At 64.7% G+C, this 227,449-nt stretch carries 192 protein-coding genes, 1 tRNA gene, 19 pseudogenes and 1 riboswitch (2 of these 213 cut by a window edge); of the genes and pseudogenes, 115 read left to right on the top strand and 97 right to left on the bottom strand.

Going from position 1 to position 227,449, the window contains the following annotated elements; all coding sequences use genetic code 11:
* The 3 genes from AB3L03_RS15610 to AB3L03_RS15600 form a co-directional block, all read right to left on the bottom strand.
* Nucleotides 1–742, bottom strand: partial view of a shikimate dehydrogenase gene (locus AB3L03_RS15610; protein WP_018456034.1) — the 5' portion only. 137 nt of this gene lie to the left of the window's left edge; only the first 742 of its 879 coding nucleotides appear in the window; the start codon lies at nt 740–742; the stop codon falls past the left edge of the window.
* Between the two features lie 143 nt (nt 743–885).
* Nucleotides 886–1,824: a LysR family transcriptional regulator gene (locus AB3L03_RS15605; RefSeq protein ID WP_018456035.1), complete on the bottom strand. Its 939-nt coding sequence runs from the start codon at nt 1,822–1,824 to the stop codon at nt 886–888.
* Between the two features lie 332 nt (nt 1,825–2,156).
* Complete coding sequence (locus tag AB3L03_RS15600; RefSeq protein ID WP_018456036.1) at nt 2,157–2,333, bottom strand: hypothetical protein; 177 nt, start codon at nt 2,331–2,333, stop codon at nt 2,157–2,159.
* A 167-nt stretch (nt 2,334–2,500) separates the two neighbouring features.
* On the opposite strand from AB3L03_RS15600, the gene AB3L03_RS15595 reads away from it, so the two are divergent.
* The 7 genes and pseudogenes from AB3L03_RS15595 (at nt 2,501) to AB3L03_RS15565 (ending at nt 7,828) form a co-directional block, all read left to right on the top strand.
* The gene (locus AB3L03_RS15595) at nt 2,501–3,229 is read left to right on the top strand and encodes a LuxR family transcriptional regulator (protein ID WP_018456037.1); all 729 of its coding nucleotides are present in this window, start codon (nt 2,501–2,503) and stop codon (nt 3,227–3,229) included.
* Between the two features lie 83 nt (nt 3,230–3,312).
* Nucleotides 3,313–3,973 (top strand): annotated as a pseudogene (locus AB3L03_RS15590) (acyl-homoserine-lactone synthase).
* Nucleotide 3,974: 1 nt separating this feature from the next.
* Nucleotides 3,975–4,193: a hypothetical protein gene (locus AB3L03_RS15585; protein WP_026233073.1), complete on the top strand. Its 219-nt coding sequence runs from the start codon at nt 3,975–3,977 to the stop codon at nt 4,191–4,193.
* A gap of 309 nt (nt 4,194–4,502) precedes the next feature.
* Entirely contained in the window at nt 4,503–5,420 is a 918-nt protein-coding gene (locus AB3L03_RS15580) for a branched-chain amino acid ABC transporter permease (protein WP_007615745.1), read from the top strand.
* Entirely contained in the window at nt 5,417–6,361 is a 945-nt protein-coding gene (locus tag AB3L03_RS15575; protein ID WP_018456041.1) for a branched-chain amino acid ABC transporter permease, read from the top strand. The genes AB3L03_RS15580 and AB3L03_RS15575 overlap by 4 nt, the downstream gene beginning before the upstream one ends.
* Nucleotides 6,354–7,122 (top strand): annotated as a pseudogene (locus AB3L03_RS15570) (ABC transporter ATP-binding protein). Before AB3L03_RS15575 ends, AB3L03_RS15570 begins: the two are co-directional and overlap by 8 nt.
* On the top strand, nt 7,115–7,828 hold the full coding sequence (locus AB3L03_RS15565) for an ABC transporter ATP-binding protein (protein WP_018456043.1): 714 nt from the start codon (nt 7,115–7,117) through the stop codon (nt 7,826–7,828). Before AB3L03_RS15570 ends, AB3L03_RS15565 begins: the two are co-directional and overlap by 8 nt.
* Before the next feature lie 166 nt (nt 7,829–7,994).
* On the opposite strand, the gene AB3L03_RS15560 is transcribed toward AB3L03_RS15565, so the two are convergent.
* From AB3L03_RS15560 to AB3L03_RS15550, 3 genes are all read right to left on the bottom strand, one after another.
* Entirely contained in the window at nt 7,995–8,360 is a 366-nt protein-coding gene (locus AB3L03_RS15560) for a hypothetical protein (RefSeq protein WP_368508876.1), read from the bottom strand.
* A gap of 293 nt (nt 8,361–8,653) precedes the next feature.
* Entirely contained in the window at nt 8,654–10,090 is a 1,437-nt protein-coding gene (locus AB3L03_RS15555) for a glutamine synthetase family protein (RefSeq protein WP_026233074.1), read from the bottom strand.
* Between the two features lie 193 nt (nt 10,091–10,283).
* Entirely contained in the window at nt 10,284–11,642 is a 1,359-nt protein-coding gene (locus AB3L03_RS15550) for an aromatic ring-hydroxylating dioxygenase subunit alpha (protein WP_204513152.1), read from the bottom strand.
* Nucleotides 11,643–11,754: 112 nt separating this feature from the next.
* Here AB3L03_RS15550 and AB3L03_RS15545 point away from each other — a divergent pair, with 112 nt between their 5' ends.
* Nucleotides 11,755–12,540 (top strand): IclR family transcriptional regulator C-terminal domain-containing protein, encoded by a 786-nt coding sequence (locus AB3L03_RS15545; protein ID WP_085349669.1) that lies wholly within the window; start codon nt 11,755–11,757, stop codon nt 12,538–12,540.
* A gap of 90 nt (nt 12,541–12,630) precedes the next feature.
* Here the strand turns inward: AB3L03_RS15545 and AB3L03_RS15540 are convergent, their stop codons facing one another.
* Together AB3L03_RS15540 and AB3L03_RS15535 are read right to left on the bottom strand one after the other, a co-directional pair.
* Complete coding sequence (locus tag AB3L03_RS15540) at nt 12,631–13,023, bottom strand: group II truncated hemoglobin (protein ID WP_204513153.1); 393 nt, start codon at nt 13,021–13,023, stop codon at nt 12,631–12,633.
* Between the two features lie 12 nt (nt 13,024–13,035).
* Nucleotides 13,036–13,944: a helix-turn-helix transcriptional regulator gene (locus AB3L03_RS15535; protein WP_085349670.1), complete on the bottom strand. Its 909-nt coding sequence runs from the start codon at nt 13,942–13,944 to the stop codon at nt 13,036–13,038.
* Between the two features lie 152 nt (nt 13,945–14,096).
* Between AB3L03_RS15535 and AB3L03_RS15530 the strand changes: the two genes are divergently transcribed.
* The 4 genes from AB3L03_RS15530 to boxB all read left to right on the top strand — a co-directional run bounded on the left by AB3L03_RS15530 (nt 14,097) and on the right by boxB (nt 19,874).
* Nucleotides 14,097–15,638 (top strand): benzoate-CoA ligase family protein, encoded by a 1,542-nt coding sequence (locus AB3L03_RS15530; protein WP_085349671.1) that lies wholly within the window; start codon nt 14,097–14,099, stop codon nt 15,636–15,638.
* A gap of 52 nt (nt 15,639–15,690) precedes the next feature.
* Nucleotides 15,691–16,512 (top strand): alpha/beta fold hydrolase, encoded by an 822-nt coding sequence (locus AB3L03_RS15525; RefSeq protein WP_018456050.1) that lies wholly within the window; start codon nt 15,691–15,693, stop codon nt 16,510–16,512.
* Between the two features lie 72 nt (nt 16,513–16,584).
* Nucleotides 16,585–18,273: a 2,3-epoxybenzoyl-CoA dihydrolase gene (gene boxC, locus AB3L03_RS15520; protein ID WP_247295966.1), complete on the top strand. Its 1,689-nt coding sequence runs from the start codon at nt 16,585–16,587 to the stop codon at nt 18,271–18,273.
* Nucleotides 18,274–18,422: 149 nt separating this feature from the next.
* Entirely contained in the window at nt 18,423–19,874 is a 1,452-nt protein-coding gene (boxB, locus tag AB3L03_RS15515; protein WP_085349674.1) for a benzoyl-CoA 2,3-epoxidase subunit BoxB, read from the top strand.
* 111 nt (nt 19,875–19,985) lie between these two features.
* On the opposite strand, the gene AB3L03_RS15510 is transcribed toward boxB, so the two are convergent.
* Complete coding sequence (locus tag AB3L03_RS15510) at nt 19,986–20,786, bottom strand: SDR family oxidoreductase (protein ID WP_085349675.1); 801 nt, start codon at nt 20,784–20,786, stop codon at nt 19,986–19,988.
* A 126-nt stretch (nt 20,787–20,912) separates the two neighbouring features.
* The gene (locus AB3L03_RS15505; RefSeq protein ID WP_018456054.1) at nt 20,913–21,971 is read right to left on the bottom strand and encodes a polysaccharide deacetylase family protein; all 1,059 of its coding nucleotides are present in this window, start codon (nt 21,969–21,971) and stop codon (nt 20,913–20,915) included.
* 164 nt (nt 21,972–22,135) lie between these two features.
* Here AB3L03_RS15505 and AB3L03_RS15500 point away from each other — a divergent pair, with 164 nt between their 5' ends.
* The 4 genes from AB3L03_RS15500 to AB3L03_RS15485 all read left to right on the top strand — a co-directional run bounded on the left by AB3L03_RS15500 (nt 22,136) and on the right by AB3L03_RS15485 (nt 25,469).
* Nucleotides 22,136–23,530 carry an OmpA family protein gene (locus AB3L03_RS15500; RefSeq protein WP_368508875.1) on the top strand — a complete coding sequence of 465 codons (1,395 nt, stop codon included), beginning with the start codon at nt 22,136–22,138 and terminating at the stop codon, nt 23,528–23,530.
* Nucleotides 23,531–23,532: 2 nt separating this feature from the next.
* Nucleotides 23,533–23,829: a hypothetical protein gene (locus tag AB3L03_RS15495; protein ID WP_085384937.1), complete on the top strand. Its 297-nt coding sequence runs from the start codon at nt 23,533–23,535 to the stop codon at nt 23,827–23,829.
* A 120-nt stretch (nt 23,830–23,949) separates the two neighbouring features.
* Nucleotides 23,950–24,540: a TetR family transcriptional regulator C-terminal domain-containing protein gene (locus tag AB3L03_RS15490; RefSeq protein WP_368508874.1), complete on the top strand. Its 591-nt coding sequence runs from the start codon at nt 23,950–23,952 to the stop codon at nt 24,538–24,540.
* Nucleotides 24,537–25,469, top strand: coding sequence for a haloalkane dehalogenase (locus tag AB3L03_RS15485; protein ID WP_368508873.1), 933 nt, complete (start codon nt 24,537–24,539; stop codon nt 25,467–25,469). Before AB3L03_RS15490 ends, AB3L03_RS15485 begins: the two co-directional genes overlap by 4 nt.
* A gap of 27 nt (nt 25,470–25,496) precedes the next feature.
* Here the strand turns inward: AB3L03_RS15485 and AB3L03_RS15480 are convergent, their stop codons facing one another.
* Nucleotides 25,497–25,628: a hypothetical protein gene (locus AB3L03_RS15480; RefSeq protein ID WP_256467754.1), complete on the bottom strand. Its 132-nt coding sequence runs from the start codon at nt 25,626–25,628 to the stop codon at nt 25,497–25,499.
* A gap of 350 nt (nt 25,629–25,978) precedes the next feature.
* Between AB3L03_RS15480 and AB3L03_RS15475 the strand changes: the two genes are divergently transcribed.
* The 8 genes and pseudogenes from AB3L03_RS15475 to phoB all read left to right on the top strand — a co-directional run bounded on the left by AB3L03_RS15475 (nt 25,979) and on the right by phoB (nt 33,735).
* Complete coding sequence (locus AB3L03_RS15475; protein WP_018456061.1) at nt 25,979–27,034, top strand: lysylphosphatidylglycerol synthase domain-containing protein; 1,056 nt, start codon at nt 25,979–25,981, stop codon at nt 27,032–27,034.
* Nucleotides 27,035–27,067: 33 nt separating this feature from the next.
* Nucleotides 27,068–28,366 (top strand): ATP-binding protein, encoded by a 1,299-nt coding sequence (locus AB3L03_RS15470; RefSeq protein ID WP_018456062.1) that lies wholly within the window; start codon nt 27,068–27,070, stop codon nt 28,364–28,366.
* 143 nt (nt 28,367–28,509) lie between these two features.
* Nucleotides 28,510–29,523, top strand: coding sequence for a phosphate ABC transporter substrate-binding protein PstS (gene pstS, locus AB3L03_RS15465; RefSeq protein ID WP_085358361.1), 1,014 nt, complete (start codon nt 28,510–28,512; stop codon nt 29,521–29,523).
* Nucleotides 29,524–29,621: 98 nt separating this feature from the next.
* On the top strand, nt 29,622–30,611 hold the full coding sequence (pstC, locus tag AB3L03_RS15460; protein WP_368509054.1) for a phosphate ABC transporter permease subunit PstC: 990 nt from the start codon (nt 29,622–29,624) through the stop codon (nt 30,609–30,611).
* Between the two features lie 4 nt (nt 30,612–30,615).
* Nucleotides 30,616–31,461, top strand: coding sequence for a phosphate ABC transporter permease PstA (pstA, locus tag AB3L03_RS15455; RefSeq protein WP_018456065.1), 846 nt, complete (start codon nt 30,616–30,618; stop codon nt 31,459–31,461).
* A complete protein-coding gene (gene pstB, locus AB3L03_RS15450; RefSeq protein WP_085349683.1) occupies nt 31,458–32,279 on the top strand; it encodes a phosphate ABC transporter ATP-binding protein PstB in 822 nt (273 codons plus the stop codon). Before pstA ends, pstB begins: the two co-directional genes overlap by 4 nt.
* A gap of 10 nt (nt 32,280–32,289) precedes the next feature.
* On the top strand, nt 32,290–33,006 hold the full coding sequence (phoU, locus tag AB3L03_RS15445; protein WP_018456067.1) for a phosphate signaling complex protein PhoU: 717 nt from the start codon (nt 32,290–32,292) through the stop codon (nt 33,004–33,006).
* A 22-nt stretch (nt 33,007–33,028) separates the two neighbouring features.
* Nucleotides 33,029–33,735: pseudogene (gene phoB / locus AB3L03_RS15440) on the top strand (phosphate regulon transcriptional regulator PhoB).
* A gap of 246 nt (nt 33,736–33,981) precedes the next feature.
* Here phoB and AB3L03_RS15435 read toward each other — a convergent pair.
* Nucleotides 33,982–34,494 carry a GcrA family cell cycle regulator gene (locus tag AB3L03_RS15435; protein WP_007597869.1) on the bottom strand — a complete coding sequence of 171 codons (513 nt, stop codon included), beginning with the start codon at nt 34,492–34,494 and terminating at the stop codon, nt 33,982–33,984.
* A 455-nt stretch (nt 34,495–34,949) separates the two neighbouring features.
* On the opposite strand from AB3L03_RS15435, the gene AB3L03_RS15430 reads away from it, so the two are divergent.
* From AB3L03_RS15430 to AB3L03_RS15420, 3 genes are all read left to right on the top strand, one after another.
* Nucleotides 34,950–36,152, top strand: coding sequence for an aspartate aminotransferase family protein (locus AB3L03_RS15430; protein WP_368508872.1), 1,203 nt, complete (start codon nt 34,950–34,952; stop codon nt 36,150–36,152).
* Nucleotides 36,152–37,087 (top strand): ornithine carbamoyltransferase, encoded by a 936-nt coding sequence (gene argF, locus AB3L03_RS15425; protein WP_085349685.1) that lies wholly within the window; start codon nt 36,152–36,154, stop codon nt 37,085–37,087. Before AB3L03_RS15430 ends, argF begins: the two co-directional genes overlap by 1 nt.
* Before the next feature lie 164 nt (nt 37,088–37,251).
* Nucleotides 37,252–38,271 (top strand): Hsp33 family molecular chaperone, encoded by a 1,020-nt coding sequence (locus AB3L03_RS15420; RefSeq protein WP_026233079.1) that lies wholly within the window; start codon nt 37,252–37,254, stop codon nt 38,269–38,271.
* Nucleotides 38,272–38,332: 61 nt separating this feature from the next.
* Here AB3L03_RS15420 and apaG read toward each other — a convergent pair whose 3' ends face one another.
* Nucleotides 38,333–38,737: a Co2+/Mg2+ efflux protein ApaG gene (gene apaG / locus AB3L03_RS15415; protein WP_007615684.1), complete on the bottom strand. Its 405-nt coding sequence runs from the start codon at nt 38,735–38,737 to the stop codon at nt 38,333–38,335.
* 192 nt (nt 38,738–38,929) lie between these two features.
* On the opposite strand from apaG, the gene AB3L03_RS15410 reads away from it, so the two are divergent.
* The 3 genes from AB3L03_RS15410 to AB3L03_RS15400 are packed head-to-tail and all read left to right on the top strand — an operon-like array spanning nt 38,930 to nt 41,979.
* Nucleotides 38,930–40,195, top strand: a complete 1,266-nt coding sequence (locus AB3L03_RS15410) for an OpgC domain-containing protein (RefSeq protein WP_085349686.1) — start codon at nt 38,930–38,932, stop codon at nt 40,193–40,195.
* Nucleotides 40,195–40,974, top strand: a complete 780-nt coding sequence (locus tag AB3L03_RS15405; protein WP_018456073.1) for a lipolytic enzyme — start codon at nt 40,195–40,197, stop codon at nt 40,972–40,974. Before AB3L03_RS15410 ends, AB3L03_RS15405 begins: the two co-directional genes overlap by 1 nt.
* A gap of 12 nt (nt 40,975–40,986) precedes the next feature.
* A complete protein-coding gene (locus tag AB3L03_RS15400; RefSeq protein ID WP_026233081.1) occupies nt 40,987–41,979 on the top strand; it encodes an SGNH/GDSL hydrolase family protein in 993 nt (330 codons plus the stop codon).
* A gap of 54 nt (nt 41,980–42,033) precedes the next feature.
* Here AB3L03_RS15400 and AB3L03_RS15395 read toward each other — a convergent pair whose 3' ends face one another.
* A complete protein-coding gene (locus tag AB3L03_RS15395; RefSeq protein WP_007615678.1) occupies nt 42,034–43,230 on the bottom strand; it encodes an O-succinylhomoserine sulfhydrylase in 1,197 nt (398 codons plus the stop codon).
* A gap of 70 nt (nt 43,231–43,300) precedes the next feature.
* Nucleotides 43,301–43,380, bottom strand: a riboswitch (SAM riboswitch).
* Nucleotides 43,381–43,490: 110 nt separating this feature from the next.
* On the opposite strand from AB3L03_RS15395, the gene AB3L03_RS15390 reads away from it, so the two are divergent.
* From AB3L03_RS15390 to AB3L03_RS15375, 4 genes are all read left to right on the top strand, one after another.
* The gene (locus tag AB3L03_RS15390; RefSeq protein ID WP_368508871.1) at nt 43,491–44,597 is read left to right on the top strand and encodes a 2'-deoxycytidine 5'-triphosphate deaminase; all 1,107 of its coding nucleotides are present in this window, start codon (nt 43,491–43,493) and stop codon (nt 44,595–44,597) included.
* 177 nt (nt 44,598–44,774) lie between these two features.
* Nucleotides 44,775–45,203 (top strand): PAS domain S-box protein, encoded by a 429-nt coding sequence (locus AB3L03_RS15385; protein ID WP_018456077.1) that lies wholly within the window; start codon nt 44,775–44,777, stop codon nt 45,201–45,203.
* Nucleotides 45,204–45,307: 104 nt separating this feature from the next.
* Entirely contained in the window at nt 45,308–46,357 is a 1,050-nt protein-coding gene (locus tag AB3L03_RS15380) for a hypothetical protein (protein ID WP_368508870.1), read from the top strand.
* A gap of 163 nt (nt 46,358–46,520) precedes the next feature.
* Complete coding sequence (locus AB3L03_RS15375; RefSeq protein ID WP_247475101.1) at nt 46,521–47,966, top strand: MATE family efflux transporter; 1,446 nt, start codon at nt 46,521–46,523, stop codon at nt 47,964–47,966.
* Here AB3L03_RS15375 and AB3L03_RS15370 read toward each other — a convergent pair.
* From AB3L03_RS15370 to AB3L03_RS15350, 5 genes and pseudogenes are all read right to left on the bottom strand, one after another.
* Nucleotides 47,963–48,361, bottom strand: a pseudogene (locus tag AB3L03_RS15370) (hypothetical protein); the annotation flags it as partial. The gene AB3L03_RS15375 and the pseudogene AB3L03_RS15370 sit on opposite strands and share 4 nt — an antisense overlap.
* A gap of 117 nt (nt 48,362–48,478) precedes the next feature.
* Nucleotides 48,479–48,880 carry an SRPBCC family protein gene (locus AB3L03_RS15365; protein ID WP_018456081.1) on the bottom strand — a complete coding sequence of 134 codons (402 nt, stop codon included), beginning with the start codon at nt 48,878–48,880 and terminating at the stop codon, nt 48,479–48,481.
* Nucleotides 48,881–49,062: 182 nt separating this feature from the next.
* Complete coding sequence (locus AB3L03_RS15360; RefSeq protein ID WP_368508869.1) at nt 49,063–49,422, bottom strand: VOC family protein; 360 nt, start codon at nt 49,420–49,422, stop codon at nt 49,063–49,065.
* A gap of 56 nt (nt 49,423–49,478) precedes the next feature.
* Entirely contained in the window at nt 49,479–50,318 is an 840-nt protein-coding gene (locus AB3L03_RS15355) for a helix-turn-helix transcriptional regulator (RefSeq protein ID WP_247475103.1), read from the bottom strand.
* Nucleotides 50,319–50,327: 9 nt separating this feature from the next.
* Nucleotides 50,328–50,906, bottom strand: coding sequence for a methylated-DNA--[protein]-cysteine S-methyltransferase (locus AB3L03_RS15350; protein ID WP_085349694.1), 579 nt, complete (start codon nt 50,904–50,906; stop codon nt 50,328–50,330).
* Between the two features lie 172 nt (nt 50,907–51,078).
* On the opposite strand from AB3L03_RS15350, the gene AB3L03_RS15345 reads away from it, so the two are divergent.
* Nucleotides 51,079–51,152: transfer RNA gene (locus AB3L03_RS15345), tRNA-Gly, on the top strand.
* A 4-nt stretch (nt 51,153–51,156) separates the two neighbouring features.
* Here the strand turns inward: AB3L03_RS15345 and AB3L03_RS15340 are convergent.
* Nucleotides 51,157–52,149, bottom strand: coding sequence for an alpha/beta fold hydrolase (locus AB3L03_RS15340; RefSeq protein WP_368508868.1), 993 nt, complete (start codon nt 52,147–52,149; stop codon nt 51,157–51,159).
* 188 nt (nt 52,150–52,337) lie between these two features.
* On the opposite strand from AB3L03_RS15340, the gene AB3L03_RS15335 reads away from it, so the two are divergent.
* Entirely contained in the window at nt 52,338–52,919 is a 582-nt protein-coding gene (locus tag AB3L03_RS15335) for a helix-turn-helix domain-containing protein (RefSeq protein ID WP_018460106.1), read from the top strand.
* Nucleotides 52,920–52,929: 10 nt separating this feature from the next.
* Nucleotides 52,930–53,397, top strand: coding sequence for a GNAT family N-acetyltransferase (locus AB3L03_RS15330; protein ID WP_247474064.1), 468 nt, complete (start codon nt 52,930–52,932; stop codon nt 53,395–53,397).
* Nucleotide 53,398: 1 nt separating this feature from the next.
* Here the strand turns inward: AB3L03_RS15330 and AB3L03_RS15325 are convergent, their stop codons facing one another.
* Entirely contained in the window at nt 53,399–53,926 is a 528-nt protein-coding gene (locus tag AB3L03_RS15325; protein WP_018460104.1) for a DUF1003 domain-containing protein, read from the bottom strand.
* Between the two features lie 111 nt (nt 53,927–54,037).
* Here AB3L03_RS15325 and AB3L03_RS15320 point away from each other — a divergent pair, with 111 nt between their 5' ends.
* The 8 genes and pseudogenes from AB3L03_RS15320 (at nt 54,038) to AB3L03_RS15285 (ending at nt 62,768) form a co-directional block, all read left to right on the top strand.
* Nucleotides 54,038–55,096 (top strand): LacI family DNA-binding transcriptional regulator, encoded by a 1,059-nt coding sequence (locus AB3L03_RS15320; protein WP_368508867.1) that lies wholly within the window; start codon nt 54,038–54,040, stop codon nt 55,094–55,096.
* A gap of 82 nt (nt 55,097–55,178) precedes the next feature.
* Nucleotides 55,179–56,633 (top strand): xylulokinase, encoded by a 1,455-nt coding sequence (gene xylB / locus AB3L03_RS15315; protein ID WP_368508866.1) that lies wholly within the window; start codon nt 55,179–55,181, stop codon nt 56,631–56,633.
* Nucleotides 56,634–57,956: a xylose isomerase gene (gene xylA / locus AB3L03_RS15310; protein ID WP_368508865.1), complete on the top strand. Its 1,323-nt coding sequence runs from the start codon at nt 56,634–56,636 to the stop codon at nt 57,954–57,956.
* Nucleotides 57,957–57,968: 12 nt separating this feature from the next.
* Entirely contained in the window at nt 57,969–58,727 is a 759-nt protein-coding gene (locus AB3L03_RS15305) for an ATP-binding cassette domain-containing protein (protein ID WP_247368716.1), read from the top strand.
* Nucleotides 58,727–59,809: an ABC transporter permease gene (locus AB3L03_RS15300; protein ID WP_368508864.1), complete on the top strand. Its 1,083-nt coding sequence runs from the start codon at nt 58,727–58,729 to the stop codon at nt 59,807–59,809. Before AB3L03_RS15305 ends, AB3L03_RS15300 begins: the two co-directional genes overlap by 1 nt.
* A gap of 94 nt (nt 59,810–59,903) precedes the next feature.
* Entirely contained in the window at nt 59,904–60,836 is a 933-nt protein-coding gene (locus AB3L03_RS15295; protein ID WP_085384955.1) for a sugar-binding protein, read from the top strand.
* Nucleotides 60,837–60,939: 103 nt separating this feature from the next.
* Nucleotides 60,940–61,916 (top strand): annotated as a pseudogene (locus AB3L03_RS15290) (aldo/keto reductase).
* Nucleotides 61,917–61,919: 3 nt separating this feature from the next.
* Nucleotides 61,920–62,768, top strand: a complete 849-nt coding sequence (locus tag AB3L03_RS15285; RefSeq protein WP_368508863.1) for an amidohydrolase — start codon at nt 61,920–61,922, stop codon at nt 62,766–62,768.
* 21 nt (nt 62,769–62,789) lie between these two features.
* On the opposite strand, the gene AB3L03_RS15280 is transcribed toward AB3L03_RS15285, so the two are convergent.
* Nucleotides 62,790–63,593 carry a RimK family alpha-L-glutamate ligase gene (locus AB3L03_RS15280; protein ID WP_085349707.1) on the bottom strand — a complete coding sequence of 268 codons (804 nt, stop codon included), beginning with the start codon at nt 63,591–63,593 and terminating at the stop codon, nt 62,790–62,792.
* 400 nt (nt 63,594–63,993) lie between these two features.
* On the opposite strand from AB3L03_RS15280, the gene AB3L03_RS15275 reads away from it, so the two are divergent.
* The 3 genes from AB3L03_RS15275 (at nt 63,994) to AB3L03_RS15265 (ending at nt 67,034) form a co-directional block, all read left to right on the top strand.
* On the top strand, nt 63,994–64,767 hold the full coding sequence (locus AB3L03_RS15275) for a ferredoxin--NADP reductase (RefSeq protein ID WP_018460095.1): 774 nt from the start codon (nt 63,994–63,996) through the stop codon (nt 64,765–64,767).
* A 218-nt stretch (nt 64,768–64,985) separates the two neighbouring features.
* Nucleotides 64,986–66,695, top strand: a complete 1,710-nt coding sequence (locus AB3L03_RS15270) for an FMN-binding glutamate synthase family protein (protein WP_204513167.1) — start codon at nt 64,986–64,988, stop codon at nt 66,693–66,695.
* A gap of 96 nt (nt 66,696–66,791) precedes the next feature.
* Nucleotides 66,792–67,034 carry a PilZ domain-containing protein gene (locus AB3L03_RS15265; RefSeq protein ID WP_085357437.1) on the top strand — a complete coding sequence of 81 codons (243 nt, stop codon included), beginning with the start codon at nt 66,792–66,794 and terminating at the stop codon, nt 67,032–67,034.
* Nucleotides 67,035–67,246: 212 nt separating this feature from the next.
* On the opposite strand, the gene AB3L03_RS15260 is transcribed toward AB3L03_RS15265, so the two are convergent.
* Entirely contained in the window at nt 67,247–68,542 is a 1,296-nt protein-coding gene (locus AB3L03_RS15260) for a hemolysin family protein (RefSeq protein WP_204513168.1), read from the bottom strand.
* 239 nt (nt 68,543–68,781) lie between these two features.
* Here AB3L03_RS15260 and AB3L03_RS15255 point away from each other — a divergent pair.
* Nucleotides 68,782–70,856 (top strand): annotated as a pseudogene (locus AB3L03_RS15255) (methyl-accepting chemotaxis protein).
* Nucleotides 70,857–70,875: 19 nt separating this feature from the next.
* On the opposite strand, the gene AB3L03_RS15250 reads toward AB3L03_RS15255, so the two are convergent.
* The 3 genes from AB3L03_RS15250 to AB3L03_RS15240 all read right to left on the bottom strand — a co-directional run bounded on the left by AB3L03_RS15250 (nt 70,876) and on the right by AB3L03_RS15240 (nt 74,466).
* Nucleotides 70,876–72,858, bottom strand: coding sequence for a carbohydrate porin (locus AB3L03_RS15250; protein ID WP_368508862.1), 1,983 nt, complete (start codon nt 72,856–72,858; stop codon nt 70,876–70,878).
* Nucleotides 72,859–73,256: 398 nt separating this feature from the next.
* The gene (locus AB3L03_RS15245; protein ID WP_247474484.1) at nt 73,257–73,520 is read right to left on the bottom strand and encodes a hypothetical protein; all 264 of its coding nucleotides are present in this window, start codon (nt 73,518–73,520) and stop codon (nt 73,257–73,259) included.
* A gap of 139 nt (nt 73,521–73,659) precedes the next feature.
* Nucleotides 73,660–74,466 (bottom strand): creatininase family protein, encoded by an 807-nt coding sequence (locus AB3L03_RS15240; protein WP_368508861.1) that lies wholly within the window; start codon nt 74,464–74,466, stop codon nt 73,660–73,662.
* Nucleotides 74,467–74,604: 138 nt separating this feature from the next.
* Between AB3L03_RS15240 and AB3L03_RS15235 the strand changes: the two genes are divergently transcribed.
* The 5 genes and pseudogenes from AB3L03_RS15235 (at nt 74,605) to AB3L03_RS15215 (ending at nt 78,965) form a co-directional block, all read left to right on the top strand.
* Complete coding sequence (locus AB3L03_RS15235; RefSeq protein ID WP_026233942.1) at nt 74,605–75,627, top strand: ABC transporter substrate-binding protein; 1,023 nt, start codon at nt 74,605–74,607, stop codon at nt 75,625–75,627.
* Between the two features lie 10 nt (nt 75,628–75,637).
* Nucleotides 75,638–76,468 (top strand): ABC transporter ATP-binding protein, encoded by an 831-nt coding sequence (locus AB3L03_RS15230; RefSeq protein WP_368508860.1) that lies wholly within the window; start codon nt 75,638–75,640, stop codon nt 76,466–76,468.
* A pseudogene (locus AB3L03_RS15225) lies at nt 76,465–77,284 on the top strand (ABC transporter permease). Before AB3L03_RS15230 ends, AB3L03_RS15225 begins: the two are co-directional and overlap by 4 nt.
* Nucleotides 77,284–78,273 (top strand): 2-hydroxyacid dehydrogenase, encoded by a 990-nt coding sequence (locus tag AB3L03_RS15220; protein WP_018460085.1) that lies wholly within the window; start codon nt 77,284–77,286, stop codon nt 78,271–78,273. Before AB3L03_RS15225 ends, AB3L03_RS15220 begins: the two are co-directional and overlap by 1 nt.
* Nucleotides 78,273–78,965: an AprI/Inh family metalloprotease inhibitor gene (locus tag AB3L03_RS15215; protein WP_026233941.1), complete on the top strand. Its 693-nt coding sequence runs from the start codon at nt 78,273–78,275 to the stop codon at nt 78,963–78,965. The genes AB3L03_RS15220 and AB3L03_RS15215 overlap by 1 nt, the downstream gene beginning before the upstream one ends.
* Nucleotides 78,966–79,032: 67 nt before the next feature.
* Here AB3L03_RS15215 and AB3L03_RS15210 read toward each other — a convergent pair whose 3' ends face one another.
* A complete protein-coding gene (locus AB3L03_RS15210) occupies nt 79,033–80,427 on the bottom strand; it encodes a peptidoglycan-binding protein (RefSeq protein ID WP_018460083.1) in 1,395 nt (464 codons plus the stop codon).
* A gap of 252 nt (nt 80,428–80,679) precedes the next feature.
* On the opposite strand from AB3L03_RS15210, the gene AB3L03_RS15205 reads away from it, so the two are divergent.
* Nucleotides 80,680–81,054: a hypothetical protein gene (locus AB3L03_RS15205; RefSeq protein WP_018460081.1), complete on the top strand. Its 375-nt coding sequence runs from the start codon at nt 80,680–80,682 to the stop codon at nt 81,052–81,054.
* Nucleotides 81,055–81,217: 163 nt separating this feature from the next.
* Nucleotides 81,218–81,538 (top strand): glycine zipper domain-containing protein, encoded by a 321-nt coding sequence (locus AB3L03_RS15200; RefSeq protein WP_026233940.1) that lies wholly within the window; start codon nt 81,218–81,220, stop codon nt 81,536–81,538.
* Here the strand turns inward: AB3L03_RS15200 and radC are convergent.
* The 3 genes from radC to AB3L03_RS15185 all read right to left on the bottom strand — a co-directional run bounded on the left by radC (nt 81,535) and on the right by AB3L03_RS15185 (nt 84,606).
* Nucleotides 81,535–82,248 (bottom strand): DNA repair protein RadC, encoded by a 714-nt coding sequence (radC, locus tag AB3L03_RS15195; protein ID WP_018460079.1) that lies wholly within the window; start codon nt 82,246–82,248, stop codon nt 81,535–81,537. The two genes, AB3L03_RS15200 and radC, sit on opposite strands and share 4 nt — an antisense overlap.
* A gap of 101 nt (nt 82,249–82,349) precedes the next feature.
* Nucleotides 82,350–83,168 (bottom strand): type I methionyl aminopeptidase, encoded by an 819-nt coding sequence (gene map / locus AB3L03_RS15190; protein WP_018460078.1) that lies wholly within the window; start codon nt 83,166–83,168, stop codon nt 82,350–82,352.
* A 121-nt stretch (nt 83,169–83,289) separates the two neighbouring features.
* Complete coding sequence (locus AB3L03_RS15185) at nt 83,290–84,606, bottom strand: mechanosensitive ion channel family protein (protein ID WP_026233939.1); 1,317 nt, start codon at nt 84,604–84,606, stop codon at nt 83,290–83,292.
* Nucleotides 84,607–84,817: 211 nt separating this feature from the next.
* Between AB3L03_RS15185 and AB3L03_RS15180 the strand changes: the two genes are divergently transcribed.
* On the top strand, nt 84,818–86,611 hold the full coding sequence (locus tag AB3L03_RS15180; RefSeq protein ID WP_018460076.1) for a potassium/proton antiporter: 1,794 nt from the start codon (nt 84,818–84,820) through the stop codon (nt 86,609–86,611).
* A gap of 337 nt (nt 86,612–86,948) precedes the next feature.
* Nucleotides 86,949–87,209, top strand: a complete 261-nt coding sequence (locus AB3L03_RS15175) for a PepSY domain-containing protein (RefSeq protein ID WP_018460075.1) — start codon at nt 86,949–86,951, stop codon at nt 87,207–87,209.
* A 258-nt stretch (nt 87,210–87,467) separates the two neighbouring features.
* Here the strand turns inward: AB3L03_RS15175 and modC are convergent, their stop codons facing one another.
* The 4 genes from modC to mepA form a co-directional block, all read right to left on the bottom strand.
* On the bottom strand, nt 87,468–88,130 hold the full coding sequence (modC, locus tag AB3L03_RS15170) for a molybdenum ABC transporter ATP-binding protein (RefSeq protein WP_018460074.1): 663 nt from the start codon (nt 88,128–88,130) through the stop codon (nt 87,468–87,470).
* Nucleotides 88,131–88,132: 2 nt separating this feature from the next.
* Entirely contained in the window at nt 88,133–88,828 is a 696-nt protein-coding gene (gene modB / locus AB3L03_RS15165; protein ID WP_368508859.1) for a molybdate ABC transporter permease subunit, read from the bottom strand.
* An 11-nt stretch (nt 88,829–88,839) separates the two neighbouring features.
* Nucleotides 88,840–89,592 carry a molybdate ABC transporter substrate-binding protein gene (gene modA, locus AB3L03_RS15160; RefSeq protein ID WP_368508858.1) on the bottom strand — a complete coding sequence of 251 codons (753 nt, stop codon included), beginning with the start codon at nt 89,590–89,592 and terminating at the stop codon, nt 88,840–88,842.
* 251 nt (nt 89,593–89,843) lie between these two features.
* Nucleotides 89,844–90,788 (bottom strand): penicillin-insensitive murein endopeptidase, encoded by a 945-nt coding sequence (gene mepA / locus AB3L03_RS15155; RefSeq protein WP_085358626.1) that lies wholly within the window; start codon nt 90,786–90,788, stop codon nt 89,844–89,846.
* A gap of 456 nt (nt 90,789–91,244) precedes the next feature.
* On the opposite strand from mepA, the gene AB3L03_RS15150 reads away from it, so the two are divergent.
* A complete protein-coding gene (locus AB3L03_RS15150) occupies nt 91,245–93,416 on the top strand; it encodes an EAL domain-containing protein (RefSeq protein WP_368508857.1) in 2,172 nt (723 codons plus the stop codon).
* 53 nt (nt 93,417–93,469) lie between these two features.
* Here the strand turns inward: AB3L03_RS15150 and AB3L03_RS15145 are convergent, their stop codons facing one another.
* Together AB3L03_RS15145 and AB3L03_RS15140 are read right to left on the bottom strand one after the other, a co-directional pair.
* Nucleotides 93,470–94,210, bottom strand: coding sequence for a hypothetical protein (locus tag AB3L03_RS15145; RefSeq protein ID WP_018460068.1), 741 nt, complete (start codon nt 94,208–94,210; stop codon nt 93,470–93,472).
* A 206-nt stretch (nt 94,211–94,416) separates the two neighbouring features.
* Nucleotides 94,417–95,570: pseudogene (locus tag AB3L03_RS15140) on the bottom strand (acyl-CoA dehydrogenase family protein).
* Nucleotides 95,571–95,847: 277 nt separating this feature from the next.
* Here AB3L03_RS15140 and AB3L03_RS15135 point away from each other — a divergent pair.
* A complete protein-coding gene (locus AB3L03_RS15135) occupies nt 95,848–97,227 on the top strand; it encodes a TAXI family TRAP transporter solute-binding subunit (protein WP_051113073.1) in 1,380 nt (459 codons plus the stop codon).
* A 153-nt stretch (nt 97,228–97,380) separates the two neighbouring features.
* Here the strand turns inward: AB3L03_RS15135 and AB3L03_RS15130 are convergent.
* Nucleotides 97,381–98,927, bottom strand: a pseudogene (locus AB3L03_RS15130) (amidase family protein).
* A 180-nt stretch (nt 98,928–99,107) separates the two neighbouring features.
* On the bottom strand, nt 99,108–99,569 hold the full coding sequence (locus AB3L03_RS15125) for a GNAT family N-acetyltransferase (protein ID WP_018460065.1): 462 nt from the start codon (nt 99,567–99,569) through the stop codon (nt 99,108–99,110).
* 501 nt (nt 99,570–100,070) lie between these two features.
* On the opposite strand from AB3L03_RS15125, the gene AB3L03_RS15120 reads away from it, so the two are divergent.
* Nucleotides 100,071–100,244: a hypothetical protein gene (locus AB3L03_RS15120; protein ID WP_007604975.1), complete on the top strand. Its 174-nt coding sequence runs from the start codon at nt 100,071–100,073 to the stop codon at nt 100,242–100,244.
* A gap of 14 nt (nt 100,245–100,258) precedes the next feature.
* Nucleotides 100,259–100,468 carry a hypothetical protein gene (locus AB3L03_RS15115; RefSeq protein ID WP_085352004.1) on the top strand — a complete coding sequence of 70 codons (210 nt, stop codon included), beginning with the start codon at nt 100,259–100,261 and terminating at the stop codon, nt 100,466–100,468.
* A 20-nt stretch (nt 100,469–100,488) separates the two neighbouring features.
* Here AB3L03_RS15115 and AB3L03_RS15110 read toward each other — a convergent pair whose 3' ends face one another.
* On the bottom strand, nt 100,489–100,827 hold the full coding sequence (locus AB3L03_RS15110) for a response regulator (RefSeq protein WP_018460063.1): 339 nt from the start codon (nt 100,825–100,827) through the stop codon (nt 100,489–100,491).
* 166 nt (nt 100,828–100,993) lie between these two features.
* Here AB3L03_RS15110 and AB3L03_RS15105 point away from each other — a divergent pair, with 166 nt between their 5' ends.
* Entirely contained in the window at nt 100,994–101,767 is a 774-nt protein-coding gene (locus AB3L03_RS15105) for an SDR family NAD(P)-dependent oxidoreductase (protein ID WP_368508856.1), read from the top strand.
* 266 nt (nt 101,768–102,033) lie between these two features.
* Here the strand turns inward: AB3L03_RS15105 and lepA are convergent, their stop codons facing one another.
* On the bottom strand, nt 102,034–103,845 hold the full coding sequence (lepA, locus tag AB3L03_RS15100; protein WP_204513183.1) for a translation elongation factor 4: 1,812 nt from the start codon (nt 103,843–103,845) through the stop codon (nt 102,034–102,036).
* A gap of 126 nt (nt 103,846–103,971) precedes the next feature.
* Between lepA and AB3L03_RS15095 the strand changes: the two genes are divergently transcribed.
* Entirely contained in the window at nt 103,972–105,597 is a 1,626-nt protein-coding gene (locus AB3L03_RS15095) for a glycosyltransferase family 39 protein (RefSeq protein ID WP_204514047.1), read from the top strand.
* A 15-nt stretch (nt 105,598–105,612) separates the two neighbouring features.
* On the opposite strand, the gene AB3L03_RS15090 is transcribed toward AB3L03_RS15095, so the two are convergent.
* The 5 genes from AB3L03_RS15090 to AB3L03_RS15070 form a co-directional block, all read right to left on the bottom strand.
* Nucleotides 105,613–105,930, bottom strand: a complete 318-nt coding sequence (locus AB3L03_RS15090; protein ID WP_018460059.1) for an HPr family phosphocarrier protein — start codon at nt 105,928–105,930, stop codon at nt 105,613–105,615.
* Entirely contained in the window at nt 105,927–106,328 is a 402-nt protein-coding gene (locus AB3L03_RS15085; protein WP_007597752.1) for a PTS sugar transporter subunit IIA, read from the bottom strand. The genes AB3L03_RS15090 and AB3L03_RS15085 overlap by 4 nt, the downstream gene beginning before the upstream one ends.
* A gap of 133 nt (nt 106,329–106,461) precedes the next feature.
* Nucleotides 106,462–106,986, bottom strand: a complete 525-nt coding sequence (locus tag AB3L03_RS15080) for an HPr kinase/phosphorylase (RefSeq protein WP_018460057.1) — start codon at nt 106,984–106,986, stop codon at nt 106,462–106,464.
* The gene (locus AB3L03_RS15075; RefSeq protein ID WP_018460056.1) at nt 106,983–108,788 is read right to left on the bottom strand and encodes a sensor histidine kinase; all 1,806 of its coding nucleotides are present in this window, start codon (nt 108,786–108,788) and stop codon (nt 106,983–106,985) included. The genes AB3L03_RS15080 and AB3L03_RS15075 overlap by 4 nt, the downstream gene beginning before the upstream one ends.
* 116 nt (nt 108,789–108,904) lie before the next feature.
* The gene (locus AB3L03_RS15070; RefSeq protein ID WP_007597749.1) at nt 108,905–109,606 is read right to left on the bottom strand and encodes a response regulator transcription factor; all 702 of its coding nucleotides are present in this window, start codon (nt 109,604–109,606) and stop codon (nt 108,905–108,907) included.
* A 241-nt stretch (nt 109,607–109,847) separates the two neighbouring features.
* On the opposite strand from AB3L03_RS15070, the gene AB3L03_RS15065 reads away from it, so the two are divergent.
* The 3 genes from AB3L03_RS15065 (at nt 109,848) to AB3L03_RS15055 (ending at nt 115,173) form a co-directional block, all read left to right on the top strand.
* Nucleotides 109,848–110,597 (top strand): HugZ family protein, encoded by a 750-nt coding sequence (locus AB3L03_RS15065; protein ID WP_026233934.1) that lies wholly within the window; start codon nt 109,848–109,850, stop codon nt 110,595–110,597.
* A 63-nt stretch (nt 110,598–110,660) separates the two neighbouring features.
* Nucleotides 110,661–113,255: a tetratricopeptide repeat protein gene (locus AB3L03_RS15060; protein WP_368508855.1), complete on the top strand. Its 2,595-nt coding sequence runs from the start codon at nt 110,661–110,663 to the stop codon at nt 113,253–113,255.
* A gap of 301 nt (nt 113,256–113,556) precedes the next feature.
* Complete coding sequence (locus AB3L03_RS15055) at nt 113,557–115,173, top strand: phosphoenolpyruvate carboxykinase (protein ID WP_018460052.1); 1,617 nt, start codon at nt 113,557–113,559, stop codon at nt 115,171–115,173.
* A gap of 165 nt (nt 115,174–115,338) precedes the next feature.
* On the opposite strand, the gene AB3L03_RS15050 is transcribed toward AB3L03_RS15055, so the two are convergent.
* Entirely contained in the window at nt 115,339–116,154 is an 816-nt protein-coding gene (locus tag AB3L03_RS15050; protein WP_368508854.1) for an acyl-CoA thioesterase, read from the bottom strand.
* Nucleotides 116,155–116,248: 94 nt separating this feature from the next.
* Nucleotides 116,249–118,765 (bottom strand): glycogen/starch/alpha-glucan phosphorylase, encoded by a 2,517-nt coding sequence (locus AB3L03_RS15045; protein ID WP_204513186.1) that lies wholly within the window; start codon nt 118,763–118,765, stop codon nt 116,249–116,251.
* 230 nt (nt 118,766–118,995) lie between these two features.
* Between AB3L03_RS15045 and AB3L03_RS15040 the strand changes: the two genes are divergently transcribed.
* Nucleotides 118,996–119,229 (top strand): hypothetical protein, encoded by a 234-nt coding sequence (locus AB3L03_RS15040; RefSeq protein WP_231189520.1) that lies wholly within the window; start codon nt 118,996–118,998, stop codon nt 119,227–119,229.
* Between the two features lie 64 nt (nt 119,230–119,293).
* Here AB3L03_RS15040 and AB3L03_RS15035 read toward each other — a convergent pair.
* Nucleotides 119,294–119,579 (bottom strand): annotated as a pseudogene (locus tag AB3L03_RS15035) (GIY-YIG nuclease family protein).
* Between the two features lie 189 nt (nt 119,580–119,768).
* Here AB3L03_RS15035 and AB3L03_RS15030 point away from each other — a divergent pair.
* A complete protein-coding gene (locus AB3L03_RS15030; protein ID WP_018460048.1) occupies nt 119,769–120,200 on the top strand; it encodes a hypothetical protein in 432 nt (143 codons plus the stop codon).
* Nucleotides 120,201–120,356: 156 nt separating this feature from the next.
* Here the strand turns inward: AB3L03_RS15030 and AB3L03_RS15025 are convergent, their stop codons facing one another.
* Together AB3L03_RS15025 and pyrE are read right to left on the bottom strand one after the other, a co-directional pair.
* Nucleotides 120,357–121,133: a DUF2865 domain-containing protein gene (locus AB3L03_RS15025; RefSeq protein WP_083926594.1), complete on the bottom strand. Its 777-nt coding sequence runs from the start codon at nt 121,131–121,133 to the stop codon at nt 120,357–120,359.
* Between the two features lie 272 nt (nt 121,134–121,405).
* Nucleotides 121,406–121,969, bottom strand: coding sequence for an orotate phosphoribosyltransferase (gene pyrE / locus AB3L03_RS15020; protein ID WP_018460046.1), 564 nt, complete (start codon nt 121,967–121,969; stop codon nt 121,406–121,408).
* Nucleotides 121,970–122,168: 199 nt separating this feature from the next.
* On the opposite strand from pyrE, the gene AB3L03_RS15015 reads away from it, so the two are divergent.
* Nucleotides 122,169–122,795: a glutathione S-transferase family protein gene (locus AB3L03_RS15015; protein ID WP_368508853.1), complete on the top strand. Its 627-nt coding sequence runs from the start codon at nt 122,169–122,171 to the stop codon at nt 122,793–122,795.
* 40 nt (nt 122,796–122,835) lie between these two features.
* On the opposite strand, the gene AB3L03_RS15010 is transcribed toward AB3L03_RS15015, so the two are convergent.
* The 3 genes from AB3L03_RS15010 to AB3L03_RS15000 form a co-directional block, all read right to left on the bottom strand.
* On the bottom strand, nt 122,836–123,471 hold the full coding sequence (locus tag AB3L03_RS15010) for a LysE family translocator (RefSeq protein WP_085351997.1): 636 nt from the start codon (nt 123,469–123,471) through the stop codon (nt 122,836–122,838).
* A gap of 184 nt (nt 123,472–123,655) precedes the next feature.
* Nucleotides 123,656–126,736: a DNA polymerase I gene (polA, locus tag AB3L03_RS15005; protein WP_085358612.1), complete on the bottom strand. Its 3,081-nt coding sequence runs from the start codon at nt 126,734–126,736 to the stop codon at nt 123,656–123,658.
* Between the two features lie 210 nt (nt 126,737–126,946).
* A complete protein-coding gene (locus tag AB3L03_RS15000) occupies nt 126,947–128,014 on the bottom strand; it encodes an acyltransferase family protein (protein WP_026233930.1) in 1,068 nt (355 codons plus the stop codon).
* Between the two features lie 193 nt (nt 128,015–128,207).
* On the opposite strand from AB3L03_RS15000, the gene AB3L03_RS14995 reads away from it, so the two are divergent.
* From AB3L03_RS14995 to AB3L03_RS14985, 3 genes and pseudogenes are all read left to right on the top strand, one after another.
* Nucleotides 128,208–129,524, top strand: coding sequence for a UDP-glucose/GDP-mannose dehydrogenase family protein (locus AB3L03_RS14995; RefSeq protein ID WP_018460041.1), 1,317 nt, complete (start codon nt 128,208–128,210; stop codon nt 129,522–129,524).
* Between the two features lie 147 nt (nt 129,525–129,671).
* A pseudogene (gene hrpB / locus AB3L03_RS14990) lies at nt 129,672–132,149 on the top strand (ATP-dependent helicase HrpB).
* A gap of 294 nt (nt 132,150–132,443) precedes the next feature.
* Nucleotides 132,444–134,088 (top strand): annotated as a pseudogene (locus tag AB3L03_RS14985) (lysine--tRNA ligase).
* Nucleotides 134,089–134,259: 171 nt separating this feature from the next.
* Here the strand turns inward: AB3L03_RS14985 and AB3L03_RS14980 are convergent.
* Nucleotides 134,260–134,913 carry a helix-turn-helix transcriptional regulator gene (locus AB3L03_RS14980; protein ID WP_018460038.1) on the bottom strand — a complete coding sequence of 218 codons (654 nt, stop codon included), beginning with the start codon at nt 134,911–134,913 and terminating at the stop codon, nt 134,260–134,262.
* Nucleotides 134,914–135,117: 204 nt separating this feature from the next.
* Here AB3L03_RS14980 and AB3L03_RS14975 point away from each other — a divergent pair, with 204 nt between their 5' ends.
* Together AB3L03_RS14975 and AB3L03_RS14970 are read left to right on the top strand one after the other, a co-directional pair.
* Nucleotides 135,118–135,462, top strand: coding sequence for a DUF952 domain-containing protein (locus AB3L03_RS14975; RefSeq protein ID WP_018460037.1), 345 nt, complete (start codon nt 135,118–135,120; stop codon nt 135,460–135,462).
* A pseudogene (locus AB3L03_RS14970) lies at nt 135,459–136,555 on the top strand (quinone-dependent dihydroorotate dehydrogenase). The gene AB3L03_RS14975 and the pseudogene AB3L03_RS14970 overlap by 4 nt, the downstream one beginning before the upstream one ends.
* Nucleotides 136,556–136,687: 132 nt before the next feature.
* Here the strand turns inward: AB3L03_RS14970 and AB3L03_RS14965 are convergent.
* From AB3L03_RS14965 to AB3L03_RS14945, 5 genes and pseudogenes are all read right to left on the bottom strand, one after another.
* A pseudogene (locus AB3L03_RS14965) lies at nt 136,688–138,013 on the bottom strand (MATE family efflux transporter).
* A 1-nt stretch (nt 138,014) separates the two neighbouring features.
* Nucleotides 138,015–138,749, bottom strand: a complete 735-nt coding sequence (locus AB3L03_RS14960; protein WP_018460034.1) for an MBL fold metallo-hydrolase — start codon at nt 138,747–138,749, stop codon at nt 138,015–138,017.
* A 21-nt stretch (nt 138,750–138,770) separates the two neighbouring features.
* Nucleotides 138,771–139,073 carry a DUF6460 domain-containing protein gene (locus AB3L03_RS14955; protein WP_018460033.1) on the bottom strand — a complete coding sequence of 101 codons (303 nt, stop codon included), beginning with the start codon at nt 139,071–139,073 and terminating at the stop codon, nt 138,771–138,773.
* Nucleotides 139,074–139,192: 119 nt separating this feature from the next.
* The gene (locus tag AB3L03_RS14950; protein WP_018460032.1) at nt 139,193–140,851 is read right to left on the bottom strand and encodes an ATP-dependent DNA ligase; all 1,659 of its coding nucleotides are present in this window, start codon (nt 140,849–140,851) and stop codon (nt 139,193–139,195) included.
* On the bottom strand, nt 140,848–141,885 hold the full coding sequence (locus AB3L03_RS14945) for a ligase-associated DNA damage response exonuclease (protein WP_018460031.1): 1,038 nt from the start codon (nt 141,883–141,885) through the stop codon (nt 140,848–140,850). Before AB3L03_RS14945 ends, AB3L03_RS14950 begins: the two co-directional genes overlap by 4 nt.
* 65 nt (nt 141,886–141,950) lie before the next feature.
* Here AB3L03_RS14945 and AB3L03_RS14940 point away from each other — a divergent pair, with 65 nt between their 5' ends.
* The 4 genes from AB3L03_RS14940 to pdeM all read left to right on the top strand — a co-directional run bounded on the left by AB3L03_RS14940 (nt 141,951) and on the right by pdeM (nt 147,745).
* Complete coding sequence (locus AB3L03_RS14940) at nt 141,951–142,877, top strand: methyltransferase domain-containing protein (RefSeq protein WP_018460030.1); 927 nt, start codon at nt 141,951–141,953, stop codon at nt 142,875–142,877.
* 114 nt (nt 142,878–142,991) lie between these two features.
* Nucleotides 142,992–144,221 (top strand): ABC transporter substrate-binding protein, encoded by a 1,230-nt coding sequence (locus AB3L03_RS14935; RefSeq protein ID WP_085384950.1) that lies wholly within the window; start codon nt 142,992–142,994, stop codon nt 144,219–144,221.
* A gap of 222 nt (nt 144,222–144,443) precedes the next feature.
* Nucleotides 144,444–147,020 (top strand): ligase-associated DNA damage response DEXH box helicase, encoded by a 2,577-nt coding sequence (locus tag AB3L03_RS14930; protein ID WP_018460028.1) that lies wholly within the window; start codon nt 144,444–144,446, stop codon nt 147,018–147,020.
* A 53-nt stretch (nt 147,021–147,073) separates the two neighbouring features.
* On the top strand, nt 147,074–147,745 hold the full coding sequence (gene pdeM, locus AB3L03_RS14925) for a ligase-associated DNA damage response endonuclease PdeM (RefSeq protein WP_018460027.1): 672 nt from the start codon (nt 147,074–147,076) through the stop codon (nt 147,743–147,745).
* Here the strand turns inward: pdeM and AB3L03_RS14920 are convergent.
* Complete coding sequence (locus tag AB3L03_RS14920; RefSeq protein WP_026233925.1) at nt 147,742–148,605, bottom strand: LysR family transcriptional regulator; 864 nt, start codon at nt 148,603–148,605, stop codon at nt 147,742–147,744. The genes pdeM and AB3L03_RS14920 overlap by 4 nt on opposite strands.
* A 99-nt stretch (nt 148,606–148,704) precedes the next feature.
* Between AB3L03_RS14920 and AB3L03_RS14915 the strand changes: the two genes are divergently transcribed.
* Together AB3L03_RS14915 and AB3L03_RS14910 are read left to right on the top strand one after the other, a co-directional pair.
* A complete protein-coding gene (locus tag AB3L03_RS14915; RefSeq protein ID WP_368508852.1) occupies nt 148,705–149,616 on the top strand; it encodes a DMT family transporter in 912 nt (303 codons plus the stop codon).
* A 12-nt stretch (nt 149,617–149,628) separates the two neighbouring features.
* Nucleotides 149,629–150,405: an MBL fold metallo-hydrolase gene (locus AB3L03_RS14910; RefSeq protein ID WP_018460024.1), complete on the top strand. Its 777-nt coding sequence runs from the start codon at nt 149,629–149,631 to the stop codon at nt 150,403–150,405.
* 144 nt (nt 150,406–150,549) lie between these two features.
* Here AB3L03_RS14910 and AB3L03_RS14905 read toward each other — a convergent pair whose 3' ends face one another.
* The 4 genes from AB3L03_RS14905 to AB3L03_RS14890 all read right to left on the bottom strand — a co-directional run bounded on the left by AB3L03_RS14905 (nt 150,550) and on the right by AB3L03_RS14890 (nt 156,940).
* Nucleotides 150,550–151,320: a TIGR02186 family protein gene (locus AB3L03_RS14905; protein WP_368508851.1), complete on the bottom strand. Its 771-nt coding sequence runs from the start codon at nt 151,318–151,320 to the stop codon at nt 150,550–150,552.
* On the bottom strand, nt 151,317–152,234 hold the full coding sequence (locus tag AB3L03_RS14900) for a sulfite exporter TauE/SafE family protein (RefSeq protein WP_018460022.1): 918 nt from the start codon (nt 152,232–152,234) through the stop codon (nt 151,317–151,319). The genes AB3L03_RS14905 and AB3L03_RS14900 overlap by 4 nt, the downstream gene beginning before the upstream one ends.
* Before the next feature lie 317 nt (nt 152,235–152,551).
* Nucleotides 152,552–155,989: a tetratricopeptide repeat protein gene (locus tag AB3L03_RS14895; protein WP_247364182.1), complete on the bottom strand. Its 3,438-nt coding sequence runs from the start codon at nt 155,987–155,989 to the stop codon at nt 152,552–152,554.
* Nucleotides 155,990–156,349: 360 nt separating this feature from the next.
* Nucleotides 156,350–156,940 carry a PadR family transcriptional regulator gene (locus tag AB3L03_RS14890; protein ID WP_018460020.1) on the bottom strand — a complete coding sequence of 197 codons (591 nt, stop codon included), beginning with the start codon at nt 156,938–156,940 and terminating at the stop codon, nt 156,350–156,352.
* Between the two features lie 200 nt (nt 156,941–157,140).
* On the opposite strand from AB3L03_RS14890, the gene AB3L03_RS14885 reads away from it, so the two are divergent.
* From AB3L03_RS14885 to AB3L03_RS14870, 4 genes are read left to right on the top strand one after another with little or no spacing between them, the layout of a single operon-like run.
* A complete protein-coding gene (locus AB3L03_RS14885; RefSeq protein ID WP_368508850.1) occupies nt 157,141–157,527 on the top strand; it encodes a nuclear transport factor 2 family protein in 387 nt (128 codons plus the stop codon).
* A gap of 38 nt (nt 157,528–157,565) precedes the next feature.
* Nucleotides 157,566–159,356 (top strand): acyl-CoA dehydrogenase C-terminal domain-containing protein, encoded by a 1,791-nt coding sequence (locus AB3L03_RS14880; protein WP_368508849.1) that lies wholly within the window; start codon nt 157,566–157,568, stop codon nt 159,354–159,356.
* 57 nt (nt 159,357–159,413) lie between these two features.
* Complete coding sequence (locus AB3L03_RS14875) at nt 159,414–160,622, top strand: acetyl-CoA C-acetyltransferase (protein WP_018460017.1); 1,209 nt, start codon at nt 159,414–159,416, stop codon at nt 160,620–160,622.
* A gap of 18 nt (nt 160,623–160,640) precedes the next feature.
* The gene (locus tag AB3L03_RS14870) at nt 160,641–162,854 is read left to right on the top strand and encodes a 3-hydroxyacyl-CoA dehydrogenase NAD-binding domain-containing protein (protein ID WP_368508848.1); all 2,214 of its coding nucleotides are present in this window, start codon (nt 160,641–160,643) and stop codon (nt 162,852–162,854) included.
* Between the two features lie 71 nt (nt 162,855–162,925).
* On the opposite strand, the gene gstA is transcribed toward AB3L03_RS14870, so the two are convergent.
* Nucleotides 162,926–163,540 carry a glutathione transferase GstA gene (gstA, locus tag AB3L03_RS14865; RefSeq protein ID WP_018460015.1) on the bottom strand — a complete coding sequence of 205 codons (615 nt, stop codon included), beginning with the start codon at nt 163,538–163,540 and terminating at the stop codon, nt 162,926–162,928.
* A gap of 126 nt (nt 163,541–163,666) precedes the next feature.
* On the opposite strand from gstA, the gene AB3L03_RS14860 reads away from it, so the two are divergent.
* The 3 genes from AB3L03_RS14860 to AB3L03_RS14850 all read left to right on the top strand — a co-directional run bounded on the left by AB3L03_RS14860 (nt 163,667) and on the right by AB3L03_RS14850 (nt 166,315).
* Nucleotides 163,667–164,161, top strand: a complete 495-nt coding sequence (locus tag AB3L03_RS14860) for a MarR family winged helix-turn-helix transcriptional regulator (protein WP_007599417.1) — start codon at nt 163,667–163,669, stop codon at nt 164,159–164,161.
* A 99-nt stretch (nt 164,162–164,260) separates the two neighbouring features.
* Nucleotides 164,261–165,631, top strand: coding sequence for a glutamate--cysteine ligase (locus AB3L03_RS14855; RefSeq protein ID WP_368508847.1), 1,371 nt, complete (start codon nt 164,261–164,263; stop codon nt 165,629–165,631).
* 111 nt (nt 165,632–165,742) lie between these two features.
* Nucleotides 165,743–166,315: a PAN domain-containing protein gene (locus AB3L03_RS14850; RefSeq protein WP_018460013.1), complete on the top strand. Its 573-nt coding sequence runs from the start codon at nt 165,743–165,745 to the stop codon at nt 166,313–166,315.
* A 6-nt stretch (nt 166,316–166,321) separates the two neighbouring features.
* Here the strand turns inward: AB3L03_RS14850 and AB3L03_RS14845 are convergent, their stop codons facing one another.
* The 5 genes from AB3L03_RS14845 to AB3L03_RS14825 all read right to left on the bottom strand — a co-directional run bounded on the left by AB3L03_RS14845 (nt 166,322) and on the right by AB3L03_RS14825 (nt 170,118).
* Nucleotides 166,322–166,888 (bottom strand): nucleotidyltransferase family protein, encoded by a 567-nt coding sequence (locus tag AB3L03_RS14845; protein WP_085351978.1) that lies wholly within the window; start codon nt 166,886–166,888, stop codon nt 166,322–166,324.
* A gap of 8 nt (nt 166,889–166,896) precedes the next feature.
* Nucleotides 166,897–167,244, bottom strand: a complete 348-nt coding sequence (locus AB3L03_RS14840; RefSeq protein WP_368508846.1) for an MmcQ/YjbR family DNA-binding protein — start codon at nt 167,242–167,244, stop codon at nt 166,897–166,899.
* A 9-nt stretch (nt 167,245–167,253) separates the two neighbouring features.
* Entirely contained in the window at nt 167,254–168,030 is a 777-nt protein-coding gene (gene lepB, locus AB3L03_RS14835) for a signal peptidase I (protein WP_368508845.1), read from the bottom strand.
* Complete coding sequence (tldD, locus tag AB3L03_RS14830; protein WP_368508844.1) at nt 168,027–169,454, bottom strand: metalloprotease TldD; 1,428 nt, start codon at nt 169,452–169,454, stop codon at nt 168,027–168,029. The genes lepB and tldD overlap by 4 nt, the downstream gene beginning before the upstream one ends.
* Nucleotides 169,455–169,572: 118 nt before the next feature.
* A complete protein-coding gene (locus AB3L03_RS14825) occupies nt 169,573–170,118 on the bottom strand; it encodes an invasion associated locus B family protein (RefSeq protein WP_368508843.1) in 546 nt (181 codons plus the stop codon).
* A 449-nt stretch (nt 170,119–170,567) separates the two neighbouring features.
* Here AB3L03_RS14825 and coxB point away from each other — a divergent pair, with 449 nt between their 5' ends.
* The 9 genes and pseudogenes from coxB to AB3L03_RS14780 all read left to right on the top strand — a co-directional run bounded on the left by coxB (nt 170,568) and on the right by AB3L03_RS14780 (nt 177,658).
* Complete coding sequence (gene coxB / locus AB3L03_RS14820; protein ID WP_018460007.1) at nt 170,568–171,407, top strand: cytochrome c oxidase subunit II; 840 nt, start codon at nt 170,568–170,570, stop codon at nt 171,405–171,407.
* 87 nt (nt 171,408–171,494) lie between these two features.
* Nucleotides 171,495–173,120, top strand: coding sequence for a cytochrome c oxidase subunit I (gene ctaD / locus AB3L03_RS14815; RefSeq protein WP_007605061.1), 1,626 nt, complete (start codon nt 171,495–171,497; stop codon nt 173,118–173,120).
* Nucleotides 173,121–173,180: 60 nt separating this feature from the next.
* A complete protein-coding gene (locus AB3L03_RS14810; RefSeq protein WP_085357795.1) occupies nt 173,181–174,125 on the top strand; it encodes a heme o synthase in 945 nt (314 codons plus the stop codon).
* A complete protein-coding gene (locus AB3L03_RS14805) occupies nt 174,122–174,298 on the top strand; it encodes a hypothetical protein (protein ID WP_026233922.1) in 177 nt (58 codons plus the stop codon). Before AB3L03_RS14810 ends, AB3L03_RS14805 begins: the two co-directional genes overlap by 4 nt.
* 5 nt (nt 174,299–174,303) lie before the next feature.
* Entirely contained in the window at nt 174,304–174,954 is a 651-nt protein-coding gene (locus AB3L03_RS14800) for a cytochrome c oxidase assembly protein (protein ID WP_204513203.1), read from the top strand.
* A gap of 78 nt (nt 174,955–175,032) precedes the next feature.
* Nucleotides 175,033–175,928: pseudogene (locus AB3L03_RS14795) on the top strand (cytochrome c oxidase subunit 3).
* Between the two features lie 99 nt (nt 175,929–176,027).
* On the top strand, nt 176,028–176,429 hold the full coding sequence (locus AB3L03_RS14790; RefSeq protein ID WP_018460002.1) for a DUF983 domain-containing protein: 402 nt from the start codon (nt 176,028–176,030) through the stop codon (nt 176,427–176,429).
* Complete coding sequence (locus AB3L03_RS14785) at nt 176,426–177,178, top strand: SURF1 family protein (protein ID WP_085351971.1); 753 nt, start codon at nt 176,426–176,428, stop codon at nt 177,176–177,178. Before AB3L03_RS14790 ends, AB3L03_RS14785 begins: the two co-directional genes overlap by 4 nt.
* Nucleotides 177,179–177,292: 114 nt before the next feature.
* A complete protein-coding gene (locus tag AB3L03_RS14780; protein WP_026233921.1) occupies nt 177,293–177,658 on the top strand; it encodes a nuclear transport factor 2 family protein in 366 nt (121 codons plus the stop codon).
* Nucleotides 177,659–177,749: 91 nt separating this feature from the next.
* On the opposite strand, the pseudogene AB3L03_RS14775 reads toward AB3L03_RS14780, so the two are convergent.
* Nucleotides 177,750–179,089 (bottom strand): annotated as a pseudogene (locus tag AB3L03_RS14775) (histidine kinase).
* 85 nt (nt 179,090–179,174) lie between these two features.
* On the opposite strand from AB3L03_RS14775, the gene AB3L03_RS14770 reads away from it, so the two are divergent.
* The 5 genes and pseudogenes from AB3L03_RS14770 (at nt 179,175) to AB3L03_RS14750 (ending at nt 184,501) form a co-directional block, all read left to right on the top strand.
* Nucleotides 179,175–179,819 (top strand): response regulator, encoded by a 645-nt coding sequence (locus tag AB3L03_RS14770; protein WP_368508842.1) that lies wholly within the window; start codon nt 179,175–179,177, stop codon nt 179,817–179,819.
* Nucleotides 179,820–180,392: 573 nt separating this feature from the next.
* Nucleotides 180,393–181,811, top strand: a complete 1,419-nt coding sequence (gene thrC, locus AB3L03_RS14765; protein WP_018459997.1) for a threonine synthase — start codon at nt 180,393–180,395, stop codon at nt 181,809–181,811.
* Nucleotides 181,808–183,096 (top strand): annotated as a pseudogene (locus AB3L03_RS14760) (M16 family metallopeptidase). The gene thrC and the pseudogene AB3L03_RS14760 overlap by 4 nt, the downstream one beginning before the upstream one ends.
* A gap of 39 nt (nt 183,097–183,135) precedes the next feature.
* Nucleotides 183,136–183,723 carry a GNAT family N-acetyltransferase gene (locus tag AB3L03_RS14755; protein WP_007599447.1) on the top strand — a complete coding sequence of 196 codons (588 nt, stop codon included), beginning with the start codon at nt 183,136–183,138 and terminating at the stop codon, nt 183,721–183,723.
* 121 nt (nt 183,724–183,844) lie between these two features.
* Complete coding sequence (locus AB3L03_RS14750; protein WP_018459996.1) at nt 183,845–184,501, top strand: hypothetical protein; 657 nt, start codon at nt 183,845–183,847, stop codon at nt 184,499–184,501.
* 200 nt (nt 184,502–184,701) lie between these two features.
* Here AB3L03_RS14750 and AB3L03_RS14745 read toward each other — a convergent pair whose 3' ends face one another.
* The 5 genes and pseudogenes from AB3L03_RS14745 to AB3L03_RS14725 form a co-directional block, all read right to left on the bottom strand.
* Complete coding sequence (locus AB3L03_RS14745; RefSeq protein ID WP_018459995.1) at nt 184,702–185,187, bottom strand: F0F1 ATP synthase subunit B; 486 nt, start codon at nt 185,185–185,187, stop codon at nt 184,702–184,704.
* Between the two features lie 5 nt (nt 185,188–185,192).
* Nucleotides 185,193–185,757: pseudogene (locus AB3L03_RS14740) on the bottom strand (F0F1 ATP synthase subunit B').
* Between the two features lie 60 nt (nt 185,758–185,817).
* A complete protein-coding gene (locus tag AB3L03_RS14735) occupies nt 185,818–186,048 on the bottom strand; it encodes a F0F1 ATP synthase subunit C (RefSeq protein ID WP_007599451.1) in 231 nt (76 codons plus the stop codon).
* Between the two features lie 53 nt (nt 186,049–186,101).
* A complete protein-coding gene (locus AB3L03_RS14730) occupies nt 186,102–186,851 on the bottom strand; it encodes a F0F1 ATP synthase subunit A (RefSeq protein WP_018459993.1) in 750 nt (249 codons plus the stop codon).
* 114 nt (nt 186,852–186,965) lie between these two features.
* Nucleotides 186,966–187,340 (bottom strand): AtpZ/AtpI family protein, encoded by a 375-nt coding sequence (locus AB3L03_RS14725; protein WP_018459992.1) that lies wholly within the window; start codon nt 187,338–187,340, stop codon nt 186,966–186,968.
* Nucleotides 187,341–187,730: 390 nt separating this feature from the next.
* Here AB3L03_RS14725 and AB3L03_RS14720 point away from each other — a divergent pair, with 390 nt between their 5' ends.
* Together AB3L03_RS14720 and AB3L03_RS14715 are read left to right on the top strand one after the other, a co-directional pair.
* Complete coding sequence (locus AB3L03_RS14720; RefSeq protein ID WP_026233920.1) at nt 187,731–188,261, top strand: hypothetical protein; 531 nt, start codon at nt 187,731–187,733, stop codon at nt 188,259–188,261.
* Nucleotides 188,262–188,394: 133 nt separating this feature from the next.
* Nucleotides 188,395–188,868 (top strand): secondary thiamine-phosphate synthase enzyme YjbQ, encoded by a 474-nt coding sequence (locus AB3L03_RS14715; RefSeq protein WP_026233919.1) that lies wholly within the window; start codon nt 188,395–188,397, stop codon nt 188,866–188,868.
* Nucleotides 188,869–188,929: 61 nt separating this feature from the next.
* On the opposite strand, the gene AB3L03_RS14710 is transcribed toward AB3L03_RS14715, so the two are convergent.
* Entirely contained in the window at nt 188,930–190,555 is a 1,626-nt protein-coding gene (locus AB3L03_RS14710) for an MFS transporter (protein ID WP_018459988.1), read from the bottom strand.
* Between the two features lie 343 nt (nt 190,556–190,898).
* On the opposite strand from AB3L03_RS14710, the gene AB3L03_RS14705 reads away from it, so the two are divergent.
* Complete coding sequence (locus tag AB3L03_RS14705; RefSeq protein ID WP_204513207.1) at nt 190,899–191,570, top strand: response regulator transcription factor; 672 nt, start codon at nt 190,899–190,901, stop codon at nt 191,568–191,570.
* A 935-nt stretch (nt 191,571–192,505) separates the two neighbouring features.
* Here AB3L03_RS14705 and AB3L03_RS14700 read toward each other — a convergent pair.
* Nucleotides 192,506–195,346 (bottom strand): winged helix-turn-helix domain-containing protein, encoded by a 2,841-nt coding sequence (locus AB3L03_RS14700; RefSeq protein WP_368508841.1) that lies wholly within the window; start codon nt 195,344–195,346, stop codon nt 192,506–192,508.
* Between the two features lie 197 nt (nt 195,347–195,543).
* On the opposite strand from AB3L03_RS14700, the gene AB3L03_RS14695 reads away from it, so the two are divergent.
* The 3 genes from AB3L03_RS14695 to AB3L03_RS14685 all read left to right on the top strand — a co-directional run bounded on the left by AB3L03_RS14695 (nt 195,544) and on the right by AB3L03_RS14685 (nt 197,654).
* A complete protein-coding gene (locus AB3L03_RS14695; protein ID WP_018458156.1) occupies nt 195,544–195,963 on the top strand; it encodes an organic hydroperoxide resistance protein in 420 nt (139 codons plus the stop codon).
* Nucleotides 195,964–195,999: 36 nt separating this feature from the next.
* The gene (locus tag AB3L03_RS14690) at nt 196,000–197,031 is read left to right on the top strand and encodes an alpha/beta fold hydrolase (protein ID WP_085357216.1); all 1,032 of its coding nucleotides are present in this window, start codon (nt 196,000–196,002) and stop codon (nt 197,029–197,031) included.
* 119 nt (nt 197,032–197,150) lie between these two features.
* Nucleotides 197,151–197,654 carry a cytochrome P460 family protein gene (locus tag AB3L03_RS14685; protein ID WP_085348235.1) on the top strand — a complete coding sequence of 168 codons (504 nt, stop codon included), beginning with the start codon at nt 197,151–197,153 and terminating at the stop codon, nt 197,652–197,654.
* 10 nt (nt 197,655–197,664) lie between these two features.
* Here AB3L03_RS14685 and AB3L03_RS14680 read toward each other — a convergent pair.
* The 6 genes and pseudogenes from AB3L03_RS14680 to AB3L03_RS14655 form a co-directional block, all read right to left on the bottom strand.
* A pseudogene (locus tag AB3L03_RS14680) lies at nt 197,665–201,175 on the bottom strand (NahK/ErcS family hybrid sensor histidine kinase/response regulator).
* A gap of 399 nt (nt 201,176–201,574) precedes the next feature.
* Nucleotides 201,575–202,804 carry a 5-aminolevulinate synthase gene (gene hemA / locus AB3L03_RS14675; RefSeq protein WP_085349285.1) on the bottom strand — a complete coding sequence of 410 codons (1,230 nt, stop codon included), beginning with the start codon at nt 202,802–202,804 and terminating at the stop codon, nt 201,575–201,577.
* Between the two features lie 201 nt (nt 202,805–203,005).
* The gene (locus AB3L03_RS14670; RefSeq protein WP_204513212.1) at nt 203,006–204,067 is read right to left on the bottom strand and encodes an MBL fold metallo-hydrolase; all 1,062 of its coding nucleotides are present in this window, start codon (nt 204,065–204,067) and stop codon (nt 203,006–203,008) included.
* Nucleotides 204,068–204,162: 95 nt separating this feature from the next.
* Nucleotides 204,163–206,316, bottom strand: a complete 2,154-nt coding sequence (locus tag AB3L03_RS14665) for a methyl-accepting chemotaxis protein (RefSeq protein ID WP_368508840.1) — start codon at nt 206,314–206,316, stop codon at nt 204,163–204,165.
* A gap of 165 nt (nt 206,317–206,481) precedes the next feature.
* Complete coding sequence (locus tag AB3L03_RS14660; protein WP_204513213.1) at nt 206,482–207,207, bottom strand: outer membrane protein; 726 nt, start codon at nt 207,205–207,207, stop codon at nt 206,482–206,484.
* 223 nt (nt 207,208–207,430) lie between these two features.
* The gene (locus AB3L03_RS14655; protein ID WP_027570057.1) at nt 207,431–207,751 is read right to left on the bottom strand and encodes a hypothetical protein; all 321 of its coding nucleotides are present in this window, start codon (nt 207,749–207,751) and stop codon (nt 207,431–207,433) included.
* Between the two features lie 207 nt (nt 207,752–207,958).
* Here AB3L03_RS14655 and AB3L03_RS14650 point away from each other — a divergent pair, with 207 nt between their 5' ends.
* Complete coding sequence (locus AB3L03_RS14650) at nt 207,959–208,249, top strand: hypothetical protein (RefSeq protein WP_018458165.1); 291 nt, start codon at nt 207,959–207,961, stop codon at nt 208,247–208,249.
* Nucleotides 208,250–208,383: 134 nt separating this feature from the next.
* Here the strand turns inward: AB3L03_RS14650 and AB3L03_RS14645 are convergent, their stop codons facing one another.
* Nucleotides 208,384–208,593, bottom strand: coding sequence for a hypothetical protein (locus AB3L03_RS14645; RefSeq protein WP_007605116.1), 210 nt, complete (start codon nt 208,591–208,593; stop codon nt 208,384–208,386).
* The gene (locus AB3L03_RS14640) at nt 208,590–208,754 is read right to left on the bottom strand and encodes a hypothetical protein (protein ID WP_018458166.1); all 165 of its coding nucleotides are present in this window, start codon (nt 208,752–208,754) and stop codon (nt 208,590–208,592) included. Before AB3L03_RS14640 ends, AB3L03_RS14645 begins: the two co-directional genes overlap by 4 nt.
* Nucleotides 208,755–209,100: 346 nt before the next feature.
* Here AB3L03_RS14640 and AB3L03_RS14635 point away from each other — a divergent pair, with 346 nt between their 5' ends.
* Nucleotides 209,101–209,370 carry a hypothetical protein gene (locus AB3L03_RS14635; RefSeq protein ID WP_368508839.1) on the top strand — a complete coding sequence of 90 codons (270 nt, stop codon included), beginning with the start codon at nt 209,101–209,103 and terminating at the stop codon, nt 209,368–209,370.
* An 18-nt stretch (nt 209,371–209,388) separates the two neighbouring features.
* Here the strand turns inward: AB3L03_RS14635 and AB3L03_RS14630 are convergent, their stop codons facing one another.
* From AB3L03_RS14630 to AB3L03_RS14610, 5 genes are all read right to left on the bottom strand, one after another.
* Entirely contained in the window at nt 209,389–211,005 is a 1,617-nt protein-coding gene (locus AB3L03_RS14630) for an ABC transporter ATP-binding protein (protein ID WP_368508838.1), read from the bottom strand.
* A gap of 2 nt (nt 211,006–211,007) precedes the next feature.
* The gene (locus AB3L03_RS14625; RefSeq protein WP_018458168.1) at nt 211,008–211,847 is read right to left on the bottom strand and encodes an ABC transporter permease; all 840 of its coding nucleotides are present in this window, start codon (nt 211,845–211,847) and stop codon (nt 211,008–211,010) included.
* Nucleotides 211,844–212,815, bottom strand: coding sequence for an ABC transporter permease (locus AB3L03_RS14620; protein WP_085349289.1), 972 nt, complete (start codon nt 212,813–212,815; stop codon nt 211,844–211,846). The genes AB3L03_RS14625 and AB3L03_RS14620 overlap by 4 nt, the downstream gene beginning before the upstream one ends.
* A 91-nt stretch (nt 212,816–212,906) precedes the next feature.
* Complete coding sequence (locus AB3L03_RS14615) at nt 212,907–214,457, bottom strand: ABC transporter substrate-binding protein (protein ID WP_085358051.1); 1,551 nt, start codon at nt 214,455–214,457, stop codon at nt 212,907–212,909.
* Nucleotides 214,458–214,722: 265 nt separating this feature from the next.
* The gene (locus AB3L03_RS14610; protein ID WP_026233517.1) at nt 214,723–216,273 is read right to left on the bottom strand and encodes a winged helix-turn-helix domain-containing tetratricopeptide repeat protein; all 1,551 of its coding nucleotides are present in this window, start codon (nt 216,271–216,273) and stop codon (nt 214,723–214,725) included.
* Between the two features lie 134 nt (nt 216,274–216,407).
* Between AB3L03_RS14610 and mddA the strand changes: the two genes are divergently transcribed.
* Nucleotides 216,408–217,193 carry a methanethiol S-methyltransferase gene (gene mddA, locus AB3L03_RS14605; RefSeq protein ID WP_085349291.1) on the top strand — a complete coding sequence of 262 codons (786 nt, stop codon included), beginning with the start codon at nt 216,408–216,410 and terminating at the stop codon, nt 217,191–217,193.
* A gap of 227 nt (nt 217,194–217,420) precedes the next feature.
* A complete protein-coding gene (locus AB3L03_RS14600; RefSeq protein ID WP_026233518.1) occupies nt 217,421–217,843 on the top strand; it encodes a GFA family protein in 423 nt (140 codons plus the stop codon).
* A 43-nt stretch (nt 217,844–217,886) separates the two neighbouring features.
* On the opposite strand, the gene AB3L03_RS14595 is transcribed toward AB3L03_RS14600, so the two are convergent.
* On the bottom strand, nt 217,887–219,446 hold the full coding sequence (locus AB3L03_RS14595) for a winged helix-turn-helix domain-containing tetratricopeptide repeat protein (RefSeq protein WP_368508837.1): 1,560 nt from the start codon (nt 219,444–219,446) through the stop codon (nt 217,887–217,889).
* A gap of 420 nt (nt 219,447–219,866) precedes the next feature.
* Between AB3L03_RS14595 and AB3L03_RS14590 the strand changes: the two genes are divergently transcribed.
* Both AB3L03_RS14590 and AB3L03_RS14585 read left to right on the top strand, forming a co-directional pair.
* Nucleotides 219,867–221,228, top strand: a complete 1,362-nt coding sequence (locus tag AB3L03_RS14590; RefSeq protein ID WP_368508836.1) for an adenylosuccinate lyase family protein — start codon at nt 219,867–219,869, stop codon at nt 221,226–221,228.
* Between the two features lie 113 nt (nt 221,229–221,341).
* Nucleotides 221,342–222,598 (top strand): aminopeptidase, encoded by a 1,257-nt coding sequence (locus tag AB3L03_RS14585; RefSeq protein ID WP_063994582.1) that lies wholly within the window; start codon nt 221,342–221,344, stop codon nt 222,596–222,598.
* Here the strand turns inward: AB3L03_RS14585 and AB3L03_RS14580 are convergent, their stop codons facing one another.
* Nucleotides 222,599–222,991 carry a hypothetical protein gene (locus AB3L03_RS14580; RefSeq protein WP_368508835.1) on the bottom strand — a complete coding sequence of 131 codons (393 nt, stop codon included), beginning with the start codon at nt 222,989–222,991 and terminating at the stop codon, nt 222,599–222,601.
* Nucleotides 222,992–223,225: 234 nt separating this feature from the next.
* Here AB3L03_RS14580 and AB3L03_RS14575 point away from each other — a divergent pair, with 234 nt between their 5' ends.
* Nucleotides 223,226–223,681 (top strand): cupin domain-containing protein, encoded by a 456-nt coding sequence (locus AB3L03_RS14575; RefSeq protein WP_018458179.1) that lies wholly within the window; start codon nt 223,226–223,228, stop codon nt 223,679–223,681.
* Nucleotides 223,682–223,777: 96 nt separating this feature from the next.
* Here the strand turns inward: AB3L03_RS14575 and AB3L03_RS14570 are convergent, their stop codons facing one another.
* The 4 genes from AB3L03_RS14570 to AB3L03_RS14555 all read right to left on the bottom strand — a co-directional run.
* Nucleotides 223,778–224,827 carry an amidohydrolase gene (locus AB3L03_RS14570; protein ID WP_085358037.1) on the bottom strand — a complete coding sequence of 350 codons (1,050 nt, stop codon included), beginning with the start codon at nt 224,825–224,827 and terminating at the stop codon, nt 223,778–223,780.
* Nucleotides 224,828–224,943: 116 nt separating this feature from the next.
* Nucleotides 224,944–225,465 (bottom strand): hypothetical protein, encoded by a 522-nt coding sequence (locus tag AB3L03_RS14565; RefSeq protein ID WP_018458181.1) that lies wholly within the window; start codon nt 225,463–225,465, stop codon nt 224,944–224,946.
* A 62-nt stretch (nt 225,466–225,527) separates the two neighbouring features.
* Nucleotides 225,528–226,340: an MBL fold metallo-hydrolase gene (locus tag AB3L03_RS14560; protein WP_368508834.1), complete on the bottom strand. Its 813-nt coding sequence runs from the start codon at nt 226,338–226,340 to the stop codon at nt 225,528–225,530.
* A gap of 121 nt (nt 226,341–226,461) precedes the next feature.
* Nucleotides 226,462–227,449, bottom strand: partial view of a permease gene (locus AB3L03_RS14555; RefSeq protein WP_368508833.1) — the 3' portion only. 539 nt of this gene lie beyond the right edge of the window; the window shows 988 of its 1,527 coding nt (coding positions 540–1,527); its start codon lies off the right edge, out of view; its stop codon occupies nt 226,462–226,464.

The following is a 227,449-nucleotide window of genomic DNA, read 5'->3' as shown; positions in this document are numbered from 1 at the left end:
TCATGATCCGCGCGCCCTTGGCTTGGGCAGCCGCCAGCAGCGGCGTGATCAGCGGCGAATAGACGGCGTCGGCGACCCACAGGTTTTGACGTAGAAGCGTCGGCGCGACCGGCGTTTCCCGGTTCGGCAGCATGCCGACCGGCGTGCCGTTGACGAGGCCCGTTGCGCCGTCGAGCGCGGCCTCGACGCTTGCGGCGACCCTGGCGCCACCCTGTTTGTCGAGCAGCGCGGCGAGTTTTTCGGCGCGTGCCGGCTCGCTGTCGAAGATACGGATGTCGGTCACGTCAAGGCTCGCCAGGGCAAACGCGATCGCCTTGCCGACGCCGCCGGTGCCGATCACGGCGACTGCGTTTCCAGAGGCCGCCAGCAGCGGCGCGACGGCGCGCGCAAAGCCCGTCGTGTCGGTGTTGTGGCCGATCAGCCGGCCGTTCCTGACGACGACGGTGTTGACCGCCCCCATGGCGGCGGCACCCGGTGCCAGTTCATCGAGCAGCGGGACCACCGCCTCCTTGTAGGGAAAAGTGACGTTGACGCCGGCAAAGCCGAGCCGCCGCACGCCCTCGAGCATCATGCGGAGCCCGCCCGCGTCGGCGCCGGCGACCTCGATGAGCTGGTAATGGCCGCGCAGCCCAAGCCCCTCCGCGGCGCGCTCATGCATGGCAGGGGAGGCAGAATGCGCGATGGGTGCGCCGATCAGGCCGGTCAGGAGCTTTTTGGGTGCGGCGGGTCCGCGCTTTGACATGGTTCGCTATCGTCTCGTTGGGAGCGTTTGATCCCGGCCTTTAGCGGGGAGATCCGCCCAATTCCAAGGGGCTTCCCCCAGGAACGATAGCCTTTCCTCGGCCTAACACAATTACCCTTTTGTGCTGCAAACCTAACATAATGTTATCTCTTCCGCGCCCGTGGCGGCGCGGCCCTGCCTTTGCCCCGCGACGGCTCGACCGCGCGCATCTCCGCGCGCAGGGACTCGATGAAATACTCGACATGAAGCGACAGCGGCGCGCCGCGCTTCACCGCGATATAGGTGTCGAATCGCGTCGGCTCGGTGATCTTGATCAGCTCGATGCCGGGATAGCCCCCATGGGCCACCGTGAACTGGTCGATGATGGCGATGCCGAGCCCCGCCTTCACCAGCGCGCAGACCGTGGTGCCGAAGCGGGCGCGGATGGTGATGTTGTACTCGAGGCGGTGGCGCGCGAAGATCTCGGCCATGATCCGCCCGTAGGGATCATTGGGATCGATGCCGATCAGCGGATAGCGCGTGATCTCGGCGGCGGAGACCTGCTTGCGGCCGGCGAGCTCGTGGCCCGGCGGCACGATGCAATAGAGCTCGCCCGAGGCGAGCGGCATGAAGTCGAGCCCGGAATGCTCCAGGCGATAGCTCATCGCCACGCACTCGCCGCGGCCGAGCATGAGATAGTCGATGGCTTCCTCGAGCTTGAGGATGTTGATGTCGATGCCCAAATCCGGATAGCGCCGCCGGACCCGCTCGATCGCGCGCGGCACCATGACTTGCGAAATGCTCGGCACCGAGCCGATGCGCAATTCCGACAATCCGCCGCGCCCGATCTTGGAGATGATCTCGGAGAGGTCGTCGACCTTCTTGTAGACGCCGTTGATCTGCTCGAAGATGTTCTCGGCTTCCGGCGTCGGGAAATAGCGGCCGTTCTGGCGCTGGAAGAAGCGGATGCCGAGCGAGCGCTCGGTATATTTCACCAGGCGGCTGATGCCCGGCGCCGAAACGTTCAGCAGCTTCGCCGCGCCGCCGATCGTGCCCGTCACCATCACGGCACGGATCACTTCAACCTGGCGCAGCGTCATCATGTCCTGGGCATCCGAAGGTAATCGTGGTCGGCGCTGCCTTTCCCTCTTCCCTTGTGGGAGAGGGCGGATCGCCGCGATAGCGCGAGGCGGGTGAGGGGTTCTCTCCCCGCACGAGCCTCGCGCATTTGAACGCGTGGAAACAACCCCTCATCCGGCGCCATAGCCGATGCGAAGCGTCGGCGTTTTGTTTTAAGAACGGCGGCCGAAGGCCGCCTATGCCACTTCTCCCACAAGGGGAGAAGGAAGGAAACATTCGCGTTCGGTTGTTCGGTTCAGATCAGAGGAAGGCATGGCGCCGAACGGACCGTTCGTGCGCTCACAGCAATTGCGTGCTAGCTCGCCGGTCCGTCCGGCGTGGCGCTCTCTGCCGGCTTGCTGCGCTCGCTTTGCAGCACCCCGCGTGCGAACTCGATGATCTTCTGCTTGTTTGCCGTTTCGCGGACGGCGAAAAATACGCGGTTGAGTTCCAGGCCGAGCACGCTGTTGAGGGCGATGTCCTCGTCTTCCATCGTGGTTTCCCCGCTTCAGACATTGTAGGTGTATCTTGACGTCCCTTCTTCCACAAGTAGATTAAGCCTTCGGGGTCAATGGGATACCGGGAAACTACGGAATCCGTGAATTGAGGCAGTGCCCCAAGACGTGCTATATCGCACAGCGAGGGTCAGGAAACGCACCGATGTCCGCCGTGGATTATGGCCGGGAAGCGCTCGACTTCATCGAGGGGCTTGGGGCCTATCGCAAGGTGCCCGACGCCATGAATGCGCTCGAATCGGCCTTTGGTCGCTTCGGTTTTGAAACTATCATCGTGACGGGGTTGCCCAATCCCGACCAACAGTTTGCACAGATGGTGCTCGCCAAGCGCTGGCCCGCGGGCTGGTTTGGTCTCTACACCGAAAATAACTACGACCGTTTCGACCCGGTGGTGCGGTTGTGCCGCCAGTCAGTCAACCCGTTCGAATGGTCGGAAGCACCCTATGATGCGGAGCTCGAGCCGAACGCGGCCGAGGTGATGAACCGCGCCACCGATTTTCGCATGACGCGCGGCTTCATTGTGCCGATCCACGGACTCACCGGCTACGAGGCCGCGGTGTCGCTCGGGGGCGTCCATCTCGACCTCAATCCCCGCAGCAAGCCGGCACTGCACCTGATGGCGATGTATGGCTTCGACCACATTCGCCGTCTGCTCGATCCAGCGCCGTATCCCTCGGCACGCCTCACCCCGCGCGAGCGCGAGGTGATCGCCTGGGCCTCGCAGGGCAAATCGGCCTGGGAAATCGGCGAGATCCTGCACATCACGCAGCGCACCGCCGAAGAGCATCTTGCAACCGCCGGGCGCAAGCTCGGAGCCGTCAACCGTACGCATGCGGTAGCACTGGCGATTCGCAACAAGATCATCAATCCCTAAGCGACGTACTGGGAAATTTCCCAATACCGAACCATCCTCTTTTCGCAGAGGGTGCCCTCCATTGAGGATGAATGGGGGTTTTCATGATTCACGCCATTTCTGCAGTAAATCGCCACCTTTACGAAGATGTACTCGATCAGCATTTTCGGCTGCGGCACGACATCTTCGTCGAAGAGCGGCGCTGGGGAGACGCTGCGCAGGCCGGATTGCCGCGAAATCGATTCCTATGACGACGAGGACACCGTTTATCTGCTTGCGCTGGAGGGACGCCGCGTCATCGGCGGTCACCGGCTCTACCCGACCACCAAGCCTTCGATGATGAGCGAGGTCTTTCCCCATCTGGCAGCGGTGCGCGGCTACCCGGTGGATCCTCTGGTCTGGGAATGGTCGCGCTACTTCGTCGTGCGCGATCGCCGCGACGGCGCGCTCAACCTGCAACTGATGGCGGCCGTGCAGGAGTTCTGCCTCGGTCAGGGGATCGCGCAGGTCAGCGCGATCATGGAAACCTGGTGGTTGCCGCGCTTTCATGAGGCCGGCTTCGTCGTGACCCCGCTCGGTCTGCCGGCACTGGTGGAGAACGCATGGACCATGGCGGCGACGATCGACATTCTCCGCGAGACGCTCGATGCCCTGCATGATCGCATCGGCGTGCCTTCCATCGTCCAACAGGACGGTCCGCGTATCAATTGCATCGCCCTTGCCAACCTCTGCGGCCTCGCTGCCGCGCAACGAAAGAGCGCCTGAGATGTCGAACATGATGCGGGACAGCCAGATCATGGCGCAGATCAAGGACGAAAATCTGGGCTACATGTCCGACATGGCGCTCGAACTCGCGCAGATGGCGGAAGACACCGGATTGGCGACGCTCGCCTATCTGTTCCGGATGGCGGCGCTGGAGGCCTCGACGGCCAACAGCGTGCTTGCCGAGCCGGATGACCTTCGCCGGCAGATGACGTCGCACTAGGCGTCTCCATCCACACGTTGCGACGAATTCACACCCTCTCTCCCGCAACGGAGGGAGGGTGATCCGTTTGGGTGCGGCAGGTTGACCCATCCTGCGCGGCAGTCTTCTTGCAAGACCGATTGCAGGGCCAGGACCGATCGGATGCATCGGCATGCAACAAAGTGCATGTTGGGTGTCGAATCGCTCTTGCCTCGGAACGATACTGCCATTACCCATTTTTCCGCCTTGTCCAGGCAGGGGGAGCTCTTTCACTGATGGCGACCGTGTTCGAACATCGGCGCGAACCTGCGTGCGCCTGAAAGAGTTTTGATGCTGCTCGTCGTCGAACAGTTCTTGAACGGATTGCAGTTTGGCCTGCTGCTGTTCCTGCTCGCCGCCGGCCTGACGCTGGTGTTCGGGATCATGGATCTCGTCAACCTCGCGCACGGCTCGCTGTACATGATGGGCGCCTATTTCGCCGCGACCTTCGCAGCCTGGACCGGCAGCTTCCTGCTCGGTGCGCTATTGGCGCTCGGCGCGACGCTCGTGCTCGGCATCGTGCTCGAGATGACCGCGCTGCGGCATCTCTACGGACGAGACCATCTTGACCACGTGCTCGCGACCTTCGGCCTGATCCTGTTCTTCAACGAGGCCGTGCGGCTGATCTGGGGGCCGGCCGGCCTTGCGCTGCCGCTGCCGGCCTGGCTCACCGTGCCGGTGCCGATCCTGCCGGGCATTCACTATCCCGCTTATCGCCTCGCCATCATCGTCGTGGCGCTGCTGGTTGCGCTGCTGCTCTATCTCGGCGTGATGCGCACCCGCATCGGCATGCTGATCCGGGCCGGCGCCTCCAATCGCGAGATGATCGGTGCGCTCGGCATCAACATCAAGCTGCTCTACACCCTGGTGTTCGGTCTCGGTGCCGCGCTCGCGGGCCTTGCCGGCTTGATGCAGGCGCCGATCCTCACCGTGCAGATCGGCATGGGCGAGAACATTCTGATCCTCGCCTTCGTCATCATCGTGATCGGCGGTATCGGTTCGATCCGCGGCGCGTTCCTGGCCGCGATCTTCGTCGGCATGATCGACACCCTCGGCCGCGCCTTCCTGCCCAATCTGCTGCGGCAGGTGCTGAGCGGCGCCGCGGCCTCCACCGCCGCGCCCGCGCTGTCCTCCATGCTGATCTATCTGCTGATGGCTATCGTGCTGGTGGTGCGTCCGGAGGGGCTGTTTCCGGCCAACCGCCGATGAAGGCTTTCACTGTGAGCAAGGTCGTCACGGTCCTGCTGCTGACGGGTCTCGTGCTGCTGCCGCTCTATTCGCAAGCATCCGGCAACATCTTCATCCTGACGCTGCTCACCCGCATCGTCATCCTGGCCCTGGCGGCCGCGAGCCTCAACCTCATCATGGGTTTTGGCGGCATGATGAGTTTTGGCCACGCCGCCTATCTCGGCATCGGCGGCTATGCGGTCGGCATGCTGGCGCAGGAAGGCGTGGGCTCGGGCTTCATCCAGTTTCCGGTCGCGCTTGCGGCCTCCGCGCTTTATGCGTTGGTGATCGGCGCGCTGTCTTTGCGCACCCGCGGCGTCTATTTCATCATGATCACGCTGGCGTTCGCGCAGATGGCCTATTACGTCGCCTCGGGGCTGGCGCGTTATGGCGGCGATGACGGCCTCACCGTCTACAAGCGCAGCGACTTCTCCGGGCTGATTAATCTGTCGAACCGCACGCAATTCTATTATCTCTGCCTCGCCTGCCTGTTCGGCGTGGTCTTCCTGATCTGGCGCATCGTCAATTCGCGCTTTGGCCTCGTCCTGCAGGGCCTGCGCTCCAACGAGCAGCGCATGCAGGCGATCGGCTTTCCCTCGAAACGCTACCAGCTGGTCTGCTTCGTCATCTCGGGCATGATGTGCGGCCTCGCCGGCGCGCTGCTCGCCAACAACACCGATTTCGTCAGCCCGGCCGCGATGTACTGGACCCGTTCCGGCGACCTCATGGTGATGGTGATCCTCGGGGGCATGGGCACGCTGTTCGGTCCGGTCATCGGCGCGGTGGTGTATTTGTTGCTGGAAGAGTTCTTGTCGCAGCTCACCGAATACTGGGCGCTGATCATGGGTCCGCTGCTGCTGCTGATCGTGCTGTTCGGCCGCGGCGGCATCATGGGCCTGCTCGGGAGGCTCAATCGTGGCTGAGCCGCTGCTCCGCGTCGACAGGCTGGTGCGCCGCTTCGGCGGCATCATTGCGACGGACAACGTCTCGCTCGACGTTGCGGCAGGCGAGCTGCACGCCATCATCGGCCCGAACGGCGCCGGCAAGACCACGCTGATCAGCCAGCTCACAGGGCATCTGGAGCCGCATTCCGGCAGCGTCTCGCTGGCGGGGCGCGACATCACCTATCTGCCGGCCTATCGCCGCTGCGCGCTGGGCCTGGCACGTTCTTTCCAGATCACCTCGCTGCTGCTCGATTTCACCGCCGCCGACAATGTCGCGCTCGCGGCGCAAGCGCATGCCGGCACCTCGTTCCGCTTCTTCGCCGATGCACGCAAGGAGAAGGGCCTGCGCGATGCCGCGCATGCCGCGCTCGATCGCGTCGGTCTCGTCCATCGTGCCGATGTCCTGGTGTCCAGGCTCAGCCATGGCGAGCGTCGCCAGATCGAGCTGGCGGTTGCGCTGGCAAGCAAGCCGAAACTTTTGCTGCTCGACGAGCCGATGGCGGGACTCGGCGTCACCGAATCCCAGCGCATGGTGCAGCTGCTCCAGGAGCTGCGCAAGGAGGTCTCGATCGTCCTGGTCGAACACGACATGCCGGCGGTGTTTGCGCTCGCCGACCGCATCTCCGTGCTGGTCTATGGCCGCGTCATCGCCTCCGGCGATCCGGCCGCGATTCTGGGCGAACGAGGACGTCAAGCGCGCCTATCTCGGCGAGGCCCATGTGGTGACGCACCATGGATGACACGCTGCTCGAGGTCGACGGCATCGAGACCTGCTACGGCCTGTCCCAGGTGCTGTTCGGCTTGTCCCTGTCGGTCAAATCAGGCGAGATGGTCTCGCTGATGGGGCGCAACGGCATGGGCAAAACCACGACCATCCGATCCATCATGGGCCTGACGCCGGCGCGCGCCGGCAGCATCCGCTTTGCGGGCTCGGAAGTGCGGACGCAGCCGTCCTACAGGATCGCGCAACTCGGTGTCGGCCTCGTCCCCGAGGGGCGGCAGATCTTCCCGAACCTCACCGTGCGCGAAAACCTTGTCGCGGCAGCGGCCGATCGTTTCGGCAGCAGCAATCCCTGGACGCTGGCGGCGATCTACGTGATGTTTCCTCGCCTGGCCGAGCGCGCTTCCAATATGGGCAACCAGCTCTCCGGCGGCGAGCAGCAGATGCTCGCCATCGGCCGCGCGCTGATGACCAACCCGAAGCTGCTCATCCTGGATGAAGCGACCGAAGGCCTGGCGCCTCTGATCCGCGAAGAGATCTGGAGCTGCCTGTCGCTGCTCAAGAGCCGGGGACAGTCGATCCTGGTCGTCGACAAGAACGTCGACCACCTCGCCCGCATCTGCGACCGCCACACCATCATCGAGCGCGGCAAGACGGTATGGAGCGGCACCTCGGACGAGCTGTTGGCTGAGCCGGATCTGCAGCACAAATATCTAGGGATTTGAGGGTGAGGGCGCGATGCTGCGCGCCGCTCATACGTTATCGTCCTGGCGAAAGCCAGGACCCATAGCCACCGAATTCAGTTTGGCGAAGATTGGCGGTTAGCAGCCGCGTGCGACAACTTTTCCCTGGGGTAATGGGTCCTGGCTTTCGCCAGGACGACATTGGCAATCACCAGTAAATCCCGTGCCGATGCAGTTCGCGAATCACGCGGGCCTCGGTGGATGGCTGGCGACGTTTCGGCTTGGTCGTTTCTCTTGTGCTGGCAATCGGCGCGGCACTGGACTGAGTTGCGGCCGGAGCGATCGCGGTTGTCGTCGCAGTCGCTGCCGGAGACGTTGAAGCTGCGGCCGTGGTCGCCGTCTGGACATTCGTGGGTGCTGCCGCCGGAGCTTGTGGCGGCGTGGCTGCTGTCGTTCCCGGCTCGGCGGTCTGCTGGCTCGCATTTGTCGCCGCAAGGCTAAGGCTCCGTGGTCCGCCGGCATAGGCCTGGCTTGCCAGCAGCGACATTGCCGCGATCACGATCAGCTTTCGCATGACACCCTCCGTTCGCTAGTCAATCGCTCTTACCTAAATCCGCTGGGCCTCTATCGCGACGAGCGACCCGCCCCGATCTCAATCAGAGTGGCGCGGCAGGACAGGCGATAGATCAAACTGAACAGATGACCCCACATGACCGAACTCCTTTGTTGATCACGGAGCAAATCTACATCGCCCGTCTTTCCGGCGGTTTTCGTGGGCCTTGGAAAATGGCTTCGTCGGGAGCGGTGAAATGTCGTCGGAACTGAGCGGACGAAGTCGCCTCACGGGGAGGTGAGGGCGTGTCTGGCTCAAAACACCTCGAAATATTCGCGGTGCTCCCAGTCGGTCACCTCGGACAGGAAGCGGTCGATCTCGGCATTCTTGATGTGGGTGTAATAATCGACGAACTCAGGCCCGAGCTTTTCGCGGAAGAACGGATCGTCCTTCAGCGCGCTGACCGCGTCGCGCAGCGATTTCGGCAACAGCGGCGCCTTGGTTTCGTAAGGCGTGTCGGCCGACGGGCCGGGATCGAGCTTGCGGTCGACCCCGTCGAGGCCGGAGAGGATCTGCGAGGCCATGTAGAGATAGGGATTGGCGGCGGGCTCGCCGATGCGGTTTTCCAGGCGCGTGGCGGCGTCGCCGGCGTCGCCGAGCACGCGGATCATCACGCCGCGATTGTCGCGGCCCCAGATCGCGCGGTCCGGCGCCAGCGAATAGGAGCGGTAGCGCTTGTAGCCATTGATGGTCGGGGTGGTGAACACGGTCGACGCGCGGGCGTGGTCGAGCAGGCCCGCAAGCCAGGCGCGGGCGAACGCGCTGAGCGGCTCGCCGCCGTCTTTGGCCATGAACTGGTTCTCGCCGCTCGCGCGCGAGACCACCGATTGGTGCAGATGCCAGCCGCTCGCGAACAGGTTCGGCAGCTTCGGCCGGCACATGAACGTGGCGTGATAGCCGTGGCGGTGCGCGATCTGCTTCACGGCAGAGCGAAACAGCACCATGTTGTCCGCGGGCTCAATGCCTTTCTTCGGGGCGAAGGTGAATTCGCACTGGCTCGGCCCGAACTCCACCTCGACCGAGCGCAAGGGCAGACCGAGCGCGACGATGTCACGCCGCAAGATCTCCAGCACCGGCTCCATCTGGTCGAAGCGCTGCTCGGTGAGGTATTGATAGCCGTGGCTGAGCAGGCTCACCGAAGGCGGTGTGCCGGGCTGGCCGGCATCCTCCGGGCGCATATGCGGATCGTCGAGCTTGAAGATGTGGAATTCGACCTCGAGGCCTGCCACGAAATCATGGCCGCGACTTGCGAGCTCGTCGAGCACCTTGCGATAGAGCCCGCGCGTCGCGAACGGCACGGGACGGCCGTCGTTGAAATAGAGGTCGCAGAGAACCCAGCCCGTGGTTGGCGCCCATGGCAAAACGCGAAACGTCGTGGGATCGGCGACCATCAGCACGTCGGCCGCGCCCTCCATCTCCTTCATGCCGAAGCCGCCGCCTGACGTGAACACCGGAAACACCGTGCGGTGCGAGGTGTCCTTGGCGAGCATGGTGGTGGTGATGGAGCAGCCGCTCTCCAGCGAGGCGATCGCCTCGGAGGCGACGATGGTCTTGCCGCGCAAAATGCCGTGCTGGTCCGGGAAGGCGAGGCGGATGACCTCGAGATTCTTCTCGTCGACGATGCGCCGCACGCGCAATGCGGCGTCCTTCTGCTCATCCGACCACAGCGCATGACGCGCGACGAAAGTCACTTTGGCAGTTCCTTCTTGCTCGGCGAGAGTATAGCGCACACTGTCATCGTCCGCGAAGGCGGACGATCCAGTATTCCAGAGACGTCCGTGTGTTCACGAGAGGCCGCGACGTACTGGATGCCCCGCTTTCGCGGAGCATGACAGCGAAGAATGTGGAGCCGCCGTCTCGCCTCGCTAGCGGCGAACTGCATTATCACTCCGCCGCCGTCAGGCGATGCACGTTGTCCGCGATCTCCTTCGGCACCGGCGCCGTCCACGGCGCGCTGCGGCGGCGCTTGACGTCGACTTCCATCCAGTAGATCTCCCAGCCTCGGGTCGGCCCGATGCCGTCCATGGTCGCCGGACCCTGGATCGAACGTGCGGTGGCCTCGTCGAGATGCAGCATCGGCTTCTCGCCGCCTGCGACCTTCTCGATCTCCTGCCGCAGCAGGCGCCGGTACTGCACGATCGCCTTGTCGCTCGTGCCGAGGTGCTCCCGGGTGCGGTCCTGGATCGCGCCCATCGATTCCACCGCCCACTGGTCGTGGACGTTGATGTCGGTGCCCATGCCGGTATAGGTCGCCGTCTGCTGCTCGTGCGGATCGAAGCCGTAATCGTTCGTCCCGTTCTTGCGCGATTTGTAATCCGGCAGCTCATAGAGCTCGAGCCGCTGGTCGCGCATCTTCTGCTTGTCCACGGGGTTCGAATAACTGGTGAAGATCGCGTACCAGTAGCAGTTCTCGTCGTCGACCGGCACGTGCCACTGTGTGATCGTCATCTCCGTGCTCATGGGGATGACGAAGCCGTGCGGAAAGAGCTGGTTGGTGACGCGCACATGGGTGCGCTCCTCGTCGATCTCGCGCAGCGCGATCAGCCGCAGGCCGTATTCGGTGTGCTCGACATTGATGATCGGGCGGTCGTATTCGCGCAAAATCTTCGTCATCGGCAAGTCGCTGCCTGCCGATGTGCCGCGGAACTGCTTGCCGTAGGCCGTCGAGGTGTCCTCGTCCTCGAAAAAGCGATGCAGATAGGAGGCGTGCGCGGGGTCGATGCCGACTTCGAGCGCCTGGAGCCAGTTGCAGGCCATGTGGCCTTTGAACGCGAAGGTGTGCGTGCCGGGCGCGACGAAGCAGTCGAGCTCGGGAAATGCCGGCGGCTCGCCCTCGCCGAGATAAGCCCAGAGGATGCCGCTCTTCTCCACCACAGGGTAAGAGCGCTGACGGATGTTCTGGCAGAGCTTTGAGTCCTTCGGCTCCGCCGGCGTCTCGATGCATTGCCCGGTGGCGTCGAACAGCCAGCCATGGAAGGCGCAACGCAGGCCGCCATGCTCGAGCCGTCCGAAGGCGAGATCGGCGCCGCGATGCGCACAGTGGCGATCGATCAGGCCGTAACGCCCCGTCTCGTCGCGGAACAGCACCAGGCTTTCGCCGAGCAATCTGACGGGACGGATCGGTCGATCGCCGTCGAGCTCGTCCACCAGCGCCGCCGGCTGCCAGTAGCTTCGCATCAGCTTCCCGCAGGGGTCCTTCGCACCGGTGCGGGTGATCAGGTCGTTCTGCTCCTGGCTCATCATGGCGAGTGCATCCTTTATGGAATGGCGTTTGTTCGCCTATTGAACGAATGGGCGAATTATGACATGCCTTGACGCGGCAGCAAGCACTATTTTGCAGGAATGACCCGACACCATGCCCAAGCTGAAGCGAAGCGAGAGCGACGAACGCGCGACGGATTTCGTCGAGAGCCTCGATCGCGGGCTGCGCCTGCTGCAATGCTTCGGCATCACGGCCGGCCCGATGACGCTGAGCGATCTCGCCCGTGCCGCTGAGCTTCCCCGCGCCACCGCGCGGCGCATGCTGTTCACGCTCCAGCGCGGCGGCTTCGTCAGTGGCGACGGGAAGCTGTTCTCGCTGACGCCACATGTGCTGACACTCGCCGCGTCGTATCTGCGGTCGAGCCAACTCGTCACGGTCCTGCAACCGGTGCTCGACCGCGTCGCGACAGCGGCCAACGAAATCTCCTCGCTCGCGGTGCTCGACGGCGATGAGGTCGTGTTCATCGCGCGCAGCAGTCCGGCGCGGATGTTCTCGGGCGGATTGGAAATCGGCTACCGGCTTCCGGCCTTCTGCACTTCGGTCGGCCGCGCCATGCTCGGTCAACTCGACGATGCCGAGCTTGCTGCGCGCCTGACGGCGACGAAGCGCGAAGCGCTGACGCCGCAGACGGTAACCGATCCCAAGGTGCTGCTCGCGCGCACCGTCGCCGATCGCGCGCAGGGCTATTCGCTGGTGGACCGCGAGGCCGAGCCGCATTTCCGCTCGATCTCGGTCCCCGTCCGCCGCTACGACGGCGTGATCGTCGCCGCCATTAACATGGGCGCGCACGTCGATCGCGTGCCGGCGCAGGAATTGATCGAGCGATTTTTGCCGCTGTTGCGTGAGGGCGCGGAGGCGGTGCGGTCGCAACTCTTGTAGCCCGGGTGAGCGAAGCGATACCCGGGAAAGTCATCGTGAAGACCCGGATGTCGCTTCGCTCATCCGGGCTACGCGCCCGTGCAAAAATCACTAGCGGTTGCGCATCCAGTCGGCGAGGCCGGACAACGCCTTGTCGAGGTCCTGCCGCGCTGCGGCGTCCACAACCGTCTCCTCCAGCGCACCGCGCATGCAGAGCACCCACGCGTCGCGCTCGGCATCGCCGATGGCAAAGCCGATGTGGCGCTGGCGCAGCCGCGGGTGGCCCTTCTCGACCGAATAGAGTTTCGGGCCGCCGGTCCATTCGGTGAGATAGCGCTTCAGCACATCCCTGATCAGGCCGAGGTCGTCCGCATGCATCGCGCGGATGATCTTCGCCTCCGGCAGCGTATCCATCCGGTCGTAGAAGCGATCGACCAGTCGATCGATCGTGGCGCTGCCGCCGATCCGCTCGAACATGGCGATTGCGACGTCGCTCTCGGTCATGGGAGTTCGGACCTACAGCGCCACGCTGCGCAGCCCGAAGCTGCGCGCTTCGTTCTGCAGCACCGGCCGCACCGCATCAACCAGGCGCGCCGCGGCGGCATCGACGGACAGTCCCGCCGTGTCCACCACCGCCGTCGCGCGCGCATATAGCGGCTCGCGGCTCAAGAGGATGTTGCGCAGCTCCGCCATCGCGGAGCGGTCGTCGGCCATCGGGCGCAAATCGCCTTGGCGGCGGACGCGGGCCATGTGCTCCTCGGGCTCGGCCTTCAGCCAGATCGTGTAGAACGACGACAGGATCTGGTCGAAGGTCAGAGGTTCGGAGACGATGCCGCCGCCGGTCGCCAGCACCATCAGCTCGTGGCGCGCGAGCAGCTGCTGCAGCGCCGCCTGCTCCATGCGGCGAAAGCCTTCCTGGCCGTAGAGCGCGATGATCTCGGCGACCGACAGCCCGTTCTGCTGCTCGATCTCCTTGTTGAGCTCGACAAAGCTCCAGCCGACCTTCTTCGCCAGCATCCGCCCAAGCGTCGATTTGCCGGCGCCGCGCAGGCCGATTAGCGCGATGCCGCAGAACGGCGCGCGCCGCGGCGCGGAGGCGCTGCCGCCTGCGAGCAGATCTTTTGCTTGTGCGACCTGCGCCGGCGTCGCCTTGCGCAGGAGATCGCGAAACATCTGCCAGTCCGGGGTCGGATCGGCCGAGGGAAGCAGGTCTTCGAGATGCGCGCCCATCGCGTCGGAGACGCGGCGCAGCAGCACGATGGAGACGTTGCCCTTGCCGCTTTCGAGCTGCGCGATGTAGCGCTCCGATATTCCTGATACCTTAGCGAGCACCTTGCGCGACATGCCGCGCAGCGCGCGCATGGTGCGCACGCGCTGGCCGAGCTGTTCGAGAAATCGGGATTCGGCGTCGGGACTGTCGGTCATGGACTGCGGATCATGGGCCTGCTTGAGCGGATGTCTTCTTTTAAAGAGGTCCTGCGGCGCGTATTAATGAAACATAGTGCCTGCTGGCATTGACAGCAAGCCGAGGCGGTGTCTTTCTATGAATTATAATTCTAAATTCAGGGGAGAAGTCCGTGAGCGAGGGATCCTATAACGCGGTGACCTGGCTGCTCGACCGGAACGTCGAGGAGGGACGCGGCAACAAGCTCGCCTTCGATGACACCGTCTCACGGCTCACCTATGGCGAGCTCCAGCGCGAAACGCGGCGCGCCGCCAACATGCTGCGCCGGCTCGGGGTCCGCCGCGAAGAGCGCGTGGCCATGATCATGCTGGATACGGTCGACTTCCCGATCGTGTTTCTGGGTGCGATCCGCGCCGGCATCGTGCCGGTGCCGCTCAACACGCTGCTGACATCAGATCAATACGCCTACATCCTCGCCGATTGCCGCGCGCGCGTGCTGTTCGTCTCGGAAGCGCTCTATCCCGTCATCAAGGACGTCGTCGGCCGCATGCCGGATCTGGAGCATGTCGTGGTCTCCGGCGCAAAACAGAACGGCCACAAGCAGCTCGCCGAGGAGATTGCGGACGAGAGCGATCAGTTCACCACCGCCGCCACCCATTCCGACGAGCCGGCATTCTGGCTGTATTCCTCAGGTTCGACCGGCATGCCCAAGGGCGTGCGGCACATCCATTCGAACATGCAGGCGACCGCGGACACTTATGCGAAGCAGGTGCTCGGCATTCGCGAGAACGACGTTTGTCTTTCCGCGGCAAAGCTGTTCTTCGCATATGGCCTCGGCAATGCGTTGACCTTTCCGATGTCGGTCGGCGCCAGCGTGGTGCTCAACAGCGAACGGCCGACGCCCGCACGCATGTTCGACCTGATGAACCGCTACAATCCCTCGATCTTCTACGGCGTGCCGACCCTGTTCGCGGCGATGCTCAACGACGAAGCGATGAAGAGCGAGCGCGGCGGCAAGTCGCTTCGCATCTGCACCTCGGCCGGCGAGGCGCTCCCGGAGTCCGTCGGCAATAGCTGGAGGGCGCGCTTCGGCGTCGATATTCTCGACGGCGTCGGCTCGACCGAGCTGTTGCACATCTTCCTGTCGAACGCGCCCGGCGACATCAAATACGGCTCCTCCGGCAAACCGGTGCCCGGCTATGCGGTGCGGCTTGTCAACGAGGCCGGACAGGATGTCGCCGACGGCGAGGTCGGCGAGCTCCTGGTCGATGCGCCCTCCGCCGGCGAGGGGTACTGGAACCAGCGCCACAAGAGCCGCCGCACGTTCGAGGGGCCGTGGACCCGCACCGGCGACAAATATGTCAGGGATTCCGAGGGCCGCTATACCTTCTGCGGCCGCGCCGACGACATGTTCAAGGTCTCTGGCATCTGGGTCTCGCCCTTCGAGGTCGAGAGCGCGCTGATCACGCATCCCGCCGTGCTGGAAGCTGCCGTCGTGCCCGAAGCCGATCCGGAAGGTCTGCTGAAGCCCAAGGCCTTCGTCGTGCTGCGCCCCGGCGCGACGACGGCGGGCCTGCAGGAGATGCTCAAGGATCACGTCAAGCAGAAGATCGGCCCGTGGAAATATCCGCGCTGGATCGACGTGGTGGATTCCTTGCCGAAGACGGCGACGGGGAAGATCCAGCGGTTCAAGCTGCGGGACGGGGCGAATTGACAACAGGTCGTCATGGCCGGGCTTGACGACGGAGAGAGAAGAGCGACAGAGCATGACCAACCTCGCCCCCACCGGCTTCCTCAGCATCGGCGACGCCAGCCTCGAATACAAATGGCTGGCGCCGCAATCCGCCGATGCACCGACCATCGTCATGCTGCATGAAGGCCTCGGCTCGGTCGGGCTCTGGGGTGACTTCCCCGAGAAGCTGCGAGAGGCGACCTCCGCCGGCATCTTCGTCTATTCGCGCGCGGGCTACGGCCAGTCGAGCAAGGTCGCGCTGCCGCGGCCGCTCGACTACATGCAGCGCGAGGCACTCGACGTGCTGCCGAAGATCCTCGACGCGATCGGCTTCAGGCGTGGCCTGCTGCTCGGCCATTCCGACGGCGCGTCGATCGCGACGATCTATGCCGGCGCGCATCAGGATCATCGCCTGAACGGCCTCGTACTGATCGCGCCGCATTTCATCGTCGAGGACATCTCGGTGAAGTCGATTGCGGACATCAAGACGGCATTTGAGACCACCGACCTGAAGGCAAAGCTCGCGCGCTGGCACACGGACGTCGACAACGCCTTCTACGGCTGGAACGCCGCCTGGCTCGATCCCAAATTCCGCGACTGGGATATCTCGGAATATCTCGCTTATATCCGCGTTCCCGTCCTGATCCTTCAAGGCGTGGACGACCAATACGGGACGCTGCGTCAGGCCGAGATCGCGCAGCACGAATGCTATTGCCCGGTCGATTTGAAAGTCATGTCAGGCGCGGCGCATTCTCCGCATCGCGAAGCTCCGGGAGCGACGCTTCACGCGATTGAGCAATTTGCAGCAGCGGCCCTAGGAGAGGACATGCAACAAAATGCATGTATGGGCCGTTAAAGTCTAGACGCGCGCAACAATATGCATTATTGTGCATCTAACGGTAAACCAAGACGAACTCAAGGGTGGCCCATGGCCGAGGAAGATCGGCGCCTCGCAGGCGGCGCGACATTCATCGATTTCCAGACCGAGCCGTCCCGCTACCGGCACTGGAAGCTCGCGGTTGACGGTGACGTCGCCACCCTGACCATGGACGTCGACGAGAATGGCGGCCTGTTCGAGGGCTATCTGCTCAAGCTCAATTCCTACGATCTCGGCGTCGACATCGAGCTTGCCGACGCGGTCCAGCGCCTGCGCTTCGAGCACCCCGAGGTGAAGGTCGTGGTGATGCGCTCGGCCAAGAACCGCGTGTTCTGCGCCGGCGCCAACATCCGCATGCTCGCCGGCTCGACGCATGCCCACAAGGTCAATTTCTGCAAGTTCACCAACGAGACCCGCAACGGCATGGAAGACTCGTCGGAGAATTCCGGCCAGCGCTTTATCACCGTCGTGAACGGCTCGGCCGCCGGCGGCGGCTATGAGCTCGCGCTCGCCACCGACTACATCATGCTTGCCGATGACGGCGCGTCCGCCGTCGCCTTGCCCGAAGTGCCGCTGCTGGCGGTGCTGCCGGGCACCGGCGGCCTCACGCGTGTGGTCGACAAGCGCAAGGTGCGCCGCGATCACGCCGATTTCTTCTGCACCATCGAAGAAGGCGTGAAGGGCAAGCGCGCCGTGCAATGGCGCCTGGTCGACGAGATCGCGCCGAACAGCAAGCTCGAAGGCAAGGTTGCCGAGCGCGCCAGGGAATTCGCCCAGGCCTCGAAGCGCAAGGGCAGCGGCAAGGGCATCGCGCTGACGCCGCTCAAGCGCATCATCGATGAGACGAGCATCCGCTACGGCTTTGTCACCGTCGACGTCGACCGCGCCGCCCGCATCGCCACGATCTCGATCAAGGCGCCTGAAGCCGCGCCGCCCGCCGATATCGACGGGATGATGGCGCAGGGTGTCGCGTTCTGGCCGCTCCAGGTCGCGCGCGAACTCGACGACGCCATCCTGCATCTGCGTATCAACGAGCTCGAGATCGCGATGCTGGTGTTCAAGAGTCACGGCGACCGCGCCCATGTGCTCGCCTGCGACGCCTTCCTCGAAGCCAACAAGGCGCACTGGCTGGTCAACGAAATCAGGCACTACTGGAAGCGTGTCTTGAAGCGCATCGACGTCACCTCGCGCACGCTGGTGACGCTGGTCGAGCCCGGCTCCTGCTTCGCCGGCACGCTCGCCGAGCTCGTCTTCGCCGCCGACCGTTCCTACATGCTGATCGGCACGCGCCAGGGCGACAACCGCCCGCCGCCGTCGATCGAACTGTCAGCGATGAATTTTGGCCCGTATCCGATGAGCCATGGCCTGACGCGGCTTCAGTCGCGCTTCCAGGCCGATCCGTCCGATGTGGAACGCGCGGAAGCCACGACGGGCACCGCGCTGGACGCCGAGCAGGCCGAAGAGCTCGGTCTCGTCACCTTCGCACTCGACGACATCGACTGGGACGACGAGGTCCGCGTGTTCCTGGAGGAGCGCGCCAGCTTCTCGCCCGACAGCCTCACCGGCATGGAAGCCAACCTGCGCTTCGTCGGCCCCGAGACGATGGAATCGAAGATCTTCTCGCGCCTCACCGCGTGGCAGAACTGGATCTTCCAGCGCCCCAACGCGGTCGGCGAGGAAGGCGCGCTGCGCCGCTACGGCAGCGGCCAGAAGCCGAAATTCGATATGACGCGAGTGTGACGACATTTGCTGCGTCATGGCCGGGCAAAAGCGCGAAGCGCGTCTTCGTACAGAATGTCCCGGCCATCCACGTCCTTGGCTGAGCAAGCAAGAACGTGGGTGCCCGGCACAAGGCCGGGCATGACGAAAGAAATCCAAGGAGCACGGCCATGAACGTGAACATCATGAACGTCGACTACTCGACCAAGATTCCGAACAACGTCAATTTGGCCGAAGACCGCCAGGTGCTCAAGGCGCTGGAAGGCTGGCATCCCGGCTACATGGACTGGTGGAAAGACATGGGGCCGGAAGGCTTCCAGGAATCGCTGGTGTACTTGCGCACCGCCTATTCGGTCGATCCGCGCGGCTGGGCCAAGTTCGACTATGTGCGGATGCCCGAGTATCGCTGGGGCATTCTCCTTGCTCCCCAGGAAGAGAACCGCGTCGTGCCGTTCGGCGAGCATTTTGGCGAGCCGGCCTGGCAGGAAGTCCCGGGCGAGTATCGCGCCATGCTGCGGCGTCTGATCGTGATCCAGGGCGACACCGAGCCCGCCTCCGTCGAGCAGCAGCGCCATCTCGGCAAGACCGCGCCCTCGCTGTACGACATGCGCAATCTGTTCCAGGTCAATGTCGAGGAAGGCCGTCACCTCTGGGCGATGGTGTACCTGCTGCAAAAGTACTTTGGTCGCGACGGACGTGAAGAGGCCGACGATTTGTTGCGCCGCCGCTCGGGCGACGCCGACTCGCCGCGCATGCTGGGCGCCTTCAACGAGGCGACGCCGGACTGGCTGTCCTTCTTCATGTTCACCTACTTCACCGACCGCGACGGCAAGATGCAGCTGCACTCGCTTGCGCAGTCCGGCTTCGATCCCCTGTCGCGCACCTGCCGCTTCATGCTGACGGAAGAAGCGCACCACATGTTCGTCGGCGAGACCGGCATCACCCGCGTCGTGCAGCGCACCTGCGATGCGATGCGCGAAGCCGGCATCACCGATCCCACCGACATCGCGAAGGTCCGCGCGCTCGGCGTGATCGACCTGCCGACCATTCAGAAGAAGCTGAACCTGCACTATACGCTGTCGCTCGATCTGTTTGGCTCGGAAGTCTCGACCAACGCGGCGAACGCCTTCAACACCGGCATCAAGGGTCGCTATCACGAGACCCAGATCGACGACGATCATCAGCTCAAGAACGCCACCTATCCGGTGCTGAAGTTCATCGACGGTGAGATCAAGCTCGTCGACGAGCCGGCGCTGACCGCGCTCAACATGCGCCTGCGCGACGATTACAGCCAGGATTGCGTCAAGGGCATGCTGCGCTGGAACAAGGTGATCTCGACCGCGGGCTACCAGTTTCAGCTCAAGCTGCCCAACGTCGCCTTCCACCGCCATATCGGCGAGTTCAAGGGCATCCACGCGACGCCCGACGGCATTTTGATCGACGATGCCACCTGGGCGAAGCGCAAGGACGAATGGCTGCCCTCGACCGCGGACGGCGACTTCATCACCTCGCTGATGCAGCCCGTCACCGAGACCGGCCAGTTCGCCTCCTGGATCTCACCGCCGAAAGTCGGCATCGACAACAAGCCCGGCGATTTCGAATATGTGAGGATCGAGTCGTAAGGGCCGCCAGCGAGCGCGCGACGGCCGCGCTACATACTCACCTGTCGTCCCGGCGAAGGCCGGGACTACACCGGAGTGTGAGGTGAGGGCGTCGTGCTGACGCGCCCCCGCCTACCCCGCGATCTCTAGCCCCGCGTTCGCGTACACCACGCCGCCATCCACCGCGATGGTGTTGCCGACCACGTAGTCACCCGCGCGCGAGGCGAGATAGATCGCCACGCCGGCCATGTCCTCGTCGGTTCCGATCCGCCGCGCCGGAATGCGCTTGGCGACCTCGTCCGAATGGTCGCGCGCAGCCCGGTTCATGTCGGACTTGAACGCGCCGGGCGCGATCGCGGTGACGTTGACGTTGTCCTTGATCAGTTTCGTCGCCATGCGCCGCGTCAAATGGATCACCGCGGCCTTGCTCGCGGCATAGGAGTAGGTCTCGCCGGGATTGATGAAAATGCCGTCAACCGAGGCGATGTTGATGACCTTGGCGGGCCGCTCATGCGAAGCCGCCGCGCGCAGCGGCTTGGCCAGCGCCTTGGTCAGGAAGAACAGCGACTTGACGTTGAGGTCCATCACCTTGTCCCAGCCGCTTTCGGGGAATTCGTCGAACTCCGCGCCCCAGGCAGCCCCTGCATTGTTGACGAGGATGTTGAGCTTCGGCTCCAGCTTGATGATTTCGCCAGCGAGCCTGTCGCAGCCGTCGACGGTCGAGATGTCGATCGGCAGCGCGATGCACTCACCGTCATATCGGCCTGACAGCTCTCTCGCGGTGGCCTCGCAAGGTCCTGCCTTGCGCGCGGTGATGTAGACCTTCGCGGCTCCCGCGCTGAGAAATCCCGCCGCGATCATCTTGCCGATGCCGCGCGAACCACCGGTCACCAGCGCGACGCGGCCTTTGAGCGAGAACAGATCGTTGAACATGGTGCCTCCCTTGGTGTTTGGCGACGTTTTGAGCGGGGTAGGGAGGGGAGTCAAGGAAAGCGCCGCATCGTCGTCCTGGCTTTCGCCATGACGACGTCCGAGTTCGGGCAGCCAAGACGGAGAGATTTAAGCCGCCGCGATCCTGCGGAAGCCGTTCCACATCGCGGTCGCGGCGCCCGAGGTCAGCACCGGCAGAATCCGCGTGTCCTGGTAATTGCCGTTGAGCGAGACCCGTGGCAGCGCCGTCATGCGGCCGGCGTCTTCGGCGAACAGCATGCCGGGCCGCGTCGTCACCGCGGTCTTGAAGCCGGCGGATGCAGCGAGCACGAATTCACGCTCGCCCGCCGCCTCGCGATCGCCATAGGGATAGGCCAGATGTTGAACGTTGCGGCCGAGCGCCTGCTCGATCCGCGCGCGGCTCACGGCCATCTCCTGCGTGGCGATCGCTTCGCTTTGCTTGGCGAGATTGCAATGGCTGACGGAATGCGCGCCGATCGTGACCAGGGGATCGGCGGCAAATGTCTTCACCTCGTCCCAGGACAGGCAGAGGCTGCGGCACAGCGCGGCCATGTCGACGCCGTACTTCGTGCAGAGCGCCTCGATCTCGCGCTTGAGATCGTGCTCGCCGGGCAGTGCGCGCAACCAGTCGTGCAGGCGATCGAACGCCACCTGCTTGGCGGCTGGCGTCGTCGCATCGAGCCGCAGCGCGGCATTGCCGATCGTCACCTCGATCTGCTCGGTCTTGGCGATCACGGCCTCCAGCGCCTCCCACCACAGCCGGCCCGTCCCCTCCGCGAAATCGCTGGCGACATAGACCGCCAAGGGCGCGTCAAATTCGCGCAGAACTGGCAGCGCAAAATCGAGATTGTCGCGATAGCCATCGTCGAGCGTGAAGGCGGCGAAGCGGCGGTCGAACCGGCGCCGCACCAGCCGCTCATGCAGCTCGTCCATGCTGACGATGTCGATCTCGCGCGCGCGCAGGTGGCGCAGTGTGGCACGCAGGAATTCGGGGGTGACTTCGAGATGCCGGTTCGGCTGGAACGCCGCGCCGCGGGCCGGCCGCACGTGATGCAGCATGAATATGGCGCCGACGCCCGACAAAAGCGGGCGCAACAGGTGGTGGGCGCCGCTGAAATAGAGTGCTTCCAGCCCGGCGCGGATGACGTTGTTACGGAGTTGTTTCATGACCCGCTGGCGGACTTTGGCATTCCGCTTTCAACTTACGGAAGAACCCTTGAAGAAAAAGTTATTCCAATTGTCCAGGCCCGGCCTTCGGAAGGGCGTCATTTCCGGTTTGACAGCCTGCCAAGGGTTTGTTTTGTCTCCGGTTCCAGAGTTCGGGTCGTCGAATGCACAAGCTTTTCAGGTGGGCCAGCAAATGGTGGCCGGGGCTGATCCCCCTGGCCGTCATGTGGGGATTTGCGGCCTGGAATAACACTTTGCCGGTCGAGGCGGACCTTTCCGCCCGCAGCTCGGCGGCGCTAAAGGATACCGTTCTGGACAAGACCCGGATCGCGGTGGATGGCCGCGACGTCAGCCTGGCTGCGGACGCGTTTTCCGAGGAGGGGCGCCGCGACGCCGTTGTGGCGGTCGAGACGGTCCCCGGCGTGCGCCTGGTCGACGACCGGACCCGCCTCGTGCCCGAGGCAAAGCCCTTCGTCTGGAACGCCGAACGCGACGTGGTGCGGGTGACGCTGTCGGGCTCCGCGCCGCTGCCGTCGATGAAGGGCCGCCTGACCGAGGCGGCCCGCAAGGAGGTCGGCGGCACCGAGGTGGCCGATCAGATGGGTTTGGCGCGCGGCGCACCGCCGCGGTTCGAGGCGGCTGCGATGCTGCTGCTCGACCAGATCGGCAAGCTCAAGGACGGCAAGATCACGATCACAGACACCAAAGTCACTCTGTCGGGGATGGCGCGCGATCTCGGCGGCCGCGAAGCGGTCGCAGCGGCACTTAAAAACCTGCCCGAGGGCTTTTCGATCGCCGCCAACGATGTCAAGGCGCCGCCTTACGTGTTCCAGGCTTACAAGGATCCGGTGGCTGCGACGGTGACGCTGACCGGCTATGTTCCCGACAACAATGTCCACGCGGCCATCGCCACCAGTGCGTCGCGGAAATTCTTCAACGAAAAGGTCGTCGACAATCTCAAGGCCAGCGTCGGCGCGCCCGGCTCGTTCAGCCCCGCCGTGGTCGCAGCGCTCGGCGCGCTGTCGCGACTGTCGACCGGCACGCTCGTCGTGTCCGACCGCGAGGTGAAGCTGGCGGGCGATGCGCTCTATGAAGGTGCCGCCAACGACATCCGCGCAGGCCTCGGCAAGGATTTTCCGAAAAACTGGCAGTACAAGCCGGAGATCACGGTGAAGCCCGCGGCCGGGCCGGTCGACGGCACCGTGTGCCAGCAATTGTTCTCCGAGCTCTTGGCCAAGGCCAAGATTCGCTTCGGGGCGAAGCGCGCCGAGATCGATCCGGATTCCGCCGGCATTCTCGATCATCTGATCGAGACGGCATTGCGATGCCCCACCACCAATATCGAGGTCGCCGGGCATACCGATGCCGACGGCGAGGATTCCTTCAACCAGGCACTCTCGGAGAAGCGCGCGCAGGCGGTGATCGACTATCTGGTCAAGGCCGGCCTGCCTGCCAACCGGTTCACCGCGGTCGGCTACGGCAGCACGCAGCCAGTCGCCGGCAATGACAGCGAAGACGCCAAGGCGCAGAACCGCCGCATCGAATTTCTGGTGAGGTGACGATGCCCTATCTCGTCTCGTTCCATCTGGGCTGGCTGATCGGCTCGCTGCTGCTCGGCTTCTGCATGGGCTGGATCTCGGTGGTCCAGCGCGGCAACGGCACCTCGAAGGTGACCGCGCGCTGGCTCGCCGTGCTTGTTGCCGGCCTGGTCGCGGCCTCGTTCGCGCATGTGGTCCCCGGTCGCTTCGGCTACTGGCTCGACCTCGGCCTGACCATGTTCGGCTGCTACCTCGTCGGCGCCGCCATCGGCGCCTGGCTGCGCGATCGGGTGGTCGCACGCAGCATGCCGCCGGCCTGAGCGGCTGAGCTGAGAGGCAAACGCGCGCCCGCTATCGCGCTCATCACTTGCTCCGCCATCAGGTTTCAAGGGCAAGGGCGGGGCGCTTGACATTAATACGTACGTGCGTATTATTTCGCCATGCCAAAGCCCTCGCTCAAAGACGCCATTCTCGACGCCGGCCTGAAGGTCATGTTTCGGACCGGCTATCACGGCACCAGCGTGCGCGACGTCACCACTGCTGCGGGCGCGCCGCAGGGGTCCTTCACCAATCATTTCCGCTCCAAGGAAGCGTTCGCCTCCGAGGTGCTCGACCGCTATTTCGATCTCACCAGGAGCTTGGTCGCGGAGGCATTGCAGGATGTCTCGCTGAGCCCCCGCGCACGGCTCAAGCGCTACCTCGACGTCATCACGGGCAGGCTGGAAGCCGACGGCTTTGGTCGCGGCTGCCTGATCGGCGATCTCAGTCTGGAAGCGACCGGCAGCAGCGAGATGCTGCGCGTGCGCCTCGCCGACATCTTTGCCGAATGGCGCGTGCCGTTCGCCGCCTGCATCGCCGAGGCGCAGACCCGCGGCGAGATCGCATCCGATTTCGAGCCCGAGGAGCTCGCAGACTTCCTGCTCGCGTCCTGGCAGGGCGCGATCCTGCGCATGAAGGTCGACCGCAATCCCAAAGCGCTCGAACGTTTCAAGAGCATCGCATTCCAAACCGTGTTCAAGGAGCTGACATGACCAAGCAGATCGACATCAAGATTCGCAAAGCGTCCGTCCTCGGAAGCAGCATGGCCTATCGTGAGGCAGGCGCGCAGAACGCGCCGGTCGCGCTCTTCCTGCACGGCAATCCGACGTCCTCGCACATCTGGCGCAACATCATGCCGTTGGTGTCACCGGTCGCGCATTGCCTCGCGCCCGACAACATCGGCTTCGGTCAGTCCGACAAGCCCGACATCGCGTACCGCTTCTTCGATCACGTCCGCTATCTCGATGCCTTCATCGAACAGCGCGGCATTACGTCGGCCTATCTGGTCGCGCAGGATTGGGGCACGGCGCTCGCATTTCATCTTGCGGCGCGCCGGCCGGATTTCGTGCGCGGCCTTGCCTTCATGGAATTCATTCGTCCGATGCCGACCTGGCAGGACTTCCACGACACCGAGGTTGCCGCAGAGCAGGAGCATGCCGAGGCGGCGCGGGCGGCCTTCCGTAAATTCAGGACGCCGGGCGAGGGCGAGGCGATGATCCTCGAGGCGAATGCCTTCGTCGAGCGCGTGCTACCCGGCGGCATGGTCCGCAAGCTCAGCGATGACGAGATGGCGCCCTATCGCGCGCCGTTTCCAACACCAGAGAGCCGCCGGCCCGTTCTTGCACTTCCGCGCGAACTGCCGATCGCAGGCGAGCCCGCTGACGTTTATCAGGCTCTGCAGTCCGCGCATGCAGCGCTGGCCGCGTCGTTCTATCCAAAGCTCCTGTTCACCGGCGAGCCCGGAGCTCTGGTCTCACCGGAATTTGCCGAACGGTTTGCAGCCTCCCTGAAGCACTGCGCGCTGGTTCGTCTCGGCGCCGGCCTGCATTTCCTCCAGGAGGATCACCCCGGGGCGATCGGGCGCTCCGTCGCCGGCTGGATCGCGGGCATCGAGGCAGTGCGCCCGCAGCTTGCGGCCTGAGCAGAACGCTACCTCCGAACGACGTGCTCATCGCGGCCGCTGGCGGGCGGCCGCAATGACGTCTGTGATGTCGCAGTGCAACCGGATGATCGAGCGCGAGCCGTCGGCCACGTAATCGTGCGCGCCGCAGCGGCCGCGCGCGGCGCGACCCTCTTTCAACAGCGAAATCCCGCCCATAGATTGATTTCGACTTAAGCCGTGACGGAACATTGTACGGCCGAAATCATCAAAACTTCATGGCGTCTGCGCCAGGATGGCCATGGAGATTCGCGTCAGGCTTGCCGCCGAAAGCGCCAAACCGTGCATCAGGAGCCCGCAACCTGCCTAAAACCTTGAAGCCACGACTTTTTGTTCGAATTGTCGAATTCCACTCCGCCCCAAAACGCGCTAGTGGAGGGGCAGGGGGCATGCGCGATGCCGGAGCCGCCGGCGAGGATTCGTCGGGTGCCTGCGTGTCGTCCGCCTGTTCGCCGGCCACCCTGGCCGCTGAAGCGTTGTTCGAGGTTTAGATGCTGGAAGCCATACGCAGGGCGATGTCGTTTCTGCGCCAGAAGCAAATCCTGCATAAGCTTGGAGTTGTGATCAGCGTCGCGGTCATCGGCATCGCTTGCTATGTGCTCTACCACATGCTGCGCGGCATCGATGTCAACGAAGTCCTCGAAGCGATCAAGAGCACCGAGCCGAGCCAGATCGCGATGGCGGCGCTGTTCGTCGCTGCGGGCTATTTCACGCTGACCTTCTACGACCTGTTCGCCGTGCGCGCGATCGGCCATCCCCACGTGCCCTATCGGATTAACGCGCTCGCTGCCTTCACCAGCTATTCGATCGGCCACAATGTCGGCGCCAGCGTCTTCACCGGCGGCGCGGTGCGCTACCGCATCTATTCCGCCTATGGCCTGAACGCGATCGACGTCGCAAAGATCTGCTTCCTCGCCGGCCTGACCTTCTGGCTCGGCAATGCCGCGGTGCTGGGCCTCGGCATCTCCTATCATCCGGAAGCCGCGGCCTCGATCGACATGCTTCCGCCCTGGCTGAACCGGATGCTGGCGATGATGATCATCGTCGGACTGGTCGCTTACGTGGTCTGGGTCTGGACCCAGCCGCGCATGGTCGGCCGCGGGCCCTGGACCGTGATGCTGCCGGGCGGCCCGCTGACGCTGCTCCAGATCGCGATCGGCATCATCGATCTCGGCTTCTGCGCGCTCGCGATGTACGTGCTGGTCCCTGACGAGCCCAATCTCGGTTTCGTGGTGGTCGCGGTGATCTTCGTCTCGGCCACGCTGCTCGGCTTTGCCAGCCATTCGCCCGGAGGCCTTGGCGTGTTCGACGCGGCGATGCTGGTCGGGCTCTGGCAGATGGACCGCGAGGAGCTGCTGGGCGGGATGCTGCTGTTCCGCGTCCTCTATTATCTGTCCCCTTTTGTCATATCTGTAATCTTGCTGACGTTTCGCGAAGTTATCATCGGCGCACGATCGAAGCGCCTGCAGCAGGCTGCGCTCAAGCTCGACCCCGGCCCCGCGCCTGAAGCCGCTTACGTGAGAAAGCGCAGCGACAGCGGCGCCTGACCGGCGCAAGGCCTTTTGGAGAAGCCCGCCCCGATGGCGATCGACGCCCCAACTTCTCCCTCCTCCCCGCCCTGGTCCGACCGGCTGCGGCACTCGACCGTCATCCTGATCGCCGCGGCGCTCGCGCTATCCGTGGTGGTCTCGCTGGGGGAATTATCGGCGCTGCATGCGATTGCGGTGTTCCTCTGCATCGCGGCCGCAGCGCTGATCCCGTGGCGCCTGCACGATACCGCCGCCTCGCGCGAAGAGACCCGCCGCGTCAACCCGGTCGAGAGCGCGGCGGTCGCCGCAGTGGTCGCCGGCATGCCCGATCCCGCGGTGCTGCTCGACCGCGCCGGCCGCGTCATCCATCTCAACGCCGCAGCCGCCCAGCTCGCGCCGGCACTGCGCCGGAATGAGCTCGCCCAGTTCGCGCTGCGCTCGCCCGAGATCATCACGGCGCTGCGCGAGTCGATCGCGACCACCGAGCCGCGGCGCGCGACCTATCTCGACCATGTCCCGGTCGATCGCTGGATGGAGCTGACCATCACGCCGGTGCCGGTGCCGACCACCTTTGGCGGCGCCGACAAATGCATGCTGATGACCTTTCACGACCAGACGCCGCTGCGCCGGGTCGAGGAAATGCGGGCCGATTTCGTCGCCAATGCCAGCCACGAGCTGCGCACGCCGCTGGCCGCGCTGTCCGGCTTCATCGACACGCTCCAGGGCCAGGCCAAGGACGATCCCAAGGCGCGCGAGCGCTTCCTCGGCATCATGCACAACCAAGCCACCCGGATGGCGCGCCTGATCGACGATCTCTTGTCGCTGTCGCGGGTGGAGCTGTCGGCCCATGTGCGGCCCGACACCCTGGTCGACCTGCTGCCGATCATCTTGCAGGTCGCCGATGGGCTCGAGCCGCTGGCGCGGGAACGCCAGGTCGAGGTCGAGACCCAGCTGCCCGAGACCCCGGTGCTGATCGCGGGGGACCGCGAGGAGTTGCTCCGCCTGTTCGAGAATTTGATCGAGAACGCGCTCAAATACGGCGCCTCCGGTGGACGCATTATCGTGTCGCTGATATCAGGCGCGGCCCCTGATGGAACTCAGGAAATCCGGGTGCTGGTCCGGGATTTCGGCCCCGGCATCGCGCCGGAGCACCTGCCGCGGCTGACCGAGCGCTTCTACCGGGTCGATGTCGGCGACAGCCGCTCGCAGGGCGGCACCGGCCTGGGATTGTCGCTGGTGAAACATATTCTTAACCGTCATCGCGGCCGGCTTTTGATCGAAAGCGTGCCCAAACAGGGCGCCACTTTCACCGCCTGTTTTCCCCAGGGCAAGCCTGCGGCTCTGAGCTAAATTCCAGCGATTTCAGCTGCTTAACACTGTCATCCGACTGTCACCAAACCTTCGTAAAAGCTCAGCTGTCCGCTCCTAAAGGGGCGGCACGGGGAGCGCGATCGGGCGCGGATGGCGCTTCGCTCCCCTGTATGGAGACCAGCATGAATTTCCTCAAAACACTCGTCGCTGCTGGCATGGTCGCCGCATCGACGACGGCGGCCTTTGCTGCCGACATCACCGGAGCCGGCGCGACGTTCCCGTTCCCGATCTATTCCAAATGGGCCGACGCCTACAAGAAGGAGACCGGCAACGGTCTGAACTACCAGTCGATCGGCTCCGGCGGCGGCATTAAGCAGATCCAGGCCAAGACCGTGACCTTCGGCGCCAGCGATGCGCCGCTCAAGGCCGAGCAGCTCGAGAAGGACGGCCTCGTCCAGTGGCCGATGGTGATGGGTGCCATCGTGCCCGTCGTCAACATCGAGGGCGTGAAGCCCGGTGAACTGGTGTTCGACGGCGAGACGCTGGCCAGCATCTATCTCGGCAAGATCACCAAATGGGACGACGCCGCGATCAAGAAGCTCAACCCGAACGTGAAGCTGCCCTCGGAGGCCATCACCGTGGTCCGCCGTTCGGACGGTTCGGGCACCACCTTCAACTTCACCAACTACCTCGCCAAGGCCAGCGCGGATTGGAAGAGCAAGGTCGGTGAGGGTACCGCGGTCGAGTGGCCGGTCGGCGTCGGCGCCAAGGGCAATGAAGGCGTGTCCGGCAACATCAGCCAGACCAAGAACTCGATTGGCTATGTCGAGTACGCCTATGCCAAGCAGAACAAGCTGACCTACACCGGTCTCATCAACAAGGCCGGCAAGCCTGTGCAGCCCACCGTCGAAGCCTTCCAGGCGGCCGCCTCCAACGCCGACTGGGCCAAGGCTCCCGGCTACTACGTCATCCTGACCGACCAGCCCGGCGAGAAATCCTGGCCGATCACGGCGGCGACCTTCATCCTCATGCACAAGGACGCCACCGACAAGGCGGCCTCGCAGGAAGCCATCAAGTTCTTCCGCTGGGCCTTCAAGAGCGGCGGCAAGGCGGCTGAAGAGCTCGACTACATCCCGATGCCGGATCCGGTCGTTCAGCTGATCGAGAAGACCTGGGCTGCCGACATCAAGAGCTAGGTTCGCGACGCTCGTGCCCCGGATGCGCTGCGCTACATCCGGGGCACGGACCAACAAAAAACGTATACTATTTGGTACAGGGGATCGGCGTGGCAGAGATGGCCGTTCAGAGCGATGTAATCGACGACGCCGGACCGTATGACCGCGCCAAGGCCTTGAGCGCGTTCAAGCTCGGCGACGTTACCTTCTACTGGATTACGCGGCTCTCCGCGATCTCGGTGCTTCTGATCCTCGGCGGCATCATCATTTCGCTGATCGTCGGCGCTTTCCCGGCGATGAAAGAATACGGCGTCTCCTTCCTGTGGACGCAGCGCTGGGCGCCCTCCGCAGATCCGCCGGTGCTCGGCGCGCTCGGGCCGATGTACGGCACGCTCGTCACCTCCTTCATCGCGATGCTGATCGCCATTCCCGTGGGTCTCGGCATTGCGATCTTCCTCACCGAGCTCTGCCCGCAAGGGCTGCGCCGCCCGATCGGCATGGCAATCGAGCTGCTCGCCGGTATTCCCTCGATCATCTACGGCATGTGGGGCTTCTTCGTGTTGGGTCCGTTCCTGGCCAACACGTTCCAGCCCTTCATGATCAAGATCTTCGACGGCGTTCCCGTGCTGGGCGCGATCTTCGCAGGTCCCCCGTCCTATCTCAGCCTGTTCAATGCCGCGCTGATCCTTGCCATCATGGTGCTGCCCTTCATCACCTCGATCTCGGTCGACGTGTTCAAGACGGTGCCTCCGGTCCTGAAGGAAGCCGCCTACGGCGTCGGCTGCACCACATGGGAAGTCGTCCGCAGCGTGGTGATCCCCTACACCCGGGTCGGCGTCATCGGCGGCATCATGCTGGCGCTGGGCCGCGCGCTCGGCGAGACCATGGCGGTGACCTTCATCATCGGCAACTCGTTCCGGATCTCGTCATCGATCTTTGCGCCGGGCACCACGATCTCGGCGGCGATCGCATCCGAGTTCGCCGAGAGCGACGGCCTGCACCAATCCGGCCTGATCCTGCTCGGCCTCCTGCTGTTCGTTCTGACCTTCTTCGTGCTCGCAGCGGCGCGGCTGATGCTGATGCGGCTGGAAAAGAAGGCGGGGAATTAGCGCCATGAATCCGATCTATTCACGCCGACGCCGCAAGGACATCGTCGTCCGCGGGCTCTGCATCGCCGCAACCGCCTTCGGCGTCACCTGGCTCGCGCTGATCCTGATCACGCTGCTCTACAACGGGCTGGCGGGACTCAATGTCCAGCTGTTCACCGAGAACACGCCGCCACCGGGATCGAACGAGGGCGGTCTGCTCAACGCCATCGTCGGCTCGCTGATCATGACCGTGATCGGCGTCGGCATCGGCGCGCCGCTCGGCATGTTCGCCGGCACCTATCTCGCCGAATACGGCCGCAACGACCGGCTGACCTCGGTGATCCGCTTCATCAACGACATCCTGCTCTCGGCGCCCTCGATCATCATCGGCCTGTTCATCTACGGCGCCGTGGTGGTGCCGATGCGCGGCTTCTCGGCGATCGCAGGCTCGCTCGCCCTCGCGGTCATCGTGATCCCGGTGGTGCTGCGCACGACCGAGGACATGCTGCTGCTGGTGCCGAACGCGTTGCGCGAGGCGGCCTCGGCGCTCGGCCTGCCGCGTTCGCTGGTGATCAAGCGGATCGCTTATCGGGCTGCCCGATCGGGTCTCATCACCGGCGTGCTGCTCGCGACCGCTCGCGTCGCCGGTGAAACCGCGCCGCTGCTGTTCACCGCGCTATCGAACCAGTTCTTCAGCCTCGGCCTGAACAAGACGATGGCGAACCTGCCTGTGACCATCAACAACTTCGTGCAGAGCCCCTATGCCTATTGGAAGCAGTTGGCCTGGAGCGGGGCGCTGCTCATCACCCTGACCGTTCTTGCCCTTAATATTTTCGCGCGCATCCTTGGCGCCGAGAGGACCGCAAAATGAGTGATCTTTCCGTGTCGATGAGCGCGTCCGGTGGACTGCCGCACGCGGCGGTGCTGCCCGAGGCGCCCCCGAAGGTGACCGTGCGTAACCTGAACTTCTATTACGGCGAGCACCATGCGCTGAAGAACATCAACCTGACGCTCGGCGCCAACCGCGTTACGGCGTTCATCGGACCGTCGGGCTGCGGCAAGTCGACCCTGCTGCGCATCTTCAACCGGATGTACGACCTCTATCCCGGCCAGCGCGCCACCGGTCAGCTGATGCTCGATCAGACCAACATCCTCGACCCCAGGCTGGACCTCAATTTGCTGCGCGCCCGCGTCGGCATGGTGTTCCAGAAGCCGACGCCGTTCCCGATGACGATCTACGAGAACATCGCGTTCGGCATCCGTCTCTATGAGAAGATCTCGAAGTCCGAGATGGACGGCCGCGTCGAGAAGGCGCTGCGCGGCGGCGCGCTGTGGAACGAGGTCAAGGACAAGCTCAACGCCTCCGGCCTGTCGCTCTCCGGCGGCCAGCAGCAGCGCCTCTGCATCGCCCGCACCGTCGCGGTGCGGCCCGAGGTGATCCTGTTCGACGAACCCTGTTCGGCGCTCGACCCGATCTCGACCGCCAAGGTCGAGGAGCTGATCCAGGAGCTGTCCGAGGATTACACGATCGCTATCGTCACCCACAACATGCAACAGGCGGCGCGCGTCTCCGACAAGACCGCCTTCATGTATCTCGGCGAGCTGATAGAGTTCGACGACACCAGCAAGATCTTCACGTCGCCGTCAGATCGGCGCACGCAGGATTACATCACCGGCCGGTTCGGCTAGGAGACGCGACATGGGTTCTGAACATACCGCAAAGGCTTTCGACACCGACCTCCAGGAACTCACTCGCCTGGTCGCCGAGATGGGCGGCATCGCCGAGCGCATGATCGTCGAGTCCGTCGACGCGCTGATCCGCCGCGACGTCCCGCTCGGCCAGCGCGTCGTCGCCATCGACACCGAGCTCGACGCGCTGCAGAAGCGCATCGAGGAGCGTGCGGTGCTCACCATCGCCCGCCGCCAGCCGATGGCGGTCGATCTGCGCGAGATCGTCGGCGCCATGCGCGTCGCGACCGATCTCGAGCGCATCGGCGACCTCGCCAAGAACATGGGCAAGCGCGTCGCGGCGCTGGAGACGGACTTCCATCCGCTCAAGCTGTTCCGCGGCCTCGAGCACATGACCGACCTCGTGCAGCAGCAGGTCAAGTCGGTGCTGGACGCCTATGCCGCGCATGATCTGCCGGCGGCGATGGCGGTCTGGAAGGGCGACGAGGAGGTCGACGCCATCTGCACCTCGCTGTTCCGCGAGCTCCTCACCTACATGATGGAGGATCCGCGCAACATCTCGTTCTGCATCCATCTGATGTTCTGCGCCAAGAACATCGAGCGGATCGGCGACCACGCCACCAACATCGCCGAGACCGTGTTCTACATGATCGAGGGCCAGGCCATCACCGACAAGCGGCCGAAGGGCGACATGACGACCTTCGCCAACACGGTACCGAACACCTGAAGACTTAGGGAGCGACGACCCGATGGGCGCACGCATTATGGTGGTTGAGGACGAGGAAGCCCTGACCGAGCTTCTCCGCTACAACCTCGAAGGCGACGGCTATGACGTCGAGACGGTGATGCGCGGCGACGACGCCGACACCCGCCTCAAGGAGCACATCCCCGATCTGATCGTGCTCGACTGGATGCTGCCGGGCCTGTCAGGCATCGAATTGTGCCGGCGGCTTCGCACCCGTCCCGAGACCAAGCAGCTCCCGATCATCATGCTCACCGCGCGCGGCGAGGAGAGCGAGCGGGTGCGGGGTCTTGCGACCGGCGCCGACGATTACATCGTCAAGCCGTTCTCGGTGCCGGAGCTGCTGGCGCGCGTGAAAGGCCTGCTGCGGCGCGCAAGCCCGGAGCGGCTCGCGACGGTGCTTGCTTTGGCGACATCGAGCTCGACCGCGACAAGCGCCGCGTGGCGCGCTCGGGCCGGCCGATCGATCTCGGTCCGACCGAATATCGCCTGCTGGAGTTCTTCCTGGAGCATCCGGGGCGCGTGTTCTCGCGCGAGCAACTGCTCGACAGCGTCTGGGGTCGCGACATCTATATCGACGAGCGCACCGTCGACGTGCATATCGGCCGCCTGCGCAAGCTGCTCAATCTCGGCCGCGAGCAGGACCCGATCCGCACCGTCCGCGGCGCCGGCTACGCGCTGGATGATCGGTTTGCCAAGGCGGAGCAGGTGTAGGGTTGCAGGCTTGTTTGTTGGCGAGTTGTCCCTGCATTCTCAGCCGTCGTCCCGGACAAGCGAGCGAAGCGAGCGCTGATCCGGGCCCATAACCACCGAACGTGGTTTGGCGAAGACTCGGAGTGACCCCTTCCGCACGATTATTGCGTGCTCGGAGTATGGGTCCCGGCCCCCGTGCGCAATTGCGCACTAGGCCGGGACGACGCTGAAATTGTTGAATCGTCTTCGCGCGACGACTTGCCGTGATTACCGCGGACCCGGCTTCACCGGTGCGCGGCGCCGATCCGACGCCGGCTGGTACGCAACGCGCGAGTGCTGGGCGCAATAGGGCAGTCCGGACAGCGCCCTTCCACCGCAGAAGAAGAAGTCCGGGCTCGAGGGATCGCCGACCGGCCAGTGGCAGGTCGCCTCGTTCAATTCCAGCAGCGACAGCCGCTGGCTCATCGGCACCACGTTGTCATAGGTGACCGGATCCGGCTCAGCCTCCACCTCGAAGGCCTGCGCCAGCGCGGTGTTGCCGCGCGAGATCGGGCGGCTCACCCGCATCATGTGCTGCGCGGGGCGCGCCTTGCGCGGCCGCGGCGCTGCCGATGATGGGCTCTTGGCGCGGCCCGAAAGGCCGAGCCTGTGCACTTTGCCGATCACGGCATTGCGGGTCACATTGCCGAGCTCCGCCGCGATCTGGCTGGCCGAAAGTCCGGCCTCCCAGAGCTTTTTCAGCTGCTCGACGCGATCATCGGACCAGGTCAAAACCGTCATTGCACCCTTTCCCTCGCTGCGCGCCAGCCATCCTGGGGCCTCGCAGCGAATGCCTAAGCCTTCAAAAACCCGTGCCGCCAGAATCCCTTAAGGCTCGCCGGGCGCGTCTTGAACGCCCGAACGTTTACGCCGGTACATAAGGACTTAAAGATCAGAACCACTGCACGAGATGTCGTATCTGACAATCCAAACGCTACAATATGGCGTGACTCCCGCGCAAGAGTCCGCCGACTCGCTTCCACATGTTCCGTGGCCAAATCCCGCAAAATCGGCACCGCAAGACTACGGATTCAGCGTTTCGCGAGGCTTTCCGGGCGGCATTGACACCCGTTTCACCAGGCCTAAGATAGTCGCACGTGCCGCCCTCAAGAGGCGGCACGTTTCGTTTTCCGGGCCGGTCGATGGTGCGTTGCGCAATGCACGCTCACTCCGTCCGCAACATTCAAGTGACCATCATGACTAACAGCGCAGCGCCGCATTTGCTCCCCGTTTTCGCCAGGTCCGACCTTGGTTTCGAGCGTGGCGAAGGCTGCTGGCTGATCGCGACCAATGGCGAGCGCTATCTCGATTTCACCTCCGGGGTGGCGGTGAATGCGCTCGGCCATGCCCATCCGGCGCTGGTCGCGGCGTTGCAGGAGCAGGCCACCAAGCTCTGGCACATGTCAGATCTGTTCCAGAGCCCGGACGGCGAAAAGCTCGCCGCGCGCCTGTGCAATGAAAGTTTCGCGGATTTCGTGTTCTTCTGCAATTCCGGCGCCGAAGCGCTGGAATGCGTGATCAAGGTCGTGCGCCGTTATCACGCCGCAAAGGGTCATCCCGACCGCTATCGCATGATCACCTTCGAAGGCGCCTTCCATGGCCGCACGCTGGCGACGCTGGCCGCAACGGGATCGGCAAAATATCTCGAAGGTTTCGGCCCTCCGATGGAGGGCTTCGACCAGGTTGCGCATGGCGATCTCGATGCCGTGAAAAAGGCAATCGGTCCGCAGACCGCCGGCATCCTGATCGAGCCGATCCAGGGCGAGGGCGGTGTGCGTTCGGCAACGCCCGCCTTCCTGAGGGCGTTGCGCCAGCTCTGCGACGAGAAGGGTCTGTTGCTCGCCTTCGACGAGGTGCAGACCGGCATGGGCCGCACCGGCGATCTGTTCGCGTACCGCCGCCTTGGCGTCGAACCCGACGTGATGTCGCTGGCCAAGGCGCTCGGCGGCGGCTTCCCGATCGGCGCCTGCCTTGCGACCGCGGAAGCGGCGTCCGGCATGACGCCGGGCTCGCACGGCTCGACCTTCGGGGGCAATCCGCTCGCGATCGCGGCTGCGAACGCCGTGCTCGACGTCATGCTCAAGCCCGGCTTCTTCGACCACGTGCAGAGGATGTCGCTGCTGCTCAAGCAGAAGCTCGCCTCCGTGATCGACCGACACGGCGATGTCGTCAGCGAAGTGCGCGGCGAGGGCCTCCTGATCGGCATCAAGGCCGTGGTGCCCTCCGGCGATCTCGTTGCAGCCTTGCGCGACCAAAAGCTGCTCACCGTCGGTGCCGGCGACAATGTCGTGCGTTTCCTGCCGCCTTTGATCGTCACCGAAGCCGAGATCGAGGACAGCGTCGGGCGGCTCGAGCGCGCCTGCACCGCGTTGTCCGGCAACAAGCGGGCGGCAAGCTGATGAGCAAGTCGCCCGATAAAACACCGAAGCACTTCCTCGATATCAACGAGCTGCCGCTGTCGGAGCTCAAGCGCATGCTCGCTGCGTCCTCCGCGATGAAGGCGAAGCAGAAGGCGCATCAGCCGGTCAGGCCGCTCGAAGGCAAGACCCTGGCGATGATCTTCGAGCGCCCCTCGACGCGGACGCGGGTGTCTTTCGACGTCGCCATGCGCCAGCTCGGCGGCGAGCCCATCATGCTCACCGGCGCCGAAATGCAGCTCGGCCGCGGCGAGACCATCGCCGACACCGCGCGCGTGCTGTCGCGCTATGTCGACGCCATCATGATCCGCATTCTCAATCACGATGCGCTGCTGGAGCTTGCGGCAAACGCCACCGTGCCCGTCATCAACGGCCTGACGCGCCGCTCGCATCCCTGCCAGGTGATGGCGGACCTCATGACCTACGAGGAACATCGCGGCCCGATCGAGGGCAAGACCGTGGCCTGGACCGGCGACGACAACAACGTGCTCGCCTCCTGGGCGCACGCCGCCGAGCGCTTCAAGTTCCAGCTCAATGTCGCGACGCCTCCGGAGCTCGCGCCGAAAAAGGCGATGCGCGACTTCATCAAGGCGACGGGCGCGCCGATCATGCTCGGCACGGATGCCGAAGCCGCCGTGCGCGGCGCCGATTGTGTCGTGACCGACACCTGGGTGTCGATGGGCGACAAGGAAGGCGAGCACCGCCACAACGTGCTCAAGCCCTATCAGGTCAATGCGCAGCTGATGTCGCTTGCCAAGCCGGATGCGCTGTTCATGCACTGCCTGCCCGCCCATCGGGGCGAGGAGGTCACCGACGAGGTGATCGACGGTCCACAATCCGTCGTGTTCGACGAGGCCGAAAACCGCCTGCACGCGCAGAAGGGCATTCTGGCCTGGTGCTTCGACGCGGTGAAGTAATCCGGGCCGGTATCCGCCGTGCCGGCGAAGTAGGTCTTCATCGTCGTCCTGGCTTTCGCCAGGACGACGCTGAATTTGCCCTGCTTGCGTACGATCCGTTCTGCATTCCGGACCCCAGCCCTCACCCCCTTCCAATTCCGCCTTCCGACCCCAGATAAAGCGCCATGGTTTCCCAATCCCCTGATATGAAAACCGGGCCTGAAGGCCCGGTTCGCGCGCCATCCGCGGTTCCGATCGATGACGCCGTGCTGCCTTACGAGGTCGACGCGCTCGATGTGCGCGGTCGGCTGGTGCGGCTTGGTCCGGCGCTCGACGAAATCCTGACCAAGCACGATTATCCCGCGCCGGTCGGCAAGCTGCTCGGCGAGGCCATCGTGCTGACCACGCTGCTTGGCTCCTCGCTGAAGTTCGAGGGCCGCTTCATTCTCCAGGCCCAGACCGACGGTCCGGTGTCGTTCCTGGTCGTGGACTATCAGGCGCCGGATCGCCTGCGCGCCTATGCGCGCTACGACGCCGCGCGCCTCGGCGAGGCCAAAGATACTGGCACGCATTCCGGCGCGCTGCTGGGCCACGGTCATCTCGCCATGACCATCGACCAAGGCCCCGACATGAGCCGCTACCAGGGCCTGGTCGCGCTCGACGGCGGCAGCCTCGAAGACGCCGCTCACGAATATTTCCTGCGCTCCGAGCAGATCCCGACACGCGTGCGTCTCGCTGTCGGCGAGGAATGGCGTTCGAACGACGGCGGCAAGCATCGCTGGCGTGCTGGCGGCATGCTGATGCAGTTCCTGCCGAAGGCGCCCGAGCGTGCGCGGCAGGCCGATCTGCATCCCGGCGATGCGCCCGAAGGCGTCGAAGTGCACGCCGTCGCTGAAGACGATGCCTGGGTCGAGGCACGCTCGCTGATCGAGACCGTCGAAGACGTTGAGCTGATCGATCCGGAGCTGTCCGGGGAGCGGCTGCTCTACCGCCTGTTCCACGAGCGCGGCGTGCGCGTGTTCAATCCGCTGCCCTTGAAGGCGCAATGCTCCTGCTCGCGCGATGCGGTGGCATCGATGCTAAAGAGCTTTTCGTCTGACGACCGTGCCGCGATGGTCAAGGACGACAAGGTCGTCGTGACCTGCGAGTTCTGCAGCTCGGTGTACGAGTTCACGCCGGATGAAGCAGGCGTGGAAGACGCGTAAGGCGTTAGCCTGCAGGTGCGATAGGGTCGGCCAAAGCGGAGCGCGCCCACCATCTCCTGCCCTAATTCAACACCCGCTTGTTGTCCGGGCTGTCCAGCGAGAACGTGGGCACGTCGATCTCGAAGCGTTCGCCGGTCGCGCTGACCATCTGGTAGCGGCCGGTCATGAAGCCCGAGGCGGTCGTGAGCGGCACGCCCGAGGTGTATTCGAAGCGTTCGCCAGGCGCGAGCGTCGGCTGCTCGCCGACGACGCCCTCGCCCTTCACCTCCTGCTGCCGGCCGGTGGCATCGGTGATGATCCAGTGCCGGGTCTTGAGCTGCACGGTCTCGTCGCCGGAATTGGTGATGACGACGGTGTAGGCCCAGAAATAACGGGAGCGGTCGGCCGACGACTGCTCCGGAACAAAGTTCGGCTCGACGGTCACTTCGATCTGGCGGGTCACGGCGCGGTACATGATTGCCATCATACCGAAAACCGCTCCGGAACCAAACGCCGGAGACGCCTTGGCGACATCGTCCCGCCAGAATTCGCAGGGAAGTACACGTCCAAATGGGCTTGCAAATGTACTTGCTTGTGATCCGGTCGCTTTGCGAGATGACGGCCGGACCGGTACACTCCTTGCCACGTCGCGATTTGCGGAAGGGTTTTTAGGCCCCCGATGACCATTGCCGACCAAGTGACGGGATCGACGATCGCGGGAACCGCTAAACCTGTGGAGGTCAAATCCGCGGGAGCGAAGCGGCGCGCGGCCGCGCCGGCCATTTCGCTGCCCGCCATCGGCGAGCGCGAGCTCCGGCTCGACCTATTCCGCGGCCTTGCGCTGTGGCTGATCTTCATCGACCATTTGCCGCCGAGCCTTCTGACCTGGTTCACGATCCGCAATTACGGCTTCAGCGACGCCACCGAGATCTTCATCTTCATCTCCGGCTATACCGCCGCCTTCGTCTACGGTCGGGCGATGCTGGAGTCCGGCATCGTCGTCGCCACCGCGCGCATCCTGCGGCGCGTCTGGCAGATCTATGTCGCCCACGTCTTCCTGTTCACGATCTTCCTTGCCGAAATCTCCTACGTCGCGACCAGGTTCGAGAACCCGCTCTACACCGAAGAGATGGGCATCATGGATTTCCTCAAGCAGCCCGACGTCACGATCGTGCAGGCGCTGCTGCTGCGCTTCCGTCCGGTCAACATGGACGTGCTGCCGCTCTACATCGTGCTGATGCTGGCGCTGCCCTTGATCCTGTGGCTGATGAAGTGGCGCCCTGACGTGACGCTCGGCCTCTCGGTCGCGCTCTACGCGGTGACCTGGGAATACGACCTCTATCTGTCGGCCTATCCGAACGGCTTCTGGGCCTTCAATCCCTTCGCCTGGCAATTGCTGTTCGTGTTCGGGGCATGGTGCGCGCTCGGGGGTGCCCGACGCATGTCGCACATTCTGGCTTCGCGGGTGACGATGTGGATCGCGATCGCCTATCTGGTTGCGGCATTCTACGTGACGCTGACCTGGTATGTGCCGCAGCTCTCCCACTTCATGCCGAAGCGGCTCGAGCAGTGGATGTATCCGATCGACAAGGCCGACCTTGACGTGCTGCGCTTCACGCATTTCCTGGCGCTGGCCGCGCTCACCGTGCGCGTCCTGCCCCGGGACTGGCCGGGCCTGAAATCGCCCTGGCTGCGGCCGCTGATCCTGTGCGGCTCGCATTCCCTGGAGATATTCTGTCTCGGCGTCTTCCTCGCCTTTGCCGGCCATTTCATCCTGGCCGAAGTCTCGGGCGGCCCGGTCATGCATGCGCTAATAAGTCTCTCCGGAATCCTGATCATGTGGGCCATGGCCTGGCTGATTTCGTGGTACAAGCGGGTGGCTGACAAGAGCGGTTCGAAAACCAAAAGCGCCGTCGGCAGCGCCGATATGGCGGGAGGGGGCTGATGAAGGCGAAGGTTTTCCTGAGCCTGATCCTGCTGTGCGGTGGTCTCGCCGCGCCTCCGGCGCGCGCGGACGATGCTGCGCCGGCTGCTTCAGCCGCGCCCGCAGCCTGTGAAGTGCCGTCCTATCTGCTCACCAGCGAAAGCCAGCTTCCCAAGGTCGCCGATGCCGTGAAGGCCGGCAAGCCGCTCGAAATCCTGGTCATCGGCAGTCGCTCGACCACGATTCCGGCTTCCGAGGACGCCTCTTATCCGGCGCGGATGCAGGCCATCCTGAAGGACAAGCTGCCGCCGTCCGAGACTGTGCACGTCTCCGTAGAAATACAGAGCAAGAAAACGGCCGAGGAGGCGGCTGCCAGCTTCGTTAAGCTGATGGAAGCAAAAACGCCTACTTTGGTCATCTGGCAGACCGGGACTGTCGATGCTATCCGAGCCATCGATCCCGATGATTTTCGTGGCGCGGTGACCGAAGGGGTTGTTGCGTTGCAAAAGGCAGGGGCTGACGTCGTCTTGATGAATTTGCAGTACAGTCCGCGTACCGAAACCATGATCTCGGTGCCGCCATACCTCGACAATATGCGGGTGGTGGCGCAGGAGCACGATATTCCGCTGTTCGATCGGTTCGCGATCATGCGGCAGTGGAATGATCAGGGCCAGTTCGACCTATTCAGCCCGTCGCGCGGGCCCGAGTTGGCGAAGCAGGTCCATGATTGCCTTGGCCGGGCGTTGGCACAGTTCCTGATCGACGCTGCCCATCTGGAGCCGGCCCAGCAGCAAAATTGAGGTCTAGCGTTAATGAGTTCTCTCCGCCCTTTTTGCCTGACGGCATGGCTGGCTGTGCCCGCAGCAGCGGTGCTGCTGTTGCTGAGTCCGGCCTCGCAGTCCCACGCGCAGACGCAGGCCGCGCAGGCAACACCGGCCCCGCAGCAGTCGGCTGATCCGGCTCCCGCTTCACCGTCCCAGACCACCGTCGCAGCGACGTCCCCCGACCAGCGCGGCATCACGGCGCGCGCCATCGACAAGGTGAAGCAGGTCGCGAAATCCGCCGGCGACATCTTTAGCCGCGTGCCCTGCCTGTCGCCGAAGGGCGGCTCGAAGGCGATGGGCTCGCTGCCGCATGTCGCGGGCAAGCTCGTCGCCGGCCAGCCCGTCGTCATCGTCGCGTTCGGCTCGTCGTCGACCGCGGGATTCGGCGCGAGCTCGCCGGAGTTCAACTATCCCAATCGCCTTGCCGCGCAGCTGCACCGGCACTATCCGACCGCCGACATCACCGTCGTCAATGCCGGCGTCGGCGGCGAGGATGCGCCCGAGATGATGAAGCGTCTCCAGAAAGAGGTGATCGACGTGCATCCGGATCTGGTGATCTGGCAGGTCGGCACCAATGCCGTGCTGCGCAATCTCGATCCTGGCGAGACCGCCAAACTTGTCGAGGACGGCATCGCTCGCATCCAGGCCACCGGCGGCACCGACATCGTGCTGGTCGATCCGCAATATTCGCCCGCGGTCAACCAGCGCGCCGAGAGCGCCGGCAAGATGGTGAAGCTGCTCGGCAAGGTCGCCGAGCTCCGTCACGTCGGCATCTTCCCGCGCTTCGAGGTGATGCGCGACTGGCACGAGAAGCAATCGCTTCCGGTCGAGAGTTTCGTGATCGCCGACGGACTGCACATGAACGATTGGGGCTATGCCTGCTTCGCCCAGCTCCTCGGCGACGACATCATTCGCTCCGTCGGCCAGATCAAGCTCGGCGTGAACGTGCCCGCGGACGTGCGGACGTACCGGCCAATGTGACTTGTCGTCCAGGCCCCCATGCGCAATTGCGCACTAGGCCGGGACGACAATAACTCACGCCTTCTCCAGCGCCGCCGTCAGATCCTCGATCAGATCGTCTGCGTGCTCAAGCCCCGCCGAGAAGCGGATGAATCCCTCGCTGATGCCTAGCGCGGCGCGGTCCTCCGGCTTGAGGCGCTGATGCGTCGTCGTTGCCGGATGCGTGACGAGGCTCTTGGCGTCGCCGAGATTGTTCGAGATCTTGGCAAGCTTGAGCTCGTTGAGCACGCGGAACGCCGCCTGCTTGCCGCCCTTGACCTCGAGGCCGACCAGCGTCGAGCCGCCGCGCATCTGCTTCTTCACCAATGCAGCCTGCGGATGATCGGCGCGGCCGGGAAACACCAGCCGCGAAATCTTCGGATGGCTCGCCAGCACGTCCGCGATGCGCGCGGCCGTCTCGGTCTGCGCGCGCACGCGCACGGCGAGCGTCTCCAGCCCCTTGAGCAGGACCCAGGCGTTGAACGGCGAGATCGACGGGCCGGTCTGGCGCATGAAATTGTGGATGTGCTCGGCGATGAACGCTTCCGAGGACAGGATGATGCCGCCGAGACAGCGGCCCTGGCCGTCGATGTGCTTGGTCGCGGAATAGACCACGACGTCGGCGCCGAGCGCGAGCGGGCTCTGCCAGATCGGGGTGGCGAACACGTTGTCGACGACGAGCCGCGCGCCGCCACTATGCGCGATCTCGGCAATGCCGGGAATGTCGAGCACGTCGAGCGTCGGATTGGTCGGGCTCTCCAGGAAGAACGTCTTGGTGTTCGGCTTCATGGCGCGCTGCCACTGGTCGAGATCGAGGCCGTCGACCAGCGTGGTCTCGATGCCGTAGCGCGGCAGTAAATCCTGCACGACGTAGAGACACGAGCCGAACAGCGCGCGCGAGGCCACGACGTGATCGCCGGCCTTGAGCGGCGCCAGGATCGCGGTCGTCACCGCGGCCATGCCGGTCGCGGCCGAACGTGCCGCTTCGGCGCCTTCGAGCTCGATCATGCGGCGCTCGAACATCGAGATGGTCGGATTGGAGTAGCGTGAATAGATGAAGCCGGGGTCCTCGCCCTTGAATCGCGCCTCGCACTCCTCGGCGCTGTTGTAAACGTAGCCCTGGGTCAGGAACAGCGACTCCGACGTCTCGCCATATTGCGAGCGTAAGGTGCCGGAATGAACCAGGCGAGTTTCGGGACGGTAGTGGGCGGTTGGCGCCGGGGACTTCGACATAGGACCTCCTGAAGTGACCATCGAGAATGGTCACAAAAAAACCGGCCTGGAATATCTCCACGGGCCGGGATCACAGAGGTCCCCGGCCTGTTTAGCGACTTATTTAACGTGGCTGCAAGCCGGCCGGCTCAAATCACCACGGGATAAGTCATGCTCATATTCCGCAATGCCCTTTCCGTCAAGACGTCCATCGGATAGCCGTAAAACGCTCATATTTCCCGCATGTCGGGATGTGTTTGATCCCTGATGAGGACCCCGGGTTGACGTTCACGGTCGCCGCCGACGCCAATGGTATCCTGCCCGACCGCATGATCGCGGCGATGGCGCAGGGCGGTCTCATCCTGCCCGCTTACGACTTCGTCGAAAGCCAGATCCAGCCGGCGAGCCTCGATTTGCGTCTTGGCGATATCGCCTATCGCGTTCGCGCCAGCTTCCTGCCCGGTCCCGGCGCCACGGTCGCCGAGCGCATCGACGAGTTGAAGCTGCACGAGTTCAGCCTCGCCGACGGCGCGGTGCTGGAGACCAACTGCGTCTACATCGTGCCGCTGCTTGAAAGCCTCGCGCTGCCGCCGGAAATCGTCGCGGCCGCCAACCCGAAGAGCTCGACCGGCCGGCTCGACGTCTTCACCCGCGTGATCGCCGACGGCACCCGCCGCTTCGACATGATCGGTGCCGGCTATCACGGCCCGCTCTATGCCGAGATCAGCCCGAAGACGTTTCCGGTGCTGGTCAGCGAGGGCTCGCGCCTGAGCCAGGTGCGCTTCCGCACCGGCGATGCCATCCTCAACATCGAGGACCTCGAGGCGCTGCACGCGACCGAGCGTCTCGTCGATATCGACGATGCCGACCTCACCGGCGGCGTCGCCGTCTCTGTTGATCTCTCCGGCGAGAAGAGCGGCGGCTTCGTCGGCTACCGCGCCAAGCGCCACACCGGCGTCATCGACGTCGATCGCCGCGCCGGCTATTCCGTCGAGGACTTCTGGGAGCCGATCTCGGCCCGTCCCGACGGCAGCCTGATCCTCGATCCCGGCGAGTTCTATATCCTCGCGTCGAAAGAGGCGGTGCAGGTGCCGCCCGATTACGCCGCGGAGATGGTGCCGTTCGATCCGCTGGTCGGCGAGTTCCGCGTGCATTATGCCGGATTCTTCGATCCCGGCTTCGGCTATGCCGGCGCCGGCGGGCTAGGCTCGCGCGCCGTGCTCGAAGTGCGCTCGCGCGAGGTGCCGTTCATCCTCGAGCACGGCCAGATCGTCGGCCGCCTCGTCTACGAGAAGATGCTGGCCCGCCCCGACGCGATGTACGGCCAGCGCATCGGCTCGAACTACCAGGCGCAGGGCCTGAAGCTGAGCAAGCATTTCCGGGTGTAGGGATAGCCTCACCTTCCGCTGTCATGCCTCGGCTTGACCGGGGCATCCAGTACGCCGTAGCCTATTGGTTCGATCACATCCGCCTCTGGAATACTGGATCGCCCGATCAAGTCGGGCGATGACACCGAATCTGTGTCAAGATGGGAAGTGAATCCGGGCTACGTCCGAGGTGGCGAAATGACAGATCAATCCGAACTCGACGCAAGAATCCTCGACGACGTCGCCGACGCGCTGATCTATTCGGATCGCTCCGGCACGATCATGCGCTGGAACCGCGCATCGTCCGCACTGTTCGGCTTCTCGGCGGACGAAGCGCTGGGCCAGAATCTCGACCTGATCATTCCCGAACATCTGCGCGCCGCGCACTGGAAAGGTTTTGAGGCCGCGCTTGCCAGCGGCGCGATGAAGCTTGCGGGCAAGCCGACACTGACCCGCGCGCTGCACAAGGACGGACGCAAGCTCTACATCGAGATGACCTTTGCGCTGGTGCGGGACGCCGCTGGAGTGGTGCAAGGATCGGTGGCGATGGCACGCGACGTCACCGAGCGCGTCGAGCGCGAGCGTGCCGCCAAAGCCTCGCAAACTAAGCCTGCGCAAAATTCGTGATGCGGAATTGGCGCGCCGGCGTGCAGGGCTCCCTGCGTGCGGCTCAACTTGTCCGTCACCGGATGCAGTGACACACTCGATCAGAACAACGATCGGGAGCGAACATGACCGCACCAGACCCCGCGCAGGAAGCTCAATGGAAACGCTGGCGCGCGGTTGCCGATCTCTATCACGCCTACTTCACCGGTCTGATCCTCACCGTGGTCACGCGTCGCGGCACGGCAGATGCTGCGGAGTTCGTCTTTCGCGTGTTCCGCCGCCAGCAGCAGGAGCGCTTCCTGCCGGGGCTGGAGAAGCTCGGGCTGAGCCATCTGCCGCCCGCCGTGGCAGCCGCGCAATATCACTATCTCTCGAACTGGATCGGCGGCGTGCACGTCGAATACATGTATGAGAGCGACCGCAAAGCCTGGATCCGCTATCCGCCGCCGCGCTGGATCTGGAAAGGCACTGCCATCTGCGGCGTGCCGGGCGAAGTCTCGCGCGCGATGCTGCGCGGCTGGCACGCCAACAACGGCGTGGCGCTCGGCGATACCAGATTGGGGTTCGTCTGCACCAAGCAGAGCGTCGACGGCCAGGACGGGCTCGAAGGCTACTATTATCAATATGACCAGCCCCTCGAACTCGACCAGCGCCTCGTGTTCGCGCGGCACCTCGAAGCCCCGCTGTTCGATGCAGCCGCGGCTCCGGCGTTGCCGGTCGCAAGCTGGCCAAGGCCGAGACTGGAAAAAGCCTATCGCAACTATGCGATGGAATATGTGCGCACCGCCGCGCCCGTGATGGTGCAGCTGTTCGGTCCGGAGGATGCGGGCTATCTCCTGCACCTCACGGGCAAGCTGATCGGGATGCAATATTTCGATGAGGTCGCTGCGGCGCTGTCGATGGGTCGCGGCGGTGCGAGCGAATTCGCGACGTTCCTCAACGCGCTGTTTGTCGCGCAGGACGATGCGGCTGAGACGACGCAATCCGAGGGCACGTTCGAAATCCGTCAGCAGAGCTGGAGGTTGATGGAAGACGTCGCCGATAACCACCCCGCTTGCGCCAAGGTGCTGGCGGGGTTGTTCGAGGGGCTTGCGGCCGGGTGCGGCCGGCACATCGGCGTGCACCTGTCCGCGACACCGAGCGGCCGTCCGCCATTGCTCTGGCGCATCTGGTAAACGACGGCGTCACCGCGCTGCCGCAGGGCACGCCTGCACCTAGCGCAGGAGGAATCGCTGCGCGTCGTGCTAACAAGCCTCTTGTTGCGCCCTGGGCGCGAACCAATTCATTGGCACACCCAAGCATTGCTGCGCCGGAAATGGCGCTTTGCCCGGAGAGGACATGTCAGACATCGCCGAAATCCCGGTCGATGAACAAGAGCGTCCGCTGCCGCCGCCTCCGCGCCCCGTGAGGAGCGCGCTGATGGACGGGCCGATCCTGCGCACGCTGCTCGGGCTGGCCTGGCCCAACGTGGTCGCGCTCTCAGCCGGCACTTGCACGGTAATTGCGGAGACCTCCTATATCGGACGGCTCGGCGTGGAAGCGCTGGCCGCGATGGCGCTGGTGTTTCCGACAGTGATCCTGACCATGACCATGTCAGGCGGTGCGATGGGCGGCGCGGTGGCCTCCGCCATCGCGCGCGCGCTCGGCGCGGGCGATCGCGAGCGTGCCGGGACGCTCGCCGCGCACGCGCTGCTGATCGGCATCAGCTTCGGCCTCGTCTTCATGCTGGGCATGCTGATCTTCGGGCCCAAGGTGCTTGAGATGCTCGGCGGCCGCGGCGACGTGCTGACGCATGCGATCGCCTACACCCAGGTGTTTTTCGGCGGCGCCGTGCTGCCCTGGCTGCTCAACACCATGGCCGGCGTCCTGCGCGGCACCGGCAACATGAAGCTGCCGTCGCTGTTGATCCTCAATTCCGCGGCCTGGCAGATCGTGCTCGGTGGCACGCTTGGCCTCGGCCTCGGTCCGGTGCCGCAATTCGGCATGCGCGGCGTCGCCGCCGGCGCGCTGATTGCCTATTGCATGAATATCGGCGTGATGGGCTGGTACCTGTTCTCCGGCCGCGCCCGCGTGACGCCGAAGCTGCGCGGACTTCGCATCCAATGGGCGATGTTTTTCGACATCCTCAAAGTGGGCGCCATCGCCTGCTTCTCGCCGCTGCAATCGGTGCTGACGATCTCGATCTTCACTCACATGCTTGCGAAATTCGGCACCGCGATCCTGGCCGGCTACGGCATCGGTGCGCGGCTGGAATTCCTGCTGACCTCGATCGCGTTCTCGTTCGGCATCGCCTCGGTGCCGATGATCGGCATGGCGGTCGGCGCCGGCCGCATCGCCCGCGCCCGGCGCATCGCCTGGATCGCAGCGGCGAGCGCCTTCGTCGCCGTCGGTGCACCGGCGTGCCTGGTTGCGGCCTTCCCCGATCTCTGGGTCAACATCTTCACCGACAGCGCGATCGTGCGCGCTACCAGCCATGAATATTTGTCGACGGTCGCGCCGTTCTACGCCTTCATCGGCCTCGCCTCGACGATGTATTTCTCGTCGCAGGGCGCTGCGAAGGTGATCGGCCCGGTGCTGGCGCAGACCGCGCGGCTGATCTACATCTCGGCTGTCGGCTGGTGGCTGTCGACGCATGATGCCACCGCGCAAAGCTTCTTCTGGCTGGCGGCGAGCTCGATGGTCCTGCTCGGCCTGCTCTCGTGCTCCAGCGTGGTGCTGACACGCTGGGGACCGCGCCAAACCAAACCTGCGATCAGGCCGGCTCTGTCGGCCGCCGCGGACTAGCGGTGCCTGTGGCGGCGATGGCCGCCACCACCGCCGACATTGGCGAGCCGCATGAGTTGCGGAATCATCGCCATCATGTCGCCGCCACCGGCGCCGCCGAGCATGCCCATGATATCGCCGCCGCCGATGCCGCCCATTCCGGCCGGCATGGTGCCGCCTCCACCCATCGGCGCGTAGCCGCCGTAATTGGGCGCGCCGAAACCGCCGCCGAGGTTGCCAGCGCCGAGGCCGCCAATGCCACCGCCGCCCATCATGCCAAGACCACCACCGCCATTCTCCATCATGCGGCTCATCATCGGGCCCATGGTCTGCATCATCATGCCGAAGCGGCGCTTGCCCATCTTGGCCTTCATCATCTCGAGCATCGGCGCCATCTGGGTCATTATGTCCTCGCCGCGTCCGCACCTCTCATGGCCTGCTCCTCGCGTGCGTGGCGCCGCCGGGAGAGCGGAGCCAACCGGACGCACGGCGCCATCGTTATTGCGGACGAGGGCTGGGCTCTGTGAGAAAGATCACGCAGCTGCGGCCGGAAACGCGCGGTGTATGGCGGCGACGGCGTCCTTGGTCTGTCCCTGCACATAGGGCGCGAGCTCGTTCGGCAGCATGTCGATGATCCAGACCAGGCGGCATCTCGCCTCGCCCTCGGCGATCACCTGCACCGAGGCGCTGTAATGCTTCAGCCGCTCGTTGTTGATCGCGTAGACCAGCCGCTGCCGCGCATCGTCGCAATCGACCAGCACCTCGCGCGCCACCGATCCGTTGGCGAAGGTGACGATGCGCGTGTCGCCGTCGAGCGTGCAGGCCGTGACGAAGCCCGGCGCCAACCGCCGATGCAGCGCGCCGAAATCGCGCACCGCGTCCCAGACGTCGCGCGCTGGGGCGTTGAGGGGAATGTCGTTGTGGATGGAGGCCATGGTTGAGTCCTTTGATGTTGAGAGGCTAGCGATAGCGCCGTCATCTCAGCTGTCATCGCCCGACTCGATCGGGCGATCCAGTATCCCAGAGGCCGCTGTGATAGAATCGAGAAGCTGCGGCGTACTGGATGCCCCGGTCAAGCCGGGGCATGACAGCGTGTGTGTGGTGAGGGCTGCCGCGTTCACACACAGACCGCCTCAACATTGTTGCCATCGGGATCGATCAAAAACGACGCGTAGTAAGTCGGGCTGTAATCCTTGCGCGGGCCGGCGCCGCCATTGTCGCGGCCACCGCTCTTCAAGCCCTCGCTGTGGAATGCCTTGACCGCGTCATGATCCCCCGCGCGAAACGCGATGTGCACGCCATCGGCTTTGCGCCCCTTGTTCAGGTGCAGCCACAGCGCCGGCTCGCCCCTCGGCCCGAAGCCGGCATAACCATCGCCACTCGAGCACAGGACATAACCGAGCGGCGCCAGCACCGCGGTGTAGAAGCGCGTGGCGGCGTCGAGGTCGGCAACGCGCAATCCGATATGATCGTACATGGTCGTCTCCATTGCCAAAGCGCGCCGCAATCGGCGCGCGCCGGAGACGAACCTAGTCAGTTGAGGGCAAGCTGCTCTTGGAGAATCTTGCGCTCTCCCTTCGAGGCCTGGCGGAACTTGGTCGGCGAGACGCCGGCGGCGCGGTGAAAGGTGCGGACGAAGTTGGAGAGATCGCCGAAGCCGACGTCATAGGCGATGTCGGTGACTGCGATGTCATCGTCAGTCAGCAGCCGCGCCGCATGCCGCAGCCGCGAGCGCACCAAATATTGATGCGGAGTGACGCCGAGCACGGCGGAGAACAGCCGCAGGAAGTGGAAGGGGCTGAGGCCTGCTTGCCGCGCCGCCTGTTCGAGGTCGACCTCGGCATGCGAGTTGGCGTCTATCCAGAGCGCGGCTTCCACGGCGCGGCGGCGATCACGCGCCGTCGGTGTCGTCGGCTTGCGCGCCTTGCCCGACACGACATCGACGAAACGACCGGCGAGGATCTGCCCGACCTCGTCGAGACCGAGGTCGCTGTTGCCATCTGCCGCCGTCTGGGCGAGCTCGCCCAGCACCATCAGCTCGGGCAGCGGTGGCGTCGCGCCAACCTGCCAGACGTCGCGCCGGCCGCCGAGCGCGTCGACCAGATCCTCGCTGAGGAAAAAGGACAGGCAGACGTCGCCGGCGACGTGCTCATGTGTGCAGGTGTATTCCTCGCCTGGCGCGCCGACCAGCATCGAGCCCGCCACCAGCTCGAAGAAGCCGGCGCGGCAATGACAGCCAAAGCTGCCGGCGCGGACATAGGCGATGGAATGGCCGGTGCGGCACTCCGCAAACGGGCTGTCGTCCGGTCCCGCGTCGCAGCGAAACTCGGAGACGGTCATCGAGGGGGTGGTCAGCAGCGTTGTTGCATCCATCCCGCCTATCTAGGTGGAGGGTCTCGGTGGAGCAACGGGCAGCAGGACGTCGAACAGCGTCTTGCTGGCGATCGGATGGGTGCCCTCCAGCGACAGCAGCCGCCGCTTGGAGATTACGCCGCCATAGGGCGAGAGCCGGTCGGTGTAATTGCCGGCCTCCAGCACCCGGTGACAGGGCACGATCAGCATGTAGGGATTTTTCGCGATCGCCTGGGCCACCGAATGCGCCGCGCCGGAGGCGCTCAGCGCCTTGGCGATCTCGTGATAGGTGCGCGTCTCCCCGCGCGGGATGGCGCAGGCCGCCTCGTAGACCCGCCGGTTGAAGCCGGGCACCCCGCTCGCGTCCAGGCTGACCTCGGAAAAATCAGCATCGCTGCCCTGCAGCAAGCTCACGATGCCCTCGATCGCGAACTCGGCGTTCGCGGAAGGCCGCTGCTCGCGTGCCTCGGGATGGATCTGGAAAATCCGGCGGCGGGTGTCGATCTCCCGCGCCTCCGGCAGCTGCACGGCGACGACCCCGGTGCTGCTCCAGATGATGCCGCAGCGCCCTATGGTCGTGTCGAATATCGCGTAGCCATGCCCCACCATACACACGCCCCCACGCAACGTACGCTCTCCCCAGACCGCGACCATAACACCGCCACAATCCGCCGCACCCAAAATCTTACCGGAAACTTAAGAAGGGGCGGGCGGGCTGCGCCAAAGCGCTTGGCGAGATGCGCCGTCTCGGCTAATCAGAGCGGGCGCAAGCTGCGCATCCGCGGGCGTAGTTCAATGGTAGAACGGCAGCTTCCCAAGCTGCATACGAGGGTTCGATTCCCTTCGCCCGCTCCATCCTTTAGTTCGGCAGGCTCCGCAGAAATTCCACGACCGCCGCGTTCACCTCCGCCGGCCGTTCCTGTTGCGTCCAGTGTCCGCACCCCGGTAGCATCTTGATCTCGCGCAATTGCGGCACCCATTGCTTCATGTTGGCAACGTGCTCGGCGGCGCCCGGGAAGGCCATGACCATGTCGTAGTCGCCGGCGATGAAGAGCGAGGGCACGACCACCTTGACGCCCTCGAAGGCGCCCATCAGTTCGCAGTTGCGATCGATGTTGCGATAGTAGTTGAGCGGTCCGCGAAACCCACTATGGGCAAATTCGGCGCCGTAATAGTCGAGGTCCGCGCTGCTCAGCCAAGACGGCAGCGGCACCTGCACCTTCGGCAGCATGCCGTCCTTGCGAGAGACCATACCGACACCGGCGGTCCGCCCTTGACGCTCGGCATTGGCGCGGATCACCGCCGCGCCTTCGCCGGAACCGCCATAGAGCATCGCGCCGAGCGTTGCGCGCGTATCCCTTTCGAATTCTGCTTCGGCGACACCCGGCTCCTGGAAATACAGTTGATAGAACTGCGCATCCGCCGTCTGTGGCATTACGCTCGTCGGCCGCACCGGACTGCGTGGTCGATAGGGCACGCTAAGAATGGCGGCGGCGCGGAAGCGGTCGGGCCGCAGGCGCGCCGTGTGCCAGGCGATCGTCGCGCCCCAGTCGTGCCCGACGATGACGGCGTCCTTCGCCTCGAAAGCGTCGAGCACGCCGACGAGGTCGCCGACCATGTGGAGGATCGTGTACTGGTCGATGGCTTCGGGCCGGTCGCTCTTGCCGTAGCCGCGCATGTCAGGGGCGACCGCATGGAAACCGGCTGCCCCCAGCGCCTCGAGTTGGTGACGCCAGGAGTACCAACCTTCCGGAAAGCCGTGGCAGAGCAGCACCATCGGCCCCTTGCCCTGCTCGGCGACGTTGAGGCTGATGCCGTTGGCCTTGATCGTCCGCTGCGTCGGTTCGCCCATGTCGCCGCCTCCCAGTCATCGTCGTTGGGTCTATCCTAGTCGGCCCTATAGGCTCCGCAAAGTTTCTAATATATTAGCCCCTCGCTTCCGGCACGCACGCATCGCCCAGCTTAAGCTTCTCGCGGCCCTGATGGGTGCGGTCCTCGTGTCGGCAATGTTCGGATCAGAGACCAGGACCTGTAAAGAAAATGGACCAGCAGAAACTCGATCGCGCGATCGGTCGTCGCTTGAAGACGCTGCGGACGCAGGCCGGCATGACGCTGAATGAGCTCGCAGGCCGCTCCGGCGTCAGCCGGGCGATGATCGGGCGGGTGGAGCGGGCGCAGAGCAGCGCGACGGCTGCGCTGCTGGGAAAACTCTGCGCCGCGCTCGACGTGTCGCTCAGCGACGTCGTCGCGCTGGCCGAAAAGCCGCCGGAGCGGCTGGTGCGGCTCGCCGACCAGCCGCACTGGCGCGATCCCGACAGCGGCTATCGCCGCCGTCACGCGTCGCCCACGGACGCGGCGAGCGGCATCGAGATCATCGTCGTCGATTTGCCGGCCGGTGCGCGGGTGCCATACAGCCCTTGGGGCCGCAATGCCTTCACCCAGCAGCTCCTGATGCTGGAGGGCGCGATCGCCGTGCACATCGACGCCAAGGCGGTTCGCCTGCGCGAAGGCGACTGTCTCGACTTCGATGTGATGCGCGCGGTGATCTTCGAGAACGAGACCAGACAGGACGCGCGCTACGTCATCATCACGCGCCGCGGCGCGTCCTACGGCAAGATGTGAGACCGTGACGATGCAGATCCGCACCGGCGACACCTTTGATCCGCGCGTCATCGCGCTGCTCGATCATCACGTCACGGCGGCGCGGGCGCAGACCGCGCCGGGCAGCGCCCATGCGCTCGATCTCTCCGGACTGCGCGCGCCCGACATCGCGTTCTGGACCGGCTGGGACGGCGAGACGCTGGTCGCCGTCGGTGCGCTGAAGACGCTGTCAGCCGAGCACGGCGAGGTGAAGTCGATGCACACGCTCCAGACCACGCGGCGGCGCGGCTTTGGCGGTGAGATGCTCCGCCACATCATCACAGAAGCCCGCGCGCGCGGCATGGCGCGGCTCAGCCTCGAGACCGGCTCGTGGGACTATTTCAAGCCGGCGCTCGCGCTCTACCGGGCGCATGGCTTTGTCCTCTGCGGCCCGTTCGAGGGCTATGTCGAGGATCCCAACAGCCTGTTCCTGACCCTCGACCTGTCGGCCAGCCGATAGCTCAGGAGCGCGTCTCCTCGATCCTGTCGAGCACGCGCTCGGGGGCGATGTCGCGGCTTGCCTCCTCCAGATCCCGTTTCGAGTCGGGCTGGACATCGAGCCGCTCGGCGATCTGCGTAAGGAGGCGGGCAACCTTGGTCAATTCGTGCTCGGCGAGAAGGCTGATCTGGAGATCGAGATCGGCGCGCTTGTCCGCTGCTGCACTCATGCGGTTCTGCGAGATCAGCACGAATGTCGACAGGAAGATCGCCTCGACCGAAGCAATCATCGCCAGCACTACGAAGCTCTCGTCCCAGGCCGGGATTCCCGGCAGCCAATGCAGATTGGCGATGATCCAGAAGCCGAACACAGCGACATGGAGATAGACGAACGCCATGCTGCCGGTGAACGCCGTGATCGCATCGGCAAGCTTTTCCTGACCCTTGGCAGCGCGCTGCTCCCGGCGGCGGCGCTCGACCAGAGCCTGGATGTTGCGCTCGAGCGTCGGGCTCAATCCCTCGCCCGGATCATGGGTGATATCGTTATGCACAGGGCGGCAACGGCGGACGGGAAAGGCTGTTCCTGGGCTGAGCTGCGGGAAAATGCTGCCGCCTCTCAAAATGAGTTGCGTACCTCAAAACACCTCTGCTAGCCTTCAGCCATGGCCGAGACGCTCACCACGACCGCGCTGACGCTGAAGGACATCGCCCGCCAGGCCGGCGTCAGCCTCGCGACGGTGGACCGCGTCCTGCACAATCGGCCGGGCGTGCGGCCGGATACGGTCCGGCGCGTCAAGGAGGCGATCGAGCGCAATTCGTTCCAGCCGCACGTGGCCGCCGCCGAGCTCGCCCGCGGCCGCGCCCGCCGTTTCGCCTTCGTGATGCCGTCGGGGCCGAACCCGTTCATGCAGCAGATCCAGGATTATCTCGGCGAGATGTCGGGCTGGTTGTCGTCCCGCCGCCTCGGCGTCGAGACCGTCGCGACCGACGTGTTCGATCCGTCCATGCTCGCGGCATCCCTGGAAGGGCTCGCGGATGATTACGACGGTGTCGCTGTGGTGGCGCTGGATCATCCCAGGGTCCGCGCCGCGATCGACGATCTCGTCGATGCCGGCGCCAAGGTCGTGACGCTGGTCTCGGACGTGCCGTCGTCGCGCCGGCACCATTATGTCGGCATCGACAACATTGCTGCGGGGCGGACTGCCGGCGCGCTGGTCGGGCGGCTGGTCGGACAAAAGTCCGGCAAGGTCGCGATCGTCGCGGGCTCGCAGGGCCTGCGCGATCATGCCGAGCGCATTTTTGGCTTCAACCAGGTGATGGCGTCGGAATTCCCCGGCCTCAGCGTGCTGCCGGTGCTCGAAGGGCGCGACGAGGACGCGCGTTCGGAGCAGGTGTTGACGCGGCTGTTGAGCCGGCATGCCGACATCGTGGGTCTTTATAATGTCGGCGCCGGTACGCAAGGCGTCGCCAACGCGTTGAATGAAAAGGCGTTGAGCGATGCCAGTCGCGACAAGCAGGCGGTGTTCGTCGGACACGACCTCACCGCGTTGACGCGTCGGCTGCTGCTGCAGGGCGTGATGCATGCCGCGATTTCGCAGAACCCCGGACATGAAGCGCGCGCCGCCGTACGTGTGCTGCTCGCGCTCGCCCGTGGTGAGCCGATCTTGCGCGAACAGGAGAAGATCAGGATCGACATCGTGATGCGGGACAATCTGCCTTAGCGGCAGGTGGAATTCAAAACGACCCGTTGCGGGTAAGGCGACTTTGAGTTCGCGCACCGCAACAGGCGAAAGGGAGGACGGCGTGTATCTCGGAATCGACATCGGCACATCGGGTGTGAAAGCGGTGCTCGTCAGCGAAGCCGGCGCTGTTGTCGCGACGGCGGCGCGCGAGCTTGCGCTGTCGCATCCGGCGCTGCTGTGGTCCGAGCAGGATCCCGATGCCTGGGTCGATGCGGCGGTCGGCGCGGTCGACGATCTTGCCGCCCGCCATCCCCGCGAGGTCGCGCGGGTGCGCAGCATCGGACTATCCGGCCAGATGCATGGCGCGACGCTGCTGGACGAGGACGGAGCGCCGCTGCGTCCCGCGATCCTCTGGAACGACGGTCGCTCGCATGCCGAATGCGTCGCGCTGGAGCGGCGCTGCCCGTCGTTGCATACGATCGCCGGCAATCTGGCCATGCCCGGCTTCACCGCGCCGAAGCTGCTCTGGGTCGCCAGGCACGAGCCGAAAATCTTCGCGCGCGTCGCAAAGGTGCTGCTGCCGAAGGCCTATGTCCGCTATCGCCTGACCGGCGAGATGGTCGAGGACATGTCGGACGGGGCCGGCACGCTATGGCTCGACGTCGGTCTGCGCCGCTGGTCGCCCCTGCTGCTGCATGCCACCGGGCTCGATCTCCATCACATGCCACGCCTGGTCGAGGGCAGCGACGTCAGCGCGACGCTCGCGCCGGACTACGCTCAACGCTGGGGCATGACTAGGGATGTCGTGGTCGCCGGCGGCGCCGGCGATAATGCCGCGAGCGCGATCGGGCTCGGCGCCATCGCGCCGGGCGATGCGTTTCTGTCTCTGGGAACCTCAGGCGTGGTGTTCCGCGTCACCGATCGGTTTGCACCGGCGCCGGCCTCGGCGGTCCATGCGTTCTGTCACGCGCTGCCCGGCCGCTGGCATCAGATGGGCGTGATGTTGTCGGCGGCGGCTTCGCTGGCCTGGCTCGCGGGCGTGATGGAGACGCCGGCGCCAGCGCTGCTGGCGCCGCTCGGCGAGCGCGTCGATGGACCGAGTCCGGTCAAATTCCTGCCTTATCTCGACGGCGAGCGCACGCCGCACAACGATGCCGCCGCCAGCGGTGCCTTCGTCGGCCTGCGCGGTGCGACCGGGCGCTCCCAGATCGTTCAGGCCGTCCTCGAAGGCGTCGCCTTCGCTGCGCGCGACAATCTGGCGGCGCTGAGCGCGGCCGGCGGACCGCTTGCCGAGGTTGATCTCGTCGGCGGCGGCTCGCGCTCGCCGCTGTGGGCGCAGATCTGCGCCGATGTGCTCGGCATTCCCGTCCATCGCGTCGAGGAGGGCGAGGTCGGTGCGGCGCTCGGCGCCGCCAGGCTCGGCCGGCTCGCCGCCACCGGCGAAAACGCGGCTGCGGTTTGCACCCGTCCGCGGCGGCTCGCGAGCTTTACGCCTCGCGCATCGGTCAGCGCGGCCTATGACGAGGCCTATCGCCGCTGGCGCGAACTTTATCCCGCGTTGAAGGAGTGTGCCTGAGTGACTGCGTCAGTGAAATTCTTCGATACAAGTGTACCTGTCGCCTTCGCCGGCGGAGATGCCGGCAACACGCCTGCCTTCCGCTGGTACGACAAGGACCGCCTCGTCCATGGCCGCAGGATGGAAGACCATCTGCGCTTTGCGGTCTGCTATTGGCACTCGTTGTGCTGGCCCGGCGGCGATCCCTTTGGCGGCGAGACGTTCCTGCGGCCCTGGCATCACGGCGCCGATGCGATGGCGCAGGCGCGCGCGAAGGCCGACGTCGCCTTCGAGCTGTTTCGCCTGCTCGACGTGCCCTTCTTCACCTTCCACGACGTCGATGCGGCGCCGGAAGGCAAGTCGCTTGGCGAATCTGTTGCCAACCTCAATGCCATCGCCGATCTGTTCGAAGCGAAGATGGCCGCAAGCAAGGTGCGCCTGCTCTGGGGCACCGCCAATTTGTTCACGCATCGCCGCTACATGGCGGGCGCGGCCACCAATCCAGACCCGGAGATATTCACCTATGCCGCCGGCCAGGTCCGCGCCGCGCTGGAGGTGACGCACAGGCTCGGCGGCCAGAACTACGTGCTGTGGGGCGGGCGCGAGGGCTACGAGACGCTGCTCAACACCGATCTCAAGCGCGAGCTCGACCAGCTCGGCCGCTTCGTCTCGCTGGTGGTCGAGCACAAGCACAAGATCGGCTTCAAGGGACCGATCCTGATCGAGCCGAAGCCGAAGGAGCCGACCAAGCACCAATATGATTTCGACGTCGCCACCTGCTACGGCTTCCTCGCGCGTTACGACCTGCTGAAGGACGTCAAGCTCAACATCGAGCAGAACCACGCCATCCTCGCCGGCCACTCCTTCCATCACGAGGTCGCGCTGGCGGAGGCGCTGGGTGTGTTCGGCTCGCTCGACATCAACCGCGGCGACGATCTGCTCGGCTGGGACACTGACCAGTTCGCGATGAACGTGCCCGAGCTTGCCCTGGTGTTCCACGAGCTCCTGAGCCGCGGTGGCTTCAGCTCCGGCGGGCTCAATTTCGACGCCAAGATCCGCCGCCAGTCGATCGATCCCGACGATCTGATCCATGCCCATGTCGGCTCGATGGATGCCTGCGCGCGGGCGTTGCTCGCCGCTGCGGACATGCTCGACGCCGGCGTGCTCACTGGGCCGCTCGCGAAACGCTACGAGGGATGGGCCGGGCCTGAAGGCCGCGCCATTCTCGGCGGCCAGCGCTCGCTTGCCGAACTTGCCGACCGCGCGCACGGCCCGGGCTTTGACCCGCAGCCGCGCTCGGGCCGGCAGGAATATCTGGAATCCCTCGTCAACCGCTACGTCTGAGGAAGGCCGCTGATGACAAATGCACAAGCGACACCGGTCCTCGAGCTGGCCGGCATCGGCAAGGAGTTCGGCGCGATCCGCGCGCTGCATGATGTCGACATGCAGGTCCTTCCCGGCGAGGTCGTCGGCCTGATGGGCGACAACGGCGCGGGCAAGTCGACGCTGGTCAAGATCATCGCCGGCAATTTCCGCCCCAGCCACGGCGAAATCCGCTTCGCGGGCAGCGCGGTTCATTTCAACCGGCCCATCGATGCCCGCGGCGTCGGCATCGAGGTGGTCTATCAGGACCTTGCGCTCGCCGACAATCTCACCGCAGCGGCCAACGTCTTTCTCGGCCGCGAGCTAAAGCGCAGGATCGGGCCGTTCGCGTTGCTCGACCACAAGGCAATGGCGGCGCGTGCACTGGAGCTGTTCGGCGAGCTGCGCTCGGAAACGCGCCCCGACGATCTCGTCAAGCAGATGTCGGGCGGCCAGCGCCAGGCGGTTGCGATCGCGCGGACGCGGCTCTCCAACGCGAAGCTGGTGATGATGGACGAGCCGACGGCCGCGATCTCGGTCCGCCAGGTCGAGCAGGTGCTCGGCCTGATTCACCGGCTGAAGGAGCAGGGCGTTGCCGTGATGCTGATCTCGCACCGCATGCCCGACGTGTTCGCGGTGTGCGATCGCGTCATCGTCATGCGCCGCGGCGAAAAGCGGGCCGACAAGCCCATCCACCAGACCTCCCCCGAGGAAGTCACCGCCCTGATCACCGGCGCGAAGGAGGCGGCGTGATGGCCATGCCCATGGAATCTCCGATCACCTTCTCGAACATCGGCAAGATTAGATGGTGGCAGCGCGGCATTTTCGCGTCCCAGACCGGCTATGTCCTGCTCGCGCTGGCGGTGTTGCTGGTGGTCATGCATTTCGCCAGCCCGTACTTCTTCACCGAGGGCAACATGCAGAACGTGGCGAAGAATTTCTCCTTCATCGCTATCGCTACCCTCGGCGTCACCTTCGTGATCATCACCGGCGGCATCGATCTCTCGGTCGGCTCGATGATGTGCTTCTCCGCCATGATCACCTCGATGGTGATGACCGAGCTGTCGGCGCCCGGCTCGCCGGCGGGATCCCTGTTCGTGCACATGGCGGCCGACGGCAAGACCGTGCTCGCCAATGTCCCTGGCCTGATCCTGGTGGTCTCGCTCCTCGCCGGCCTCGGCGTCGCGCTGCTCGCCGGCCTCGTCAACGGCTTCTGTATCGCGGTGCTCGGCCTGTCGCCGTTCGTCACCACCCTCGGCATGCTCTCGATCGTGCGCGGGCTCGGCTATGTCGTCTCCAACGGACGGGGCAGCTTTCCCGGTGCCCCGGATGCCGGTTATTTCTACGCGCTCACCTCCGGCGACGTGCTCGGCGTGCCCGTGCCATTCATTTATCTGATCGTCCTCGCGCTGGCGATGGCCGTGGTGCTGCACCACAGCTCGTTCGGCCGTCACGTGTTCGCGCTCGGCGGTAACGAGAAGGCGGCCGAACTCACCGGCATCCCGGTCGTGCGGGTGAAGATCGAGGTTTATGTGATCTGCGCGCTCGCCGCAGGCCTCCAGGGCATCATCATCTCGGGCTGGCTCGGATCGGCGCCGGCCAACATGGCGACGTCCTACGAGCTCAACGTGATCGCTGCGGCCGTCATCGGCGGTGCCAATCTCGCCGGCGGCATCGGTGGTCCACTCGGCGCCATCGTCGGCTGCGTGCTGCTCGAGGTGATCCGCAACGGCCTCGTGCTCGCCCAGGTCAGCTCCTACTGGCAGCAGACGCTGGTGGGCGTGATCATCATCCTGGCCGTATTGGTCGACCGCATCCGCTCGCGGATGATCTGAAACGACGTCGTTCCGGGACGGCAACGAAAATGCCGCCTGTCCACTTCCCGGACGATCTTGAGAGGACAGGCGCCAAAGAAGGGTGGAGGAGACGATGAGGAAATTTCTACTTGCCGGCATCGCGGTGGCGATGATGGCTACGCCGGCGTTTGCCGCAAACTACCGGTTCGTGATCGTGCCCAAGGCGATGAACAATCCGTTCTTCGACTTCGCGCGCGACGGCTGCCTGAAGCGTGCCAAGGAGCTCGGCAATATCGAGTGCATCTACAAGGGGCCGGTCGAGCACGAGCCGGCGACGCAGGCCCAGATCATCCAGGACTTCGTCACCCAGAAGGTCGACGGCCTCGCCATCTCGGTTGCCGACGTCGCGGCGATGACCAAGTCGATCGACGCGGCGACCGCGGCCGGCATCCCTGTCATCACCTTCGACGCCGATGCGCCCGGCGCCAAGCGCATCGCCTATATCGGCACCAACAACAAGGAGTTCGGCGTCGCCCTCGGCAAGGAGCTCCTGAAGCTGCGGCCCGACGGCGGCAAATACGCCATGGTTTCGGGTGGTCCCGGCGCCAAGAACCTCGCCGAACGCGTTGACGGCGTGCGCGAGGCGCTGAAGGGCTCGAAATGGACCGAGGTCGCGGGCTCTCCAACGTTCTGCAACGACGATCCCGCGCTGGCGGTTCAGCAGATGACTGACATGCGTACCGCGACGCCCGACCTCGCCGCAATCGTTCCCATCGGCGGCTGGCCGATGTTCGCCCCCGAAGGCTTCAAGGCCTTCGCGTCCAGGTACAAGAAGGATATCGATTCCGGCAAGTTCACGCTTGTCGTGGCCGATACGCTGAAGATGCAGCTCGAGCTGTTGCGCGATGGCTACGCCAATGCGCTGGTCGGCCAGCGTCCGTTCGAGATGGGCGAGAAGGCGATGGACACGCTGCTCGCCATCAAGAAGGGCGAGAAGGTGCCGGAGATCGTTTATACCGGCCTCGATCTCGTGACCAAGGACAACGTTGCGCAGATGTTGAAGTAGGAGCGTCGCCAGCCCCGCGCTCCTGCCTGCCTCTCCCGCTTGCGCTTTTCGCAAGCGGGAGAGATGATTTTGGCTGTTGGGGAGGACTGTTGAGGCAATGGGAATGAAAAGGTCGCGGCTCGGCTCGCTCGATGTCACCTCATTCGGCCTCGGTTCTGCCCCGCTCGGCGGATTGTTCACCCCCGTCAGCGATGCCGATGCGGAAGCGACCATCGCCAGCGCCTGGTCGCTCGGAATCCGCTTCTTCGACACCGCGCCGCTCTACGGCTTTGGCCTCGCGGAGCGACGCCTTGGCGCATTCCTGCGGCAACAGTCCCGTGACTCCCACGCGATCTCGACCAAGGTCGGCCGTCTACTGCGTGCGCCCGATGGCGCTGCCGCCGAGGACGAGCATTACAAGGGTACGCCGCGCGAGCGGCCGGTGTTCGATTTCAGTTATGACGGCGTGATGCGGTCGGTGGAGGAAAGCCTGGCGCGGCTTGGGCTCGACCGCGTCGATGTCCTGCTCGTGCATGATCCCGACGATCATTACGACGACGCCGTCGCCGGCGCCTTTCGCGCGCTCCAGCGCCTGCGCGGGGACGGTACCGTCAAGGCGATCGGTGCCGGCATGAACCAGTCGGACATGCTGGTCCGGTTTGCAGAGGCCGTTCCGGTCGACTGCTTCCTGCTCGCCGGCCGCTACACGCTGCTCGACCAGGGCGCGCTGGATGCGCTGTTCCCGGTGTGCGCGGCGAAGAATATCGGCATCCTGCTCGGCGGCATCTACAACAGCGGCATCCTGGCCAATCCGCACACGGGCGCGAAGTTCAATTATCAGGATGCCGATGCGGCACTCGTCGCCCGCGCGCTCGCGCTCGCGAGCTCTGCCGCAAGCACGGCACCGAGCTGAAAGCCGCCGCGCTGCAGTTCTGCATGGCCCATCCGGCAGTCACGGTCGCCGTGACGGGCGGGCGCAATGCCGCGGAAATTGCCGACAACATCACGATGTTGGAGATGGCAGTGCCGGCGGCGTTCTGGCAGGAGCTGCGTGGGCGAAAATTCGTCGATGCCCGCGCGCCATTGCCGGGCGGAGCGTAAGGCATGATCGTCGACGCTCACCAGCATTTCTGGGATCCCGCGCGCGCCGACTATCCCTGGATGGACGCGCCCGAGCTCACGCCGATCCGGCGTGCCTTCGGTCCGGCCGATCTCGCGCCGCTCTTGAAAGCCAACGGCATCAACGCGAGCATCCTGGTGCAGTGCCGCTCCGCCCTGGCGGAGACCGAGGAATTCTTGCGGATCGCGGATGCGACGCCCTCGGTGATTGGCGTCGTCGGCTGGGCTGATCTGACCGACGCTGCACTTGGCGAGACGCTGGACCGGCTGCGCGCTTTGCCCGGCGGCGACAAGCTGGTCGGCATCCGCCACCAGGTCCATGACGAGGCCGATCCGGAGTGGTTGTTGCGCGAGGACGTCCAGCGCGGCCTCACGGCCGTGTTCGCGCACGATCTCGCCTACGATTTCCTGGTCCGCATCCGCGAGCTGCCGGCCGCGATCGCAACCGCGCAAGCGTTCCCGCAGGCGCGCTTCGTGCTCGACCACGCAGCCAAGCCGCCGATTGCCGATGGTGGAAGCGACGAATGGTCCAATGGCATCGCGGCACTCGCGGCGTGCGGCAATGTCTGGTGCAAGGTCTCGGGGCTGGCGACGGAAGCGGTTTGGAGCGACTGGAATGCGGAGCTGCTGTTCCCGTTCGTCGCGCACGCCGCGACATGCTTTGGCGAGGATCGCCTGATCTTCGGCTCGGACTGGCCGGTATGTCTGCTCGCGGGGAGCTATGGCGAGATCAAGGGCGCGCTGGAGGCCTGCCTGATGAAGCTCGGGCCTCAGGTGCGGGAGAAGGCGTTCGGCGTGAACGCGAAGGCTGCGTATCGGTTGCCGTTCGGTTGAAGCCGACAGCGCGCGTGTCGCTCAGTGTTCGTCCCCAAACACCCGATCCAGCGCGGCATCGTACGTCCTCTGCACCAGCTCCGGATGCAGCTTCGCCAGCGTCTCCATCATCACGCCGGAATTGATCTCGAGCACGCGCCAGACGCCGTCAACGTGCACGAGGTCGATCGAGGCGAAGGTGATGCCGATGGCCTTGGCGGCGTCGATGGCGAGCTTTGCGCAGGCTGCGCGAAGGTCGCCGTCCTGCATCAGCACGGGCTTTGCCCCTGCATCGAGATTGTGCCGCCAATCCGAGCCACGCTGCTTGCTGTAGACGACGAGTGGCACATCATCGAGCAGGACCACGCGAACTTCGTCCTCGATCACGGCATAGGGCGAGATCACGAGTCCGGCGCTCATCGAAAAGGCTTCGTCAGCGGCATGATCGAGCTCTGTTTCCGTCGTGACCCTGAAGACGGATCGTCCCGACGTCCCCTCGTTCGGCTTCACCACCACGCCTTGCGGATTGTCGCCAAGCAGCGCCAGCATTGCCTCTCGCCAGCCAACGCCGACAACCTTCTCGCCCAACTTGGGGTTGAGGAACAGGCGATGGGGAATGCAGGGCACGCCCTCGAGCGCGAGCACCTCGGCGGTGGCCGATTTGTCGTTGGCCAGGCGGTGCGCGATGGCGCTGTTGAGGCCGATGTCGTAGCCGAACGCGAAGTGGCGCTGCTCGCCCCGGCGCATCGCGAGCAGCCAGCCATCGGCGCGGACATCGAGCGCGATGCCATGGTTCGCGCAATAGCGCTTGATCGCCTGGACGATGATCCGCTCGCTGCTCGCCATGTGTCTCTGTCGCCAGTCGCAGTCGCCAGTTCCAGTCGCTCATGGCGCCAAAAGCCGGAAGAATCCGGGGAAACGGCGCCAACCCGAGGAAAATCAGAGCTATTCTTAATGAAATTCTCGCGAGCGGGGCGGAAATTAAGTGCTGTATTCGGGCCCCGGAGGGAAAAGAAATTGCCCTCCGCATACGCCGGACAGCAGATCCATTAATGATGTGACCATTTCCGCCGCAAATGCCGGTTTGACCGGCATCAATTGCATCCGGAACGAGGTTGATTATTGGTCTCAATGGCGTAGATCACACTCGCGAAATCCTCCGCCATGGCAATGGTGTCCGCTCCGCTTTCAGGGGCCGGGCAACGCTTTTGCCCTAAAACCGCAATTATTCGGAATATCGAAAATCATGAGCGCGTTTTACCGAGAGAAGGTTCTTTCCGTCCAGCACTGGACCGACACCCTGTTCAGCTTTCGCGCAACCCGCGATTCCGGCTTCCGCTTCCAGAACGGCCAGTTCGCGATGATCGGCCTCGAGGTTGAGGGCCGCCCGCTGCTCCGCGCCTACAGCATGGCGAGCGCTAATCACGAGGAAGAGCTCGAGTTCTTCTCGATCAAGGTTCAGGACGGCCCGCTGACGTCGCGTCTCCAGAAGATCAAGGAAGGCGACACCATCCTGGTCGGCCGCAAGGCGACCGGCACGCTGATCACCGACAATCTCATTCCCGGCAAGCGGCTGCTGCTGCTCTCGACCGGCACCGGCCTCGCGCCCTTCGCCAGCCTGATCAAGGATCCCGAGGTTTACGACCAGTTCGACAGCATCGTGCTGGTGCACGGCTGCCGCCAGGTCTCCGAGCTCGCCTATGGCGAGAAGCTCGTCGCCGGTCTTCGCGAGGACGAACTGTTCGGGGAGTTGCTCGCGGACAAGCTCATCTACTACCCGACCGTAACCCGCGAGCCGTTCAAGAACCGCGGCCGCATCACCGACCTCATCAGCTCCGAGCAGATCTTCAACGACATCGGCCAGGGTCCGCTCGACATCGCGACCGACCGCATCATGATGTGCGGCAGCCCGGCGATGCTCGAAGAGCTGAAACTGATGTTCGAAGGCCGCGACTTCGTCGAGGGCTCAGGCAACAAGCCCGGCCATTTCGTGATCGAAAAGGCGTTCGTCGAGCGGTAGGCCCTCTCGGTCACGTCCTGGCAAAAGCCAGGACGTTTGCCTGGGTAAAGCGCCTTGACCGGTTAATGCCCGTCCCTTCCGAGCTCTGCTGCACCGCAAAAGCCCGCCCATCGGGCTGATTGATTTGTCCCCGCCGAATTCGCTAGCGTGAAACACGGGCCGCGTCATATCCGTATGACAGGCGCGGGCGTATCGTACCGCCTCATGCTGGCGAGAGGATGGGAATCGTGGCCGACGAGAACAAAACGCAGGAATCGCCCAACCCATCGGCCAAACGCCTGCCGCTGGCGGAAGAGGGGATCATGGAAACCCTGCTGCTGCCATTCTCTCCGCGCTTCATCGTCCTGACGATCTGCGCGGTGGTCACTGCGCTGCTGACCGGCATCGGATTTGCCGATGGCAAGATCTTCGACATTCTGCTGATCCCGATCCTGATCTTCGGCGCGCTGACGGCGCTTGGCGTCCGCGACCTCATGCAGAAGGGCCACGCCGTTCTGCGCAACTACCCGATCTCGGCCCATATCCGTTTTTTGCTCGAAGAGATACGCCCGGAGATGCGGCAGTATTTCTTCGAGAGCGAGAAGGACGGCATGCCGTTCTCGCGCGACATCCGTGCGGTGGTCTATCAGCGCGCCAAGATGCAGCTCGACAAGCGTCCGTTCGGTACCCAGGAGGACGTCTACCGCCAGGGTTATGAGTGGATGCATCACTCGGTCTCGCCGAAGACGCATGCCGAGGAGAAATTCCGCGTCACTATCGGCGGCCCGGATTGCGCCAAGCCGTATTCGGCTTCGGTATTCAACATTTCCGCCATGAGTTTTGGCGCGCTCAGCCCGAACGCCGTGCGCGCGCTGAATGCCGGCGCCAAGAAGGGCGGCTTCGCGCACGACACCGGCGAGGGCGGCTTCAGCCCCTATCACGCGGAGATGGGCGGCGACATCATCTGGGAGATCGGTTCGGGCTATTTCGGCTGTCGTCATCTCGACGGCGCCTTCGATCCCGAAGCCTTCGCGCGCGTCGCGACCCAGGACCAGATCAAGATGGTCGAGCTCAAGATCAGCCAGGGCGCCAAGCCCGGTCATGGCGGCGTGCTGCCGGCGGCGAAAGTCTCGGAGGAGATTTCCAAGATCCGCGGGGTCGCCATGGGCGAGGATTGCATCTCGCCGGCCTCGCATCGCGCCTTCTCGACGCCTGTCGGCATGATGAAGTTCATCGGCGAGATGCGAAAGCTCTCCGGCGGCAAGCCGACGGGCTTCAAGCTGTGCATCGGTCATCCGTGGGAATTCCTGGCGATCTGCAAGGCGATGATCGAGACCGGCATCTATCCCGACTTCATCGTTGTCGACGGCAACGAGGGTGGCACCGGCGCCGCGCCGCTGGAGTTCATGGACCATCTGGGCATGCCGATGCGCGAGGGCGTCAGTTTCGTCCACAACGCGCTGATCGGCATCAACGCGCGCGACCGCATCAAGATCGGCGCCTCCGGCAAGATAGCCACCGCGTTCGACATGGCGCGCGCCATGGCGATCGGCGCGGACTACTGCAATTCGGCGCGCGGCTTCATGTTCTCGCTCGGCTGCATCCAGTCGCTGAGCTGCCACACCGACCGCTGCCCGACCGGCGTCGCGACGCAGGACCCGACGCGGGCGCGCGCACTCTATGTGCCGCTCAAGATCGACCGCGTGCACAATTATCACCTGGCGACGCTGCACTCGCTGACCGAGCTGATCGCCGCGGCCGGTCTCGAACATCCGCAGCAGCTGCGCCCGATCCACTTCTCCCAGCGCACCTCGACGACGGACGTGAAATCCTTCGCGCAGCTTTATCCGTCGCTGCGTCCGGGCGAACTGCTCGAAGGCACCGAAGACCCACGCTTCCGCGACGCCTGGCGGATGGCACGGACGGAGACGTTCCAGCCGGCGCTGTAGGACGCCGGTCCACTTGCAGGGCCGCGGCCGCGCGCGCAAAAGCATCGCGGGGGGTGCGTTTAACGTTTGATTCAACTTTGGGTGTAGATTGTTCCCATGGACGAGCGGCGCGACAAGGCAAGGCATCGCGTGCTGAAGGCCGGAACGATCGAGTTCGGCGGCGGCGGCGCGATCGACTGCACTATCCGCAACCTGTCAGATACCGGCGCCGCGCTCGACGTCAGCAGTCCCGTCGGCATCCCCGACCATTTCAGCCTGCTTGTGCAGGCCGACGGAAAACATCTCGCCTGCACCGTGATCTGGCGCAAGGAAAAGCGGATCGGGGTGAGGTTCGGGTGAGGGTCTAGAGTCTGGCGCAAGCTCTAACCACAAACTCCGCCGTCGTCCGGACAAGCGCCAGCGCAGATCCGGGACCATACCGCGTGATCTGTCGATCATGCGCAGACAGCAGCACCGCGCAAGTACCAGTCTTCGCCAAGCTCAATCCTGTGGCTATGGGTCCCGGATCTGCGCTCCGCTTCGCTGCGCTTGTCCGGGACGACGAGAGTGGATCACCCCGTCTCTACTTCGCTCCGCCGGCTCGCGAGAATCTTGTCGATCCTCCGCCCGTCGAGATCGACCACCTCGATGTGCCAGTCGCCGAAGTCGAAGGCGTCGCCGACATCAGGCAGCACGTTGAACTGTTGCAGCACGAGGCCGGCGACGGTGTTGTAGCGGTGCGGCGGCAGTTCGATGCCGAGCAGCTCGCCGAATTCGTCGACCGGCATCCAGCCTGAGACCAGCAGCGAATCGTCCGCGCGCTTGACGTAGGCTGGTTCCGGCGGGCCTTCCTCGGAATGGAAGGCACCCACAATGGATTCCAGAATGTCAGCCGTCGTCACGATGCCTTCGAAGGCGCCGTATTCGTCGTAGACGAGGCCGACATGCACCGGTGCAGCCTTCAGGATCGCCAGCACGTCGCGGGCATCGGCCGAGGCGGGAATGCCGGGCGCCTCGCGGACCAGCACGCGCAAATCCGGCGTGCGCTCGTTCATGAAGGCCACCAGCAGGTCCTTGGCCTGAAGCACGCCAATCGGCTTGTCGCGGTCGCCGTCGGACACCGGAAAGCGTGAATGCGGACTCTTGGCGATGGTCGCTTGAATGCTTTCCGGCGTATCGTTCAGGTCGATCTCGTTGACCTCCGTGCGCGGCGTCATAATCGCGCCGACCGGCCGGTCGCCGAGCCGCATCACGCCCGCGATCATCTCCTTTTCACCTGACTCGAGCACGCCTGCGTTTTCGGCTTCGCTGACGAGATGATGGATCTCATCTTCTGACACTTTTTCTTCAGACTTGCCGCCATGGCCGAGCAGCGTGAGGATCAGCTTGCCGGAGAGATCGAGCAGGAAGACCAGCGGCAGCGAGACCGTCGCAAGCACGTGCATCGCGGGTGCAACCCTGACCGCGATGCTCTCGGGGTCGCGCAGCGCCACCTGCTTCGGCACCAGCTCGCCGACGATCAGGGTGGCGTAGGTGATGAGCGTGACGACCAGGCCCACTCCGACGATGTCGGCAATTCCTGCGGACAGGCCGAGCTCGAGCAGCCATTGCGTCAGCCGCTGTCCGAGCGTCGCGCCCGAGAACGCGCCGGAGAGCACGCCGACCAGCGTGATCCCGATCTGCACCGTCGAGAGGAATTTGCCGGGATCGGCCGCGAGCGTCAGCGCCCGCTCGGCGCCGCGGACGCCCTTGGCGGCGAGCATCGACAGCCGGGCCGGGCGCGACGAGACCACGGCCAGCTCGGACATGGACAGCAAGCCGTTGATGACGATCAGGACGACGACGATGGCGAGTTCGGCGGAGAGCATTGATGTTCCGAGGTAAGGGAGTGTGGCGCGGATGGCCGCACAGGTCTTGATATAGGTATTCGAGGAAGAAATGCCGATGATTCTGTCCCATCGGGCATCGCGAAGGAACTTCGGCGACCCCGTCCCCCGAAGGCACTCCCCAATACCCCGCGGAACTACGGGCATGCCGTTGCTTAACGGGCTCTTAGCGGCCACCAGCTAGGTTCTCGGCATTTGCAGGAATGTATTCGGGGATCAGAATGCGGATCGGGAAGCTCTTTGCGCTGTCGATGCTGACGGTGACGGTGTTTGCAGTCATCCTTGGCGCCGAGGTGCTGATACCCCAGGCGCGCATCTTCACGAACCGCTCCGATGCGATCAAGACGGTCGAGGCCTTCGGTGCGACCCTGATGGTCAGTCAGCACGTTGCCGGCCTTCGTGCTCCCTACATTTCCCCGATCTTCCAGGAGAATTCTGCGACGCAGGTCCAGATCGAAGCCGCCGCAAAGGCGGCGAAAGCGGTCGATGGCGCGTTCGAGGGGGCAAGGCGCGCCATCATGGTGCTGGATGATTCCGGAGCGATGATCGAAAACCTGGACCGTACTGCGCGGCGGCTCAAGGATATCATCACGGCGGCAGATCGCGCGATGAGCGTGCCCTGGCGACGCGCGACGGCGCTGTAATCAAGGGCTTCCTTCCAGGCGTTGCCGAGGTCATCGGCAATATCGAGCCGATCATGAACCGGCTTGAAGCCAAGGTCATCAATGCCGATTCCTCGCTTGCGGCGCTGTTGAGCCTGGCGCGAACGGCGCAGGATCTGCGCGTCTCGGCCGGCAGCCGCGCCGCCACGCTGTCGCCGGCGCTGAGCGCTCGCCGACCGCTCACGGCGGCCGAATTGTCGCTGATGGATCGGATGCAGGGACGTGTCGAGGCCGACCGCGAGCGCATCGAGGCCGGCATCGACCAGCTCGGAAGCCCGCCCCGGATCGCCACCGCGCTGAAGGCGGCGACGGATTCCTATTTCGGGAAAGCAGCCGCTGCCGTGGACAAGGAGATGCTCGCGGCGCGTGGCGACGGCAAGTACGGCATCAATGCCGAAGAGCTGGCCAACATCATCGTCCCCGCCATCCAGATGTTCTACGGCGTCCGCGATGCCGCGCTGGCGGAAGCTGCCGAGCGCGCCTCGGCCGCGCGCGACGGCGCGCTGGCGAGGCTCGCGCTCGCGGGCGTGGCGGTGCTGGCGCTGCTGGGGACACTCGGTGGCGTGACGATGATGTTGCGCAGGCGCGTGGTGACGCCGCTCAGCCGGCTCGCGGACGTGATCGCAACTCTTGCCGCCGGGCAGCACGAGGTCGAGATTCCCGTGACCGGCCGCAATGACGAGATCAGCCAGGTGGCGGGCTCGCTCCAGCACTTCAAAGATCTGCTCTCCGCCAAGAAGGCCGCCGATGAGGCCGCCGCGGTGGAAGCCGAGGCGAAGCTCCGGCGCAGCCAGCGCATGGACCAGATCGCACGCGATTTCGAAGCGTTGATCGGCGACGCCATCAACACCGTGTCGTCGGCATCGTCGGAGCTGGAAGTGTCGGCGGGAACGCTGACGAGCACCGCCGATCAATCGGAAAAGGTCACCGCGACCGTTGCGGCCGCCTCCGAGCAGGCCTCCAGCAACGTGCAGACCGTCGCCGCGGCCGCGGAGGAAATGGCGTCCTCGGTCGACGAGATCAGCCGGCAGGTCCAGGACTCCGCGCGGGTGGCCGGCGAAGCGGTGCAGCAGGCTGCGCGTACCAACGACTATGTCGGCGAACTCGCCAAGGCGGCCGGCCGGATCGGCGACGTGGTCGAGCTCATCAGCCAGATCGCGGGCCAGACCAATCTTCTGGCGCTCAATGCAACGATCGAGGCGGCGCGCGCCGGCGAGGCCGGGCGCGGCTTCGCCGTGGTCGCCTCCGAGGTCAAGGCGCTCGCCGAGCAGACCGCCAAGGCCACCGGCGAGATCAGCCAGCAGATCACGGGAATCCAGAGCGCGACGCAGGATTCCGTCGGCGCCATCAAGTCGATCGGCGACACCATCACCCGCATGTCCGAGATCGCATCGGCGATCGCCTCCGCGGTCGAGCAGCAAGGCGCGGCGACGCGGGAGATTTCCCGCAACGTGCAGCAGGCGGCACGCGGCACCCAACAGGTCTCCGCCAGCATCGTCGACGTGCAGCGCGGCGCGAGCCAGACCGGATCGGCCTCCTCCACCGTGCTCGCGTCAGCGAAGTCGCTGTCCGGCGAGAGCGGCCGCCTCAAGGTCGAGGTCGGGAAGTTCCTGGACGCGATCCGGGCCGCGTAAGTCACGTAGCCGGAAGCGCTCAGAACTCGCCGTGTAGCCGCCCGGAAAATACCGACACCGGGCCGCGATCGGCGTTGTAGGCGGGGTTGACGATCAGCTGGTAGTCGGCAGTGAGGGTGAGACTCTTGTTCAGCGCATAGGCGTAATAGGTTTCGAGGATGCGCTCGCGGCGGTAGTTGAGCGCGCCGTCGCCGATGAGAACACCGAGGCCGCCGGCGGCCAGGAAGTCGCGATAGTCCTGCGAGATGGCATTGATGGCGCCCCCGACGCCGATCACGTCATCGGGCCGGCCCCATTTCGTGCCCTTGATCGAAAGACCGCCAGACAGGCTGCGGTGAATGTCGGTGAAGGCCAGCGTCTCGGTCTTGCCGTCGTTCCAGCTCCAACGGCCGAACAGACCGACATCCTCGGTGATCGCCTGCTCGAGGTTGAGCACGTAGCCATACTTCAGACGGCCGCGCCGGGTCTGCGCGATGTCGAGGTTGAGCGCGGGATTGTCCAGCGTCTCGCGGAAGCTGCCCATGTTGGCGCTGTCGAGCCAGCCTATGGTCCTGAGCTTGCCGGGTTGGCCAAGCAGGGAGAAGCGCGTTTCGAGCTCGAGCACGTACTGGCCGCGCTCGCCGACCCTGGTGTCGAAATGATTCGAATTGGACTCGGCGACCATCAGGAAGTAGCCGCCGCGCAACGCCCACTGCTTCTGATTCAGCTCGGCGGTGACGCCGTAGGTGAGGCCGACCTTGTCGGCGGAATAGTCGAAGGCGCCTGGCGCCCACAGCGACCAGTTCATGAAGTCCTTGCGGGTGTCCTTGGCGTAGGCGTTGCCGTCGAACACGTCGATCACCGGGAATTTGCCGGCCTGCACCGTGAGCCTGGATACGTCGACCTTCTGTCCGAGCTGCAACTGGCCGCTCGCGAGCTCTTCCTGCTCGCCGCCAAAGCCGAATGTCTGGCGCACGAACAGGCGCGATGTGTTGTAGTGCGGATAGGGGAAGTTCGACTTCTGCGCCTCGCCGTTGGGGAAACCGGCCGCGCCGACCGTGTCGTTCAATCCAAATCCCTGCAGCAGTTCGGGATTGTAGTAGACCTCGCCGCCGTCCCACAGCTTTGCGTTCAGGAACAGGCTGTTGCTCCAGGTCGCCTTGGCCTGCCTTGATGGCGAGAGCGAATTCGGCCCGGTGTAGAGGGCGGGGAACGACGGGTAGCCTTGCGGCAGATAAGTGCTCTGGCCGTGGATCTCCCAGCGATCCGATTCGGTGTCGATTAGCGAGCCGATCCCCGAGCTCTTGGGATTGTAGCCCGGCATGCCCGGCCAATCGACCTTGCGGTTGAGGCCGAGCCGGATCGTTTGGAAGTCGAGCGACGACGAATTGTATTGGGCACCTGTGGAGAAGGCGACATTGGCGCCGTCGAAGCGGCTATAGAGATATTCGAGCCGTGCGCTCCAATGCGGCGCAAAGCCGTATTCGATGCCGGCACCCGCGATCCAGCCGGGCCGCGTGTTCAGGATTTTCGGGACTGCTTCGCCTGCGGCCGGCGTGTCGAAATAGCGCTCGCCCATCCATGCAAAGCCGCCGGTGGCGTAGACCAGCCAGGGACCGCTGGTGTAGCCGACGCGGCCGCGCAGGCTCGCAGTGTAGTCCCATTGCTGCGTGACGGTGTTGGCTGGTGTCGCCAGGAAGGACACGATCGAGTTGGACGTGATGTAGTTCGGAAACGAGAAATCGCCTTCGACGCCGACCAGCCAGCCGGAATTGAGCCGGTAATTGTAGCCGGCCTGCACGCCGCCGATCATGCCGCTGAAGACGCCGCTGTCGCTAATGCCTGTGCCGTCGTTCAGCGCGAAGCGCGACGAGCCGAGGCTGTAGCCGGCATGCGCACCGATGTAGAGGCCGGTCCAGTCATAGACGCCCTTCAGCGCCGGTTCCTTCAGCGGCAGATCAGCCGCGCGGCTCGCGGCCGGAAAAGCCAATACACCCGAGGCAATCGCCGCGGCCGTTCGCAAATACCTGTAACGGTGACCCCTCAACGTCAAAACGCACGCCCCCAAACGCGAATGTGTCCACTCGCCGCAACCGACATCCCTGCAGATTCGCGGCGGCCCTGTCATCAGCTCTCGGTCGCCCGCCGTCGACCGAGATGATCTCGATTCGACGCGATTTCTTCCCAAGTCCCTCTGCCCATTACGGACCTTATTGCGATTAATTCGCAATAGCAACTAGTGCGGATTGTCGCAGGAGATGGTTCGCACCGCGATGTGACGGGACTGCAACAAATTCCAAGGTCCAAAACGGTTGACCCCGCCCGGGGGGACATCCGGGCGGGGTCGGGGGACGACACGGGGTGGATGAGGCGCCCGTGTCGGACGCGGGATCCACGTGAGATCGGCCTCAGGGACTCAAATCAGAAGCAGGTACGCACGCGGCCAACGTACTGACCAAAGGCGTTGTACTGGGCGGCCCAGCCGCAGCGGTGATAGCCGTTGTAATAGGGGTCGTTGCTGGCGGCGATCGCGGAGCCGACGACGGCGGCGGTGGCGATGCCCAGGCCGACGCCGACGCCCCAGCCGAGCGGCTTGGCTTGCGCCTGCGAGGTGGTGGCCACGACGCTGCCGGTCAGGGTGAGCGCGGTGAGGGCAACTGCGAAAACCTTGGTCTTGATCGACATGTGAAACTCCATCCGGGTTGAGGCGGTCCGTTGTGGCCCGCGTACCGAGTTGGACGGAGGCTCCGCGCGTCCGGTTCGAAATCGGCAAAGGCGGAGCTCGAGTCTGGCTCTTTCCCGAATGATTCCAGAAGGATGAGCGCTAGCCGAGCGGGCCTTTCCCGAGCCTGTTCACGTCGAAGTCATCAACTTCGGCAAGCAGCTCGCAAAAGGCGCGGGCGCCCTGGTCGATCAGCTGCTCGCCCTTCGCGGCCACGGCCAGCGTCGCGTCGCCGGCGGCGCCGCTCGCGTGGAGATCCTGCGCCTGCCAGGCGAACGGCGCGGGTCGCTGCGTCGACAGCCAGCGATATTGCTGCTCCATCGCGATGCTGCTCGCGGGAAAATCCGCGATCGCATCCATACGCACCCGATCGGGATAGCGCGCCAGCATGATCGAGGTTTCAATGGCGCCACCGTGGATGCCGTGGCGCACTTCGTCGGCCGGGAACAGCTTGTCCGCGCCCGACAGCCGCGACCACGACGTCGTCACCACGAACAGTTTCCGATGCGCGCGAAGATCCTGCGCGACCAGCATCATGGCCGCGCTGTTGCCGCCATGGCTGGTGACGATGACGAGCTTCTTCACTCCGCGGCGCGCGACGTCCTCGCCAATCGCGGTCCATTTTTTCAACGCGATGTCAGTCGGCAGCGTCTGCGTGCCCGGATAGTCGATATGCTCGGTGGAAATCCCGATCGGTTCAACGGGCAGGAAAGTGGCCGGAGCGCGCTCGGGCAGGAGCTCGCGCACGCGCGCGAGATAGGCGTCCGCGATCAGCACGTCGGTCTCGAGCGGCAGATGCGGGCCGTGCTGCTCGGTCGCGGCCAGCGGCAGCACCGCGATCCAGCGCGAAACCTCCGCGAGGCTGGCATCGGCCCAGCGAATCTCGGTCCAATCGCGGGAAGGCGTCATCAAGGTTTCTTTGCCCGAATTTGTCGCGTAATTTAGGTTATCAGGGGACGCGGGCCAGGCCGGCTCGCGTCCCCGAATGTCTTGCGGTTTTATCGCGTTGCTTGGACATCGGCTAGAAGCGATCGACGGAGTCCCATCATGAGCCCCTCTCATCTGCGGCGAGCCTTAACGGCGGGCCTGATGGCCGCTTTCGTCTCGGTCGTCCCGGCCCGCGCCGAAACCCTGGACAAGGTCATGTTCGGCACCAATTGGGTCGCCGAGGCCGAGCATGGCGGCTTTTTCCAGGCCGTCGCCGATGGCACTTACAAGAAATACGGGCTGGACGTCACCATCGTGCCCGGCGGGCCCAACGAGAACAACCGGATGCTGCTGATCGCCGGCAAGATCGATTTCTTCATGGCCGCGAACACGCTGATGTCGTTCGACGCAGTCGCCAACAACGTCCCGGTCGTCACCATCGCCGCGGTGTTCCAGAAGGATCCGCAGGTGATGCTGACGCAGCCCGATGCCAAGGTCGCCAAGATCGAGGACCTCAAGCCGCTGACGCTGTTCGTCTCCAAGGAGGGCATGACCAGCTATTTCCAGTGGCTGAAGTCCGAATACGGCTTCAGCGAGAAGAACGTTCGCCCCTACAATTTCAATCCGCAGCCCTTCATCGCCAATCCCAAGAGCGCGATGCAGGGTTACGTCACCTCGGAGCCCTTCGCGGTCGAGAAGGCCGCGGGCTTCAAGCCCAACGTGTTGCTGCTCGCCGATTACGGCTTCAACACCTATTCGACCCTGATCGAGAGCCGCCGCGACGTCGTCGAGAAGAAGCCCGACCTGGTGCAGCGCTTCGTCGATGCCTCCATGGTCGGCTGGTACAATTACATCTACCGCGACAATTCAGCGGGCAACGCCATGATCAAGAAGCTCAATCCGGAGATGACGGACGAGCTGCTCGCCTATTCCGTCGCCAAGATGAAGGAATACGGCATCGTCGATTCCGGCGATTCGCTGAAGAACGGCATCGGCGCGATGAGCGACGAGCGCTACACCTCCTTCTTCAACAAGATGGTGAAGGCGGGCGTGGTGAAGGCGGACCTCGATTTCCGCAAATCCTATACGCTGCGCTTCGTCAACAAGGGCGTCGGCGCCGAGCTGCGCCCGAGCAAGCCGTAGCGCAGGGCCGATGTCATCAGTCCAAACGTCGGCGGGGGTCGAGACCGGCCTGACGGCTCTGGCTGTCAGCCTGCGCGGCGTGACGAAGGCCTATGACAACGGCCTGATGGCGCTCGGCCCGCTCGATCTTGCGGTGCGCAAGGGCGAGTTCATCTCGCTGCTGGGGCCGTCAGGTTGCGGCAAGTCGACGGCGCTGCGGCTGATCGCCGAACTCAGCGCGCCGTCGTCAGGAATCGTCCGGCTGGCGCGTCGTGAGGGCACACCGCAGCCAGGTCATGTTCACCCAGGTCATGGCGTCGGCTTCGTGTTTCAGGAACCGACCCTGATGCCCTGGACCAGCGTGCGCGAGAATGTGCGGTTGCCGCTGAAGCTCTCAGGCGTTCCGAAGGCGGAATCGCGCGCGCGCGCCGATGAGGCGCTCGCAAGCGTCGGGCTTGCCGATTTTGCCGACGCCTTTCCGCGCGAGCTCTCCGGCGGCATGAAGATGCGGGTGTCGCTGGCGCGCGCGCTCGTCACAGACCCTGATATCCTCCTGATGGATGAGCCGTTCGCGGCGCTCGACGAAATCACGCGCTTCCGCCTCAACGACGATTTGCTCGCGCTGTGGCGCAGGCTCGGCAAGACCGTCATCTTCGTCACGCATTCGGTGTTCGAATCCGTCTATCTGTCGCAGCGCGTGGTGGTCATGACCGCGCGGCCGGGCCGCATCCAGGCCGACTTCCGCGTCGAGACGGTCGAGCCGCGTGGCGAGGAGTTTCGCACTTCAGTCGCCTATTCCGATTATTGCCGGAAAGTGTCGGCGGCGCTGGCGCCGTCCTATGCAGGGCAGTCGACGCTATGAACGCGCAAGCTTCCGTCACTGCGAAGCCGTCCGGCGCGCAACGTGCGGTGCGCTTCGCGCTACCGGTCATCGTGTTCGCGGCGGGACTGCTCGCCTGGGAGCTCGTGGTCCGGATCAAGGACATCCCGCCTTACGTGCTGCCGGCGCCCTCGGTCATATTCGCGACACTGATCAAGGATTGGGCGGTGCTGTCGCAATCGCTTGCCGCGACGCTGCTGACCACGCTTGAAGGTTTTGTCGCGGCCAGCGTCGGCGGCATCGCGCTGGCGCTGCTGTTCAACCAGTCCAAATGGGTGGAAGCATCGCTATTCCCCTATGCCGTGGTGCTTCAGGTCACGCCGGTCATCGCGATCGCGCCGCTGCTGCTGATCTATCTGGAGCAGCAGACCGCGGTCGTGGTCTGCGCCTTCATCGTCGCCTTCTTCCCGGTGCTGTCCAATACCACGCTCGGGCTCAATTCGGTCGATCGCAACCTCGCGGGCCTGTTCCAGCTCTATGGCGCCTCGCCACAGCAGACCCTGCGCTATCTCAAGCTGCCGGCGGCGCTGCCTTATATTCTCGGCGGCCTGCGCATTGCCGGCGGCCTGTCGCTGATCGGCGCGGTCGTGGCCGAGATCGCGGCGGGGAACGGCCGGCGCCGGCTCCGGGCTCGCCTACAGGATCGCAGAATCCGGCTACCGCTTGAACATACCCCGCATGTTCGCAGCGCTGCTGCTGTTGTCGCTGGCCGGGATTGTCATCTATGGGGTGCTGGCGCTAGTTTCCCACCTCGTCTTACGGCGCTGGCACGAGAGCGCGCTTGGAAAGGACAACTGATGACCACCGGTTCGATTTCGTCCGAAAAGATCGACCTTCTGATTTATGGGCCGGTCCGGCCGATCCTCGAGAACGGGTTTTCCGATCATTTCGTCGTGCACAAGGCGGAGACGCGGGGCGATCTCGAGCGGCTGACGCCGGCGATCCGCGAAAAGATCCGCGGCGTGGCGGTGACCTATCACACCGTGCGCGCCGACCGGGATTCGCTGTCGCAATTGCCCAAGATCGAGATGGTGGCGAGCTTCGGCGTCGGCTACGACCACGTCGATGCCAAATACGCCGCCGAGCACAACATCATCGTCACCAATACGCCCGACGTGCTGACCGAGGAGGTCGCCGACGTCGCGATGGGGCTTCTGATCTCCACGGTGCGCGAGTTCATCAAGGCCGACCGTTATGTGCGCTCCGGTCTCTGGCAGACCCAGAACTATCCGCTCAGCGTCGGCTCGCTGCGCGACCGCAAGGTCGGCATCGTCGGCATGGGCCGGATCGGACAGGCGATCGCGCGCCGGCTCGATGCCTCGCTGGTGCCGGTGGTCTATCACACCCGCAACCCGTCCAAGGACGTCTCCTACAAGCACTACCCCGACCTGATCGAGATGGCGAAGGCGGTGGACACGCTGATGGTGATCGTGCCCGGTGGCGCCTCGACCAACAAGATGATCAACGCCGAGGTGCTGAAGGCGCTCGGCCCGCGCGGGGTGCTGGTCAACGTTGCGCGCGGCTCGGTGATCGACGAACCGGCGCTGGTCCAGGCGCTCAAGTCCGGCACCATCCTCGCGGCCGGCCTCGACGTGTTCGCGGCCGAACCGAACGTGCCGGACGAGCTCAAGGCCATGCAGAACGTGGTGCTGCTGCCGCATATCGGCTCGGCCTCGGTGGTGACGCGCAACGCGATGGATCAGCTCGTGGTCGACAATCTCAAGTCCTGGTTCTCAGGCAAGGCGCCGTTGACGCCGGTTGCCGAAACGCCGTTCAAGGGACGCTGATGGGAGTTCTTCGCGTCGTTACATTCGCCGTCGTGGCCTGCTTGGCCGCGATCGGCATCGCGCAGGCGCAGGATACGACGACCCTGAAGAAGGAGATGCCCGGGCAGTGGGAGCTCTCGACCACCGAGCGCAGCAAGACCTGCGTCGTCACGCTCAAGGCCGACGCCGCGGCGCAGGGCTTCAAGCTCGAGCTGGAGCCGGCCTGCAAGGCCGCGCTGCCTTTCACCAAGGACATCGTCGCCTGGAGCGTCAGGGGTCTCGACATCGTCCGCTTGCAGGATGCGAGCGGTGAGGCCGTGATCGACTTCACCGAGGTCGAGGCCGGCATCTTCGAGGGCCTGCGGCAGGGCGAGGGCGTCTACATCCTGCAAGACCTCGCCGCCGCCCGCTCGATGGCGAAGTCGATGGACCAGATGATCGGCGACTGGTCGATCGTGCGCGGCAACGGCCAGCCTGTCTGCGGGCTAACGCTGACCAACACGGAAGCCGGGCCGGACAATTTCCAGGTCTTCCTCAAGCCGAAATGCGATGCGGCCATCGCGCAGTTCAACCCGACGCAATGGCGGCTAGACCGCGGCCAGATCATCCTGCTGTCGAAGGCCGGCGAGGCCTGGCAGTTCGAGGCCGACGACAACGCGCAATGGCGGCGCGTCCCCGATACCGCCGATCCCCTGATCATGCTGCGGCAGTAGCGCCGCGAAACGCAATCTCGTCCTGAGGGCCCCGCCATAGGCGGGCGTCTCGAAGGATGGTGGCAGGCTACGTCGTCGGCTTGGGCGGCGGCGCTGTGCCTTGGGCCCACTTCTCCATCTTGCCGAGCACGCCCCAGGCTGTGAGCGCCAGCGAGATCGGCATCGCGAACTGGCCGAGGCCCGGCACCGCCGACACGAGCGTCCCGAGCAACCCGGCAAGGCCTCCCGCATTGGGGCTCGCCGTCACCGACGACAGCAGCGCCGTGATCAGCGAGCCGCCGATGCCGAGCGCAGTCTTCTTGCCGTCGAGCATCTTGCCGATGGTCTCGCCGAGCGCGCCATTGACCTGGCCGAGGACGGGCTTGCCGTCCCGGTTGAGCAAGGTGCCGAGCAGGTCGACGACCTGCTTCAACTGGTCGACGGGAGCGGGGCTGGTTGGGGTGAGGGTGACTGGTCCTGGCATGGGGGCTGACTTGTTGACGAGGGAAAAGAGCCGTTCGAACAGGCTGATCGGATCATTGGTGGCGGGCAGCGTATTGCCCGATGTCGTCGTTGCCGGCGTCACACCGCCGACCGGCGGCCGCAGCAATTGCGCGAGGTCCTCCAGCCGCTTCATGATCCGGGAGACATCGCCGGTCGGTCCGGTGGGGCCCGACTGCGCCGCGCGCGTGAGGGCGCCGACGGTGGCGCCGTCGAGAAGTCCGGTATCTCTCAGGCCGTTCTGCTGCTGAAACTGCGAGACCGCGGCCCTGGTCTTCGGCCCGCTGATGCCGTCCTCCGCGAGCGGCGGATTGGCGCCGAGCTTGTTGAGCGCCTGCTGCATGAGGACGATCGTCGACGCCGCGTCGTCCTCCGGCTCGGCGCGGCTTGCGAATTGCGGGCTGCCGTCGAGGGTGATCGAGGAATCCAGCGACATCATCGCATGCAGGATCACCGCGGTGCCGAGCTGGGAATCGACGTGGTTCGAATCGAACACATGATCGCGGACGAATTTTCCGGCCCTTGCCTCGGGCGGGCCATACAGCGTCGAACCGCCATAGAGATAGGGCGAGTTGCAGCCCTTGGCGTGATAGCCGAAGCCGTTGAACGCTTCGAGCCGGAACAGAATCCGCGCGATCCCCCAGTCGTGAGCGCCGACAAAATTCTCGATTCTGAAGGCGTCCACGGCGCCGTCCACGAACGTGGCAAACGGACCGCGTCCTTTCGGAACGAGCGTCGTCGCGCGATGGAGCGTTTCCCCGTTGCCGAGATAGGTGTCGAAATCGAAATTGGATTCGCGGTAGTGGCAGAGGGCAGCGAAATACCAGGGCACGCCGGTCAACCGCTCGATCTGCTGATAGGTCGCCTTGCCGTTGATGGCTTTGCGCGCGATCGCGTTCGCGTCGGAGAGGCGCGAAGGCCGGATCTCGAGATTGGCCCAATTACGCTCGTATTCGCTTTTCAGACTCTCGAATGAAATCATTTTCCGCTCCCGCAATGAATGAGTTTTCGCAACTGCGCGTCAGTCGAAATGAACCAGGTGCCGTGATCAGGGCGTGAGGCCAGCGTGATCTCCTGCAAGTCTGGCAGGCCGCCGGGGCGCCGCGTGTGAAGTGGGTTACAACCTCGCCGGGAAAATGAGCGGCAGGACCGGGATCAGGGCGGCGGTCCGCGACGGAACCGGCAGGGCCGCTGCCCCGTTAGCGACGCGAGGCAGTCTGGCCAGGAGTCCAACATGACCACGCGCGTCCTCGCGATCGGCATCGAACCCGGCAACGCGGACTACAGCGCATTCCCGCAGCTCACGCCGGAGCTCGTGCGCAACTATATCGATGCGCAGCTGCTGCGCCTGCGCGATCTCGGTTACGAGGTCACGAGTTGCCTGATCGATCTCGATGCCGCGGCGGAAGCCGCCGTCACGGTAGCGTTGCGCGAGGAGAATTTCGACTGCATCGTGATCGGCGCGGGGCTGCGCGAGCCTCGGGAGCGTCTGCTGCTGTTCGAGAAGGTGCTCAACCTCGTCCACCGCCTGGCGCCCGACGCCGCGATCTGCTTCAACACCACTCCAGCCGACACCGCCGAGGCCGTGCAGCGCTGGGTCGATGCATGAGATGAAGCGGCCGGCCCGTGCTGCGCATGCGCCATGGTCTGAGCCGCCTTCGATCCGAGCCTCCGACGCCATAGCGTGACGCGCCGGGTCCCGAAATGGTGATTTTTCTGGTCCGAATCCGGCTGCGGCGCTATGACTCGTCTGACCACAGGGGAGGGCGAGCATGCTTCGAGGTCTTCGCATTGGAAGTTTCGCTATCGCGGCATGTCTGGCGGTCGTGATCGCGATGCCGGCTCATGAGGCGGCGGCGCAGGACGCCATTGGCGGTGCCATCCTCGGTGGCGTCGGTGGAGCGATCGTGGGTGGCGCCATCGGCGGAGGCCGCGGCGCCGCCATCGGCGCCGTCGTCGGTGCCGGCACGGGCGCTGCGATCGCCTCCGAGGGCGAACGCCGCCGCTCCGGCTATTACGCCTATCAGCGCGGCTGCTACGCGCAGCGCCGGGACGGCTCCTATGTCCCGGTCGATCCGCGATATTGCTACTAGATCAGCCGCATCCCGCGCAAACTCGCATGCCCGCTCTTGCCGACGATGATGTGGTCGTGCACGGCGATGCCGAGCGGTTTTGCGATGTCGATGATCGCCTTGGTCATCTGGATGTCGGCCTGCGAGGGCGAGGGATCGCCTGAGGGGTGGTTGTGCACCAGGATCAGCGCGGTCGCGGACAATTCCAGCGCGCGCTTGATCACCTCTCGCGGATAGACCGGGGTGTGATCGACGGTGCCGGTCTGCTGCACCTCGTCGGCGATGAGCTGGTTGCGCTTGTCGAGGAACAGCAGGCGAAACTGCTCTTTGTCGGCGAACGCCATGCTGGTGCGGCAATAGTCGATCACTTCGTTCCAGGACGACAGCGCGTTGCGGCTGTTGACCCCGCCCTTGGCGACGCGATGCGCCGCCGCCGCGAGCAGCTTGAGCTGGTGGATCGCGGACTCGCCGACACCGTCTACCTCGCGCAGGCGCGCCACCGGCGCGTGCACGACCTCGGCGAACGAGCCAAAAATTTTGATCAGCGACTTCGCCAGCGGCTTGGTGTCACGCCGCGGCAGCGCCGAAAACAGTGCCATCTCCAGCAGCTCGTAGTCGCTGAGCGCGTCCGCACCCGCGCTGTAGAAGCGCTCGCGCAGCCGTTCGCGATGGCCGAGATAGTGCGGCGCTTCTTCGGGCTTGCTCTTGTCGTGGTCGGTCTTGGCGGGCATCGGCCGCCAGCATTGCCGCGGATAACCGTTTTTGCAACCGTCAATTGCGGCGGCAAATCCGTTTCACGCCAGCCGGCGAATGCGAACGTCAGCCGCCGGGATCACCCGATCTGCTTCTCGCCGTGCCGCTCCGACAGCGTGAAAATCTCGACGCCGGTGGCGGTGACGCCTACCGAATGCTCGAACTGCGCCGATAGCGAGCGGTCGCGAGTCACGGCGGTCCAGCCGTCGGAGAGGATCTTCACATGCGGCTTGCCGAGATTGATCATCGGCTCGATTGTGAAGAACATGCCGGGCTTGAGCTGCACGCCCTCGCCGGGCCGGCCGATATGGATGATGTTCGGCTCGTCGTGGAACATGCGCCCGAGGCCATGGCCGCAGAAATCGCGCACCACGCTCATGGCTTGCGGCTCGACGAAACTCTGGATGGCGTGGCCGATGTCGCCGGTGGTGGCGCCGGGCTTCACCGCGGCGATGCCGCGCATCATGGCCTCATAGGTCACCTCGATCAGCCGCTCCGCCTTGCGTGCGATCGGGCCGACTGCATACATCCGGCTGGAATCACCGTACCAGCCGTCGACGATGAAGGTGACGTCGATGTTGACGATGTCGCCCTCTTTCAGCGGACGGTCGCCGGGCATGCCGTGGCAGACCACGTGGTTGAGCGAGGTGCAGGTTGAATAGCGGTAGCCGCGATACATCAGCGTCGCCGGATAGGCATTGTTGCTGAACGCGAAGTCGCGGACGAACTGGTCGATGCGGTCGGTCGGAACGCCGGGCCCGACGATGTCGGTGAGCTCGTCGAGGCACTTCGCCACCAGCGCTCCCGCCTTGCGCATGCCGGCAAAGGCGCTTGGTCCATGCAGCTTGATCTGCCCGGTCTTGCGGAGCGAGGTATCGGTAGCTTCGACGTAGCTCATGCGGGCGCAATCTTCTGGGGTGGGCTCGATATCGGCGGAAAGGCTTGATTTCGCGCCCAATTTAATGATTGCGCGCCTTCATGCAAGTCAGGCCTGCCCTGCCTTGCGCCTGAAAGCGGGCCTAATTCGGGACTTCCATGATGGTTTCCACCGGCAGGGCGCCGCCGCGGACGCGGATTTCGCGAACCGGGTAGGGAACCCGGATGCCTTCGCGCTTGAAGGCGTCCCACAGCGCCAGCATCACGTCGCTCTTGACGTTGTCCATGCCGTCGGGGTCGGCAATCCAGAAGGTGAGCGAGAACTTCATCCCGGCTTCGGCGAACTCGGTCAGGATGGAATTCGGCGGCTTGCCCTTCTGCGCGCGCGGGTGAGCGGCCGCGGTCTCGGCGGCGAGCTTGCAGACCAGCCGCGGGTCGGCGTCGTAATTGGTGCCGAAGGCGATCTTCACCAGCGTGTTCTTGTCGGTGTAGGTCCAGTTGACGACCTTCTGCGTCACCAGATCCTCGTTCGGCACCAGGAATTCGCGGCCATCGCCGGCGGCGACGGAAATATAGCGCGTCTTCATCGCGCTGATCCGCCCGGTGTTGTCGCCGATGGTGACGAGATCACCGGGCTTCACCGATTTGTCGGCGAGCAGGATGATCCCCGAGATGAAATTGGCGACGATCTTCTGCAGGCCGATACCGATGCCAACGCCGACCGCGCCGGAGAACACCGCGAGCGCCGAGAGATCGATGCCGACCGTGCCGAGCGCGATCACGATCGCGACCGCAAGCAGGCCGATGCGGATGATCTTGACCAGCAGCACCTGCACCGATGGCGTCAGATCTGTGGTCGAGTTGATCCGGCTCTCGGCGAAATTGCTGGCGATGTTGGTGAGCCAGAGCGCGATGAGCAGCAGCGCACCCGCCTTGATCACGAGCAACGGCGTCAGCCGCAGGCCGCCGAGCACGATGGCGAAAGAGTCGAGCAGGTCGACCGTCGCATCGAGCTGGCCGAGGATCGAGAGCGCCGCGACGAACCAGGCCGTGATCGACACCAGCTTGACGATGAAGGCGTTGCGCAGCACCGAGGTCAAGAGCCGGATCGCGAGCCAGGCCAGCCCCAGCTTGGCGGCGACCATCAGGAGATAGCTGCGGCTCGGCCAGGTCGCGTGGTACATGACCACGCGGGAGACGATCACGAGCAGGGTGAAAACCGCCGTCGAGGCGCTGGAGACCATCACCCGGACGAAGTGCCGGAGCGGCAGCGGCCAGCGCATCGCCAGCGAGGTCATGTCGACGCGGCTGCGAACGGCGGCTTCCGCGGCATAGGCGATGCCGGCCGCGGCCAGAATGAGCCCGAATTGCAGGTAGAACCAGGGCGAGGAGATTTCCGCCCCGACGCTGCGCGCGGTGGTCTGCACGAACTCCATGAAGTCTTTGAGGTCCATGTCTATCGGTCTCGTCGGGGAGCGGGCGGGAGGCGTTGATTCGAGCGCGCCGGAGAATCCCACAAAGGGCGCGGCCGGACCACCGATACACCGCCAAGTGAAGTGCGTTAAGGCCGCAAAATACGGGCAGATTGCCGCGAGCGGGAGAAAATGGGTTGGCGTGGGAGTCCGCCGACGATAAGGATGCAATTCCAGCGATTTCGTACCCGGAAGGTGGATGGCTTCCCTCGACAGTGTCAGCCTCGCCATATTGCTCGGTGCCGTCCTGGTGTTGGCCGGGATCCTGTCAAGCCTGCTTGCGCTGCGCTTCGGCGCGCCCCTTCTGCTCGTCTTCCTCGCGATCGGCATGCTCGCGGGCGATTCCGGTCCCGGACAGCTGCAGTTCGACGACGTCCGAACCACCTATCTGGTCGGCTCGGTCGCGCTCGCCCTGATTCTGTTCGACGGCGGCTTGCGGACCCGCTTTGCCAGCATCCGCACCGTGCTCGCGCCTTCCATGGTGCTCGCGACCGTCGGCGTGCTGCTGACCTCGCTGATCACGGCGCCGTTCGCGAAATATGCGCTCGACCTCAACTGGACGGAGTCGCTGCTGGTCGGCGCCGTGGTGGCCTCGACTGACGCGGCCGCAGTGTTCCTGCTGGTGCATACCCAGGGCCTGCGCCTGCGCCCGCGCGTCGGCGCGACGCTGGAGGTGGAATCCGGCACCAACGATCCCTTCGCGATCTTCCTGACCCTGATGCTGGTCGAGTACATCTCGCTGGGAACAGGCACGGCCGCGCATGTGCTGATGGAGTTCGCCCAGGAGGCCGTGCTGGGCGCCGTCGTCGGGGTGATCGGCGGGCGTCTGGTCGTCATCGCGCTCAATAAGGTCGCGCTGCCGCAGGGCCTCCATGCGCCGTTTGTCACCACCGCCGCGCTCGTCATCTTCGGCGGCTCGCAGATCATGCATGCCTCAGGCTTCCTCGCGGTCTATCTCGCCGGGATCATCATCGGCAACCGCCCGACCCGCGCGCATAATTCGGTGGTGGCCTTCCTGGACGCCGCGACCTGGCTGGCGCAGATCGTGATGTTCGTCCTGCTCGGCCTGCTGGTCTCGCCGAGCCGGCTCGGCGGCAGCGTGCTGCCGGCGGTCGGGATCGCATTCGTCCTGATGCTGCTGGCGCGGCCGATCGCCGTGTTCGTCTGCCTGGCGCCGTTCCGCTTCAACTGGCGCGAAAAGATCTTCATCGCCTGGACCGGCCTGCGCGGCGCGGTCGCGATCTTCCTGGCCTCGATCCCGATGCTGGTCGGGCTGTCGAAGGCCTATCTCTATTTCGACGTCGCCTTCGTCGTCGTCATCATCTCGCTCCTCCTGCAAGGCTGGACCCTGGGGCCGGCCGCGCGCAAGCTGCACGTGGCGCTGCCGCGCGCCGAACGCGGCCCGCGCCGTGTCGAATTGGACTTGCCCGGCCAGCTCGAGCAGCAGCTCGTCGGCTATCCGGTGCGGTCCAAGAGCCTGTATTTTCGCCGCGGCCTGATCCCGTCCTGGTCGAAGCCGACGCTGGTGATCCGCAAGGAGAACATTTTGACGCCGGCGGAAGCCGAGCCGATCGCGCCCGGCGATTACATCTATCTGCTGGCGCCGCCGGAAAAGGCCGAATCGCTTGACCGCTTCTTCGTCGACATGCAGCCGAGCTCAGCGCCGGACCCGCATCTGCTGGGCGACTTCATGGTCTCCGGCGAGCACACGCTCGCCGAGCTCGCGGAGATCTACGGCGTGGAGGTCGGCGAGGACGAGCGCGGGCACACGCTCGCTGATTATTTCGACGTCCATCTCGACCGCGCGCCGAAAGAGGGCGCGGAGCTCGTGCTGGATCCGATCGTGCTCGTGGCGCGCTCCATCTCCGGTGGCCGAGTCAACGTCGTCGGCCTGCGCCTGCCGGAAGACGAGGAAACGCCCGCGCCGCTGACGCGCAGGCAGGTCCTGCGGCGCAAGCTGGCGGATCTGTGGAGCTCGGTGGCTGGGGTTTAACGCCACATCCGCGTTGGCGGTCATTGATGAAGCGCACGTCTGCTTCTTCGTCGTCCTGGCCTAGTGCGCAATTGCGCACAGGCGCCAGGACCCATACCCACCGTCAGCTGTTTTGCGAAGGCTGGTGGTGACGATCTGGCCCACCCACTCTCCTCTCTGGGGTAATGGGTCCTGGCTTTCGCCGGACGACGGCGGAGAGCGATGGCGACAACGCTGGAACCGCCCCCAAATCGCCGCAACCGCCGAAGATTTGCGCGTCTTCGTGACCGCTGCTCCCGGAACGCTCCGCGATGCCGCTCGTTCTTAGCGGCGTAAACGCATCCGACAGGAGTAATCCATGCGAAAGCTCATCTTGCCGGCCATCGTCGCGATCGGGCTCGGATCGGCCGCGCCCGCGATGGCCTATGACACCGGCGATCAGATCTCGATGCAGGTCGCGCTCGACGTCGCCACCGACATCGGCGTCATGACCGTCTCGCACACCGAGTTCCTCGGCGACGAATGGCAGATCGAAGGCCGTGATCGCGCCGGCCGCTGGATGGAGGTCGATGTGGACGCGCGAACGGGTGAGGTGCGCAACGTCGATCGCGGCTGGTAGTGGCGGGTCTCGGTAGCGGTGTCGGCGAGGATCACTCGGCCGGCACCGCCACCATCCAATGCAGCGCGATCGCCGCTCGCGGTACGATCCATTACCCCGGGGAGTAGTTTTGCGAACACCGGCAGTTACGTTTTCTTCGCTGGTACGCACACCACCTGCCGCTGATAGATCACGCGGTATGGGTCCTGGCTTTCGCCAGGACGACGGCGGAGGGTGGGCCGGCGGCTTGCCTCATCCGTTGCCTGCTCAACGGACCCCTCACGTCAGCACCTTCACCCCGCCGAACGACGTCACGCGGCCCTGCTTCAGCATCACGATCTGCGTCGCGAGCTGGCGCAGCTCGGCGACGTCGTGGCTGACATAGACCATGGGGACGTTGGCCTCATCGCGCAGCCGCACCAGATAGGGCAGGATCTCCAGCTTGCGGCCCTCGTCGAGCGCGCCGAGCGGCTCGTCGAGCAGCAGCAGGCGCGGCCGCGACAGCAGCGCGCGACCGAGCGCGACGCGCTGGCGCTCGCCGCCGGAGAGCTTTCCGGGGCGGCGACCCTGCAGCGCGCCGATGTCGAGCAGCTCGATGACGCGCTTGTGCTGCGCCGGATCGGGCGCGAGGTGGTTCATCCGCCTGCCATAGTCGAGATTTTGCGCGACGTTGAGATGCGGAAACAGCCGCGCATCCTGGAACACATAGCCGATGCGGCGGCGCCAGGTCGGCACATGAATGCCGGCCGCGCTGTCGTCGACCGTCTCGCCGTCGATCACGATGGTGCCGCGGTCGGGCCGCAGCAGCCCCGCGATCATGTTGACCAGCGAGGTCTTGCCGGCGCCCGACGCTCCGAACAGTCCGATGACGCGGCCTTCGCTCGCGAAGGACGCGGACAGCGAGAACTCGCCGAGCTGCTTTTCGATGTCGACGCGCAGCATGGTCAATTCCCGTGCAGGCGCGCGGTGGCGCGGCGGGCGAACCATTCGGCCGTGATCAGCGCGCCGAGCGCCAGCACGATCGAGACGATCACGAGCCGTCCCGCGGCGGCGTCGCCGTCCGGGGTCTGGATCAGCGAATAGATCGCGGACGAAATCGTCTGGGTCTGTCCGGGAATGTTGGAGACGAAGGTGATGGTCGCGCCGAACTCGCCGATCGCCTTGGCAAAGCCAAGCACCATGCCGGCGAGCACGCCGGGCAGCGCCAAGGGCAGCGTCACCGTGAAGAACACTTTGAAAGGAGTGGCGCCGAGGGTCTCGGCGGCCTGCTCGAGCCGGCGGTCGATCGCCTCGATCGACAACCGCATCGGGCGCACCAGCAGCGGAAACGCCATCAGGCCGCAGGCAAGCGCGGCACCGGTCCAGCGGAAGGCGAATACGATGCCGAGATGGTCCGCCAGGAAAGCGCCGACGAGTCCGCGGCGGCCGAAAGTGAGCAGCAGCAGATAACCCGTGACGACCGGCGGCAGCACCAGCGGCAGATGCACCAGCGCATCGAGCACCGACTTGCCCCAGAAATCACGCCGCGCGAGCAGCCATGCCAGCGCAATGCCGAACGGCGTTGCCACCAGCGTCGCGATCACGGCGACCCTGAGCGAGAGCAGGATCGCCGTCCATTCGGCGGGAGAGATGTCGAGCATCAAATCGCAAATTAAGTAGAGGGGCTGATCAGGAACTTGAAACCGTATTTTTCAAGAATGGTCTTGGCGGCGGTCGAGCGCAGGAAGGCGAGATAGTCGCTGGTGTCGCCCTTTGCCGTCGCGGTCGCAGCGACGGGATAGATGATCGGCGGATGCGAATCCGCCGGGAAGGTGCCGACGATCTTCACGCCGGGCTCGACCTTGGCATCGGTGGAATAGACGATGCCGAGGTTGGCCTCGCCACGCGCGACCAGCGTCAGCGCGGCACGCACGCTCTCGGCCATCGCGAATTTCGGCTCCGCCGCCTGCCAGGCGCCCAGGCTCGTCAGCGCCGCCTTGGCATATTTCCCAACCGGCACGGATTTGACGTCGCCGGTCGCGATCCTGCCGTCGCCGGCGAGTTTTGCGAGGTCGAACCCCTGCCCGATGGGGACGTTGTCGAGCCTGGAATCCTTCGGCGCAATCAGCACGATGCTGTTGCCGAGCAGATTGACCCGGGTCGGCTCGTTGATAGTCTTCTTGGAGATCGCGTAATCCATCCAGTCGGTGTCGGCGGAGACGAACACATCGGCCGGCGCGCCCTGCTCGATCTGCCTGGCGAGCACGGAGCTTGCGGCATAGCTGACGCTGAACTTGACGCCGGTCCTGGCGGTGTAGGCCGCGTCGACCTCATCGAGCGCGTTCTTCATCGAGGCTGCCGCGAACACGGTGATGGTCTTGTCCTCGGCGGCGACAGGCGAAAGGCTCGCGACCAGAACGAACAAGGCCGAAAAAAATCACGGAAAGGCGGAACATCGGAAGCGCTCCATGCGCGCGCTCAGGGCACGCAAGGCGGCGCGCGCAAGACGGCGTTGGTTGAATGAGGCTGCGACCGGCGGAAGCGCTGTTCCGGCAAGCCCGACGGACTTACGGTCCGGCAAGCGATCGCTGGGTCATCATAACAGGGTGGCGGAACAGGTCAAAGGCGACGGTTCGCATAGCGCCAACCAGGAATTCGTCATCCTGGCGGAGAGTTTTACGGCTTCGCATTGCCCGCGTGCAGCACGGCCTTGCACGCCGCCGGCATCTGCGCCAGCGTCATCGGCGGTTTCGGCTTCGGCGGCTCCGGCGGGGGTTTGGGGTGCAGCACGCCGTCGCTGAACCAATAGGCGAGATCGGAGGGCTTGCAGCCTTCGTCCTCGGATTGCGACGGCTGGCCCTCGCAGTCGCTCGCGCCCGCCGGGCAGTGCATGCGGATGTGGAAGTGATAGTCGTGGCCCCACCACGGCCGGATCTTCGACAGCCAGGAACGGTCGCCCTTGGCCTCGCGGCACAGCGCCTTCTTGATCGCGGCATTGACGAAGATGCGCTGCACCGCCGGCTCCTGCGCCGCGTCGCGCAGCACCAGCACATGGCCCGGCGTGAACACCTTCGGATCGATGTCGAGCCGGTCCGGGCGCACCATCATCACCGCCGACATGTCCTCGCGCTCCTCGCGCGATAAGCGATGGTCAGGCATCGGCGTCAGCCAGATGTCGGCATCGAGGCCGATCTGGTGGCTGGCATGGCCGGACAGCGCCGGCCCGCCGCGCGGCTGGGCGATGTCGCCGACCAGGATGCCCGGCCATCCCGCGTCCTTGTGCGCTCTTGCAGCAAGCCGCTTGATCAGCGCGATCATCGCGGGGTGACCATAGCTGCGGTTGCGCGACAGCCGCATCACCTGCCAATTGTCGCCGTTGAGCGGCATCTGCTCGGCGCCGCCGATGCAGCCCTTCACATAGGAGCCGATGACGTGCGCCGGTCCCTTCGACGGCAGCAGCTTGCGCGCGAACAGCTCCTTGGCGCCGATACTGGGATCGTTCGGATTGGCGAGCGGCGGCAGCGGCTTTGGGTTGACGCTGCCCTTGTCCTGGGCCAGCGCGTCGCCGGCGGCCAGGAGCGTCATGACGAGCAGGAGAGGGGCGAGGTGGCGGGGACTCATGTTGACATTCTTATAGCCCAACACCGCGCCAGGGTTAAGAAACAGTCCTTCCGCTGAAATTTCGTTCAAAAGTCGCAGTTCCGCGGCGTCGGCCGGCCGTTTTTAACGACGCGATAACCCTCTCATGCATTGATCAAAATTCGTGCGCGGCACGCGTGCTCACGCCCTTCTGCATGCAATCGCGCGCGATCCCGGAAATGATTCAAGGCAGCGCGCAATTTTGCGCCATCTCGTTCTCCGATGACGACAATGCGATGCGCTTGGAGCGCCCATCGGCACGGCCGCGCCTTGCAAACGGGCAATGAGGGCTGTTTTGTCGAGACTGCCAGACCGTGCGTCCCATCGCCATGCCACCCAGGATTACCTTTTTTCAGACACTTGCCCCAAGAGTTGCGGCGCTGGGTGCGACTGGGACGAGTGAAGTTGAGTTTGGGGTTTCGAAAGCCGAAAAAGCGAATGGGCAGCGTGCTCGGCGGCCTGCACCCGCGCAAGCCGCGCTTTGCGCGCCCCCCTCATCTTCCGTCCGAACGCGACGAAGTTCTGCGCAGCCGTGCCGAGGCTGAGGCCGCGATCGCGGAAGCGCGCAAATCCCATGAGCGCCTGCGCCAGGCCATCGAGATCCTGCCGCAAGGCATCGTGTTTCTCGACGCCGAGGGCCGCTACGTCCTCTGGAACAAGCAATACGCGGAGATCTACAGCAAGACCGCCGATCTGTTCGAGGAAGGCGCGCGCCTCGAGGACACGCTGCGCATCGGCGTCGCCCGCGGCGACTATCCCGAGGCTGCCGGCCATGAGGAAGAATGGATCGCCGAGCGGCTGCAAAAGCTCTATCAGCCCGGCGCGCGCCACGAACAGAAGCTGGCGGACGGCCGCGTCATCCTGATCGACGAGCGGCTGACCGACGACGGCGGCGTCGTCGGCCTGCGCGTCGACATCACCGAGCTGAAGCAGCGCGAGGCCTCGTTTCGCCTGCTGTTCGACGGCAATCCCGTCCCAATGATCGTCTGCGCGCTGGACGATGAGCGCATCCTCGGCGTCAACGATGCCGCGGTCGCCCATTACGGTTACAGCCGCGCCGAGTTCGAGCGGCTGACGATCCGTTCCCTTCAGGCTTTCGACAGTGAGCCGCCCTGGACCGCCGATGCGGCCGGCGAGGAGCAGGCCGGACGCACCTGGAAGCACGTCAGGGCCGACGGCGCCCTGATCGACCTTGCGATCTATTCGCGCGAACTGATCTATGCCGAGCGGCCCGCGGTGCTGCTCGCGCTGATGGACATCACCGAGCGCAAGCGCGCCGAGGCGCGGCTCGCCTTCATGGCCCAGCATGACGGGCTGACCGGTCTGCCAAACCGCAATCTGCTGCGCCAGCAGGTCGACGAGATGCTGCTGCATACGAGGCGCAGCACCGACAAGGTCGCCCTGCTGATGCTGGGGCTCGACAATTTCAAGGCGGTCAACGACACGCTGGGACACGCGGTCGGCGACAAGCTGCTGCGTGGCGTCGCCAAGCGGCTGCGTTCGACCTTGCGCGAGAACGACGCGCTGGCGCGGCTGAACTCGGACGAGTTCGCCATCGTGCAGAGCGGCCTGACGCGTCCCGAGGATGCGGTGCTGCTGGCCAAGCGCCTGCTCGAAGCCATCGCCGATCCCTATCTGCTCGACGGCCATTCCGTGGTGGTCGGTGCCTCCATCGGCATCGCGATGGCACCGGGCGACGGCGACGATTCCGAAAAGCTGCTCAAGAGCGCCGACATGGCGCTGTCGCGCGCCAAGATGGATGCGCGCGGATCGTTCGCGTTCTTCGAGGCGGCGCTCGATGCGAAAGCGCAGACCCGCCGCAAGATCGAGGTCGAGCTGCGCGACGCCATTCAGAACGACGTGCTGCGGCCGTACTATCAGCCGCTGATCGACCTCCAGAGCGGCCGCATCACCGGCTTCGAGGCGCTGGTGCGCTGGCCGCATGCGGAGCGCGGCATGGTCTCGCCGGCCGAGTTCATTCCGGTCGCGGAAGAAACCGGGTTGATCAACCCGCTCGGCGGCCTGATGCTGCGCCGGGCCTGTCACGATGCCGCAACCTGGCCGGACGACGTCCGCGTCGCCGTCAACCTGTCGCCGCTCCAGTTCCGCAGCGGCAATCTGCTTTCGGTGGTGACGGATGCGCTGAAGCATTCCGGCCTGCCGCCGCGGCGGCTCGAACTCGAGATCACGGAGACGCTGCTGCTGGAGAAAAGCGCCCAGGTGCTGGCGACGCTGCACGCGCTGCGCGCGCTCGGCGTGCGCATCTCAATGGACGATTTCGGCACCGGCTATTCCAGCCTGAGCTATCTGCGCAGCTTCCCGTTCGACAAGATCAAGATCGACCAGTCCTTCGTGCGCGATCTCGGCGCCAATCGCGAGGCACAGGCGATCATTCGCTCGATCGTCAGCCTCGGCAAAGGCCTCGGCGTCACCATCACCGCCGAAGGCGTCGAGACCGAAGCCGAGCTGAGCTGCCTCCGCACTGAGGGCTGCGACGAAGGCCAGGGCTTTCTGTTCAGCAAGGCCCGGCCGAATGCGCAGATCATCAGCCTGCTCGCCGCGCAGCGCGGCATCGACGGCGTAGGCGAGGACGCCGCGCTGGTGGCCTAGGGTTAAGGTGCTGACCTGTTGTCTTGCGTCTCGAGATGCACAAACCCGGAAATTCAGTGGCCGACAAGTGTTACGGCCTCGGCAGGAGCGGTTTCATGGGACCGCACGAATACAAAACGGGATGCCGCGGGGATCTGTGCGTCGGCGCTGCCATCCTGGCCGATGAGGATAAGTCCCGCGCCGCCATTGGCTACATTCAAGATGACGGGGGCGCCCTGCCAGGTCCTGATTGGCTCCATTCCGATGATGAGAAACTCACCGATCGGCTGGTCGAAATATTGAAGCCTCAGTTGTGGTCCGACTTCTGCAGCCGCCAGGCCGAAACCCAATTGTTTGGCGCGCGCGTAGATGTCTGCCAGCAACGCAGTGTCGGTCCGAAAGCCCAGTTCGGCTGCCGACACCGTGAAAAGCTCTACGCTCGTTGTCGTGGCGCTCACGGTAAACGTCGGCCGCGCGAGAATTTCGCCGGCCGAGTTTCCGATGCCACAACCTGCCGCATCCAAAGCGTTACTGAGGGCGAAGAAGTTTGCAAACGTCCCGATCCTGATCGTCTTCCACGCAGGGACATCGACGGCGGATTTGATTGGGATTTGCGGCCCAGACGGCGCTTGCTTGAGCTTCAGGTGATTCCGCAGGACGTCTCGCGCCGAGCATTGAGCCACGGCCTCGCTCGCAAACAGGAAAGTGCATGCGATGCAGAGGATGGCGATAATGAGAATGCCACCATGGTGCCATCCCGGCGAACGCCCCTGAATGGCATGGCAACTGACTTTCCTGCCAGCTGTTCGGCCCATAACGGACCTCTCTTGTGCAAATCCAGCGCGCTAAGAAGAATTCGGAATCATCACTTCCATGTGGTCGGCGCGGTTACAGCGGAAAAGCTGTCGTTCCTGTAGCTATGGAAATTAGTCGGAGAAAATTCACGAAGGTTCAGCGACGAAGACGCCGGAGGGCAACTCAATATAGGTCAGCGTGCGTGCACTTTCGTAACTGCTCGACGTCAGCGGTCCCCTGAAAGGATCATCTTACCGACATCCTCGTAATGCGTGTCGCGCGCCTGGATCTGCTGAGCGATGGCGTGCATGTCGCGAAAGCGGCGCTCGAACGGATTGCTGCGGAATACGGCGGTCGCGCCGGCCATGTGATAGGCGGTGTCGACCACTTTGGCCGATTGGTGGATGGTCCAGGTCGCGGCGAGGCGAACCGAGCCCCGATGTGCCGCGCTGAATTCGCCGGTCGTACAGAGATCGCGCCACATCGCACTTGCCGTCGCATAGAGATAGGCGCGCGCGGCCCCAGGTCGCCCTCGGTGCGGCCGATCAGGCCCTGGACCGCCTGGTTGTCGCGCATGGCGCTTGCCGCCAGCGACTGATGCTTGCCGCGCGCCAGCGCGATCGCGGCATCCAGCGTGGCGCGCGCCACGCCGAGCGACACCGCGGCAAAGCCGAGGCTGAACGTCGAGCCGGTGCCGATCCTGTAAAGAGGACCCTGCTCGCGTAGCGCGGACGGCACGTCACGAAACGCGGTGAAGCGCTCGGGGATGAACAGGTCGGCGACCTCGTAGGAATCGGTGCCGGTGCCGGCGAGCCCGATCGCCTGCCAGACGTCGTGCAGCACGCCGCTCGCGACCGGAAACAGGATGGTGCGCACCTCCGCCGAGCCGTCGGCATTTTTCCGCGGCGCGCCGTCGGCTCCGACGATGCGGACATGCGCGCCGAGCCAGTTCGCCTGCCGCGAGCCGGAGGCAAAATCCCAGCGCGCCGTGACGCGATAGCCGCCTTCGACCGCCCGCGCCTCATGCGCGATCGCGCCCCAGGCGAGGATGCCCGGCGCCGTGTTGAAGATCTCCTGCGCGGTGTCGTGGTCGAGCGAGGCCGCGATCATGGCGCAGACCGTGCATTGGCCGAGGCACCAGGCGGTGGAGGCATCCGCTTTCGCGATCTCCTCCAGCATCTGCATGAAGGCTTCCGGCGGCGCTTCGGCGCCACCAAGGCTCTGCGGCAGCAGCGCGCGATAGAGCCCGTTCTCGATCAGCGCGCCGACGACGGGATCGGTCAGTCGCCGCGTCCGCTCGATCTCGTCGGCTTCGCGCGCGATCAGCGGCGCAATAGTCCGTGCCCGCTCGACGAGGCCAAATCCGGAAGTTGCGTTCATGCGCGTTTCCTCGCCCATTCTACCGTGAGCGGTCAATCGCACGATGGTGATCTATTTGGCGAGGGGGATCAAGTTGGTGTGGCGTCAATCCGGCCATCGCCACGTGAAGTGCGGAATCAGAGATGATCGCGCAAGCTCGAAAGGCTCACGCCGGGCCAAGAAACTATTGGGGCTGCTCCGACATTATCGTTTTCCAGAAGAGCATGATACTGTTCCGAAACAGGCAGCGATTTTGGCCTCCAACCGGCAGCGGCAAATGTCCTCGTCTGATGCTCCGATGAAACGCAGTGACGCAGCCCGCAGAGGGCGGAGACAGACGAAGACCCTATTGCTGATTTTAGCCATCGGATTTCTCGTTTTCGGTGCCGCTGCGGGCACGTTGTATTACGCGCTGCGGCCGATAACGCTTCGGATTGCCGTCGGACCGCCGGGAAGCAACGATCACAAGGTGATCGAAGCGATGACCGAGGCCTTTGCCAACGAAAGCAGGACGGTGAGGTTGTCTCCGATCGCGACCGCCGGAGCGGCCGAAGCTCTCGCTCTGCTCGGTGCCGGCAAGGCCGACCTTGCGGTCGGTCGCGGCGATCTGGAAATGCCGGCCGACGCGCAAACAGTCGTCATCTTGCGCAAGAACTTCGTCGTGCTGTGGTCTTCTTCGGGACCGGCGGGCAAGGGCTCCAAGCGAAAGCCGGCGCCCAAAATCAAGGAGGTCGCCGATCTCGCAGGGCGCAGGGTGGGGGTGATCGGCGCGACCCCGGCGAACGCCGCGTTGCTGAGAGTCATCCTGAGCGCCGCCGGTGTGGAGCCGGACAAGGTCACGGTCACTCAATTCGGCACTGGCCAGCTCGAGGAGCTGGCGCGTGACCCGAGCCTCGACGCCTTCATGGCTGTCGGTCCGCTCGACAGCAAGATAACTGCCGACGCCGTCGCCGCGACCGCCCGGGCGCGTGGCGAGCCGAAATTTCTCGCGATCGACGCATCGGAAGCCATCGCCCTGAAGCATCCGCGTTATGAATCGGAGGAAATTCCGCCAAGCATTTTCAATGCGAATCCAGCCTGGCCCGATGACAAGGTGGAGACCGTCAGTGTCAGCCATTTGATCGTCGCCCGGAAAGCCTTGTCCGAAACGACAGTGTCAGCGTTTTACCGCCAGCAATTTGCCCTCCGGCAGGCGATTGCCAGGCAGGTGCCTGGCGCTGCGCAAATCACCAAGCCGGACACCGAGAAGGAAGCCGAGCTGCCGGTTCATCGGGGAGCGGCGGCCGTGATCGACGGGACCGAGCGCACCTTCCTCGACAGATATGGCGACTACTTCTGGTTTGCGCTCCTGCTTCTCTCCGGCATTGGCTCGGCCGGCGCCTGGCTGCGACAATATCTGAATCGGGATGAACGCGACGAGAACACTGGCCATCGCAACAGAATTCTGGCGCTGGTTTCCAAGGTGCGCACCGCGGAATTCGACCACGAGCTATTGGCCATGCAGCAGGAGGTCGACGCCATCATCGTCGAAACACTTGGCTGCTACGATGACGGCGCCATCGAGGAAGAGGAGCTGGCAGCCTTCGGCCTGGTGCTCGAACTGTTCGATCATGCCCTCAGCGAGAGGCGCGCAGCGTTGCAAACCCCTCCTTCGAACGTGCTCGCCGCGCGGCGGTAGCGATACCGGCTTTGGTATCCGGGAGTTGCGTTCATGCGCGTTTCCTCGCCCATTCCTGGTGTGAGCGGTAAGGAGGCAATCGTGGTCTATCCGGCGGGGAGGATCAAGCTGTCCTAGCGTCGGTCTCGCCAGCTCGCGCTGACACGGGCGACATCACAGCTCGGGCAGACCCGACGGCGGCCTGCGTGCGTTGGCTGCTTGCTCGAAGGCATACGCCAGACGCAGCAGCTTGTGCTCGCTCCAGGCGCGCCCTGCGAAAGTGACGCCGAGCGGATAGTCGGGCGTGTCTTTGCCGTCGTCTGTCCCCGAGACGAATCCGCCGGGCACCATGACGCTGGGATAACCTGCCTTGGCGGCGATTGCGGCGCCATAGGCGCCGGGGAATAGCACCGCGTCGAGCTCGTGCTGGTTCATATAGGCGTCCATGCCGCGCGTCCTGGCGGAGAGCAGGTCCATGGCACGTGCGGACTTGTACTCGGGCTCGCTCAGATCGCCCCTGGTCAAGTCAGCGGCGAGGAAGTGGTCCTGTCCGAAACGCAGCGCATTGTCGGCGTTTGCTGCGTTGAAGGCCACGATGTCGGCCATGGTCTTGATGTCAGTGTTGGTCGCCCAATCCCTCAGGTAGAGATTGAGATCGTGCTTCAGCTCGTACAGAAAGACGACCGGCGGCCTTGCGACCGTGCCTTTGTGGGCGCTGAGCGGATTGCGGTTGAGCACAGCCATGGTCGTGCCCGGCCCACCGATCCAGCCAAGTGTGGGCATGCTGGCGCGCACGATGACGGCGCCGAGATCCTCCAGCACCTTGATCACCTCAGCCATCAGCTTGGCCGACTTCGCCGGCAGCTTGCCGTAATAGCAATCGTTCAGCGGGTCAGCGGGGTCGCTCGGCACGCCGATGCGCGCGCCCTTCATCGCGTCGGCGACGAGGCCGGCGGTGTAGTCGGTCGGCCGCCGCTGCTCTTGCGTCGCTGGGTCGAGCGGGTCCTTGGCAGCCAGCACATTCAGCAACATCGCGGCATCGCGCACCGTGCGCGTCATCGGACCGGCGGTGTCCTGGCTGTGCGCAAGCGGCAGGATGCCGGCGCGGCTGATCAGCCCGACGCTCGGTTTCACGGTGACGAGGCCGTTCAGGCTGGCGGGTGCAGCAGCGAGCCCGAGGTTTCGGTACCGATCGAGGCCGCGCACTGTCCGGCCGCCACCGCGACCGCCGAACCCGAGCTTGAGCCCCCTGGGGTCAGAACCGGGATGCCGTGCTCGTCCATCAGCCCTGGTGCGTAGGGGTTCTTCACCTGCCCGCCCAGCGATGAATAGCCCGAGGGCATGTCGATCGCGAGCATGTTGGCAAACTCCGTCAGGTTCGCCTTGCCCAGGATCACCGCGCCGGCGCTCCGCAGCAGCTTGACGATGGTGGCATCATCCCTGGCGCGCGCGCCCTCCAGCGCCAGCGAGCCCGCCGTGGTCGGCTGTTCGTCTCCGGTCGCGATATTGTCCTTGAGTAGGATAGGGACGCCCGCCAGCGGCCGTTGGGCCGACGGCCTCGTGCCGTCGAGCGTGCCGGCGAGCGCATCGGGATTGAGTGCACGGACCGAGTTGAGCTTAGGCCCGTCGCGGTCATAGGCCGCGATGCGCGCGAGATAGAATTCCGCCAGCGCTCTCGCGGTGATCCGTCTGCCGGCCAAGGCATCGATGACGTCGCTCATGGGCGCGTGCGCGAGCATCTGCATGGTCGACGCCGGCGGCTCAGTCAGGCCAGCTCTAGGAAGCTCGGACATTTGCCTTTCCTTGCTCCATTCCATCGCGAGTGCGAGAGGCACTATCGTGGCGGATTTGGCGGGGAGGATCAATGAGGGGCGATGGGTTTCGCAAGCGCCAAGCCCATCTTACGAGCTGCCATCGAGCAATCGCTCCATGACGATCGTGCGTTCGTCACCATGATAGCTGTCGCGCGCCGCCCTGAATCCAAGGCCGGCGTAGAAGGTTTCAGCGGTGATTGAGGAAGAAAGGGTCAGCGAAGGGATGTTGCGCTCGCGTGCGGTACGCTCGATCTCGGCCATCAGCAGCTTGCCGATGCCGCGGGCCTGAACGTGTGGAGCGACGAAGACAGTGCGGACGACGGACCCGTCGAGGCTCGCGGTCCCGACGATGCGGCTGCGGATGGTAGCGACAAAAACGGTGCGTTGCCCAATGAGCTGCCGCACAGCGTCCGGACTGAAGCCGCGCACGATCCTTTCGATGACCTCGTTCGGATAATCCTTCGCGTTGGTTTCCCGCAGTGCACGCACGATGACCGCGCTGATATGAGCGGCGTCATCTTCAAGTGCAGGACGGATTGTGCATTCCATGGGCCACTCCAGTTCGCGGCGTGAAAAGCACAAAGACCGCTCGCTATTGCAGTCCCAGACCGCTGCAGTACCACGCCATGTCTTCGTGTCTCCAGCCGCGCTTGACGCCTGATTCCTTGCATTCATTGTAGGTCTTGAAGTTAGCTCCGTTTCGGCAGCCTGACGGATAGCTCCCAAAGCCGCCACCCGAGGTGGAACATGCGACCGAACTGGCCGCCGTGGTCGGGGCGACAGTGGCTTTGGGTGCTGCGTTCGCTGATGTGATCGACAAAATCAGCAAGCCCCCTAACGCAAGAACCGACGCTTTCATTGCATTCTCCTGATGGAACGATGCGTATACTATCTCAGGATGCATTATAGCTGGAGGCGCAACCTGAATGAAAGAGACCCGCGCTGCGGGCGCCCTCTGGTTTTCCATTCAACACCAAACCGGACAGCGTTGGTTCCTCTGAAGGAACGGTCAGGAGCTCAAGGCGTTTGAGGTAGCGAAAGGACACTTGCATGACCGAGAAATTCGATCCGGCACCGCCGGACAAGAACGCGGAAGATCTCAAGCGTGGCATCCGACGCGACAAGGCCAGGGACGACGAGCTGGACAAGGGCTTGAAGGACAGTTTCCCGGCGTCGGACCCGGTGAGCAGCACCCAGGCGTCCAAGGCAACACCGGACGCATGAAGGAGGGATAGACTATGGGCCTCGCAGCCTATGATATTGTTGGCAGGGACGGTGCCTGGCACGTCGACCACGATGGCGAAATCCGGAACACTTACCAGACCAAGGAAGCCGCTTTCGAGGCGGCTGTGGCCGCGGCATCGCTCGCCATGCGGCAGGGTCATTCCGTCCGGCTAACGGTGCCGGAGAGCGAGAACACCGTCGGCGCAGAAAATTCGGGCGGATGACCTTCGAGAGCATCCTGGTTCTACACGGCCGCCAGCAAATGGGCGGGCGCAAACGGCTTGCGCAAAAAGGTCGTGTTGGGCGGCAGCGGCGCCATCACCGTCCCGGACATCAGCACGATGTTGAGCCCCGGATGAGCACTGCGAGCGTATTCTGCGAGCTCAAGCCCGGTCATTCTCCCCGCGAGGTTGTGATCGGTGATGAGCGCCCGTAGCTCCGTGCCCGTCGACGCCACGATAAGCTCCGCGGCTTCCGCAGTGGCGCACTCGACGACTTCGAACCCTTCGTCCTTGAGAAGGTCGGACAGAACTTCGCGCTGGAGTGAGTCGTCCTCGACCAGCAGCATGACGAAATTCGACATGCGGTCATTCCCAACTTATCGGATGTTAATGCGCATCCCGGAAGATTGTTCGGTTGTGATGTCTTCGTTCGGCGCTCCTTGCGCCACGGCATGATCAGTCGAACATGTTGCATTCTCCTTGAGGTTTCGACGCAGGCGCCGAAGCGGGGATCGAACAGGAGCGGCAATGGCAATCGTCTTCATCACCGGCAGCACGGACGGTCTGGGCCGCGCAGCTGCCCAGTCTCTGCTCGAACAGGGCCACCAGGTCGTCCTGCACGCACGATCAGCGGAACGTGCGACCGCAATCTCCGAGCTTGAATCGCATTCCGCACGGGTCGTGATCGGCGATCTCAAGAGCGCCGCCCAGACGAGACACGTGGCAGATCAGGTCAACGCAATCGGACGAATGGACGCGGTCATCCACAACGCCGGGGTCTATACCGAGCGCAGCCGCGGCCCGACGCCCGAAGGCCACGCCACCACCCTGGCAATCAACACGCTCGCGCCCTATTTGCTCACCGCCCTGATGAAGCGCCCCGATCGGCTGGTGTATCTCAGCAGCGGACTACATCGCGGCGGAGAGGGATCGTTGAGCGATCTCGACTGGACGAGGCGAACCTGGGATCCGGCCAAGGCGTACGCGGAGAGCAAACTGCACATGGTCGCACTGGCCTTTGCCTTGGCGCGGCGTTGGCCGCAGGTGCTGAGCAACGCCGTCGATCCCGGCTGGGCGCGCACCAAAATGGGCGGTGCCGGAGCGCCGGTCGGCGTGGCCACCGGACAACGGACGCAGACCTGGCTCGCTGTGAGCGATGATCCCGCCGCCCTGGTCAGCGGTCGTTACTGGCATGACCTCCGGCAACAAGAGCCGGCGCACGAAGCAGTTGATCCCAATTTTCAGGAGCGGCTTCTGGACAGGCTGGGCGAGTTGACGGGAGTGATGCTTCCACCGGCGTAGAAGCAATTCGCCTGAAGCCCACATCTTCCCAAAGCGTCGGGAGGCCGATGCTGCCTCTCATGCGCACGGCATTGCCACGTGCTGCATGATGCCATCATGCCCCTGTTTTGCCCGACGAGTCAAAGAAATTCTGAAAATCAAAAGTTCAATCCGAACAAGCCCCTCGCTACTGTGCATGGGGTTGTTTTCGCGTTTTTTGTTTTCGGTCCCGAAAAGCGCGGACCGGACCTGTCTCGCCGCGCTCGCGGCGGCCTAAAGCCGTCGCCTCAGCTGTCCACCTTCAGCGCGGCGATGAAGGCTTCCTGCGGGATGTCGACCTTGCCGAACTGCCGCATCTTCTTCTTGCCTTCCTTCTGCTTCTCCAGAAGTTTGCGCTTACGCGTGATGTCGCCGCCGTAGCACTTTGCGGTGACGTCCTTGCGCAGCGCGCGCACCGTCTCGCGCGCGATCACCTTGCCGCCGATCGCCGCCTGGATCGGGATCTGGAACATGTGCGGCGGGATCAAATCCTTCATCTTCTCGACCATGGCGCGGCCGCGGCCTTCGGCGCGGGTGCGATGCACCAGCATCGAGAGTGCGTCGACCGGCTCGTTGTTGACCAGGATCTGCATCTTGACGAGATCGGCCGGCTTGTAGTCGGTGAGATGATAGTCGAACGAGGCGTAGCCCTTGGAGACCGACTTCAGGCGGTCGTAGAAGTCGAACACGACCTCGTTGAGCGGCAGATCGTATTTCACCATCGCGCGGGAGCCGACATAGGTCAGCTCCTTCTGCGATCCGCGGCGGTCCTGGCACAGCTTCAGCACGCTGCCGAGATATTCGTCGGGGGTGAGGATCGTGGCCTCGATCCAGGGCTCCTGGATCTCCGCGATCTTGACCACGTCCGGCATGTCGACAGGATTGTGAATCGAGATTTCCTGTCCGTCGGTCAGGCTCATCTTGTAGATCACGCTCGGCGCGGTCGCGATCAGGTTGAGATCGAATTCGCGCGACAGACGCTCCTGGATGATCTCCAGGTGCAACAGCCCGAGGAAGCCGCAGCGGAAGCCGAAGCCGAGTGCGGCCGAGGTCTCCATCTCGTAGGAGAAGCTGGCATCGTTGAGGCGTAGCTTGCCCATCGCCGCGCGCAAGGTCTCGAAGTCGTCGGCGTCGGCGGGGAACAGGCCGCAGAACACCACGGGAATGGCCGGCTTGAAGCCCGCCAGCATCTCGGTGACCGGCTTCCTGTCGTCGGTGATGGTATCGCCGACACGGGTGTCGGCCACTTCCTTGATCGCGGCGGTGATGAAGCCGATCTCGCCGGGGCCGAGCTCGTCGACCTGCGTCATCTTCGGGGTAAAGAAGCCGACGCGCTCGATGTCATAGGCCGCGCCCGTGCCCATCATGCGGACCCGGCTGCCCTTCTTCATGACGCCGTCGACGACGCGGATCAGCACCACCACGCCCAGATAGACGTCGTACCAGCTGTCGACCAGCAGCGCCTTCAGGGTCGCTTCGCGGTCGCCCTTCGGCGGCGGCAGGCGGGTGACGATCGCTTCCAGCACGTCGGGCACGCCGAGACCGGTCTTGGCCGAGATCATCACGGACTCGGACGCGTCGATGCCGATGACGTCCTCGATCTGTTGCTTGACCTTCTCCGGCTCTGCGGCGGGAAGATCGACCTTGTTCAGGACCGGAACGATCTCATGCCCCGCATCGAGCGCGTGGTAGACGTTGGCGAGCGTCTGCGCCTCGACGCCCTGGCTGGCGTCGACCACCAGCAGGGAACCCTCGCAGGCCGCCAGCGACCGCGAAACTTCGTAGGCGAAGTCGACATGGCCGGGCGTATCCATCAGGTTGAAGATGTAATCCTTGCCGTCCTTGGCGCGGTAGGCGAGGCGAACCGTCTGCGCCTTGATGGTGATGCCGCGCTCGCGCTCGATGTCCATGGAATCGAGCACCTGCTCCTTGCCCGCCATTTCCCGGTCGGTGAGGCCGCCGGTCATCTGGATCAGGCGGTCGGCCAGCGTCGATTTGCCATGGTCGATATGGGCGACGATGGAGAAATTGCGGATGTTGGAAATGGGGACGGTCGTCATGGGCGCGGGATACCACTCACATCCCCGTGCGGCAACCATATTGCTGTATTTTCAGGGCCTTTGTTCACGCCAAGCTGATTCCACGAAGGCCCGAAACGCGCTACGCAACGCCTGATGTCCAGGCCCATGACGACGACCTCGATCCCGTCTGCCCGAGCGCGCGCGAAGACCCGGGTGAGCTATGCCCGCTTTCGCGCCTGGCTGGTTGCCAGCGCGACCCGCCCCGAGGCGCGCCTCTGGCTGGTGATCCAGCTCGCCATCCTGCATGCGGTGCTCTGGACCTTCATCCTGATCAATCTCAAGGCAGCGCAGGACGTTCACATGGACGTCGCGGAAGCCTGGGGCTGGGGGCAGAAATTCCTCTGGGGCTATGGCAAGCACCCGCCGCTGTCGGGCTGGGTCGCCGGCCTCTGGTTCACAGTGTTCCCGCCGACGGACTGGGCGACCTATGCGCTGGCGATGGCGACCGTCGGCACCGGTATGGTGATCTGCTGGCTCATCGCGCTGCGCGTCGTGGATGCGCGGCGCGCGTTCCTGGTCGTGGTGATGGTCGCGCTCTACCCGATCTTCAATTTCAAGGGTTTCAAGTACAATCCCGACCTGCTCCAGCTCGTCACCTTGCCGCTCCTCGTGCTCGCTTATCTCAATGCGTTCGAGAAGCGGAGCTGGCGGTCCGGAGTGTTGCTCGGCCTTGCCGGCGCGCTGGCGCTGATGACCAAATACTGGGTGCTGACCATGATCGGCGCCATCGGGCTTGCCGCGCTGATCCATCCGGAGCGAATGAGATTCCTGTCGTCGCCGGCACCGTGGGTTGCGATCGCGACGATGGTGGTGGCGATGATCCCGCACATCGTGTGGCTGGCGGACGCGCATTTCGTGCCGCTGACCTATGCCGGCGATACCTACAGCCTCGAGGACAGCGGCCAGGTGCATCAGCTCGTGACCGGCTATGCCCTGCATAATGTCGCGCTGCTGGCATTGCCGGTGGCGCTGGCCGCGCTGGCGATGGCGCTGGTGCCACCTTGGTTCAGGCTGCTCCTGCGTGCGCCCTTGCGCATCGTCACGCGGGACTGGGCGCGCGGCGCGAATTCCAGCGTGAACCTTTCGCAGGCGCGCAACGTCTGGCTCATCCAGATCATCGTCGCGGTCGGCCCCGCGCTCGGTGCGCTGGCCTTCAGCATCTACATGAAGACCGATTGGGGCATCTCGCTGTTCTTCCTGGTGCCCTTGGCGCTGGTCGCGATCCCGGCGTTGCGGGTGCAGAGCGCTGCGCTGTTCAACATCGTCGCGATCTGGCTCGTGCTCAGCGTTGCCACGCTCATTGCCTCGCCCTGGATCGCCGCCCGCGAGATGGCGGCCAATGCCGGCAATACGGCGACTTACGGCGCGCGCTCGGATCTCGCGCGCGAGCTGACGCAGGCCTGGCACGCGCGCTTCGCCTCGCACTGGGCGGTCGTCGCCGGCACCATGGAATCGATCCAGCCGATGGTGTTCTACAGCCCGGATCATCCGGCCGCGTTCACGCCGCTCGAGGCCTGGGGGTCCGGATTGATTTCGCCCGATGACGTCAAGCGATACGGCTTCATCGGCGTGTTCGACCCGGCCGATGGTCGCCTGCCGGCGTTCGAAAAATGGGTGTCCGAAGTTGCGCCGAAGGCCGAGCGCATCGTAATGACGACGCGCCGTTTCACTCACGGCAAAGCCGGTCCGTCGATGAGCTGGAACATCTACATCGCGCCGCCGGGGAATTGATCGAAGCGAATCCGCCTAAATCCCTTCCTCGTTGAATTTGCTTTCAACGAGTTCGGTGATCGCCGCGAGCGCGGCTTCGGCATCATCGCCGGACGCAGCGACCGTGATGGTGGTGCCGGGACCGGCGGCGAGCATCATCAGGCCCATGATCGAGGTGCCGCCGACGGTTTCGCCGCCGCGCGTCACCCAGACCTGCGCGCTGAAACGCTCGACGGCCTGGACGAACTTGGCGGAGGCCCGCGCGTGCAGGCCGCGCTTGTTGATGATCAGGAGGTCCTTGGAGATCGCGCCCGCGGGCACGCCCGTCCCGGCTTGCGGCGCCTCGTCGCTCATTTGCCGGCGAGGACGCGGCTGGCGATGGTGACGTATTTGCGGCCGGCTTCCTGGGCCATCGCGATCGCGTCGGGGAGCGGACGCTCCTCGCGCACCTTGGCGAGCTTCACCAGCATGGGAAGGTTGATGCCCGCGAGCACTTCGACCTTCGGCCGGCTCATGCAGGATATTGCCAAATTGGACGGCGTGCCGCCGAACATGTCGGTGAGGATCGCGACGCCGTCGCCGGAATCGACGCGGTTAACCGCCTCGATAATGTCGCTTCGACAGAGATCGGAATCATCCTCGGCGCCGATCGTGATCGCTTCGATTTGCTTTTGTGGGCCCATGACATGTTCAAGCGCTGCCTTGAATTCGTCGGCAAGGCGCCCGTGGGTCACAAGTACTAGACCAATCATCGGAAAACTCCTCGCGGGCGCTTTTGGTGCACCGCACGAACGCGCCACTTTGACCATCCAGAGCCCCCGCGCAAGAGGGGATGTTGCGTATCTCCCTGAATCTAGACGGATGGATAAGGGGAGCTGCGCCGGTCTATTCGGTCGCGAGTGTGGGGTTCATATGGTTACCATTTCCCTTCAAACAATCGCCTGAAGGGTTAACGGGAGATGAACTCTTGGTAGTGGTCAAGGCCGCGACAACCAGAGGAAGGGGCAAATAGTCGCGGCCGACTGGGATTCGTGGTATTTCGACACCTAAAATGGCTGTTTTCAGGGATTGGGCCGGCGGCAGCCGCTCCGCATCCGCGGCGTCCAGATCGACCACGAGGCCGACGGTCGCATGCTCCACAAAGTCGCAGCGGCGGATTCCCAGCCCCCGGATCTCGATCAGGCCGGCCAGAACCGGGGCGGGGCGGACCTCAATTTCGCGGCCGACTGTCGCCAGATGGACACGGTCATCACCGACCAGAACGGCCGTTTCGAGCACGCCGCTGCGTCCTGCCATGATCAAATCGAAGGCAAGGCGCGACTTGCCGGAGCCCGAGGGCCCGCGGATCAGCACCGCCAGATCTCCAACCTTGACCGCCGAGGCGTGAACGCTGGGCCCACCGTCGCTCATAGCGCCGGTAGCCTCACCACGAAACGCGCGCCGACAACACTGGGCGCGCCGTCCTCGTCCGCCGGGCCGAGGCGGTTCTCCGCCCAGATGCGTCCGCCATGCGCGTCGACGATCTGCTTGGAGATCGACAGGCCGAGGCCGGAGTTCTGGCCAAAGCCCTGATGAGGGCGGTCGGTGTAGAAGCGCTCGAAGATGCGCTCCAGCGCGTCGTCGCGGATTCCGGGGCCGTCGTCGTCGACCACGATCTCGATCTCTCCGCGTACGCGGCGGCAAGTGAGGCGCACCTTGTTGCCGGGCTCGGAGAAGGACTGTGCGTTCGAGAGCAGGTTGGAGACCACTTGTCCGAGCCGCGAATCGTGGCCGGTCACGGCGAAATTGTCGGTCGGGCTGCGGCCCTCGAAACGCATTTCGACCGCGACGTCATGGCCGAGCTTGGTTTCATTGGCGACGGAGACGAGCGTCGTCAGCAGGCGGCGCAGGTCGACCGGAATCGCATCCTGGCGCTGCAGTTCTGCATCGAGACGGCTGGCGTCGGAGATGTCCGAGATCAGCCGGTCGAGCCGCTTGACGTCATGCTCGATCACCTCGAGCAGGCGCGCGCGGCTGTTCTCGTTGCGCGCCAGCGGCAACGTCTCGACCGCGGAGCGCAACGAGGTCAACGGGTTCTTCAATTCGTGCGCGACGTCGGCGGCGAACATCTCGATCGCTTCGATGCGGCTGTAGAGTGCACTGGTCATGTCGCGCAGCGCACCGGAGAGATGGCCGATCTCGTCGCGACGACGGGTGAAGTCGGGAATTTCGACGCGGGTCCTGATCCGGCGGCGGATCAGCTCGGCGCTATCGGCGAGCCGGCGGACCGGACCTGCGATCGTGCTGGCGAGCAGCAGCGACAGCATGATCATGACCGCGGCGGCGACGCCGCCCACTTTGAGGATGGCGAGGCGCTCGGCGGTGACCATCTGGTCGATGTCGTCGCCCTGCGTCGACAGCATCAGCGCGCCATGGATGGCGCGCGAGCGCAGCACGGGGACCGCGACAGAGACGATCACCTCGCCGCGCGCATTGACCCGCACCATCGAGCGCTTCTGGCCCTGGAGCGCGTCGCCGACCTCCGCATAGCCATTGCCGTTCTCGGGGCCGAGCTCGCGATAGAGCGGCAGGTCGCCGCGATTGAGCCAAGTACGGACCGCGACCATGCCGCGTTCGACCATGCCAGGCTTCTCGGCGGACACTGACGGCAGGGGGAAGCGCACCACGGTATCGAGGCTGCGGCTATCGACCAGCAGGCTGCCGTTCGGGTCGTAGATGCGGGCGCGCGTCTTGGTCGGCGAGATCAGCGTGCGCAGCACCGGTGCCACGCGCTCCGGATTGATCGGAAAATCCAGCGGGGAATACTCGTCCGAGCCGCCATAGGTCTCGCCCGGCTTGAGGTCGAGCAACCGGTCGGGGTCGATGGTGATGGCGTTGGTCTGCACCGTCGCGGACGCCGCGATCGCGCCGGCGATGATCTCCGCCTGCACCAGCAGGCTCTGCGCGCGCGCGTCGATCAGGCCGGCGCGGAATTGCGACAGATAGAGGATGCTCGCCACCAGCGCGACCAGGCCGGCGAGGTTGAGCGAGACGATGCGGCGGGTCAGGCTCGAGAAGGACAGCGCGAAGAAGAACTGCCCGGCGCGCTTCAACCAGTTCAGTGGACGCCAGCCCCGCACGGCCAGCTTGTCCTCAGCCAATTGATCCGGAGCGCCGTGGGCGGTGACGTCCTCGGCGTTCTGGTTCTCGTCAGGCTGCGTTCGGTCAAGCAATGCTCACGCCCGCGTTAGGACAGCTCGTGCGAAGGTCCCCGCATCCTAGAGCCATCCCGGTCCCGATGGAATCAGAACCGGCGATGCTCTCGGTCTTTCGTGGAGGCGCGTGCGCCTCAGGCTTCCTTGAAGCGGTAGCCGACGCCGTAGAGCGTCTCGATCATCTCGAACTCGTTGTCGACCACCTTGAACTTCTTGCGCAGCCGCTTGATGTGGCTGTCGATGGTGCGGTCGTCGACATAGACCTGGTCGTCATAGGCGGCGTCCATCAGCGCGTTGCGGCTCTTCACCACGCCGGGCCGGGTCGCGAGCGCCTGCAGGATCAGGAATTCGGTGACGGTCAGCGTCACCGGCTCGTTTTTCCAGGTGCAGGTGTGCCGTTCAGGATCCATGCGCAGCAGGCCGCGGTCGAGCGCCTTGGCGTCGTTCTCCTTCGGCGTGACGGTCGGGTCCTTCGGCGCCGAACGGCGCAGCACCGCCTTGACGCGCTCGACCAGCAGGCGCTGCGAGAACGGTTTGCGGATGAAGTCGTCGGCGCCCATCTTGAGGCCGAACAGCTCGTCGATCTCTTCGTCCTTCGAGGTCAGGAAGATCACCGGCAGGTCGGATTTCTGCCGCAGCCGGCGCAACGTCTCCATGCCGTCCATGCGCGGCATCTTGATGTCGAGGATGGCAAGATCGGGCTGGGTGGTGCGGAAACCGTCGAGCGCTGAGGCGCCGTCGGTATAGGTCATGATGCGATAGCCTTCGGCCTCCAGCGCGATCGAGACGGATGTGAGAATGTTGCGGTCGTCGTCGACCAAAGCGATTGTGGGCATGAGCCTCTGCTTTCTGCTTTCCGTTTGGGTCGTGGCTTGAAAACGGCGAGCAATCCACTGATGCGCCGCATACATGGGTGCCGATGTTGGCATTCGAACCTTGTCACCGAGCAATGCAAGCTAGGCTGAAGTGTGACCAAGTTCCACGAAACACGGCAGATTCGCCGCATCTCGACCCATAACCGGGCCCCGGTTTACCCGAAAAAGGCCCTCCATGCAACCACCTGACCCGAGAAAGCCGATGCAACCGACCCCCGACTTCGACCCCGGAAAGCTCGCCAAATCGCTGCTGCGGCGGTCACGGCAGGGGGCCTTGGCGACATTGATGGCCGGCAGCGGCGATCCTTATTGTTCCCTGGTCAATCTGGCGAGCCATCCGGATGGCTCTCCGATCCTGCTGATCTCAGGATTGGCCGTGCACACCAGGAACATCCTGGCCGACAGCCGGGTGTCCTTGATGCTGGACGAGCGGGCGGCGGGCGATCCGCTGGAAGGTGCCCGGATCATGCTGTCCGGCCATGCCGAGCCGGCCGATGCCGACAAGGATCTGCTCCGGCGACGGTATCTCAATGCTCATCCCTCAGCGGGAGCCTTTGTTTCCTTTAAAGATTTCTCTTTCTTTCGGATCCGGCCTACGGGAACCCATCTGGTCGCCGGCTTCGGCCGGATCGTCGACCTCAAGCCGGAGCAATTCCTGACCGACCTCACGGGGGCCGAGGACTTGCTGACGGCGGAGGAGGGCGCGGTGGAGCACATGAATGCCGACCACCGCGAGGCCATGGGCCTCTATGCAACAAAACTGCTCGGTGCTGCCGCGGGCGACTGGCGCTGCACCGGCTGCGACCCGGAGGGCCTCGACATGCAGGACGGCCAGACCGTCTTGCGGCTGGATTTTCCGGAGCGGGTGGCTGATGGCACGGCGCTGCGCAAGATGCTGGTTCGCCTCGCCGGCGAAGCGCGCACCAGGATGAACCAGAGCGCAACACATTGAACGCTGCTGCCCATCGCCGCGACCCAAGTTCGTTACCGGTCAGAAGGCGGCGGCGAGAGCGTCATGACAGAATGGAATAGACGGACGCTGGTTGCGGGTTTGACGCTCGCGATCACCGCATCGCTTGTCACGCCTAGCGTCGCCCAGAAAGGTCTCGCCGCGGAGAGCGCGCGGATCAACACCCTCATGAGCGCCGGCAGATATTCGGAAGCACTGCCTTTGGCGCAAGGTATGGTCGCGAACCTGGAGAAGAGCGACACAGGTCGCGAACTCGCCGCCGCGCTGAACAACCTCGGCCAGGTTCATGCCGGTCAGGGCCACGACGATCTGGCGGAGCCGCTCTACAAGCGCGCCATCATGCTGATGGAAAAGTCGCTCGGTCTCGAAACCCCGTTGATCGGAGCCGAACTGAGCAACCTCGCCGCGCTCTACCAGCGGCAGAGCCGCTACGCCGAGGCTGAGCCGCTGTTCAAGCGCGCGCTCGCCGTTCGCGAGAAGGGATTGTCGCGCGAGCATCCCGATGTCGGCCAGTCACTCAATAATCTCGCCACGCTCTATGTGAAGCAGCAGCACTATGCCGAAGCCGAGCCGCTGTTTCAGCGGGCGCTCGCGATCTACCAGAAGGCTGGCGGCTCCGAGCATCCGGCGGTGGCCACCGTCCTGAACAATCTCGGCCAGGTCTATCGCGATCTCAATCGCGATGCGGACGCGGAAGCGCCGATCAAGCGCTCGCTCGCGATCCGGGATAAGGTGCTGGGACCGGATCATCCCGACGTCGCCCGCTCGCTGAACAATCTCGCCGGCCTCTACGAGCACCAGCAGCGCTACGGTGACGCCGAGCCGCTCTATCGTCGCGCGCTGGTCATCCGCGAAAATGCACTCGGGCCCGATCATCCCGAGGTCATGACCTCGACCGGCAATCTGGCTTATTTCCTCTACGTGGCCGGGCGCGCCGCGGACGCATTGCCGTTCGCGGAAAGGACTCTTCGGGGCGATCGCGCCCAGTTGCGCATCGTCTTGCCGGTCCTGTTCGCCGCGCGCCAACAAGATCTGCTGTCCGGCGACAAGGCGCTCGACGAGGCCCTCGCCGCGATCCAGCGCGGCACGCAATCCTCCGCCGCATCCGCCGTGAACAAGCTCGCGGTTCGGCTTGCCGCCGGCAGCGACCGGCTCGCCGAGCTGGTGCGCCGGGATCAGGATCTCGCGGCTGAGTCAGAGGCACTCGACAAGGCGATCGTTGCCGCAGTGTCGAAGCAATCCGCGCAGCGCGATCTCGCAACCGAACAGCGCAGCCGCGCGCGGATTGCAATGATTGCCAACGAGCGTGCGGGCTTGCAGAAGACGCTCGCGGTCGAGTTTCCCGACTACGCGTCACTCTCCAATCCGCTGCCGTTGACGGCAAAGGACATCCGGCTGCTGCTGTCGGCCGACGAGGCGATGGTGCTCTATTCCGTCGTCGACAAGCAGAGCTATGTCATCGCGATCACGCGCGAGGGCGTCGACTGGAAGGCCATCCCACTCGGCGCGGATGCGCTGACGCAGAAGGTGACGGCATTCCGCAAGGGACTCGACGTCGGCAAAGCGCGCGACGCCTCCGGCAAATCCGGATTGTTCGATCTGGCGCTCGCCAACGAGCTCCATGTCGCGCTGCTCGGTCCGGTCGAGGCGTTGACAAAGCACAAGCACAGCCTGCTGGTGGTGCCGTCGGCTGCGGTGACCGCATTGCCGTTTCATCTGCTCGTCACGGAGAAGCCGCAGGCTGCGATCCCGGACACGCTCGAAGGCTATCGCGGCGCCGCCTGGCTGCTGCGGCGCCAGGCCGTCTCGGTGCTGCCGTCGGTGGGCAGTCTGAAATCGCTGCGGGCCTTCGCGCGTCGGGATCAAAGCGTGAAGCCGATGACCGGCTTCGGCGATCCCGTGTTCAATCCTGCACTGGAAGGGCCCGCCGAGCGGCGCGCCGCGAACGGCAAGGTCGCCGCGCGCAGCATCGCGACCATCGCCTATAGTGATTTCTGGCGCGGTGCCGGCGTCGATCGCGCGCGGCTTGCGCAGGCGCTGCCGCAACTGCCCGACACCGCCGATGAGTTGAACGCGGTGGCCAGGGATGTCGGGGCTTCCGAGGCCGACATTCATCTCGGCCGCGACGCCAGCGAGACGACGCTCAAGCGTGCAGCGCTTGCTCAATACGGCATCATCTACTTTGCCACCCACGGCCTCGTTGCCGGCGACATCAAGGGACTGGGTGAGCCCTCGCTCGCGCTCTCCATTCCCGATCAGCCCACTGAACTCGACGACGGTCTACTCACCGCGAGTGAAGTCGCTCAGCTCAAGCTCAATGCGGATTGGGTTGTGCTGTCGGCCTGCAACACCATCGCGGGCGACAAGCCCGGCGCCGAGGCCCTGTCGGGACTGGCGCGCTCGTTCTTCTACGCCGGTGCGCGCGCGCTCCTGGTCTCGCATTGGGCCGTGGATTCGGAAGCTGCCACCCGCCTGACCACGATGACTTTCGAGCTGCTCAAAAACGAACCACAAATCGGGCGTGCCGAAGCCTTGCGCCGCGCGATGTTAACCTACGTTGACGACACCTCGTCTCCGCGCAACGCCTATCCTGCGATATGGGGGCCCTTCGCGCTCATCGGCGAAGGCGCGGTACGATAGGGTGGCCTTGGAATTTTCATCGAGACCGTCTTGGGCATTGTGCGTCGCAATAACCTTGTGAAACGCCGAAACGCGCATTTGGTTGCGCGATCATTGTTGATTTTTTGATGCGCCTGCTCAGAGCTGACATGCGCGACGTTTGGCGCGGTCCTTGAATAAACCAAATCCGAAGGGATCAGCTTGGCAACGCCTGCGTTCATCAGTATTAGGTCGTTCCAACCGAGGCCGAACGGCCTGTAATCACGGTGACCGCGGCGGCGCCAAGCATGATCGCGCTGAGTGGGTTCTAGGAGGATTTTTCGTGCAAGAGACGGGCGTGCGCAACGGTGCCTTCGGCGCCGACAAATTCGGCTTAAAGAATCTCAAGCAGGTTCACTGGAACCTCGGTGCGCCGCAACTCTATCAATACGCGCTCTCCGCGGGCGAGGCGGTGCTGTCGGCCGATGGCGCGCTCTGCGCCGACACCGGCGAGTTCACCGGCCGCAGCCCCAAGGACAAATTCACGGTGCGTGACGCCACCACCGACAAGAAGATGTGGTGGGCCGGCAACCAGTCGATCACCGCAGAGCAGTTCGAGACGCTCTACCAGGACTTCCTCAAGCACGCCGAAGGCAAGTCGCTGTTCGCACAGGACCTCTATGGCGGCGCCGATCCGGCTTATCGCATCAAGACCCGCGTCTTCACCGAGCTCGCCTGGCACTCGCTGTTCATCCGCACGCTGCTGATCCGTCCCGAGGCGATCGAGCTCTCGGCGTTCGTGCCCGAGCTCACCATCATCGACATGCCGAGCTTCCGCGCCGATCCGAAGCGCCATGGCTGCAAGTCGGAGAATGTCGTCGCGATCGATTTCGCCCGCAAGATCGTGCTGATCGGCGGGTCTTACTATGCCGGCGAGATGAAGAAGTCGGTCTTCACCACGCTGAACTACTATCTGCCCGAGCGCGGCGTGATGCCGATGCATTGCTCGGCCAATGTCGGCGCCAAGGGCGATGCGGCGATCTTCTTCGGCCTGTCCGGCACCGGCAAGACCACGCTGTCAGCCGATCCGAACCGCACGCTGATCGGCGATGACGAGCACGGCTGGGGCCCGAACGGCGTCTTCAACTTCGAAGGCGGCTGCTACGCCAAGTGCATCAAGCTGTCGCAGGAAGCCGAGCCCGAGATCTATGCCGCCTCGACCCGCTTCGGCGCGGTGCTCGAGAACTGCGTGTTGGACGAAGACACCCGCGTGGTCGATTTCGACGACGGCTCCAAGACCGAGAATACGCGCTCGGCCTATCCGCTCGAGTTCATCCCGAACGCCTCGCGCACCGGCCGCGCACCGCAGCCGAAGAACGTGGTGATGCTCGCCGCCGACGCCTTCGGCGTGCTGCCGCCGATCGCCAAGCTCTCGCCGGCGCAGGCAATGTATCACTTCCTGTCGGGCTACACCGCCAAGGTCGCTGGCACCGAGCGCGGTCTCGGCAATGAGCCGCAGCCGGAATTCTCGACCTGCTTCGGCTCGCCCTTCCTGCCGCTCGACCCCTCCGTCTACGGCAACATGCTGCGCGACCTGATCGCCCAGCACAATGTCGACTGCTGGCTGGTCAACACGGGATGGACCGGCGGCAAGTACGGTACCGGCTCGCGCATGCCGATCAAGGTGACGCGCGCGCTGCTGACCGCGGCCCTCGACGGCTCGCTTCGCAACGTCGAATTCCGCACCGATAAATATTTCGGCTTCGCGGTCCCGACCGCGCTGCCGGGCGTGCCGAGCGAGATCCTCAACCCGGTCAACACCTGGAAGGACAAGGACGAGTTCGACAAGACCGCCCGCGCGCTGGTCGGCATGTTCCAGAAGAACTTTGCCAAGTTCGAAGCCCAGGTCGACGCCGAGGTCCGCGCCGCTGCACCGGACGTGAAGCTCGCGGCGGAGTAAGCTTGCGTCATTTGAAATTCGAAAGGGCGGCCGTGAGGCCGCTCTTTTGGTTTTCGAGATGTCTCTCTACCGTCATTGCGAGCGCAGCGAAGCAATCCAGAATCCCTCCGCGGAAACAGTCTGGATTGCTTCGCCGCGCTCGCAATGACGAACTTGCGGAAGCAGCTACGCCTTGAAATACGCGATCTGCGTGCTCGTCGCGAGCAGCCTTCCGTGGGGCGACCACAGCTCGGCGTTCTGGTCGGCGTAGCTCTTGTGCATGATCTTTGAATCTGCGGTCGCCAGCACGCGGGTGATGTCCTCGGCCGCGAGTTCTTCGCTGTCAGTGTGGAAATACGTCGTCAGCGACACCGTGCCGAACGGCACCAGCTCGCGCCGCAAGTGGAAGATGCGGCCGAAGAAGGCGTCCGACATCGACATCAGCGACGGCATGTCCAGCTTGCGCGGCTCGCGATCACTGATCCAGAGCTTTGAGTAAGTGCTGGCGAGTTCGGGCTTGGACGGGCCGATCCGCATCTCGCCCTCGACGAACCGGAATTCATACTGGTTGGCCCAGGACGCCGCGATCTTTGGGAACGGCATCGTCTCTTCGAACGGCTTTGCATCCGGATATTGCGCCACCCTGTGGTCCCAGGACGGCCGGCGTTCGGCGAACACCGCGGTGGCGAGGGTTGCGACCTCGCCGCCGCCTTGCGACAGTTCGACGCTCCAGTGCTGGCTGGAGCGGTTGGCCTTCACCAGTCGCACGTCGAGATCGAACGGCCCCTTGGCGATCGGCGCGCAGTAATTCACGGTGAGCGCCAGCGGATCGCCGGCACGTTCCGGATGCTCGATCAGCGCGCGCAAAATGGTCGCGGCCGTGACGCCGCCGAACGGGCCGACAAAGGCCCAGTAATCGTCGCTGGTGTGTCCCTGCCAGCTCGAGTCACCGGCGGTGACGCGGGTGGCGTCGTCGAAAGGGTGCGGGAGCTTGGCGTGCATTGCTTGATCCGGCGTTCAATGACGGACGTCATATCACGTCCGCCGCCGGCTTGTGCAATTACCTCGTGGGTAACCGATTTCACGCAGCGGAAAATTAGCCGGCGACATCGCGCAGGGTCGGCAGCAGCGGTGTGGTCGGATTGACCGGCACGTTCCAGATCTCCTCGGCATATTCGCGGATGGTGCGGTCGGAGGAGAACCATGCCATGCGCGCGACGTTGAGGATCGAGGCACGCGTCCAGGCCGGCGCCACCTGCCAGCGCGCATCGACGCTACGTTGCGCATCGTAATAGGAATCGAAGTCGGCGCTGACCATGTAATGGTCGAGATAACGCAGCGCGTGCGCGATGGATTCGAAGCGGCCGGGATCGCCGGGCGAGAACTCGCCGGTGCCGATGGCATTGATGGCGCGCTGGAGCTTGGGCGAATTGCGGATCACGTCCGAGGCGTCCAGCCCCTGCTTGCGCCGGATCATCACGTCACCGGCTTCCATGCCGAAGATCGCGATGTTCTCCGCGCCGACATGGTCGCGGATCTCGATGTTGGCGCCGTCGAGCGTGCCGATGGTGAGGGCGCCGTTCAGCGACAGTTTCATGTTGCCGGTGCCGGAGGCTTCCATGCCGGCTGTCGAGATCTGCTCGGAGAGGTCGGCAGCGGGAATGATCACTTCGGCAAGGCTGACATTGTAGTCGGGCAGGAACACGACCTTGAGCTTGCCGCCGATGGCGGGATCGTTGTTGACGACTTCCGCAACATCGTTGATGAGTTTGATGATCAGCTTGGCGTAGCGGTAGCTCGCCGCCGCCTTGCCCGCAAAGATCTTCACCCGCGGCACCCAGTTGCCGTTGGGGTCGTCCTTGATCGACTGGTACAGCGCGACCGTCTCGATGACATTGAGAAGCTGGCGCTTGTATTCGTGGATGCGCTTGATCTGCACGTCGAACAGCGCGTTCGGGTCGACCTTGATGCCGAGCCGCTCGCCGATCAGGCGCGCCAGCGCGGTCTTGTTGTGAAGCTTGACTGCACGGAACTTCTTCTGGAATTCGACGTCGCTGGCGCGGGCCTCGATCAGGCTGAGCTGCGTCGGATCGTCGAGCACGGCATCGCCGCAAGTCTCGCGCAACAGATCGGTCAGCTTCGGATTCGCCAGCATCAGCCAGCGGCGGAAGGTGATGCCGTTGGTCTTGTTGGTGATGCGGCCAGGATAGAGATGGTTGAGGTCGTGGAACACGGTCTCGCGCATCAGGTCCGAATGCATCGCCGAGACGCCGTTGATGCGGTGCGAGCCGACGAAGGCGAGCTGGCCCATGCGCACGCGCCGGCCGCTCCGCTCATCGATCAGCGAGACCGAGGCGCGGAAGTCGATGTCGCCGGGGGCGCGCGCCTCAGCGAGCGCGAGATGCTGCACGTTGATGCGGTAGATGATCTCGAGATGCCGCGGTAACAGCCGTTCGAACAGCTCGACCGGCCAGGTCTCCAGCGCCTCGGGCAGCAGCGTGTGGTTGGTGTAGGACAGCGTGGCGACCGTGATCTTCCAGGCCTCGTCCCAGCGGAAATTGTGGTCGTCGATCAGGATCCGCATCAGCTCGGTGACGGCCAGGCTCGGATGGGTGTCGTTGAGCTGCACCGCGACCTTGCTCGACAGGCTGCGGAGCTGGCCGTCGGAGGCAAGATGCCGCTTGATCAGATCCTGCAGCGAGGCCGAGACGAAGAAATATTCCTGGCGCAGGCGCAGCTCGCGGCCCGCCGGGCTCTCGTCGTTCGGATACAGGAATTTACAGATCGCTTCCGCGCGCGACTGCTCGGCGCTGGCGCTGACATAGTCGCCGGTGTTGAAGGCGTCGAGCTTCAACGGATCGGGCGAGCGCGCCGACCACAGCCGCAGCGCATTGACGTGCTGGCCGCGCCAGCCGACGATCGGCGTGTCATAGGCCATCGCCTGCACGGTCTCGGACGGATGCCAGATCGCGCGATCGCGGCCCTTGTCGTCGACATGCTCGACACCGCCGCCGAAGCGAATGTCATAGATCACCTCGGGCCGCTGCAATTCCCAAGGGTTGCCGAAGCCGAGCCATTCGTCCGGATATTCCTGCTGCCAGCCCTGATTGATGATCTGGCGAAACAGGCCGTAATCATAACGGATGCCGTAGCCGATCGCGGGGATCGACAGTGTCGCCATGCTTTCCATGAAGCAGGCGGCAAGACGGCCCAGACCGCCATTGCCGAGCGCTGCATCCGGCTCGCATTTGCGCAGCTCAGGCAAGGAGACGCCGAGATCGCCGAGCGCGACTTCGAAGATCTTCAGCAGCCCCATATTGTTCAGCGCGTCGCTGAAGAGGCGGCCGATCAGGAATTCGAGCGAGAGATAATAGACGCGCTTGCGCCCTGCATCGTAGCTGTGCTTCTCGGCCGTGAGCCAGCGATGCACGATGCGGTCGCGCAGCGCCAGCGCCGCGGCCTGGTACCAATCGTGTTTGGTCGCCATGCCCGCATCCTTGCCGATGGCAAGGCGCAGCTTCGCCAGGATAGCGCCCTTGATCTCAGCCAGCGCGAGTTCGTCGATGGGCTGGTTGGGGGCGGGAAAATTAGGCTGGAACGATGAATCTTGCAAAGTCGTCACTTCCTGGTCGCGAGAACACTACTGACCCTACGCATCTTGCCTCTGTACCGGAACCATTGCTGGTGCGACCGTGCACTGCGTTGGCGTAAAATTATGCAAGGAACGGGCCGATTTGGGAACCCGGACGCATACGGGGAAACGTGGATTTGGTGCTAGAATGGCGGCCAATTCAGCCATCAGTGTGGAGGAGACGTCCCATGAAAGCTCTGATGAGACCTGTGATGCGACGGCTGATCGAAATCGCCGCGGCCACCTTCCTCGTCGTCTGCATCACGGCGTCCAGCGCCGCCTTCGCCGCCGGCAAGATCGGCCGCAGCGCCGACGGCCTGAGCTGCGCCGTCACGCTTCCGCAAAACGCATCCTCCGCCGCCCGCTGCGCCGCCATCAAGCGCCAATGCGGCGGCAAATTTTACGCAAGCGCGTGCGGGGATAAGTTGATGTCAGCGGCGAATTGAGCAGGGGCTGGTGCAACGAAGAAGGTGTCGTCCTGGCGGAAGCCAGGACCCATTACCCCGCCTGTCAGATGAGGCCTGACCGATCATTCCGGGATTTTCTTCCTCGATCAGCTTGATCTTCCAGTCCCGCTTCCAGAACTTCAGTTGCTTCTCGCGCGCGATAGCTTCCTGGGGAGTCGAGAATGCTTCGACGTGCACAAGGCGGAAGATCTTGTACTTGTGCACGAACTTGGAGCCATGACCCGAGCGGTGCAATTCAAGCCGCGCGCGGATGTCGTTGGTGACGCCGAGATAAATGTCCCGTGATGGCGGCTCGCCAGGATGTAGACGTAGTAGCTGCTTGCGCTCATGGCCTCAGCTCGCAAGGGCAGCGCTGACCGGGGTAATGGGTCCTGGCTTTCGCCAGAACGACGCTCTCAACAAAACACGTTTGCCGTCAGAACAAATTAAGAACACTTTAGCAAGTCTTTTATATATCATTGTGATTCGGCGTGTTGCCGACACCATATCTAGCGTCTGCCAGACTTCGCGAGGACTACATGTCCACCATTGCCTTCGATCAATTTGCCCTCACCAGGATCGCCGATTTCGCGCGCTCGCTGTCGCGGCTGCATCAGGCGGCGCGGCGCCACGCGGTCGACGACGACCAGTTCGACCGCGAGTTCAACGCGGTGTGCCAGTCGATCTGGGGCTACACCATCGACGACGTCAGCGACGATCTGTTTTCGGCGCAGGACCATCTGTTCCTCGACACGCTTGACGAAGCGCATGCGCGCATCTTCGCCGCCGAGCAGGGTTATGATCTCGTCGACGACCAAGGCATGCTCACCGACTGGTGGGGTTTTTGCTGGATGATTTTAGCCGAGAAGCGCGGCCTGCTCACGGCAGACAACCGCGCCGCCGCGCGCGCGGCGATCGAGGAGAAATATCTGGCGGCGCCGAACGTGATCGGCGTGATCATCGGACGGTGACCCATCATCCTCCGTCATTGCGAGGAGCCTCTTGCGACGAAGCAATCCAGAGTGCCTCCACGGAGCCAGACTGGATTGCTTCGCTTCCGCCTTCGCTCTTCGAGCTTCGGCGGACAAGTCGCTCGCAATGACGGCTTGGCTACAGACGAGCCCGAGCTAGTCCAGCCCAGCCCGCTTCGCCGGCTTTTGCGTTTTCGGCACCGTCACGTCGGGGAGCGTCTCGCGCACGATCTCCGCGGCAGGGGCATCCGCCGCCACCGTGTCGGCGCGCACCGGCGCCACCTTCATCTCGCCGAGCCGTGCGCGGACCTGCGCGGTGAGACCGGGATAGGAGGCGACCGGGGTGAAGTCCGCGGCCTGGTCGTTGCCGACGCGGATGCCGGTATAGGCGACGAGACCGTCGCTGGTGGCGATCACGTCGCCGGGCTTTAGCGACGAGTCCAGCGCCAGATCGACCGGAGCAAGGCCGACCGGCTCGCGGCCGTTGCAGGTGCAGTCGGCGCGCAGCGCCTTGCGATAGGCGAACGCGTTCTCGCTATCGGCATAGCGCTCGCCGGTCTGCGACGCCGCGCCGTCGATCGAGGAGCCGAAATAGATCTTGGTGGCGCTTGCAGGACAGAACGCCTGACACATCTGCGCGGGCGAGGTGAGACCGCGCATCAGCGGAAAATATTTGCCGTCGCAGCTGCGCACGCAGAACGCCGGTCCCGAGCCGCCGGCCGCAGCCGAACGTGTCGGCGGCACGTATGGCGGACTTGCGCCGTTCTGCTGGCCGGTGAATGGATCGGCGTAGGAGCTCGGCTGCTGCGGCACCTCACGCTGCGGCCGCTGCTGCTGCTGCATTCCGCCGAAGAAGAAGTCGAACAGGCCTTCGGCCGAAACCGGGGCCGGAGCCGCAACCAGCGGTGCTGCCAATGTGGCGGCTACGAGCATCGCGCGACGCCACCGGCGCGCATGGGACATGACTGTACGCAAACGCTTACTCCACCCGGCGCTACCCAACCGGCCGGGACCATCAGGTCTCAGCACATGATTCACCATAAGGCGGGATGGTAAATGAGCGGTTGAGGGGGGAGGAGCGGTGTCGCCGGACGGGTGGACCTCGTCCATGGCCGGGCTTGTCCCGGCCATCCAGGATCTCTGGTGCGGCAAAGACGTGGATGCCCGGTCAAGCCCGGGCACGACGGCGGAAAAAGTCTAGCCGCTCAAGCCTTCAAGAACTCCGACGCCTTGTACAGCGAGCGGAACGGCAGCCCGGCCGCGCCAAAGGTGTCGTCGGCGCCTTCCTCGCGGTCGACCATGGTCAGCACCAGCACCACTTCCGCGCCGGTCTCGCGCACCGCTTCCACGGCCTTCATCGCCGAGCCGCCGGTGGTGGTGACATCCTCGACGATCACGACGCGCTTGCCCTCCAGCGTCTCGCCCCTGGGCAGCCCCTCGATCGCGAGCTTGGCGCCATGCTCCTTCGGCTTCTTGCGCACGAAGAAGGCCGCGATGGGATGGCCCTTGATCCAGGAGATCTGCGCCAGCGCGCCGGCCAGCGGCACCGCGCCCATCTCGAGCCCGCCGATGAAATCGAGCTGGTCATCCTTCAGCGCCTCATAGGTCAGCTCGGCGAGCAGGGTCGCACCCTCCGGGTCGAGCATGGTCGGCTTGAGGTTGAAGTAGAAGTCGCTCTTGCGGCCCGACGCGAGCGTCACCTCGCCGCGGCCGAAGGAGCGCCGGCGGATGATCTCGAACAGGCGGGCGCGGGAGGCTGATTTAGACACGGCGGGCCCTCGGGAGCATTTTTGGAGGTGGCGGAATTTATCCGCGACGGCCTCGACATTCCAGAGGGGGCTTCCCCCGTCAACAGGGATCGGCCATCCCGGGCGGCCGGTTGTGGGGGTGCAACGTTCTGGGGTAGGTGGATGCCGGATATCTCGGGCAAGAAAACCTGCAAGAAGGCTGGGCAAGGACACGCGACAAATGACCATCGAGCTGCACACCTGGAACACGCCGAACGGCCGCAAGATCTCGGTCGCGCTGGAGGAGATGGGGCTGCCCTACAAGGTGATCCCGGTGAATATCAGCAAGGGCGAACAGATGGCGCCGGAGTTCCTGAAGCTCTCGCCCAACAACAAGATTCCCGCGATCCTCGATCCCGAGGGGCCGGACGGCAAGCCCGTCAGCATCTTCGAGTCGGGGGCGATCCTGCTGTATCTCGGCGAAAAGACCGGCAAATTCCTGCCGAAATCGCTTTCGGGCCGCATCCCCGTCTATGAATGGCTGATGTGGCAGATGGGCGGCTTCGGGCCGATGCCGGGCCAGGTGCACCATTTCATCGCGCTCGAGGACGAGCAGGACCGCGCCTACGGCCTCAAGCGCTACATGGCGGAGACGCGACGGCTCTACGGCGTCCTCGACCGCCGGTTGGAGGCTCGCGATTTCGTGGCCGGCGAGCTCTCGGTTGCCGATTTTGCCATCCTGGGCTGGGCCTGGCGTCACCCTCGCCACAAGGTTGACCTGGCCGACTTCCCCAACGTCAAGCGCTGGTACGAGGCCCTGATGGCGCGCCCCGCGGTGAAGCGGGGCATGGAGGCGAAGCTGGATTGATCTTTCTCTCCCTCTCCCCGCAAGCGGGGAGAGGGGAAAATCACACCTTCCGCGCTTCCACCGCCATCCGCACCGCAAGCCCGGCCAGCACCGTGCCCATCAGCCAGCGCTGGACCAGCATCCAGCTTGGCCGGCTTGCGAGAAACAGCGCGATCGACCCGGCCGCGAGCGCGATCATCGCATTGACGCTGACGCTGATCGCGATCTGGATCGCGCCGAGCACCACTGACTGCGCCAGCACGCTGCCGGCGGTGGGATCGATGAACTGCGGCAGCAGCGCGAGGTAAAGCATCGCGATCTTCGGGTTGAGCAGATTGGTGACGAACCCCATCGCGAACAATTTGCGCGGGCTGTCGATCGCAAGCTGCTTCACCTGGAACGGCGAGCGCCCGCCCGGCTTCACTGCCTGCCAGGCCAGCCACAACAGATAACCCGCGCCGGCAAAGCGCAGCGCGTCATAGGCGAAGGGAACGGCGAGCAGCAGCGCCGTGATGCCGAATGCCGCGCACAGCATGTAGAACACGAAGCCGAGCGCCACGCCGCCGAGCGAGACGATGCCCGCCGCAGGCCCTTGCGTGATCGAACGCGAGATCAGGTAGATCATGTTCGGCCCGGGCGTGAGCACGAGGCCGAGGCAGACGAGAGCGAAGCCGAGCAGGGCGGAGGCGTGGGGCATGGCTGAACCGGTGCGGGAGACGGCTCGATTTTAATATGCGAGGCCTCGCCGTGCCATCGCGCAATTGCACGGAGGACAATTCTGACCTGTGTCTCTCTCTCTATAGGTCGTCCCGGCCCCCGTGCGGGCGCACTTGGCCGGGACGACACTCAAAGTTTGGAAGGAGCGAAGTGAAGACGTAGCGTCAATGTGCCTCGTCCCAATTGTTCGCTGCGCGTGCATCGACATGCAGCGGCACCGAGAGCAGCACGGCCGGGAACGGCGCGTCCTGCATCACGTGCTGCACGACGGGGAGCGTCGCCTCGACCTCCGCGTCCGGCACCTCGAAGATCAGTTCGTCGTGCACCTGCAGCAGCATCTGCGCCGACAATTTCTTCTGGACCAAGGCATCCTCCATCCGCGTCATCGCGCGGCGGATGATGTCGGCGGCGGTGCCCTGGAGCCGGGCGTTGATCGCGGCGCGCTCGTTGAAGGCCCGCACCGAGGCGTTCGAAGCCTTGATGTCGGGATAGTACATCTTCCGTCCGAACAGCGTGGTGACGTAGCCGTGGCTCCGGCAGAAGTCGCGCGTCTCGTCCATGTAGGCGCGGATGCCGGGGAAGCGTTCGAAGTATTTCTTGATGTAGGCGGAGGCCTCTTCGCGCGCGATGCCGAGCTGGTTGGCGAGGCCGAACGCCGAAATGCCGTAGATGATGCCGAAATTGATCGCCTTGGCGCGGCGCCTGATTTCGCTCGGCATGCCCTTGATCGGCACGCCGAACATTTCCGATGCCGTCATGGCGTGAATGTCCAGACCGTCGCGGAACGCCTGCTGCAGCACGGGAATGTCGGCGATCTCAGCGAGCAGCCGCAGCTCGATCTGCGAATAGTCGGCGGAGACGAGCTTGTGCCCTGGCGTTGCGATGAAGGCGCGCCGGATCTTGCGTCCGTCCTCGGTGCGCACCGGAATGTTCTGCAAATTCGGCTCGTTCGACGACAGCCGGCCCGTCGTGGTCGCGGCCAGCGCGTAGGTCGTATGGACGCGGTGGGTCTGGGGATTCACGTAGGTCGGCAACGCGTCCGTGTAGGTCGATTTGAGCTTCGAGACCTGGCGCCACTCCAGAATCTTCTTCGGGAGGTCGTGGCCCTGCTCGGCGAGCTCGTCGAGCACCTGAGCGGTGGTCGACCACGCGCCGGTCTTGGTCTTGGTGCCGCCCGACAGTCCCATCTTGCCGAACAGGATGTCGCCGATCTGCTTCGGGCTGCCGACATTGACCGGCTCGCCCGCGATCTGCTGGATCTCGGCTTCGACACGGGCCGCAGTCTGGGCGAAGTCGCCGGAGAGACGCGACAGCACCTGACGATCGATCGAGATGCCGCGCCGCTCCATGCGTGCGAGCACCGCGACCAGCGGGCGTTCCAGCGTCTCGTAGACCGTGGTCATGTGCTCGGCGATGAGGCGCGGCTTCAGCACGCGCCAGACGCGCAAGGTCACGTCGGCGCCTTCCGCCGACAGCGACGCGGCCTTGTCGATCGGCACCTGGTCGAACGTGATCTTGCCCTTGCCGCTGCCGAGCAGCTCGTTGTCTTTGAGCATCGCGTGACCGAACCAGCGCTCGGACAGTTGCTCCAGCGCGTGCGAGCCGCGGCCGGCATCGAGCACGTAGGAGATCAGCTGCGCATCATCGGTGTTGCGCAGTGTGATGCCGTGCTGCGCCAGCATCACCGCGGTGAATTTGACGTCGAAGCCGATCTTGAGAATGCCTGGTGATTCCAGCACCGGCCGCAACGCTTCGATCGCATCAGTGTGCTTGACCTGGTCGGGCGCGAGGCCCGCGTCGAACAGGCCGGCGCCGCCGCCGGACTGCTTGTGCGCCAGCGGCACGTAGCAGGCCTCGTTCGGCGCCAGCGCCAGCGCGATACCGCAGAGGTCGGCCTGCATCGGATCGATCGAGTTTCCCCGGATCTCGACCGCGACATGGCCGGCATCGTGAATGCGCGCGATGAACGCGTTCAATTCCGCGAGCGTCTTGATGGCCTGGTACTTGCTGCGGTCGACCGGAAGCTTGCGCAAAGCCTCTTCCCGCGCGGCGGCGAGCGAAATCGGCGCGCCCTTCGGACTCGCGGCCTTGTCCTCCTTGCTCGCCGAAGGGTTGCGCTGGCCCACCGGAACTTGCGCCGGCGCGCCGGGTCCCGGGGCCGGCACGACGTCCGAAGGCGGCAGCGGCGAGAAGACGCTGGCGCCGCTGGAATAGCCGGGATCTGCATCGACGTTGGCCGGGTCAATCTGCGAGAATTCGGCGACGCGGCGCGTCAGCGTGGAAAACTCCATCGCCTTCAGGAACGCGATCAGCTTGCGCGCATCGGGCTCGTGGACGGCGAGATCGTCCAGGGGGACTTCGAGGTCCACCTTGTCGTCGAGCAATACGAGCTGCCGCGAGATGCGCGCCTTCTCAGCGTTCTCGATCAGCGCCTCGCGCCGCTTCGGTTGCTTGATTTCGGTGGCCCGGAACAGCAGTTGCTCGAGATCGCCATATTCGACGATCAGCTGCGCCGCGGTCTTGATGCCGATGCCGGGCACGCCAGGAACGTTATCGGTGGAATCGCCGGCCAGGGCCTGCACTTCCACCACCTTCTCCGGCGGCACGCCAAACTTCTCGATCACCTCGGGGATGCCAATGCGGCGGTCCTTCATGGTGTCGTACATGGTGACGCAGTCGGTGACGAGCTGCATCAGGTCCTTGTCGGAGGACACGATTGTCGCGCTTGCGCCGCGCTCGCAGGCTTGCCGTACATAGGTCGCAATCAAATCGTCGGCCTCGAAGCCCACCTGTTCCAGGCAAGGCAGGTCGAAGGCGCGCACCGCCTCGCGGATCAGCGAAAATTGCGGGATCAGATCGTCCGGGGCCGGCTGCCGGTGTGCCTTGTACTCAGGATAGATCTTGTTGCGGAAGGTGATTTCCGACTTGTCGAAAATGATCGCCAGATGGGTCGGCCGGTTGTCCTCGGGCATCTCGCGCAACAGCTTCCACAGCATGTTGCAGAAGCCGAGCACGGCATTGACCTGCAAGCCGTCGGACTTGCGGTTCATCGGCGGCAGCGCATGGTAGGCGCGGAAGATGTAGCCGGAACCGTCGACCAGGAAGACATGGTCGCCCTTGCCGGCCGCCTTCGCGGCAACGGGCTTGGCAGCAGCTGTCGCCGCAGCGGGCTTGGTTTCGGCGGCCTTGGGCGCGGCAGCCTTGGTGTCAGCTTGGGCGGTGGTCTTTGGGGAGCTCTTGGGCATGGCCGCAATGTATGAATTTTTGCGGGATTTGACAGCCTTAGGAGGTGGATTTTTGGCTTGCGGATGCCGCTATCCCCACTGTCATTTCCCGCATCCCCCGCTGTCATTCCCCGCGACGGCGGGGAATCCAGTACGCTGCGGCTTCTCCGTATACGACTGCTGCCCTCTGGAATACTGGATCCCCGCCTTCGCGGGGATGACAGCAGAGTATCACTCCGCCGCCTGCAACACCGCGCTTGTCTTCTTCGGCGCGATCCAGAACGCATCGGGCCGCTCGAACAGGAAGTTGCCGCCAAGGCGCAGTGCGATCTGCCAGATTGCGAGCGAGCCGATCACGCCGGCGATGGTCACGATCAGCGACACCGCACCGATGTCGGGAATGATGCCCGTGCGCAAGAGCAGCGTCCGTGTCGCCGCCATCGGCAGGAAGAAGGCGAGATAGATCACGATCGAATGCTCGCCGCAGAAGCGGAAGACATTCAGCCATTGCACGCGCGCGAGCAGCGTGCCCATCGTGATGATGGCGCAGGCGCCGGCGAAGCCGAGCACGAGCGATACGATTTTCCATTCGCTGGCGCCGAGCGCAACGAGGCCGGCATTGACCAGCACCCATGTCGCGAGCGCTGTCAGCGCCCATGCCGGATGATTGCGCGCGCGGTCCGACAGCGCGAACACGTAGGGCGCGAACAGATAGCCCGAATAGAAATAGATGAAGCGCGCGCAGAACTCGTCGATCGCGGTCCAGCCGGTCGAAATGCGCGCCGTCTCCAGCGCGGCCGCGACGAGCCATATCGCGGGCTGCGGCATGCGCCGTGTCAGTTTTGTGACGACGAAGAAGATCGGCAGGAGGTAGATGAACCATAGCGTGCCGAACGGCTCGACGAAGGATTCCAGATATAGCAATCCGGCGTCGCGCCAGCTCGTTTCCGCTGCGAATGCGGGGGCCTTGAAGCCGAACTGGATTGTCACCCAGACGACATAGAAATAGGCGAAATGCACCATCTTGCGGTCGAGATAGGTTCGCCAGTCCCGGTCGATCACCAGTGACAGGAACAGACCCGAAATCAGGAAGAAATCCGGCATCCGGAATGGCTTCGCGAAGGCCACCAAAACATGCATGAAACCGGTCTCGCCGGCGGCAAGCTCGACCCCCAGCACCGAATGCATCATCACGACCATGACGATGCAGATGCCCTTGGCGTAATCGACCCAATCGACGCGCGCAGCAGCCGGGGCCTTGAGTCCCCCGCTCGCGGCGATTGTGCCTGATGGTGCCATGGTGTCTCTTTTCGAGGCGTGTTCCGCCAGCATCTGTGTGAACGCGGAGCAGTTTGCCGCCTTGCGGCTTACGATTTCTTTACTGGTACAATTGCTGTGCCGTTTTTTGCACGCGGGCTGTTCCCTCACCCCGGGAAAATGCTAAACCGCCGTGGAATTGGGGTTGTGTTAACCAAGCCAAACAGGGTTTTTCATGCGCATTGCTATGATCGGCACGGGCTATGTGGGACTGGTGTCCGGAGCCTGCTTTGCGGATTTCGGCCACGACGTCATCTGCGTCGACAAGGACGAGAAGAAGATCGCGGCCCTTCATCGCGGCGAGATCCCGATCTACGAGCCTGGGCTCGACGAGCTGGTGGCGACCAACGTCAAGGCCAAGCGGCTGGAGTTCACCACCGATTTGTCCAAGCCGGTTGCGGATGCCGATGCTGTCTTCATCGCGGTCGGCACGCCGTCGCGCCGCGGCGACGGCCATGCTGATCTGTCCTACGTCTATGCCGCTGCGAAAGAGATCGCGCAGTCGCTGTCCGGCTTCACCGTCGTCGTGACCAAGTCGACCGTTCCGGTCGGCACCGGCGACGAGGTCGAGCGCATCATCGGCGAGACCAATCCCAAAGCCGACGTCGTCGTCGCCTCGAATCCCGAATTCCTGCGCGAGGGCGCGGCGATCCGCGACTTCAAATTCCCCGACCGCATCGTCGTCGGCACCTCCGACGAGCGCGGCCGCAAGGTGATGAGCGATATCTATCGTCCGCTGTCGCTGAACCAGGCGCCGCTGATGTTCACGGAACGCCGCACCGCCGAGATGATCAAATACGCCGCCAACGCCTTCCTCGCGACCAAGATCACCTTCATCAACGAGATCGCGGACCTCTCCGAAAAGGTCGGCGCCAACGTGCAGGAGGTCGCGCGCGGCATTGGCCTGGACAACCGCATCGGCACCAAGTTCCTGCACGCCGGTCCGGGCTTCGGCGGCTCCTGCTTCCCAAAGGACACCAAGGCGCTGATCAAGATCGCGCAGGACTACGACGTGAGCTTGCGCATCGTCGAATCCGTGCTCGCGGTCAACGAGAACCGCAAGCGGGCGATGGCGCGAAAAGTGAGCCAGGCGCTCGGCGGCTCGCTGCGCGGCAAGACCATCGCCGTGCTCGGGCTCACCTTCAAGCCCGACACCGACGACATGCGCGACGCGCCGTCGATCCCGCTGGTGACCGGCCTGATCGACATGGGCGCGAAGGTGAAGGCCTTCGATCCCGTCGGCATGGAGCAGGCGAAGACTGAGCTGCCCAGCATCACTTATTGCGAAGACGCCTATTCCTGCGCGGAAGGCGCCGATGCGATCGTGATCGTCACCGAATGGGTGCAGTTCCGTGCGCTCGACCTCGACCGGCTGAAGGCAACCATGGCACAGCCCGTCATTGTCGACTTGCGCAACATCTACCGCCCCGAGGAGATGGCTGCGGCCGGCTTCGTCTATGAGAGTGTTGGACGGCCGCCGGTGCAGGGCTAGCGATCCGACCTCGCAACGATTCCGTCATGGCCGGGCTTGTCCCGGCCATCCACGTCTGTTTTCTAGTGTGACGACGTGGATGCCCGGCGACTTCCGTGCGAAGACGCGCTTCGCGCTTTTTGCTCGGGCGTGACGAATGGACAGGCCTTGCCCCTCAGTTTCGACACGCCCCTCCCGATCGATGCCGTGCTCGACGACCTCTCGCGCACGCTGGAGGCGCATCATGCCGCCGTGCTGGTGGCCCTCCTGGCGCCGGCAAGACCACGCGCGTGCCACTGGCGCTGCTCGATGCCCCCTGGGCCAAAGGCAAGAAGATCATCGTGCTGGAGCCGCGGCGCATCGCGGCGCGCGCCAGCGCCGACCGCATGGCCAAATCACTCGGCGAACGCGCCGGCGAGACTGTCGGCTATCGCGTCCGCTTCGGCTCGAAGATCTCGCGCGCGACCCGCATCGAGGTGGTGACGGAGGGCATCTTCACCCGCCAGATTCTCGACGATCCCGAACTGTCGGGCATCGCCGCCGTGCTGTTCGACGAATTCCACGAGCGCTCGCTCGATGCCGACATGGGCCTGGCGCTGGCGCGCGACGCGCAGCTGGGCTTGCGCGAGGATTTGCGCATCCTCGTGATGTCGGCAACGCTCGATGGCGCCCGCGTGGCAAAATTGCTGGGCGAAGCGCCCGTCGTCGAAAGCGAGGGCCGCGCCTTTCCGGTCGAGACGCGCTATCTCGGCCGCAAGGCTGACGCGCCGATCGAGCGGCAGATGGCGGATGCGATCGCCTCGGCGCTGCGGGCCGATGCCGGCTCGGTGCTGGCGTTCCTGCCGGGCGCCGCCGAAATCCGCCGCACCCAGAATTTCCTCGCCGAACGCATACACGATTCCAGCATTGAAATCGTGCCGCTGTTTGGCGCGCTCGACGCCGCCGTGCAGGATCGTGCCATCTCGCCGGCGCCCAAGGGCACGCGCAAAGTGGTGCTGGCGACCTCGATCGCGGAGACCTCGCTCACCATCGAGGGCGTGCGCATCGTGGTCGATTCCGGTCTCGCCCGCGTGCCGCGCTACGAGCCCGACATCGGCTTGACCCGGCTCGAGACCGTGCGCGTCTCCCGCGCGGCGGCGGACCAGCGCCGCGGCCGCGCCGGCCGCACCGAGCCCGGTGTCTGCTACCGGCTCTGGGACGAACCTCAGACAGCCTCGCTAGCGCCCTACACCCAGCCCGAGATCCTCAGCGCCGATCTGTCCTCGCTGGTGCTCGATCTCGCGCAATGGGGCGTCGCCGATCCTGCCGCGCTGTCGTTTCTCGACCCGCCGCCGCAGCCGGCCTGGAAGGAAGCAAAAAGCCTGCTCTCCGAGCTCAACGCGCTCGATGGCGATGGCCGCATCACCGCGGAGGGCAAGAGCCTGCGCGCGCTGGCGCTGCCGCCGCGGCTCGCGCGCATGATCGTGGATTCTGCACCGTGCCGGCGAAGGCGAGGCCGCCGCCGAGATCGCGGCCATCATCACCGAGCGCGGGCTCGGCGGCGACAGCGTCGATCTCGAGCACCGGCGCGATCAGTTCCGCCGCGACCGTTCCCCGCGTGCCGCAAGCGCGCGCGACCTCGCCCGGCGCTGGGCTTCGCAGGTGGCGGCGTCAGAGAAGGCGGCGACCGCAGAAGGTGACCTCTCGACCGGCCTGATGCTCGCCTACGCCTTCCCGGATCGCGTCGCGCGCAACCGCGGCAATGGCAGCTTCGTGCTCGCCAACGGCCGGGGTGCTGCGGTGGATCAGACCTCGTCGCTCGCGCGCACGCCTTATATCGCGGTCGGCGAGATGACCGGCACGGCGGCGAGCGGGCGCATTCTGCTCGCGGCGCAAATCTCGCAGGACGAGATCGAGCGGCATTTCGCCGAGCATATCGAATCCGTCGAGGAGATCTCGTTCGATCGCGGCGCGATGGCGCTGCGGGCGCGCCGCAAGCGCGCGCTGCACGCGATCACGCTCTCCGAGGCGACGCTCGCCGTGTCGCCCTCGGGGGACACTGCGCGCATCTTCGCCGACGGGTTGATCGCCGCCGGACTCGACCGGCTGCCCTGGTCGAAGGTAGCCAAACAATGGCGCGATCGCGTGATGTTTTTGCGCAGGGCCGAAGGCGACAGCTGGCCCGATCTCTCGGACGACGGATTGATCGCGCGGCGCGACGATTGGCTGGTGCCGGCGCTCTACGACAAGATCGCGCTGAAGGATATTTCCGCCGGCGATCTCTCCGACGCGTTGATGGCTTTGTTGCCGTGGGAGATGCGCGCGCGGCTCGACCGCGAGGCGCCGACGCATTTCGAGGCCCCGACCGGCAGCGTGCTCGCGATCGACTATGAAGCCGAGCAGGGGCCGACCATCGCGGTGCGGCTGCAGGAATTGTTCGGCCTCAACACCCATCCCTCGATCGCCGCCGGCAAGGTGCCGCTGGTGCTGGAACTGCTGTCGCCGGCGCAGCGCCCGGTGCAGGTGACGCGCGATCTCCCCGGTTTCTGGCGCGGCAGCTACAGTGCCGTGCGATCCGATTTGCGCGGCCGCTACCCGCGCCATCCCTGGCCGGAAGATCCGGCGAATGCGCTGCCGACCCGGCGGGTCAAGCCGCGCGGGACGTGAGGCGCAAGAAGACCCTCATGGTGGGGAGCGCGGCCCGCCCTTCACGGGCATCCTTCGAGACCCGCTCCTATGGAGCGCTCGTTAATCCAAGCACGGCACCGACCTCTAGCTGCCGCCGGAGTGGGGCTGTTTATCGCGGTAAATGGCGGCTCTGAGTTCGTCAATGAGTTATCATTTATGCGCTGCGGAGGCGCTCCGAACGAGCAAAAGCGTCACAAGCTCTCAGGATGAGGGTCTCACAAAATTGCATTCTGCCCGGAAATCGCTATTTTCCGCGGCCCGGAGGCCCCTTAGATGTCTGTTATCGATCTTGCCGCGAATCCGAGCGATCTGCGTGCGCTCGCCGAACAATCCAACGCCTGGCCGTTCGAGCAGGCGAAGGCCATTGTCGCGCGGCTGAAGAAAAAGCCCGAAGGACGAGGTGCTGTTCGAGACCGGCTACGGGCCATCAGGCCTGCCGCATATCGGCACCTTCGGCGAGGTCGCGCGCACCTCGATGGTGCGGCACGCTTTTCATGTGCTGACCGAGAACAAGATCAAGACCCGCCTGCTCGCGTTCTCCGACGACATGGACGGGTTTCGGAAAGTGCCCGACAACGTCCCCAACAAGGAGATGCTGGCCGCGCATCTCGGCAAGCCGCTGACGCGGGTGCCGGATCCGTTCTCCAACGAATACCCGTCGTTCGGGCACCACAACAATGCGCGGCTGCGCGCCTTCCTCGATCATTTCGGCTTCGACTACGAATTCGCGAGCTCGACCGACTATTACACGTCCGGCCGTTTCGACGCGACGCTGCTCAAAATGCTCGCGGCCTACGACAAGGTGATGGCGATCATCCTGCCGACGCTCGGTCCCGACCGCCGCGCGACCTATTCGCCGTTCCTCCCCATCAGCAAGACCACGGGTGTCGTGCTGCAGGTGCCGATGATCCGCCGCGACGTTGCGGCCGGCACGGTGACCTACCTCGATCCCGATACCAACCAGGAAGTCGAGACGCCGGTCACCGGCGGCAACGTCAAGTGCCAATGGAAGGCCGATTGGGCGATGCGCTGGGTCGCGCTCGGCGTCGATTACGAGATGGCCGGCAAGGACCTGATCGACTCGGTCAAACTCTCCGGCGCGATCGCCAGGGCGCTCGGCGCCACGCCGCCGGAGGGCTTCAACTACGAGCTCTTCCTCGATGACAAGGGCCAGAAGATCTCGAAGTCGAAGGGCAATGGGCTGACCATCGACGAATGGCTGCGCTACGCCTCGCCGGAATCGCTGTCGCTGTTCATGTATCGCGAGCCGAAGGCGGCCAAGCGGCTGTATTTCGACGTCATCCCGCGCAATGTCGACGACTACCAGCAGTTCATCGACGGCTTTGCGAAGCAGGACGCCAGGCAGCAGCTCGGCAATCCGGTCTGGCATGTCCACAATGGCCATCCGCCGAAGTTCGACATGCCCGTCACGTTCCAGCTCCTGCTGACGCTGGTGTCGTCGTCGAATGCGGAGAATGCCGAGACACTGTGGGGTTTCATTGGTCGCTACCGACCCGGTGTGAGCCCGCAGACGCATCCCAAGCTCGACGCGATGGTCGGCTATGCCATCAACTATTATCGCGACTTCGTCGCGCCGACGAAGACGTTCCGCGAACCGACCGAGACCGAGCGCGCGGCGCTGCAGGATTTGCGGGATGCATTATCGCAGCTTCCGCAGGACGCCTCGGCCGAGGACATCCAGAACGTCGTCTACGAGATCGGCCGCCGCGAGCCGTTCCTCGACCAGGTCAAGAAGGGCAAGGACGGCCGTCCGGGCGTGACGCTCGACTGGTTCAACATGCTCTACCAGGTGCTGCTCGGCCAGGAAAAGGGCCCGCGCTTCGGCTCCTTTGTCGCGGTGTATGGCGTGCAGAACGCGGTCAACATGATCGACGGCGCGCTGGCGCGGAGTGCGTGAGAGCTACGGAACTGAGTTGTAGGCGCGACCTATCTCCCCGATTCGTCCTGGCGAAAGCCAGGACCCATAGCCACCGCCGGATGTGGTTACGGAGACTCGGAGTGGCCAATTGGTGCCACAACTTCTCCCGGGGTAATGGGTCCTGGCTTTCGCCAGGACGACACCGAAGCCTCACTGGCTTGCCCACACGATCCGCGCGATCCACACCACCTCGCTCGCCGCCATCCTGCGTTCGGCCTGCGTCGCATCGAGCGGCTGCAAATCCAGAGCCTTTGCGGTGCGGCGCTTCAGCGTCGCCACCGTCAGCTCGCCCGCGTTGGTCTTCACCACCACGCGATCGCCTTTGTGGATCGGCGCGCCAGGCGCGACCAGGATGATGTCGCCGTCGCGATAGGCGGGCGCAAGCGCTTCGCCGGACATCTGCAGCGCGAAGCTATGGTTGCCCTCGAAGGCGGGAAGGGCAAATTCGGTCCAGCCCTTGCCGACGGGAAAGCCGGACTCGTCGAAGGCGCCGCTCGCGCCCGCCAGCGCGAAGCCGAGCAGCGGCACCGAACGGCCGCCGCCTGCCTCGTCGCCGACCAGCCTGGCAAAAATGTCGATCGACGAATCTGCCGCCGCCAGCGCTTTCGCGATCGATTCGGTCGAGGGCCAGCGCTCGCGGCCGTCGGAGGTAACGCGCTTGGACTTGTTGAAGGTGGTGGGATCGAGCCCGGCGCGCTTGGCGAGGCCGGACGGCGACAGGCCGGCACGCGCCGCCAGCCGATCCAGCGCGCCCCAGATCTGGTCGTGGGTGAGCATCCTCTGCGCTTTGGCCTGCCTGACCATGGAAGGTCCAGCCCGTCGCAACTCAGGAAAACTATCCTCAAATCAATCGGTTTTCCGTTTTCGGTGCAAGAGGCGGCGTCTAAGTCTTGAGTTCGGCAGGGGTGGCCTTTACGGTCCCGCCCGGGATTTAACGACCCACGAGAGACGAAAATCCCCAGGAGACTCAAAGAGCTGTCTCCCCGGGCAAACAGGGCTGCGTAAGCGGTGGTCAAGATCTACAAAATCTGTCCGGCCTCGGCCTGGCGCGAGGCGGAACGGCAGGGCGTTTATCGCGGCAGCGCGGACGATTCGCGCGACGGATTCATCCATTTCTCGACCGCCGCCCAGGTTCCCGAGACCCTGCAGAAGCATTATGTCGGGCAGCGCGCGCTGTTCCTGGTCGAGGTCGACGGCGATGCGCTCGGCAGCGCGTTGCGCTGGGAGCGCTCGCGCAATGAGGAGCTGTTTCCGCATCTCTATGGCGAGCTCGATCTCGGCGCGGTGATGGCTGTGATGAACCTCAACACGCGCTCCGACGGCGGCCACGATGTTCCGGAGCTTGCCCCGTGATCCGCGCTTTCGACGCTCTCTCGCTGCCGGTGCTGCGTTGGCTCGATCCGGAGGATGCGCATCGCCTCGCGATCCAGGGCCTGCGCTTCCTGCCGCCGGGCAAGCCGCACGCTGACGATCCCAAGCTTGCGGTGCGTGCGTTCGGGCTCAACTTCCCCAATCCGATCGGCATGGCCGCGGGCTTCGACAAGAGCGCCGAAGTGCCGGATGCGCTGCTGCGGCTCGGCTTCGGCTTCGTCGAGATCGGCTCGGTGACGCCGAAGCCGCAAAGCGGCAATCCGCGACCGCGGCTGTTTCGTCTGGAGCGCGACGAGGCCGTGATCAACCGCATGGGCTTCAACAATGACGGTGCGGAGACAGCCCTGCGCCGGCTTGCGGCGCGCGCGCAGCACGGCGGCATCGTCGGCGTCAATGTCGGCGCCAACAAGGATCTGCCCGATCGGGTCAATGATTACGTCAAGCTGATCGAGACCTTTGCGCCGGTCGCGAGCTATTTCACCGTCAACGTCTCCTCGCCGAACACGCCGGGCCTGCGCAATCTGCAGGAAGGCGCGCTGCTCGACGATCTCCTCGCCAGGGTGATCGACGCGCGCCAGCGGGTGCGCGAGAGCGCCGGCGACACGCCGGTGCTGCTCAAGATCGCGCCGGATTTGAGCCTCGCCCAGCTCGACGACGTCGTGCAGGTCGCGCGCTCGCGCCGGGTCGATGGCATGATCGTATCGAACACCACGATCGCGCGGCCGAGTACGCTGCGCGAGGAGATGCGCGCCAAGGAGCAGGGCGGCCTGTCCGGCCGGCCGCTGTTCCGGCTGTCGACGCGGATGGTCGCGGAGACCTATGTGCGCGTCGAGGGCGCATTCCCCCTGATCGGTGTCGGGGGGTGGACTCGGGCGGCGCCGCGCTGACGAAGATCCGCGCCGGCGCGAGCCTGATCCAGCTCTATTCGTCGCTGGTCTACAAGGGCCTCGGCATCGTCGACGAGATCAAGCGTGACCTCGCCTCGACCCTATTGCGGACGGGGCGGGATTCTCTCTCCGAGATCGTCGGCTCCGACGCCGCCACGCTGACGGCGGAAGACTGGCCGGGGATGTAGGCGGTCTCGTGCCCCGAGCGCAGCGCAGCACGTTAGTGATGCACTGCTGAACCGGGGCCCACGCTCGCGGCATTCTGGGTCCCGGCTCCGCGCAGCAGCGTTTCACCCTGCAGCGTGTCCGGGACACGAGAGCTACGACCTCGAAAACGTCTTCCTGTACAGCGCCGGATAGCGCGCGGCCTGCAAGCCGCCGCGCGAGACGTAGGAGGCGATCAGCGCGCTCCACAGCCCGGCATTGCCGAACGATTGCAGCGCCCAACATGTGGCGAGGAAGATCGCGAGCGAGGCCAGCATCAGATTGCGCATCTCACGCGCCCAGGTCGCGCCGATATAGATGCCGTCGAAGCCGAAGGCGAACACGCCGGGAATCGGCGCGAGCACGACGAACGGCAGGAATTCCCGCGCGCCGCGACGGACGCTTTCGCTCGCCGTCATGAAATCGATTAAGTTCGGCCCGAATACCGCGAATAGCGCGGACACGACCAGCGCGAAGCCGAGCCCCCATAGCAGCACCAGCCGGGTCTAATCAGCAAATCCCCTGGCGTCGCGTGCGCCGAGCGTACGGCCGCAAAGCTGCTGGGCTGCGTTCGCTAGACCATCGAGAAAGAAGGCGCTGACCAGCAGAAAATTGTTGAGCACGGAATTCGCGGCCAGCGTGACGTCGCCGGCCCGCGCGCCCTTGGCGGTGAAGAACAAGAACACGGCGATCAGCGCCGCGGTACGGATCAGGATGTCGGAATTCACGGCCAGCAGCCGCATCAGCTTGGCCCGGTCGAACAGCTCTGCGTACGGCACCGCGAACCCACCGTCCGCATAGCGGCGGCAGACGATCATGCCGAGGCCGAATCCGGCCGCTTCAGACAGCAGCGCTGCGATCGCAGCACCTGCGATCCCGGTGTCGTAGACCAGCACCAGCAGGATCGTCGCCGCCGCGTTGACGAGATTGATGACGATTTGGAGCGCGAGCGCCGGGTTGGCGCGAGCCTGGCCGACCAGCCAGCCCAGGATAACATAATTGACGAGCGCCAGCGGCGCCGACCAGATCCGGATCACGAAGTAGGTTTTCGCCGCGCGCGTGACGCCTTCGCTGCCGCCCATCAGGTCGAACAGCACGGTGGCCAGCGGCAGTTGCAGCGCGATCAGTGCTACGCCGATCAAGCCGGCGACGATGAAGCCGCGCACCAGGATCGCGGTCAGCTCGCGCGTCTCGCCGGCGCCGAGCGCCTGCGCCGTGAAGGCGAGCGTGCTCATGCGCAGGAAACCGAACAGCCAGAACAGGCAATCGAAGATGACGGACGCGATGGCGACGCCGCCGAGCAGCGCGGCGTCGTCCAGCCGTCCGATCGCGGTGGTCGAGACCACGCCGATCAGTGGCGTGGTGAGGTTGGCGACCATCGCCGGGCCTGCGATGGCGAAGACCTGACGGGAACCGATCTTCAAGTGAACGGGTGCGTGCATGTCAGAACACGAGCACCATGCCGTCTTCGGCGGCGAGATGGGCGATGTCGTCGAGGCGCGACAGCACGTCTTCGCTCATATGGGTGAGCACGAGGCGTTTTGCGCCGATTTCGGGAAGGTGCTGTTCCAAGGTCGTCAGGCTGAGGTGATTCTTGACCACCTTCTCGTACATATAGGCTTCGGCGATGAAAAGGTCGGCGCCATGCGCCAGCGGAATGAGCGTCTCCGTCCATTCGGTATCGGCGCTGTAGGCCAGCGTGCGACCCTCGGCTTCGACGCGATAAGCGAGGAACGGTCCACCGGATTCGCCGTGCACGACGGGATAGGGCGTCACCGTCACCGCGCCGAAGCTTTGGCTCTGCTCGGGCGCGAGCTCGACGACGGACAGCTCGAAGCGCTGTTTCGTCTTCGAGGAGTGCTCGAACAGAGCCTCCATCACCTCACGCAGCCGCGTCTCGATGCCTTTGGGGCCGGCGATCGTGAGCGGCCGCGTCCGCCGCGAGAATTGTGCGTCGAGCAGGACAAACGGCAGCCCGGCAAAATGGTCGCCGTGGAAATGCGTGATCAGGATGAGATCGATCTCATTGCGGTCGATCTCCAGCCGCTTCAGTGCCGGCAAAGCCGACGCGCCGCAATCGATCAGGAAGTTGGCTTCGCGCCCCGAGACGTGGAAGCAGGTATTGAGCCTGCCGCCGGATCCGAAGGCGTCGCCGCAGCCGACAAAGCGCAATTGCATCGGCCGCCAGCTCCAAATCCTTTACCTGCGTGGCGCGCCGAAAACGCGCATCAGCAGCCAGATCGGAATCACGATGACAGCGCCGAGCAGGAAGTAGCGCCACAGCCAGTTCACGGTATCGAAGCCGAGATCCCACAAACGCTGGAACAGAAGACGAATGCTTAAGATGATATTCCAGGGGTCGAAGCCGATCGCCGCCAGCACGACGCCGACGAGGATCGAGAGCAGCACCAGGCGAAACGCGACCGCCAGCGGCGAGCCGCCGAGAAAGCGGTGCAGGCCGTCACTGCGGCCGGCCGGCAAATCTCTGACGTCGTGGGCCATCTCAAACTCCTCAGGGGATTCGACCTATCATAGGGCAAGGCGGGGACATGGGGAACCTGTGAGGGGGCGTCAATCGGCTTACGGGATTTTAATTCGGGCAAGCACACGCCCGGGGCTTCTTAAGCCTCAACCTCGGCCGCCTCCGCTTTCAGCATCTTTTCCAGCGTTTCCAGCCGGTCGGCCTCCCGCGGCGGCTTGTCCCAGCGCAGCCGGCTGATGCGGGGAAAGCGCATCGCGACGCCGGATTTGTGCCGTGGTGAGCGCTGCAGCCCCTCGAAGGCGACCTCCAGCACCAGCCCCTTGTCTGGCTCGTGCACGACGTGGCGGACGGGGCCGAATTTTTCGGTGGTATTGCGACGCACGAAGCGGTCGATCTGGAGCAGCTCCTCGTCCGTGAAGCCGAAATAGGCTTTTCCGACCGGCACCAGTTCGTCACTGCCCGGCCCTGCGGTCCAAACGCCGAAGGTGTAGTCGGAATAGTAGGACGAGCGCTTGCCGTGGCCGCGCTGCGCATACATCAGCACGGCGTCGATGATGTGCGGATCGCGCTTCCATTTCCACCATTGTCCCTTCGGCCGCCCCGGCAGATAGGGTGCGTCGCGCCGCTTCAGCATCACGCCTTCGACGGCGTCCGCGTCCTCGCCCGCACCAGCGCTGGCGGGATCGGCGCGTGCTGCGGTCAGCGCCTCCCAGCTTGCGAAGGCGACGGTGGGCGACAGATCGATGCGGGGATCGTCGAGCTTACCGATGAAGGTCTCCAGCCGTTCGCGCCGCTCCGCGAAAGGCAGCTCGCGCAAATCGTTCTCGTCGTCGCCGAGCAGATCGTAGGCGCGCAGATGAATCGGAAATTCCTTGATCAGCTTCGGAGACACGACCTTGCGGTTGAGCCGCTGCTGCAGAAAATTGAAACTTTGCACGCGCCCTTCGCGCAGGATCAGAAGCTCGCCGTCGATGGCGCCGGGCAGCCGCAGCGACGGCACGAGGTCCGGAAAGCTCCCGGTGATGTCCTCGCCGGTGCGCGAATAGAGCCGAGCGGTGATGTGGCCGTGCTCGTCGCGGCCGGCCACCGCCTGCACGCGGATGCCGTCCCATTTCCATTCGGCGATGTAGTCGGCGGGATCGAGTGCAGCGAAATCGGTGTCCTCGATCGCATGCGCCAGCATGACAGGACGGAACGGCGCGGGATCGCGATTGACTGGCTTGTCGCCGCGGCCTTCCAGCCAGGCGAACAGGTCGAGATAAGGCGGCGCGAGACCGGGCCAGATCAGCTCGACCTCATGCGGGTCCTTGTCGCCGAGCGCGGCGGCCGCGGTCTTTGCCAGGCGCGCGGAGATGCCGATGCGCAGCGCGCCGGTGACGAGCTTCAACAGCGCCCAGCGGCCGGTCTCATCCAATTCGTCGAGCCAGCGCTCGAGCTGCTTCGGCAGCTCGGTCTTGCCGAGGGTGCGCAGGGTGGTGACCACCTCGGTGAGGGTTGGGGGAGGTGGGTTGTTGTGGACACCCACGGCCTTCGGCCACATCAGCGCGATTGTCTCGGAGAGATCGCCTACATAGTCCCAGGATAGGCCGAACAAGACCGGGTCAGTTCGCTGGGCGATAAGATCGCGCAGCAGAGAAGGTTTTGCGTGCTTGAAACTCAGCGCACCGGTCAGCGCGGCCAGCGCGTAGCCGCGATCGGGATCGGCGACCTCGCGAAAATAACTCGTGATCAGCCGCAGCTTGTTGTTGCGGCCGGGTTCGTAGGCGAGGCGGTCGAGAAGTTCGGCGAAGCGGTTCATGCTTCGGCCTCGTCAGCGAGCGGCGTCTCGGTCTCCTCCTCGTCGCCATAGCCGACGAGATCGAGCGGCCGCGACCGCAAACCCTTGCTTTGGCACCAATGCACCAGCGCGTCTTCCTGGCCATGGGTAACCCAGATCTCGCCGGCACCGGTCGCGGCGATCGTGGCGGTGAGGCCGTCCCAATCGGCGTGATCCGAGATCACCAGCGGCAGCTCGATGCCGCGTTGCCGCGCGCGGGCGCGCACCCGCATCCAGCCAGAGGCGAATGCCGTGACGGGATCGGGAAACCGGCGGGTCCAGAGATCGGATGTTGCAGAGGGCGGCGCCAGCGTGATGGTGCCGGCGAGCGCCGCCTTCTTGACGCCCTTCGCCGGCCGCAACTCGCCGAGCTCGATTCCGCGGCTCTGATAGTAATGCGTGATCTTCTCCATCGCGCCATGCAGATAGATCGGCGCGTCGTAACCCGCTTGGCGCAGCAGAGCGATCACGCGCTGCGCCTTGCCAAGCGAATAGGCGCCGACGAGATGCGCGCGCTCCGGAAATAGCGCCACCGACGCCAGCAGCTTCTTGACCTCGTCGGCCGCATCGCCATGGCGAAACACCGGCAGGCCGAACGTTGCCTCGGTGATGAAGACGTCGCAGCGTACGAGCTCGAACGGCGTGCAGGTCGGGTCGGGCGCATCCTTGTAGTCGCCGGAGGCGACGATGCAGGTGTCCTTGCAGGTGACCGCGACCTGCGCCGAACCGAGCACATGGCCGGCCGGGTGAAACTTCGCGCTGACGTCGCCGAGCCGGATCTCCTCGCCATAGTGGATTGCTTGGGTGGAGCCGGCAAAATTCTCGCCATAGCGCAGCCGCATCATGTCCAGCGTTTCCTGCGTCGCCAGCACCGCGCCGTGGCCGGCGCGGGCATGGTCGGAATGGCCGTGGGTGATCACGGCCCGCTCGACCGGCCGGACGGGGTCGATATGGAAGCCGCCCGGCTTACAGCATAGGCCGGCGGCAACTGGCAGCAGGATGTCTTGCGGACGCATGCCTGTTATATAGGTCGCGACCCCGCATCTTCGAGTCATCACCGCTTCGTTCCCTGGTTCCCACAATGCCCCTGCGCTTGTTCCTGACCTCCGGCGATCTCATGGCCGACCGCCGCTTCGAGTTCGCGCGCGACCTCCAGCTCAAGGGCGATCTGGCGGCCGCCGCCGACCTGCTGGAGCAGACCATCGAGATTGCGCCGAATTTCACCTCGGCCTGGTTCACGCTCGGCGAAATCCGCGCGCAACTCGGCGAGCGCGACAAGGCCATTGCGGCCTTTCGCAAATCGCGCGAGTCCGACCCGAGCGATCAGCATGGCGCTCATCTGCATCTGATACGCCTCGGCGATGCGCAATTGTCCGAGATGCCCAAGGCCTATGTGCAGGCCTTGTTCGATCAATACGCCCCGCGCTTCGAGCACGTGCTGATCAACGATCTCGGCTATCGCGCGCCGTCGCTGATCTTCAAGGCGGTGGTGGCTGCCCGCGTCGCCGCGAAGAAGCCCGCCCTGTTCAAGCGCGCCATCGATCTCGGCTGCGGTACGGGGCTCGCGGCCGCCGCCTTCGCCAAACAGGTCGACCAGTTCATCGGCATCGATCTGTCGCCCGGCATGGTCAAGGAGGCGCGAGCCACCGGCCTCTATGCCGAGCTCGAAGTCGCCGACATGATCGAAGGCCTGCGCAGCAGGAGCGAGGCGAGCGCAAACCTCGTCGTCGCTGCCGATGCGTTCGTCTATCTCCCCGATCTCGCACCGGTGCTCGGCGAAGCCAGGCGCGTGCTCGCGCCCGGCGGCGTGCTTGCGTTCACGCTGGAGACCCATGACGGCAGCGGCATCGTTCTCGGCGAAGGCCTGCGCTATGCCCATTCGGCGGAATATGTGCGCGATGCGATGGCGAAGGCCGGCCTCAAGCTCCTCACATTGGAGCAGGCCTCGCCACGCACCGAGAACAACGAACCGGTGGGCGGCCTCGTCGTGGTCGCCGAGAAAACTTGAGTTTAGGCGCTATAAGCGGCGCTTTAAGCGTCATTGCGTCGCAAAGCCGCGACTTCCCACTTGCGAGCCGTGCGGCGATGCCAGCACAATGCGCGCACCAGGGAGAAACAAACAATGACCAGGAATCCATCGCGGCGCGATTTCAGCGCCGCCGCGCTCGCGACCATCGCGGCCTCCACCTTGCCCGCGCCCTATGTCTGGGCCGCGGAGAAGAAATACGATTCCGGCGCCAGCGACACCGAGATCAAGATCGGGCAGACCGTGCCGCATTCCGGCCCCGGCTCGCTCTACGGCGTGCTCGGGCGCGTCGGCGAGGCCTATTTCCAGATGCTGAACGAAAAGGGCGGCATCAACGGACGCAAGGTCAAATTCCTCACCATGGATGATGCCTACAGCGCGCCGAAATGCGTCGAGGCGACGCGGCGCCTGGTCGAGCAGGAGGAGGTGCTCGCGCTCTACGGCTCGCTCGGCACCGCGCCGCAGACCGCCGTGCACAAATACCTCAACTCGAAGGGCGTGCCGCAGTTGCTGCTCAACACCGGCGCGTCGAAGTGGAATAACCCGAAAGAGTTCAAATGGACGATGGCGGGCTTGCCGCTCTATCCGACCGAGGCGCGGATCCTGGCGCGGCACGTCGTCAGCGTGAAGCCGAACGCGAAGGTCGGCATCCTGTACCAGAACGACGATTTCGGCCGCGACTTCCTCGGCCCCTTCAAGAAGGTTCTGGAAGACGCCGGCGGCACCGCCAAGGTGATCATGGAGCAGACCTACGATCTGACCGATCCGACGGTCGATTCCCAGCTCATCAACCTCTCGAAGTCGGGTGCGGACGTCTTCTACAACATCTCCACCGGCAAGGCCTCGTCGCAGTCGATCCGGAAAGTAGCCGAGCTCGGCTGGAAGCCGCTGCAGCTGCTGTCGGCCGGCTCGACCGGCCGCTCCATCCTCAATGCCGCGGGCCTCGAGAACGCCGCCGGCATCGTCGCCATCCGCTACAACAAGGAAGTCGGCCTGCCCAAATGGGAGAAGGACCCCGACGTCATGGCGTTCGAGGAGCTGCGCAAGAAGTACACGCCGGCGATCGATCAAGACAACACCATCGCCTTCGCCGGCTACGGCCAGGCCGTCACCATGGGCGAGATCCTGCGCCGCTGCGGCGACGAGCTCACCCGCGCCAACGTGCTGAAGCAGGCTTCCAACCTCAAAGGCTTCCACTCGCCTTATTTCCTCGACGGCGTCACTTACGACTACACGCCTGACGATTACACGCCGATGAAGACGCTCTTCATCTCCACCTTCACCGGCAAGGACTGGGACATCTCCGACAAGCCGATGTCGGAGTAGGGGCGCTTTCTTCTCCCCTTGTGGGAGAAGATGGCGCGAAGCGCCGGATGAGGGGGCTTTCTCCGCGTACTCGAACGATGCTCTTTCGCGGAGAGATACCCCTCACCCGTCTCGCCGCTTCGCGGCGATCCACCCTCTCCCACAAGGGGAGAGGGAACGGCAGTATCGCCCTCGTCGTTCACCCCCTCGACGAACCCGTCCCCACGGCTTACCTGTGATGCCGTGCCGCCCCGCATCCGCAAAATCCCGGTCGAACCTGCCGCGCTGCTGCCCGACCGCTTCAAGGCGTGGTTCGCGGCCCGCGGCTGGTCGCCGCGCGCGCATCAATTGGCGCTGCTGGAGAAGGCGCGCGAGGACCGATCCGCATTGCTGATCGCGCCCACCGGCGCCGGCAAGACGCTGGCGGGATTCTTGCCGACGCTGGTCGAGCTGAGCTCCGCGCCCAAAGCTTCGGCGAAATCGGTGATCTCCACCGGCCGCAGTCTGCAACGCACCGGCGGCCTGCACACGCTCTACATCTCGCCGCTCAAGGCGCTCGCGGTCGATATCGCGCGCAACCTCGAGCGCCCCGTCGCCGAGATGGCGCTGCCGATCAAGATCGAGACCCGTACCGGCGACACGCCGACGTCGCGGCGGCAGCGGCAACGGCGCTATCCGCCGGACATTTTGCTGACGACGCCGGAGCAGCTTGCGCTGCTGCTGTCCTCCGACGACGCGCCGTTCCTGTTTTCCTCCTTGAAGCGCATCGTGCTCGACGAGCTGCACGCGCTGGTGACGTCCAAGCGCGGCGATCTGCTGTCGCTTGGACTCGCGCGGCTGTGGCGGTTGGCGCCGCAGATGCGGGCGATTGGCCTGTCGGCGACCGTGGCCGAGCCTGAATCGCTGGCGCGCTTCCTGGTGCCGCAGCCCGGCGGCAAGGAAGCGGCGGCCGACATCGTCCTTGCCGGCGGCGCCGCACCGCCGCTGGTCGAGATGATGGACACGCGCGAACGCCTGCCCTGGGCCGGCCACAGTGCGCGCCACGCACTTCCCGAGATCTACGAGCTGATCAAGGCGAACAAGACCACGCTGGTTTTCGTCAACACCCGCAGCCAGGCCGAGATGCTGTTCCAGAATCTCTGGAGCATGAACGACGACAATCTTGCCATCGCGCTGCATCACGGCTCGCTCGACGTCGCCCAGCGCCGCAAGGTCGAAGACGCGATGTCGGCGGGCAAACTGCGCGGCGTGGTCTGTACCTCCTCGCTCGATCTCGGCGTCGACTGGGGCGACGTCGATCTCGTCGTCAATATCGGCGCGCCCAAGGGCTCCTCGCGCCTGATGCAGCGCATCGGCCGCGCCAACCACCGGCTCGACGAAGCCTCGCGCGCGGTGCTGGTGCCCGCGAACCGATTCGAGGTGCTGGAGTGCCGCGTCGCGATCGACGCCATCGCGGAGAATGCGCAGGACACGCCGCCGCTGCGCCTGGGTGCGCTCGATGTGCTGGCCCAGCACGTGCTCGGCTGCGCCTGCGGCGAGCCGTTTTTCTCCGACGAGCTTTACGGTGAGGTCCGCACCGCCGCGCCCTACGCCGATCTCACGCGGCAGGACTTCGACGACGTGGTCGATTTCGTCGCCTCCGGCGGCTACGCGCTGAAGACCTATGAGCGTTTCGCGCGGATCAAGCAGGACAAGGAGGGACGCTGGCGCGTCGCCAATCCCAGGGTGCGGCAGAGCTACCGGATGAATGTCGGCACCATCGTCGAGGACGACATGCTCAAGGTGCGGCTGGTGCGCTCGCGCGGCGGAGGTCAAGGAAAAGCAGGCGGGTCGACCGGCGTGATCGCGCGCGGCGGCAGGCTGCTCGGCGAGATCGAGGAAGCCTTCATCGAGGGTCTCAGCCCGGGCGACACCTTCGTGTTCTCAGGAGAGGTGGTGCGCTACGAAACCCTGGTCGAAGACCAGGTCTATGTCTCGCGCGCCAACGACAAGGACCCGAAGGTGCCGTCCTATATGGGCGGCAAGTTTCCGCTCTCGACCTATCTTGCCGAACGGGTTCGCCGCCTGCTCGATGACGGGCGCGCGTGGGGCGCCTTGCCGGAGCAGGTGCGCGACTGGCTGTCGCTGCAAAAGGACGTCTCGCGCGTGCCGGCGGTGCGCGAGCTGCTGGTCGAGAGTTTTCCCCGCGCCAACAAGCATTACGTCGTCTGCTATCCCTTCGAAGGCCGTCTCGCGCATCAGACGCTCGGCATGCTCTTGACGCGCCGGCTGGAGCGCGCCCGCGCCCGGCCGCTCGGTTTCGTCGCCAATGAATATGCGATCGCGGTCTGGGCGCTCGGCGACATGTCCTCCATGATCCGGGACGGCAGGATCGACCTCGACGCGCTGTTCGATCCCGACATGCTCGGCGACGACCTCGAAGCGTGGCTTGCCGAATCCGCGCTGATGAAGCGCACGTTCCGCAATTGCGCGATCATCTCCGGCCTGATTGCGCGGCGGCACACCGGTGAGGAGAAGAGCCGCCGTCAGGTGCTGTTCTCGACCGATCTCGTTTACGACGTCCTGCGCAAGCACCAGGCCGATCACGTGCTGTTGCGCGCCGCCCGTGCCGATGCCGCCACTGGCCTGCTCGATCTGCGACGCCTCAGCGACATGCTCACCCGCATCCGGGGCCGCATCACGCATCGGGAACTCGACCACGTCTCCCCGCTCGCCGTCCCCGTGATGCTGGAAATCGGCCGCGAGTCAGTCTATGGCGAAGCTGGAGACGAGCTCCTGGCGGAGGCCGCCGACGAGCTCGTCAAAGAGGCGATGGGATAACAGCAGGTTTTGACGTGGGGGCAGGCGCGCTGGTTTCAGGGGATATCGAGGACATGCGCGTTTCGAATGTCAGCATCAGCAGCGTGACCTTCGCGGCCGATCTCTCCGGCGCGCTATTCTGGGAAGAGCAGCGCCTGCTCGTCGTCTCCGACCTGCATCTGGAAAAAGGTTCCAGCTTCGCCATGCGCGGCGTGCTGCTGCCGCCTTACGACACCATCGCGACGCTCAGTCGTCTCGCTGCTGTCATCTCCCGCCATGATCCCCGAATCGTCATCGCGCTCGGCGACAGTTTTCACGATCGCACGGCGCATGGACGGCTGTCGGCGGAGGATCGCGACGCGGTCGCCGCCTTGCAGGCTGGCCGCGACTGGATCTGGATCTCAGGCAATCACGATCCGGCGCTGCCGCGTGATCTCGGCGGCACCGTCGCCGACGAAGTTGCGATCGGTCCGATCACCTTCCGCCACGAGCCGACGGGCGCGAGCGGCGAGATCGCCGGCCATCTTCATCCCAAGGCGCGTGTCTCCGCGCGCGGCCGCTCGATGGAGCGCCGCTGTTTCGCCTGTGACGGCGAGCGTGCCGTGATGCCCGCCTTCGGCGCCTACGCCGGCGGCCTCAGCATCCGCGATGTGGCGTTTGCAAAGATCTTTCCAATGAACGGTTTTGTCGCGCACCTGCTCGGCGACCGCCGCGTCCACGCGATCGCCGCGTCACGGTGCAGCTAAGCCGCTTTCGCCTGCACGTCGTCGCAGAACTCCGCCAGCCGATCTGCCAGCCGCAACGTCGCGGGACTTGCGCCCGGCGCGGCCATCAGCGCCACTTCGGTCCGGTTGATCGGCGCAAAGCCGTCCTTCGCGCTCAGCACGCGGTGGTCGGACTGGATCGCCATCTCCGACAGGATGCTCAAGCCCATGCCGGCCGCGACCGCGGCCTGGATGCCGGCCAGGCTCGATGACGTATAGGACATGTGCCAAATGCGGCCCGCGCTTTCCAGCGCATGGATGGCGCCGGCGCGGTAGAGGCAGCCGAGCGGAAAGCCGATCAGCGGCACGGAGGCGACATCGGCGTGGATCGGATGGCTCTTGCTGGTCACCCAGTGCACCTGCTCCGGCCACACCGCAATCGCGCCTTTCTCACCGGCCGCGCGCTTGAACAGCGCCAGATCGAGCTCGCCGCGATCGAGGTCGCGGGCGAGATTCTTGCTCTGGTCGGCGCGCACATCGAGCCGCAGGCCCGGATGCGAGCGCGAGAACGCGCCGAGCAGTTTCGCCAGCCGATACGCCGCAAAGTCCTCGGGGATGCCGAGCCGGATTGCGCCTTCGCCGTCGGGCTGGCGCAGCACGTCGCGCGCCTCTTCCGCAAGCGACAACAACCGCCGCGCATAGGACAGCAGCCGCTCGCCGGCTTCGGTGGGGCGCACGTCCTTGCCGTCGCGATGCAGCAGGACCTGGCCGACATCCTCCTCCAGCCGCTTGATCTGCTGGCTGACGGTCGATTGGGTGCGATGGACGCGCTCGCCGGCGCGGGTGAAGCCGCCGGCATCGACCACCGACACGAAGCTGCGCAGGAGCTCCAGATCGAGCATGGCTGCCTCCATTCGAAAATCCACTGGCTGAAAGTTAATCATTTAATTTCAAAATGACAAGCCGGCTCCCTAGATCGAGGGCTCAGGAGAATGCCCCTCATGTCGCTCGCCCCTTCGCTTGCCGTTCCGCGCAGCCGCTTCAACACGCTGCCGCTGGCCATCGGCCTGTTCTGCCTGCTCTGGAGCTACGCCTTCGTCGCCGGCAAGATCGGCGTGACCCATTGCCCGCCGCTGATCCTGCTCGCCGCGCGCTTCTCGCTCGCCGGCATCTTGATCCTCGGTGCCACGCTGGTCCGCGGCGACGACTGGTCGCTGTCCTGGCGCGATGCCGCGATCTTTGCCGTGCTCGGCGTCGCCAACAACGCGCTCTATCTCGGCCTCGGCTACACCGGGCTGCAATCGGTCTCCGCCGGCCTCGGCGGCCTGATCGTGTCGGCCAATCCGGTGTTCACGGCGGGCCTCGCCGCGCTGCTGCTCGGCGAAGGCATGACCTGGCGCAAGGCGAGCGGCCTCCTGCTCGGCATCACCGGCGTGACCTTGATCGTCTGGCACCGCCTGTCGGTCGGCACCGACTCGCTGCACGGCATCGTGTTCACGCTGGCCTCGCTCGCCTCCCTCGTCGCCGGCACCATTTTGTTCAAGCTGCTCGCGCCGAAGGGCTCGCTGTGGATCGGCAATGGCGTGCAGAATCTCGCCGCCGGCATCGTGCTGACGCCGGTGGCGCTCACCTTCGCCGATGTTCATCCCATCGATTTCACGCCGGGCCTGATCGGCGCCTTCGCCTTCCTCGTGCTCGGCGGCTCGATCCTGGCGTACTGGCTCTGGTTTCATTTCTTGAAAGTGTGTGGCGCGACGGCTGCCAGTGCCTATCATTTCCTGATGCCGCCGCTCGGCATGCTGTTTGCGTATCTCGTGCTCGGCGAACATGTCGAGGCGCGCGATCTGCTCGGAATCATCCCGGTCGCACTCGGCATCTATCTGGTGACGCGGCCCGCCAAATCCGTCTCGTAAGAGGAGTCCATCATGCCCATTTCCATCACCCTGATCGGCGGTCCCACTGCGCTGATCGAGATCGATGGCTTCCGTTTGCTCACCGATCCGACCTTCGATGACGCGCACACCGCCTATCAGCTGCCGCATGTGAAGCTGGAGAAGACGATCGGCCCTGCGCTCAAGGCCGATGCGATCGGCCCGATCGATGCCGTGCTGCTCAGCCACGACCAGCATTCGGACAATCTCGACAATTCCGGCCGCGACTTTCTCAAACATGTGAAGCGCGTGCTGACCACCGAGGCCGGCGCGCAGCGCCTCGGCGGGCATGTCGAAGGTTTGGCGCCGTGGGGCACGGCGCATCTGAAAGATCGTGACGGCAACTCGCTGACGATTACTGCGACCCCGGCGCGTCACGGGCCGGCCGGCATCGAGCCGCTGTCAGGCGACGTCATCGGCTTCGTGGTGTCGTCGAGCCGGACCGACACCACATCGGTCTACATCAGCGGCGACACCACCTGGTTCGACGGCGTCGCCGAGGTCGCGCGCCGTTTCAAATGCGGCGTGGTGATGCCTTTCGCCGGCGCCGCGCAAACGCGCGGGCCGTTCCATCTGACCATGGACACCAACGACACCATCGAGACCGCGCGCGCCTTCCCCGATGCGATGATCGTGCCGGTTCATACGGAGGGTTGGGCGCATTTCCGCCAGAACAGCGAGGATCTACGCAAGACCTTCGACGTGCTCGGCTTCGGGACGCGGCTGCGATTGCTCGAGCCCGGCGTGCCGACGGTGGTGCAGGCGCCGTAGCCCCGACTGTCATGCCCCGGCTTGACCGGGGCATCCAGTACGCCGCGGCGGTAATTGTGAGAGCGAGTCGCCTAACGCAGGCCTCTGGAATACTGGGTCGCCCGGTCGAGCCGGGCGACGACGAGAGGAGAGAGCGTAGTCTCCTCAATCCTTGCGAAACACGATCGAAGCCATCCATCCCGTCATCAGCGCCATCGCGGCGGTGACGAGGCCGTAGATCAGGCCGTTCTGCCGCGCGGTGGTGGCGACGAACTGCTCGAAGCCGACCTTGACGATCTCGAACGCGGTCTCGGTCTTGCCGATGAACGCGCCGTCGGCAAACAGCTTGATCTCCACCTCGTAAGTGCCGATCGGCACCTCCGCCGGCAGCGGAATGCCGGTGCGGAACAGCGTCGGCGTCAGGAACGTCACCGCGCTCGGATCCTCGCGGTAGAGACCGCGCTGGGTGCGCAGGCGGATGAAGGCGGAGCGGAATACGTCGTTCGGCACCACATCGGCATAGTCGCCGCTGACACGCTGGGTCAGCAGCACGTTGTTAAGCCCGATCTGCTGGCGCCGCGCGATCTCGGGCGAGGTGATGACATCGAAGGAGCGGTTGGCAAACAGCGCGAGATAGCTCGGCACCTCCAGGAACTGGCGGTAGTCGGTGTTGATCCAGATCCCGAAGGTGCGCTCCTTGCGCCGCGTCACCATCTCGGCGCGCGGGCCCATCACGGTGACGACGAGATCGTAGCTCTTGCGATCGGCGGGCGTGGAGGCGTCCTTCTCGACCGAACCGAACAACACCAGCTCCTCGCCGGAATAGTTCGGCGTCACCGTGACGCGGTGGTTGGAGACCGACACGATCAGCCGCTCGGCGCGTGCGGCGGAGCCGAGCAGCAGAACGAGCAGGACCGCGAGAGCTGTGCGCATCATCCGTTCACCCCCAGCTCGCGGATGGTGAAGAGGTCTTCGGGCCGGATCACCAGCTCGATGGCGAAGCGAACGCCGACCGAGAGGATCAAGAGGCCGAGCAGCAGCCGCAGCTGCTCGCCGCGGATCTTCTGACCGGCGCGTGCGCCGAACTGCGCGCCGGTGACACCGCCGACCATCAGGATCAGCGCCAGCACCGCGTCGACAAGGTGATTGGTCACCGCATGCAGCAGGGTCGCAAACAGCATCGTGACCAGCGTCAGGACCATCGAGGTGCCGATCACCGTCGAGGTCGGCACCCGCAGCAGATAGATCATGATCGGCACCAGGATGAAGCCGCCGCCGATGCCCATGATGGCGCCGATGAAGCCGATCAGGACGCCGATGATCACGACCGGAATGACCGAGAGGTAGATCTTGGAACGCTTGAACCGCATCTTCAGCGGCAGGCCATGGATCCAGTTGTGGGTGCGTCGTGGCGGCACCGCGCCGCGCCGGGTCCGCATTAGGGCGCGCAGGCCTTCGGAGAACATCAGGCTGCCGACGGTGGTGAGCAGCACGACGTAGGACAGTGCGATCATCAGATCGAGCTGGCCGAGCGCACGCAGCTGCGTGAAGGTCCACACGCCCAGCGCCGTCCCGGTCACGCCGCCGCATAACAGCACGCTTGCCAGCGCCGGGTCGATCGCGCGTCGCCGCCAATAGGCGAGCGCGCCGGAAAAGGACGAGGCGGCGATGTGGCTCGCGACGGAGGCGACCGCGACCGCCGGCGTGATGCCGATGAAGATCAAAAGCGGCGTCATCAGGAAGCCGCCGCCGATCCCGAACATGCCGGAGACGAAGCCGACCGCCGCGCCCATCGCTAGCACGAGGAAGACATTGACCGGAAGATCGGCGATCGGGAGATAGAGCTGCATCGAGAGACCACGCTTCCCGCGAGACGGATCGATTGCGCGGAATGCTCGCAGGAGGGCAGAACGATTGCCGCGCCCTTCAATAGCGGAATTCGGTGGCCGGCGGGACCAGGAATTTCGGGCGTGGTGAATGGGCTTAGAGAGATCAGATCACGGCTCGCAGCGAACCGAGCATTCCGCCACCTTCTCCGCCGTCATGCCCCGGCTTGACCGGGGCATCCACTACGCCGCAGCTTCTCCGTATCCAACCGACGCCTCTGGAATACTGGGTCGCCCGGTCAAGCCGGGCGACGACAAGAGGAGAAAGCGTACTAAACCGATTAATGCACAGCCGAGGCCGCGCGCTTGGCGGCAACCGGCTTCGGCGCAGGCTTCGCGTTGGCCTGCGGGGCGCTGTCCCAGCCGCCGTTCGGGGCCGCAACATTGACGGCGTCGTCGGGCTGCGGTTCGGCGCTGAAGGTCTGGATCGCGAGCTTGGCGGCGGCGAGCGATTGCGGGTCGAGCCGCTTGGCGACGTCGTCGCGCTTGCCGGCCGCGTCCGCATCGCCCTGGGCGGCGGCGAGCGTGAACCATTTATAGGACTCGGCGAGGTTCTGCTCGACCCCGATGCCGCGGGCATAGAGGATGCCGAGGTTGAACTGGCTGTCGGCGACGCCGCGGTCGGCGGCCTTCCGGAACCACAGTGCCGCGCTCTTGTAATTGGCTCCGCGTCCGCCGCCATCGGCGTCGAGCACCGCGAGATTGTGCATCGCCTTGGCGTTGCCGCGCTCGGCCGCCTGCGTGTAGTAGCGGCGGGCGATGTCGGCGTCCTTCTTCACGCCAAGACCCTTTTCGTAGAGTGTCCCGAGGCGGAAGGTTGCGGGCACGACGCCGGCCTGCGCCGCACGGTCGTACCATTTGGCGGCTTCGTCGTAATTCGCGGCCACGCCCTTGCCCTCGGCAAAGCGCACGCCGATCTCGTAGGCCGCGGTCGCATCGCCCTTCATCGCGGCGGTGCGCAAGCCGGGGCCACCGATGCCGTCAGGCAGCTTTTCGGTCGGCGGCACCTGGATCATCGCGAGTTTCGCGCGGCTCGTGCCCGACAGCGCGCCGGTGACGTCGCTCGACGCCGCAGGCGGGGTTGGCGCCGCGGTTTGCGGGATTTCGACCGAAGCGGTGCCGCTCGGGCTCGTCACGGACCCCGGCGCGGCATTGTTCTGCGACTGCTTTCCGATCGGCGTCGGCGAGGTCATCGAGGGCGTGACCTGCTCTGGCGCGGCGGGCTTGTTCTCAATGGACGGCAGGGCTCGCGGCGCGGGCTCGCTCGACGTATTCTCCATCGCCTGCGGCGCTGGCGACGAGCTGCTGCCATCGAGCAGGTTCATCGCCATCTTGAAGGTGCCGAGCACGATCACGACCACGCTCGCGCCGACCAGCAGCGAGCGGATCTTCGAGGTGATGGTCGACCCGCCTTCCTGGCCCTTGTCCTTGGCGCGACCGGCAGACGCCTTGGCGGCCCGGCCGGTTTTCTCGGGTGGCTGCGCGGCGGCGGCTTGCGCTGCGCGGCGCGCGGCAGCGATGAAGCTCGACGACGACACCGGCTCCTTGGGCGCGGCCGGGATTTCGCTGATTGCGCTTTCGGACGCAGCGATGCGCTCGGACGGCGTGGCGATGCGTGCACCCGGCCTTGTGCCCGGCTCGAGCGGATGATCCGGCGGCAGTTCGGGCGCAAGCGCGGCGCGCGTGGGCGCGGTATGCGGCTCCAGGATTTCGCTGATCGCGCGTGGCGGAACCGGCGGTGCCATCGGCATCGGCGGCGGCGCCGCCGGCGCGGCGGCTTGGAATTCGCGCGGCGCGGCGGCGAAGGCGGCGTGCGCCGCCTGCGCGGCGGCTGGATTGGGCAGCTCGGGCTTCGGATCGTATTTCGGGTGCTGCTGTTGCTGCGGCCGCGGCTCGTGCGCCATCGGCGCGGGCGCCATGGGAGCGGCCATCGGCATCGGCATCGGCTGCGCCGCAGGGGCGGGCGGCGCGGTGCGCACATTGCGAAGATCGCCCTCGATCATCGAGAGACGATCGACGACGTGGCCAAGGGCGTTGTGGACGGCCTCCAGCGAATCCTGGGTGGTCCGGTTGGTCTCGGCCTGGCTGAAGCGGATGTCGGAGAGCTCGCGCTTGACGAGATCGACCATGCCGGAATCGGCGGGCGGCGCGGAGTTGCGGCTCTCGGCCAGCGCGGAATAGGTCGCCTGCTGCCGCTCCAGGTGGCGCAGGATGTCGTGCAGCCCGTCCTCGACGCGGCTGAAATTGCCGTTGCGCGGATCGGAGGCGGCCTCGAGCCGCTCCAGCAGATACGAGACCCGCTGTTCAAGATGAGCGAAGGTCGAAGCCGAGTCGTTGCCGACCTGCATGCGATCGAAACGGTCAGACAGGGCGCGGATCGCGCTTTCGAGCTGCTCGCTGCTCTCGGATGGTTGAGGGCGCTCGCGCGTTTCCAGAGCGGCGGTGAGCGCCGCGATGCGCTGTTCCAGCACCGCAAAACTGTCGCCTTGGCCGGACGCACGGGTGACCTGGTCGACCTTGGACGACAGCAGCTGCACGTCGTCCGAGAGCCGTGCCAGCGCTTCGTTGGAGGCAACGTTGGAGACGATGCCACGCAGCGCCGAGATCGCGCCTTCGAGCTGGCGGACCGTCGACGGATCGTCATTGGCGCGCAGGATCAGATCGAGCTTGGCGCCGAGATTGCGGATCGCCTCGTCATAGCCGGTGAGCTGCTCGGCCGGCGTCAGCGTGCGGAGCACCTGCTTGATCTCGGACAGCGCGTGCTCGATGCCGGACAGGACCTGACCGTCGGTGCCGTTGGAGCGGGTCTCGTCGATGCGCCGATGCAGCGAGCGGATCTCGTTCTCGATCGATTCGATCGCGCGGCGCGGCATCGCCTCGGTGATGGCGTTGCGGATCTCCGCAAGCTCGCTGCGGAACGTGTTGATCGCCTGCTCGGTATTGTCAGGGCGCTGCAGCGATTCGATCTGGCTCGTGATCTTGAGCAGATGGCGCTCAAGCGCAGAGAAATCCGGCCCCGGCTGGGGTGGCGGCGGAGCATAGGCAGGCGCGGGCGGCGCCATCGGGGGCGCGTAAGGAGCTGCCGCGGGCGCGATCGGCGGCGCGGCGCGCGGCGGCATCTGCCTGGGCGTAAAGCCGTCGAGCTCGCTCTGCCGTGCGGTGATCTCGGCCACCGCGACGTCGAACGAAGCGGGGCTCAGGGGCGGTGAGTTGCGATAGACCTGTGCTGCCGCGCGCTCGACCGCATCGGCCTGGCGCTGGCGCGTTTCAACGGGGGCCTGTCGTGGTGCCGGAGCCTGCTGCGGCTTTGAGATTTGCGACAGCCTTGCATCGAGCCGCGAGATCGCGTCGTTGAGCTGGCGCGCAACGCCCTGCTCGCGCGAAACGTCTTGTCGCGGAGTATCTTGTCGCGAAGAATCTTGCCGCGGCGCGGGCTTTGAAATCCGCTCGATCTGCTGGGTGATGGCGTCGAGCCGCTGGTGGATGTCGGCAACTTCGCGGCTTTCCTGGCTCGGTACTTGAGTCGGTACCTGGCTCGGGACGTTCTGGGCTTGCGGACGCTGGTCGTAAAGTCCGCGAAAGTTTGGCGGGGCGGTCTCGCCGAGCGTGGAGTTCAGCCAATCGTTGAGTGACATGCCGGCGCGACGCGCAGCAGCTTCGGCCCGCTCCCGGACGGATGGATCGATGCCGTCAACACTCCACGATACGCGCGAATTCATGACTCTGTCCGGTTCCGACTCCGGCGCCCCATCCGGCGCCTCCAGTCTTCCCTCGCGTGCCGGTTGCAAAGACAATCGGATTTGGCGCGGGTCGTCTGCCTCGAAAACCGACTTTTGTCTGTTACGGTAAATAACGGGTTAAGGAACCCGTTGACGGTGTCTTAAAGTTGGGCGGCGGGGTGCGACACCCACCGCTGTCATGCCCCGCGAAAGCGGGGCATCCAGTACCCGCAGCCTCTCGATTCCAGCCGCGCAGCCTCTGGAATACTGGATCGCCCGCCCCCGTGCGCAATTGCGCACAAGGCGGGCGATGACAGCGGAATAATACGCAACGGCACGTCATGGCGTCTGGCCAGCCCCTCAGCCCTTGCCCTCGCGCTTGCCATCCTCCAGCGGCACCACGGTGCCGCTTGCGCTCATCGCCGACAGGGCCTCGAGCGCCTCTTCGCAGAAATCGGCCACCATCTGCTCGTGCCGGGCGCCGAGCTGAAGCAGCAGCAGGTTACCGAGGTCGAGCACGCCGGACGCCGCCCCTTCCGGGAAGCGCTTCTTCAGGATGCGCTCGTAGTTCTCGTGGCGATCGCGGTGGTGCTCGAGCCGGGCCATCAGGTCGGTGCGCATGGGCTCGAGGCCGATGCTGTCGAGCGCATGCAACCGCACCAGGAGATCGTCCTTGATGGAAGGGGGCGTGCTTGGCCGCGCGGCCCAGTGCCGCAGCGCTGTTCGGCCCTCCGGAGTCAGCGTATAGATCAGTTTATTGGGTTTGCCGGTTTGCACGACCTCGCGGCCCTGGATGTAGCCGCGGTCGCGCAGCTTGGAGAGCTCGCGGTAGATCTGCTGGTGGTCGGCCTTCCAGAAGAAGCCGATCGAGGAATCGAATGTCTTGGCGAGCTCGTAGCCCGTCATCGGACGTTCCGTCAGGCAAGCGAGGATTGCGTCGCCCAAAGCCATGACCCGGTCCTCCTGTTGTCGATCTTAACGAATTGGCTTGACTTTATGCGCATCGGCGCATATGCGTCAATGTGCATATGAGGCGACCCGATAACGAGGGCAAAAACCGCCCCGAAAACCCCAATGGAGTCAACCTTCGCGCTACTGTGCATGGGGTTGTTTTCGCGTTTTTTGCCCGAGCCTTTTAGGGAGGCACCTGAATGACCGGCCTCGAGTCCTGGTACGGCTACATTAAGTCGCATGACCGGGCAGCGCTCTGGGACCTGCTCCATCCCGACGCCGTCTTCGAAAGCCCTGTCGTGCACGCGCCGCAGCGCGGCCGCGACATCACCTTCAAATATCTGGCCAGCGCTGAGAAGGTGCTTGGCGGTCCCGGCTTCAGCTATGTCGGTGAATGGAAGAGTGAGAGCGGCGCCGTGCTCGAATTCAAGACCATGATCGACGGCATCGAGATCAACGGCGTCGACATCATCAGCTTCGACGGCGAGGGGCGCATCACGCATTTCAAGGTGATGGTGCGGCCGCTGAAGGCGATCAACATGCTGCATCGCCTGATGGCGGAACAGCTTGCCGCCACTCAATCCTAAGCCAATACCGTCACTTCAAGGCCTGCCGGGAGACCACCATGCCGATCTACAAAGCCCCCGTCGAAGACGTGAACTTCCTGCTCAACGACGTCTTCCAGATCGACCGCTACGACAATCTGGCCGGCTTCTCCGACGCGTCGAGCGACGTGCGCGAAGCCATTCTCGGCGAAGCTGCCAAGCTCGCCGAAGAAGTGCTGCAGCCGCTCAATCGCGTGGGCGATCTCGAAGGCTGCAAGCGCGCCGATGACGGTAGCGTCACCACGCCGACGGGATTCAAGGAGGCGTTCAAGCAGGTCGCCGAGGGCGGCTGGCTCGGCCTGTCGGCACCAACCGAGTTCGGCGGCCAGGGTCTGCCGGTGACGCTGAGCCAGGCGGTCAACGAATTCCAGATCTCCGCCAACATGGCGTTCTCGATGTATGGCGGCCTCACCATGGGCGCGACCGCGGCGCTGATCGTCCACGGCACGCCGGAGCAGAAGCAGACCTACGTGCCGAAGATGGTGGCGGGCGAGTGGACCGGCACCATGAACCTGACCGAGCCGCATTGCGGCACCGATCTCGGCATGCTCCGCACCAAGGCGGTGCGGCAGGCCGACGGCAGCTTCAAGATCACGGGCACCAAGATCTTCATCTCGGCCGGCGAGCATGACCTCGCGCCCAACATCATCCACCTCGTGCTTGCCCGCATTGAGGGCGCGCCCGCCGGCATCAAGGGCGTGTCGCTGTTCGTGGTGCCGAAATTCCTGGTCAATGCCGATGGTTCGGTCGGCGCACGCAACGGCGTGGTCTGCGGCTCGATCGAGCACAAGATGGGCATTCACGGCAATTCCACCTGCGTGATGAACTACGACAACGCCACCGGCTGGCTGATCGGCGAAGAGAACAAGGGCATGCAGGGCATGTTCGTGATGATGAACGAGGCCCGCCTCGGCGTCGCCGTGCAGGGTCTCGCGCAGTCGGAAGTGGCCTATCAGAACGCGGTCGCCTATGCGCGGGATCGCATCCAGGGCCGTTCGCTCACCGGTGCCAAGGCGCCGGACAAGCCGGCCGATCCGATCATCGTCCATCCCGACGTGCGCCGCACGCTGCTGTCGATCCGCGCCTTCAACGAGGCCGCGCGCGCCTTCGTGATGTGGACCGCGCTGAAGAGCGACGTCGCCCATCGCTCCGAGGATCCCAAGGACCGCCAGGCCGCCGATGATCACATGGGCCTGATGACGCCGGTGCTGAAGGGCTTTCTCACCGATTACGGCTTCGCCAACGCGGTGCAGGCGCAGCAGATGTATGGCGGCCACGGCTATATCGCCGAGCAGGGCATGGAGCAGTTCGTGCGCGATGCCCGCATCGCCATGATCTACGAAGGCGCCAACGGCATCCAGGCGCTCGACCTCGTCGGCCGCAAGCTGCCGCGCGACGGCGGCCGCGCCATCATGGCGTTCTTCGGCGAGGTCATGGCCTTCGCCAAGGAGAACGGCGGCGACGAGGCGATGAAGCCCTACATCACTCCGCTCTCGGCCTCGCTCGGCCATCTCCAGCAGGCCACCACCTGGCTGATGCAGAACGCGATGGCCAAGCCCGACAATGCCGGTGCCGCCGCAACCGATTACCTCAATCTCTTCGGCTTCGTCGCGCTCGGCTATATGTGGGCGAAGATGGCGAAGGTGACGCAGGGCAAGATTGCCGAGAGCGGTGCGACGCCCTATCTCTCGACCAAGCTCGTCACCGGCCGTTTTTTCATGGAGCGGATGCTGCCGGAGACCGCCGCCAATCTCGCGCGCATCCAGGCCGGCTGCGCCACCATCATGGAACTGCCGGCGGAAGCGTTCTGAAGCCGCTTTCGCTGCGACCGGATCACGACCACAAGATCATCACATCAGGAGGGCGTCATGCCTGAGGCATTCATCTACGACCACGTCCGCACCCCGCGCGGCCGCGGCAAGGCGGACGGCGCGCTGCACGAAGTCACCGCGCTCGCGCTCGCGACCGTGCCGCTCAAGGCGCTGAAGGACCGCAACAACCTCCCCGAAGATTCCGTCGATGACGTCATTCTCGGCGTGGTCGATCCGGTCGGCGAAGCCGGCTCCGACATCGCGCGCTTTGCCGCGCTGAAGGCGGGCCTCGGCGAAGCGGTGCCGGGCGTCCAGATCAGCCGCTTCTGCGCCTCCGGCCTCGATGCCGTGAATTTTGCCGCAGCCCAGGTGATGAGCGGCCAGCACGAGCTCGTGATCGGCGGCGGCGCCGAATCGATGAGCCGCGTCGGCATCGGCGCTTCCGGCGGCGCCTGGCCGATGGACCCCTCGATGGCAGTGCCGGCCTATTTCATGCCGCAGGGTGTCTCGGCCGATCTGATCGCGACCAAATACGGCTTCTCGCGTGACGACGTCGACGCCTATGCGGTGCAGAGCCAGCAGCGTGCGGCGAAGTCCTGGGAAGAAGGCCGCTTTGACAAGTCGGTCGTCCCGGTGAAGGACATCAACGGCCTCACCATCCTCGCCAAGGACGAGCATATGCGTCCTTCGACGACGATGCAGTCGCTGGCGCAGCTGCAGCCGGCGTTCACGATGATGGCGCAGATGGGCGGCTTCGATGGCGTCGCGGTGCAGTCGCATCCGGAAATCGAACGCGTCAATTACGTGCACCACGCCGGCAATTCGTCGGGCATTGTCGATGGTGCCGGCGCCGTTTTGCTCGGCAGCAAGGAAGCCGGCGGCAAGTACGGACTGAAGCCGCGTGCAAGGATCCGCGCATTCGCCAATATCGGCTCGGAGCCCGCGATGATGCTGACCGGCCCGGTTGATGTCACCGAAAAGCTGTTCGCGCGCTCGGGCATGAAGAAGTCGGACATCGACCTGTTCGAGCTCAACGAGGCCTTCGCCTCGGTTGTGCTGCGCTACATCCAGGCCTTCGACATCGACAACGCCAAGATCAACGTCAATGGCGGTGCGATCGCGCTCGGCCATCCGCTCGGCGCGACCGGTGCCATGATCCTCGGGACGGTGCTCGACGAGCTCGAGCGCACCAACAAGGCGACCGCACTGGTGACGCTGTGCATCGGCGGCGGCATGGGCACCGCGACCATCATCGAACGCGTCTAAGGGCAGGGAGCAACCAGCATGGCTTACAAGAACTTCAAGGTTGAGACCGATTCCGACGGCATCGCGCTCGTGACCTGGGACATCCCGGGCCGTTCGATGAACGTGCTCGACGAGACATCGACCAGCGAGCTCGACGCGATCGTCAAGGCGACCACGGCCGACGCCGTGGTGAAGGGGGTCGTCATCACCTCTGCCAAGGAGGCGTTCTGCGCGGGTGCCGATCTGTCCATGCTCGAGGGCATGAATCAGGCCTACGCAAAAGTGTTTGGGGAGCAGGGCGAGACGGCCGCGAACCAGATGCTGTTCGAGCAGAGCCGGCGCTTCTCGCAGGTGCTGCGCTCGATCGAAACCTCCGGCAAGCCGTGGGCGGCGGCGATCAACGGGCTCGCGCTCGGCGGCGGTTTCGAGATCACGCTGTGCTGCCACTATCGCGTGGCGGCGGAGAATCCCAAGACCCGCCTCGGTCTGCCCGAGGTCAAGGTCGGCCTGTTCCCGGGCGCCGGCGGCACGCAGCGCGTGCCGCGCCTGGTGCCGCCGCAGGACGCGATGACGATCCTGCTCAAGGGCGATCCGGTCACGATCGAGAAAGCCAAGGCGCTGAATCTGATCCACGCCATCGTTCCCGCCGCCGACCTCGTCAAGGCGGCAAAGGACTGGATCAAGGGCGGCGGCAAGGCTGTTGCGCCCTGGGACGAGAAGGGCTTCAAGCTGCCGGGCGGTCCGGTGTTCTCCAAGGCCGGCATGATGATGTTCCCGGCCGGCAACGCGATCTATCGCCGCGAGACCTACGACAATTATCCGGCCGCACGCGCGATCATGAGCTGCGTCTACGAGGGCCTGCAGCTGCCGATCGACGCCGCGCTCCGTGTCGAGTCGCGCTACTTCACCTCGGTGCTGCGCTCGAAGGAAGCGGCTGCGATGATCCGCAGCCTGTTCCTGTCGATGCAGGAGCTCAACAAGGGCGCGCGCCGTCCGAAGGATGTGCCGCCGACCAAGGTGAAGAAGATCGCCGTGATCGGCGCCGGCTTCATGGGCGCGAGCGTCGGCTATGTCTCAGCCCGTGCCGCTCTCGACGTCGTCCTGATCGATCGCGACCAGGAGAGCGCCGACAAGGGCAAGGCGCATGCGCAAAAGGTGATCGAGGAGCAGATCAAGAAGGGCCGCGCCAAGCCCGGCGACGCAGAAGCGCTGCTCGCGCGCATCACGGCGACCGCGGACTATTCCGCGCTCAAGGACGTCGATCTCGTCATCGAGGCCGTGTTCGAGGACCGCAAGGTCAAGGCTGATACCTTTGCCAAGGCGCAGGAGCACATGAAGCCGGACGTGATCTTCGCGTCCAACACCTCGACGCTTCCGATCACCTCGCTGGCGGAATCCTTCAAGGACCAAGGCAGGTTCGTCGGCATCCACTTCTTCTCGCCGGTCGAGAAGATGATGCTGGTCGAGATCATCCAGGGCAAGAACACCGGCGATCTCGCGATCGCGACCGCGCTCGACTACGTCCGGCAGATCGGCAAGACGCCGATCGTCGTCAACGACTCCAGAGGCTTCTTCGCCAATCGCTGCGTCGGCCGCTACGTCGCCGAGGGCAACGAGATGTTCCTCGAGGGCGTGCCGCCGGCGATGATCGAGAACTGTGCCAAGATGGCCGGCATGCCGGTCGGCCCGCTCTCGCTGTCGGACGAGGTCGCGCTCGACCTCGGGCTCAAGATCATGAAGGCGACGGAAGCCGACCTCGGCCCCAACGCCATCAATCCCGATCAGAAGAAGCTGATGGTGGAGATGGTCGAGAAGCAGGGCCGTCTGGGCCGCAAGAACAGCAAGGGTTTTTACGATTACCCCGAGAAGGGCAAGGGCCAGAAGAGCCTGTGGCCGGGCTTGTCCGCGCTGCAGCCGAAGCAGCTCGATCCCGATACCCTCGACGTTGAGGAGTTGAAGCAGCGCTTCCTGGTAGTGCAGGCGGTGGAGGCCGCGCGCACCGTTGAGGACCACGTCATCACCGATCCGCGCGAAGCGGATGTCGGCTCGATCCTCGGCTTCGGCTTCGCGCCGTTCACCGGTGGCACGCTGTCCTATATCGACTTCATGGGCCCGAAAAAATTCGTCGAGCTTTGCCACAAGCTGGAAGCGAAATACGGCTCGCGCTTCACCCCGCCGAAGCTCCTTGAGGAGATGGCCGCGAAGGGAGAAACCTTCTACGGCCGCTTCGCTCCGAAGAAGGCGGCGGCGTGATTCTCTGAACCCGTAGCCGGGATAAAAAATACGAAAGGCCGGATTTTCGATCCGGCCTTTCGCATGTGCGCTCAGGCAGCCTGGATCAGCCCTTCCTTCTTCATCGCTTCCTGCACCTGCGGCCGCGCCGCGACGCGGGTCTTGTACGCGGCAAGGTTCGGCATCGCCGAGAGGTCGAACTTCATCCGGTCGCCCCAGGTCAGCATCGTGAAGAGATAACCGTCGGCCACCGTGAACTGCTTGCCCATGAGGTAGTCGCGGCCGGCGAGCTGGCTGTCGATGTATTTCAGCTTGCCCATGACGCGGTCCTTGAAGAAGGCCTTGGCCTCGTCGTTCAGCGTCGGCGCGAACATCGGGCCGAAGCTCTTGTGGACCTCCGAGGTGAGGAAGTTCAGCCATTCGAGCAGCTTGTAGCGCTCGGCGCTGCCGTGGGCCGGCGCCAGCGCCTTGGCTGAGGCCTGATCGGCGATCATCTGGACAATCACCGGGCCTTCGGTCACGATCTCTCCGCTATCGAGGCCCAGCGCAGGGACCTGGCCCTTGGGGTTCAGCTTCAGATAATCCTCACCGTTTTCGAGCTTCTTGGCCCGAATATCGACCTTGACCAGTTCATAGGGCAGGCCGGCTTCCAGGAGCGCGATATGGGGGGACAGCGAGCACGCACCGGGCGAATAGTACAATTTCATGGAATTTCCTCCTCTTGTTGCTTGGTTCAGGCGAAAGAACGACTACATGCATCTGCTTGAAATAGTCAAGATTGATGCAGGTGCATCGAATAGGGTAAGAGACGGGCGACGAGCTTGAGCGGGACCATGAAACGCAAACCATCGACCGAGGCGACTTCCGCCTGGATCCGCTTGATGCGGGTACAGAGCCGCGTGCTCAATTGCGTCGAGCAGGACCTGAAGAAGGCCGGCTTCCCGCCGCTGGCATGGTATGACGCGCTGCTCGAACTGTCACGGGCGCCCTCGGGCGAGCTCCGGCCGGTCGAGCTCGAACGGCAGATGCTGATCCCGCAATATTCGACATCGCGCCTGATCGACCGCCTGGTCGACGAAGGCCTCGCCTCGCGGCGTGAATGCAAGATCGACAAGCGCGGCCAATTCGTGGAGATCACGGAAGCCGGCCGCGAATTGCAGAAGCGGATGTGGGGCGCCTATTCGGCCGCGATCGAGAAATATGTCGGTTCGAAGCTGTCCGATGCGGATGCCGTGAAGCTCAGCGGTCTGCTCGACCGTCTGGGCTGCTCGTGCGGCGAGATGAAACTGCCGCCTGCCCACGTCAACGAAACCACGCCGTTGCGATGATCGCGCGGCAAACCAGCTCGTCCGTGCAGCCGGTGGCTGCGCGGACCATCCCTGTCACCCACGCGCGTTCGATCGAAGCGCTTTTGATTAGAGTCTGATATGGCGCGAGACCAGATCGATATGACGCCGCTGCAATCGCGCGACGAACTCGTCGCGTGGTTCGAGGCTGGTTGCAAGGACCCGTCCGAATTCCGCATGGGCACCGAGCACGAGAAGACACCGTTCACGCTCGAAGGCCACCGTCCGGTGCCCTACGAGGGCGCGCGCGGTATCGGCGCGCTGCTCGAAGGCATGAAACTCCTGCTCGGCTGGGAGCCGATCATGGAGAGGGGCAACATCATCGGCCTCTACGACGTCACTGGCGGCGGCGCGATCTCGCTCGAGCCTGGCGGGCAGTTCGAACTCTCGGGTGCCCCCGTCGAGAACGTGCACCAGACCCAGAGTGAGCTGATGGCGCATCTGGCGCAGGTGCGCGAGATCGCAACGCCGCTCGGCATCGGCTTCCTCGGCCTCGGCATGACGCCGTCCTGGTCGCGCGCCGACATCCCGGTGATGCCCAAGGGCCGCTACAAGATCATGACCAATTACATGCCGAAGGTCGGCCAGTACGGCCTCGACATGATGTACCGGACCTGCACGGTACAGACCAATCTCGACTTCTCCTCCGAAGCGGACATGGTCAAGAAGCTGCGTGTCTCGCTCGCGCTCCAGCCGGCCGCAACCGCCTTGTTCGCCAATTCGCCGTTTACCGAGGGCAAGCCAAACGGCTTTCTCTCCTTCCGGTCCGAGATCTGGCGCGACACCGACAACGCGCGCGCCGGCATGATGCCGTGGGCATTCGAGGACGGCATGGGCTTCGAGCGCTATGTCGACTACGCGCTCGACGTGCCCATGTATTTCGTCAAGCGCGACGAGGACTACATCGACGTCTCGGGCTCCTCGTTCCGCGCCTTCTTCGATGGCCGCAACAACAATTTGCCCGGGGAACGCCCGACGCTGTCGGACTGGGCCAACCATCTTTCGACGATTTTCCCGGAGGTGCGGCTCAAGCGCTATCTCGAGATGCGCGGCTCCGACGGTGGCCCGTGGGGCCGTCTGCCGGCGCTATCGGCGTTCTGGGCCGGGTTGCTCTACGACGATGTGTCGCTGGATGCCGCCTGGGACCTCGTGAAGCACTGGACCGCGCATGAGCGTCAGGCGCTGCGCGACGACGTGCCACGCTTCGGGTTCAAGTCGCGAATCAAGGACCGCTATCTGTTCGAGATCGCCAAGGAGTGCCTCGTTCTGGCGCATGCCGGCTTGCGCCGGCGCGGCCGGATCGACCAGCTTGGCCGCGACGAGACCAGGCATCTGGAGCCGCTCGATCGCATTATCGATTCCGGCCGCACGCCGGCTGAGGAGATGCTCGACAAGTTCAACGGTCCCTGGAACCGCTCGGTGGAACCGGCCTACGCGGAATACGCGTTCTAGACCCAAGGCAAAACGATCGGACTCGGGCCGTTCATCGCCCGTACAGGTTTGCGGCGATCAAATGGCCAGCTGAAAAACCCGAGCGTCGTCAATAACTCGAAAGCTGTTCCGATGGGGAAGGGCCGCCTGGCCGTCATGGCAAGCGTCCTGGCAGGCGTCGTAGCCTGCGCCGCGTTGCTTTCGCTCGTGTTTGCGAGCTGGCCTGCGCGCGCCCAGACGGCGTTCGACCGGCCAGGCGGAGATTATTTCAGCTCTCCGGTCACGTCGGGCGATCCCGAGGATTGCGCGCTGCTGTGCGAGCGCGACCGCCGTTGCCGCTCGTGGAGCTTCAACTATCCTGACATCGAAGGCGGCTCGGCGGTGTGCTGGCTGAAGAACACGGTGCCTGCGCGCGTGCCGGGAAGCTGCTGCATCTCCGGCGTGCGCGGCGCCGGTGTGATCGAGCCGCGTGTCGAAGGCGTGGAGACCTCCATCGACCGCCCCGGCGGCGATTTGCGCAATTTCGAGATGAAGGACGGCGAAGGCGAAGAAGCCTGCAAGGCCGTGTGCACCGCCGACAACAAATGCCGCGCCTTCACCTATGCCCGCCCGGGCTACACGGGACGCGAAGCGCGCTGTTTCCTGAAAAAGGAGATCAAGCCGCCGCGGCGGAAGGCGGGATTCACGTCGGGCGTGGTGAGATAGCTCGGATCATTCCGGCGCAATCACCGTAAGCTCGGGCCACAACGCCCTCCATCTCGCGGCCTTTACCGCGTAATTCGCTGCGGAGAAATTCGGGCTTGGATTGGGGCGTGCAATCAAGCCCGCCACGTCATCGAAGCCGTGCGGCGCATAAACGTCGAAACCGTCGTCCGAGCGCCGCACGCCCACTTGCGTGTTCTGTGTGAGGAAACGGTCGATACCGTCAGTCGAGCACGACAGCGGCGGATAGGGCAGGCCGTGCTTGGCCGGGTACCACAGATGCACGCGTGCCTGGTTGCGGGTCTCGATCTTGACGCCGAGATGATCGAGGCGCGCTTGCAGCTTGCGGATCACGACGTCCTCCGCGTCCCAGGAGGTGTCAGGGTCGAAGTAGAAGACGTCGTAATCGGCAATGCCGTAATCGATCGCACGGCCGGTGAGCACGTTCCAAACCGATTGCACGAGACATCCCGAGACCAGCCACGCATCGGGCAGCGCGAGCTGGTGGAGCTCATCGAGAATCGCGACGTTAATCGGGTTCTTTAGCGCCAGCGCGAGGAAGCGGGCCTCATCCATGACAGTCGTCACGCGCTCACGCGTGCATCATAATCCGCTCGCGCCGCCTTCGAAGCCAGCGCGCGCCAACGCCGCCGCAGCAGCGACTCCACGATCGCGCGCTTTGCCTTGGACAGGCGGATCAGCACTATCGGATAATCGGCGTAGTGATCGGTGAAGTAGAAGATTTTTGGCTGGCTCTCGACCAGCATCGCGCGCTCGTCGAGCGGGACGTCCGGCATCACCAGGCTGTCGCCATCTTCCTTCAGACGCGCCAGCATCTTCTTGCGCACCTTTAGTGCGGGCGTGCCGTAGGAGGTACCGTCCTCGACCTCCGGCCACGTCAGTGCGAATTTTCTGACGTCGTCGAAGGTCATGAGATCGGTTCAATGCACGGCGGTGAAAAACCGCGCCATGCGAAATCCGGACAGCCAGGTCCACACCGGCTGGCCCCGGATACCGAGATCCCAGGATCCGAGCACGGCGTCTGCGCGGCCGACCAGATTGTCGATCGGCAACATGCCGACGCCGCCGGAGCGCAAGGGCACGCGGCTGTCGGCGGAATTGTCGCGGTTGTCGCCGAGCACGAAGAGATGGCCTGCCGGCACCGTCACTTCCTGCGTGTTGTCGAGCGGACCGTTGTCACGCATCTTGAAGATCAGATGCGAGACGCCGTTCGGCAGCGTCTCGACATAGCGATAGGCGGGTTCGCTGCCGCCATTGTCGTCCTCGGCGGCACCAACGCCGTCCGGCTTCAACTCGGCGGGGCGATCGTTGACGAAGAGCTGGCCCTGGCGCAGCTGGATGCGGTCGCCGGGCAGGCCCACGACGCGCTTGACCCAGGCCTGCGAGCGGTCGCCGGGCCAGCGGAAGACCACGACGTCGCCCTGCTTCGGCGTTTCCGCGAAGACGCGGCCGCTCTCGGGCAGGTTGATCTGGATCGGCAGCGACGAGGTGCCGTAGCCGTAGGGGAATTTCGAGGCGATCAAGGCGTCGCCGATCAACAGCGTCGGCTCCATCGAGCCCGACGGCACGTAGAACGGCTCGGCCAGCGCACCCTTGGCGATGAACACCACCGCGACGATGCCGGCGAGCTGCACCAGCTGGCCGCCCCAGCCGCTGCTCTTCCGCTTGGTGGTGACAGTTATCTTCTCGACGCTCATCCGCCTGTTCCACCCACCGTAATGCGTTCCATCAACAGCGACGGCTGGCCGACGCCGACCGGCACGCCCTGACCGTTCTTGCCGCAGGTGCCGATGCCGGTATCGAGCGCGAGGTCGTTGCCGATCATGCGGATGCGATGCAGGTCGGTCGGCCCGTTGCCGATCAGCATGGCGCCCTTCAGGGGCGCACCGATCTTGCCGTTCTCGATCTTGTAAGCCTCGGTGCACTGAAACACGTATTTGCCCGAGGTGATATCCACCTGGCCGCCGCCGAAATTCGCGGCGAAGACGCCGTTCTTCACCGACGCGAGGATCTCGGCCGGATCGCGGTCGCCCGCCAGCATGTAGGTGTTGGTCATGCGCGGCATCGGCACGTGGGCATAGCCCTGGCGGCGGCCGTTGCCGGTCGGCTTCATATTCATCAGGCGGGCGTTCTGACGGTCCTGCATGTAGCCGACCAGGACGCCGTCCTCGATCAGCACGGTGCGGTTGGTCGGCGTTCCCTCATCGTCGATCGACAGCGAGCCGCGGCGCGAGGCAATCGTGCCGTCGTCGACCACGGTCACGCCCTTGGCCGCGACCTGCTGGCCCATCAGGCCGGCAAACGCGGACGTCTTCTTGCGGTTGAAGTCACCTTCGAGGCCATGGCCAACCGCCTCATGCAGCATCACGCCGGGCCAGCCGGCCCCGAGCACGACGTCCATCTCGCCGGCGGGGGCGGGAATCGATTCCAGGTTGACCAGAGCCTCACGCAACGCGCCGTCGGCGGCGTCGCGCCAGTTCTTGCTTTCGATGAATTCGGCGTAGCCGGCGCGGCCGCCATAGCCCTTGCTGCCGCTCTCCTGGCGGTCGCCCTGACCGGCGACGACGGAGACGTTGACGCGCACGAGCGGGCGGATGTCGCGATAGCTCTCGCCGTCGGGCCGCAGGATCTCGACCACCTGCCAGGTCGCGCCCAGGCTGACGCTGACCTGCCGCACCCGCGGATCCTTGTCGCGCAGATAAGCGTCGATCTCGGCGAGCAGTTTGACCTTGGTCTCGAAGCCGGGGGCATCAAGCGGATTGTCGTCACTGTAAAGCCGCACGTTGGTATGCGCTGGAGGCGCGGCGAAGTTGCCGGAATAGCCACCGCGCACGGCCGCGACCGCGTCCGCGGCGCGAATCAGCGCCGGCAGCGACACGTCGGAGGAATGCGCGTAGCCGACTGCGTCGTCCTTGACGGCGCGCAGGCCAAAACCCTGCGAGGTATCGTAGGTCGCCTGCTTCAGCCGGCCATTGTCGAACATCAGCGCTTCGGTCTGGCTGTATTCCAGGAACAATTCGCCGTCGTCGGCACCGGCAAGCCCGCGCGCGAGCTCGTTGCGAACCTGGTCGCGGTCGAGATTGGCGCGGTCGAGCAGGGAGGTTGTGGCAGGGTTGGTCATGCGTCCGTCCATTATCGGGGGATGTGAGGCAAGATAATGGTTTCCCGGCACTTCCGCGAGGGCGCCAAGTCTCACATTACGGAAACAATAGGATTCGCGGGCCTAACCGCCCTTCGCACTACGGCAGCTTGTCATAGCCCTCGCCGAGCCCGTTCAGGCTGAGCGGGAAGCCGATGCCTTCTTCCGGGGTCTCGAAGATGATGAAGGTCGCGGTCTTGGCAGTGCGGAGCTGGCCGAGCAGCTTGTCGTCCATGACGACCTCGGCGACGCAGCCATTGGGCAGGCAGCGGACAAAGCCGGCACGGCCTACGTCCTGGTTGTCGAGCTTGAGGCCGAGGCCGGAGGGCAGGAGAACGCCGAGGGGGGCGACCACCCGCATCAGGCGGCTCTTCTGGTCGGCGGTCTTGAGAACGATCACGGTCAGGCCGGCGTTGGAGCGGTCTTCGGCCACCACGCTCTGGATCAGGGCGCATTGCTCGGACTGGGCGCCCGGCGGGGTGTCGCAGCGGATCTGCCAGTCGCCATGGACGGAGCGCACCGCGCCCTGCGGATGGGCGAGGCCCGGAAGCGCCAGGACGACGACCGCCGCCAGCAGAGCGGCCAGCATCGTGAGGCTGCCAGCCTGGCTTTTAGCCCGCCTTGCCATGGATCTCGAAAACCCCATCGGGTCGGTCCCTCTGCTCGCCTGGGTCGCTCGCGTCAGGCGGACTGATACGGGAATGACGGCGTCTTGAAGGCGATTCGCAAGCAAATTCCACGCCGCCCCGGCCGCAATCGCCCGCACGAATCAGGTTCCTGTGCGGCTGTGCGCCAAGTGCCTACCGCGGGCAATTCCGCTGTCAAGCGGCAGCATCCCGGGAAATGGTATTTTTGTCTGATGTTACTAGGAAATATCTTGCGGGTGATGGCTGACAGACGAGGCTCAAGACTGCATTGCGATAGATCAAGAATTATGGTTTGAGAGGCTTGATTTCGGCGTTCTAGCGATCTGGCCCCAATTCCTCTTAGAGGTATTCTTGCGCGGCGGTTTGTCAGACGGGGGGATCGAATAAAGCGTTTCCCGAAAATAGGGGAATGCACTTGGGGTGATTTCGTTAGGGGAGCGCGAACGGCATGAAGATGTCGATGGGCCCGGTGGGCCGGCACTTGCTGGGATTGGCCGTGGCGGGTCTGACGCTGGCGACGGGCGGTGCGGCATTTGCCGAGCTGGGGCAGCCGGCTGCGTGGGAGTGGACGCTTCAGCAGTCCGGGTCCCCGGTGATGGACAACATCGTCTGGTTCCACAATTTCCTGTTCGTGCTGATCACGCTGATCACGCTGTTCGTTCTGGCGCTGCTCGTGATCGTTGTCGTGAAGTTCAACGCGAGAGCCAATCCGGTGCCGTCGCGGACCACGCACAACACGCTGATCGAGGTGGCGTGGACGCTCGTGCCGGTGTTGATCCTGGTCGGTATTTCGGTGCCGTCGTTCCGTCTCCTGTTCCTCGAGCTCGACGTGCCGAAGGCGGATCTGACCATCAAGGCGACCGGCAAGCAGTGGTACTGGTCCTACGCCTATCCTGATAACGGCAAGTTCGAGTTCGACTCGCTGATGGCCCAGGACAAGCAGCCCCGTCTGCTCGGCGTCGACAATGAGATGGTGGTGCCCGTCAACAAGGTGGTTCGCGTTCAGGTGACCGGGGCCGACGTGATTCATGCCTTTGCGCTGCCGGCCTTCGGCGTCAAGATCGACGCCATTCCGGGCCGGCTCAACGAAACCTGGTTCAAGGCCACCAAGACCGGCATGTTCTACGGCCAGTGCTCGGAATTGTGCGGCAAGGACCACGCCTTTATGCCGATCGCGATCCGTGTGGTGAGCGACCAGGAGTTCGCCTCCTGGGTCGAGACCGCGAAGAAGAAATATGCGAGCGGCGGCACCAGCACCTACGCCTCCACGGCCGGCCCGACGCAGTGAGCGCCGGGCGCAGGGTTCGAGGAAACTGAAAGCGACATAAGGCGGGACCTCCAAAGGTCCGATCGGGACGCAAGGCAGGATTAGAAAATGGCAACGAGCGCAGCGGCACACGGCGATCACGCGCAAGACCACGGACATGACGAGCACGCCCATCCGACCGGATGGCGGCGCTACGTCTATTCGACCAACCACAAGGACATCGGCACGATGTACCTGATCTTCGCGGTCATCGCCGGCGTTATCGGCGCCGCGATGTCGATCGCGATCCGTGCCGAGCTGATGTATCCGGGCGTGCAGATCTTCCACGAAACGCACACCTACAATGTGTTCGTGACCTCCCACGGCCTGATCATGATCTTCTTCATGGTCATGCCCGCGATGATTGGCGGCTTCGGCAACTGGTTCGTGCCGCTCATGATCGGCGCGCCCGACATGGCGTTCCCGCGCATGAACAACATCTCGTTCTGGCTGCTGCCGGCCTCGTTCGCGCTGCTGCTGATGTCGACCTTCGTCGAGGGCGAGCCGGGCGCCAACGGTGTCGGCGCCGGCTGGACCATGTACGCGCCGCTGTCGAGCTCCGGCCATCCGGGGCCGGCCGTCGACTTCGCGATCCTGTCGCTGCATCTGGCGGGCGCCTCCTCCATTCTTGGTGCCATCAACTTCATCACCACCATCTTCAACATGCGCGCGCCGGGCATGACTCTGCACAAGATGCCGCTGTTTGTGTGGTCGATCCTGGTGACGGTGTTCCTGCTGCTGTTGTCGCTGCCGGTGCTCGCCGGTGCGATCACGATGCTGCTCACTGACCGCAATTTCGGCACGACGTTCTTCAATCCGGAAGGCGGCGGCGATCCCGTGCTGTTCCAGCATCTGTTCTGGTTCTTCGGTCACCCCGAAGTGTACATCCTGATCCTGCCCGCCTTCGGCATGGTCAGCCAGATCGTCTCGACCTTCTCGCGCAAGCCCGTGTTCGGCTATCTCGGCATGGCCTACGCCATGGTCGCGATTGGCGGCATCGGCTTCGTGGTGTGGGCGCACCACATGTACACGGTCGGCATGTCCTCGGCGACGCAGGCCTATTTCGTCGCCGCCACGATGGTCATCGCGGTCCCGACCGGCGTGAAGATCTTCTCGTGGATCGCCACGATGTGGGGCGGCTCGATCGAGTTCCGCGCGCCGATGATCTGGGCGGTGGGATTCATCTTCCTGTTCACCGTCGGCGGCGTCACCGGCGTGGTGCTGGCGAATGCCGGCGTCGACCGCGTGCTCCAGGAGACCTACTACGTGGTCGCGCACTTCCACTACGTGCTGTCGCTCGGTGCGGTGTTCGGAATCTTCGCCGGCTGGTACTACTGGTTCCCGAAGATGTCCGGCTACATGTACAATGAAGGGCTCGCCAAGGCGCACTTCTGGGTCACCTTCATCGGCGTGAACCTGGTGTTCTTCCCGCAGCACTTCCTCGGTCTGTCGGGCATGCCTCGCCGCTATGTCGATTATCCCGACGCGTTCGCGGGCTGGAACCTGGTCTCGTCGGTCGGCTCCTATATCTCCGGCTTCGGCGTGCTGATCTTCCTCTACTGCGTGATCGACGCCTTCGCGAAGAAGGTGCCGGCTGGCGACAATCCGTGGGGTGCAGGTGCGACCACGCTGGAATGGACGCTGCCCTCGCCGCCGCCCTTCCACCAGTTCGAAGTGCTGCCCCGCGTGCAGTAAGCCAATGCTCGCGGCGCCCGTGACGGGCGCCGCGGCTCGACAACCAAGCGAGTCAGTCTAGTGTCCGTCCTCGACCACAACGCCATCGACATCAATCCCCGCATCTCCGAAGCGGAGGTTGGCGATTACATCGCGCTCCTGAAGCCGCGGGTGATGTCGCTGGTGATCTTCACCGCGCTGGTCGGAATGGCGATGGCGCCCGGGCATTTCCACCCGGTGCTGGCCATCACCTCGCTGCTCTGCATCGCGGTCGGCGCCGGCGCGTCCGGCGCGCTCAACATGGCGCTCGAAGGCGACATCGATGCCAAGATGTCGCGCACGGCGAACCGGCCGATTCCGCGCGGCCGCATCACCCGTCCCGAGGCGATGACCTTCGGCATGACGCTCGCCTTCTTCTCGGTGATGACGCTCGGCATCCTGGTCAACTGGATCGCGGGCGCGCTGCTCGCCTTCACCATCTTCTTCTACGTCGTGATCTACACGATCGGCCTGAAGCGCTGGACCGCGCAGAACATCGTGATCGGCGGTGCCGCCGGCGCGCTGCCGCCCGTGGTGGCCTGGGCCGCGGTCACAGGCACGGTCGATGTCGAGCCGCTGCTGCTGTTCGCCATCATCTTCTTCTGGACGCCGCCGCACTTCTGGGCGCTGGCGCTGTTTCGCTCCGACGATTACGCGCGCGCCGGCATTCCGATGCTGCCCAACGTCGCCGGCCCCGACGCGACGCGGCTTCAGATCCTGCTCTACACCATCGTGCTGATCGCGGTCGCGGCCGCGCCCTGGGCGCTCGGCTACTTCGACGCCATCTACGGCATCGTCTCGCTAATCCTCGGCGCCGGCATGCTGGGGTTCGCCATCAACGTCTATATCCGTCGCGAGCGCAGCCAATCGCTGCGGGCGACCCGCAAGCTTTTTGCGTTCTCCATCCTTTATCTGTTCGCGCTGTTTGCGACCTTGCTGGCCGAGGTCGTGTTCCGGGCGCTTGCGCCGATGGTAGGGGGCGCATGATCACAGGGATGGCCGACAAACCCGAGATAGACGGAATCGTCCTCACCGAGGCGCAGAAGAAGAGCCGTCGTCAGCGCTCGATCGCGATCGCACTCGCGCTCGGCGTGCTCGTAGTGCTGTTCTTTGCCGTGACCATGGTCAAGGGGCCGGCCGTGCTCGTCCGGCCGATGTAGGAAACATGGATCAGAAGCCGACCATATCGCGGGATCAGAGCCGGACGGCCACCAAGGGGCGCAGGCCTGCCAGGGGGCTTGGCCGCGACGCGGTGGTCGCCTCGATCTGCGGCGGCGTGGTCGCGCTGATGATCGGCGCCTCCTACGCGGCGGTGCCGTTCTACAACTGGTTCTGCCGCGCCACCGGCTTCAACGGCACGACCCAGGTCGCGACCTCGGCGCCGGCCAGCGGCCCGATCGCACGGAAGATCGCGGTACGCTTCGACTCCAACGTCGCGCCCGGTCTGCCCTGGAAGTTCGAGCCCGAGCAGAGCGAGATCGAGGTCAATATAGGCCAAGTCGTGACCGTCTTCTACACGGTGACCAACCAGGCCGCGCGGACCACCGCAGGCCAGGCCGCCTACAATGTCGCGCCGCTGACGGTCGGATCCTATTTCCAGAAGATCAACTGCTTCTGCTTCACCGAGCAGACCATGGCGGCGGGCGAGAAGCGCGAGATGCCGGTCGTGTTCTATGTCGATCCGTCGATTGCCGACGACCACGAGAACGACGGTCTCAACACGATCACGCTGTCCTACACGTTCTATCCGGTGAAGGATCCGGTGGTGAAGCCGCTCGCGGCCAGCGAAGACGACAAACGCAAGGGAAATCTCTGATCTCCGGACTCACGCGCCGGGGTTGGAAATAAGGGGATAAGTGCCTGACAGGCACGGGATTGAGGAGCGAGACCGCAAATGGCAACGGCGCAAACCAAGCATCACGACTACCATCTGGTCGATCCCTCGCCATGGCCCGTCGTCGGCTCCATCTCGGCCTTCATCATGGCGGTCGGCGCGATCACCTGGATGCACCACATGTTCTCGGCTGCGCCGATCATCTTCGGTGTCGGCACCGTCGGTGTGCTCTACACCATGGCGAGCTGGTGGGGCGACGTGATCAGGAAGCCCAGTACAAGGGCGACCACACCCGCGTCGTGCAGCTGCATCACCGCTACGGCATGATCCTGTTCATCGCCTCGGAGGTGATGTTCTTCGTCGCCTGGTTCTGGGCCTATTTCAACGCGGCGCTATTCCCGGCCGACGCCGTCCACGCTACCCGCGATGCGGTGTTCGGCTGTGGTCTCGGGACCGCGGCCGGCGCCTGCACCGTGCCGGGCACCTGGCCGCCGCACGGCATCGAGACCTTCGATCCCTGGCATCTGCCGCTCCTGAACACCCTGATCCTGCTCACGTCAGGCACCACGGTGACCTGGGCCCACCATGCGTTGCTCGAGAACGATCGCCAGGGCCTGAAATATGGCCTGATCCTCACCGTCGTGCTCGGCGCGCTTTTCACCTGCGTGCAGGCCTATGAGTACAGCCACGCGGCATTCTCCTTCGGCGGCAACGTCTACGGCGCGACCTTCTTCATGGCGACCGGCTTCCACGGTTTCCATGTGCTGGTCGGCACCATCTTCCTGCTGGTGTGTCTGTTCCGCGCCTACGCCGGCCACTTCACGCCGACCCAGCATCTCGGTTTCGAGTTCGCCGCCTGGTACTGGCATTTCGTCGACGTGGTCTGGCTGTTCCTGTTCCTCTGCATCTATGTCTGGGGACACGGCGCCGAGACCATGGCTCACGGCGCGCACTGAGCGGGCTGGCTTCGGATCGAGAAAGGGCGGCCCCGGGCCGCCCTTTTGCTTTTTTTGCGCGCAGGGGTTTCGGCAGAAACTGTGATAGACCCTTTTGCCATGAACGAAGCCGCCGATACGTCCGAGCCGCAAGCCACCGTCCTGCAAAGCGCGCTGCGCGGGCTTGCCTGCAAATGCCCGCGCTGCGGCCAGGGCAAGCTCTATGCAGGCTTCCTGACGCTTGCGCCTTGCTGCGAGCGTTGCGGCCTCGACTACGCCTTCATCGATTCCGGTGACGGTCCGGCGATCTTCATCATCATGCTGGCCGGCGCGATCGTCGTCGGCTGCGCGCTCGTCATCGAGGTCAAGTACCAGCCGCCGTACTGGCTGCACGCGGTGCTGTGGCTGCCGCTGATCCTTGCGACTACCCTGCTGCCGTTGCGCGCGATGAAGTCGCTGCTGATCGCACTGCAATTCCACCATAAGGCGGCGCCGGGCCGGCTGGTCGACCGCGCGAAATGAACGAGACCGCGCGCAAGCCCCGCGTGGCCGGCTTCGCGCTGTTCACGCTTTTCCTGACCGCGGTCTGCGTCACGCTCGGCGTCTGGCAATTGCAGCGCCGCATCGCCAAGCACGAGCTGATCGCCGCACTGACCGAGCGCCTCGCGGAGGCACCGGTCGCTCTGCCGCCGCCGGCACGATGGGCCGCGCTAAGTCCCGCGCGCGATGAATTCCGCCGTGTCAGCTTTACCGCGACCTACGCGCCGTTGCCCGATGCGATGGTCTATTCCTCCGGATCCGCCGTGCGTAAGGACGCGTCGGGCCCCGGCACTTGGGCCTTCCTGCCGGCGCGGCTGCCGAGCGGCGAGACGGTGGTGATCGATGCGGGCTTCGTCGAAAACACCATGCAGGATCGCAGCGTCGAGGATCGCGCGGTCAGGAAGCTCGTCACCGGGCAGGCGGTCTCGTTCACCGGCTATCTGCGCTTCCCCGAGGCACCGGGCTGGCTGACCCCGGTGGAGAACCGCGGCAAGCGGCTGTGGTTCGTGCGCGATCACGTGGCGATCGCGAGCGCGCTGGGCTGGGGCGCGGTTGCGCCGTTTTATGTCGACCTCGAGCAGCCGGCGCCCGAGAACGGCATTCCGCGGCCGGGGCCGCTCGACGTCCATCTCAAGGACGATCACCTGCAATACGCCATCACCTGGTTCACCCTTGCAGGCGCCGTGCTCATCGCCTTCGCCGTGTGGGCAAGAGGGCGGCGGCGGGGCTGAGCTCCGTAGATCCACTTAGGGAACCCGGTATCGCCCGGGGTTTACCATTCAGCGCACATTCACGAGTGTGGTCCTAAGCCGCCAGTAATTTTCCGCGGCAGACAGGATTGCAGCGTGAGTGATTTCGACCAGATGGGAATTGTCGTCGATTGGGTGGATGCCTGCAGGAAGGGCGACCTCGCGACGCTCCTCGACCTCTATGCGGATGACGCCCAGGTCGAATGCACGTGCAACGGCACGCAGCGCTATCGCGGCCGGAGCGAGCTCGAAGCCTATTGGCAGCCGCGGCTCAGCGCTTTCTCGTCGGCCGGTTTCGGGTTGGAGGAAATCCATCCTGCACCCCACGGCGTCGATCTCGAATATTCCGTCGCCGGCGCGCTGCGCATTCGCGCCTCGTTTTGTTTCAGCCCCGACGGCAAGATCCGCACCACGCTGTGCGAGCCGGCGCGACAGAACGCGCAGCTTGGCTGTGCGTGCTAGAGTTTCCGTTCTGATTAATCAGAGCCGAACACCAGATTCTGTTTTGGCGTTTTCTTCACGCGAACCGGTATCCACTTCGCTCGAAAGCGCTTCAATCGCTGACCGGTGCCTCGCGTGCCGGTTCGGCGGAAGGCGGCAGCGCACATAGGTTCTGTCGTCCACGCGCAGCAGTGACAGCGATCCGCTGAGTGCGCGCACGCGCTCATGCATGCCGGTCAGGCCGCGGCCGAACAGATTCCCTTCGGGAAAGCCGCCGCCGTCGTCGGAAATCTCGATGACGACCGTCTCGCCGGCGAAGGTCGCCTGCACATGGGCATGGCTGGCGCCGGCATGACGCAGCACGTTGGTCAGCGCCTCCTGAATCACGCGATAGACGGTTTGAGCCAGCGGCCCGTCGATCGCGTTGAGATTCGGATCGACCGTGTCCGTCAGGTCGATAGACGGCGCCTGCTTGCGAAAATTTCGGAGCAGCGTCTGCACACTGGTCTCCAGACCCAATTCCTCGATGTAGAGCGGTCGCAACCGGTCGAGGATGCGGCGGTTGGTCTGCTGGAGCGCCTCGACCGATTGCAACACCTCCTGCGCCGAACTGCTGAGATTTCCCGCCGGGGGCGAGGCATCGACCAATGCGATCGTGCCGACGCGGATGCCGAACAGCAGCGGACCGAGTTCGTCGTGCAGTTCGCGCGCGAGATCGCGCCGCTCGTCGTCCTGGAGCGAGACCAGGCGGTGCAGCAGGTCGCGATTGTCCTGGCTCAACTGCGCCAGCGTTTCGGCCAGCGCATTGGCCTCCTCGCAGCTTTGCCGGATTTCCGACGGTCCCCCGACCGAGATCGGTGTTGCGTAGTCGCCGCGTCGTAGCCGCGTGAGGCCTGCGCCAAGATCCTGCAGTGGTCGCAGGGCTGATCCCGCAAACACATAGGCGACGACCCCTGTCAGCCCGGTCAGCGCGACGACGAAGCCGGCCAAGGCGAGGAAGCCCACCCAGGTCTCGAACAGCGCTGCGGACAGGTCCGGCACAAACACGATGTCGCCGAAATGCTCGCCGTTGAGGGATACCGGAAATGCGATGTGCAAGTCTGGAATGGAAAGGAGACTGACGAACCATTTTGGTGGGCCATGCGAACCTTGCAGGCCCCTCGACGCAAAGGGAGGAGCAACCGCTCCTGCAGGAAGGAATTGAATATCTGAGGACTCGTCCAGCATCCGGACGAAGTCATCCAGGGTCCTTCGCGGATGGTCGGATGAACGCAGAGCGTTGTTGAGGGCCTCGGCCACGGCTTTGGTCGATCGCTGGGCCGGCTGGTTCTCCTCGGCGAGCTGACCGGTCGTGAAGACGTGCAGCAGGACGCCGCCCATGATCAGCGCCGCCATGAACAGCAGGCCGAGCGGCAGAAACAATTGTGTACTGAAGGACAGCCGTTGCCACATTAGGTCAATTCTAACGCGCGTCAGGGGATTTTGCTCTTTCCATTTGTTCCCGTCGGTTTATGAATCGAAAAACTAGAGAGTTACAATGCAAGATGCTGCCAAGCCGGCGACCCGCGTCCTGATTGTCGACGACCATCCCGTGGTGTTGTCCGGTTGCCGCACCCTGTTCGCCTCCGACCATTCGATCCGGATCGACGAGGCGACCGACGCCAAATCCGGGCATCGCGCCTATGTCAGCAGGCGGCCCGACGTCACTGTGATCGACATCAGCCTGCCCGACGTCTCCGGCTTTGAACTGATGCGGCGCATTCGCAAGGACGATCCCGACGCCAAGATCATCATGTTCAGCATGAACGATGATCCAGCCTTCGTGGTGCGGGCGGTCGAGCTCGGGGCCCAGGGCTACGTCTCCAAGGGCGACGATCCCCGGATCCTGCTCAAGGCGGTGCGCAAGGTGGTTGCTGGCGACAATTTCATCTCACCGCAGCTCGCGGAAGCCGTGACGTTTTCCGGCGCGGCGATCAAGGCCAATCCTGCCTCGCAGATGACGCCGCGGGAGCTCGAGATTCTTCGCTTGTTGGGGCGAGGCGACAAGATCGTCGAGGTCGCCGAGGCGCTCGGCATCTCCTACAAGACCGTCGCCAACACCACCTCTCTGCTCAAGCAGAAGCTCGGTGCCAAGAACCATTCCGACCTGATCCGGATCGCGGTGGAAATCGGGATGAACTGACGCCTTGGGGCACCGAACCGGCTGCACCAGGATGCTGCCGGTTCGGCGGGCGGACCGGTCTCGGCGCTCAGCCGGGCAATGCATGGATAGCGCCGACACCATCCGCCGACACAATGAGCGCAGCCGTCGTTCGTTCCCGAACTGTGCTGTCGTTCGGGATATAATGGTAATGCGTGACGCCAAGCTGCTGGCGAACGTTTGCCCGCGCCGAAACGTGTCGGGAAAAACAGGAACATTTTCTCAGACATTCCGTTTTGTCCCTTGACGATATCGTGACAGCCGACGAAAGCTTGCGCGAACAGTTTTTGCGGGTCGGTGACCCCAAGACGCCAAACCGGTCTGCACACAACGACAGACCTTCCAAGAGAGGGCTGCGGCATTGCCGCAGCCCTTTTCGTTGGCAGCGCTTTTCGTTGGCAGCCTTTTTCCTTGGACGGCCCCAGGCGCGAAGCGGTTTCCTGATGCCGCAAAACACTTTATGGTGGCCCAAAGCCTCTGGCTGTTAACAAGTAATTTCGTAAAATCAAAGGCTTGCGGACCGAGTCCAGGCTCGGCCGGCCTTTGGAGGGCAGTTTGACTCGTTATATCTCGACCCGGGGCGAGGCCCCCGAACTCGGCTTCTGCGACGTGATGCTGACCGGGCTCGCTCGCGACGGCGGCCTGTATGTGCCGGCCACCTGGCCGCAACTCTCGCCTGACGCCATCGCCGGCTTTTTCGGGCGTCCCTATTGGGAGGTCGCGGTCGAGGTGATCCGCCCTTTCGTCGCCGGCGAGATCTCGGACGCCGAGCTCGGCCGTATGGCGAACGAGGCCTACGCCACCTTCCGCCATCCGGCGGTGGTGCCGCTGCGCCAGATGGCGCCGCACCAGTTCGTGCTGGAGCTGTTCCACGGCCCGACGCTCGCCTTTAAGGACGTGGCGATGCAGCTGATCTCGCGGCTGATGGACCACGTGCTCGCCCAGCGCGGCCAGCGCACCACCATCGTGGTCGCGACCTCGGGCGACACCGGCGGTGCTGCGGTCGACGCGTTCGCAGGACTCGAAAATGTCGATCTCATCGTGCTGTTCCCGCATGGCCGCATCTCCGAGGTGCAGCGGCGAATGATGACGACGACGGGCGCGGCCAACGTCCATGCGCTTGCCGTCGAGGGCAATTTCGACGATTGCCAGGCCCTCGTGAAGGCGATGTTCAACAACCATCGCTTCCGCGATGCGACGTCGCTGTCCGGCGTCAATTCCATCAATTGGGCGCGCATCGTCGCCCAAGTGGTCTACTATTTCACCTCCGCCGTTGCCGCCGGTGCACCCGCGCGCGCGGTGGACTTCGTCGTGCCGACCGGCAATTTCGGCGACATCTTCGCCGGCTATGTCGCCAAGCGCATGGGTCTTCCGGTGCGGACCCTGGGCATCGCCGCCAACGTCAACGACATCCTGGCGCGCACGCTGAAGACCGGGATCTACGAGGTGCGCGAGGTCCACGCGACGGCTTCGCCGTCGATGGACATTCAGATCTCCTCGAATTTCGAGCGGCTGCTGTTCGAGGCTGGCGGGCGCGATGCCGCCGGCGTGCGCCGTCTGATGGATTCACTGAAGCAATCGGGACGCTTCGTGCTGCCCGATGCGACGCTGGCCGCGATCCGCGAGGGGTTCGACGCAGGCCGGGCCGACGAGACCGAGACCGCGGCCGCGATCCGCGCCGCCTGGCGCGAGGCCGGCGAGCTGGTCGATCCCCACACCGCGGTCGCGCTTGCGGTCGCCGACCGCGACACCACGGACAGGACGGTTCCCAGCATCGTGCTGTCCACCGCCCATCCGGCCAAATTCCCCGATGCGGTCGAAGCGGCCTGCGGCCAGCGGCCGCAACTGCCGGCCTGGCTCGATGGTCTGATGACCAAATCCGAACACATGAAGGTGATGAAGAACGACCAGACCGAGGTCGAGCGGTTCGTGCTGTCGGTCAGCCGCGCCGCGAAACAGGGAGTTGCCGGATGAGCGTCGAGATTTCCAAGCTTGCGTCCGGCCTCACTGTCGTCACCGACAAGATGCCTCATCTCGAGACCGCGGCGCTCGGCGTCTGGGCCGGCGTCGGCGGGCGCGACGAGAAGCCCAACGAGCACGGCATCTCGCATCTTCTGGAACATATGGCATTCAAGGGCACGACGAAGCGCTCCTCGCGCGAGATCGTCGAGGAGATCGAGGCGGTCGGCGGCGACCTCAATGCCGGCACCTCGACCGAGACCACGTCCTATTATGCGCGGGTGCTGAAGGCCGACGTGCCGCTCGCACTCGACGTGCTCGCCGACATCCTGGCCAATCCCGCCTTCGAGCCCGACGAACTCGAGCGCGAGAAGAACGTCATCGTGCAGGAGATCGGCGCGGCGCAGGACACGCCTGACGACGTCGTGTTCGAGCATCTCAACGAGCTCTGCTATCCCGACCAGCCGATGGGCCGCTCGCTGCTCGGCACTGCGAAGACCTTGCGTGCCTTCAGCCGCGACTCGCTGCGCGACTATCTGTCGACGCACTACCGCGGCCCCGACATGGTGGTGGCGGCCGCCGGCGCGGTCGATCACAAGCAGGTGGTCGCCGAGGTCGAGCAGCGCTTTGCCAGTTTTGAGGGGACAGCGGGTCCCAAGCCGCAACCCGCACAATTCGGCAAGGGCGGCACCAAGGTGGTGCATCGCGAGCTCGAGCAGGCGCATCTGACCTTGGCGCTGGAGGGCGTGCCGCAGACCGATCTGTCGCTGTTCTCGCTCCAGGTCTTTACCAACATCCTCGGCGGCGGGATGTCGTCGCGGCTGTTCCAGGAGGTGCGCGAGAAGCGCGGCCTCTGTTACTCAATCTACTCGTTCCATGCCCCCTATACCGACACCGGCTTCTTCGGCCTCTACACCGGCACCGATCCGGCCGATGCGCCCGAGATGATGGAGGTCGTGGTCGACATCATGAATGATTCGGTCGAGACCCTGACCGAGGTCGAGATCGCGCGGGCCAAGGCGCAAATGAAGGCGGGGCTGCTGATGGCGCTGGAGAGCTGCTCGTCCCGCGCCGAGCAGCTTGCTCGGCATGTGCTGGCCTATGGCCGGCCCCAGACCGCCGAGGAGCTGGTGGCCCGAATCGACGCCGTCAGCGTCGAATCGACCCGGATGCGGCGCGTGCGCTGCTTTCGCGCAGCCGCCCTGCGGTTGTCGCATTGGGCAGTGGCAGGGGTCTGGACACGGCGGTGTCTTTTGCGGAAGGATTGACCCGGGCACGCGCCAAGGCGCGGCTGCATTAGGAGCCGCGCACGGGTTGATCCGCCCCGGGAAGCATCACCATGGCCCTCTTTCGCCTGCCATCCAGTGGACCCGCCGCTCTCGCGCCGCGCGGCAACGGCCTGTTGCTACGCGCGCCGCAGATGTCGGACTTCCTGCAATGGGCCCATCTGCGCGAGTCCAGCCGCGATTACCTGACCCCCTGGGAGCCGATCTGGCCGTCGGATGATCTCACCCGCTCCGGGTTCCGCCGTCGCCTGCGCCGCTATTCCGAGGACATCGCCGCGGACCGGTCCTATCCCTTTCTGATCTTCCGGGAGCTCGACGGCGCCATGGTCGGCGGCATCACGCTCGCCAATGTCCGCCGCGGCATCGTCCAGGCCGGCACCATCGGCTATTGGGTCGGCAAGCCCCACGCCCAGCGCGGCTACATGACGGCCGCGCTGCGGGTGCTGCTGCCGACGCTGTTCGGCGAGCTCAATCTGCACCGGGTCGAGGCCGCCTGCATCCCGACCAATGCGCCCTCGATCCGGGTGCTGGAGAAGTGCGGTTTCTCCCGCGAGGGACTGGCGCGCCGCTATCTCTGCATCAACGGGGTCTGGCAGGACCATTTGCTGTTCGGCCTGCTGCACGAGGATTTCCGCGGCTGAGCCCGTTGATTGATGCGGCCAAAGTCTCCTTGTTTGCTGCCTTGGGTTCGCCGGTTTTGACGATATAACGGCGCAACCCGGCCGGTGATCGGCCGGGATGTCGTCAGGAGTATGGGTGTTGATGGTGCAGGAGCTTCGGTCATCGCGGAATGCGTTGCGGCGGGGGGCGGCGGTCGCGCTGGCGTTGTCAGTTGCGCTCGTCTCCATCTCGCCGGTCGCGGCGCAGTCGCTGACCGATCGATTCAAGGGCCTGTTCGGCGGCAAGTCGGACGAGCCGGCCCAACCCAAGCCGGCGCCTGCGCCGGGCCAGCCGGCGGCTGATGACGATCTTGATTGCCCGCAGGTCACGGTGCGTGCCGGAGCCTCCACCTACGCGGTCGGTGCCACCGGGAAGCCGGCCGTCGGCAACGAGATCCGCTTCCAGGCCACCATCACCAAGATGGCGCGCGAATGCGCCCGCAATGGCGGCGATATCACGGCCCGGATCGGCATCCAGGGCCGCGTCATTGCCGGACCCGCCGGCGCGCCTGCGAGCGTCGAGGTGCCGCTGCGCGTCGCCGTGGTGCAGGGCGGCGTCGGCGAGAAGGTGATCGCTTCCAAGGCCTACCGGACCACGGTCGGAATGTCGGAGGGCGGCAGCGTGCCGTTCACCTTCGTGGCCGAGGATCTGGTCTACCCGATGCCTTCGGCCAAGGACGCCGATAGCTACATCTTCTATGTCGGCTTCGATCCGCAGGCGCTATCACCCGAGCCGAAGGCGCGGGCGAAGAAGAAGTAACCACGTCAAGATGGTCGTCATGCCCCGCGAAGGCGGGGCATCCAGTACGCCGCGGCTTCTCGATCTATCAGGGCTGTCTCTGGAATACTGGATCGCCCGCCTTCGCGGGCGATGACATCAGATTTGCCGATGCAGTGCCCGACAAACAAAAAAGCCGGCGCTGATCGCGCCGGCTTTTTGATAGGTGAAGGCGATATCCCTCAGTTCAGCTTCTGCCTGACTTCGGTGATGCCCTTGGCGAGCAGATCGTCGGCGACCTGGCCCCTGACCGACTTCGACAGGATCGTGGAGGCGGCCTGGACGGCGGCTTCGGCCGCTGCGGCGCGAACATCGGCCACCGCCTGAGCCTCGGCGAGCGCGATCTTGCCCTCCGCGGTCTTGGTGCGGCGAGCGACGAAATCTTCCACCTTGGCCTTGGCCTCGGTTGCGATGCGCTCGGCTTCGCTCTTCGCGTTGGCGATGATGTCGGCGGCCTCGCGTTCGGCCGAGGCGGTGCGCGCCTTGTAGTCGGCGAGCACCTTGGCGGCTTCCTGCTTGAGGCGCGTCGCGTCGTCGAGCTCGGCCTTGATGCGATCGGCGCGATGGTCGAGCGCAGTCATGGCCTTCTTGAAGACCCCGAGATAGCCGAACACGACCATCAGGATCACGAAGGCGATGGCGACCCAGGTTTCAGGATCGAAGAACATATCGATTAACCCTTCAAGGACGCATCAACGGCGGCATTGACCAATGCGGCGTCCGGAACCACGCCCGTGAGCTGCTGCACGATGGTGCCTGCCGCATCGGCCGCGATGCCGCGGACGTTGCTCATGGCGGTCGCACGGGTCGAGGCGATGGTCTTCTCTGCCTCGGCGAGCTTGGCCGCCAGCTGCTCTTCCAAGGCCTTGCGCTCGGCGTCCGCCTGCGCATTCGCCTTGTCGCGGGATTCGTTGCCGATGGCCTGCGCGCGCGAGCGTGCCGAAGCAAGCTCGTTTTCATAGGCCTTCAGCGCCGCTTCGGACTGGTCCTTCAGCTTCTGCGCTTCGGCGAGGTCGCCCTCGATCTTGTTCTGACGCGCCTCGATCGCACCGCCGACGCGCGGCAGAGCGAGCTTGGACACGATCACGTAAAGCGCGACGAAGAAGATCGCGAGCGACACCAGCTGTGAAGCATAAGTGCCGCTCTCGAACGGCGGAAAACCGCCACCGTGACCGCCTTCGGACCCGGTGTGGGCGCCCGCCGCCGGACTTTTTCGCCCCGCCATGACTTTCAGCCATGGAGTACTCCTGTTGCAGTCATGCGCGTCGCCTCGGTTGAAGCGGCGCGAAAAATCGTTCTCAGAGCGGAACGAACAGCAGCAGCAGCGCGATCAGCAGCGAGAAAATGCCGAGCGCTTCGGTCACGGCGAAGCCGAAGATCAGATTGCCGAACTGGCCCTGAGCGGCCGAGGGGTTGCGAACGGCCGCGGCGAGGTAGTTGCCGAAGATCACGCCGACGCCGACGCCCGCGCCGCCCATGCCAATGCATGCGATGCCCGCGCCGATAAGTTTTGCTGCTGCCGGATCCATTTTAGACTCCTTGGAAGAAAGATTGGGTTTTGGGTGGAAATTCCCCGGACCGCTCAGTGTCCCGGATGAATGGCGTCGTTGAGGTAGATGCAGGTCAGGATCGCAAACACATAGGCTTGCAGGAACGCGACCAGAATCTCGAGAGCGTACAGCGCGACCGTGAGCGCCAGCGGCAGCACGCCGCCGACCCAGCCAAGGGCGCCGAGCGAGAAGCCGAGCATGGCGACGAAGCCCGCGAACACCTTCAGCGCGATGTGGCCGGCCAGCATGTTGGCGAACAGACGGACGCTGTGGGAAACCGGCCGCAGGAAGAACGACAGGATCTCGATGAACATCACCAGCGGCAGGATGTAGCCGGGGACCCCGTGGGGCACGAAGATCGAGAAGAATTTAAGGCCGTTCTTGGCAATGCCGTAGATCAGGACCGTGAAGAAGACCAGCAGCGCGAGCGCCGCGGTGACGATCAGATGGCTCGAGATCGTGAAGGTGTAGGGGATAATGCCGACCAGGTTCGAAACGCAGATGAACATGAACAGCGAGAAGATCAGCGGGAAGAACTTCATGCCTTCCGCGCCGGCGGTCGAGCGGATGGTGGAGGCGACGAACTCGTAGGAGATCTCGGCGACCGACTGCAGCCGGCCGGGAACCAGCTGCGTGCCGCTGGCGAGCATCAGGATCGAGATGATCGCGACCGCCACCAGCATGTAGAGCGACGAGTTGGTGAAGGCGATCGTGTGGTTGCCGATATGGCCCAGGGTGAAGAGAGGCTCGATGTTGAACTGGTGGATCGGATCGATTTTCATCAGCGCGGCATCTCTTGGTCTGCCGGGCGATGCCGGCGGGTCTCGGTCTGCCGGTCGGGCCCGGCCCGTACCGGCACGAGCCGGCACGATCATTCCTCTCCTGGTGTGGACCGCCTAAGAACCACCGCGCCTGTTTTGACCCGCGCCTGCCGTTCTCACCACATTCACCACGCCGGCGACGAAGCCCAGCAGCAGGAACACGATGAATCCGAAAGGCGACGTCGACAGCAAGCGGTCGAAACCCCAGCCAATCCCCGCTCCGACAACGACCCCGGCGACCAACTCGGAGGATAACCGAAAACCAAGCGCCATCGCCGAGGCTCTGGCCGCTCTGTCCTCACCGTCACCTGCGGGTTGCTCGGTCTTGACGTGGCGGCCGCGAAATTCGGACAACCGCTGATCAAGATTTCCGAGCCGTTCGGAAAGCGCAGCTTCCTCGGGCGATCTATCGCGATCTCCATTCTCGCCGTGTCCCGTGCCCTGTGTCATGCAACGAAGACCCGAAACGCCGCGGTTGAATGGAAATTACGCCCGCCACCCTCAAAAGCCGCGCGGACCATACTGATGGCCCATAATCAAGTCAAGCCAAGTCACGATTGTGTCCATTCCTGTTATGTATTTGATTTATCTTACAATATCGGCGCGGGCGGCAGCGCTGCACACAGCGTGACGCCGCACCGCAGCAGGTCTCCGCTGGATCGGCGGATGCCGTCGCCATTTCGCCCGGCTGCCGGGATCAAAGGGGGCGCCGTGATCGTTCATGTCAAAGGCGCGTTTTGGGCGGCGGATCGCCTCGCCGGGGTGTAGAATTGCGAGACGTGCCACCTTTATGAGCGCCATCTTTGGACGTGCTACCTGCGCGTCGTGGCGGAGAACGCGATGAGAGCAGCGAATTCATCCACAGCATCATGGCTGGCGGCGGCGGCGTTCGCCGCGGTGTTGACCATCAGCGGCGGCTGCCTCGTCGCGCAATCCGCGCCCGACAGCGAAAACGGCCGCTACAGCATGACGCCCATCCCCGAGGGGGTGCTGCGGCTCGACAGCCGCACCGGCACGGTGTCGACCTGCACCCGCAGCGGCGCCGGCTGGGCCTGCTACGCGGTGCCCGATGAACGTACCGCGCTCGACGCCGAGATCGGCAGGCTCCAGGCCGAAGTCGAGACGCTGAAGGGACGGCTTGCGGCGGGGCCGACCGTGTCAGGCAAGATCGACGAGGCGCTGCCGAAAACGGATCCGCTCAAGAAGGCGGAGCCGCAAGCACCAAAGGCCGCCGAGGGCGAGCGCAGGATCGAGATCCCGCTGCCGAGCGACCAGGACGTCGATCGCGTGATGTCATTCCTGGAAAGGGCCTGGCGCCGGCTGATCGACATGGCCAACCGCGTGCAGAAGGACGTGTCGGGGAAGATTTAGCACGTGGCGAGATGCGGTAGGGTGGGCAAGGCCGCGACGCGCCGTGCCCACCATTTTTGTTTTCGTTGCGTGAGTCGGTGGGCACGCTTCGCTTTGCCCACCTATGGCAGCTTTCCGAATTGAGAGAGTGATGATGACATCAGCCAAATCCATCACGCGCTCGGCGCCATCGTCGGTGCAAGCCACCACCATCGCATCGTCGCTGCTGACCGTGCAGACGCCCGGCCGCGGCTTCACCGATCTCACCGCTGAAGCTGCGAAGTTCGTGGCGGAGGCAGGCGCGCGAGACGGCGCGTTGACGCTGTTCGTTCGTCACACCTCCGCATCGCTGACGATCCAGGAGAACGCCGACCCTTCCGTGCTCGTGGATCTCACCACGGCTCTGTCCCGGCTCGCGCCCGAGAACGCCGGCTGGACGCATGATGCCGAGGGACCGGACGACATGCCGGCGCACGTCAAGACAATGCTGACCCAGACTTCGCTTCATGTGCCGGTCCTGAGCGGCAAGCTCGCGCTTGGCACCTGGCAGGCGATCTATCTGATCGAGCATCGCGCCCGCCCGCACCGGCGCGAGGTGGTGCTGCAATTCCTCGGTAGCAATCAGTAGGCCAAAACAAAACCGGCCGCGGAGACCGCGGCCGGTTGGTGTTGATCTCGATCTGCGTCGATCAGGTCGACTTGATATCGACGTCCTTGGTCTCCGGCAGGAAGAACAAGCCGATCACGACGGTAATCGACGCGAAGATGACCGGATACCAGAGGCCCGCATAGATATCGCCCGTCGAGGCCACGATCGCGAAGGCGGTCGCCGGCAGCAGGCCGCCGAACCAGCCGTTACCGATGTGGTAGGGCAGCGACATCGAGGTGTAGCGGATGCGGGTCGGGAACAGTTCGACCAGCATCGCGGCAATCGGGCCGTACACCATGGTGACGAAGAGCACCAGGACGAACAGCAATCCGACGACCGCGGCCACCTGCGGACGGAAGATGTCGAACGGATGCGCCATCTTCACGATGCCCGCATCTCCGGCCTTCGGATAGCCGGCTCCCTGCACGGCGGCGAGCACTGCCGGATTGCCGTCCTTGGCGTTGGCGTAGGGAACTTCCTTGCCGTTGACCATCACCTTCACGCCGGAGCCTGCCGCACCTGGCGTGGTCGAGTACTTGACCGACGACTGCGACAGGTAGGCACGTGCCGTGTCGCAAGGCGAGGTGAAGACGCGGGTGCCGACCGGATTGAACAAGTCGCCGCAACCTGCGGGATCTGCCACCACGTCGACCTTGACCGACTCGATCGCCTTTTCCAGCGCCGGGTTGGCATTGGTGGTGATCATCTTGAAGATCGGGAAGAAGGTCAGCGCCGCGATCAGGCAGCCGCCGAGGATGATCGGCTTGCGGCCGATCTTGTCGGAGAGCACGCCGAACACGATGAAGAAGCCGGTCCCGAGCAGGAGCGACCAGGCGATCAGCAGGTTGGCGGTGTAGCCGTCGACCTTGAGGATCGATTGCAGGAAGAACAGCGCGTAGAATTGGCCAGTGTACCAGACCACGCCTTGGCCCATCACGCCGCCAAACAGCGCCAGCAGCACGAGCTTGCCGTTCTGCCAGTTGCCGAAGGCTTCCGTCAGCGGGGCCTTCGAGCTCTTCCCCTCGTCCTTCATCTTCTGGAAGATCGGGGATTCGTTGAGGCGAAGCCGGATCCAGACCGAAACGCCGAGCAGCAGCACGGAGACCAGGAACGGAATGCGCCAGCCCCATGCCGCGAAGTCGGGTTCGCCGAGCGCGGAGCGCGTGAACAGGATCACCAGCAGCGACAGGAACAGGCCGAGCGTCGCCGTGGTCTGGATGAAGGAGGTGTAGTAACCGCGCTTGCCGTTCGGAGCATGCTCCGCGACGTAGGTGGCCGCACCGCCATATTCACCGCCGAGCGCGAGGCCCTGGGCGAGACGCAGCGCGATCAGGATGATCGGGGCCGCGATGCCGATGGTGGCAGCGTTGGGCAGCAGGCCGACGATGAAAGTCGACAGACCCATGATCAGGATGGTGACGAGGAAGGTGTATTTGCGGCCGACGATGTCGCCGACACGGCCGAACACGATCGCGCCGAACGGGCGCACCAGGAAGCCGGCCGCGAAGGCCAGCAGCGCGAAGATGTCGCGGGTTGCCGGCGGATAGGCCGAGAAGAACTGCGCGCCGATGATGCCGGCCAGCGAACCGTAGAGATAGAAATCGTACCACTCGAAGACGGTACCGAGCGAGGAGGCGAGAATGACGAACCGTTCGTCCTTCGTCATCCCTCCCGCGCCTGCTTGAGACACAGCCATTGTCGACATGTTGAGTCGCTCCCCGAAAAATCGTTTCCTCGCGCCCTGGATGTCCGGTCATGCCGGATCAACCCAAGCCTTGCCCCCAAGGTAACATTGGCGTGAAACTCGCCCCAATACGACTTTCGGCCTTTCACACTGACGCTCGCCTGACACTGCGAGCCTTCCATCCGGCAACATAGTGCCGGCCTGTGGATTAACCCCGTTGCCGCAAAGGGATAATGTCCACTTGCATGCCACGGCTGGTCGGGAAAGAATTGACCAGGGCCCCGCGCCGGCTTACTGGCCCGGTGCGATTGCCAGCAAGAGAACGATGAACGCTCCCTCGACCCATCTCGTCATTGCCGATGACCACCCATTGTTCCGCGACGCGTTGCGGCAGGCGGTGACGGGCGTCCTGAGCTCGGCCAGGATCGACGAGGCTGGATCGTTCGAGGATCTGACCAAGCTTTTGGAACAGACCTCCGACGTCGACCTGATCCTGCTCGATCTGTCGATGCCCGGAATCTCCGGCTTTTCCGGCCTGATCTATCTGCGCGCGCAATATCCGGCCATTCCGGTGGTGATCGTCTCCGCGTCCGACGACAGCGCCACCATCCGGCGCTCGCTCGACTTCGGCGCCTCCGGTTTCATCCCGAAGCGCTTCGGCGTCGACACCTTGCGCGACGCCATCCTCAAGGTAATGGAGGGCGACGTCTGGGTTCCCGCCGACACTGATCTGTCGGCAGTCGCCGACCCCGACATGACGCGCCTGCGCGACCGGCTGGTGACGCTGACGCCGCAGCAGGTCCGGGTTCTGATGATGCTGTCGGAGGGATTGCTCAACAAGCAGATCGCCTATGAGCTCGGCGTCTCCGAGGCCACCATCAAGGCGCATGTCTCGGCGATCCTGCAAAAGCTCGGCGTCGAAAGTCGAACCCAAGCCGTGATCGCCGCCGCGAAAATCGCCGGCGGCCAATGGAAGCAGGGTACCCCGACGGGGTGAGCCTGTAGCGAGCGCCTCTCGCAGCCTGTAGCCCGGATCAGCGAAGCGACATCCGGGACCGCTAGTGCGGCTAGCTAGCGAAAACCCCGGATATCGCTTCGCTCATCCGGGCTACCTGTGTCGCCCCCGTCAATCCGCCGCCGCAAAAATATTCTACTTTACCGAAATTCGGAAATGGCGTATGTGTCGCCCATCCCGGCTCATCCTTGAGGGGCGATCTTGTGGTCGTCATGCTCGCGAGCCGGGCTTGCGGTGGACGCGGCAGCGTTCGGGTGCGAGAGGCTAAGGGCAGGGCGGATTGCTCTCCGTGAGCCCAAGGCTGCGTTCCGACGAGCGGCGCTGCTAGGCTTCGTCTCGTCTGTAAGTTTTCGGCTCCGTCGACAGGGCTGGGAAAACTGCGGCGAAATGGCGAGCCGTGCGTACGGCAAAACCGTGTGGTCCTGGCCGTCGTTGCTACGGTCAAGCCCTGGCGAATGCGGCATCTGCGTCAACCGGCGCGGTGCCGGTGACTTTCGCTGGGACGAGGGAGGCCAGAACGAACTCGGCTCCCGGGAGAGCACGGCATAAGCCGTCCAACCATCGCGCAGGGAAGGCCGAGTGATTGGCTACACCTGTATGCTGCTGTGCGGTTTCCTTGCGCTACATTTTCGCGCAGCGGACCGCGGGTGCCAGCCGGCACCCGGTCTTCCCTGCGCCCTCTTGGCTTTGAGGGTGGAATGACCAGGCAAAGCTCGGGCGAAACGCGCCGCGAGGACGCGAAGGCATGTCTGCAAGTTGAACCTGAATTGGAGGATGGCGATGCTGCCCTTTGCTCCGTCATTGCGAGCGTAGCGAAGCGTTCCAGCGTCTTACCGCGGAGAGATTCTGGATTGCTTCGCTGCGCTCGCAATGACGCTTTGAGAGAGTGCGCGCCTCACTCCGCACCAGAGTCCGCGTCACAATGTTTGCAACAACTTCTCGGCAGCCTTGATATCCGCTGTTTCCGAGCCCTGGGCGAAGCCTTCATACGCCAATTGAAGCCACCGCTTCGCTTCCTCGCGCCGGCCCCGTTCGGCAAGGAGACCGGCGAGATCGATCGCGGCCCGCAGCTCCCAGGCCTTGGCACCTTTGCGACGACTCAATGCCAGTGATTGCACGAAATGGGCTTCCGCTTGATCGGCCTCGGGCTGGGCTCTGGCCAAGAGAACCCTGCCCTTCATGCGCAGCAGCTCGGGCATGTACAGATGATCGCCGCTTTGCTCGACGAGGCGGATCGCGTCGTCGAGCAGGCGCGCGCTCCGCTCGATCTGCCCAAGCGTCATCAAGCCCTGAACAAGCGCGATGTTGAACGTCGTGGTGAGCAACTCGTAACCGGCATCGTGGAGCTCACGCAGACACGTCCCGATCGTCTCGACGCCTTCGGCGGCATTGCCGCGCCGGATCGCCAGCTCGCCTTTGACGCCGCGGCCGACCGCAAGATAGGGCCCCATGGAGCGCGATTCGGCATGGGCGATGAAGCGGTCGATGTTCTCTTCCGCGGCATCGAGGTCTCCGCTCCAGAGATCGATCGAGACCGCCCAGATCAACGCAATGCAGAGCGTGATCGGATGGTCCATCTGGGCGGCCTCGACGACCGTCTGCCGGGCCAGTTGCATCGCATCCGCGGGGCGGCCCTGCAACCAAAACTCGCGCGCGAGCGAGATGCCGGCCCGGTTGCGGTGATCGAAGCCATAGACGGTGCTGATCCATTCCGTGCCCGGCCCATGCCAGGCGGTCTCCAGCATCGTCAACGCGTCGCGATGCTCGCCGGCAAGATGCAAGGAGACACCGAGGAGCGAATGGGCGAGGGCGAGGGAGGCGGCATCGCCGAGTGTCCCGGCGACCGTGAGGCTTTGCTGCGCATAGCCGAGCGCGGCGTCGAACTGTCCCATCCGCTCGTGGAAGATATGCATGCGCCCGAGCAGCTGGAGCTGGTTCGGCGCGTCGCCGCGCGCCTCGGCGATCGCAAGGCTTCGGCTCAACGCGGCACGCGCCGCTTCGCTGCCGCCGCGCGTGAACATCAAGGTCAGTCCGAGCGCGGCCTGGATGTGCATTTCCTCGGCGCCGCCGCGCGAGGAAGGATCGAGCGCAAGCAGCGCCCGTTCAGACCAGCGCCGGCACTCGACCAGCAACGACATCGCGAGAAAGATTGGCGCTGCAGCTGCGGCCAGTGCAATGCCGATGCTGGCATCGCCGTCCGTGCCAAAACACCAGTCCAGCGCCGCGCGCACGTTGTGAAGCGCGGAGAAGTGGATCGCGCGCTCGTCGGCGCTCGGCACCGTGGCCCATGTCGTGCCGGCCTGCTCCAGCCATTGCCGGTAATAGGTCGCGTGGCGGGCGGCGAGCGCCGCGTCATCAGGCTCGATCTCGAGCAGATAGGCGCGCGTCGTGTCGAGCAGACGGTAACGCATCATGGCGCCAATCGGCCGCGCCGCGACCATCGACTTGGCCACCAGGCCGTCGATGGCGTCGAACAGGCGGGAGCGGTCGACGCGTTCGTCCGGCACGATCTCGAGTGCGGCGTCGATAGTGAAGTGACCGGCGAAAACCGCGAGCCTGCGCAGCACGAGACGTTCGATATCGGACAAGAGCCCGTAGCTCCATGCCAGCGTCGCCTGCAACGTCTTCTGTCGCGGCGGCGCCGTGCGCTGGCCCTGCCAGAGCAGATTGAGGCGCTCGTCGAGCAGTGCCGCGGTCTGCTCCAGGCCGTAGGCTTCGACCCGGCCGGCGGCGAGTTCGATTGCCAGCGCCATGCCGTCCAGCTTGCGGCAGATCCCGGCGACGATCGCTGCATTGGCATCGTCGAGCGCGATCTGCGCGCCACCGGCCGTGGCACGTTCGAGGAAGAGTTGAAGTGCGGGATAAGTCTGCGCCGCGGCCGCCGTCAGACCGGGATGGTCGGGCGGAACGGCAAGCGGCGCCAGCCGATACACCTGCTCGCCCTCGACCCGCAGGGCTTCGCGGCTCGTCGCCAGAATGTAGATATTCGGTGCGGCGTGGAAGATCTCGGCGGCCAGCGGGGCCGCGGCTGCGATGACGTGTTCGCAATTGTCGAGGATCAGCAGCGTCCGCTTGTCCCGGAGATGCGCGAGCAGCGCAGGCAGGGGATCGTCGGTTTGCGCCGGCAAGCCCAGCATCAGCAGGATCGAGGCGATCACGAGATCGGGATCGCTCAGCGCGGCAAGATCGACGAAATGTGCGGCGTCGGAGAATGTCGCGAGCAGATCGTGAGCGATGGCAACGGCAACGGCGGTCTTGCCGACACCGCCCGGGCCGACGATCGTGACGAAGCGCGAACGGATGAGCCTGTCGGAGACGGCGGCGACCGCTTCGTCGCGCCCGACCATCCGTTGCAGCCGGTTCGGCAGTTTGACGGGCGGCAATTCCGTTCGCGCTACGGTGCGCCGATCTGCCGGGATATTTACCTGCGAGATCGGCGCCACGAAGCAATAGCCGCGGCCGGAGAGCGTGGTGATGTAGCGGGCACCGTCCTTGCCGTCGCCAAGGGCCTTGCGAAGCGCCGCGACGTGAAAGCGCAGATTGGCGTCCTCGACCGTCATGCCGGGCCACACCAGCGCCATCAGATCATACTTGCTGACGACCTGGTTCGGCCGCGACATCAGTGCGAGCAGCGTGTCGAAGGCCTTTGCACCGAGCGGCAGCGCGACGCCGTCGCGCATGACGAGTCTTTCATGCGGCGTCACAGTGAATGGCCCAAACGAGAGGGTTCCCGTTGCGGTGCCGGCCGGCTCGGTCATGGCGAAGTCCTGATCCTTTGGAACGGACCGGATAGCCAGATGATCGCAATCCGGCAAGGCCGTCCCACGCCGCGATCGGACCGCGGATGCAGGTCCTGTGAGGCGCGCGAACCGAGACCTCACAACTTCTCACAAGTCCCAACGGGTGTGTCGCGGCAGCCGCTGCTAGTGAGTTGCGCGACGGCAAGGAGACATTCATGACCCAAGCGGCAAAATTGCTCTACACGGCCCGGACCCGCACCAGTGGCGGGCGGCAGGACGGGATATCGCGCAGTTCCGACGGCCGTCTGGATGTCAAGCTGTCGCCGCCGGGCGGCAACGGCATCGGTACCAATCCCGAGCAATTGTTCGCGGCCGGCTGGTCGGCCTGCTTCGAAGGCGCGATGGAAATCGCGGCCCGCAAGCGGAAGATCGAGCTCCCCAGGAAATGTGCGATCGATGCGGAGATCGACCTCGTGCTCGACGAGGGCGCCTATTCGCTCAGGGCACGCCTCGATGTCAGCCTGCCCGGCCTCGATCGCGAGATCGCGCGCGGCCTCGTCGATGAGGCGCATCAGACCTGTCCCTATTCCAAGGCCGTCCGCGGCAACATCGACGTCACGGTCGCACTGATCTGACGCACCACCTCCAACTATCAGAAAGGTAGCAGCATCATGAAACAGATCATCGATCAGCACCGGCGCCAGTTTTTCGGCATCGCCGCCGGAACTGTCGCCGCTGGCCTCGGCGTGATCGGCCTCGCCCGCGCCGAATCGGAAGCGCTGCGCTCGACCGCGACGAATGCGTCGTTCGGCGCGATCAAGCAGATCGATGCCGGCGTCCTCAACGTCGGCTACGCTGAGGCGGGCCCTGCGAATGGTCCCGTCGCGATCCTGCTGCACGGCTGGCCCTACGACATTCACGCCTTCGTCGACGTCGCCCCGATCCTGGCAAAGGCCGGCTATCGCGTCATCATCCCTTATCTGCGCGGCTACGGCACGACCCACTTCCTCTCCGCCGAAACGCCGCGCAACGGCGAGCCCGCGGCAATGGCCGTCGACATCATCGCACTGATGGACAAGCTCGACATCAAGAAGGCGGTGGTCGCCGGATTCGACTGGGGCGCGCGCACCGCCGACATCATCGCCGCGCTCTGGCCGGAGCGCTGCCGCGCGCTGGTCTCGGTCAGCGGCTATCTGATCTCCAGCCAGGCCGCGGGCAACGCGCCGCTGCCGCCGTCGGCCGAGCTGCAATGGTGGTACCAGTTTTATTTCGCGACCGAGCGCGGCCGCGCCGGATACGAGAAGTACACGCATGATTTTGCAAAACTGATCTGGAAGCTCGCTTCGCCGCAGTGGAAGTTCGACGACGCCACTTTCGAGCGCAGCGCGGCGGCGCTGGACAACAAGGATCACGTCGCGATCACCATCCACAATTACCGCTGGCGGCTCGGACTCGCCCAGGGCGAGGCGAAGTACGAGGAGCTCGAAAAGAAGCTTGCCGCAGCTCCCGTCATCAGCGTCCCGGCGATCACGATGGAAGGCGATGCCAACGGCGCGCCACATCCCGATCCAAGCGCCTATGCCAAGAAATTCTCGGGCCGGTACGACTATCGCCTGATCACCGGGGGCATCGGCCACAATCTGCCGCAGGAAGCACCGCAAGCCTTTGCCAAGGCCGTCATCGACGCCGACGGCGGCGCCTGAGGATTTTGGCAGCGCCTCGGTCCGGCAAGGCCGGACCGAGGCCTGACATGCGAACGCAGTTCAATGAAGCGTCAGCGAAAATGAAATCCGAAAAGTCAAAAGTTCCGTCTTCTACGACGATGATCGTGCTTGCCGTGCTCCTCCTCGTCGTTGTCCTGACCTGCGTGCCCTATCTGGTCACGATCGCTTTCGCGCAGGGCCCGGCGGATGCCTCGCCCATCTTCGGCGTCACTGTGCCGGAGGGCTACAAGCAGTGGGAGCTGATCGCGCCGGCCGAGGAGGCGGCTCCCCTGGACGAGCTGCGTGCCGTCGTCGGCAACAGGACCGCGATCGATGCTTATCAAGACAACAAGCTTCCGTTCCCGGACGGCACAATTCTGGTCAAGCGGGCCTGGAAGCGGAAACAGTCGCCCGAATTTGCGTCCGCGACGATTCCCGGTGAAGCCACCACCGTCCAGGTGATGGTCAAGGATTCCAAAAAATATGCCTCGACCGGCGGCTGGGGATTTGGTCGCTTCATCAACGGCAAGCCGGTCGACGAGGCCCAGCATCGCACCTGCTTCGCGTGCCACGAAGCTCGTGTGAAGAGTCGCGACTACGTGTTTACGAGGCTTGCGCCCTGAGTGCGGAGTTTCACTCCGCAGCCACCATCTGCTGCGTGCGCCACTGGCCGAGCAGGGCGCGCAGCGAAGCCGGCTTGACCGGCTTGTTGAGCACCGCAACCTTTTTCGTCGCGCGCAGCCATTTGCACGGCGGGGCTGCGGTCGGCGGTGATCAGGATCGCGGGGATGCCGTCACCGAAGCGGCGGCGGATGTCGCGGATCGCGGCGATGCCGTTGCCGCGGTCGAGATGGTAATCGACCAGCAGGCCGGTCACGCGGCGGCCCGCAGTCTCGATTGCGGCGATCGCGGCCTCGGGATCGGCGACCGCGATCACCTCGGCGTCCCACGCCTTCAGCAGCGTGCGCATGCCGTCGAGGATCGCGGCGTCGTTCTCGATGCAGACGATCAGGGTACCCGAGATCGAGGTCCGTGCGAGCGGCGTCGCACTGGTCACGGCCGCGGTGTGAGTGATCGCCTTCGCCGTCGGCACCGTCACGGAAAACACCGAGCCGCCGCCGACATTGGAATCGATGGCGATGTCGTGCTTGAGCACGCGCGCCAGCCGCTCGACGATCGACAGGCCCAGGCCGAGGCCGCGGGCAATTCGCGCGCCCTGCTCCAGGCGGTGGAATTCCTTGAAGATCTCGCCGCGCTTGACCGTCGGGATACCGACGCCGGTGTCGTAGACGCAGATCTTCAGCGTGGCGCCGCGGCGGCGGCAGCCGACCAGCACGCGCCCGCGTGGAGTATATTTGATCGCGTTGGAGATCAGGTTCTGGAGCAGCCGCCGCAGCAAGAGACGATCCGACTCGACGGGCAGCGAACACGGCACGAACACGAGCGCCAGATTCTTCGCGCGTGCGATCGGCGCGAACTCGATCTCCAGCGAGCGCATCAGATCGGCCATCTTGAAGCTCGAGATCGAGGTCGTCATCGCGCCGGCGTCGAGCCTGGAGATGTCGAGCAGCGCGCCGAGAATTTCCTCGATCGCCTGGAGCGATTCGTCGATGTTCTCGACCAGCCGTGTCTCCTCGCCGCTGTGCTGACGCTCGACCAGGCTCGTGACATAGAGCCGCGCCGCGTTCAGCGGCTGGAGAATGTCGTGGCTTGCGGCGGCGAGAAAGCGGGTCTTGGAGATGCTGGCGTCTTCGGCCGCGCTCTTGGCCAGCGCCAGCTCGGAATTCAGCCGGGTCAGCTCCTCGGTGCGGTCGCGCACCCGCTTTTCCAGCGTCGCATTGGCCCTCTCCAGCGCTTCGGCCGCCTCGAACGTGGGCGTGACGTCGGTGAAGGTAATGACGAAGCCGCCGCCGGGCATGCGGTTGGTCAAGATCTCGATCACCATGTGGCGGTCGGGCAGGCGCTCGAGATAAGGCTCGCCGTCGGTGGTGTAAGCCACCAGCCGGCGCTCCAGCATGGCCTCGCGCTCGATCGGATCGGCCGGCTCGCTCACGCCCATGAATTCCAGGATTTCACGCAATGGCGTGCCGAACTGGATGAAATGCGGAGGAACGTTGAGGAGATCGCCGAACTGCCGGTTGGAGCAGATCAGTTGCAGATCGGCATCGAACACCGCGATGCCCTGGCGCACATGGTTAAGCGCGGTCTGGAGGATCTCGCGGTTGAAATGCAGCGCCGCATGGGAATCGTCGAGCAGTTTTAGCGCAGCCTTGGCGGAGACCGTCCGTTTGCGCAGCAGCAGCGACATTACGAGACGCGAGGAGGCTGCGCCGATCGAGGAGGCGATCAGGTGCTCGGCGTGCTGCAGCAGCTCGAAATCGGCGGGCGCCCCGGACTCCAGCCGCACATTGCGCCGCGCGGATAAGGCGTCGAACGAATGCCGCGCGCGGTCAGGCCCGAGATATTGCGCTACCGTGGTCTGGATGTCCTGCACCGTGACCGTGGTGCGCCAGCGGCGGAAATTCGGGGAAATCGGCGCGAGCGTGTTGGGGACGAACAGATCGGCCTGGACCAGCTCGATCGAAGACGGCCGGCGCGCCAGCGACAGCAGCACGTAGGTGAGGATGTTGAGCGACAGCGACCAGACCACGCCGTGCATCAGCGGCGGCAAATCGGCGCCGAACAACGCCTGCGGCCGCAGCGCCTCGATCCCGAACGGGCCGTGCTGGAGCAGCAGGATGCCCGCCGTCGAGGTATCCATGAAGCTCGGGATGAAGAGCGTGTAGAGCCACACTGCGAAGCCGACCAGCATGCCGCCGATCGCGCCGCGCGCGGTCGCGCGCCGCCACAGCAGTCCGCCGAAGAAGCTTGGTGCAAGCTGGGCGATGGCGGCAAAAGACAGCAGGCCGATCGCCGCGAGCTGGGTGTTGCCGAGCGCGCGGTAGTAGAAATAGGCCATCACCATGATGGCGAAGATCGCGAGCCGGCGCGAACGCAACAGGAAGTCGCTGAAATCGGCGCCGCCGGTGCGCCCCTCCGGCCGTCGTTGCAGCACCAGGGGCACCACGAGGTCGTTCGAAACCATGATGGAGAGCGCGACGCATTCGACGATCACCATCGCGGTCGCCGCCGACAGCCCGCCGACGAAGACGGCGACGCTGAGCAGATCCGCGCCGCCCTCCATCGGCAGCGCCAGCACGTACATGTCAGGATCGGCGGCGCCGAACGGGAAGCTGACGAGGCCGGCGAGTGCGATCGGGATCACGAACAGATTGATGGCGACGAGATAGAGCGGAAACAGCCAGCGCGCGCGACCGACCTCGGCGTCCGAGGAATTCTCCACCACGCTGACGTGGAACTGGCGCGGCAGCAGCATGATCGCGCACAGCGACAGCAGCGTCATGGTCAGGAAGTTGCCGATCGACGGCGAATAGTTGATGACGCGCACCGCCTCCGGTGTCTTCATCGCGCGCTCGATCAGTTCGTGCGGCGAGAACATCCAGAACGTGACGAAGATGCCCGCAGCGAGGAAGGCGACGAGCTTGATGATGGATTCGGTTGCGACCGCCAGCATCAGGCCGTGCTGGTGCTCGGTGGCGTCCGTCTGCCGCGTGCCGAACAGCACCGCGAAGGCCGCCATCGCCAGCGTCACGATCAGCGCCACGTCGCCGATGATCGGGATGTGGGAGAAGGCCTGGTCTTCGCTCAGGATGGTTTCGAGCGAGGAGGCGACCGCCTTGAGCTGGAGCGCGATGTAGGGCACCGAGCCGATGATGGCGATCAGCGCGACGGTTGCCGCCACCGCCTGGCTCTTGCCGTAGCGCGCGCCGATGAAGTCCGCGATCGAGGTGATGTTGTGGGCCTTCGCGAGCTGGATCACGCGGCGCAGCACGCCGGCTCCGAGTCCGATCATCAGGATCGGGCCGACATAGATCGCGAGGAAGTCGGTGGAGGTGCGGGTGGCGAAGCCGACCGAGCCGAAGAAGGTCCAGGAGGTGCAGTAGATCGCCAGCGACAGCGGATAGATCAGCCCCGAGGCGCGGCCTCGCCCGGCCGGCGAGCGGCGGTCGCCATGGCTCGCCACCAGGAACAGAAAGCCGATATAGCCGAAGGCGGCGGCGATCACGCCCCAATCGTGCAGCATGGCGAGCGTGCTTCTCCCGGGGCGCGCGCTGGCCGCGCCCAATCTCATTTTCCCTGTAAATCTAGCGCGTTGGACGGGTGGAGGCGACAGCGAAATGCCGTGCCACGGCGGGAACCGGAGTTGTCGTTAAGCGGTGCGCAGTCTTAAAGCTGCGCTGCTTCTGGCTTACCGAGAGAGTCCCCGCGTGGTACCCCCCTCCCTGACCCGCCCCCACAAGGAGGGAGGGAACGGAGAGACCGTCCGCGTTGCAGGAAATTCGAGACCGACCGCTACGCTGTGGGGCTCCCCCGACGTAAGGGGAGGCGCAACTCTCTCGCTCCCTTTCCCCCTGTGGGGGAGGGTGGGGAGGGGGAAGCTCCGGGACGGTGAAACTTAGATCGAAAGAGAAGGCGAAGAAGCCTATTCCGCCGCCAGCGACTTCTCGCGGAGCGGCAGACCCAGGCGGTCCCACACCTGCAGCAGGGCTTCGGCGAGTTGATCGATCAGGCCGTCGTCGTGATAGGGCGAGGGCGTGATGCGCAGGCGTTCGGAGCCCTTGGCGACCGTCGGATAGTTGATCGGCTGGATGTAGATGCCGTGCCGTTCGAGCAAGAGGTCGGAAGCCTGCTTGCATTTCTCGGCATCGCCGATGAACAGCGGGACGATGTGGGTGTCGCTCGACATCACCGGCAGGCCGGCGGCGTTGAGGATCGCCTTGACCCGGGCGGCGCGGTCCTGGTGACGCTCGCGCTCCCAGCTTGACGTCTTCAGATGCTTGATCGCGGCGGTCGCGGCCGAGCAGATCGCCGGCGGCAGCGCGGTGGTGAAGATGAAGCCGGGCGCATAGGAGCGCACGGCGTCGATGATCTGACCGTTGGCGGCGATGTAGCCGCCGAGGCAGCCGAACGCCTTGGCAAGCGTGCCTTCGAGAATGTCGATGCGATGCATCACGCCGTCGCGCTCGGCGATGCCGCCGCCGCGCGGGCCGTACATGCCGACGGCGTGGACCTCGTCGACATAGGTCATCGCGCCGTACTTCTCGGCGAGGTCGCAGATCTTGGCGAGCGGGGCGATGTCGCCGTCCATCGAATAAAGACTCTCGCAGGCGATCAGCTTGGGCCGGCTCGGGCCCGCAGCCTTCAACAGCGCTTCGAGATCGGCGAGGTCGTTGTGGCGGAACACGACCCGCTCGCAGCCGGACTGGCGGATGCCCTCGATCATCGAATTGTGGTTGAGCTCGTCGGACAGGATCAGGCAGTTCGGAATGAGCTTTGCGATGGTCGCAATGCCGGTCTGGTTCGAGACGTAGCCGGACGTGAAGAGCAGCGAGGCTTCCTTGCCGTGGAGATCGGCGAGCTCGGCCTCGAGCTGCACCAGCGGATGATGCGTGCCGGCGATGTTGCGGGTGCCGCCGGCGCCGGTGCCGACGCGGGTCGCGGTCTCGACCATCGCGCCCACTACCTTCGGGTGCTGGCCCATGCCGAGATAATCGTTGGAGCACCAGATCACGACGTCGCGCTTGCCCTTGGGCGAGTGCCAGAGCGCATGCGGGAACCGGCCGGCAATGCGCTCGAGATCGGCGAACACGCGGTAGCGCCGCTCGGTGTGGAGACGATCAAGGGCGGAATTGAAAAACTGGGCGTAATCCATCGTCAAACCTGCAGCGGAACCGACCAAAGATCCGCATATCCTTAGAGCTTTTCCAGCTCCAATGTCTATGCGCTATCCCACATTTGGACCTGCGGGGCATTTGGGCAAAATGCCCTATCGTGCGATTTGAAACTTGATCCGGATCAAGTTCGCGCGAGATGCAATGTTGCTCTGCACCATCCGCTGAATTGAAGTCAGCGCTCAGGTCGTCCTGAACTGCAACACGCCGTCCTGCGTCTCGGCCGTCAGCCGGCCCTCGACGATCATGTAATTGACGTGGGCGACCAGTTCGCCGGCAGCGAAACCCATCTGATGTTCGTCCAGAACGTGCTTGTTAAACACCACGGGCACCAGGGCGCGCGAGGTCTGAGGCACCTCGCGGCAGGCTTCCGCGATCAGGCGGCAGCGCTCCTCATGGTGATCGGCGAGCTGCTTGATGCGGGTCTTGAGCCCGTAGAACGGCACGCCGTGGCCAGGCAGCACCAGCACGTCATAGGGGAGAGTCGTGGTGAGGCGGGCGAGCGAGGCCAGATATTCGCCGAGCGAGTTCTGGTCGGGTTCGACCGCCCACACGCTGACGTTCGGCGAGATCTTGCTCAGCACCTGGTCGGCCGAGAGGAACAGCTTGTCGTCGGCGCAGTACAGCATCACCTGGTCGAGCGCGTGACCGCCGCCGGTGATCACCTTGAAGCGGCGCGTGCCGATCACGACGTCCTCGCCATGCGAGATGCGGCGGTAGGACGGCGGCAGCACCGAGACGCGCTTGAGATAGTCCTGGCCGCGGCCGAGCAGTTTTTCGGTGAGCGACTCGTCCATGCCATGGCGGCGGAAGAACAGCCGCTGCGCTTCCTGCCGCTCCTCGGTGCCGCGGTTCTGGTGATAGACCGATTGCAGATATTCGACCTGCGACATCACGAGCGGGCAGTTGAACCGCTCGACGATCCACCCGGCCAGACCGACATGATCGGGATGGGAATGGGTCACGATCAGGCGCGTGATGTTGACGCCCTTCAGCGGCCCGTCGAACAGCTTCGTCCAGGCTTCGATCGTCTCCTCATTGCCGAAGCCGGCATCGATCATGGCATAGCCGTCACCATCGGCGAGCAGGTAGATGTTCACATGGTTGAGGCGGAACGGCAGCTTCAGCCGCGCCCACAACACGCCTGGCTTCACCTCGACGACCTGTTCGGGGCCGGGATGCTGTTCCCAGGGATAGCGCAGGGCGTCGGCGGAGGACTGCACGGTGTCGGTCTTTGCGTTCATCCTACCGGCTTAAACCCGCCCGTCACGGCGCGCCAGCCGAAAAAGAACGCTGGCGCGGCCTGCATAGCGGTCATTCCGGGCTACGGAACGGCGCCTTACGCAGCCCGCATGTTGTTGAGGAACGCGTCGATCTCTCCGCGCAGCATGTCGGCTTCGCGGCGGAGCGCGTCGGAGGCGCCGAGCACTTCGTTCGCCGCTGCGCCGGCTTCCGCCGAAGCCGTGGAGACGCCGACGATGTTGCTGGAAACCTCGCTGGTGCCACCGGCCGCATGCTGGATGTTGCGGGCGATCTCGCGTGTCGCCGCGCCCTGTTCCTCGACGGCGGCGGCGATCGTCGTAGTGACGTCGTTGATCTCGCCGATGATCCGGCCGATGCCCTGGATGGCGCCGACCGCCGACGTCGTCACTGACTGCATGCTGGCGATCTGGCTACGGATCTCCTCCGTGGCCTTGGCGGTCTGGCTCGCGAGGCTCTTCACCTCGGAGGCGACCACCGCGAAGCCGCGGCCGGCTTCGCCCGCGCGCGCCGCCTCGATGGTGGCGTTGAGCGCCAGCAGATTGGTCTGCGAGGCGATGGTCTGAATCAGGTCGACCACCACGCTGATGCGGCTCGCGCTGTCGGCGAGGCTCTGCACGGTGGCGTCGGTCGCGCCCGCTTCGTCGACCGCCTTCCTGGCGATCGCGGCCGAGGTGACGACCTGCTTGCTGATTTCCTCGATCGAGGACGAGAGCTGCTCGGTGCCTGACGATACGGTCTGCACGTTGACCGAGGTCTCTTCGGCTGCGGAGGCAACCGCGTTCACCAGCGCATTGGACTGGTCTGCCGTGGTCGACATGCTCTGCGCGGTCGATTGCATCGAATTGGCCGACTGCGCGAGATTGTCGAGTGCGGAGCGCACCGTACTCTCGAACCCGGCGATCTTCGCCTCCATCTGCGCCGCACGCTCGGCCTTGGCGATGCGATCCCTGTCCTGCTCGCTCGCAAGCGCCCGGGCTTCGATCATGCTGTCGCGGAACACCGTCAGCGTTTCCTTCATCGCGCCGATCTCGTCGTTCTGCCGGGAGCGGACGATCTCGGTGTCGAGGTCGCCGGCCGAGAGCAACTGCATGGCGCGTTGAAGCTCGCGAATGCGGCGCAGGATGTTGCGGCCAACATAGAGCCAGACGAACAGCGCCGAGCCGACCAGCGTCAGAGCGCCGAGTGCCAGCATCGCGGTGGTCGCGAGCGAGATCTCATGCCGCGCCTGGAAGGTCGACGCGTTGGTCTCCTTCTGCACACCCTCGACGAGCTGCTGCACGCTGATGCCGAGGCCGACATTGAGCTTGCGGGTCTCGTCCAGGATGGTCTGGCCGTAGTCGATCGCGTCGAGCTCTTTCTGGCGGATCTTGAACACGCCGGACTTGCCTTCGCCGAAGGCGAACAGCTTTTGCACGGTGTCGCGCACCGCCTGCATCGAGGCCATGTTCGGGAGGTCCTCGAGGTTCGACTTGACACGGTCGCGCGTCGCCTTGAACTCCTTCTCGATCGCCTCCAGCGTATCGCTGTTGTTGGCCGACAGCGCCGCCATCATGTCGGCGGCCATCAGATTGCCGTTGGCGGAGATGGTCGCGACCTGGGAGACGGTGCGGGCGGCTTCGGTGGCATCGTCAGCGGAAACTTCCGCCGCACCGAGGATCGCGTTCAGACGCGTCTGCGCATCCAGCATGGCAGGACCGGCCGCACCGACGAAGGTGAGCTGCGCCTTGCGGAGTGCTTCATATTGCTTGTCATGCAGCGCGCCGGTATCGAGCCGCTCGCGCGCGGCTGACACCAGGCTCTGGGTCGCCTCGTCGATGCTCTTGGCGGTGTCGCGCAACGCGGTTGCGATCTGCTTGTCGGCGCCGAGCTCGATGATCTCGCCAAGCTTGGCCATGGCAAGCTGCTGGATCTCCTGCACCTTCTTGGTGCGTTCGTTCAGCGCCTCGTCGGACGGCGACGCCAGCAGGCCCGGCCCCTGCGCCGCGAGCGTTGCGCTTTGCGATGCGAGTTGAAGGCTTGCGGAAAGGCGCGGGATATCGCGGCCGCTCAGGTCCATCATAGTGCTGCCGAGATGGTTGAAGACGAAGCCGGCGCCGGCCGCGATCACGAGGCCCATGCCCGCGATCACTGCGAAGGCCGTGAACAGGCTGCCGCGCACGCCCCATGTCGGCATTTTGAAACGAGGCCGGATACCACCAAGCAAACGGCCAAGGCCCAGACGGATCGCCATCGAAATTCCCCCACGCATGATCTTTATGTTTTCGCGGCGGAGTATCCTCGGGGCAGGTTAAAAAATCGCAAGTTGCTCAATCGGTTGCGTTGCGTTCCGCACAGCGAAAAAAGAAGGGCCGGCAACGATGCCGGCCCTTCATCATGATAAGGCTTTGATAACCGTTCAGTAGCGCGCGACCGCCGAGTTGGCCCAGTTGAAGCGGTAGTTGACGCCCGCCTTGATGGTGTGGTCGTCGGTGGTGAAGTTGCCGGTTCCCGCCAGCGGGCCCGCGGTGAAGTGGGCGTCGCCGAAATTGTAGTACTGGTACTCGGCCTTGGCTGACCAGTTCGGCGCGAACATGTATTCGAGGCCGGCGCCGACGGTGTAGCCGTTGCGGTGGTCGCCGCTGATGATGAAGCCGGTCGGCACGCCGCCGACGGTCACCTTCTCGTTGTTGTCGGAATAGGCGTAGCCGCCCTTCACGTAGAGCAGGCCCGGACCCCAGGTGTAGCCGACGCGGCCGGTGATCGAGCCGAGACCGCGCTGGTCGTTGGTGTAGGCGACGCCGCCTGGGAACACCGCGCCGACGCTGCCGGAGAGCCAGGAATACTGGCCTTCGACGCCGACAACGAAGTTCGGGTTGAACTGCCAGTCCGCACCGGCCTGCAGACCGCCGAGGAAACGGCCGTTGCCGTTATTGCCGGTGGAGAGGCCGCTGAAATTGTTGTCGCTGGAGAACGCGCCGCCGACATGGCCGCCGATATAGAAGCCGGTCCAGTTGTAAATCGGGGCGGCATAGGCGGGCGCGGGCGCCTTATAATAGTTGCGGTTACCGAGATCGGCACCGACCGCCGGTGCGGCAGCGCCCACCACGAGCAGCGCAACGGTCGCAAACAGAATCTTCTTCATAGTCCAAACTCCAACACTCAGGTCCCCGGCAGTCGCGCTTTCCGCGCCGTCGTTGGTTCTGCAGATAGCTCGCTTTTGACGAAAATGCTGTCACATCCATGGCACAGCGGCAGTCAACGTAACTTATTGGGCTGTAGACGATTTTTGTGCTTAATGTCGGCTTAAGAAGTGCTGAAGGAAAGCTTAACTCGGCGTTATCAGGCTAACTTGCGCGCGCATCTCATTAACCAAGACGGCGCCGCGCCTCATCGCGCATCTGTTCGCGGAATGCAGCGCGCTTTGCGGGCCGGTCTTCCTCGCGCACGTCATGACGATCGAAGACGTCGAACTTCTCCAGGATCGGATAGCGCTCGCTCGCCATCGCGAGCACGCGCAGCACCTTGGTCGCCGACGGTGTCGGGCCGCTCACTTCCCAGCGCCGGATGGTGTCGGCGCCGCCCTTCTCCGGCAATCCGCAAAGCCGGGCCATGTCGGCCGCGGTGAGCTTGCGCTCGAGGACCTCCGAGAGATCGTTGCGGAGTTGCTTCAGTTCGGGACCGGTCATGTCGCCTCAATACGCGAAGTCGATGAGGTGAATGCACTAGCGCTGATTCGGGTCCATCCGAAGGCGAGGCACGCGAGCGGGCGTGCTAGTCGTGCGACCGCTCCCCGGCGCCTCCGCCCGCGCACGGAGTTATGAACGGCTGCCTATGGAAATCCGCGGCTGAATGAACAGATGGCAACGGGCCCACAGCGAATGAAGGGATCCGCCATGACAAGCATCAAACCCGCCATTGCCGCCCTAGTCACCGTCGGGTTGCTTGCCGCGCCGATCGCGGCTGAGGCCAAGAAGCACCGGTCAAGCCGAGCTTACAGCACCGGCGTGGTGGCTCCGAGCTATGGGAGCGCCGGATCGTTGGCAGCACAGCCCAGAGCCTACGGGTCGAGCGGACAGTCGGTCGGGACGGTCACGGCGCCGTCGGTCGGTACGTATAACTGGCCGTCGGTCGGCGTGACCAACGCAGTCCCGACCTGGAGCAACACCAACCCGCCGGTCAGGTAGGCGCGCCTGTCTGGCGAGCCAATGCCGGTCACCTGTGACGGTCGCAAGGCCAAAGAAGATGATAAAGTGCGACCAGCAATGATCATGGCGGTGGACCAGACATTGCGGATCGTTCAGGGAGAGCCCGTCCGATCCTAAATTCCCCGCCCGGCCTGTTGGCCGATCACGCAGCGCCACCCGGCGAGGCGCTCGGCCGGATGCTGGTTCATCCATTCGGCGAGTTGCGGCGCGCCCATTAGGCAAGATTGCATCGAGACGTCGGCGAAGTCGGATGTGGTGACGGTCTGCTCATGACAGTTCGCCGGAGAGGCGAGGTTGCAGAGCACGGCGATGATTTTGATCACGCGAGGTTGCCCCCGTCGCTGCGACGTGCGGCGGCTCCGCCTGATCTCTCGCTCATCGGATCAGTCGGCGGGAAGATGCTGTCGTAGATCGCGCGCGCTTCCTGGATGAGGCGAATGCGCTCGCGCTCGGATTTCGAGACAAACTGAATAATCTGGCCCATGTCGGCTCCAATTAGATCTTCAATCCACCATCACATGATGGAAATCATTTCATGCGGATGTGGGGTGCCGGCTTCGGCTTTGCAGCCATGCGGGCGGTCACGAGGGATAAAAAGCCCGTGAGTATTCCGTTCCTGAGGTGGAACGGGGTACCTTCCGCGATGCACCGATCTCACGGCGCATCTGTTCGGCGGGGACCGCTTCGTAACATCGTGATGAAGAGTTGAGCCCACGGGATGATGGCACTGCGGCACATTTTCTCGCGCGTGGAGTTGTAAGATCACTCAGTGCACGGGCGCCTCGAGGAACGGCATTGCGATTGAGAGACAGCGCCCGAAAGGACCAGCCATGACAAGAACGAAACGCTCCATTGTTGCACTTATTGCTGTCGGATTGGCCGCCGCGCCACTTGCTGTCAACGCACAGACATCCGCGACGGATACACCAGGCAGCACGAGCGGACGCACCGGAGCGCCGGTACAGCAAGGGATTATCGGAAGTTCCGGGCAGACCGTCGGGACCGTGACGGCGCCGTCGATCGGAACGTCCAACCAGCCCTCCGTCGGCGTAACAAACTCAGTCCCCACCTGGAACAACACGAATCCTCGAACGAAGTAGAAACCGCGGTCGGCTGACTTACGCCGGCGCGCGCTCTCTCTGCCCCGGGACTGCTGCGAGCAATTCGCGTGTATAGGCATGCTCGGGCGCGGCGAACAGCTGCGCGGTCGGCTTCAGCTCGACGATGACGCCGCGCTGCATTACGGCGATGCGGTCGCAGAGTTGCGCTGCGACTCGCAGATCGTGGGTGATGAACAGCATCGAGAGGCCGAGGCGGGCCTTGAGGTCTTCGAGCAGCCTCAGGACCTGCGCCTGCACGGAGACGTCGAGCGCGGAGACGGCCTCGTCCGCGACGATGATCTCGGGCTCGAGCGCGAGCGCGCGCGCAATGCCGATGCGCTGGCGCTGGCCGCCGGAGAATTCATGCGGATAGCGTTCGAGCGCGCCGGCATCGAGCCCAACCATCTTGAGGAGATCGCGGGCGCGGTCGAACGCCACTTTCGGATCGGTGCCGGCCGCGATCGGGCCGTCGGCGACGATATGACCGACCTTGCGGCGCGGATTGAGCGAAGCGAACGGATCCTGGAAGATCATCTGGATGCGAGGGCGCTCGGCGCGCAGCGCCTTGCCCGCGAGCTTTGTGAGATCGGTCTCGCCGATCCGCACGGTGCCGCGGTCGGCCTCGATCAGCCGCATCACAAGGCGGGCCACCGACGATTTGCCAGAACCGGATTCGCCGACCAGGCCGAGCGTCTCGCCTTTGAGGATGTTGAAATTAACCCCGCGCGCGGCATCGACGCGGCGGTCCTCGCGAAACCAGCCGCCCGAGGTGACGTAGGTCTTGTCCAGTCCGATCACCTCGACCGCCTTGGCCTGGTCGTCGAGGGGGCTGCGGGCGGGCGGGTCCATCGAGGGCACGGCGGCGAGCAGCGCCTTGGTGTAGTCGTGCTGCGGCGCGTTGAAGACCGCCGAGGCGGGGCCTTCCTCGACCACCTTGCCATGGCGCAACACCACGACTTGGTCGGCGATGTCGGCGACCACGCCGAAATCATGGGTGATGAACATCACCGCCATGTTGCGATTGCGCTGGAGGTTGCGGATCAGTTTCAGGATCTGCGCTTGCGTGGTGACGTCGAGCGCGGTGGTCGGCTCGTCCGCAACCAGCACCGCCGGTTCGAGCGCGAGCGCCATCGCGATCATGGCGCGCTGGCGCTGGCCGCCGGAGAGCTGGTGCGGATAGGCGCGCACGATGCGCTCGGGGTCGGGGAGGCCGACTTCGCGCGCCAGCGATAGCGCCTTTGCGCGCCGCTCCCTCGGCGTGAGCAGCCCGTGCGCCTCGAACATCTCCGCCATCTGGTCGCCGATCCGCATCAACGGATTGAGCGCGGTCATCGGTTCCTGAAAAATCATCGCAAGCCGGCGGCCGCGCAGATCGCGCCAGCATTCGTCGTCGAGTTTGAGCAGGTCGCGTCCTTCGAACTGGATCTCGCCGGAGGTGACGGTGACCGTGTCCGGCAACAGGCCCATCAGCGCATGCGCGCACATCGACTTGCCGGAGCCGGATTCGCCGACCACGCAAACGATCTTGCCGGGCCGCAAATCGAGCGAGATGCCGTCGACCGCGAAGGGACGCTCGGCGCCCTTGGGCAATGCGATCCGCAGATTCTTGACGGAGACGGCGGGCGGTGCGGTCATGATCAGCGGCCCTCCCGCGACAGCCGCGGATTGAGCGCGTCGTTGAGGCCTTCGCCGATCAAATTGAGCCCGAGCACCGAGATCAGGATCGCGACGCCGGGAAACACGGTGATCCACCAGGCCTGGCGGATCACGGTGCGGCCGGCACCGACCATGTAGCCCCAGGAGATCAGATTGGGATCGCCGAGGCCGAGGAACGCCAGCGAGGATTCCAGCAGGATCGCGGTCGCCACCATCAGCGAAGCCAGCACGATCACCGGCGACAGCGTGTTCGGCAGGATTTCGCGCAGGATGATCCAGGTGTTGCTCTGGCCCGTGACCACCGCGGCCTGGACGTACTCCCGCGTGCGCAACGACAGCACCTCGCCGCGGACGAGGCGCGCGACCGGCGGCCAGCTTACCAGCGCGATCGAGGCGACGATCGAATAGATCGAGGGCTGCAGGATCGCGACCAGGACGATCGCGAGCGCAAAGCTCGGAATGGTTTGGAAGAACTCGGTGAAACGCATCAGGGCGTCGTCGACCCTGCCGCCGAAATAGCCGGCCATGGCGCCGATCGGAACGCCGACGACCAGCGCAACCAGGGTGGAGACCATGCCGACGAGCAGCGAGACGCGTGCGCCGAAGATCATGCCGGCGAACACGTCGCGGCCGAGTGCATCGGTGCCGAGCGGCACGGTCGCGAGCGTGAACGGCGGCAGAAACGGCCGCTGCACCATGCGCCAGGGCGAGTTCGGGAACAGCATCGGACCGAACAAGGCGACTGAGATCGCAAGGAGCAGGATGATGAGCCCGATGACGCCGCTCGGGCTCCTCAACATCGATTTCCAGAACTGTTTCATGTGGAGAATTCGATGCGCGGGTCGACCAGGCGATAGACCAGGTCGGTGATGAGGTTGAAGATCAGGACAATGGCGGAGCAGATCACGAAGACCCCGAGCAGCAGATTGTAGTCGCGCTGGAGCAGGGCGTCGTACATCAGGCGTCCGATGCCGGGCCAGGCGAACACGGTCTCGGTGATGACGGCGCCGCCGATCAGGGTGCCGGAGTGGACTCCGGCGAGCGTCACGACGGGCAGTAGCGCGTTGCGCAGGACGTGGCGACGCTGGATCACGGCGTCGGACAGGCCTTTGGCGCGCGCGGTCTTGACGAAGTCGAGACGCTTCACTTCGAGCATCGAGGCTCGCGTCATGCGCGTATACGTCGCCATAAAAAACAGGCCGAGCGTCATCGCCGGCATAATCAGGTGCCTTGCGACGTCGACCACATGGGCAGGGCCGGAAAGGTTGGCGCCGACCGTCTCGTAGCCGAAGCTCGGCAGCCAATCCATGGTGACCGAGAACAGCAGGATGCTCATGAGCGCCACCCAGAAGATCGGCATGGCGTAAAAGATCAGCGCAAAGACGGTGATCGCGGTGTCGAGAAAGGTTCCGGCAAAGCGCGCGGCGAAGGTGCCGAAGAGAATGCCGAGCACGAGCGAGATCGCGAAGGCCGTCAGCGTCAGCAGCAATGTCGCCGGCAGCCGCTCGCCGATCAGCTTCGCGACCGGCGCCTGCTGGCGGAAGGAGAAGCCGAGGTCGAGGGTCACGATGCCCTTGACGTAGATGAAGAGCTGCTCGGGCAGCGGCTTGTCCAGGCCGAACTTCTCCCTGAGCTGCTGGACGAAGATCTGGTCGCTGGCGCCGGCCTCGCCCGCCATCACGACGGCGGGATCGCCGGGCGCGAGCCGGATCAGGAAGAAATTGAGGACGACGATCGCAAGCAGGACGATCACGCCCTTCGCGACACGCTGAGCGACAAAGGAGAGCATCTAGAGGATCATATCGGTGGTGTGACCTGGAGCGACAGAGACGGAGCGCCCACCTCTCCCCGCAAGCGGGGAGAGGTGACGGAGGTAGCCCTCACTTGTCGAGCCATGCATCCTTGAAGCCGTCGTTGACTCCGATCCCGGTGGTGATCAGGTTCTTGACCTTGCAGCGCATGATGGTCGGGAATTGCAGCTCGAGCATCCAGGCCACCGGCACGTCCTCGACCAGGATCTTCTGCGCCTTCTCGTAGATCTCCTTGCGCTTGGAGTCCGGCGTTGCCACCGCGCCCTCGGCGAACAGCTTGTCGATCTCAGCGTTGGAGTAACCCTCGACGTTGTTGAACACCTGGCCCTTGGCAATCGCGCTGGAGACGTAATTGCGGCCGACGCCGAGCGCGGGGTCGCCGTACTGGTAGAGGTAGGTGAAGGCGATGTCGTAGTCCCAGTCGCCGATCTTCTGGTTGCCGCCGGCGACGTCGGTGGCGATGGTCTCGATGTTCATGCCGACGTCCTGGAGGTTCTGCTTCACGGCTTCACCCCAGCGCTGCCAGGTCTCGCCATAGGCGAGCGGCAGAAGGCGGATCTTCTCGCCCTTGTAGCCGGCTTCCTTCAGCAGCGCCTTGGCCTTGGCGGGATCGTAAGGGTATTTCGGCACGTCGTCGGTGTAGTATTTGATGGTCGAGGCCGACGGGCCGGTTGCGACCTTGCCGAGCCCGTTCCAGATCACGTCCTTGGCGAACTCGCGGTCGATCGCAAACATGACCGCCTGCCGCACCCGCTTGTCGGCGAGCGGACCCTGCCGGTTGTTGAGCCACAGCCAGGCCAGCGGCGAGAAGAACTCCCAGCCGGCGCCGGTGACGCAGGTGTCCTTCAGCTTGGAGAGCCGGGGCACGTCGAAATTCTCGACCGAGCCGCCGGGCAGCACGTCGACCTTGCCGGTCTCATACGCCACCGAGCGCGCCGCGGCATCGGGAATGATCTGCCAGTAGATCTCGTCGAGATAGGGCTTGCCCTTCTCGTAATAGTTCGGGTTCTTGACCAGGCGGATGAAGGAGCCTTTCTGCCATTCCTTGAACATGAAGGGGCCGGTGCCGACTGGGGCGTTGTTGTAGGGATTGGTCTTCCAGTCGGTGCTTTCATAGAGATGCTTCGGCACCATCGGCATCGAGCCGACCTCGAAGATGCCCAGGAACGGACCGAACGGCTGCTTCAGCGTGAACACCACCGTGTAGTCGTCGGGGGCCTCGACCTTGTCGACCTGCGCGAGGTTGTTGCGAGCGCGCGCATGCGTCTGTTTCAGCATCTCGAGCGAGAACAGCACGTCGGCGGCGGTGAAGGGCTTGCCGTCATGCCAGGTCACGCCCTTCCTGAGCTTGAATGTGTAGGTTTTTGCGTCCTCGCTGACGCTCCAGCTCTCGGCGAGCTCCGGCTGCGGTTCGAGCTTGGGGCTGTAGCGAAGCAGGCCTTCGAAAATGTTGCCCGACACCATCTGCACCGGGCCGTTCTGGACCATCGCCAGCATCAGGCCGGGCGGCTCGGGCTGAATCACGGCATTGATCGCTCCACCCGCCTTCGGCTCTTGCGCCAGCGCGGGGGCCGCGAGGCCGCAAGCCAGGAGGACACCAAGCAACACTCGTTTTGACATGTCGTATCTTTCTCAAGCGAGACCAGCCGCAAACGCTTCGTACGTCGTGGCGCGCAAAGCTACGGCCGGCCCATCCCAGTCCCCATCCGGGATCGAGGCTCACACGGTCTCATTCGGCGCCGCAAGATGAAAGTCTCGACAATGTTCGCACAAAAAATGTACAGCGCGTCCTGTTATGGTGTTTGGCGGCCAAGCCGGCGCCGCCGCGCCGCGCGATCCGTCCATCTGCGCCGCAAGCGCGACGCGGACCCGGCGTGAGGATCGTCTAGCGCAAGCCCGCCCGCCGGAATCCTTCCAGATAGTGCTCGCGGTCGGCCTCATTGGCCCATGGCAATTGCGTCGAAATCCAGTGCAGCGAGATGTTGGGCTGGGTGCGGCGGAGCTCGCCCAGCGCCATCTCCCCAAGCACGCCGTCTCCGGTCATGCCGGCAGAAACCGCGAGCACGCGGTAGGCGCCGGTGAGATCGCCGCGATGGCGGATTGCCTCGCGCGCGAGCGCGATGGCCTCGGCATAGCGCCGCTCGGTGAAGCGGGCATAGCCGGCGATGCCGTGATAGATCGCCAGGGATGGATCGCGCGGCGACAGCCGCATTGCCCTCTGCGCTGCCTCGAATGAATCCTTCGGCCGCCCGGCATAGGACAGCGCCAGTGCGTAATAGCCCTGCGCCAGCGAGAAGTTCGGATTGAGTGCGAGCGCCTGCTCGAACTCGGACAGTGCGTCCGCGAGTCTTCGCGTCGAGAAGTAGACGCTGCCGAGCGCGGCGTGCGCCCAGGCATCCTCATGGTCGCAGCGCACCGCGGCGAGCGCGGCGGCTTCCGCCGCTGGCGCCACCATGGCAAGCTCGGCCCAGCCGAGATGCACGCCGAACATGTGGTTCGCCGCGAGCACCGACAGCGCCTGGCCGTAGTTCGGGTCGATCCCCACCGCGCGTTCCAGCAGCGCCCGTGCGGTCTCGTGATCCCGCCGCGTCACGCGCCAGTAATGCGACAGCGCCCGCATCAGGAGATCCCAGGCATCCAGGCTCGCGGGGGGCTTGCGATGGGCGCGAAAACTTTCCGCCGCATGGATCTGCGGCTCGATCGCCGCAGCGATCGCATTCGTGATCTCGTCCTGCACGGCGAACACGTCGACCAGCTCGCGGTCGTAGCGCTCGGCCCAGAGATGGCTGCCCGTCGTGGCGTCGTTGAGCTGCGCGGTGATGCGCACCCGGTTGTCCGACTTGCGCACGCTGCCTTCGACGACGTAGCGGACGCCCAGTTCCTCGGCAATCTGCCGGATGTGGACCGCGCGTCCCTTGTAGGTAAAGGACGAGTTGCGGGCGATCACCATGAACCAGCGCTGCTTCGACAGCGCGGTGAGGATGTCCTCGCTGATGCCGTCGCCGAAATAGTCCTGTGCGGGATCGCCGCTCATGTTCTCGAAAGCGAGCACCGCGACCGCCGGACGGTCCGTCAGGACGCGCGGCAGGGCAGCGACGGGCTGCGCGGGCGCAGTCGTGGCTGCCACTTCTTCCCGGACTTCGCCGACGAAACGAAAACCCTTGCGCGGAATGGTCTTGATCAGCCGCTGGCTTGCGCCATCGTCGCCGAGCGCCTTGCGGGCGGCGTTGATCCGGCTGTTCAGGGCGGAATCCGAGATGATCCGATCGCTCCAGATCTGGCTGATCAGGTCATCCTTGCTGACCACACGCGTGCGCTGCGCCACCAGATAGAGGAGGAGATCGAACACCTGCGGCTGCAACGGCACGGCGGCTCCGCTGCAAGTGAGTTCCCGCAGGTCGCCGTCGAGCACGTTGTTTTCAAAGCAAAATCGCACGTTTTTGTCGTCTCAAGCAAAAATCAAAGTCGTCTCAGGCGAAAATCAACCGTCCGCGAAAGTCTTGGGACCTCCGGTGCGGCATGGTGCAGCGACCAATGAAGTGCCGGCGTTTTGGCACAACGGAGCTGTTTATGACCCAAATTGATCATCAGGTTCATCCTATCGGCCCGGTTGCGGGCTCACGCATTTTCAAGTTCATCGCCTTTCTGTACGGAATTGCGGCGTATCTCGTGTTTTTCATGACCATTCTCTACGCCATCGGTTTCGTCATGGGGCTGGTGGTGCCGAAGACCATCGATACCGGGACCGACACGCCCGTGGCCGAGGCCATCATCATCAATCTGCTCCTGATGGCCCTGTTTGCGGTCCAGCACAGCGTAATGGCGCGCCGGCAATTCAAGGCCTGGTGGACGCAGTACGTCCCCAAGCCGGTCGAGCGCAGCACCTATGTGCTGTTTGCGAGCCTATCATTGCTCCTCCTGTTCTGGCAGTGGCGTCCGCTGCCCACGGTCATATGGGACGTCGCGAATCCGGATATCGCTGTGACGATCGTCACGCTGTCGCTGGCGGGCTGGGTCCTGGTGTTCACCTCGACCTTCATCATCAATCACTTCGAGCTGTTCGGCTTGCATCAGGTTACCAATCATCTCGTCGGCAAGGAGGCGTCGCCGCCGCGATTCAAGACGCCGCTGCTCTACAAGTTTGTCCGTCATCCGATCTATCTCGGCTTCATCATCGCGTTCTGGGCGGCGCCGGTCATGACCGCGGGCCATCTGCTGTTCGCCGCCGTGACCACGGCCTACATCTTCGTCGGCATCGCGCTGGAGGAGCACGACCTCGTCGATCTCTTCGGCGACGAGTACCGGCAGTACAAACAACGGGTGTCGATGCTTATTCCCTGGCGCAAGTCGGTATAGCTTGCGCGTCGTTCCGTCGCGTCCGCCGAAAGGAGGATGCGCGGCGGCGCCGAGGCGCGTAACGGATCGTGCCGGACGCAACCTTCAACGTTTCTCGGGGTGAATCCCCTCACCCCGACGCTATCAGTGCGAGCAAAGCTCGTCGCGACCCCGCATTCGTTTTTGCCGAGTTCTCGGCAAACAGGAGCGGGGGAGGAATCTAAACCATCATCAACGGAGACGACCTAATGAAACATGTTGGAAACTGCTTCTGTGGCGCAGTCACGATCGAGGTCACAGGTGCACCGGAGGCGATGGGCTATTGCCATTGCAGCTCGTGCCGCTCGTGGTCGGGCGGTCCGGTGAACGCCTTCAGCCTGTGGAAGCCCGAAGCCGTGCGCATCAGCGAAGGTGCAGAGAATGTCGAGACCTTTGCGAAGACGCCGCTCAGCCAGCGCAAATATTGCAAGAAGTGCGGCGGTCATCTCATGACCAACCATCCGCCGCTCGGCCTGATCGACGTCTTCACTGCCACCATCCCCACCCTCGCGTTTGCACCAGGCGTCCACGTCAATTACGCCGAGACGGTGCTGCCAATGCGCGACGGACTGCCCAAGCTCAAGGATTTCCCGGCCGAATTCGGCGGCAGCGGCGAGATGATGCAGGAGTAGCGGCGCCCTTCTCCTCTCCCGCAAGCGGGAGACGAGAAATTAGCTACCTCATCCCCGCGCGCCGCAATCCCTCGAGATAATGCTCGCGATCCTCGTCCCGCAGCATCGGCAGCTCGCGCGTGATCCAGGCGAGTGAGATGCCGGGTTGGGCGCGGCGCAAGCCTTCCAGGGCGGAAGCCGCGCGCGCGGGATCGCCCGACATTCCGGCGGCGGCCGTCAGCACGCGATGCGCGCCGACGAAATCGGCGCGCTGCCGCATCGACTCGCGCGCCATCTGTGCGGCGCCTTCGTAATCGCGGCCGATGAACCGGGCATAGGCCGCGACGCCGCAATAGATTGCTGCGAGCGGGTCGCGCGGGCTCAGCCGCAGCGCGCGGCGCGCCGCGACATCGCCGTTCTGCCATCGTCCCGCGTAGCACAGCGTCACGCCATAGAAGGCGTGCGCCATCGCAAAGTTCGGATTGAGGTTCAGCGCCAGTTCGAACTCCGCCAGCGCGTCGTCGAAGCGGCGGCGGAATAGATAAGCATACGCCAGACCATGATGAGCCCAGGCATCTTCGCGATCGGCCTCCACCGCCGCGAGCGCGGCGCGCTCGGCGACCGGCACGGTCGGGGCCATGTCGGACCAGCCCATATGCGCGCCGAAGATGTGGCTGGTTGCGAGCAGGCCGAGTGCCTTGCCATAGGCGGGATCGAGCGCGACGGCCTCTTCGAGCAGTCCTTGCGCGGCGGCATTGTCCTCGCGGGTGATGCGCCAGTAATGCGACAATGCGCGCATCACAAGGTCCCAGGCATCCAGGCTTCCCGGCGGCTTCTGCTGGGCGCGAAAACTCTCGGCGGTATAGAGCTGCGGCTCGATCGCGGCGACGATCGCCTCGGTGATCTCGTCCTGCACCGCGAAGATGTCGGCAAGCTCGCGGTCGTAGCGTTCGGCCCAGAGATGGCTGCCGGTCGAGACGTCGTTGAGCTGCGCGGAGATACGCACGCGATCGCCGCTCCGCCGCACGCTGCCTTCGAGCACGTAGCGCACGCCGAGCTCGCGCGCGACCTCGTTCATGTGCACCGCGCGGCCCTTGTAGACGAAGGAGGAGTTGCGCGCGATGACGAAGAACCAGCGCAGCTTCGACAGCGCGGTGATGATGTCCTCGCTGATTCCGTCCGAGAAATAATCCTGCTCCCGGTCGCCGCTCATGTTGGTGAAGGGCAGCACCGCGATCGCGGGGCGGTCCGGTAGCGGCAGCGGGGCCCGTAGAAGCTTCGCTTCGAAATCGGATTCCGGCGCGGTTGCCCCACGCTTGGTTTCGACGTCGCCGACGAAACGAAAACCTTTGCGTGAGATGGTGCGGATCAGCGCCTGGCTCGCGCCGCTGTCTCCGACCGCCTTGCGTGCCGCATTGATCCGGCTGGTCAGCGTGGATTCGGAGACGCTGCGCCCGTGCCAGATCTTGTCGATCAGCTCGTCCTTGCTGACCACCCGATCGCGGTTCTCCATGAGGTGGACGACGAGATCGAAGACCTGTGGCTCCACGGCAACGGGAACCTGCTCGCGGCTCAGCTCGCGCAAGTCGGTATCGAGCAGGTGATCCCGGAACAGAAACTGCACGTCGAAAACTCAGATCTCAAGGCAACATCGGGCAATAATGAAAGCAAAACGGATTTCGGCTGATGTCTGTGAGTCCGCCGAGGGGCCTGCCCGGTTCACCACGATCGCGTGATGGCAGGCATGCAGTTTACGGGGAGGAATGCAACCTGGATTAGAATAAAGCCGTTTCGGCCGGATTGTCGCGATTTCCTCACGTCGTTGCGAGCAATCCAGCCTGCCGCCGCGGAGCCAGCGTGGATTGCTTCGTCGCAAGGGCTCCTCGCAATGACGGTGTTGAGGCAATGGCGTGCGGCAGCTGCCGACGTTGTCCTGGCCTTCGCGACGGCATCGAATGTGTGACGAATAGTGAATGTCCATTGCCGAACAGTTCCGTGTGCGTAAGCTGCCCTCACACAAAACACCAACCACGAAGAAACGCTCATGCCCGCTTTTCATGCCTCGACCACCGTGCTCGATTCCATGCTGTTCCGCGATGCCTTCGGCACGCCGCAGATGCGGGAGGTGTTTTCCGATATCGCGACGGTCGCGCGCTATGCCGAGGTCGAGGTGGCACTGGCGAAGGCGGAAGCGAGATGCGGAGTGATTCCGCAGGACGCGGCCGATCAGATCGCCGCGCGGACCGATGTTGCCGCGCTGGATTTCGACCTGTTGCGGCAGGAGACCGATGTCGTCGGCTATCCGATCCTGCCGCTGGTGCATCAGATGGTGAAGCAATGCGGCGATGCCGGCCGCTACGTGCATTGGGGTGCGACCACGCAGGACATCATGGACACCGCCGTGGTGTTGCAACTGCGCGCAGGGCTTGAGATCGTCGAACGGGACATCGCGGGCTTGCGCACAATTCTTGCCGACCTCTCGAAGCGCTTCCGCGACACGCCGATGGCGGGCCGCACCCATCTCCAGCAGGCGCTGCCGGTCACCTTCGGCTACAAGACCGCGATCTGGCTCGCGATGTTCGACCGCCACGCCGAGCGGATCAGTGAGTTGAAGCCGCGCGTCCTGGTCGGTCAGTTCGCCGGCGCCGCCGGCACGCTGGCCTCGCTCGGCGACAAGGGGTTCGAGGTGCAGGAAGCGCTCTGCGCCGAACTGAGGCTCGGCGTCCCCGCTTCGACCTGGCACGTCGCACGCGACGGTTTTGCCGAGGCCGTGAATTTCCTGGCGCTGGTCACCGGCTCGCTCGGCAAGATCGCGCTCGACATCATGATCATGGCGTCGACCGAATTCGCCGAGGTCTATGAGCCCTTTGTCAAGGGACGCGGCGCTTCCTCGACCATGCCGCAGAAGCGCAACCCGATCTCCTCGGAACTGATGCTCGCGGCGTCCAAGGCGGTGCGCCAGCATGCCGGCCTCATGCTGGATGCCATGGTGCAGGATTTCGAGCGCGCCACCGGGCCTTGGCACGCCGAATGGATGGCGATCCCCGAGAGCTTCGTGCTGACCGCCGGCGCGTTGCACCAGGCGAAATTCGCGCTCGCCGGCCTCATCGTGGATGAAAGCAAGATGAACGAGAATCTCGCCGTCAGCCGCGGTCTGATCGTGGCCGAAGCCGTCATGATGGGGCTTGCGCCGCAGATCGGACGGCAGGAGGCCCATGACGTGGTCTATGATGCCTGCCGGCTCGCCAATGAGAAAGGTCTTACGCTGGCGGACGCGCTGTCTTCCGACGCCCGCGTCTCTGTCAGAATCGACCGTGCCACGATCGAGGCGCTGACATCACCGAAAAATTACCTCGGCCTTGCTCCCGCCATGGTCGACCGGGTGCTGAAATCGGCAACGCGTTGAAAACCAAAATGCGCGAAACTGCCTATCTTTGGGGTGTCGCAAGGCACTCGCGCACTTGTGTCTCGCGATGCTAGACTTAAATTGAGCAAGAGACGTTCGGCAGAGGACCCGGCATGACTGATCAACGCATCACCTCCACTCCCATCGATCCCGTGAAGCTCGACCGGCTGGCCGAGGTGGCGGTGAAGGTGGGCCTGGGCTTGCGGCCGGGCCAGGATCTGCTCTTGACGGCACCTGCGATCGCGTTGCCGCTGGTGCGGCGGATTGCCGTGCATGCCTACAAGGCCGGCGCCGGCATCGTGACGCCCATTCTCTCCGACGAAGAGATGACGCTGGCGCGCTACCGCCACGGCCACGACGACAGCTTCGATCGCGCCGCCAACTGGCTCTACGAGGGCATGGCCAAGGCGTTCTCCAACAACACCGCCCGTCTCGCCATCGTCGGCGACAATCCGATGCTGCTGTCGGGCGAAGATGCTTCCAAGGTCGCGCGCGCCAGCAAGGCCAATTCCATGGCCTATCAGCCGGCGCTGGAAAAGATCGTCAATTTCGATACCAACTGGAACATCATTGCGTATCCAAGCCCATCCTGGGCAAAGCAAGTCTTTCCGAACGATCCTGAAGAGGTCGCGATCGGCAAGCTCGCGGACGCGATCTTCGCGGCGTCCCGCGTCGATCGCGACGACGCGCCGGCCAATTGGGCGAGCCACAATGCGGTGCTGCGCGAGCGCACCAACTGGCTCAACGGCCAGCGTTTCCGCGCGCTCCAGTACTCGGGACCGGGCACTGACCTCACCATCGGGCTCGCCGACGGCCATGAATGGGAAGGCGGCGCTTCGCTCTCCAAGAACGGCATCAGCTGCAACGCCAATATCCCAACCGAAGAGGTCTTCACCACGCCGCATTGCCGGCGCGTCTACGGCCATGTCGTGAGCTCGAAGCCGCTGTCCTACCAGGGCACGCTGATCGACAACATCGCGGTGCGTTTCGAGGACGGCAGGATCGTCGACGCGAAGGCTTCGCGCGGCGAGGAGGTACTGAACAAGGTGCTCGATACCGACGAGGGCGCGCGCCGTCTCGGCGAGGTGGCCCTGGTGCCGCATTCCTCGCCGATCTCGCAGAGCGGACTGTTGTTCTACAACACGCTGTTCGATGAGAACGCGGCCTCGCACATCGCGCTTGGCCAGTGCTACTCGAAGTGCTTCGTCAACGGCGCGCAGCTCACGCCGCAGCAGATCGCCGCGCAAGGCGGCAACCAGAGCCTGATCCATATCGACTGGATGATCGGCTCGGCCGAGACCGACATCGACGGCATTCTCGCCGACGGCAGCAAAGTGCCGGTGTTTCGCAAGGGCGAATGGGCGAAGTAACTACGCCGCCGGGTTGCGCAGCATCGGGCTGGTGTCGATGCTGAAGCGGTTGAACAGCGTCGTGAACGGGCTGCCGTCGGTGGCCCGCACGACGGCGTCGGAGGCCGCCACCGCATCGTAGAGCGCACCGACCGGATCATTCGCCTCGGGCAGGTCGAGGCCCCTGCGGATTTGCTCGGGGGCCTCGTTGACGTCGTCCTCGTCGTCGAGTGTCGCCTCGAGCGCATCCGCCGCCCGCCGCATCTCATGGAGGTCACCGCCGATCTGCCCGGGGCTTTCGATGCCGTCAACGGTGAACCAGGGCTCCTCTTCGGTTGCGAAGGAGACATCGAGGCTGCCGAGCCAGGCGACGACCTCGCCATGAGCTTTGAGAACCTCCGGGGTGAGGGGCATCGGCATGGCTCCTTCAGATGCTTCGCGCACTTTGTCGCACCCCGGAAAAGAAGGGTTCATGTGCTCGAAATTGCAGGGAAATTGCGACGTTAACCGTTTCGCGTCTGCAACTTGCGGCTGATTGTCGGGCCCTGCGTAAGAAAGAATTAAAAATCGGCTACTAGCGTTCCCGCCATCTTTGAACAATCCGGGCCGAGATCCGGGCAGGTCATATTTTATCCCCCGAGGAAACAGATGTCGCGCACATTGATTGAAATCAGTCATTGCAATGTAGATCTCGAGCTGCGGCCGATCGAGCCGTCCTGGATTATCGAAGGCAATCCGGTGTCGCGCTCGCACATCCTGTCCACCAGCGCCGACGGCACCGCTTCGACCATCATCTGGGCCTGCACCGAAGGGCGCTTCAACTGGTACTACGATATCGACGAGACGATCATGATCATGGAAGGATCGATCGTGCTCGAAAGCGACGGCATGCCGCCGAAGCGCTACGGCCCGGGCGACGTCATCTTCTTCCGCGACGGCGCGCATGCCAAATGGCATGTCGAAGGCCACGTCAAGAAGATCGCCTTCTGCCGCAAGACCAATCCCGTGATGATCGGCTTCCTGATCCGCGTCGTCAACAAGCTCAAGAAGATCTTCGTCGCCACCGGCGAGCGCCGTCCGGCCTCGCTGATGGGCGCAAATTAGAGTTCAAACAGTTCAAGGACGCTTCCCAGCGGTCACGACGGAACAGGGGCCGGGATCAACATCCCGGCCCCTGTTCTCGTCATGGTGCCAATCCCTTTAAGGCAAATCGAGCCGGTAGAAATTGCTCGCGGTCTGCGAGAACAACGCCGTCTTCTCGGTCTCGCTCAGGGGCGCCGCGATACGCTTGAACGTGTTGAAGATCACCTGGTAGCTGCACTGGCCCTTGTCCGGCGGGAAGTTGCTCTCGAACATCGCGCGCTCGGGTCCAAACGCCTCGATGCAGGTTTCGATGTAAGGCCGCCACGCCGCGGCAAGCTCCTTGGATGATGGCGGACTCGCGCGCAAATGGAAGTCGTAGCCGAGCAGGCACATCGCGAGCCCGCCGAGCTTCACCACCACGTTCTCGCATTTGGCGATCTCCCGGATCGAGGCGCGCCATTGCGGAAACACCTCCTCGCGTCGCCCCGCAAAGCGGCCGATTCCGGCCGGGCCGCCGCAATGGTCGAGCACGATCCTGGTGTCGGGAAATGCGCGGGCGAGCTCGGTCAGCTCGCCGATTTGCGGATGGAACAGCCAGGCGTCGAAGCTCAGGTTGAGCGGCGCGAGGCAGGCAAAGCCCTTGCGGAAGGTCGGGTCCTGCAGCAATCCCTGCGGCCGGCTCGCATACATGCCGGCGACAGCAGGATCCTGGTCCCAGGCCGAGGAATGCCGGATGCCGCGGAAGCGACCGTTGCCCGCCGCGATCTCGGCCTCCAACACCGGTTGTGCGGCATCGCCGAGCAGCAGATTGACGTGGCTGACGATGCCGGCGCAAATCGCGGCCTTGCCGTAACCGCCGCTGGCGCTCATCGCGGCGACGCCATTGGCGAACTCGACTTCGCCCACCGGCCGGAACGCCTCCGGCCCGTGCGCGCGATACATCGAGCGGCAATCGACATAGACGGTGGCGATGACGTTGTGGCCGGAGGCGATATCTGCCGCCATCTCCTCGATCAGATAGCGGTGCCCGCGATTCCAGAGATGGTGATGGGGATCGACGATCGGCCGTGAGGGATCGATGATCTCCTCCTGATGCAGCGCGAGCCAGTCCTCGCGCGGCTCGACGAATAGCCCGCTCGTGTTGGCGGGCAAACCGCTTGCAGCCATCGGCGTGCGCTCCCTTGATGTATGCTTCTTGTTTTGGGAGCCTAGCACCTCGTCCTCGCATGCACCAACGCGCGTTGCGCAATCGCGCCCGTCATCGCGGTACAGCGGCGCCGGCGTCAACCCTTGCGCCGCTTCGCCCTCACATCGACCACCAGCCGCCAATCGGTTGCGGTGGCCGGCTTGACCTCGCCGAGCCAGTGGAAGAAATCCTCGGTGACTTCCGTAAAACTCCAGCGCGTCAGGTCGCCAGCTTCGGTCGTGCCTTCCTGCACGATGTCGGCATCGCGTGGACGGCCGATCTGCTGGCGGAATATGCAGCGGCCGGGATCGAACCATGAAATCCGCCAGGCATCGATGGTCGGATCGTAGACCCGCAGCGTCGTGCCGTACCAATTGCCGGCGATCGGCAAGGCCGGGCTGCCGGCCGGGCGCGGAATGATCCAGACGTCTTGCACGGCGCGGCCCTCCAGCACCCAGCCGAAATGGATTTCGCCGGGCGCGGTGTGTTTCGTTCCATCGGGTCCATGGGCGGTGATCTCGGCGTCCCAATCGCCGACGAAGCGGCCATAAAGCTGGAGTGCCGCCGCGTGCTGGGGGTTCGGTCCGTCCGCGTGCAATAATCTCGCAAAGTCGGTCATGTCGATCTCCCTTTGCGGGAGATCAGCACGACCGGCCGGCAGCCGACTTGGAGAAAATTGCGTCACACCCCGTCGAGGATGATCACCGTCGGCTTCGACGGCAACGCATCTCGGGACATCCGGAAACTTCGTTCCATGCGCCGGTCGATCTCGAACTGCTGGCCGATGCGTTGCATGAAATCGTCGAGCGGGGTGGCGAAGCGGTGCATCGGCAGCACCACCGAGGCGCGCAGCCGCTTGGTGATCTCGGAGACGCCGTCGAGCGACATGGTGTAGGTGCCGTCGATCGGCACCATCACGATGTCGAGCCGCCCGATCTGGGCGAAGTGGCTGTCATAGAGCTTGTGGTGAAGATGGCCGAGATGGCCGATGCAGAGGCCCGCCACCTCGAAGATGAAGATGGAGTTGCCGTCACGGATCATGTCGGCGCCGGCATCGTCGCCGAAATAGCGACGGATGTCGGTCGTGACGTTGCGGATGAAGGTGTCGCCGATGCGCTCCGACACGATGGCCGGCTTGCCGTCTTCGCCCCAGCCATGCAGCACACGAGGAATGCGCTTGTCGGGATATAAAGAGTAGTGCGTGCTGTGGGCCCGGTTCATGGTGACGACATCGGGCAGCCGGCCCACCTGGTAGGCCCCGCTATAGTCGGTGGCGATGCGTAAGCCGCCGGGCGTGTCGATGAAATAGGTGGAATGGCCGGCATAGGTGATCTCGACCTCGGGCGCAGCCGCCGCCTGCCTGAACGCGACCGACATGAGGCGCGGCGCAGCATTCGCCATCGCCAAGCATTCGCTGCGCTGCGACTGCTGGGCGGTGGCAGGTGAGAGGAATGCGCCGAACAGCGCCAGAGCGGCCGAAACCAGTCGTCGCATGAATTCATCCCCGATGACTTCAGGGGAAAGTCTAGCTTGCAATGCAGCGCGTGGCCAACAGCGCGCGATCAACAGCGCGTCAGTGTCGCACCGTCACGCCGCCCTATGATCTGCGCCTTTACTACTCCCGCCGCGGGCTGAACTTCCAGGTGAGGGCGACGAGGCTCGCGGTGATCAGGCTGCTGACGAGGCCGACGATGGGCAGCGTGAGCACCAGCGCGGCGCTGGCAGCCCAGCCGATCGAGGAGAACGCCTCGGCAAAGGTCGCAAGCCGCGACGAGGTCTGGCGGCGGCGGAATTGGCTGCGCCGGGCTTGCACCCGGAACCAGAGCTGGATTGCGGTGGCGGAGGCCGCACTGACGATGACCGCACCGGCGCTGACCGCGGCCTGGAACGCCGAGGCGAAAGCGAGCGCCGCGATCAGCGGGCAGAAGATGACGCCGATCGCGATCAGCACCACCTCTATCTTGGCGCGGATGACGCTGGACGGCGGCAATGGCGCGGTCGCAACCAGGTCGGGCGCGTCCTCGCCCGAGAGCGTCAGCCAGGCAAGCCCGCCGGCGAGTTGTCCCGCCGCCATGACGATGACCGGCGTGATCAGCGTCAGCGCCGCGGAGCTGTCGGCAAAGTTGCGCCAGAGCAGCAATGCCGGCGGCACCAGATAGAGCAGCTGCATCAGCGTCTGCGAGATCAGCCAGGGATCGCGCCAGAGCAGCGAAAATTCCTTGCGCCGTAGGGCATGCTGCCGCGATCCGCCGCGGAACGGGCGCTCCTTCGCGCTGCGACGGCCGGACGCGCCATAGGCGGCGGCATCGATCGCCGTGTCCGCAAAGCGGCCCGAGAAGATCGCCATGACGCCTCCGAGCAGCATGAGGCCGAGCGCCAGGAGCAGCAGCAGCGCTTCGGCGTCCCCCATCGCCGCCCGCGCCGGCCACCACCAGATGCTGTCGGCATCGGGCGCGTAAGCGGCCAAGCTACCCGAGGTCAGGATGGTGAAGCGCGACAGCGTGCCGTAGGACATGATCGCCGCCACCTGGAGCGCGATCACGAAGCCGGCGCCGATGATGGCGGCGAGGATCTGGGCGACGAACCGTGTCCGCGCCGGACCG

It is taken from the genome of Bradyrhizobium lupini (assembly GCF_040939785.1).
Lineage (GTDB): Bacteria > Pseudomonadota > Alphaproteobacteria > Rhizobiales > Xanthobacteraceae > Bradyrhizobium > Bradyrhizobium canariense_D.
The sequence above is the reverse complement of the archived record's forward strand: the minus strand, read 5'-3'. Positions and strand labels throughout refer to the sequence as shown.

What these genes read in the sequence shown, in the direction of transcription:
- AB3L03_RS15605 (WP_018456035.1), bottom strand. Translation starts at nt 1,824, where the DNA reads ATGATGACGCTGCGCCAGGTTGAAGTGATCCGTGCCGTGATGGTGACG.
- AB3L03_RS15600 (WP_018456036.1), bottom strand. Translation starts at nt 2,333, where the DNA reads ATGGAAGACGAGGACATCGCCCTCAACAGCGTGCTCGGCCTGGAACTC.
- AB3L03_RS15595 (WP_018456037.1), top strand. Translation starts at nt 2,501, where the DNA reads ATGTCCGCCGTGGATTATGGCCGGGAAGCGCTCGACTTCATCGAGGGG.
- AB3L03_RS15585 (WP_026233073.1), top strand. Translation starts at nt 3,975, where the DNA reads ATGTCGAACATGATGCGGGACAGCCAGATCATGGCGCAGATCAAGGAC.
- AB3L03_RS15580 (WP_007615745.1), top strand. Translation starts at nt 4,503, where the DNA reads ATGCTGCTCGTCGTCGAACAGTTCTTGAACGGATTGCAGTTTGGCCTG.
- AB3L03_RS15575 (WP_018456041.1), top strand. Translation starts at nt 5,417, where the DNA reads ATGAAGGCTTTCACTGTGAGCAAGGTCGTCACGGTCCTGCTGCTGACG.
- AB3L03_RS15565 (WP_018456043.1), top strand. Translation starts at nt 7,115, where the DNA reads ATGGATGACACGCTGCTCGAGGTCGACGGCATCGAGACCTGCTACGGC.
- AB3L03_RS15560 (WP_368508876.1), bottom strand. Translation starts at nt 8,360, where the DNA reads ATGCGAAAGCTGATCGTGATCGCGGCAATGTCGCTGCTGGCAAGCCAG.
- AB3L03_RS15550 (WP_204513152.1), bottom strand. Translation starts at nt 11,642, where the DNA reads ATGATGAGCCAGGAGCAGAACGACCTGATCACCCGCACCGGTGCGAAG.
- AB3L03_RS15545 (WP_085349669.1), top strand. Translation starts at nt 11,755, where the DNA reads ATGCCCAAGCTGAAGCGAAGCGAGAGCGACGAACGCGCGACGGATTTC.
- AB3L03_RS15540 (WP_204513153.1), bottom strand. Translation starts at nt 13,023, where the DNA reads ATGACCGAGAGCGACGTCGCAATCGCCATGTTCGAGCGGATCGGCGGC.
- AB3L03_RS15535 (WP_085349670.1), bottom strand. Translation starts at nt 13,944, where the DNA reads ATGACCGACAGTCCCGACGCCGAATCCCGATTTCTCGAACAGCTCGGC.
- AB3L03_RS15525 (WP_018456050.1), top strand. Translation starts at nt 15,691, where the DNA reads ATGACCAACCTCGCCCCCACCGGCTTCCTCAGCATCGGCGACGCCAGC.
- boxC (WP_247295966.1), top strand. Translation starts at nt 16,585, where the DNA reads ATGGCCGAGGAAGATCGGCGCCTCGCAGGCGGCGCGACATTCATCGAT.
- boxB (WP_085349674.1), top strand. Translation starts at nt 18,423, where the DNA reads ATGAACGTGAACATCATGAACGTCGACTACTCGACCAAGATTCCGAAC.
- AB3L03_RS15510 (WP_085349675.1), bottom strand. Translation starts at nt 20,786, where the DNA reads ATGTTCAACGATCTGTTCTCGCTCAAAGGCCGCGTCGCGCTGGTGACC.
- AB3L03_RS15505 (WP_018456054.1), bottom strand. Translation starts at nt 21,971, where the DNA reads ATGAAACAACTCCGTAACAACGTCATCCGCGCCGGGCTGGAAGCACTC.
- AB3L03_RS15500 (WP_368508875.1), top strand. Translation starts at nt 22,136, where the DNA reads ATGCACAAGCTTTTCAGGTGGGCCAGCAAATGGTGGCCGGGGCTGATC.
- AB3L03_RS15495 (WP_085384937.1), top strand. Translation starts at nt 23,533, where the DNA reads ATGCCCTATCTCGTCTCGTTCCATCTGGGCTGGCTGATCGGCTCGCTG.
- AB3L03_RS15490 (WP_368508874.1), top strand. Translation starts at nt 23,950, where the DNA reads ATGCCAAAGCCCTCGCTCAAAGACGCCATTCTCGACGCCGGCCTGAAG.
- AB3L03_RS15485 (WP_368508873.1), top strand. Translation starts at nt 24,537, where the DNA reads ATGACCAAGCAGATCGACATCAAGATTCGCAAAGCGTCCGTCCTCGGA.
- AB3L03_RS15475 (WP_018456061.1), top strand. Translation starts at nt 25,979, where the DNA reads ATGCTGGAAGCCATACGCAGGGCGATGTCGTTTCTGCGCCAGAAGCAA.
- AB3L03_RS15470 (WP_018456062.1), top strand. Translation starts at nt 27,068, where the DNA reads ATGGCGATCGACGCCCCAACTTCTCCCTCCTCCCCGCCCTGGTCCGAC.
- pstS (WP_085358361.1), top strand. Translation starts at nt 28,510, where the DNA reads ATGAATTTCCTCAAAACACTCGTCGCTGCTGGCATGGTCGCCGCATCG.
- pstC (WP_368509054.1), top strand. Translation starts at nt 29,622, where the DNA reads ATGGCCGTTCAGAGCGATGTAATCGACGACGCCGGACCGTATGACCGC.
- pstA (WP_018456065.1), top strand. Translation starts at nt 30,616, where the DNA reads ATGAATCCGATCTATTCACGCCGACGCCGCAAGGACATCGTCGTCCGC.
- pstB (WP_085349683.1), top strand. Translation starts at nt 31,458, where the DNA reads ATGAGTGATCTTTCCGTGTCGATGAGCGCGTCCGGTGGACTGCCGCAC.
- phoU (WP_018456067.1), top strand. Translation starts at nt 32,290, where the DNA reads ATGGGTTCTGAACATACCGCAAAGGCTTTCGACACCGACCTCCAGGAA.
- AB3L03_RS15435 (WP_007597869.1), bottom strand. Translation starts at nt 34,494, where the DNA reads ATGACGGTTTTGACCTGGTCCGATGATCGCGTCGAGCAGCTGAAAAAG.
- AB3L03_RS15430 (WP_368508872.1), top strand. Translation starts at nt 34,950, where the DNA reads ATGACTAACAGCGCAGCGCCGCATTTGCTCCCCGTTTTCGCCAGGTCC.
- argF (WP_085349685.1), top strand. Translation starts at nt 36,152, where the DNA reads ATGAGCAAGTCGCCCGATAAAACACCGAAGCACTTCCTCGATATCAAC.
- AB3L03_RS15420 (WP_026233079.1), top strand. Translation starts at nt 37,252, where the DNA reads ATGGTTTCCCAATCCCCTGATATGAAAACCGGGCCTGAAGGCCCGGTT.
- apaG (WP_007615684.1), bottom strand. Translation starts at nt 38,737, where the DNA reads ATGATGGCAATCATGTACCGCGCCGTGACCCGCCAGATCGAAGTGACC.
- AB3L03_RS15410 (WP_085349686.1), top strand. Translation starts at nt 38,930, where the DNA reads ATGACCATTGCCGACCAAGTGACGGGATCGACGATCGCGGGAACCGCT.
- AB3L03_RS15405 (WP_018456073.1), top strand. Translation starts at nt 40,195, where the DNA reads ATGAAGGCGAAGGTTTTCCTGAGCCTGATCCTGCTGTGCGGTGGTCTC.
- AB3L03_RS15400 (WP_026233081.1), top strand. Translation starts at nt 40,987, where the DNA reads ATGAGTTCTCTCCGCCCTTTTTGCCTGACGGCATGGCTGGCTGTGCCC.
- AB3L03_RS15395 (WP_007615678.1), bottom strand. Translation starts at nt 43,230, where the DNA reads ATGTCGAAGTCCCCGGCGCCAACCGCCCACTACCGTCCCGAAACTCGC.
- AB3L03_RS15385 (WP_018456077.1), top strand. Translation starts at nt 44,775, where the DNA reads ATGACAGATCAATCCGAACTCGACGCAAGAATCCTCGACGACGTCGCC.
- AB3L03_RS15380 (WP_368508870.1), top strand. Translation starts at nt 45,308, where the DNA reads ATGACCGCACCAGACCCCGCGCAGGAAGCTCAATGGAAACGCTGGCGC.
- AB3L03_RS15375 (WP_247475101.1), top strand. Translation starts at nt 46,521, where the DNA reads ATGTCAGACATCGCCGAAATCCCGGTCGATGAACAAGAGCGTCCGCTG.
- AB3L03_RS15365 (WP_018456081.1), bottom strand. Translation starts at nt 48,880, where the DNA reads ATGGCCTCCATCCACAACGACATTCCCCTCAACGCCCCAGCGCGCGAC.
- AB3L03_RS15360 (WP_368508869.1), bottom strand. Translation starts at nt 49,422, where the DNA reads ATGTACGATCATATCGGATTGCGCGTTGCCGACCTCGACGCCGCCACG.
- AB3L03_RS15355 (WP_247475103.1), bottom strand. Translation starts at nt 50,318, where the DNA reads ATGGATGCAACAACGCTGCTGACCACCCCCTCGATGACCGTCTCCGAG.
- AB3L03_RS15350 (WP_085349694.1), bottom strand. Translation starts at nt 50,906, where the DNA reads ATGGTGGGGCATGGCTACGCGATATTCGACACGACCATAGGGCGCTGC.
- AB3L03_RS15340 (WP_368508868.1), bottom strand. Translation starts at nt 52,149, where the DNA reads ATGGGCGAACCGACGCAGCGGACGATCAAGGCCAACGGCATCAGCCTC.
- AB3L03_RS15335 (WP_018460106.1), top strand. Translation starts at nt 52,338, where the DNA reads ATGGACCAGCAGAAACTCGATCGCGCGATCGGTCGTCGCTTGAAGACG.
- AB3L03_RS15330 (WP_247474064.1), top strand. Translation starts at nt 52,930, where the DNA reads ATGCAGATCCGCACCGGCGACACCTTTGATCCGCGCGTCATCGCGCTG.
- AB3L03_RS15320 (WP_368508867.1), top strand. Translation starts at nt 54,038, where the DNA reads ATGGCCGAGACGCTCACCACGACCGCGCTGACGCTGAAGGACATCGCC.
- AB3L03_RS15305 (WP_247368716.1), top strand. Translation starts at nt 57,969, where the DNA reads ATGACAAATGCACAAGCGACACCGGTCCTCGAGCTGGCCGGCATCGGC.
- AB3L03_RS15300 (WP_368508864.1), top strand. Translation starts at nt 58,727, where the DNA reads ATGGCCATGCCCATGGAATCTCCGATCACCTTCTCGAACATCGGCAAG.
- AB3L03_RS15295 (WP_085384955.1), top strand. Translation starts at nt 59,904, where the DNA reads ATGAGGAAATTTCTACTTGCCGGCATCGCGGTGGCGATGATGGCTACG.
- AB3L03_RS15285 (WP_368508863.1), top strand. Translation starts at nt 61,920, where the DNA reads ATGATCGTCGACGCTCACCAGCATTTCTGGGATCCCGCGCGCGCCGAC.
- AB3L03_RS15280 (WP_085349707.1), bottom strand. Translation starts at nt 63,593, where the DNA reads ATGGCGAGCAGCGAGCGGATCATCGTCCAGGCGATCAAGCGCTATTGC.
- AB3L03_RS15275 (WP_018460095.1), top strand. Translation starts at nt 63,994, where the DNA reads ATGAGCGCGTTTTACCGAGAGAAGGTTCTTTCCGTCCAGCACTGGACC.
- AB3L03_RS15270 (WP_204513167.1), top strand. Translation starts at nt 64,986, where the DNA reads ATGGGAATCGTGGCCGACGAGAACAAAACGCAGGAATCGCCCAACCCA.
- AB3L03_RS15265 (WP_085357437.1), top strand. Translation starts at nt 66,792, where the DNA reads ATGGACGAGCGGCGCGACAAGGCAAGGCATCGCGTGCTGAAGGCCGGA.
- AB3L03_RS15260 (WP_204513168.1), bottom strand. Translation starts at nt 68,542, where the DNA reads ATGCTCTCCGCCGAACTCGCCATCGTCGTCGTCCTGATCGTCATCAAC.
- AB3L03_RS15245 (WP_247474484.1), bottom strand. Translation starts at nt 73,520, where the DNA reads ATGTCGATCAAGACCAAGGTTTTCGCAGTTGCCCTCACCGCGCTCACC.
- AB3L03_RS15240 (WP_368508861.1), bottom strand. Translation starts at nt 74,466, where the DNA reads ATGACGCCTTCCCGCGATTGGACCGAGATTCGCTGGGCCGATGCCAGC.
- AB3L03_RS15235 (WP_026233942.1), top strand. Translation starts at nt 74,605, where the DNA reads ATGAGCCCCTCTCATCTGCGGCGAGCCTTAACGGCGGGCCTGATGGCC.
- AB3L03_RS15230 (WP_368508860.1), top strand. Translation starts at nt 75,638, where the DNA reads ATGTCATCAGTCCAAACGTCGGCGGGGGTCGAGACCGGCCTGACGGCT.
- AB3L03_RS15220 (WP_018460085.1), top strand. Translation starts at nt 77,284, where the DNA reads ATGACCACCGGTTCGATTTCGTCCGAAAAGATCGACCTTCTGATTTAT.
- AB3L03_RS15215 (WP_026233941.1), top strand. Translation starts at nt 78,273, where the DNA reads ATGGGAGTTCTTCGCGTCGTTACATTCGCCGTCGTGGCCTGCTTGGCC.
- AB3L03_RS15210 (WP_018460083.1), bottom strand. Translation starts at nt 80,427, where the DNA reads ATGATTTCATTCGAGAGTCTGAAAAGCGAATACGAGCGTAATTGGGCC.
- AB3L03_RS15205 (WP_018460081.1), top strand. Translation starts at nt 80,680, where the DNA reads ATGACCACGCGCGTCCTCGCGATCGGCATCGAACCCGGCAACGCGGAC.
- AB3L03_RS15200 (WP_026233940.1), top strand. Translation starts at nt 81,218, where the DNA reads ATGCTTCGAGGTCTTCGCATTGGAAGTTTCGCTATCGCGGCATGTCTG.
- radC (WP_018460079.1), bottom strand. Translation starts at nt 82,248, where the DNA reads ATGCCCGCCAAGACCGACCACGACAAGAGCAAGCCCGAAGAAGCGCCG.
- map (WP_018460078.1), bottom strand. Translation starts at nt 83,168, where the DNA reads ATGAGCTACGTCGAAGCTACCGATACCTCGCTCCGCAAGACCGGGCAG.
- AB3L03_RS15180 (WP_018460076.1), top strand. Translation starts at nt 84,818, where the DNA reads ATGGCTTCCCTCGACAGTGTCAGCCTCGCCATATTGCTCGGTGCCGTC.
- AB3L03_RS15175 (WP_018460075.1), top strand. Translation starts at nt 86,949, where the DNA reads ATGCGAAAGCTCATCTTGCCGGCCATCGTCGCGATCGGGCTCGGATCG.
- modC (WP_018460074.1), bottom strand. Translation starts at nt 88,130, where the DNA reads ATGCTGCGCGTCGACATCGAAAAGCAGCTCGGCGAGTTCTCGCTGTCC.
- modB (WP_368508859.1), bottom strand. Translation starts at nt 88,828, where the DNA reads ATGCTCGACATCTCTCCCGCCGAATGGACGGCGATCCTGCTCTCGCTC.
- mepA (WP_085358626.1), bottom strand. Translation starts at nt 90,788, where the DNA reads ATGAGTCCCCGCCACCTCGCCCCTCTCCTGCTCGTCATGACGCTCCTG.
- AB3L03_RS15150 (WP_368508857.1), top strand. Translation starts at nt 91,245, where the DNA reads ATGGGCAGCGTGCTCGGCGGCCTGCACCCGCGCAAGCCGCGCTTTGCG.
- AB3L03_RS15145 (WP_018460068.1), bottom strand. Translation starts at nt 94,210, where the DNA reads ATGGGCCGAACAGCTGGCAGGAAAGTCAGTTGCCATGCCATTCAGGGG.
- AB3L03_RS15135 (WP_051113073.1), top strand. Translation starts at nt 95,848, where the DNA reads ATGAAACGCAGTGACGCAGCCCGCAGAGGGCGGAGACAGACGAAGACC.
- AB3L03_RS15125 (WP_018460065.1), bottom strand. Translation starts at nt 99,569, where the DNA reads ATGGAATGCACAATCCGTCCTGCACTTGAAGATGACGCCGCTCATATC.
- AB3L03_RS15120 (WP_007604975.1), top strand. Translation starts at nt 100,071, where the DNA reads ATGACCGAGAAATTCGATCCGGCACCGCCGGACAAGAACGCGGAAGAT.
- AB3L03_RS15115 (WP_085352004.1), top strand. Translation starts at nt 100,259, where the DNA reads ATGGGCCTCGCAGCCTATGATATTGTTGGCAGGGACGGTGCCTGGCAC.
- AB3L03_RS15110 (WP_018460063.1), bottom strand. Translation starts at nt 100,827, where the DNA reads ATGTCGAATTTCGTCATGCTGCTGGTCGAGGACGACTCACTCCAGCGC.
- AB3L03_RS15105 (WP_368508856.1), top strand. Translation starts at nt 100,994, where the DNA reads ATGGCAATCGTCTTCATCACCGGCAGCACGGACGGTCTGGGCCGCGCA.
- lepA (WP_204513183.1), bottom strand. Translation starts at nt 103,845, where the DNA reads ATGACGACCGTCCCCATTTCCAACATCCGCAATTTCTCCATCGTCGCC.
- AB3L03_RS15095 (WP_204514047.1), top strand. Translation starts at nt 103,972, where the DNA reads ATGACGACGACCTCGATCCCGTCTGCCCGAGCGCGCGCGAAGACCCGG.
- AB3L03_RS15090 (WP_018460059.1), bottom strand. Translation starts at nt 105,930, where the DNA reads ATGAGCGACGAGGCGCCGCAAGCCGGGACGGGCGTGCCCGCGGGCGCG.
- AB3L03_RS15085 (WP_007597752.1), bottom strand. Translation starts at nt 106,328, where the DNA reads ATGATTGGTCTAGTACTTGTGACCCACGGGCGCCTTGCCGACGAATTC.
- AB3L03_RS15080 (WP_018460057.1), bottom strand. Translation starts at nt 106,986, where the DNA reads ATGAGCGACGGTGGGCCCAGCGTTCACGCCTCGGCGGTCAAGGTTGGA.
- AB3L03_RS15070 (WP_007597749.1), bottom strand. Translation starts at nt 109,606, where the DNA reads ATGCCCACAATCGCTTTGGTCGACGACGACCGCAACATTCTCACATCC.
- AB3L03_RS15065 (WP_026233934.1), top strand. Translation starts at nt 109,848, where the DNA reads ATGCAACCGACCCCCGACTTCGACCCCGGAAAGCTCGCCAAATCGCTG.
- AB3L03_RS15060 (WP_368508855.1), top strand. Translation starts at nt 110,661, where the DNA reads ATGACAGAATGGAATAGACGGACGCTGGTTGCGGGTTTGACGCTCGCG.
- AB3L03_RS15050 (WP_368508854.1), bottom strand. Translation starts at nt 116,154, where the DNA reads ATGCACGCCAAGCTCCCGCACCCTTTCGACGACGCCACCCGCGTCACC.
- AB3L03_RS15040 (WP_231189520.1), top strand. Translation starts at nt 118,996, where the DNA reads ATGCGACGGCTGATCGAAATCGCCGCGGCCACCTTCCTCGTCGTCTGC.
- AB3L03_RS15030 (WP_018460048.1), top strand. Translation starts at nt 119,769, where the DNA reads ATGTCCACCATTGCCTTCGATCAATTTGCCCTCACCAGGATCGCCGAT.
- AB3L03_RS15025 (WP_083926594.1), bottom strand. Translation starts at nt 121,133, where the DNA reads ATGCTCGTAGCCGCCACATTGGCAGCACCGCTGGTTGCGGCTCCGGCC.
- AB3L03_RS15015 (WP_368508853.1), top strand. Translation starts at nt 122,169, where the DNA reads ATGACCATCGAGCTGCACACCTGGAACACGCCGAACGGCCGCAAGATC.
- AB3L03_RS15010 (WP_085351997.1), bottom strand. Translation starts at nt 123,471, where the DNA reads ATGCCCCACGCCTCCGCCCTGCTCGGCTTCGCTCTCGTCTGCCTCGGC.
- polA (WP_085358612.1), bottom strand. Translation starts at nt 126,736, where the DNA reads ATGCCCAAGAGCTCCCCAAAGACCACCGCCCAAGCTGACACCAAGGCT.
- AB3L03_RS15000 (WP_026233930.1), bottom strand. Translation starts at nt 128,014, where the DNA reads ATGGCACCATCAGGCACAATCGCCGCGAGCGGGGGACTCAAGGCCCCG.
- AB3L03_RS14995 (WP_018460041.1), top strand. Translation starts at nt 128,208, where the DNA reads ATGCGCATTGCTATGATCGGCACGGGCTATGTGGGACTGGTGTCCGGA.
- AB3L03_RS14980 (WP_018460038.1), bottom strand. Translation starts at nt 134,913, where the DNA reads ATGGTCAGGCAGGCCAAAGCGCAGAGGATGCTCACCCACGACCAGATC.
- AB3L03_RS14960 (WP_018460034.1), bottom strand. Translation starts at nt 138,749, where the DNA reads ATGCAATTGCGCTTTGTCGGCTGCGGCGACGCCTTCGGATCCGGCGGC.
- AB3L03_RS14955 (WP_018460033.1), bottom strand. Translation starts at nt 139,073, where the DNA reads ATGGCCCACGACGTCAGAGATTTGCCGGCCGGCCGCAGTGACGGCCTG.
- AB3L03_RS14950 (WP_018460032.1), bottom strand. Translation starts at nt 140,851, where the DNA reads ATGAACCGCTTCGCCGAACTTCTCGACCGCCTCGCCTACGAACCCGGC.
- AB3L03_RS14945 (WP_018460031.1), bottom strand. Translation starts at nt 141,885, where the DNA reads ATGCGTCCGCAAGACATCCTGCTGCCAGTTGCCGCCGGCCTATGCTGT.
- AB3L03_RS14940 (WP_018460030.1), top strand. Translation starts at nt 141,951, where the DNA reads ATGCCCCTGCGCTTGTTCCTGACCTCCGGCGATCTCATGGCCGACCGC.
- AB3L03_RS14935 (WP_085384950.1), top strand. Translation starts at nt 142,992, where the DNA reads ATGACCAGGAATCCATCGCGGCGCGATTTCAGCGCCGCCGCGCTCGCG.
- pdeM (WP_018460027.1), top strand. Translation starts at nt 147,074, where the DNA reads ATGCGCGTTTCGAATGTCAGCATCAGCAGCGTGACCTTCGCGGCCGAT.
- AB3L03_RS14920 (WP_026233925.1), bottom strand. Translation starts at nt 148,605, where the DNA reads ATGCTCGATCTGGAGCTCCTGCGCAGCTTCGTGTCGGTGGTCGATGCC.
- AB3L03_RS14915 (WP_368508852.1), top strand. Translation starts at nt 148,705, where the DNA reads ATGTCGCTCGCCCCTTCGCTTGCCGTTCCGCGCAGCCGCTTCAACACG.
- AB3L03_RS14910 (WP_018460024.1), top strand. Translation starts at nt 149,629, where the DNA reads ATGCCCATTTCCATCACCCTGATCGGCGGTCCCACTGCGCTGATCGAG.
- AB3L03_RS14905 (WP_368508851.1), bottom strand. Translation starts at nt 151,320, where the DNA reads ATGATGCGCACAGCTCTCGCGGTCCTGCTCGTTCTGCTGCTCGGCTCC.
- AB3L03_RS14900 (WP_018460022.1), bottom strand. Translation starts at nt 152,234, where the DNA reads ATGCAGCTCTATCTCCCGATCGCCGATCTTCCGGTCAATGTCTTCCTC.
- AB3L03_RS14895 (WP_247364182.1), bottom strand. Translation starts at nt 155,989, where the DNA reads ATGAATTCGCGCGTATCGTGGAGTGTTGACGGCATCGATCCATCCGTC.
- AB3L03_RS14890 (WP_018460020.1), bottom strand. Translation starts at nt 156,940, where the DNA reads ATGGCTTTGGGCGACGCAATCCTCGCTTGCCTGACGGAACGTCCGATG.
- AB3L03_RS14885 (WP_368508850.1), top strand. Translation starts at nt 157,141, where the DNA reads ATGACCGGCCTCGAGTCCTGGTACGGCTACATTAAGTCGCATGACCGG.
- AB3L03_RS14880 (WP_368508849.1), top strand. Translation starts at nt 157,566, where the DNA reads ATGCCGATCTACAAAGCCCCCGTCGAAGACGTGAACTTCCTGCTCAAC.
- AB3L03_RS14875 (WP_018460017.1), top strand. Translation starts at nt 159,414, where the DNA reads ATGCCTGAGGCATTCATCTACGACCACGTCCGCACCCCGCGCGGCCGC.
- AB3L03_RS14870 (WP_368508848.1), top strand. Translation starts at nt 160,641, where the DNA reads ATGGCTTACAAGAACTTCAAGGTTGAGACCGATTCCGACGGCATCGCG.
- gstA (WP_018460015.1), bottom strand. Translation starts at nt 163,540, where the DNA reads ATGAAATTGTACTATTCGCCCGGTGCGTGCTCGCTGTCCCCCCATATC.
- AB3L03_RS14860 (WP_007599417.1), top strand. Translation starts at nt 163,667, where the DNA reads ATGAAACGCAAACCATCGACCGAGGCGACTTCCGCCTGGATCCGCTTG.
- AB3L03_RS14855 (WP_368508847.1), top strand. Translation starts at nt 164,261, where the DNA reads ATGGCGCGAGACCAGATCGATATGACGCCGCTGCAATCGCGCGACGAA.
- AB3L03_RS14850 (WP_018460013.1), top strand. Translation starts at nt 165,743, where the DNA reads ATGGGGAAGGGCCGCCTGGCCGTCATGGCAAGCGTCCTGGCAGGCGTC.
- AB3L03_RS14845 (WP_085351978.1), bottom strand. Translation starts at nt 166,888, where the DNA reads ATGGATGAGGCCCGCTTCCTCGCGCTGGCGCTAAAGAACCCGATTAAC.
- AB3L03_RS14840 (WP_368508846.1), bottom strand. Translation starts at nt 167,244, where the DNA reads ATGACCTTCGACGACGTCAGAAAATTCGCACTGACGTGGCCGGAGGTC.
- lepB (WP_368508845.1), bottom strand. Translation starts at nt 168,030, where the DNA reads ATGAGCGTCGAGAAGATAACTGTCACCACCAAGCGGAAGAGCAGCGGC.
- tldD (WP_368508844.1), bottom strand. Translation starts at nt 169,454, where the DNA reads ATGACCAACCCTGCCACAACCTCCCTGCTCGACCGCGCCAATCTCGAC.
- AB3L03_RS14825 (WP_368508843.1), bottom strand. Translation starts at nt 170,118, where the DNA reads ATGGGGTTTTCGAGATCCATGGCAAGGCGGGCTAAAAGCCAGGCTGGC.
- coxB (WP_018460007.1), top strand. Translation starts at nt 170,568, where the DNA reads ATGAAGATGTCGATGGGCCCGGTGGGCCGGCACTTGCTGGGATTGGCC.
- ctaD (WP_007605061.1), top strand. Translation starts at nt 171,495, where the DNA reads ATGGCAACGAGCGCAGCGGCACACGGCGATCACGCGCAAGACCACGGA.
- AB3L03_RS14805 (WP_026233922.1), top strand. Translation starts at nt 174,122, where the DNA reads ATGATCACAGGGATGGCCGACAAACCCGAGATAGACGGAATCGTCCTC.
- AB3L03_RS14800 (WP_204513203.1), top strand. Translation starts at nt 174,304, where the DNA reads ATGGATCAGAAGCCGACCATATCGCGGGATCAGAGCCGGACGGCCACC.
- AB3L03_RS14790 (WP_018460002.1), top strand. Translation starts at nt 176,028, where the DNA reads ATGAACGAAGCCGCCGATACGTCCGAGCCGCAAGCCACCGTCCTGCAA.
- AB3L03_RS14785 (WP_085351971.1), top strand. Translation starts at nt 176,426, where the DNA reads ATGAACGAGACCGCGCGCAAGCCCCGCGTGGCCGGCTTCGCGCTGTTC.
- AB3L03_RS14770 (WP_368508842.1), top strand. Translation starts at nt 179,175, where the DNA reads ATGCAAGATGCTGCCAAGCCGGCGACCCGCGTCCTGATTGTCGACGAC.
- AB3L03_RS14755 (WP_007599447.1), top strand. Translation starts at nt 183,136, where the DNA reads ATGGCCCTCTTTCGCCTGCCATCCAGTGGACCCGCCGCTCTCGCGCCG.
- AB3L03_RS14750 (WP_018459996.1), top strand. Translation starts at nt 183,845, where the DNA reads ATGGTGCAGGAGCTTCGGTCATCGCGGAATGCGTTGCGGCGGGGGGCG.
- AB3L03_RS14745 (WP_018459995.1), bottom strand. Translation starts at nt 185,187, where the DNA reads ATGTTCTTCGATCCTGAAACCTGGGTCGCCATCGCCTTCGTGATCCTG.
- AB3L03_RS14735 (WP_007599451.1), bottom strand. Translation starts at nt 186,048, where the DNA reads ATGGATCCGGCAGCAGCAAAACTTATCGGCGCGGGCATCGCATGCATT.
- AB3L03_RS14730 (WP_018459993.1), bottom strand. Translation starts at nt 186,851, where the DNA reads ATGAAAATCGATCCGATCCACCAGTTCAACATCGAGCCTCTCTTCACC.
- AB3L03_RS14725 (WP_018459992.1), bottom strand. Translation starts at nt 187,340, where the DNA reads ATGACACAGGGCACGGGACACGGCGAGAATGGAGATCGCGATAGATCG.
- AB3L03_RS14720 (WP_026233920.1), top strand. Translation starts at nt 187,731, where the DNA reads ATGAGAGCAGCGAATTCATCCACAGCATCATGGCTGGCGGCGGCGGCG.
- AB3L03_RS14715 (WP_026233919.1), top strand. Translation starts at nt 188,395, where the DNA reads ATGACATCAGCCAAATCCATCACGCGCTCGGCGCCATCGTCGGTGCAA.
- AB3L03_RS14710 (WP_018459988.1), bottom strand. Translation starts at nt 190,555, where the DNA reads ATGACGAAGGACGAACGGTTCGTCATTCTCGCCTCCTCGCTCGGTACC.
- AB3L03_RS14705 (WP_204513207.1), top strand. Translation starts at nt 190,899, where the DNA reads ATGAACGCTCCCTCGACCCATCTCGTCATTGCCGATGACCACCCATTG.
- AB3L03_RS14700 (WP_368508841.1), bottom strand. Translation starts at nt 195,346, where the DNA reads ATGACCGAGCCGGCCGGCACCGCAACGGGAACCCTCTCGTTTGGGCCA.
- AB3L03_RS14695 (WP_018458156.1), top strand. Translation starts at nt 195,544, where the DNA reads ATGACCCAAGCGGCAAAATTGCTCTACACGGCCCGGACCCGCACCAGT.
- AB3L03_RS14690 (WP_085357216.1), top strand. Translation starts at nt 196,000, where the DNA reads ATGAAACAGATCATCGATCAGCACCGGCGCCAGTTTTTCGGCATCGCC.
- AB3L03_RS14685 (WP_085348235.1), top strand. Translation starts at nt 197,151, where the DNA reads ATGATCGTGCTTGCCGTGCTCCTCCTCGTCGTTGTCCTGACCTGCGTG.
- hemA (WP_085349285.1), bottom strand. Translation starts at nt 202,804, where the DNA reads ATGGATTACGCCCAGTTTTTCAATTCCGCCCTTGATCGTCTCCACACC.
- AB3L03_RS14670 (WP_204513212.1), bottom strand. Translation starts at nt 204,067, where the DNA reads ATGAACGCAAAGACCGACACCGTGCAGTCCTCCGCCGACGCCCTGCGC.
- AB3L03_RS14665 (WP_368508840.1), bottom strand. Translation starts at nt 206,316, where the DNA reads ATGGCGATCCGTCTGGGCCTTGGCCGTTTGCTTGGTGGTATCCGGCCT.
- AB3L03_RS14660 (WP_204513213.1), bottom strand. Translation starts at nt 207,207, where the DNA reads ATGAAGAAGATTCTGTTTGCGACCGTTGCGCTGCTCGTGGTGGGCGCT.
- AB3L03_RS14655 (WP_027570057.1), bottom strand. Translation starts at nt 207,751, where the DNA reads ATGACCGGTCCCGAACTGAAGCAACTCCGCAACGATCTCTCGGAGGTC.
- AB3L03_RS14650 (WP_018458165.1), top strand. Translation starts at nt 207,959, where the DNA reads ATGACAAGCATCAAACCCGCCATTGCCGCCCTAGTCACCGTCGGGTTG.
- AB3L03_RS14640 (WP_018458166.1), bottom strand. Translation starts at nt 208,754, where the DNA reads ATGGGCCAGATTATTCAGTTTGTCTCGAAATCCGAGCGCGAGCGCATT.
- AB3L03_RS14635 (WP_368508839.1), top strand. Translation starts at nt 209,101, where the DNA reads ATGACAAGAACGAAACGCTCCATTGTTGCACTTATTGCTGTCGGATTG.
- AB3L03_RS14630 (WP_368508838.1), bottom strand. Translation starts at nt 211,005, where the DNA reads ATGACCGCACCGCCCGCCGTCTCCGTCAAGAATCTGCGGATCGCATTG.
- AB3L03_RS14625 (WP_018458168.1), bottom strand. Translation starts at nt 211,847, where the DNA reads ATGAAACAGTTCTGGAAATCGATGTTGAGGAGCCCGAGCGGCGTCATC.
- AB3L03_RS14620 (WP_085349289.1), bottom strand. Translation starts at nt 212,815, where the DNA reads ATGCTCTCCTTTGTCGCTCAGCGTGTCGCGAAGGGCGTGATCGTCCTG.
- AB3L03_RS14615 (WP_085358051.1), bottom strand. Translation starts at nt 214,457, where the DNA reads ATGTCAAAACGAGTGTTGCTTGGTGTCCTCCTGGCTTGCGGCCTCGCG.
- mddA (WP_085349291.1), top strand. Translation starts at nt 216,408, where the DNA reads ATGACCCAAATTGATCATCAGGTTCATCCTATCGGCCCGGTTGCGGGC.
- AB3L03_RS14600 (WP_026233518.1), top strand. Translation starts at nt 217,421, where the DNA reads ATGAAACATGTTGGAAACTGCTTCTGTGGCGCAGTCACGATCGAGGTC.
- AB3L03_RS14590 (WP_368508836.1), top strand. Translation starts at nt 219,867, where the DNA reads ATGCCCGCTTTTCATGCCTCGACCACCGTGCTCGATTCCATGCTGTTC.
- AB3L03_RS14585 (WP_063994582.1), top strand. Translation starts at nt 221,342, where the DNA reads ATGACTGATCAACGCATCACCTCCACTCCCATCGATCCCGTGAAGCTC.
- AB3L03_RS14580 (WP_368508835.1), bottom strand. Translation starts at nt 222,991, where the DNA reads ATGCCCCTCACCCCGGAGGTTCTCAAAGCTCATGGCGAGGTCGTCGCC.
- AB3L03_RS14575 (WP_018458179.1), top strand. Translation starts at nt 223,226, where the DNA reads ATGTCGCGCACATTGATTGAAATCAGTCATTGCAATGTAGATCTCGAG.
- AB3L03_RS14570 (WP_085358037.1), bottom strand. Translation starts at nt 224,827, where the DNA reads ATGGCTGCAAGCGGTTTGCCCGCCAACACGAGCGGGCTATTCGTCGAG.
- AB3L03_RS14565 (WP_018458181.1), bottom strand. Translation starts at nt 225,465, where the DNA reads ATGACCGACTTTGCGAGATTATTGCACGCGGACGGACCGAACCCCCAG.
- AB3L03_RS14560 (WP_368508834.1), bottom strand. Translation starts at nt 226,340, where the DNA reads ATGCGACGACTGGTTTCGGCCGCTCTGGCGCTGTTCGGCGCATTCCTC.